General features: G+C 43.8%; 152 protein-coding genes and 1 tRNA gene (1 of these 153 cut by a window edge). 57 read left to right on the top strand and 96 right to left on the bottom strand.

Annotation, left to right across the window (positions count from 1 at the left end):
* A partial coding sequence (locus O9X84_RS04530; protein WP_269518391.1) for a hypothetical protein occupies positions 1 to 182 on the top strand: 182 nt, incomplete at its 5' end.
* Here the strand turns inward: O9X84_RS04530 and tuf are convergent.
* The 16 genes from tuf to O9X84_RS04450 form a co-directional block, all read right to left on the bottom strand.
* The gene (tuf, locus tag O9X84_RS04525) at positions 174 to 1,358 is read right to left on the bottom strand and encodes an elongation factor Tu (protein WP_269518390.1); all 1,185 of its coding nucleotides are present in this window, start codon (positions 1,356 to 1,358) and stop codon (positions 174 to 176) included. The genes O9X84_RS04530 and tuf overlap by 9 nt on opposite strands.
* A gap of 63 nt (positions 1,359 to 1,421) precedes the next feature.
* Positions 1,422 to 3,524 (bottom strand): elongation factor G, encoded by a 2,103-nt coding sequence (fusA, locus tag O9X84_RS04520; RefSeq protein WP_269518389.1) that lies wholly within the window; start codon positions 3,522 to 3,524, stop codon positions 1,422 to 1,424.
* Positions 3,525 to 3,551: 27 nt separating this feature from the next.
* Complete coding sequence (gene rpsG / locus O9X84_RS04515; protein WP_269518388.1) at positions 3,552 to 4,022, bottom strand: 30S ribosomal protein S7; 471 nt, start codon at positions 4,020 to 4,022, stop codon at positions 3,552 to 3,554.
* A 75-nt stretch (positions 4,023 to 4,097) separates the two neighbouring features.
* On the bottom strand, positions 4,098 to 4,472 hold the full coding sequence (gene rpsL, locus O9X84_RS04510) for a 30S ribosomal protein S12 (RefSeq protein ID WP_032097755.1): 375 nt from the start codon (positions 4,470 to 4,472) through the stop codon (positions 4,098 to 4,100).
* Positions 4,473 to 4,782: 310 nt separating this feature from the next.
* The gene (rpoC, locus tag O9X84_RS04505; protein ID WP_269518387.1) at positions 4,783 to 8,955 is read right to left on the bottom strand and encodes a DNA-directed RNA polymerase subunit beta'; all 4,173 of its coding nucleotides are present in this window, start codon (positions 8,953 to 8,955) and stop codon (positions 4,783 to 4,785) included.
* A gap of 81 nt (positions 8,956 to 9,036) precedes the next feature.
* Positions 9,037 to 13,065 carry a DNA-directed RNA polymerase subunit beta gene (gene rpoB, locus O9X84_RS04500; RefSeq protein ID WP_269518386.1) on the bottom strand — a complete coding sequence of 1,343 codons (4,029 nt, stop codon included), beginning with the start codon at positions 13,063 to 13,065 and terminating at the stop codon, positions 9,037 to 9,039.
* Positions 13,066 to 13,392: 327 nt separating this feature from the next.
* Entirely contained in the window at positions 13,393 to 13,767 is a 375-nt protein-coding gene (gene rplL, locus O9X84_RS04495) for a 50S ribosomal protein L7/L12 (protein ID WP_269518385.1), read from the bottom strand.
* Positions 13,768 to 13,824: 57 nt separating this feature from the next.
* Positions 13,825 to 14,343 (bottom strand): 50S ribosomal protein L10, encoded by a 519-nt coding sequence (gene rplJ / locus O9X84_RS04490; RefSeq protein WP_269518384.1) that lies wholly within the window; start codon positions 14,341 to 14,343, stop codon positions 13,825 to 13,827.
* A 305-nt stretch (positions 14,344 to 14,648) separates the two neighbouring features.
* Positions 14,649 to 15,344: a 50S ribosomal protein L1 gene (gene rplA / locus O9X84_RS04485; protein ID WP_269518383.1), complete on the bottom strand. Its 696-nt coding sequence runs from the start codon at positions 15,342 to 15,344 to the stop codon at positions 14,649 to 14,651.
* Between the two features lie 4 nt (positions 15,345 to 15,348).
* Positions 15,349 to 15,777 (bottom strand): 50S ribosomal protein L11, encoded by a 429-nt coding sequence (gene rplK / locus O9X84_RS04480; RefSeq protein ID WP_032097749.1) that lies wholly within the window; start codon positions 15,775 to 15,777, stop codon positions 15,349 to 15,351.
* Between the two features lie 223 nt (positions 15,778 to 16,000).
* Positions 16,001 to 16,990: a GGDEF domain-containing protein gene (locus tag O9X84_RS04475; protein WP_269518382.1), complete on the bottom strand. Its 990-nt coding sequence runs from the start codon at positions 16,988 to 16,990 to the stop codon at positions 16,001 to 16,003.
* Complete coding sequence (locus tag O9X84_RS04470) at positions 16,968 to 17,570, bottom strand: methanogen output domain 1-containing protein (protein ID WP_269518380.1); 603 nt, start codon at positions 17,568 to 17,570, stop codon at positions 16,968 to 16,970. Before O9X84_RS04470 ends, O9X84_RS04475 begins: the two co-directional genes overlap by 23 nt.
* A 45-nt stretch (positions 17,571 to 17,615) precedes the next feature.
* Positions 17,616 to 18,164 (bottom strand): transcription termination/antitermination protein NusG, encoded by a 549-nt coding sequence (gene nusG, locus O9X84_RS04465; protein WP_032097747.1) that lies wholly within the window; start codon positions 18,162 to 18,164, stop codon positions 17,616 to 17,618.
* A gap of 3 nt (positions 18,165 to 18,167) precedes the next feature.
* Positions 18,168 to 18,545 carry a preprotein translocase subunit SecE gene (gene secE, locus O9X84_RS04460; protein WP_032097746.1) on the bottom strand — a complete coding sequence of 126 codons (378 nt, stop codon included), beginning with the start codon at positions 18,543 to 18,545 and terminating at the stop codon, positions 18,168 to 18,170.
* Between the two features lie 58 nt (positions 18,546 to 18,603).
* Positions 18,604 to 18,680 (bottom strand) — tRNA-Trp (locus tag O9X84_RS04455).
* Positions 18,681 to 18,847: 167 nt separating this feature from the next.
* On the bottom strand, positions 18,848 to 20,689 hold the full coding sequence (locus O9X84_RS04450) for an ABC transporter ATP-binding protein (RefSeq protein WP_269518378.1): 1,842 nt from the start codon (positions 20,687 to 20,689) through the stop codon (positions 18,848 to 18,850).
* A 290-nt stretch (positions 20,690 to 20,979) separates the two neighbouring features.
* Between O9X84_RS04450 and O9X84_RS04445 the strand changes: the two genes are divergently transcribed.
* The 3 genes from O9X84_RS04445 to O9X84_RS04435 all read left to right on the top strand — a co-directional run bounded on the left by O9X84_RS04445 (position 20,980) and on the right by O9X84_RS04435 (position 24,539).
* Positions 20,980 to 23,466 (top strand): carbohydrate binding family 9 domain-containing protein, encoded by a 2,487-nt coding sequence (locus O9X84_RS04445; RefSeq protein WP_269518376.1) that lies wholly within the window; start codon positions 20,980 to 20,982, stop codon positions 23,464 to 23,466.
* Positions 23,467 to 23,571: 105 nt separating this feature from the next.
* Positions 23,572 to 24,078 carry a helix-turn-helix domain-containing protein gene (locus O9X84_RS04440; RefSeq protein WP_269518375.1) on the top strand — a complete coding sequence of 169 codons (507 nt, stop codon included), beginning with the start codon at positions 23,572 to 23,574 and terminating at the stop codon, positions 24,076 to 24,078.
* A 167-nt stretch (positions 24,079 to 24,245) separates the two neighbouring features.
* Positions 24,246 to 24,539: a hypothetical protein gene (locus O9X84_RS04435; protein WP_269518374.1), complete on the top strand. Its 294-nt coding sequence runs from the start codon at positions 24,246 to 24,248 to the stop codon at positions 24,537 to 24,539.
* 36 nt (positions 24,540 to 24,575) lie between these two features.
* Here the strand turns inward: O9X84_RS04435 and O9X84_RS04430 are convergent, their stop codons facing one another.
* Entirely contained in the window at positions 24,576 to 25,202 is a 627-nt protein-coding gene (locus O9X84_RS04430; RefSeq protein ID WP_269518373.1) for an RraA family protein, read from the bottom strand.
* A gap of 399 nt (positions 25,203 to 25,601) precedes the next feature.
* On the opposite strand from O9X84_RS04430, the gene O9X84_RS04425 reads away from it, so the two are divergent.
* A complete protein-coding gene (locus O9X84_RS04425) occupies positions 25,602 to 27,659 on the top strand; it encodes a M13 family metallopeptidase (protein WP_269518372.1) in 2,058 nt (685 codons plus the stop codon).
* Between the two features lie 161 nt (positions 27,660 to 27,820).
* Here O9X84_RS04425 and O9X84_RS04420 read toward each other — a convergent pair whose 3' ends face one another.
* The 5 genes from O9X84_RS04420 to O9X84_RS04400 form a co-directional block, all read right to left on the bottom strand.
* On the bottom strand, positions 27,821 to 28,249 hold the full coding sequence (locus O9X84_RS04420; protein ID WP_269518371.1) for an ACT domain-containing protein: 429 nt from the start codon (positions 28,247 to 28,249) through the stop codon (positions 27,821 to 27,823).
* 112 nt (positions 28,250 to 28,361) lie between these two features.
* Positions 28,362 to 29,741 carry an ATP-dependent RNA helicase DbpA gene (gene dbpA / locus O9X84_RS04415; protein WP_269518370.1) on the bottom strand — a complete coding sequence of 460 codons (1,380 nt, stop codon included), beginning with the start codon at positions 29,739 to 29,741 and terminating at the stop codon, positions 28,362 to 28,364.
* Between the two features lie 278 nt (positions 29,742 to 30,019).
* A complete protein-coding gene (gene pyrC, locus O9X84_RS04410; protein WP_269518369.1) occupies positions 30,020 to 31,069 on the bottom strand; it encodes a dihydroorotase in 1,050 nt (349 codons plus the stop codon).
* Positions 31,070 to 31,258: 189 nt separating this feature from the next.
* Positions 31,259 to 31,819, bottom strand: coding sequence for a PhnA domain-containing protein (locus O9X84_RS04405; protein WP_269518413.1), 561 nt, complete (start codon positions 31,817 to 31,819; stop codon positions 31,259 to 31,261).
* A gap of 111 nt (positions 31,820 to 31,930) precedes the next feature.
* Positions 31,931 to 32,467, bottom strand: coding sequence for a lipocalin family protein (locus O9X84_RS04400; protein WP_269518368.1), 537 nt, complete (start codon positions 32,465 to 32,467; stop codon positions 31,931 to 31,933).
* Positions 32,468 to 32,739: 272 nt separating this feature from the next.
* On the opposite strand from O9X84_RS04400, the gene O9X84_RS04395 reads away from it, so the two are divergent.
* Together O9X84_RS04395 and gloA2 are read left to right on the top strand one after the other, a co-directional pair.
* Positions 32,740 to 33,690 carry an aldo/keto reductase gene (locus O9X84_RS04395; RefSeq protein ID WP_269518412.1) on the top strand — a complete coding sequence of 317 codons (951 nt, stop codon included), beginning with the start codon at positions 32,740 to 32,742 and terminating at the stop codon, positions 33,688 to 33,690.
* Between the two features lie 82 nt (positions 33,691 to 33,772).
* On the top strand, positions 33,773 to 34,162 hold the full coding sequence (gene gloA2 / locus O9X84_RS04390) for an SMU1112c/YaeR family gloxylase I-like metalloprotein (protein WP_269518367.1): 390 nt from the start codon (positions 33,773 to 33,775) through the stop codon (positions 34,160 to 34,162).
* Between the two features lie 171 nt (positions 34,163 to 34,333).
* Here the strand turns inward: gloA2 and O9X84_RS04385 are convergent, their stop codons facing one another.
* Positions 34,334 to 35,146: a mechanosensitive ion channel family protein gene (locus O9X84_RS04385; protein WP_269518366.1), complete on the bottom strand. Its 813-nt coding sequence runs from the start codon at positions 35,144 to 35,146 to the stop codon at positions 34,334 to 34,336.
* A gap of 220 nt (positions 35,147 to 35,366) precedes the next feature.
* Complete coding sequence (locus O9X84_RS04380) at positions 35,367 to 36,584, bottom strand: MFS transporter (protein ID WP_269518411.1); 1,218 nt, start codon at positions 36,582 to 36,584, stop codon at positions 35,367 to 35,369.
* Between the two features lie 293 nt (positions 36,585 to 36,877).
* Between O9X84_RS04380 and O9X84_RS04375 the strand changes: the two genes are divergently transcribed.
* Both O9X84_RS04375 and O9X84_RS04370 read left to right on the top strand, forming a co-directional pair.
* Entirely contained in the window at positions 36,878 to 38,827 is a 1,950-nt protein-coding gene (locus O9X84_RS04375) for an amylosucrase (RefSeq protein ID WP_269518365.1), read from the top strand.
* Between the two features lie 270 nt (positions 38,828 to 39,097).
* Positions 39,098 to 39,337, top strand: a complete 240-nt coding sequence (locus O9X84_RS04370; RefSeq protein ID WP_269518364.1) for a hypothetical protein — start codon at positions 39,098 to 39,100, stop codon at positions 39,335 to 39,337.
* A gap of 77 nt (positions 39,338 to 39,414) precedes the next feature.
* On the opposite strand, the gene folE is transcribed toward O9X84_RS04370, so the two are convergent.
* The gene (gene folE, locus O9X84_RS04365; protein WP_269518363.1) at positions 39,415 to 40,098 is read right to left on the bottom strand and encodes a GTP cyclohydrolase I FolE; all 684 of its coding nucleotides are present in this window, start codon (positions 40,096 to 40,098) and stop codon (positions 39,415 to 39,417) included.
* 164 nt (positions 40,099 to 40,262) lie between these two features.
* Between folE and folM the strand changes: the two genes are divergently transcribed.
* The 3 genes from folM to O9X84_RS04350 all read left to right on the top strand — a co-directional run bounded on the left by folM (position 40,263) and on the right by O9X84_RS04350 (position 43,041).
* Positions 40,263 to 40,970 (top strand): dihydromonapterin reductase, encoded by a 708-nt coding sequence (gene folM / locus O9X84_RS04360; RefSeq protein WP_269518362.1) that lies wholly within the window; start codon positions 40,263 to 40,265, stop codon positions 40,968 to 40,970.
* Positions 40,971 to 41,096: 126 nt separating this feature from the next.
* Positions 41,097 to 42,161, top strand: a complete 1,065-nt coding sequence (locus O9X84_RS04355) for an agmatine deiminase family protein (RefSeq protein ID WP_269518360.1) — start codon at positions 41,097 to 41,099, stop codon at positions 42,159 to 42,161.
* Positions 42,148 to 43,041, top strand: coding sequence for a carbon-nitrogen hydrolase (locus O9X84_RS04350; RefSeq protein WP_269518359.1), 894 nt, complete (start codon positions 42,148 to 42,150; stop codon positions 43,039 to 43,041). Before O9X84_RS04355 ends, O9X84_RS04350 begins: the two co-directional genes overlap by 14 nt.
* Before the next feature lie 136 nt (positions 43,042 to 43,177).
* Here the strand turns inward: O9X84_RS04350 and pdeM are convergent, their stop codons facing one another.
* A complete protein-coding gene (pdeM, locus tag O9X84_RS04345; RefSeq protein ID WP_269518358.1) occupies positions 43,178 to 43,930 on the bottom strand; it encodes a ligase-associated DNA damage response endonuclease PdeM in 753 nt (250 codons plus the stop codon).
* 10 nt (positions 43,931 to 43,940) lie between these two features.
* The gene (locus O9X84_RS04340) at positions 43,941 to 46,403 is read right to left on the bottom strand and encodes a ligase-associated DNA damage response DEXH box helicase (RefSeq protein ID WP_269518357.1); all 2,463 of its coding nucleotides are present in this window, start codon (positions 46,401 to 46,403) and stop codon (positions 43,941 to 43,943) included.
* A 359-nt stretch (positions 46,404 to 46,762) separates the two neighbouring features.
* Between O9X84_RS04340 and O9X84_RS04335 the strand changes: the two genes are divergently transcribed.
* The 4 genes from O9X84_RS04335 to O9X84_RS04320 all read left to right on the top strand — a co-directional run bounded on the left by O9X84_RS04335 (position 46,763) and on the right by O9X84_RS04320 (position 51,313).
* A complete protein-coding gene (locus tag O9X84_RS04335) occupies positions 46,763 to 47,566 on the top strand; it encodes a UDP-2,3-diacylglucosamine diphosphatase (protein WP_442864506.1) in 804 nt (267 codons plus the stop codon).
* 43 nt (positions 47,567 to 47,609) lie between these two features.
* The gene (locus tag O9X84_RS04330) at positions 47,610 to 48,431 is read left to right on the top strand and encodes a lipase family protein (RefSeq protein WP_269518355.1); all 822 of its coding nucleotides are present in this window, start codon (positions 47,610 to 47,612) and stop codon (positions 48,429 to 48,431) included.
* 174 nt (positions 48,432 to 48,605) lie between these two features.
* Positions 48,606 to 49,622: a ligase-associated DNA damage response exonuclease gene (locus tag O9X84_RS04325; protein ID WP_269518354.1), complete on the top strand. Its 1,017-nt coding sequence runs from the start codon at positions 48,606 to 48,608 to the stop codon at positions 49,620 to 49,622.
* Positions 49,622 to 51,313 (top strand): cisplatin damage response ATP-dependent DNA ligase, encoded by a 1,692-nt coding sequence (locus O9X84_RS04320; protein WP_269518353.1) that lies wholly within the window; start codon positions 49,622 to 49,624, stop codon positions 51,311 to 51,313. The genes O9X84_RS04325 and O9X84_RS04320 overlap by 1 nt, the downstream gene beginning before the upstream one ends.
* A gap of 165 nt (positions 51,314 to 51,478) precedes the next feature.
* Here the strand turns inward: O9X84_RS04320 and O9X84_RS04315 are convergent, their stop codons facing one another.
* Positions 51,479 to 52,447, bottom strand: a complete 969-nt coding sequence (locus O9X84_RS04315) for a carbohydrate kinase family protein (protein WP_269518352.1) — start codon at positions 52,445 to 52,447, stop codon at positions 51,479 to 51,481.
* 416 nt (positions 52,448 to 52,863) lie between these two features.
* On the opposite strand from O9X84_RS04315, the gene O9X84_RS04310 reads away from it, so the two are divergent.
* Both O9X84_RS04310 and O9X84_RS04305 read left to right on the top strand, forming a co-directional pair.
* Positions 52,864 to 54,000: an ROK family transcriptional regulator gene (locus tag O9X84_RS04310; protein ID WP_269518351.1), complete on the top strand. Its 1,137-nt coding sequence runs from the start codon at positions 52,864 to 52,866 to the stop codon at positions 53,998 to 54,000.
* A gap of 10 nt (positions 54,001 to 54,010) precedes the next feature.
* On the top strand, positions 54,011 to 54,988 hold the full coding sequence (locus O9X84_RS04305) for a homocysteine S-methyltransferase family protein (protein WP_269518350.1): 978 nt from the start codon (positions 54,011 to 54,013) through the stop codon (positions 54,986 to 54,988).
* A 50-nt stretch (positions 54,989 to 55,038) separates the two neighbouring features.
* On the opposite strand, the gene O9X84_RS04300 is transcribed toward O9X84_RS04305, so the two are convergent.
* The 6 genes from O9X84_RS04300 to ubiG all read right to left on the bottom strand — a co-directional run bounded on the left by O9X84_RS04300 (position 55,039) and on the right by ubiG (position 61,648).
* A complete protein-coding gene (locus O9X84_RS04300) occupies positions 55,039 to 57,015 on the bottom strand; it encodes an alpha/beta hydrolase family protein (protein ID WP_269518348.1) in 1,977 nt (658 codons plus the stop codon).
* A gap of 169 nt (positions 57,016 to 57,184) precedes the next feature.
* Positions 57,185 to 57,844, bottom strand: a complete 660-nt coding sequence (locus O9X84_RS04295; RefSeq protein ID WP_269518346.1) for a glutathione S-transferase family protein — start codon at positions 57,842 to 57,844, stop codon at positions 57,185 to 57,187.
* Complete coding sequence (locus tag O9X84_RS04290; RefSeq protein ID WP_269518345.1) at positions 57,844 to 58,452, bottom strand: glutathione S-transferase family protein; 609 nt, start codon at positions 58,450 to 58,452, stop codon at positions 57,844 to 57,846. The genes O9X84_RS04295 and O9X84_RS04290 overlap by 1 nt, the downstream gene beginning before the upstream one ends.
* 118 nt (positions 58,453 to 58,570) lie before the next feature.
* Complete coding sequence (locus O9X84_RS04285; RefSeq protein ID WP_269518344.1) at positions 58,571 to 59,542, bottom strand: lipase chaperone family protein; 972 nt, start codon at positions 59,540 to 59,542, stop codon at positions 58,571 to 58,573.
* Positions 59,542 to 60,435, bottom strand: a complete 894-nt coding sequence (locus tag O9X84_RS04280; protein WP_269518410.1) for a lipase family alpha/beta hydrolase — start codon at positions 60,433 to 60,435, stop codon at positions 59,542 to 59,544. The genes O9X84_RS04285 and O9X84_RS04280 overlap by 1 nt, the downstream gene beginning before the upstream one ends.
* A gap of 460 nt (positions 60,436 to 60,895) precedes the next feature.
* Positions 60,896 to 61,648 (bottom strand): bifunctional 2-polyprenyl-6-hydroxyphenol methylase/3-demethylubiquinol 3-O-methyltransferase UbiG, encoded by a 753-nt coding sequence (ubiG, locus tag O9X84_RS04275; RefSeq protein WP_269518343.1) that lies wholly within the window; start codon positions 61,646 to 61,648, stop codon positions 60,896 to 60,898.
* 189 nt (positions 61,649 to 61,837) lie between these two features.
* Here ubiG and O9X84_RS04270 point away from each other — a divergent pair, with 189 nt between their 5' ends.
* On the top strand, positions 61,838 to 62,197 hold the full coding sequence (locus O9X84_RS04270) for a DUF2237 family protein (protein WP_032097788.1): 360 nt from the start codon (positions 61,838 to 61,840) through the stop codon (positions 62,195 to 62,197).
* A gap of 114 nt (positions 62,198 to 62,311) precedes the next feature.
* Here the strand turns inward: O9X84_RS04270 and O9X84_RS04265 are convergent, their stop codons facing one another.
* The 14 genes from O9X84_RS04265 to O9X84_RS04200 form a co-directional block, all read right to left on the bottom strand.
* The gene (locus O9X84_RS04265) at positions 62,312 to 63,742 is read right to left on the bottom strand and encodes an aldehyde dehydrogenase family protein (protein WP_269518340.1); all 1,431 of its coding nucleotides are present in this window, start codon (positions 63,740 to 63,742) and stop codon (positions 62,312 to 62,314) included.
* 68 nt (positions 63,743 to 63,810) lie between these two features.
* On the bottom strand, positions 63,811 to 65,451 hold the full coding sequence (locus O9X84_RS04260; RefSeq protein WP_269518339.1) for an acetolactate synthase large subunit: 1,641 nt from the start codon (positions 65,449 to 65,451) through the stop codon (positions 63,811 to 63,813).
* 133 nt (positions 65,452 to 65,584) lie between these two features.
* The gene (locus O9X84_RS04255) at positions 65,585 to 65,998 is read right to left on the bottom strand and encodes a DUF4112 domain-containing protein (protein ID WP_032097714.1); all 414 of its coding nucleotides are present in this window, start codon (positions 65,996 to 65,998) and stop codon (positions 65,585 to 65,587) included.
* Between the two features lie 223 nt (positions 65,999 to 66,221).
* A complete protein-coding gene (hemH, locus tag O9X84_RS04250; protein WP_269518337.1) occupies positions 66,222 to 67,301 on the bottom strand; it encodes a ferrochelatase in 1,080 nt (359 codons plus the stop codon).
* A 211-nt stretch (positions 67,302 to 67,512) separates the two neighbouring features.
* Positions 67,513 to 69,114 (bottom strand): AbgT family transporter, encoded by a 1,602-nt coding sequence (locus O9X84_RS04245; RefSeq protein WP_269518336.1) that lies wholly within the window; start codon positions 69,112 to 69,114, stop codon positions 67,513 to 67,515.
* Positions 69,115 to 69,421: 307 nt separating this feature from the next.
* Positions 69,422 to 70,303, bottom strand: a complete 882-nt coding sequence (gene hflC / locus O9X84_RS04240) for a protease modulator HflC (RefSeq protein WP_032097712.1) — start codon at positions 70,301 to 70,303, stop codon at positions 69,422 to 69,424.
* 5 nt (positions 70,304 to 70,308) lie between these two features.
* Complete coding sequence (gene hflK / locus O9X84_RS04235) at positions 70,309 to 71,460, bottom strand: FtsH protease activity modulator HflK (RefSeq protein ID WP_269518335.1); 1,152 nt, start codon at positions 71,458 to 71,460, stop codon at positions 70,309 to 70,311.
* A 67-nt stretch (positions 71,461 to 71,527) separates the two neighbouring features.
* Positions 71,528 to 72,817, bottom strand: a complete 1,290-nt coding sequence (hflX, locus tag O9X84_RS04230; RefSeq protein WP_269518334.1) for a ribosome rescue GTPase HflX — start codon at positions 72,815 to 72,817, stop codon at positions 71,528 to 71,530.
* 17 nt (positions 72,818 to 72,834) lie between these two features.
* Positions 72,835 to 73,086: an RNA chaperone Hfq gene (gene hfq / locus O9X84_RS04225; RefSeq protein WP_269518333.1), complete on the bottom strand. Its 252-nt coding sequence runs from the start codon at positions 73,084 to 73,086 to the stop codon at positions 72,835 to 72,837.
* 77 nt (positions 73,087 to 73,163) lie between these two features.
* On the bottom strand, positions 73,164 to 74,099 hold the full coding sequence (gene miaA, locus O9X84_RS04220; RefSeq protein ID WP_269518332.1) for a tRNA (adenosine(37)-N6)-dimethylallyltransferase MiaA: 936 nt from the start codon (positions 74,097 to 74,099) through the stop codon (positions 73,164 to 73,166).
* A gap of 1 nt (position 74,100) precedes the next feature.
* The gene (mutL, locus tag O9X84_RS04215) at positions 74,101 to 75,999 is read right to left on the bottom strand and encodes a DNA mismatch repair endonuclease MutL (RefSeq protein ID WP_269518331.1); all 1,899 of its coding nucleotides are present in this window, start codon (positions 75,997 to 75,999) and stop codon (positions 74,101 to 74,103) included.
* An 88-nt stretch (positions 76,000 to 76,087) separates the two neighbouring features.
* A complete protein-coding gene (locus O9X84_RS04210) occupies positions 76,088 to 77,449 on the bottom strand; it encodes an N-acetylmuramoyl-L-alanine amidase (RefSeq protein WP_269518329.1) in 1,362 nt (453 codons plus the stop codon).
* Positions 77,450 to 77,507: 58 nt separating this feature from the next.
* Positions 77,508 to 77,990: a tRNA (adenosine(37)-N6)-threonylcarbamoyltransferase complex ATPase subunit type 1 TsaE gene (gene tsaE, locus O9X84_RS04205; protein ID WP_269518327.1), complete on the bottom strand. Its 483-nt coding sequence runs from the start codon at positions 77,988 to 77,990 to the stop codon at positions 77,508 to 77,510.
* Between the two features lie 80 nt (positions 77,991 to 78,070).
* Positions 78,071 to 79,573, bottom strand: coding sequence for an NAD(P)H-hydrate dehydratase (locus O9X84_RS04200; protein WP_269518326.1), 1,503 nt, complete (start codon positions 79,571 to 79,573; stop codon positions 78,071 to 78,073).
* Between the two features lie 6 nt (positions 79,574 to 79,579).
* Here O9X84_RS04200 and queG point away from each other — a divergent pair, with 6 nt between their 5' ends.
* Positions 79,580 to 80,737, top strand: coding sequence for a tRNA epoxyqueuosine(34) reductase QueG (queG, locus tag O9X84_RS04195; RefSeq protein ID WP_269518324.1), 1,158 nt, complete (start codon positions 79,580 to 79,582; stop codon positions 80,735 to 80,737).
* Positions 80,738 to 80,961: 224 nt separating this feature from the next.
* On the opposite strand, the gene O9X84_RS04190 is transcribed toward queG, so the two are convergent.
* From O9X84_RS04190 to nudC, 3 genes are all read right to left on the bottom strand, one after another.
* Positions 80,962 to 81,477, bottom strand: a complete 516-nt coding sequence (locus O9X84_RS04190; protein ID WP_269518322.1) for a hypothetical protein — start codon at positions 81,475 to 81,477, stop codon at positions 80,962 to 80,964.
* Positions 81,478 to 81,551: 74 nt separating this feature from the next.
* Positions 81,552 to 82,643: a uroporphyrinogen decarboxylase gene (gene hemE, locus O9X84_RS04185; protein WP_269518321.1), complete on the bottom strand. Its 1,092-nt coding sequence runs from the start codon at positions 82,641 to 82,643 to the stop codon at positions 81,552 to 81,554.
* 299 nt (positions 82,644 to 82,942) lie between these two features.
* Positions 82,943 to 83,776, bottom strand: a complete 834-nt coding sequence (nudC, locus tag O9X84_RS04180; RefSeq protein ID WP_269518320.1) for an NAD(+) diphosphatase — start codon at positions 83,774 to 83,776, stop codon at positions 82,943 to 82,945.
* A gap of 661 nt (positions 83,777 to 84,437) precedes the next feature.
* Here nudC and O9X84_RS04175 point away from each other — a divergent pair.
* The 4 genes from O9X84_RS04175 (at position 84,438) to O9X84_RS04160 (ending at position 87,117) form a co-directional block, all read left to right on the top strand.
* Complete coding sequence (locus tag O9X84_RS04175; protein WP_269518319.1) at positions 84,438 to 84,911, top strand: transcriptional repressor; 474 nt, start codon at positions 84,438 to 84,440, stop codon at positions 84,909 to 84,911.
* Positions 84,901 to 85,365 carry a chemotaxis protein CheX gene (locus O9X84_RS04170; RefSeq protein ID WP_269518318.1) on the top strand — a complete coding sequence of 155 codons (465 nt, stop codon included), beginning with the start codon at positions 84,901 to 84,903 and terminating at the stop codon, positions 85,363 to 85,365. Before O9X84_RS04175 ends, O9X84_RS04170 begins: the two co-directional genes overlap by 11 nt.
* Entirely contained in the window at positions 85,355 to 85,792 is a 438-nt protein-coding gene (locus tag O9X84_RS04165; protein WP_269518317.1) for a secondary thiamine-phosphate synthase enzyme YjbQ, read from the top strand. Before O9X84_RS04170 ends, O9X84_RS04165 begins: the two co-directional genes overlap by 11 nt.
* Before the next feature lie 119 nt (positions 85,793 to 85,911).
* A complete protein-coding gene (locus O9X84_RS04160; RefSeq protein ID WP_269518316.1) occupies positions 85,912 to 87,117 on the top strand; it encodes an OmpA family protein in 1,206 nt (401 codons plus the stop codon).
* Between the two features lie 108 nt (positions 87,118 to 87,225).
* On the opposite strand, the gene dnaB is transcribed toward O9X84_RS04160, so the two are convergent.
* From dnaB to O9X84_RS19620, 3 genes are all read right to left on the bottom strand, one after another.
* Positions 87,226 to 88,611, bottom strand: coding sequence for a replicative DNA helicase (dnaB, locus tag O9X84_RS04155; protein ID WP_269518315.1), 1,386 nt, complete (start codon positions 88,609 to 88,611; stop codon positions 87,226 to 87,228).
* 248 nt (positions 88,612 to 88,859) lie between these two features.
* The gene (locus O9X84_RS04150; protein ID WP_269518314.1) at positions 88,860 to 89,450 is read right to left on the bottom strand and encodes a hypothetical protein; all 591 of its coding nucleotides are present in this window, start codon (positions 89,448 to 89,450) and stop codon (positions 88,860 to 88,862) included.
* Between the two features lie 322 nt (positions 89,451 to 89,772).
* A complete protein-coding gene (locus tag O9X84_RS19620; protein ID WP_442864505.1) occupies positions 89,773 to 89,925 on the bottom strand; it encodes a hypothetical protein in 153 nt (50 codons plus the stop codon).
* 354 nt (positions 89,926 to 90,279) lie between these two features.
* Between O9X84_RS19620 and O9X84_RS04140 the strand changes: the two genes are divergently transcribed.
* A complete protein-coding gene (locus O9X84_RS04140; protein WP_269518313.1) occupies positions 90,280 to 90,921 on the top strand; it encodes an MOSC domain-containing protein in 642 nt (213 codons plus the stop codon).
* Between the two features lie 74 nt (positions 90,922 to 90,995).
* On the opposite strand, the gene O9X84_RS04135 is transcribed toward O9X84_RS04140, so the two are convergent.
* The 5 genes from O9X84_RS04135 to O9X84_RS04115 form a co-directional block, all read right to left on the bottom strand.
* Entirely contained in the window at positions 90,996 to 92,090 is a 1,095-nt protein-coding gene (locus O9X84_RS04135; protein WP_269518311.1) for an MBL fold metallo-hydrolase, read from the bottom strand.
* 144 nt (positions 92,091 to 92,234) lie between these two features.
* A complete protein-coding gene (rplI, locus tag O9X84_RS04130; RefSeq protein WP_269518310.1) occupies positions 92,235 to 92,687 on the bottom strand; it encodes a 50S ribosomal protein L9 in 453 nt (150 codons plus the stop codon).
* 26 nt (positions 92,688 to 92,713) lie between these two features.
* The gene (rpsR, locus tag O9X84_RS04125; protein WP_012519954.1) at positions 92,714 to 92,941 is read right to left on the bottom strand and encodes a 30S ribosomal protein S18; all 228 of its coding nucleotides are present in this window, start codon (positions 92,939 to 92,941) and stop codon (positions 92,714 to 92,716) included.
* An 11-nt stretch (positions 92,942 to 92,952) separates the two neighbouring features.
* Positions 92,953 to 93,354 carry a 30S ribosomal protein S6 gene (rpsF, locus tag O9X84_RS04120; protein WP_269518308.1) on the bottom strand — a complete coding sequence of 134 codons (402 nt, stop codon included), beginning with the start codon at positions 93,352 to 93,354 and terminating at the stop codon, positions 92,953 to 92,955.
* 180 nt (positions 93,355 to 93,534) lie between these two features.
* Complete coding sequence (locus O9X84_RS04115) at positions 93,535 to 94,707, bottom strand: GAF domain-containing sensor histidine kinase (protein WP_332108311.1); 1,173 nt, start codon at positions 94,705 to 94,707, stop codon at positions 93,535 to 93,537.
* A 345-nt stretch (positions 94,708 to 95,052) separates the two neighbouring features.
* On the opposite strand from O9X84_RS04115, the gene O9X84_RS04110 reads away from it, so the two are divergent.
* From O9X84_RS04110 to O9X84_RS04100, 3 genes are all read left to right on the top strand, one after another.
* A complete protein-coding gene (locus O9X84_RS04110) occupies positions 95,053 to 95,340 on the top strand; it encodes a YebG family protein (RefSeq protein WP_269518307.1) in 288 nt (95 codons plus the stop codon).
* Positions 95,341 to 95,537: 197 nt separating this feature from the next.
* The gene (locus O9X84_RS04105; protein WP_269518306.1) at positions 95,538 to 96,317 is read left to right on the top strand and encodes an ABC transporter ATP-binding protein; all 780 of its coding nucleotides are present in this window, start codon (positions 95,538 to 95,540) and stop codon (positions 96,315 to 96,317) included.
* Positions 96,311 to 97,738 carry an ABC transporter permease gene (locus O9X84_RS04100; RefSeq protein WP_269518305.1) on the top strand — a complete coding sequence of 476 codons (1,428 nt, stop codon included), beginning with the start codon at positions 96,311 to 96,313 and terminating at the stop codon, positions 97,736 to 97,738. The genes O9X84_RS04105 and O9X84_RS04100 overlap by 7 nt, the downstream gene beginning before the upstream one ends.
* A gap of 14 nt (positions 97,739 to 97,752) precedes the next feature.
* On the opposite strand, the gene O9X84_RS04095 is transcribed toward O9X84_RS04100, so the two are convergent.
* The 3 genes from O9X84_RS04095 to O9X84_RS04085 all read right to left on the bottom strand — a co-directional run bounded on the left by O9X84_RS04095 (position 97,753) and on the right by O9X84_RS04085 (position 102,227).
* Complete coding sequence (locus O9X84_RS04095; protein ID WP_269518304.1) at positions 97,753 to 99,336, bottom strand: methyl-accepting chemotaxis protein; 1,584 nt, start codon at positions 99,334 to 99,336, stop codon at positions 97,753 to 97,755.
* Between the two features lie 222 nt (positions 99,337 to 99,558).
* A complete protein-coding gene (locus O9X84_RS04090; RefSeq protein WP_269518303.1) occupies positions 99,559 to 101,076 on the bottom strand; it encodes a sensor histidine kinase in 1,518 nt (505 codons plus the stop codon).
* Positions 101,077 to 101,141: 65 nt separating this feature from the next.
* Positions 101,142 to 102,227: a methyl-accepting chemotaxis protein gene (locus O9X84_RS04085; protein ID WP_269518302.1), complete on the bottom strand. Its 1,086-nt coding sequence runs from the start codon at positions 102,225 to 102,227 to the stop codon at positions 101,142 to 101,144.
* A gap of 324 nt (positions 102,228 to 102,551) precedes the next feature.
* On the opposite strand from O9X84_RS04085, the gene O9X84_RS04080 reads away from it, so the two are divergent.
* Positions 102,552 to 103,304 carry a sulfite exporter TauE/SafE family protein gene (locus O9X84_RS04080; protein WP_269518301.1) on the top strand — a complete coding sequence of 251 codons (753 nt, stop codon included), beginning with the start codon at positions 102,552 to 102,554 and terminating at the stop codon, positions 103,302 to 103,304.
* Positions 103,305 to 103,336: 32 nt separating this feature from the next.
* Here O9X84_RS04080 and O9X84_RS04075 read toward each other — a convergent pair whose 3' ends face one another.
* Complete coding sequence (locus O9X84_RS04075; RefSeq protein ID WP_269518300.1) at positions 103,337 to 104,299, bottom strand: cation diffusion facilitator family transporter; 963 nt, start codon at positions 104,297 to 104,299, stop codon at positions 103,337 to 103,339.
* Positions 104,300 to 104,974: 675 nt separating this feature from the next.
* Here O9X84_RS04075 and O9X84_RS04070 point away from each other — a divergent pair.
* Complete coding sequence (locus O9X84_RS04070) at positions 104,975 to 107,656, top strand: glycoside hydrolase family 16 protein (protein WP_269518299.1); 2,682 nt, start codon at positions 104,975 to 104,977, stop codon at positions 107,654 to 107,656.
* Positions 107,657 to 107,718: 62 nt separating this feature from the next.
* Positions 107,719 to 110,664, top strand: a complete 2,946-nt coding sequence (locus O9X84_RS04065) for a TonB-dependent receptor (protein WP_269518298.1) — start codon at positions 107,719 to 107,721, stop codon at positions 110,662 to 110,664.
* 116 nt (positions 110,665 to 110,780) lie between these two features.
* Here the strand turns inward: O9X84_RS04065 and O9X84_RS04060 are convergent, their stop codons facing one another.
* The 6 genes from O9X84_RS04060 to O9X84_RS04035 all read right to left on the bottom strand — a co-directional run bounded on the left by O9X84_RS04060 (position 110,781) and on the right by O9X84_RS04035 (position 119,094).
* Positions 110,781 to 112,865 (bottom strand): TonB-dependent receptor, encoded by a 2,085-nt coding sequence (locus O9X84_RS04060; protein ID WP_269518297.1) that lies wholly within the window; start codon positions 112,863 to 112,865, stop codon positions 110,781 to 110,783.
* 314 nt (positions 112,866 to 113,179) lie between these two features.
* Complete coding sequence (locus O9X84_RS04055; RefSeq protein WP_269518296.1) at positions 113,180 to 113,854, bottom strand: DUF799 domain-containing protein; 675 nt, start codon at positions 113,852 to 113,854, stop codon at positions 113,180 to 113,182.
* A gap of 3 nt (positions 113,855 to 113,857) precedes the next feature.
* Positions 113,858 to 114,202, bottom strand: coding sequence for a DUF4810 domain-containing protein (locus tag O9X84_RS04050; protein ID WP_269518295.1), 345 nt, complete (start codon positions 114,200 to 114,202; stop codon positions 113,858 to 113,860).
* A gap of 2 nt (positions 114,203 to 114,204) precedes the next feature.
* The gene (locus O9X84_RS04045; protein WP_269518405.1) at positions 114,205 to 114,879 is read right to left on the bottom strand and encodes a CsgG/HfaB family protein; all 675 of its coding nucleotides are present in this window, start codon (positions 114,877 to 114,879) and stop codon (positions 114,205 to 114,207) included.
* Between the two features lie 369 nt (positions 114,880 to 115,248).
* Entirely contained in the window at positions 115,249 to 117,828 is a 2,580-nt protein-coding gene (locus O9X84_RS04040; protein ID WP_269518294.1) for a glycoside hydrolase family 3 protein, read from the bottom strand.
* Between the two features lie 9 nt (positions 117,829 to 117,837).
* A complete protein-coding gene (locus tag O9X84_RS04035; RefSeq protein ID WP_032097678.1) occupies positions 117,838 to 119,094 on the bottom strand; it encodes a sugar MFS transporter in 1,257 nt (418 codons plus the stop codon).
* Between the two features lie 205 nt (positions 119,095 to 119,299).
* Here O9X84_RS04035 and O9X84_RS04030 point away from each other — a divergent pair, with 205 nt between their 5' ends.
* From O9X84_RS04030 to O9X84_RS04000, 7 genes are all read left to right on the top strand, one after another.
* Positions 119,300 to 120,652, top strand: a complete 1,353-nt coding sequence (locus O9X84_RS04030; RefSeq protein WP_269518293.1) for a GH1 family beta-glucosidase — start codon at positions 119,300 to 119,302, stop codon at positions 120,650 to 120,652.
* Between the two features lie 26 nt (positions 120,653 to 120,678).
* Positions 120,679 to 121,680 (top strand): LacI family DNA-binding transcriptional regulator, encoded by a 1,002-nt coding sequence (locus O9X84_RS04025; protein ID WP_269518292.1) that lies wholly within the window; start codon positions 120,679 to 120,681, stop codon positions 121,678 to 121,680.
* A gap of 1 nt (position 121,681) precedes the next feature.
* Entirely contained in the window at positions 121,682 to 123,247 is a 1,566-nt protein-coding gene (locus O9X84_RS04020) for a sugar porter family MFS transporter (RefSeq protein ID WP_269518291.1), read from the top strand.
* 275 nt (positions 123,248 to 123,522) lie between these two features.
* Positions 123,523 to 123,918: a hypothetical protein gene (locus O9X84_RS04015; protein ID WP_269518290.1), complete on the top strand. Its 396-nt coding sequence runs from the start codon at positions 123,523 to 123,525 to the stop codon at positions 123,916 to 123,918.
* Between the two features lie 79 nt (positions 123,919 to 123,997).
* Positions 123,998 to 126,139 (top strand): TonB-dependent receptor domain-containing protein, encoded by a 2,142-nt coding sequence (locus O9X84_RS04010; RefSeq protein ID WP_269518289.1) that lies wholly within the window; start codon positions 123,998 to 124,000, stop codon positions 126,137 to 126,139.
* 798 nt (positions 126,140 to 126,937) lie between these two features.
* Positions 126,938 to 128,170 (top strand): MFS transporter, encoded by a 1,233-nt coding sequence (locus tag O9X84_RS04005; RefSeq protein ID WP_269518288.1) that lies wholly within the window; start codon positions 126,938 to 126,940, stop codon positions 128,168 to 128,170.
* Between the two features lie 607 nt (positions 128,171 to 128,777).
* Positions 128,778 to 128,969 carry a CsbD family protein gene (locus tag O9X84_RS04000; RefSeq protein WP_032097668.1) on the top strand — a complete coding sequence of 64 codons (192 nt, stop codon included), beginning with the start codon at positions 128,778 to 128,780 and terminating at the stop codon, positions 128,967 to 128,969.
* A gap of 118 nt (positions 128,970 to 129,087) precedes the next feature.
* Here O9X84_RS04000 and O9X84_RS03995 read toward each other — a convergent pair whose 3' ends face one another.
* Both O9X84_RS03995 and arfB read right to left on the bottom strand, forming a co-directional pair.
* Positions 129,088 to 129,777 carry a hypothetical protein gene (locus O9X84_RS03995; protein WP_269518287.1) on the bottom strand — a complete coding sequence of 230 codons (690 nt, stop codon included), beginning with the start codon at positions 129,775 to 129,777 and terminating at the stop codon, positions 129,088 to 129,090.
* Between the two features lie 167 nt (positions 129,778 to 129,944).
* Positions 129,945 to 130,361: an alternative ribosome rescue aminoacyl-tRNA hydrolase ArfB gene (gene arfB, locus O9X84_RS03990; RefSeq protein ID WP_269518286.1), complete on the bottom strand. Its 417-nt coding sequence runs from the start codon at positions 130,359 to 130,361 to the stop codon at positions 129,945 to 129,947.
* A 218-nt stretch (positions 130,362 to 130,579) separates the two neighbouring features.
* Between arfB and O9X84_RS03985 the strand changes: the two genes are divergently transcribed.
* On the top strand, positions 130,580 to 131,530 hold the full coding sequence (locus O9X84_RS03985) for an alpha/beta fold hydrolase (RefSeq protein ID WP_269518284.1): 951 nt from the start codon (positions 130,580 to 130,582) through the stop codon (positions 131,528 to 131,530).
* Between the two features lie 25 nt (positions 131,531 to 131,555).
* On the opposite strand, the gene O9X84_RS03980 is transcribed toward O9X84_RS03985, so the two are convergent.
* Positions 131,556 to 131,990: a hypothetical protein gene (locus O9X84_RS03980; protein WP_269518282.1), complete on the bottom strand. Its 435-nt coding sequence runs from the start codon at positions 131,988 to 131,990 to the stop codon at positions 131,556 to 131,558.
* Between the two features lie 329 nt (positions 131,991 to 132,319).
* Between O9X84_RS03980 and O9X84_RS03975 the strand changes: the two genes are divergently transcribed.
* Both O9X84_RS03975 and O9X84_RS03970 read left to right on the top strand, forming a co-directional pair.
* Positions 132,320 to 132,847, top strand: coding sequence for a cytochrome b (locus O9X84_RS03975; RefSeq protein WP_269518281.1), 528 nt, complete (start codon positions 132,320 to 132,322; stop codon positions 132,845 to 132,847).
* A gap of 21 nt (positions 132,848 to 132,868) precedes the next feature.
* Positions 132,869 to 133,435 (top strand): YceI family protein, encoded by a 567-nt coding sequence (locus O9X84_RS03970; RefSeq protein ID WP_269518280.1) that lies wholly within the window; start codon positions 132,869 to 132,871, stop codon positions 133,433 to 133,435.
* Between the two features lie 151 nt (positions 133,436 to 133,586).
* On the opposite strand, the gene O9X84_RS03965 is transcribed toward O9X84_RS03970, so the two are convergent.
* Together O9X84_RS03965 and O9X84_RS03960 are read right to left on the bottom strand one after the other, a co-directional pair.
* The gene (locus O9X84_RS03965) at positions 133,587 to 134,891 is read right to left on the bottom strand and encodes an NAD(P)/FAD-dependent oxidoreductase (protein ID WP_269518278.1); all 1,305 of its coding nucleotides are present in this window, start codon (positions 134,889 to 134,891) and stop codon (positions 133,587 to 133,589) included.
* Between the two features lie 430 nt (positions 134,892 to 135,321).
* Positions 135,322 to 137,415 (bottom strand): TonB-dependent receptor domain-containing protein, encoded by a 2,094-nt coding sequence (locus O9X84_RS03960; protein WP_269518277.1) that lies wholly within the window; start codon positions 137,413 to 137,415, stop codon positions 135,322 to 135,324.
* 364 nt (positions 137,416 to 137,779) lie between these two features.
* On the opposite strand from O9X84_RS03960, the gene O9X84_RS03955 reads away from it, so the two are divergent.
* Positions 137,780 to 138,223: a DUF2721 domain-containing protein gene (locus O9X84_RS03955; RefSeq protein ID WP_269518276.1), complete on the top strand. Its 444-nt coding sequence runs from the start codon at positions 137,780 to 137,782 to the stop codon at positions 138,221 to 138,223.
* Between the two features lie 75 nt (positions 138,224 to 138,298).
* On the opposite strand, the gene O9X84_RS03950 is transcribed toward O9X84_RS03955, so the two are convergent.
* Both O9X84_RS03950 and O9X84_RS03945 read right to left on the bottom strand, forming a co-directional pair.
* Positions 138,299 to 139,318, bottom strand: coding sequence for a 5'-methylthioadenosine/S-adenosylhomocysteine nucleosidase family protein (locus O9X84_RS03950; RefSeq protein ID WP_269518274.1), 1,020 nt, complete (start codon positions 139,316 to 139,318; stop codon positions 138,299 to 138,301).
* A 183-nt stretch (positions 139,319 to 139,501) separates the two neighbouring features.
* A complete protein-coding gene (locus tag O9X84_RS03945) occupies positions 139,502 to 140,809 on the bottom strand; it encodes an OmpP1/FadL family transporter (protein ID WP_269518273.1) in 1,308 nt (435 codons plus the stop codon).
* 383 nt (positions 140,810 to 141,192) lie between these two features.
* On the opposite strand from O9X84_RS03945, the gene O9X84_RS03940 reads away from it, so the two are divergent.
* The gene (locus O9X84_RS03940) at positions 141,193 to 142,191 is read left to right on the top strand and encodes an NADP-dependent oxidoreductase (protein ID WP_269518271.1); all 999 of its coding nucleotides are present in this window, start codon (positions 141,193 to 141,195) and stop codon (positions 142,189 to 142,191) included.
* A gap of 143 nt (positions 142,192 to 142,334) precedes the next feature.
* Here O9X84_RS03940 and O9X84_RS03935 read toward each other — a convergent pair whose 3' ends face one another.
* From O9X84_RS03935 to O9X84_RS03925, 3 genes are all read right to left on the bottom strand, one after another.
* Positions 142,335 to 143,399, bottom strand: a complete 1,065-nt coding sequence (locus tag O9X84_RS03935) for a GGDEF domain-containing protein (protein WP_269518270.1) — start codon at positions 143,397 to 143,399, stop codon at positions 142,335 to 142,337.
* Positions 143,400 to 143,486: 87 nt separating this feature from the next.
* Positions 143,487 to 145,388 (bottom strand): ATP-binding protein, encoded by a 1,902-nt coding sequence (locus O9X84_RS03930; RefSeq protein WP_269518268.1) that lies wholly within the window; start codon positions 145,386 to 145,388, stop codon positions 143,487 to 143,489.
* A 19-nt stretch (positions 145,389 to 145,407) separates the two neighbouring features.
* The gene (locus O9X84_RS03925; protein ID WP_269518267.1) at positions 145,408 to 146,424 is read right to left on the bottom strand and encodes an ABC transporter substrate-binding protein; all 1,017 of its coding nucleotides are present in this window, start codon (positions 146,422 to 146,424) and stop codon (positions 145,408 to 145,410) included.
* Between the two features lie 188 nt (positions 146,425 to 146,612).
* Between O9X84_RS03925 and O9X84_RS03920 the strand changes: the two genes are divergently transcribed.
* From O9X84_RS03920 to O9X84_RS03910, 3 genes are read left to right on the top strand one after another with little or no spacing between them, the layout of a single operon-like run.
* Entirely contained in the window at positions 146,613 to 148,268 is a 1,656-nt protein-coding gene (locus O9X84_RS03920; protein WP_269518266.1) for an ABC transporter ATP-binding protein, read from the top strand.
* Between the two features lie 53 nt (positions 148,269 to 148,321).
* The gene (locus O9X84_RS03915; protein WP_269518265.1) at positions 148,322 to 148,600 is read left to right on the top strand and encodes a PqqD family protein; all 279 of its coding nucleotides are present in this window, start codon (positions 148,322 to 148,324) and stop codon (positions 148,598 to 148,600) included.
* The gene (locus tag O9X84_RS03910) at positions 148,600 to 149,064 is read left to right on the top strand and encodes a lasso peptide biosynthesis B2 protein (RefSeq protein ID WP_269518264.1); all 465 of its coding nucleotides are present in this window, start codon (positions 148,600 to 148,602) and stop codon (positions 149,062 to 149,064) included. Before O9X84_RS03915 ends, O9X84_RS03910 begins: the two co-directional genes overlap by 1 nt.
* 56 nt (positions 149,065 to 149,120) lie before the next feature.
* Here the strand turns inward: O9X84_RS03910 and O9X84_RS03905 are convergent, their stop codons facing one another.
* On the bottom strand, positions 149,121 to 150,980 hold the full coding sequence (locus O9X84_RS03905; RefSeq protein ID WP_269518263.1) for an asparagine synthase-related protein: 1,860 nt from the start codon (positions 150,978 to 150,980) through the stop codon (positions 149,121 to 149,123).
* Positions 150,981 to 151,364: 384 nt separating this feature from the next.
* On the opposite strand from O9X84_RS03905, the gene O9X84_RS03900 reads away from it, so the two are divergent.
* The 10 genes from O9X84_RS03900 to O9X84_RS03855 all read left to right on the top strand — a co-directional run bounded on the left by O9X84_RS03900 (position 151,365) and on the right by O9X84_RS03855 (position 161,633).
* Positions 151,365 to 152,039: a hypothetical protein gene (locus O9X84_RS03900; RefSeq protein WP_269518261.1), complete on the top strand. Its 675-nt coding sequence runs from the start codon at positions 151,365 to 151,367 to the stop codon at positions 152,037 to 152,039.
* A gap of 22 nt (positions 152,040 to 152,061) precedes the next feature.
* Positions 152,062 to 152,214 carry a putative RiPP precursor gene (locus O9X84_RS03895; RefSeq protein ID WP_269518260.1) on the top strand — a complete coding sequence of 51 codons (153 nt, stop codon included), beginning with the start codon at positions 152,062 to 152,064 and terminating at the stop codon, positions 152,212 to 152,214.
* 102 nt (positions 152,215 to 152,316) lie between these two features.
* A complete protein-coding gene (locus O9X84_RS03890; RefSeq protein WP_269518258.1) occupies positions 152,317 to 153,021 on the top strand; it encodes a tyrosine-protein phosphatase in 705 nt (234 codons plus the stop codon).
* 18 nt (positions 153,022 to 153,039) lie between these two features.
* Positions 153,040 to 154,158: a nucleotidyltransferase family protein gene (locus tag O9X84_RS03885; protein ID WP_269518256.1), complete on the top strand. Its 1,119-nt coding sequence runs from the start codon at positions 153,040 to 153,042 to the stop codon at positions 154,156 to 154,158.
* Positions 154,155 to 154,925, top strand: coding sequence for a WecB/TagA/CpsF family glycosyltransferase (locus O9X84_RS03880; RefSeq protein WP_269518255.1), 771 nt, complete (start codon positions 154,155 to 154,157; stop codon positions 154,923 to 154,925). The genes O9X84_RS03885 and O9X84_RS03880 overlap by 4 nt, the downstream gene beginning before the upstream one ends.
* A 4-nt stretch (positions 154,926 to 154,929) precedes the next feature.
* On the top strand, positions 154,930 to 156,306 hold the full coding sequence (locus O9X84_RS03875; RefSeq protein WP_269518254.1) for a hypothetical protein: 1,377 nt from the start codon (positions 154,930 to 154,932) through the stop codon (positions 156,304 to 156,306).
* The gene (locus tag O9X84_RS03870; protein ID WP_269518252.1) at positions 156,306 to 157,598 is read left to right on the top strand and encodes a glycosyltransferase family 4 protein; all 1,293 of its coding nucleotides are present in this window, start codon (positions 156,306 to 156,308) and stop codon (positions 157,596 to 157,598) included. The genes O9X84_RS03875 and O9X84_RS03870 overlap by 1 nt, the downstream gene beginning before the upstream one ends.
* Before the next feature lie 50 nt (positions 157,599 to 157,648).
* Positions 157,649 to 158,410, top strand: a complete 762-nt coding sequence (locus tag O9X84_RS03865; RefSeq protein WP_269518250.1) for a hypothetical protein — start codon at positions 157,649 to 157,651, stop codon at positions 158,408 to 158,410.
* Between the two features lie 26 nt (positions 158,411 to 158,436).
* Positions 158,437 to 159,783 (top strand): oligosaccharide flippase family protein, encoded by a 1,347-nt coding sequence (locus tag O9X84_RS03860; protein ID WP_269518248.1) that lies wholly within the window; start codon positions 158,437 to 158,439, stop codon positions 159,781 to 159,783.
* 50 nt (positions 159,784 to 159,833) lie between these two features.
* A complete protein-coding gene (locus O9X84_RS03855; protein ID WP_269518247.1) occupies positions 159,834 to 161,633 on the top strand; it encodes a right-handed parallel beta-helix repeat-containing protein in 1,800 nt (599 codons plus the stop codon).
* A gap of 111 nt (positions 161,634 to 161,744) precedes the next feature.
* Here the strand turns inward: O9X84_RS03855 and O9X84_RS03850 are convergent, their stop codons facing one another.
* The 14 genes from O9X84_RS03850 to O9X84_RS03785 form a co-directional block, all read right to left on the bottom strand.
* Positions 161,745 to 162,695 (bottom strand): sulfotransferase family protein, encoded by a 951-nt coding sequence (locus tag O9X84_RS03850; RefSeq protein ID WP_269518245.1) that lies wholly within the window; start codon positions 162,693 to 162,695, stop codon positions 161,745 to 161,747.
* A gap of 50 nt (positions 162,696 to 162,745) precedes the next feature.
* Positions 162,746 to 163,255, bottom strand: a complete 510-nt coding sequence (locus tag O9X84_RS03845) for a serine O-acetyltransferase (RefSeq protein WP_269518244.1) — start codon at positions 163,253 to 163,255, stop codon at positions 162,746 to 162,748.
* Positions 163,252 to 164,217, bottom strand: a complete 966-nt coding sequence (locus tag O9X84_RS03840) for a glycosyltransferase family 2 protein (protein WP_269518243.1) — start codon at positions 164,215 to 164,217, stop codon at positions 163,252 to 163,254. Before O9X84_RS03840 ends, O9X84_RS03845 begins: the two co-directional genes overlap by 4 nt.
* 70 nt (positions 164,218 to 164,287) lie before the next feature.
* Positions 164,288 to 165,379, bottom strand: a complete 1,092-nt coding sequence (locus tag O9X84_RS03835; RefSeq protein ID WP_269518242.1) for an acyltransferase family protein — start codon at positions 165,377 to 165,379, stop codon at positions 164,288 to 164,290.
* Between the two features lie 47 nt (positions 165,380 to 165,426).
* Positions 165,427 to 166,644 carry a glycosyltransferase gene (locus O9X84_RS03830; RefSeq protein ID WP_269518241.1) on the bottom strand — a complete coding sequence of 406 codons (1,218 nt, stop codon included), beginning with the start codon at positions 166,642 to 166,644 and terminating at the stop codon, positions 165,427 to 165,429.
* Positions 166,634 to 167,686, bottom strand: a complete 1,053-nt coding sequence (locus tag O9X84_RS03825) for an NAD-dependent epimerase/dehydratase family protein (RefSeq protein WP_269518240.1) — start codon at positions 167,684 to 167,686, stop codon at positions 166,634 to 166,636. Before O9X84_RS03825 ends, O9X84_RS03830 begins: the two co-directional genes overlap by 11 nt.
* Complete coding sequence (locus O9X84_RS03820) at positions 167,683 to 168,813, bottom strand: Gfo/Idh/MocA family oxidoreductase (RefSeq protein ID WP_269518239.1); 1,131 nt, start codon at positions 168,811 to 168,813, stop codon at positions 167,683 to 167,685. The genes O9X84_RS03825 and O9X84_RS03820 overlap by 4 nt, the downstream gene beginning before the upstream one ends.
* Positions 168,814 to 169,800: a glycosyltransferase family 2 protein gene (locus O9X84_RS03815; RefSeq protein ID WP_269518237.1), complete on the bottom strand. Its 987-nt coding sequence runs from the start codon at positions 169,798 to 169,800 to the stop codon at positions 168,814 to 168,816.
* An 18-nt stretch (positions 169,801 to 169,818) separates the two neighbouring features.
* A complete protein-coding gene (locus tag O9X84_RS03810; RefSeq protein ID WP_269518236.1) occupies positions 169,819 to 170,718 on the bottom strand; it encodes a glycosyltransferase in 900 nt (299 codons plus the stop codon).
* 75 nt (positions 170,719 to 170,793) lie between these two features.
* Entirely contained in the window at positions 170,794 to 173,001 is a 2,208-nt protein-coding gene (locus tag O9X84_RS03805) for a GumC family protein (RefSeq protein ID WP_269518234.1), read from the bottom strand.
* Between the two features lie 10 nt (positions 173,002 to 173,011).
* Positions 173,012 to 173,551, bottom strand: a complete 540-nt coding sequence (locus tag O9X84_RS03800; protein WP_269518232.1) for a polysaccharide biosynthesis/export family protein — start codon at positions 173,549 to 173,551, stop codon at positions 173,012 to 173,014.
* A gap of 11 nt (positions 173,552 to 173,562) precedes the next feature.
* Positions 173,563 to 174,735: an outer membrane beta-barrel protein gene (locus tag O9X84_RS03795; RefSeq protein ID WP_269518231.1), complete on the bottom strand. Its 1,173-nt coding sequence runs from the start codon at positions 174,733 to 174,735 to the stop codon at positions 173,563 to 173,565.
* A gap of 11 nt (positions 174,736 to 174,746) precedes the next feature.
* Entirely contained in the window at positions 174,747 to 176,150 is a 1,404-nt protein-coding gene (locus O9X84_RS03790; protein ID WP_269518230.1) for an undecaprenyl-phosphate glucose phosphotransferase, read from the bottom strand.
* Between the two features lie 51 nt (positions 176,151 to 176,201).
* Entirely contained in the window at positions 176,202 to 177,131 is a 930-nt protein-coding gene (locus O9X84_RS03785; RefSeq protein ID WP_269518229.1) for a hypothetical protein, read from the bottom strand.
* A 399-nt stretch (positions 177,132 to 177,530) separates the two neighbouring features.
* On the opposite strand from O9X84_RS03785, the gene O9X84_RS03780 reads away from it, so the two are divergent.
* Positions 177,531 to 178,574 carry an acyltransferase family protein gene (locus O9X84_RS03780; RefSeq protein WP_269518228.1) on the top strand — a complete coding sequence of 348 codons (1,044 nt, stop codon included), beginning with the start codon at positions 177,531 to 177,533 and terminating at the stop codon, positions 178,572 to 178,574.
* Between the two features lie 5 nt (positions 178,575 to 178,579).
* Here the strand turns inward: O9X84_RS03780 and O9X84_RS03775 are convergent, their stop codons facing one another.
* Together O9X84_RS03775 and O9X84_RS03770 are read right to left on the bottom strand one after the other, a co-directional pair.
* Positions 178,580 to 179,110 (bottom strand): hypothetical protein, encoded by a 531-nt coding sequence (locus O9X84_RS03775; protein WP_269518227.1) that lies wholly within the window; start codon positions 179,108 to 179,110, stop codon positions 178,580 to 178,582.
* 23 nt (positions 179,111 to 179,133) lie between these two features.
* Positions 179,134 to 179,686 carry the 3' portion of a hypothetical protein gene (locus O9X84_RS03770; protein ID WP_269518226.1) on the bottom strand. The gene runs 1,424 nt beyond the window's last position, so the window shows 553 of its 1,977 coding nt (coding positions 1,425-1,977); the start codon falls outside the window, past its right edge; its stop codon occupies positions 179,134 to 179,136.

Here is a 179,686-nt window from a genome sequence, read left to right as displayed (position 1 = left end):
GGCTTCCTTCGGACCCTGTCGTTGGCCAACAACGCCCTTGCCATTCAGATTATCTTCCCCTCAGTCAGGGTGATTCAGGTTTCTTCCAACCTGACGGGTTTGCCAGCTTCGCTGGGCAAACAAAAAAAGCGCACCTAAGTGCGCTTTTTTGTGCAGTGTTTGCAGAGTCTAGATTAGTCTAGGATCTTCGCAACAACACCAGCACCTACTGTACGACCACCTTCACGGATTGCGAAACGTAGACCTTCGTCCATCGCAATCGGAGCAATTAGCTCAACTTTAAATTTAAGGTTGTCACCAGGCATTACCATTTCTACGCCTTCTGGAAGCTCTACAGCACCAGTTACGTCAGTTGTACGGAAGTAGAACTGTGGACGATAGCCTTTGAAGAATGGAGTATGACGGCCACCTTCGTCTTTAGACAATACGTATACTTCTGCTTCGAACTTAGTGTGTGGGTTGATTGAACCAGGCTTAGCTAGTACTTGTCCACGCTCTACGTCATCACGCTTAGTACCACGTAGTAGTACACCAACGTTCTCACCAGCACGACCTTCGTCTAGAAGCTTACGGAACATTTCAACACCAGTACAAGTCGTTTTAACAGTATCTTTGATACCAACGATTTCTACTTCTTCACCAACTTTAACAATACCTTGCTCAACACGGCCCGTTACAACAGTACCACGACCTGAGATTGAGAATACGTCTTCGATTGGAAGAATGAACGGCTTGTCGATTGCACGCTCTGGCTCTGGGATATATGAATCAAGAGCTTCACCTAGTTCGATGATTTTCTTTTCCCATTCTGCATCGCCTTCAAGGGCTTTAAGTGCAGAACCTTGGATAACTGGAAGGTCATCGCCTGGGAAGTCATATTCGCTAAGAAGTTCACGAACTTCCATTTCTACTAGCTCAAGAAGCTCTTCATCATCAACCATGTCACACTTGTTCATGAACACGATGATGTGAGGAATACCAACCTGACGACCAAGTAGGATGTGCTCACGAGTCTGTGGCATAGGGCCATCAGTCGCAGCAACTACTAGAATACCGCCGTCCATCTGTGCAGCACCAGTGATCATGTTTTTAACGTAATCAGCGTGTCCTGGGCAGTCAACGTGCGCGTAGTGGCGAGCAGGAGTATCATATTCTACGTGTGACGTAGAGATGGTGATACCACGTGCTTTTTCTTCAGGCGCGTTATCGATTTGATCGAATGCGCTTGCAGAACCGCCGTAAGTCTTAGCTAAAACAGTAGTGATAGCTGCAGTTAGTGTAGTTTTACCGTGGTCAACGTGGCCGATAGTACCCACGTTTACATGGGGTTTCGTACGTTCAAACTTTTCTTTTGCCATTTTTCTCGTTTCCTAAGTTAAAAGTCCGACCCACAAATAGACCGGACCGAACCTTCATTTAGATTAGATTCTAGATTCAATAATAGCCCGCGCCACATTGTTAGGCGCCTCAGAATAATTGAAAAACTCCATTGAGTATGAAGCGCGGCCCTGCGTTTGTGAACGCAAGTCTGTCGCATACCCAAACATTTCTGAAAGTGGCACTTTAGCACGTATCGTTTTAATACCTGCTACGCCATCTTCCATACCTTCGATCATGCCGCGACGACGATTTAAATCGCCAACAACATCACCCATCCAGTCTTCTGGAGTTGTTACTTCAACTTTCATAGTGGGTTCAAGCAACACCGGATTTGCTTCTGCGGCGCCCTTTTTGAAACCCATAGAGCCGGCGATCTTAAACGCCATTTCAGAAGAGTCAACATCGTGGTACGAACCGTCAAACAAAGTAACCTTTACATCAAGTACCGGATACCCTGCAAGAACACCACTTCGCATCTGCTCCTGAATTCCTTTATCGACCGCTGGTATGAACTCTTTTGGAACAGTACCACCGACGATCTCGTTCACAAATTCGTAGCCAAAGTCCTCTTCCTGAGGCTCAATGCGCAACCATACGTGACCAAATTGACCACGGCCGCCCGACTGACGAATGAACTTCCCTTCCACCTCAACATTTTTGCGGAGGGTTTCACGATAAGCAACCTGAGGGTTACCTACGTTACATTCAACCTTAAATTCGCGTTTCATGCGATCGATAATGATATCAAGGTGTAATTCACCCATACCAGAGATGATCGTTTGACCCGTTTCGTCGTCAGTTTTTACTTTAAATGACGGATCTTCTGCGGCCAATTTGCTAAGTGCTATACCCATTTTTTCTTGGTCAGCTTGCGACTTTGGCTCTACTGCAATTGAAATTACCGGGTCAGGAAATTCCATACGTTCTAACGTAATAATATTATTCGGATCGCAGAGCGTATCACCCGTAGTGACATCTTTAAGGCCTATTGCAGCCGCGATATCGCCCGCGCGTACCTCTTTAATCTCTTCTCTGTCTTTTGCGTGCATCTGCACGATACGACCAAAGCGCTCGCGCTTACCTTTAACAGGGTTATAGACAGTATCACCTGTATTTACCACACCTGAATAGCAGCGGAAGAACGTCAGCGTACCAACAAATGGGTCGGTAGCTATTTTAAACGCCAAAGCAGAAAACGGCTCTTCGTCCGTAGGATGACGTTCTGCTTCTGTTTCGTCTTTGTCGTCAAGAATACCGGTAATCGCTTTTACTTCATTTGGCGAAGGAAGGTAATGAACAACCGCATCTAATACTGCCTGAACACCTTTGTTTTTGAAGGCACTGCCACAGGTGGCAAGAACAATTTCGTTGTTCAGCGTACGGGTGCGTAGCCCTAGTCGTATTTCGTCTTCAGAAAGCTCTTCACCTTCTAAATACTTGTCCATTAACTCATCAGAGGCTTCTGCCGCTGCTTCTACCATTTCAGTGCGATACTGCTGTGCTTTTTCTAAATATTCAGCCGGAATGTCTTCATAGGTAAACGTCATACCCATGTCGTCTCCATTCCAGTTGATTGATTTCATCTTAATTAAATCGATGACACCATGGAATTCTTCTTCAGCGCCCATGTTGATTTGAATCGGAACACAGTTAGCGCCTAAACGTTTGCGGATTTGACCCACAACACGTTCAAAATCAGCACCAGCCCTGTCCATCTTATTGACGAATACAAGGCGTGGTACTGCATATTTGTCAGCCTGTCTCCAGACTGTCTCTGATTGAGGCTCTACCCCAGAAGACCCACAGAATACAACTACCGCACCGTCTAGAACACGTAATGAACGTTCCACCTCAATGGTGAAGTCCACGTGTCCAGGCGTGTCGATGATATTTATTCTGTGTTGATCGAACTGTTGCTCCATACCAGACCAGAAACAGGTAGTAGCAGCAGACGTGATAGTAATACCACGCTCCTGCTCCTGTTCCATCCAGTCCATGGTAGCAGCACCATCGTGCACTTCACCGATTTTGTGAGACAGTCCTGTATAAAACAAGACACGCTCTGTGGTCGTGGTTTTACCCGCGTCCACGTGAGCCACAATACCAATATTGCGATAACGCTCAATCGAGGTCTTACGAGGCATAAATCTCTCTCAGTTATATAACGTTGATTACCAACGGTAGTGAGCAAACGCTTTGTTTGCTTCGGCCATACGGTGAACGTCTTCACGTTTCTTAACCGCTGAACCTTTATTTTCTGCTGCATCCATCATTTCAGCTGCTAGGCGCTGAGCCATAGACTTTTCGCCACGTTTACGTGCAGCATCAACCATCCAACGCATACCTAGTGCATTACGACGAACTGGACGTACTTCGACTGGAACCTGATAAGTTGAACCACCAACACGACGAGACTTAACCTCAACCGTTGGGCGGATGTTATCAAGCGCTTCTTCGAATACATCTAGGTGTGCTTTGCTGGTTTTTTCAGCAACAATATCTAGCGCACCGTAAACGATTTTTTCAGCGACTGACTTCTTGCCGTCGAGCATTACGACATTCATGAATTTAGCAAGCAGTTGTGAACCAAATTTCGGCTCTGGTAGGATTTTACGTTGACCTACGACTCTTCTTCTTGGCATTTTCTATTCTCCGTATGAATTCAGGGAATACCCAAAACTCTTAAACTTCAGTTTGGCCTTACTAACGGAGAACCGTTAAGACTTAGGCCTTTTCGCGCCGTACTTAGAACGGGCTTGTCTACGATCGTTTACACCTGCGCAGTCCAATGTACCGCGAACTGTGTGATAACGAACACCTGGTAAGTCTTTAACACGACCACCACGGATTAGTACTACACTGTGCTCTTGTAGGTTGTGACCCTCACCACCGATGTATGAAGAAACTTCAAAACCGTTAGTTAGACGTACACGACATACTTTACGTAGTGCAGAGTTTGGTTTCTTTGGCGTAGTTGTATATACACGAGTACATACACCACGTCTCTGTGGACAAGCTTGCAGTGCAGCTACGTTGCTTTTTTCAACGGGCTTTCTGCGTGGCTTGCGCACTAACTGGTTAACTGTTGCCATTAACTAGCTCCTGATTAAAAACTACGAAAACCCAATCACTGTGATTGGGTCCATATAATGCGACTTTTTAATTCGTCGCCCTGTTTGCGGTAAATATTGTGCTCGTCAACATTTACCAGGCTCTGATACAAAAAACCGCGACCGTTTGTCGAGCCCTTTCGGGGCTATCCAAAATCGGGTCGCGGAATATTAATGATCATCGCCCTGACTGTCAAGCTGTACAAACTCTAAGCACTTAATATTCTTAAAATCTGTCAGCCTAAGCTGCCATTATGTTAGGAGTACGTTAACGCACTCCTATGATCATGCCTTATTCGGCCGAATCGTCGTCTGCACCAGCGTTAAGCGCTTCGGTCAATGCCTGTTCTGCATCTGCTGCAGATACTGACATTTCTTCGATTTGCTCTTTGCGCTGTTGAGCACGGCGTTCATGGTATGCGAAACCCGTACCTGCTGGAATGAGTCGCCCAACAATAACGTTCTCTTTCAGACCGCGAAGATCATCTTCTTTACCCTGAACCGCAGCTTCAGTTAGTACGCGTGTTGTTTCCTGGAACGATGCCGCTGAGATAAATGACTCAGTCGACAGTGACGCTTTAGTGATACCAAGTAGTTGTGTTTCGTACTGTGCTGGTATCTTACCGTGTTTTTCAATTTCACGGTTTGCCACTTTCACGTTAGAAACTTCTACTTGCTCGCCTTCTAGGAACTGCGTATCGCCCGGATGAGTAATAACGCACTTACGCAACATCTGACGAATAACAACTTCGATGTGCTTATCGTTAATTTTTACACCCTGTAGACGGTAAACTTCTTGAACTTCGTTCACGATGTAGTTTGCTACATGGGAAATACCACGAAGGCGCAATATGTCGTGTGGAGACTCTGGACCATCGGCAATAACTTCGCCCTTTTCCACTTTCTCACCTTCGAACACATTAAGCTGACGCCATTTCGGAATCATCTCTTCGTATGCATCACCTTCAGCAGGTGTAATCACTAAGCGCTTCTTACCTTTAGTCTCTTTACCGAAACCGATAGTACCTGAGATTTCCGCTAGGATAGCAGGCTCTTTAGGCTTACGTGCTTCGAACAAGTCAGCAACTCGTGGTAGACCACCCGTGATATCACGAGTCTTCGAGCTTTCCTGAGGTATACGCGCTAGCACGTCACCTTCGTTAGCTACTTTGCCTTCTTTTGCTTCGATTGTTGTAAAGCTTGGAAGACGAATTTCTTGAAGACCGAACTCATCACTTTCAAGGATTAGCTTAGGCTCTTTTGCATTCGCCTTTGTTAAATCTTTAACAACGATACGCGTTAGACCAGTAAGCTCATCCTGCTGCATTTCTGTATTGGTGTCGTCAATGTCAGCGAAGCTAATTTTAGCCGCACGTTCAGTAACGATTGGGTGACTATGCGGGTCCCAGTTAGCAACAACGTCGCCAGCTGCAATCTTCGCACCATCGTCAACACTAAGAACTGCACCGTAAGGCACTTTATAACGTTCTTTCTCACGACCTTGTTCATCGATAACAGTAAGTTCTGTTGAACGAGAAACGATAACCACTTTACCGTCTGAGTTACGTACAGATTTTTCATTGTGTAGCTTAAGGCTACCCGCCGTCTTAACCTGAACACTATTCTCAGCTGACGCTCGTGATGCCGCTCCACCAATGTGGAATGTACGCATGGTAAGCTGTGTACCCGGTTCACCGATTGACTGTGCTGCAATAACACCAACCGACTCACCACTGCCAACCATATGTCCGCGAGCAAGGTCACGACCATAACAGTTAGCACACACACCAAAGTCGTTATCACAGGTGATAACCGAGCGTACTTGAATTTGGTCAACTGAGTTGGCTTCAAGCATGTCTACTAGCGCTTCGTCTAGTAATACGTTGCGTTCAACCAGTACTTCGGTAGTACCTGGCTTAACTACGTCTTCTGCAACTACTCGACCTAGTACTCGTTCGCGAAGAGGTTCAACTACGTCGCCACCTTCGATTAGTGGTGTCATAGAAACACTACCGAACGTGCCGCAGTCATCGTTAGTGATAACCAAATCTTGCGCAACATCTACAAGACGACGAGTTAGGTAACCCGAGTTCGCAGTCTTAAGTGCTGTATCGGCAAGACCTTTACGCGCACCGTGCGTTGAGATGAAGTACTGAAGAACGTTAAGACCTTCGCGGAAGTTTGCCGTGATGGGTGTTTCGATGATTGAACCATCCGGTTTAGCCATCAGACCACGCATACCCGCTAACTGACGAATCTGAGCAGCACTACCACGAGCGCCCGAGTCGGCCATCATGTAAACAGAGTTAAATGATGTTTGCTCTTCTTCTTCGCCATCGCGGTTAATTACGATGTCAGTCTTAAGGTTGTCCATCATGGCCTTAGCAACTTTTTCGTTGGCATTAGACCAGATATCAATAACTTTGTTGTAACGCTCACCGGCTGTTACAAGACCGTTTTGGAACTGTTCCTGAATTTCGATAACTTCAGCTTCTGCTGCGTCAACGATGTCTTTCTTCGCTTCAGGAATTACCATGTCATCAATACCAACAGACGCACCCGCGATCATCGCGTAGTGGAAACCGGTATACATGATTTGGTCAGCTGCAATAACAGTATCTTTTAGACCAAGGGTACGGTAACAAGCATTCAATAGTTTTGAAATTTGCTTCTTGCCCATCGCTTGGTTGATGATTTCAAACGGTAGACCCTTTGGAAGGATCAATGAGAAAATCGCACGACCAACCGTAGTTTGTGTCAGGGTAACTTTCTCTGATTTATTGCCGTTTTCATCAATGTCATATTCAGTAATACGTACTTTAACGCGAGAATGAAGCTCTGCATTACCTGTACGGTATGCTTTTTCTGCTTCATTCGGGCTGGTAAATACCATGCCTTCGCCTAAGCCGTTTACTTTGTCACGCGTAAGGTAATAAAGACCCAATACAACGTCCTGTGAAGGAACGATAATCGGCTCACCGTTAGCAGGTGACAAGATATTGTTCGTCGACATCATTAGCGCACGAGCTTCAAGCTGTGCTTCGATAGTCAACGGAACGTGTACCGCCATTTGGTCACCATCGAAGTCGGCGTTATACGCCGCACACACTAGCGGGTGAAGCTGGATCGCTTTACCTTCGATTAGTGTTGGTTCGAATGCTTGGATACCCAAACGGTGAAGTGTAGGTGCACGGTTAAGCAATACAGGGTGTTCGCGGATAACGTCATCTAGTACGTCCCAAACCTCTGGTGCTTCGCGCTCTACTAACTTCTTAGCAGCTTTGATAGTTGTTGCAAGACCACGACCTTCAAGCTTACCGTAAATAAACGGTTTAAATAGCTCAAGTGCCATCTTCTTAGGAAGACCACACTGGTGAAGACGAAGTGTTGGACCAACAGTAATTACAGAACGGCCAGAGTAGTCAACACGCTTACCAAGAAGGTTTTGACGGAAACGACCCTGTTTACCTTTGATCATGTCTGCAAGCGACTTAAGTGGACGCTTGTTAGAACCGGTAATCGCACGACCGCGACGTCCGTTATCTAGAAGTGCATCAACAGACTCTTGTAACATACGCTTTTCGTTGCGCACGATAATGTCAGGAGCAGCAAGGTCTAGAAGACGCTTAAGACGGTTGTTACGGTTAATAACACGACGGTATAAATCGTTCAGGTCAGACGTAGCGAAACGTCCACCGTCTAGTGGTACTAGAGGGCGAAGATCTGGTGGCAATACTGGAAGTACTGTCATGATCATCCACTCTGGCTTGTTACCAGACTGCTGGAACGATTCAAGTAACTTAAGGCGCTTCGTAATTTTCTTACGCTTTGTCTCAGAGTTAATTGAAGGCAATTCTTCGCGCATTGCTGCAACGTCGGCATCAACGTCTAGTACAGTTAACAGATCAAATACTGCTTCTGCACCCATTTTCGCGTCGAACTCGTCGCCGTGCTCTTCTAACGAATCAAGATAGTCTTCTTCGTTTAATAACTGGCCACGCTCTAATGTCGTCATACCTGGCTCTGTGACCACGTATGATTCAAAATAAAGCACGCGCTCAATGTCACGTAGCGTCATATCAAGCATTAAGCCGATACGAGACGGAAGTGACTTAAGGAACCAGATGTGTGCTACTGGACTTGCTAGCTCGATGTGGCCCATACGCTCACGACGAACTTTAGTCAGTGTAACTTCAACGCCACACTTTTCACAGATAACACCACGGTGCTTAAGGCGCTTGTACTTACCGCACAAACACTCGTAATCTTTAACAGGGCCAAAGATACGGGCACAAAATAAACCGTCACGCTCAGGCTTGAACGTACGATAGTTGATAGTCTCAGGCTTCTTCACTTCACCAAAAGACCATGAACGAATCATGTCAGGTGAAGAAAGGCCGATTCGAATATTATCGAACTCTTCGGCCTTATGCTGTTGCTTTAGAAACTTTAATAAGTCTTTCACATTACTCTCCCAGCGGAGTCAGTCTCTAGAACCCGGCGCAAGCGCCGGGCCATCTCATAACATTACGCGACAATTGCCGTATTACTTTTCTTCAAGCTCGATGTTGATACCCAACGAGCGAATTTCTTTAAGCAATACGTTGAAGGATTCTGGCATGCCAGGCTCCATTCTGTGGTCGCCATCGACGATGTTCTTGTACATTTTGGTACGACCGTTAACGTCATCCGACTTAACAGTAAGCATTTCCTGAAGGGTATATGCAGCACCGTATGCTTCAAGTGCCCATACTTCCATCTCACCGAAGCGCTGGCCACCAAACTGTGCTTTACCACCAAGAGGTTGCTGTGTAACAAGGCTGTAAGAACCAGTAGAACGAGCGTGCATCTTATCGTCTACTAAGTGGTTCAGTTTCAGCATGTACATGTAACCAACCGTTACAGGTCGCTCAAACGAGTTACCAGTACGACCGTCGAACAAGGTAATTTGACCGCTTTCTGGAATATCAGCAAGCTTCAACATTTCCTTGATTTCTGATTCGCGAGCACCATCGAACACAGGTGTTGCAATTGGTACACCTTTACGAAGGTTCTCAGCTAGACGACGAACTTCGTGATCTGTGAAGCTATCAATGTCTACTACCTGGTGATTTTCACCTAGTTCGTACACTTTCTTCAAGAAATCACGCATTTCGGCAAGCTCACGCTGCTCTTTAATCATGCGATCAATTTTGACCCCAAGACCGTGAGCAGCCATGCCCAAGTGGGTCTCAAGAATCTGACCGATGTTCATACGAGACGGTACACCGAGAGGGTTAAGTACGATGTCTACCGGCGTACCGTTTTCATCGTATGGCATATCTTCTACTGGTTGAATAGTAGAAATAACACCTTTGTTACCGTGACGTCCCGCCATTTTATCACCCGGTTGGATGTGGCGCTTAACCGCTAGGTAAACCTTAACAATCTTCAGTACACCAGGCGCTAAATCATCGCCTTGCGTAATCTTACGACGCTTAGTTTCGAATTTCTTGTCGAAGTCAGCTTTGATCTCAGCATGCTGTTCAGCAATTTGGTCTAGCTCTAACTGTACGTCTTCGCTGTTCAGTGCAATTTCAAACCATTTTTCACGTGGCAGGCTGTCAAGCTTAGCTTGTTCAACACCGGCGCGCGTAAGTGCAGTTTGAGCACGTGCAAAAATGCCATCCGCAAGGATTTCGAATTCGTCAGTAAGATCTTTCTTAACTTGACGAAGCTGCATATCTTCAATTTCAAGCGCGCGCTTGTCTTTCTCTACGCCGTCACGAGTAAAGACTTGAACGTCGATAACCGTACCGTGAACAGAGTTAGGCACACGTAGTGACGTATCTTTTACGTCAGACGCTTTTTCACCAAAGATGGCTCTTAACAGTTTCTCTTCCGGCGTAAGCTGAGTTTCACCTTTTGGCGTCACTTTACCTACAAGAATGTCACCGCCTTTAACTTCTGCACCGATATAAACAACACCTGATTCATCAAGCTTGCTTAATGCAGACTCACCCACGTTTGGAATATCAGAAGAAATTTCTTCTGGACCAAGCTTGGTGTCACGAGCAATACAGCTTAGCTCTTGAATGTGAATAGTCGTAAAGCGGTCTTCCTGCGCTACACGCTCAGAAATAAGGATTGAATCCTCAAAGTTGTAACCATTCCACGGCATGAACGCGATACGCATGTTCTGACCAAGCGCAAGATCACCAAGGTCTGTCGAAGGACCATCGGCTAGCACGTCACCAGTAACAATTGGGTCACCCACACTACAAGTAGGTCGCTGATTGATACAGGTGTTCTGGTTAGAACGGGTATATTTGGTTAGGTTGTAGATGTCGATACCTGCTTCACCAGGAAGCATTTCGTCTTCAGCTACTTTGATTACGATGCGACTCGCATCTACGTAATCTACCGTACCACCGCGTTTAGCAACTACCGTTACGCCAGAATCAACGGCGATAGTTCTTTCCATACCTGTACCAACTAACGGCTTATCGGCGCGAAGTGTTGGAACAGCCTGACGTTGCATGTTGGCACCCATAAGTGCACGGTTTGCATCATCGTGTTCAAGGAATGGAATAATGCTTGCTGCAATTGAAACGATCTGCTGCGGAGAAACATCCATGTATTTGATGTCTTCTTTAGGCATCAAGGTTGTTTCACCACGGTGACGACATGGAATAAGGTCGTCTACCAGTTCACCATTTTCTGTCAGCGCAATGTTTGCCTGAGCAATAGCGAATTGGCCTTCTTCAATCGCAGATAAATAATCGATTTCCTCGCCTACAACGCCATCAACAATGCGACGGAATGGTGTTTCAAGGAAACCAAAATCATTGGTGCGCGCAAAGCTCGCCAATGAGTTAATTAGACCGATGTTCGGACCTTCCGGTGTTTCGATTGGACACAAGCGACCATAGTGAGTCGGGTGTACGTCTCGAACCTCAAAGCCTGCTCGTTCACGAGTAAGACCACCTGGACCCAATGCAGAAATACGACGCTTATGCGTTACTTCTGAAAGTGGGTTGTTTTGGTCCATGAACTGAGATAGCTGTGATGAGCCGAAAAACTCTTTAACCGCAGCCGAAATAGGCTTAGCGTTAATAAGGTCTTGAGGCATGATGTTGTCAAGGTCACCTAGGCTTAAGCGTTCTTTAACAGCACGTTCTACACGAACTAAACCAACGCGGAATTGGTTTTCTGCCATTTCACCCACTGAACGAATACGGCGGTTACCAAGGTGATCGATATCATCAACTTCATCTTTACCGTCACGGATGGTAATTAACTGCTTCATTACAGAAACAATGTCTTCTTTGTCAAGCGTACCAGAACCAATTAGTTCTTCGCGGCCTAAGCGACGGTTAAACTTCATACGACCAACAGAAGAAAGATCGTAACGTTCTTCAGAGAAGAACAAGTTTTCAAATAACGTTTCTGCAGCGTCTTTTGTTGGCGGCTCACCAGGACGCATCATACGATAGATTTCAACAAGCGCTTCTAGGCGATTTGTTGAAGAATCTATACGTAGCGTATCTGAAATGTATGAGCCGTGATCAAGTTCGTTGATGTAAAGCGTTTCGAATTCTTTAATACCGGCTTGACTTAGCTCAGCCAAATTCTCAAGTGCAAGTTCATCGTTCGCACTTACAATAACTTCACCGGTGTCTTCGTTTACATAAGTGGCAGCGAATACACGACCAATTAAATAATCGGCAGGTACTTCTAGCTCTGTTAAACCAGACTTCTCAAGTGCACGTGTGTGACGCGCAGAGATACGACGACCAGTTTCAACAACCACATTACCATCACCATCAATGATATCGAAAGCAGCCGTCTCACCACGAAGGCGATCGGGTTTAACTTCCATCATCAGACGGTCTTTGTCGATGCGAACGTTAACTTTTTCGAAGAAAGTATCTAAAATTTCTTCTGACGTCATTTCCAATGCACGTAAGATAATTGTTGCAGGCAATTTACGACGACGGTCGATTCGCACAAACAAATTATCTTTAGGGTCAAACTCAAAGTCTAACCAAGAACCACGGTATGGAATTACACGTGCATTATAAAGCACTTTACCAGACGAGTGAGTCTTGCCTTTATCGTGATCGAAAAACACACCAGGTGAGCGGTGTAGCTGTGACACTATTACACGCTCTGTTCCATTGATAACGAACGTACCGTTCTCTGTCATCAATGGGATTTCTCCCATGTACACTTCTTGTTCTTTAATGTCTTTTACGGTACCTGGGGCTGCGTCTTTGTCAAACAATACTAACCGTAGTTTTACTCTTAACGGAGCAGAGAAAGTTACGCCGCGAATTTGACATTCTTTAACATCAAAAACTGGCTCTCCCAGGCGATAGCTTACATATTGAAGCTCTGAATTACCTGAGTAACTTTTAATTGGAAAAACGGAACGAAATGCTGCTTCCAAGCCGTACTGAGCATCGGCGTCGATCTCAATAAACTTTTTGAAAGAATCAAGCTGAATTGAAAGAAGGTATGGAATTTCCAATACCTGTGGGCGTTTGCCAAAATCCTTACGGATACGTTTCTTTTCGCTATAAGAGTAAACCATGGGTTCCTCAGCCTGCTGATTTATGACCCAACCTGCTGCTAAATGCTTTAAAACGCGTGCTTTGGGCTAAAAGCTGCGTTTCAAATGGCGCAATAAGCAACAAACTTCCACACCCCTAATTCGGGCAAGTTAACCAGCATACAACAATTTTTAACCAATTATTAGTTAAGTTGTTGGATTTTTATGCTTTTTATTAGTCTTGTCCGAATTGCGCTTAATACAATGTAGATCAGGGTTGTATTCTACACATTTTACAGCGCAAAAAGGCTGGTGGTTTAAAAAACCACCAGCCTTGCCGTCTCAGGCAAATAATCTGATTAAATCAGATTACTTGATTTCAACTTCAGCGCCAGCTTCAGTTAGAGTCGCTTTAAGCTCTTCAGCTTCTTCTTTGCTTACGCCTTCTTTGATAGCTTTAGGAGCAGATTCAACTACTTCTTTAGCTTCTTTAAGACCTAGGCCAGTCGCGCCGCGAACTGCTTTGATAACTGCAACTTTGTTGCCACCGAATGAAGTCATTACAACGTCAAATTCAGTTTTTTCTTCAACAGCAGCAGCTTCACCGCCTGCAGCAGGACCAGCAACAGCAACAGCTGCAGCAGATACGTTGAATTTTTCTTCAGCTGCTTCGATTAGCTCAACCAATTCCATAACTGGCATTTCAGCAATCGCGTTTAAAATATCTTCTTTAGTTAGAGCCATGTTCTCTAAACTCCTGGGTTTTTAATGTTAAAAAAATCAATATGCCAAAAACGAAAATTACTTCTCGTCTTTGATCGCCGCCAATACGCGCACAAACTTGCCAGGAACTTCGTTGATTGTTTGAACGAATTTCCCAACTGGTGCTTTGAAGGTTGCAAGTAGTCTTGCAAGCGCTTCGTCGCGAGTTGGAAGTGAAGCAACTGCGTCCAATTTCTCTGGACCTAGTAAACCACTACCAATTGAAAGTGCTGTTACGTTAAGCTTATCGTTAGTCTTACCGAAGTCTTTAAAAAGACGAGCCGCACCGCCTGGTGCGTCGATAGAGAAACCATAGATAAGCGGACCTGTAAGGGCGCTTTCCAAGTCTGCAAATTTGCTGTCTGCCAATGCACGTTTAGCTAGTGTGTTACGTACAACCTTTAGGTATACGCCTTGCTCACGAGCTTTAATGCGAAGGGCAGTCAGTTCTGCAACTTCCATCCCACGGTATTCAGCGACGGCAACGGATAGAGCGCGAGACGCAACTTCAGATACCTCTGCTACGATCTCTTTCTTTGCTGCTAAACCTAGTGCCACTGAGTTCACCTCTTTGTATCTGACATTGTTAATAGTTACCTATCATCGCCGTCAGGGTTCACAGATTGATACCAAACATCATATTTGGTACCGCTCTACGGTGTTTGTTATCCCAGAGAGTCTGAGTCAAACCACCGTCTGCGCAGGTTGTTCTATTAAGCAGTATGTTGACTGTGAAAGCTCTCTTACTTCTTTCACCACACCGCACCTGCGGTCTTGGACGGGAGTTGTTTACTAGCACTGCTATGTACACAACTCCAACCCATAACCTTTAAGAGATTTCGATGAGCCTGAGCTCGACGAAATTATAGACCTACAGAAGCCTTATCAAGAGATATACCAGCACCCATTGTGGTGCTTAGGCTGATCTTCTGGATATACACACCTTTAGCAGAAGAAGGCTTAGCTTTCTTCAATGCTTCTAGTAGCGCTTCTAGGTTTTCTTGAATTTGGTTAGATTCAAATGCAATCTTACCTAAGCTAGCGTGGATGATACCGTTTTTATCATTGCGGTAGCGAACCTGACCAGCTTTTGCATTTTTAACAGCTGTAGCAACATCTGGCGTTACTGTACCTGTTTTAGGGTTAGGCATTAGGCCACGTGGACCTAAGATTTGACCTAGTTGACCAACAACACGCATCGCGTCTGGGCTAGCAACTACTACGTCAAAATTCATTTCGCCTTTCTTAACTTGTTCAGCTAAGTCTTCCATTCCAACGATATCAGCACCGGCTTCTTTCGCTGCGTCTGCGTTTGCACCTTGAGTAAATACTGCAACGCGAACGTCTTTACCAGTTCCGTTAGGTAGTACAGTCGCACCACGAACGTTCTGGTCTGATTTCTTAGCGTCAATACCAAGGTTTACAGCAACGTCTACGCTCTCAGCGAACTTAGCTGTTGCTAATTCTTTGAGAAGTGCAACTGCTTCGTTGATTTCATACTCTTTAGTCGAGTCAACTTTGTCACGTACTAGACGAGCGCGTTTTGTTAATTTAGCCATTCGATTAGTCCTCTACGTTCAAGCCCATTGAGCGAGCAGAACCCGCGATAGTGCGTACCGCTGCATCTAAATCAGCAGCTGTTAAGTCTGGCTCTTTAGTTTTAGCAATCTCTTCTAACTGAGCGCGAGTTACTTTACCCACTTTCTCAGTGTTAGGACGGCCAGAACCACTCTTGATGCCAGCTGCCTTCTTAAGAAGGTATGACGCAGGAGGAGTCTTCGTTTCGAATGTGAAAGAACGGTCTTCATATACAGTAATTTCTACTGGTACAGGAGCACCTTTCTCTAGGCTGTCAGTCTTTGCATTGAAAGCCTTACAGAATTCCATGATGTTCACACCGTGTTGACCTAGTGCAGGACCAACTGGTGGACTTGGGTTAGCAGCGCCTGCTGCAACCTGAAGCTTGATAATACCGCTTACTTTTTTAGCCATTTTAAATGCTCTCTTGTTTGGGTCTAACGCCTCGCAAATACAGAGAATATTTGCTCAATTGGCTTCCCGTTTCCGTTTAAAAGGGCGCGCATTATAAGGGTTGATTAATTGCTATGCAAGCCCAAACGTGATTAAAAAACGATCTTAATCGTAAATCGGGCTTAAAAGTTTGAAAGTGAAAGGTCGTATGGTTGATTTGCGGAAATTAGTCAGTGCGTTCATCTTAATCAGTGGCTTTTTGATATCTATCTCTACCATGTGACTTTGCCGCGTACAACGCTTTGTCTGCCTGTGTAAAGGAATGTTCAACACTCTTCGCTTGGGAAAACGCGCAGTATCCTGCGCTTGCTGTCATGGATAAGTGTCCTTTCTCGTGTGGTATACGCAGTAAGCGTATATGCGTCATTACACGTTCAAGATATACACGCGCCTGTTCAGAAACACAGTTGGTCAGTAACACTACAAACTCTTCACCACCCCACCGGCCCACCACATCAGTTGGTCTGGCCTGTGACAATAAACAATTGGCAAATACTCTTATCGCCTCATCGCCTACTGGGTGACCGAAGGTATCGTTTATTTTCTTAAAGTGATCGATATCGAACAAGATTAATACTGAATCTTCCGCTTTTCGAAATTGGCCATGCCACTGCAAATCCATAAATGATTGCACAAAGCGTCGATTTTTTAGCCCTGTCAGTGGGTCGATGACAGCGTCTAGACTAGCCTGCCGTGCAAATTTAGCGTGCTCTTTCTTCGCATTTTGCATCTGCCTTAACCGCGTGGAAAACCGTAAAATATGCTCATCCAGTTTATACAGCAATGCTGAGGGCAAACCCGTATCTGGCGTTCTAATCGTAGAGACAAAACTCGGGATAGAAGCTTTATTTCCATCGTCAGCATCAATTTTTGTCATTTGAATCGGAAAGCTACCTGAGCGCCGCGTTACGATATCACTTACTTTCGTTAAGCATGCTGCATTGAGGGAGTTGGAAGAAAGGACAAAAATATCTGTTATAATTTGTGCATCACTAACTTTGGGCACTATTTCTTTTAATCGACGATTAAACCCAACGATCTTACCACTCAACGTTGTGATGAGGGCAGCATCGGTGACACTTTGTAGTATAGCAGTGATGCCTAGGTCATTGACTTCAGCCTGTTGATGATTAGCACTTTCGACACCTATGCTACTGGACGCCGAAGTACTCATGAGCAACATCCTTTTGGTTTTGTTGTGGCTTAAGATGTACTACAACATGGCAATGTCCATCTCCATTTGCGATTGTCTTATTTAATTCTACCGCGGCATATCCATTCTCTGATGAGACTATTTTGCCGAATACGTTTGCAGTCATATGACAAAGAGGTTGCTTGCCCACAACGTTTATTCCAAAAGGGCATCGCGAATTTTGTAAAACGATAGTATCTGGAGTAATAGCAGAAACACTAAACTTGCCTCCTATTCGCCGTTTTAAATCAACGAGTACCTGCGCGATGACTTCAGGAGACATTTTCTTATCACCTAGATGGGTCTTATATTTCTCATGAAACATCGCTCCAACATGGTCGGCAACCATCCCTACGAAGCCTTTCGACTCCTCTGTACCAATAACATCTTCCATTAAGGTTTCAAGTTCTAACAGGATGGTTTGATAAAATGATGCTGCATCGATGTCAATCTCTTTACATTCGATGCGCTGCTCTAAAGTATCGATAGCGAAGTCCCCTTTGCTGTTACTATACTTTAGTATTAGGTGAAATTGTTGCAGTGTGCAAATAAAAAGCGGCAAAAAAAAAGCCCGCTAAAAGCGGGCTTTACATGATATGTCTTGTGACTAACCTTTCTCTACCTGACCAAATTCTAGGTCGACCGGCGTAGAACGACCAAAGATAAGTACCGATACTTTTACGCGGCTCTTTTCGTAGTCTACTTCTTCTACCACACCGTTGAAGTCGGCAAATGGACCGTCTGTAACGCGTACCACTTCACCCGGCTCAAACAATGTCTTCGGCTTAGGCTTATCTACCGACTCTTCAAGACGGTTTAAGATAGCATCGGCTTCCTTAGGAGTAATTGGCATTGGACGGTCTGAAGTGCCACCAATAAAACCAAGAACGCGAGGAACGCTTTTCACTAAATGCCATGAATCTTCATTCATTGCCATTTCGACTAGCACGTAACCAGGATAAAACTTGCGTTCAGATTTACGCTTTTGACCAGCGCGCATTTCAACAACTTCTTCAGTTGGCACAAGTATTTGGCCGAAGTGCTCTTCCATGTTGTGCATTTTGATATATTCAAGAAGGGTTTTCTTGACTCGAGCTTCATACTGAGAAAATGCTTGTACTACGTACCATCTCTTTTTAATTTCTTCTTCAGACATACGTTATGCTCCGATTCCCGTTATAAAGCCAACTACACGAACGATGATACCGTCTAGTCCCCATAAAATAAGTGCCATAACCAAGGTTGCAGCCAAAACAATCAATGTGGTTTGGTTAGCTTCTTGACGTGTAGGCCATACTACTTTGCGTACTTCAGTACGTGACTCTTTAGCAAAGCTTAAAAACGCACTGCCTTTGTTTGTAGATGCAGCAATAAAGCCAGCCACTACAGCAACAACTACCGCTGCGAGAGCGCGATATAATACCGAAAGTTCACCGTATACTGTGTTGGCAGTAACCAACCCTGCAAGTAGTGCAAAAACCACTACCCATTTAAACATGTCCAACCCGTTGGACTGATTTTCCGTCTTTTCGCTCATGTCACGATCCTAGCACTACAGCGTCGTTTTCTTGCGTTACACGCGCAAGTTAATAATTTGGCAGGGGTGGAGGGACTCGAACCCCCAACCATCGGTTTTGGAGACCGCTGTTCTACCAATTCGAACTACACCCCTGTGGCGTTTTTACTCTTAAAATTTGCTTACACTACCCTTGTGATTTGTGCGTCTTTTCGAAGGAAAGTGCGGTATCGCAAGGGAGGGACGCGTATTATACTTAACCACTTTCAAGTTACAAGCGGTTTATTCCCCTCCCACTGTGCATATCGCTAACGGGGCGTGGGTTATTCCACGCCAATAAATCCACCCGTTTGATGTGCCCACAGCTTGGCATAAATACCGTTATAAGCAATTAGCTCGCTATGGGTGCCTTGCTCCACAATTTGACCTTTGTCTAGCACAAGTAACCTATCCATTTGCGCGATGGTTGATAACCTGTGAGCAATAGCCAACACAGTTTTTCCTTCCATCACTTTATCTAAACAAGCTTGAATGGCTGCTTCAACTTCTGAATCTAGCGCTGATGTGGCTTCATCTAAAATAAGTACTGGCGCATCTTTTAATAGCACGCGGGCAATCGCTATTCGCTGGCGTTGTCCGCCAGACAGTTTAATACCGCGCTCTCCAACGTGAGCATCGTAACCCGTGCGCCCCTGATTGTCTGTAAGGGTTAATATGAAATCATGGGCTTCCGCTTGTTTCGCCGCTTTAATCATATCGGCTTCGCCTGCGTCGGTGCGTCCGTAGAGAATATTGTCACGCACTGAGCGGTGCATCAGTGATGTATCTTGGGTCACCATACTGATTTTAGCTCGCAGTGTTTCTTGCCCTACCTCAGTAATGTTCTGACCATCAATAACGATACGACCGCTTTGCGTATCGTAAAAACGCATCAATAAATTAACGAGTGTGGATTTACCTGCACCAGAGCGACCGACCAACCCTACTTTCTCTCCCGGTTTTATCGTCAAATCTAATTGCCTAAACACATCGATAGGCTGATTGTTTGCACCTGAATAAGAGAAGTTAACATTATCAAAATGAATTTTGCCGCCGCCTACGTTTAATGCATCGGCATCGGGCTTATCTTTAACAGCTACTGGCTGAGCAAGGGTATTCATGCCATCTTGCACTGTTCCTAGGTTTTCAAATAACCCCGACACTTCCCACATTATCCAATGGGACATGCCGTTTAGTCGCAAGCATAAGCTGACCGCAATGGCGATATCTCCAGGGGTCGCAATCTGCTCCAACCAAAGAAATACTGATAGCGCACCTATTGTGAAGATCAAAATGGCGTTTGCCATCTCAACACAGAATTCAAGAATGGTAACAAGGCGCATTTGTGGATACACCGTTTTCAAAAAACCGTCCATGCTCTCTTTGGCATAGTCTGCTTCTCTGCGGCTGTGAGAGAAAAGTTTCACCGTGGTGATATTGGTGTAGCTATCGACTATTCGCCCCGTCATAAGTGAACGCGCATCGGCTTGGGCTTGGGAAACCGCTTTTAGCTTTGGTACGAGTACCCGCAAAATACCGATATACACAAAGAACCATACCACCAGTGGAAGCGCTAATCGCCAGTCAGTACTAAATACCAGCACCACCATAGAGATAAAATAAACACTGATATACACCAACAAATCGAGCATTTTGGTGACTGTTTCTCGCACAGAAAGTGCGGTTTGCATTACCTTTGTGGCCACGCGACCGGCAAACTCATTGTGAAAGAAGGTAAGGCTTTGTCCGAGTAAATATCGGTGGGCCTGCCACCTTATTCGCATAGGGTAATTGCCCATCAGTGATTGGCGAGAGAACAATGAACGCAAAAAGATAGATGCAGGAATAAAGACAAGAACCGTTAGTCCCATTCCGATTAACGTAAGCTTCTGCTCTTCTAAGAACGTTTCTCGGCTTTGCTCTGAAAACCAATCAACGAGCTGTCCCAAAAAGCCAAATAGCGCCACCTCTAACATCGCCACTATGGCACTTAACACCGAAACGGTCAGGATGATATGCCACATGCCTTTGGTGTAGTACTTACAAAATGCGACTAATCCCGTGGGCGGTTGCGTGGGCGGCGTATCTGGAAAAGGCTGTGTGAGCCTTTCAAAAAAAGAAAACATGCAAAAACTCTTTTTATTATTGAATCGCCAGATGCGTAATGAATCTCGGCGTTAATATTTACGTTGAGGTGAGTACGCAATTCTACACGATATGTTCAGTCAATTAATTAACTCCTTGATGAAAATCGCTGGGAACGTGGATAAAAGGCGTAATGACTGAGCATGTACGTTTGCTGTAGGTCTTTCGTTAAGCTTCCTGTTATATGCGATTAACATTCTTTTGACATTTAACGGGATGCTTCATACTCCTTACATAAAAACTATAACGACAAAAAAAGACGTTTTAAAAAATGGACACTTTGATAAATAGAGCACCTTTGCGTTTTATTGACGGGTGCTGTCGCTCTTGCTGCCTCGTTTTATTACTTGCACTAGCATTTTCTGGCAATGCTGTTGAAGGTAATTCAGCACAGCAGGATAGCCAACAAACAAAAGAAGACAACAAGCCGGTGGCCGTGGTTATTCAGAGCTCGAATGAGCCATTCTCTTCAGATAGTGGCTCACCCGACGTTGATGAGACTATTTCATCTAAAGAGTCCAGTACCTTCGACACTATCGTTGTACCCTATCTTTCAGAAACTATTACGTTAGACGGTATCTTAGATGATGAAGCATGGCAGCAGGCTAAGGAAATACCGCTAAATGTGGTGACTCGCCCCTTTGAAAATACCGCTCCACCCGTTAAGACCATCGCCAGAATATTCGAAAATGGCGATACCATTTATATCGCCTTTACCGCATTTGACGATGACCCCTCTGCAATACGTGCATTGTTTCGCGACCGCGATAGCGTGTGGGATAATGATTTGGTAGGCGTTAAGCTGGATACGTTTGGCGATAGTCGGCTCTCGTATCAATTTTTTGTCAACCCTCACGGCATACAAACCGACTCTATCGAAAACCAAATGACGCTAAGTGAAAGCGCCAGTTGGAATGCAATCTGGGATGCGGAAGCAAAAATTACCGATGAAGGCTATACGGTAGAGATAGCGCTGCCATTTCGCATTATGAATTTTCTGGATATTGATGGGCTTAAGCAATGGCGCGCAGAATTTGTTCGCTTTTACCCAAGAGATAATAACCTGCGTATCTCGAACCGCCCTGTGGATCGCAACAACGCGTGCAGCTTATGCCAAATGGGAAAAATGGAGGGCTTTAGTCGTGCTAAGCAAGGGAAGAACCTCTCAATTACTCCCTATGCCGTAGCCGGGGCGGCACGCAGTAGAACGCCAGCAACGCCAGAGCAATGGGAATACGGCAACAATCAAGAAGTGGGTGTGGATATAAACTGGGGTATTACCTCGGACATGCTGCTACAAGCCACGATCAACCCAGACTTTTCTCAAGTAGAGGCCGACGCAGGACAGCTTGGGATCAACAACCCTTTTGCACTTTTCTTTCCTGAGCAGCGTCCCTTTTTTGTGGAGAACGCCGACTTTTTCAGCACTCAATACGACTTGGTGTACACCCGTAACATTGGCGCTCCTGATATTGGCAGCAAACTTACTGGCAGAATTAACGACCATACCTTTGGTTTACTGCTGGCAAACGATGACACTACCACGTTCCTCGTTCCAGGGAATTTAGGCTCCAGCGTTGCGCAGCTCAAACAAGGCAGTACAAACCTTGCTGCGCGCTATCGCTTTGATATTTCCGACACCCTGTCTGTTGGTTCTATATTTACAGGTAGACACGCTGATGAATACCACAACCTAGTCACCGGCGTTGACGTGCGCTATCAAATTACACCTAGTGACACTCTACGGGCACAATTGCTTCGCTCTGATACTCAATACCCTGACGACCTAGCCTCACAGTTCTGTCGAGGCAGTTGCGTTAACCAAGAAGATGTAACCGAAACTACCTTAAGAACAGACAAACAAGGCGCGTTCTCTGGAAGTACCTACAAGATTGATTACCGCCATGAAGAAAGAGAATGGTATGTCATTGCAAACAGAACTAGTACTCAGTCTGACTTTCGCGCCGACTTGGGTTTCGAAAGTAATGTAGATAGACACAAATCGGTACTCGGTGGTGGGCTGTTGTGGTGGAAAGATAATGCGTGGTGGAACCGTCTAGAGTTTGGTGGCGACTGGGATATCACTCACAATGACAATGGCGAGTTAATAGAACGAGAAGTTCAGGCGCAAATAGAAATGAACGCGGCTTATCAATCGTATTTCAACTTCCAATGGGTGAAGCGAGATACTGTTGGATTACGCCAAAACGGGGCAAGCCTTGCCATTGACGGCAATACCACCCGGTTTACCGAAGAGCAGTTTTCTTTCTATTTTGAAGCGCGACCAAACCGAACCCTGTATTTTGAAAACTTTGCCCGAATAGGCGATAGAATTGATTTGCGCAACAATCGCCTGGGCGATCAGATTCTGCTTGAACCCCAAATAACTCTGAATATTGGCGATCATTTAGAGGCCTCGGTAAGCCATGAATACAATCGTATTGATGTAAACAATGAAATGCTGTTTACCGCTAATTTATCTGACTTTCGAATGAGCTATCAATTTGATGCAAAGCAGTTTCTCCGCCTTGCGCTTATTTACTCAGATGTTCGAAGAAACCCCAATAATTACCTGGTAAATGTAGATGCCAGAGAACGCAATATGGGTACACAGCTAGTGTATTCTTACATGATTAACCCCCTGTCGCGCTTGTTCATTGGCTATGGCGACTCTGCATTTGCAGATGAAGCAACGCCCGGGCTTTTTCGAACAGAGCAAGCAGTTTTTATGAAATTTAGTTACGCGTGGCTGTATTAACAGTAAAAACTAGGGGACTGTCGGCTGCTGTCACCTTATTGTCGCTATCGGTGTAGTGATTTTATTGTACGATGGGCGAAGTCGAAAGAGTAAGGTCTGCGAGCTATGAAAACATTAAGACTAGAAAAGCGCTGGTCACAGGAGCAACTTGCACAAATGAGTGGCTTAAATGTGAGAACAATTCAGCGAGTAGAAAAAGGACAGAATGTAGGGGTTGAGACGTTGAAATCTTTAGCCGCTGTTTTTGAAATCTCTACGGACGAGTTGGTTAATATGATAGAACGTGAAATAGAAACACCGGAGGCAAAAAAGGTTGATGTAGACGCTGCCATGCACCAACGAAATGAGGCCCATGAAAAAGTAAAATCTATCAAATATTTCTACATCAATACCGCCTTTCTAGCACTCATTTTCTTTTTATTTATGGTGCCAAACTATAATGGCGGAGAAAACGCGGGCCCGCTGATAGCCGTATTAGTGTCTTTTGCAATGATCATTGCTGGTCACGCGCTAGTTGTCTTTCAGCCCTTTGGCGAAAGGTGGGAGCAGAAGAAAATAGCGAAAATTTTAGAACAGCAAAGCAATAGTCACAATTCTACCTCTAAAGACTGAGTAGTGAATGCCGTACTGCCAACAGGTTGGATTTCTGTATTTAAGGGTACGCATATCCTTTTGCTTATCGCCTATCTCTTAAATAGGCTATACATTGTTCATAATGAACAGATGGTATATGCTGGCATTCCTTTCACAGGGCTCAGACTACTAAAAGGATTTAAACAATGAAGTTATTTTTACTGGCCGCCTTAGCAATTCCTCTTTTAGCCGCCTGTGTGATAGTGCCAGAAACTGATACTGCAAAAGTTAATCAGTGCGAAATCTCATCCGACCGAAAAACACTCAAAGTAATAAACGGGTTTGAAGATACCAATACGTTTTACTCTATCAGCGGTCTTATATTACTGCCTGTGTCCGGCGTGGTTTCAGGAACCTATGTAGCGGTAAATAATATCTATCACATGGGTGAAGAGCGCTTTGTGTGCGGACCTAAAGAGTCACGCACTAAGCAGAGCTAGTACAGAATACCTCGCGCGGTTCGGCTAAGGGCTCACTCAGTCTTTATAACCTAGGGCAGTAAGTGTTGTTTCAACTTTTTCCCTGTGTTGCTTTTGCCACTGAGCTAACGACATTGACGAATCTTTGTCTGCCCGCGCTTTTGCTATTCTAAAGACCTCTTCAGATTCAGCGCGTGGAATAACCGCGATACCTTCTTCATCAGCCACAATGATATCGCCAGCATTAACGGTAACACCGCCACACACAATAGGCTCATTGAGTGGCGCTATACATTTCTTAGCGCCTGGCTTTGGCACAACTCCACGCCCGAAAACTGGAAACTTGTTTTCTCTCGTCTCTGCAATATCTCTAATCACGCCATCGATGACAAAGCCAGCTATACCTCTTTCTTGGGCTATAGCGCACACGTTGCCACCTGCCACGGCAAATTTATCATCGGCTTGAACCACAATAATATCGCCAGGTTGGGCTCGGTAAATTGCAGCATGCAACATAAGGTGGTCGCCAGAGGCACATTTTACCGTGAAGGCAGGCCCTGCAATGCGCCCCATTCCTTCCCATAAAGGCTTTATCTCGTAGCCCATAAATTGGTCCCGCGAGAGTGCATCGGCATACTCGCAGGGCGAGACTGAGGCAAAGAGTGCTGAGTTGAATGGCTTCATGATATGTCCTCTGTTAAGCAAACTGATGAGCGTGCAAGCTCTAGCTAATTAAGCTCTAACTAGGGCGTGTTGATCTTTGCTGTACGTTTTTGCAACAAAGATCAACACGCCCTAGGCATCCACTATAACCAATTAGCCATTACAAGTTGTTACAACCTGTGTATTTTCACTATAAATACTTTTGCTAATGGTACCTTCATGCTAAAAGATGCTTCAAACCTTTAATAAGTCGGCAGTTTTTCCTTTTTTGAATAGGGTAAATAGCCACACAGAACAACGGCACAGCAGCGCCATTACAAAGCTTTACATTGTGTAGCGCTTAATAAAGTAGCCCTACAACCAGTAAAGAAAGGTAATACAAAGCAGTGCTACATTTTAATAAGAAGGACATAGCAAAAAATGTTACGTAGCGTATTAAGCTTAAGTGTTGCAATTGCATTAGCGGCATGTAGCCCGCAAAACACGGCACCAGAAACCGGTACCGTTGCCGAAGTACAAAAGGAGACGCTGTCTTCGGGGATCATCACTGAAAATATGGACCTTAGTGTCAGCCCTGGCGATGACTTTTTTCAATATGTGAACGGGAAATGGTTCGATACTTTCGAGATCCCTGCCGATAAATCTAGCTATGGGTCCTTCGTTATTTTACGAGATGAAGCACAAGACCATGTGATGGACATTATAAAGTCATCGGCAGAAGGCGACTTCAAAGCGGGTAGCGACGAGCAAAAAGTGGGTGATTTCTATCGCGCCTATATGGATGTCGACACACGAGACTCACTGGGTGTCACACCGCTTACCCCTGAGTTAGACAGAATTGCGAACATCGAAAATTATTCAGATCTTGCGGCCTATTTTGCCTATGCGGCTCGGTATGGTTACGGCACGCCGTTTAGCCTTACTCAATATCCCGATTTAAAATCGCCACAACAGTACCTTATGTATACCTGGCAATCGGGGCTTGGACTACCAGAGCGCGAATACTATTTCAAAGACGATGAAACCTCGCAGACCGTGCGCGATGCCTATGTAAAACATATTCAAACTATGTTCGAACTAGCCGGCTTCAACGCACCTCAACAAAGCGCGCAAATGTTGTTTGAACTAGAAACTCGTATTGCAAAGTTACATATGAAGAAAGAGCAAGCGAGAAACTTTGCCGCCAATTACAATAAGTTGACCATTGAAGAACTTGGCGAACTCATGCCTAACTTTGATTGGTCGAGCTATTTAGAAAGCGCTGATATAAGCGACATTGAGGCATTGGGAATTTTGCAAAAAGACTACATGCAAAATATCGATGGCGTTATTCAACAAACCTCTATTGATGATTGGAAAACCTTTCTGCAGTGGGGACTGCTCAATGCATCGGCAAGCCGATTGAATAGTGAGCTTGATGAAGCAAATTTCAACTTTTACAGCAAAACACTTCGCGGCGTCGAAGAACAGCAGCCTCAGTGGCGACGTGCAGTAAACTTATCGAATGCCCATGTGGGTGAGCTAATTGGCAAGGTCTATGTAAAACAGCACTTTCCACCTGAAGCCAAAGAACGCATGATGGAAATGGTGAACAACCTACTTCTTGCCTATAAAAGTAGTATTGAAAACCTTGAGTGGATGACTGATGAAACTCGCGAGCAAGCCCTTGATAAATTGTCAAAATTTACCGTGAAAATTGGCTATCCAGATCAATGGAAGGACTATTCAGCACTTACGGTAAAAGCCGGTGACCTATTTGGCAACTTAAAGCGCTCTTCTGATGTGCTTTATGAAGAGATGTTGAAGAAACAGGGCGGCCCAGTATGGACTCACGAATGGGGTATGACGCCGCAAACCGTAAATGCTTATTACAATCCGCCGCTAAATGAAATTGTATTTCCCGCAGCAATTCTTCAGCCGCCTTTTTTTGATATGAATGCCGAAGACGCCGTTAATTACGGTGGTATTGGTGCAGTTATAGGCCATGAAATTGGCCACGGATTTGACGATGCAGGCTCAACATTTGATGGTGATGGAGTGCTGCGCAATTGGTGGACCGATAAAGACCGCTCAGAATTTGAAGCCCGCACAGCCAACCTCATTGAACAATATAACGAGTTTGAAGTGCTGCCTGATGTGCATGTTAATGGTGAATATACCCTTGGCGAAAACATTGGCGATCTGGGTGGAATAAGTATTGCCCTTAAAGCCTATCACCTGTCTTTAGATGGCGAAGAAGCACCTGTTTTAGACGGTTTTACCGGCGACCAACGTGTGTTTTTAGGGTATGGACAAGTGTGGGCAAGTAAGTACCGCGACGAAGCTTTGCGAAACCAAGTTCAAACCGATACCCATTCACCGACTAAGTTTCGTACTAACGGTGCACTTCGAAATGTACCCGCCTTCTATGAAGCCTTTAACGTAACCGAAGAAAACGCACTGTATCTTGCACCAGCAGACCGCGTGAAAATTTGGTAAGAATTATACCAGTCCGCATAAGATAATTGCCTACCAATTAAAAGGGGCGCCTGTCTTCACAGGCGCCCCTTTTTTCCCTATTTTTTTGACTGGCTTTGATTTTGACTTGCTTTTGTTTTCGCTTACTTTAGTTATGTGTAGCAGAAAGCGAGCTGAAGCAATCAGCCATCTACAGACTGGTCAGCCGATAGCCCCTTCAGCACTTCAACGGCGTGAAATGCTTTATCAGACTGCACAAAAATATGGTCATGATGATAAGCGGCAACCACATTGGCACTTATCCCAGCGCGGCCCAACGCCGTACTCATCGCTGCCGTCATGCCTACAGCGTCGAGACTTGAATGTACTTCACAAGTTATACACTTAAATGGCCCTTCACCTGTGAGTCCATGCTGCGTTGCCAGCTGGCACGCTAAGATAAAGGTTACGCCCTCAGCTTCTTTGAATATGCCTTTTGCCTTGGTCAATAACACACGATGTTTGTCATCTTCAGATTCTTGTTCACTCAACGAAACGAAGATAAACTCATCTGCGCTAACAACCGGAGATAGGTTACTCAATAGCACTCTCAAGTCTTTTTCTGCTGCCATGGTCAGTACCTGTAAGCGTTTATTTTAAATTCTTAGATAGCGATTTTTTTGATAACTTTTTTTTGATAACGGTTTTTTTGATAACGGTTTTTTTGATAACACCTATGACTTGCTACAGTTTTTTAGCTCTAATGCGCTTGCCCTTTATTTTGCCTTCGCGAAATTGGGTCATTGCACGCTTCACGCTGCGCTGCTTCACTGCGATAAAACTTGCGCTATTTTGTACCGCAATTTTACCTATATCATCACCTGGAATACCTGCATCTTTGGTTAATGCACCAAGGAGGTCGCCAGGGCGAAGCTTTTGTTTCTTACCCGCGCTAAGTGACAGGCAAGTAAACTCTGGCTGGGTAATTTTGTTTTTATGAAAACGAAGGCTCTGCGCGCCTTTAAGCGGGATGTCTTCTTGCTGCAGTACCTCAATTTTTCGTAGCGAGTTCTCTTCATCATCGCTAATTAGCGTAATGGCCATTCCTTCTGCGCCCGCACGTGCAGTACGGCCAATTCTGTGAATATGCACTTCTGGCTCTTCACTTACGGTGTAGTTAATGACACACGCGATATCATCAATATCCAGTCCTCTGGCAGCCACATCGGTAGCAACTAAAACCTGCAGTGAATCACTGGCGAACTGCATAAGTACAGCGGTGCGTTCATGCTGTTCCATATCACCTTTTAGGCCTGCTGCACTGAAACCCTCTTCTACAAGCTCCTCTACCACCTCAGCCACCTGAACCTTGCGATTACAAAACACAATGGCATTTTTAGGTTGGTAATGAGTCAGCACGGCTTTTAGGGCTTGAACCCGTGTGTGCTCTAGCACGTTGTAACCAAGCTGCGTAATCGCTGGTTTATTGTCTTGAGATTCCACTTTGCACGACACAGGGTCTCGTAAGTACTGATTAGCTACACGCTCAATTTGTTCAGTAAAGGTGGCAGAAAACAACAGTGTCTGTACCTTTGATGACATAGGAGAGAAAATAATGCGCAAGTCATCTTCAAAGCCCATGTCCAACATTCTGTCAGCTTCATCAAGTACACGAAAACGCACATTTTTTAGTGTAATTCGACGTTTTTCTACGTGATCCATAATCCGCCCTGGCGTACCCACGATAATGTGTGGACTGTGTTTGAGGGACTGAATTTGCGGCCCCATGGGTTTACCGCCACATAGGGTTGTCACTTTCACGTTACCAATTTGCTTAGCCGCCTGCCTAAACTGCTCTGCGACCTGATCTGCTAACTCTCGCGTTGGGCATAAGACTAATGCTTGAGTAGTAAAGTCATTAACATCAATGTTTTCCAGCACAGGAATAACAAAACACAGGGTTTTGCCACTGCCCGTTTGCGCTTGGCCAATAATATCCCTGCCTTGTAAGGCACTAGGTAAAGACTGCGCTTGAATAGGCGACAGTTGGTGAATGCCTTGAGCGTCTAGCGCTTTTACAACTGCGGGGTTTATATCAAGGTCTTTTATTGTTTCAACTGTCATTATTCTATCCAATGGGGAAATTCAAAGGCCTTCTTTAACGTTTTTACCACTCGCTAGTGGCAGTCTTACTGACCATTAGCGGCAATTAGGAGAAAAAAACGAAAGGCTCATGATAATTTAAAAACACGCGAGCGGTTTTTCAAAAACCATCTTCATGACAGCTTTTATAACTGCTACTACCACTGTTTCTTAAACAGTCAGTACTATTACTGTTACCAAGGTCGCGTGTTCAAGTATAAAAAGAAATTGTCGCTATAGCGCAAATATTGCGTTAAATGCTATGCCGACTGGAAAGCTGATTTAAGCTTCCACTGCAGTGTTTGGCCCGCGTAAAACGGTACCATGTCAGTGCCATCAGCTAAGGTTACTTGCTCAGGTACATCCCAATTTTCTTTCACTAAGGTCATCGTTGTTGTGTTGCGAGGCAAACCATAAAAGTCTGCACCATAGTGGCTGGCAAAGCCTTCAAGCTTGTCTAGCGCTCCTAGCTGCTCGAACACTTCAGCATATAGCTCTATGGCAGACCATGCGCTGTAACACCCTGCACAACCACACGCATTTTCTTTTTTGTGTTTGGCATGAGGCGCTGAATCGGTGCCTAGGAAAAACTTCTTGTTCCCGCTGGCTACCATGTCTCTTAGCGCTTTCTGGTGGGTATTTCGCTTTAATACTGGTAAGCAATAATTATGTGGACGCACACCGCCTACTAGTAAATCGTTGCGGTTAAGCAATAAATGCTGAGGCGTAATAGTCGCGGCCACAAATTCATTGGACTGCGCCACAAACTCTGCAGCGTCTGCTGTAGTGATATGTTCAAACACCACTTTCAACTCAGGGAAAGCAGCGGTAATTTGAGTTAAATGGGTATCGATAAACACCTTTTCACGGTCAAAAATATCAATGTGATTTTCTGTCACTTCTCCGTGAATAAGTAGCAGTAAACCCTGCTCCTGCATGGATTCAAATACGGGATACAAGGCTTTAATACCTTTCACTGCAGCATCGGAGTTAGTGGTGGCACCAGCGGGATAAAGCTTACAAGCTGTTACCCCTGCTTTTTTCGCATCGACAATATCTTGTACCGATGTTTCGTTGGTAAGAAACAGTGTCATTAGAGGTTCAAAGCTACTGCCAACAGGACGTGCTGCTTCAATACGCGCTTTATAGTCCATCGCCATTGCAGCATTAACCACTGGAGGCACTAAATTAGGCATTACAATGGCGCGCTGAAAACATCGTGCCGTAGCAGGAACAGTTTCAGCTAGCATCTCATTGTCACGGAAGTGAAGATGCCAATCGTCAGGAGTCGTGATGGTTAACGTTTGCATGCCTAATTCTCTCATTACTTTTCAGGGTTTTCGGATTACTACAATTTGCTGCGTTCTTAAATTTTCTATGCACTGGGGTTTTCATGTCATAAAACCCTCAGCCCTCATAGCTCATACTAAGTGCTCGGACATAAGTGCACAGTCATAAGCGCTCTAGCGTGCTTTACGCCAGTAGTAAAAATATATTATCTATGACTTTTTCGTGTATGCCGCAATAATAACGATGCGGGTGCCGTTGACCTTGCCTTCAATATGTAACGGGTTATCACAAAGGCTAATCCCCCTTACCGGTGTACCCCGCTTCGCAGTAAACCCAGCGCCTTTAACGTTTAGGTCTTTAACAAGATGTACGTTATCGCCGGTTTCAAGCGCAGTGCCATTACTATCTAATGTAGCCTCCCGCTCTATAAGGCCAGCTTCGGCCCAGGTCTTAGCATCGTCATCGAGATACATCATATCTAGCGCATCTTGCGCCCACGCTTCGGTGCTCAATCGAGACAACAATCTATAGGCAACCACCTGCACCGCAAGCGTTGTCGACCACATAGCATCGTTAAGGCAGCGCCAGTGCACGGGGTTAAGCTCTGCTTCACCCTCTAACTGAGCACGGCAAGTATCACAGGTTAAAATAGCGCACCCTGCGGTGTCGTCGGGTGATTCAGGTACCATGTAAACCTCAGTATCAGAGGTGGATTTACATAGTTCGCAAGCATTATCAGCTCTGGTTATAACGGCGTCTTGAAGCACAATTTACATCTCAAAAATAAACTGTGTGCAATAATAGCATAAATTGCTCATCAACACGCCTTCTCAAGGTGAACTTCAACAGGTCCGTTTAGAGTTATTTTCTAAAGTTATCATCTAAAGTGCTGTGTTTTGATCTACCCATATCAGTTTGTCGGTGTCGTAGCCCGCATTTTCAGCAAACGTCATTAGTTCTGCGATAGTGGCATCTGGCAATGTTTTCGTTCTCGCTAGCAACCATAAATACTCTCTATCTGGGCCGGTTACTAATGCGTATTGATAATTTTCCTTATCTAGCTTCATCACTATGTAGCTTGCGTAAAATGGCCCAAAGAATGACACTTTAAGGTGCGCGGTGGTGGGCTCACCCACAAAGTACGCGATTCCTTCGGCCTCCTCCCATTCACCAGCTTCTTCAGAGTACCCGCGGTTGATAACCTTGACGCCATCATCATCTCTCATAGAGTAAGTAGCTGTAACACGGGAAAGCCCTTCTTCGAAACTGTGATCATAACGGGCAAGCTCATACCACTGCCCAAGGTACTTGTTGAGATTAAAATCGGTGATGGGCTTCACGCCATCGGGCACGCTTGTGCAGCTCGATAACAGCACACAAAGAAAGGTAATAAGTGTTAATTTTTGTAGAAAGCGCATACTAATTTCCTGATTTCATACGTATTCATAGCATTGGCGTTAATGCCGTCACTTTATTTATTGATACGTCGCTGTTAAAAGGCCTGCAACAGCGATATTGTAACCGACGCGACACAGTCTATACGTCACAGCTTTTTTGAAGAACACTTTTTAAAGACACATTTTTTGAAGACACATTTTTTGAAGACAGAGTTAAAAAGCATATTTTTGAGAACGCACTTTTGAAAGGAAACGATTTGAGTACTGATTTAAATAAGCATGCTAATAAGGGCATGCAAGCACACTTCCCATCTGCCAGCAGACTCGTATACGGCTGTATGGGCCTAGGCGGTGGCTGGAACAATAACCCAGTAACGTCAGACCATATAAACGAAACACATGCCATTATCAATAAAGCGTTAGAGCTAGACATCAACGTATTTGATCACGCAGACATCTATACATTTGGAAAAGCAGAGCAAGCCTTCGGTGAGGCGCTAAAAACATCGCCCACGTTACGGGAAAAGATGATTATCCAATCAAAGTGCGCCATCCGTTTTGAAGACGATTTAGGCCCTAAGCGCTACGACTTCTCGGCGAAATGGATAAGCTCATCGGTGGAGGGGATTCTGTCCCGTCTACATATCGAGCAAATTGATGTGCTTCTTCTTCACCGACCAGACCCACTTATGGAGCTTGATGAGGTGGCTAAATGTGTGGCATCACTTCAACAGCAAGGTAAGATTAAACACATTGGCGTGTCTAATATGAACGGACACCAAATTGCTTACTTACAATCTGCGCTATCAACGCCTATCGTAGCCAATCAGCTTGAAATGAGTTTAGGCTTTAGAGAGTGGATAGAGGACGGCATAACCACCAATAGCACTGCCAATCGCCACGTTGGCTATGCATCGGGTACAGTTGAACACTGCATGCTAAACAATATTCAACTGCAAGCATGGGGAAGTATTGCTCAGGGTCGCTACACCGGTGCCACTATGAATAGTGACACTGACAAGAACACCGCAGAGTTAGTCAAACAATTAGCGAGTGAGTATCAAACCACACCAGAAGCTATTGTATTGAGCTGGCTTATGAGACACCCCGCTAACATACAGCCTGTACTTGGCACGACCAATCTTGCAAGGCTATCAGCGTGTAAAGAAGCGGATAACTTAACGCTATCTAGAGAGCATTGGTATGCCCTTCTAGAGACCGCCCGCGGCCAAGAAGTTCCATAACATTTTGCTTCAGCGGCATTACTACCTTTGCCGCTGCATTTAATCACAGACTTGCTGCGTTTATCACGCAAAGGGGTTCGACATGCTAAACGGGTTTCATCACGTTGCTATTATTTGTAGTGACTACCTGCTTTCAAAACATTTTTATACCGAGATATTAGGGTTTAGCGTTATAGCGGAAAATTATCGCGAGGCCCGAGACTCCTACAAATGTGATCTTGCACTTGCCGACGGCAGTCAAATTGAATTGTTCTCGTTTCCGAGTGCTCCAACTCGACCATCTAGGCCTGAAGCGCAAGGGTTAAGGCACCTCGCATTTAAAGTAGATGACCTAGATGCAGCCATCCGAAAACTAACGGACAAAGGCGTAGAATGTGAGCCCATTCGCGTAGATGAATATACAGACAAGCGCTTTACCTTCTTCCGAGACCCTGACGGCTTGCCTTTGGAACTCTATGAGGTCGCACTCTAAACAGTGATGTCCTAAACAGTGATGTCCTAAACAGTTAAGTCCTAACAATACGGCCCTGAGCAATTGTGTTTTGAGCTGGCATAAACAATGCAGTTCTGAACAATGTTGTCCTGAGCCGTGCTGTTTTAATCAAAAGAACACCACTTTCTTAAGGTTAATAAGCCAAACAAGCTATAGCATTTTAACTTCACGTTGAGGAAAGGGTATTTCTATCTCCGCCTGTTTTAAGGCGTCGAACACGGCTTTATTCAGCGCATACCGAATTTCAAAATGGCGCGTTGAGGGAGCTAACACCCGTATCCCAATATTAATACTGCTATCGCCGAAATTATCTATACCAATAGAGTGCGTCTTGTCTGAAGGAACACCGTCCACCGACTTTACTGCATCTGTCACTACCGAAAGTACATGGTCTACGTCACTTGAGTATGCTACGCCAACTGACAGTTCAATAAGCATATTATCTGCAGAGTTGTGCAGCACCTCACCCACAATGAGTTTGTTAGGAATTTGAATAGTGACGTTGTCTTCATCTATGAGCAGGGTATAAGGCAGCATTACTTGGTCTACCACACCCGAAACGCCCTGTACTCGAATAGTATCGCCAACAACGAAGGGGCGTGTAATTATAATGGTAAAGCCAGCCGCATAATTCGCAAGCATTCCTTGAATGGCTAGCCCAGCACCAAGGCCCACAGCACCTATGGCCGCAATTAATGGCGTAACACTTATTCCGATATTGCCTAGCGAAATAATGATAACAATACCCAGGACAACCAGTTTACTGGCGCCCCCTGTAAACCTACTTAGCGTGATATCAATATCTCTATTAATCATCACGCGCTCGACAACATCACCTATTTTTGCGGCTAACCACCAGCCCACCAAAAAGATAACCAGAGCGCCAAATATCTGGAAACTGTAGGTTACTGCAAATTCTACTAGGGTATCGTAGAGTGCTTGGGCTTGCTTGAGTTCGTCCATAGGTGAAAAAAATACGTCAATAATTGAGATGTTCCGAGGATAAACAACATTGAAACTACATACAATAAAATGAAGACTCTAGAGCGCGTGGGTGACGTGAAGTGTCTGCGCAAAGAGAAACGGCCCAAATGAAAACACCCCCAGTTATTGGAATGTCCAATGCCTGGGGGTGTTTCATAATATCCATGTTGTCGTTTTGTTGAAGCGCTAGCTTACGGCGTTAATTGCTGTATTCAGACGCTTCAATTTCGGCTAGGCGTTTTTGCGTTGGGTTTTTAACAAAGTTATACACCATGCCGATAAATAAAATAGCGGCAAATGCCGTTGCAACCATAAACCCGTACTTAGCGTCGCCACCGTTAGCATCACTCACTAACCCCATGATGAATGGTCCAGCTGCTGCACCTGCAGCGGTGAAGAAAAGAATAACCCCTGCGACACTGCCATGTTGATGTTTGGGAAAACAGCTTATTCCTTTCGAATTAAACGTGGGATATATCACCGACATGAAAATACCGGTTAGCGGGAATAAATAAAGTGCCAATTGCTTGCCCCCCATCAGACCAGCACCAAAGCAAAGCACAATGCCGCCGCTGAAAAGCATTAGCACGAGTGCCCAATTGAAACGGGACATCATCCAAATACCTACAAAACGACCTGCTGCGCGTAGTATGAAAAACGCCGTTACCGAGTATATGGCTAAGGTTTGACTGAAACCTTCTGTATAGCAGTCGTAAGTTGCTCGAAGTGTAGAGGCATCACACACTAAATAGCTCGGCATCCATACGTATATCGCGCTTTCCGCAGCCACGTACAAAAATGCGCCAACTGAAAAACCAAAGGCGTAGGGGTTTTTAACAAGCGCTAAACTTTGAAGTACTGAAACCTGCTTAACGCTCTCACTTTTTTCTTGCGTATAATTTGGATATTTTACGAATAGCGCACCCACAATCAATACGGTACATACACCACCTGCAATCACATAAAGCCACTGCCACGCCACGCCTTGATGGATTAAGTAAGCGACGATTAACGGCCCTATTATTGCGCCAACACCAAAAAATGCTTCCGCGCCGTTCATCGTTGAAGTATGTTGTTTTGTGGATGAGGAAATATCGCCTATAAGTGCAAGGGCGCCAGTTTTAAATACACCTACGGCCACCCCCGACAAACTCATTAGACTCACAATAAGTAAAAAGTCGTCAGCGACTAAAAAGCTGTAGCACGCCACACCAAAGATAGCCAAGCCCATAATAATAGTCGGCTTTCTACCTATTTTATCGGCTAAAAAGCCCAAAAATAGGCCTGACAACGCTATGCCCAACATAGGAAGGGAGTGCATAAGGCTTGCTTGTGCATTAGTGACAGAAAATGCCACCTTCACTTCCTTTATAATTTCCCCTACCGAATCTGATGTCATGGCGAACATCATAAACATCAGGTAGGTTAACCATCTTATAATTCTGCTATTTTGATCCTGATTGGACATAGTGAGTCTCGCGTCAATACTGCTATTAGAGCCTAAAACCAAGCTAATTTATGTGATTCGTCCGTCACTATCTAGACGTACTAGACTATTTGATGAACAAATGTGAAAGAATATTTGATAAAATAACTTAATCGTTTAAGATAAAAGTTAACAGAATTTAAAATCCCTGTAAACTTGTTAATTCTTATCTTTCTTTTAACGCAACAGAAAAAACGGATTTGCGTAACATTTTGGAGCCACTTATGAACTATGCCGCTGACGTTAGTGTTTGCCTAGACCGCATCTTGGAATCTACCGATCTATCAGGCCTAACGAAGAAAGACGCGACGCTATTCACCCGACGTCTTAGAGCGCATTTTCCTTCGCTGTTTGAAAAGTACACTTATGTGTATGGCCACCAATATGATTGTTACTATCATTTACAAAAATTAGTGGAAACGTTAAGAGATGGGGTTAAGAAAAGAAAACCTGCTCTTAAAAAGCTTGATGAAAACAGGCTTAAATCACCGCTATGGTATCGCGACGAAAAGCAAGTAGGTTTAGCGTGTTACGTTGACTTAATGGGCCCTACCCTTAACGATTTACACGACCGCATTCCTTATTACAAAGCACTAGGTATTACCTATCTTCACCTAATGCCACTTTACGACGCACCTGCTGGCGACAGTGATGGCGGCTACGCGGTGTCGGATTATCGCAAGGTTAATCCTACCCTTGGCACTACCGCAGACTTAGAAAAGCTTGCTGACGCTCTGCTCAAAGAGGGAATTAACCTGGTTCTTGATTTTGTGTTTAACCACACTTCTGACGAGCACCGCTGGGCAAAGGCAGCGCTTGAGGGTAAAAAGCAATATCAGAACTATTACTACGTTTATGATGATAGAACCATACCCGACCAATATGAGACCACGCTAAGAGAAATATTCCCTCAGGTTCGTCGAGGAAGTTTTACCTTCAACGAGCAAATGCAAAAGTGGGTGTGGACTACATTTAACAGCTTTCAGTGGGACTTAAATTACAGTAATCCAGAAGTCTTTAATGCCATCACTTCTGAAATGTTGTTTTTGGCTAATTTAGGCTCTGCAGCGCTTCGCCTAGATGCCCTTGCATTTATTTGGAAGGAAATGGGGACTAACTGCGAAAACCAAGACAAGGCCCACATTTTAATACAAGCGTTTAATTGCTGCTTAGAAATAGCGGCGCCTGCGGTGGTATTTAAATCTGAAGCCATTGTACACCCCGATGAAGTCAACAAATACATTGGCGAAGACGAGTGTAAATTGTCTTATAACCCACTTCTTATGGCGCTGCTTTGGAATAGCCTAGCAACCAGAAAAACGAGACTACTTACTCGCTCAATGCAAAAGAGCTTCGCTATTTCTGATAATTGTACTTGGGTAAACTATGTTCGCTGCCATGATGATATTGGATGGACCTTTGATGATGAGGTAGCACAAGAGCTTGGTATTAACGGCAATGATCACCGCTTCTTCCTAAACCAATTTTTCACTGGACGCTTTGAAGGCAGCTTTGCCAATGGTGTTCCATTTGCAGAAAACCCATCGAATGGCGATTGTCGCGTTTGTGGGTCTCTAGCGTCTCTGTGTGGACTGGAAAGTGCCCTACAAAACAACGATGCGAAGGGTATTGAGGAAGCCGTCGACCGTATGTTGTTACTTTACGGCATCACGTTCAGTATTGGCGGTATACCGCTGTTGTACTCTAGTGATGAAATTGCAAAGCTTAATGACTACAGCTATCGCGATGACGTGACTAAACAGCATGACGACCGCTGGGTAAATAGGATAGCTGTTACTCCTGAAGATACCGCACTGGCCATGGGAAAAGTAACACGTGCGTTAACCCCTCAAGAAGATGCGAGCGTGAAGGTGTTTGAAGGTCTTCAGCACATGCTAGCAATACGCAAAACCCATGCTGTATTCGGTAAGGCGCGCACCTACATTCTCGAAGCTAGTAATCACCACTGTTTTGCATTTTTAAGAGAAAACGAAGACGGTAAAAAATTGCTTGTTATAAGCAACTTCAGTGAACACGTGCAGCAAGTTGATGGGGAAATACTAGCAACATTAGACAACGCGTCCTGTGCTGACTTGTTGTCTGACGCAACGTATAAAGGGAATGAGGCCGTCATCACTCTGCGTCCTTTCCAACAGCTATGGTTAGCTATCTAACACTTAAAGCGTACGATAAAGCGCAGTAGCAGTAACGGCTGCGCTTTAATAACTTTCCAATACAATCACTTACCTTTTTTTAAGAATTTTTTAGGTAAACAATCTCTTTATTACTATAATAAGCAATAGTATTTTTAACGTCTCGTGCTTGGAAGCACCATCGTTTAAATACCTTTTCACTTTTGAGCTTTTGAAAAATTATTACATCGAGTAATTTTTGCGCTTAGGAACACTAAGCATGCAATGGAAACATCACGCAAAGCGTGAAATATGGACATCATCATGGGGAAAGAAGAAATTATGCTTGGCGAAAGCGGATTGGAATATATGTGCCCACATTGCGGGGCAACAAACACGGTTCAAATTGGAGTACTTAAAGATATGTACACGGAACAATTTGATTCATGTTCTTGTTGTGAGAAGCGCCTGAGTTTAACACCCGCTGATGGTGTTGGCGGAAAGATAAACTTAGTGATAGATAGTCTAGACCCTGATTTCAGAGCAAGATAATTTCAAAAAGCCGCAAAGATAGAAGCTCTTATCGAGCAACTACTCTGCGGCATTTCTCATTGTACTATCTGCACTGTCTATGCAAAAAAGCTGCGTTTCAAATCATTATCCGAAAGGAACTGGCCGCCTAGCGCCGACGTTTTAGTAAATGAGTTGGTATCTCTAATACCTCTTGCTTTCACGCAGTAGTGCGTAGCATTAATGGACACCGCTACATCATCTGTTCGCGCTAGCGTTTGAATTGCAACTAAGACTTGTTGAGTTAATCGTTCTTGTACTTGCGGGCGCTGGGCAAAAAAGCTAACAAGACGATTTATTTTGGACAAACCAATAACAGTGTCTTTTGGTATGTACGACACTGTCGCAGTTCCGTCGATAGTCACAAAATGATGCTCGCAAGTGCTAGTTAGGCTAATGTCAGACACTTGCACAGGCTGGTCAATCTGCATCTTGTTTTCAATAGCAGTGATTTTAGGGAATTTCCTATAATCTAAGCCACCAAAAATTTCATTCACATACATTTTTGCAATGCGCGTTGGCGTATCGCACAAGCTGTCGTCCGTCAAATCTAGACCTAGCGTTTCCATTACGTCGCGCATGGCGCTGGCAATACGCGTGCGCTTTTGCTCATCGCTTAGGCCGTTAGGCACCATGGGCGTTTCTAAGCCTTTCGCTTCTAATACGTTTCGTACACGCTGCGCTGATTCAGATATAGAGGGATCGAGTGCATCGCGCACAATTACCGCTTCTTTTGCTAACATTGGTTCATCCGTATATGACTTCTTTTTTTTACTTCTACGCACATCAATGCGTTACAGATCGACTAGGTTACTAAATGACTTTTTTTTAATTTGGTTGCCAAGTTATGTACCAATGGCACAGTATTTACGTATTTCTTTACATATTAACTATTTAGGAAAACACCTTGGCCTCACCTATACTTATTACCGGCGCCAGTCAGCGATTAGGACTGGCTATGGCGCAGAGCTTGCTCGAAGAGGGTAATGCCGTTGTCGTAACCTACAGAACACTGCGACCCACGATAGAAAAACTCAAAGACAAGGGCGCAACCGCTATATATGCAGATTTTAGCACTGAGCAGGCTATTGATCGAGCAATTGATGATATTAAGGCAGCAAGCGAAAACTATCGCGCAATCATTCACAACGCATCCGATTGGGCACAAGAAAAAGACCATGACGATAAGCACAGCTTGTTTAACCGCATGATGAATGTTCATGCTCTCGCACCCTACCGTATCAATCTCGCCTTAGCCCATTCGCTTTCAAATCAAGATGGTTTTAGCGACATTATTCACATGACAGACTATGTACAGGATACGGGCAGTGAAAAACATATGGCCTATGCGGCCAGCAAAGCAGCTTTGCACAACTTAACGCTCTCTTTTGCAAAAAAACTAGCTCCCCAGGTAAAGGTCAATAGCATAGCCCCTGCGCTACTTATGTTTAATGAGGGTGATGACGACACTTATAAACAAAAAGCATTAAAGAAATCCTTACTTGAAACGGTACCTGGTGCACAAGAAGCAGTAAAAGCTATGCACTATTTGCTTAACAGCGACTACATTACAGGGCAAACCCTGCACTTAAACGGTGGTAGGCACTTAAAATGATTGAAGAGACAGTGTGTAAGGCGCTTCTTTCCCGTTAATTTAAAACCGTAAATTTATGATAAGGAGTATTGGTGGGACTACACGGTACAGTTATACTTGGCGTTTAACTGTTTACTTGGATGAACTATGCAGGGCACACGCACTATGGCGCCAGAATGGCATGATGCAGACGCTATCATGCTGGCATGGCCTCACGCCCACACTGATTGGGCACAATGGCTTGAAGAAGCCAGAGACACCTATCTCAACGTCATAACTGCAATAAACCGATATAATGCAGGGGTAATACTACTTTGTGCACCCGCCGATATCGACGACCTCACGGCGCGCCTTGCACCTGATGCAAAGGTACTTATTGTACCTGCCACATATAACGACACTTGGATGCGGGATTATGGGTTTATAACCTGCTTAGATAGCGACAAAAACGGCTCGCCAGTGGAATTTCGCTTTAACGGTTGGGGAAACAAATTCAACGCTGAAGACGACAATCTAGCCAACCAGCGATACTTAGCCGCTCTGTGTAAATCGGTATTGAGAAGCAGCCCTATGGTGGCAGAAGGCGGCGCTCTTGAAATTGACGACCAAGGACATTTATTAACGACTGCACAGTGCCTGCTAAACCCTGAGCGCAATGGCGATATGCCGTTGTCTTCTTATGCTGATGCGTTCAGCGATATATTGGGATGTAGCAAGGTTACCGTATTACAACATGGGCACCTTGAAGGTGATGACACCGACGGTCACGTTGATACGTTGGTGCGATTTACGCCTAATACAGGCCTAGTCATTCAAGCGTGTGATAATCGCCCTGATGACAGTCACTTTGAAGGGTTGAAGGCGCTGTGTAATGAATGCGCTCGTGAACTACCCGAGCATCAACAATATCGCCTACCGCTACCGTTAATTAGCAATGAAGACGGCGATAGATTACCCGCCTCTTATGCTAACTATCTCATTTGCAACGGCGCTATTTTGCTCCCTATTTACGGGCAAGACGAAGACAGGGAAGCGATTAATGTTATTCAAAAAGCGTTTCCAAATTACATTGTTGAACCAATTGACTGTCGTGTACTCGTAAAGCAATACGGCAGTTTGCACTGCATTTCTATGCAAGTGCCAAAAAATACGCTGAAAGACGACATCATTGAGACATTAAGGAAAGGAGTATCACTACATGCCCCCAAATAAGTTAAAAGTGGGCCTTGTGCAGCAGGCTGTAAGCGATAACGACAAAGCGACAAATTGGAACAAAAGTGCTGAGCAAGTGGCTAAACTTGCCGAGCAAGGTTGTGAATGCATTTTGCTACAAGAGCTGCACAGCACCTTATATTTTTGCCAGCAAGAAAACACCGACGCCTTTGATTTAGCAGAGCCAATTCCTGGTCCAGCAACTGAGTTTTTTGGTGAGCTCGCTGAAAAACACAACATCGTTTTGGTAACTTCGCTTTTCGAAAAACGTGGCTCAGGGCTTTATCACAATACTGCGGTCGTTTTTGATAGAAGTAAAGAGATTGCCGGGAAATATCGCAAGATGCATATCCCTGATGACCCTGGCTTTTACGAGAAGTTTTACTTCACGCCGGGCGACACCGGCTTTGAACCCATACAAACAAGTGTTGGAAAGCTGGGGGTACTTGTGTGTTGGGATCAATGGTATCCAGAAGCGGCGCGCCTAATGGCAATGGCCGGTGCAGACTTGTTGTTTTACCCCACCGCAATTGGCTGGGATGTGAACGACACTGCCGAGGAGCGCACCCGTCAACATGGCGCGTGGGAAACCATTCAGCGCTCGCACGCTGTGGCTAACTCAGTTCCGGTTATCGTAGCCAATCGTACTGGCTTTGAAGCGTCACCTGTTGAAGGCGACCCAGGTATTCAGTTCTGGGGGCAGAGCTTTATAGCAGGCCCTCAGGGTGAAATACTGGCAAAGGCAGAAGCAGAGGGTGAAACTACGCTATCAGTCGAGCTTGATATGGAACGTACCGAGCAGGTTAAGCGTATTTGGCCTTACTTCCGTGACCGTCGCATAGATGCCTATGATGACCTAACAAGACGCTGGCGCGACTAACCCAAACATAATGGGGGTCAGAGTGCATTTTTTCTGAGCGGCAGCAGCTTCTAAATTGTAATCTGACCCCATTTTTGCATTTTTGTCGAGCCAATGGTGTAAAACATGCTGAGTTTTAAATGCGATGCTTTAAACGCTATGTTTTAAAAATAATACCGTCGTACATCATAAACGTATTCCTTTCGTTTTTTGCCAGCAGTGCCAGCATCACCTCATCTTCGATGTCTAGGCCGCCGGTGAATTGCCCAAACGCAGGCATAACAAATACCTTACTCGTTGATATAAAGCACTTCCCCGAGTAGCGTCTGCGTGAGATGGCGGTTCGCATTTTAGGGTGAAAATGACCAATAATTTGCGCCCTACTGCCAGCATTTACACTGCTTTCTAAACTATTTTCTAAACCAGCTTCGGGCTCATGGCGAAACACCACATCATAAGCGCCCTCTTTGTTAAGGTGTATCTCTTCACAAGCTTCACCAGGGATACCCTCTGGCAAGTCAGGATCGTGATTGCCCTCTACCCAGCTCCACTGTGTCACTTGCGATACTAAATTACATAGAAAGACGCGGTCTTCAGCTGTCATTCGAGCCATGCTGTGCTTATCGTGAAAACTATCGCCTAAACTAATGACCCTTGCCGGCTGATAGTCTTCAATAATACGCGCTAGGCGCTTAAGGGTTGCTTGAGAGTCTACACTTGGCAGCGGGTTACCATAACTTCGTAAGTAACTTCCCTTTTCCAAATGCAAATCTGACACCACCAACCAGTCGAGCGCCGGCAAATACGCCACGCCTCTGGCATCTAGCACCCACAGAAGCCCTGCAAATTTGGTTATACTGAGTTTTCTTTTTGCTAACTGAGTCGTTAGCCAACTGTCGCTGATTGCCAATGAATACCTATTATTGTGTTTGCGAAAGCAATGCGCGTACGTCTTCTAGCATGTTTTCAGCCTCAGCGTACAAATCTGCTTGTTCTATAATTGCCTGAGCCCCTGCGCCTTTTATTTGTTCACTGCGAACATTCAGCACAATGGGAATAGCCATGGGAGACACTTTTTCTAAATTGACCAAGGTCGCGCTATCAACATAGCGAATAAGTAAGTTTGCCAGCCTGGACAAATCTAGCAACTCTCGCTCTGCGTCCTCTCTCGCCACTTTTAATAAAATATGGTCTGGGTCGTGCTCACGCAAGGTGTCGTAAATTAAATCTGTCGAAAACGTTACCTGTTTCATGGTTTTTTGACTGGCGTGATAGCGCTGCTCTGTGAGCCCGCTCACCACAGCAACCTGGCGAAACGACCGTTTTAGCATAGGTGCCTGCAGCATCCAGTCTTCTAACTCGTCGCCCAATATATCGGGCTGGAACAAGCGCTGAAGCTGCTGCTGTGTAATTGGGTTCACCGACGCTATTGATAGCCCGTAGTCAGTAACGCTAAAGCTAAGGGGCTTAATACTCATCTTTTCCATACGACGGGTTAACAACATGCCAAGGGTTTGGTTAGCCTTTCGTCCGTCAAAGGTGTAATACAATGTGTAATACGCTTGTCGAAATGGAAATTGCTCTACCAATACATTACCGGGCTTTGGCAGTTGAGAGAAAGCCTCTTGCAAGGTTAACCACTCTTGCACTTGTGTAGGCAGTGCTTTCCACTTCGAGCTATCAGCTAAAATCCCTCTCACACCATCGGCTAAATACGTAGACAACGGCATTTGCCCGCCACTGTAACTCGGTATTTTAGGCTCTTTTGCCTTGGCAGGCTTCGCATGAAGCTGCATGTCTCTTATGGCTTCGTATTTAAGCACTTCACCGGCAAAGTAAAAAGTATCACCTGGGGTAAGCTGTTGAGCAAAATATTCTTCCACCTCGCCAATAATTTTGCCCTGATTACCGCGGCGTATTCGTTTAACTTTAAGACGGCCAGATTCCACAATTGTGCCGATATTTTGCCTGTGCCGCTGGATTACGCGCCGATTTGCTGGGGAAAATGTACCGTCGTCGTTTTCTAATAGCCGCTGATAGCGCTCGTAGGCATTGAGGGCACTGCCGCCATCTAAGGTGAACTGCCAAAGTTTATCAAAATCACTTCTGTCTAACCCTTGGTAAGGGGTGGCGTTTAAAATTTGCTGGTACAAGGTGTCAGGTTTATCAGCCTGACTGCACAAACAGTTCAAAATAAACTGGGGAATAATATCCAGCGCCCCCGAGTGCGGCGCATCGCCATCTAACTCACCTTTATTAATGGCAGCTATCGCAGCCTGACACTCTAGCGCTTCAAAGCGATTCGCAGGGACTAGCAGCGCTTCACTCGGTTCATCTAGTCGGTGATTGGCCCGCCCAATACGCTGCAGTAATCGACTGACCCCTTTCGGCGCCCCCACTTGTATAACCTTATCCACATCGCCCCAATCTATGCCCAGCTCTAAGGCAGATGTACACACCACAGCGCGAAGCATACCGCTTGCCATCATAGCTTCGGTTTTGCGTCGCTGCTCTTTACTTAAACTACCGTGGTAAAGGGCAATGGGCAGCGCTAGCTTGTTGACTTCCCACAGCATTTGAAACAGCAATTCCGACTGCGCTCGGGTATTAACAAACACCAGCGTGGTTTTCGCTTTTTCTATTGCCTGGTAAATATCATCAATGGCATAGCGCGCCATAAACCCACCAAAGGGCATTCGTGCTTTTGAATGCAGCATATCTACCTTAGGCTTCTCCCCTGCCTTTACTTTAACAATATTGGCGGTACTGTCGCTGCCTGCTAGCCAGGCGCCAAGTGTTTCAGGGAAGGCCACGGTGGCTGATAAACCAATACGCTGCATGGCTGGCGATAACACAGAAAGCCGCGCTAACGCTAATGACAGGAAGTCCCCACGTTTATTCGCCATTAAGCTGTGGGTTTCATCGATGATCACCCGCCTCAGCTTGCCAAATAGTTTATCTGCATCAGCATAGCTCAGCATTAACATCAGCGACTCAGGCGTGGTCAATAATATATGCGGCGGCTTTTTACGCTGGCGCTGACGTTTGTGGGAAGGTGTATCTCCGGTTCGCGTTTCTGCGCTAATCCCCAACCCCATTTCTTCAATAGGCTGCAGCAAATTGCGATGGATATCCTGGGTGAGGGCTTTTAGGGGAGAGATGTATAAGGTATGTAACCCCGTGAAGTTTGACGTGCTCAATAACGCATCTAACTCTACTAAACTCGGTAGAAAGCCTGATAATGTTTTTCCCGCTCCTGTGGGTGCAATAAGCAAGGTGCAGTCATGCTTGTCTTTTTCAACAAGCATATCCCGCTGATAATCGCGAAGCTGCCACCCTTTCTTTTTAAACCACTTAGCAAATACAGGAGGTACTGATTTCATTAATTAACTTACTTCCATTGTTTACTCGTTATACGCAGGTTACCCAGTTAGGTTTACCAGCAAGGTTTATTTGCACCGGCTGACTTCCTCAATCCTCATGCACTTTCGCGTCCTTACAAACAAAAGAAAGCATTTAAACGAAAGTATTTACATAAAAGTACTTTAACGAGAGAGCTCTCACCTTACTGTTGTAGGCAACTCTTACAGCGAACTGTTGTAGCGAACTGCTGTCCCCCATTGTTGCAGTGCACTGATTTGAGAACAGCACCGTAACGATATCGTCATGAAGGTGTCAATTAACTGTCAAGTTGATTGATTAGGGTATGCTCACACCTGATGACTATTTGAGTATTTTAATGATTAAGGCTCCTCACTTCAGAAGCGTTTTTATCTCAGATACACACCTTGGCAACAAAGACTGCAAAGCAGAATTTCTTCTTCACTTTCTCAACAATATGACCTGCGACAGGCTTTACTTAGTGGGCGATATTGTCGACATGTGGTCGATGAGCAAACAGTTTCGTTGGCCAGATACGCATAACGAAGTGATACATAAAATTATCCAGCTTAGTCATGACTCTACAAAAGTTATTTTTCTACCGGGCAATCACGATGCTCCTTTACAAAAGTATTCAGGAATGCAGTTTGGCGATATAGAGATAAAGCGCCAATATGTGCACGAAACCGCAGCGAACAAACGCTACTTGGTGTTGCATGGTGATCAATGTGATGGCGATGTGACTCTAGGCCGATTTCACGCTTGGATTGGCGATAAGGCTTATGATGCCCTGCTATTTGCAAACCGTTGGTTTAACCTGTTGCGAAGCTGGAGAAAACAAACCTATTGGTCGTTAGCAGGCTACATTAAGCAGCGAGTGAAAGGCGCAAACAAAGCCATAGCACGGTATAAAAACGCCACTACCAAGCGGGCAAAAGCGCTGCAACTTGATGGCGTCATATGCGGCCACATTCACCACCCAGAGTCGGATGTGGTGAATGGAATTCACTATGTGAACGACGGCGATTGGATAGAAAATTGCTCTGCGCTAGTTGAAGACAATGCCGGGAATTTACAGCTAATAGACTGGGTTGTGTATACCAAACAAGAAACGGTGTCTGAACTAGACCTTAGACACTTTAATTCGAAAAATAAAGCGGCGTAATGCGTACGTCAATCAAATGAATGCATGTGAAAGACATTAGCCATTGAAGAAACTTAAGCGGTATCAGTACGAGCGCTATGCCGTGCTGTGTAAGTTGGCATATCCGAAAGAATTTGATTACTCATCACTGGGCTTTTCAGCCCATCAGCACCATGCTGTGTGCGATTCACGGGGCACCGTAGTGGCACGCATTCTCTGCCGCCCAAAGAAAAAAGAAGTCATCGTGCTGTTTAGAGGCACCCAGTCTATTCGAGATTGGTTGCTCAACTTTTGTATTTTCCCAAGTAAAGCAAAGGGAAATTTTAACGATAAATCAAAGCACAACGGCTATGTGCATTTTGGTTATCAGCTTCTGCTCAATCAAAAAAGTCAGACCACTGTCTCCTTGCCTGATGACAATAAAAAAACCAGCGCAACGCTCAGTATATATGAAGATATCGAAGCCAAATTGGCACCGCTAATTCGCTCTGGCAAACGCATAACATTTACTGGACATTCCTCCGGCGGTGCCATGGCGGTACTAGCAGCGCAGCGTCTTGAATTGGCATTTCCTAAAAGCGTGCGCCGCGTTGTCACCTTTGGTCAACCTTCTACCAGCTATCGTCGATTCTTTAAGCATTACTTACTTCACCAACGCACATTTAGAGTTGTTTGCGACCTAGATATCGTCACGTTCCTCCCTCCAATTCCAGGATTGTTTAAGCACCTTGGCCGCTCGCTTTGGCTACATAACGAGCGCGTTTACGAGAACGCTAAGCCAATCTGGCGGCTATATCGGGTTATTTCTCAGTGGCTGATTTCCCCCATCTCCTATCATTACATGCATAAATACATTCGAAATAAAGACTTCTTCGACAAACACTAATTTGTATTGACTTTGAACATGCACAACTCAGGAAGACAGCAGACACACTGCTGCATAGCTTCACATCGTATTTCATAACGAAGCTCTCAACGCTATTGGCATTACCTGCAAGTGGTCGCTTTGTCTGTTATTTCGTATTTATATTTATTGCAAATACAGAGGGAAACGCTGCCTGTGCATCCATCAACATGGCTAAAGACTGATAACACTGGCTTGTACTGCGAACCGGGTGGGTTCTACATTGACCCCATGACAGAAGTAGACACTGCATTAGTGACTCACGGCCATGCTGATCATGCGCGGGCAGGGCATCATACGGTATATGCCAGCGTAGAAACCCTAGCCATTATGCAAACTCGCTACGGCGAGGATATGGCCGAAAAGCAACACACGGTTACCTTAGGTGAAAAGCTCACCTTTAATGATGTCACGGTGACCTTTTACCCCGCGGGTCATATATTGGGCTCTACGCAGATATTGTTGGAATATGGCGGCTATAGCGTGGTGGTATCTGGCGATTACAAAAGACGTCACGACCCCACCTGCCCGCCTTTTCAAGTTGTGCCTTGCGATGTGCTTATTACCGAGGCCACGTTTGGACTGCCTGTGTTCGAACACCCCCCCATTGAAAACGAAATAGAGAAATTGCTTCACTCGCTGCGGGTATTTCCCGCTCGATGTCACCTCGTAGGCGCTTATGCCCTAGGCAAGTGTCAACGTTTGATTATTGCACTTAGAGAGGCAGGCTACCACAAGCCTATTTATCTTCACGGGGCTCAATTGAAGTTGTGCGATTTATACCAACAGTTTGATATTGATCTTGGCGAACTTATCCCGGTCTCTCAGGTGGAAAATAAAAAAGAGCTCGCGGGAGAAATTGTGATTGCTCCGCCTTCTGCATTGGCAGATAGATGGTCGCGAAGTCTTCCTAATGTGCGCACGGTGATGGCGTCGGGCTGGATGCAAATTCGCGCCCGCGCGAAGCAGCGAAATGCCGAACTCCCTCTTATTATTTCCGATCATTGTGATTGGCCTGAACTACTTAGAACTATCGAGGAAGTCAACCCGAAAGAGGTGTGGGTGACTCACGGAAGAGAAGATGCGTTGATGTATCAAGCAGAAAAGATGGGGTTTAAAGCCCGGGCATTATCATTGGTGGGCTATGACGAGGAAGAACAAGGAGGTGATTAATGGAGGCATTTAGTAACCTGTTAGAGCAGCTGTACTTTACCGCTGGAACGAAAGCGAAAGCACAGCTTATTGCAGACTATATTGAAAATACGCCCGACCCAGATAGAGGCTGGGCTATTGCGGCCATGGCAGGCACCCTGCGGTTTGATTTTTTTAAACGCAATACCGTGAAAAAACTGATTACCGAGCATACCGACCCCGCCTTATTTGCAATGAGTTACGATTATGTGGGTGAGGTGAGTGAAACCGTTGCGCATCTATGGCCGTTCAATAGCCCTGTGTCACCCTTACCGTCTCTTCACAGTATTGTATATACTTTTGCCACAGTCTCTAAACAGAAAGTATCTGCAACGCTGGCCGAATACTTAACCATGATGACACCGTCTCAGCGCTGGGCACTGCTGAAATTAGGCACTAGAGGGCTGCGCATTGGCGTATCAGCACGCTCAATAAAACAAATATTGGCTGACTACGGCAACAAAGATATTAAAGAGATTGAAACCTTATGGCACGCTGTAAACCCACCGTATACTGAGTTTCTGCAGTGGTTAGAAGGGAAGGCCGACAAGCCTGATATAGAAAATGCCGTCACGTTTCATCCCGTCATGCTTTCTCATCCCATTGATGACAATGATATCGACACCTTTGATGCCAACCTTTGGCAAATTGAAAATAAGTACGATGGAATTCGTGTACAGCTTGCAGTGAATACTGAGCTTGCTGGCAAGGATAAAGGAAGTGAAAAGCTCCCAACCAATTCCACTGATGAACCAGAGCGCGAAAAGGCGCTGTTCTCTCGAACAGGCGACGATATCAGTCACTCATTCCCAGATTTACTGGAAGAAATGAGCGGCAATATGGTGCTCGATGGCGAATTATTGGTTATTCACAATACCGAGGAGACTACTGCCAGTGCATCAGATTTGGCCAGCAGTTCGTCTGCATCAGAACCTATCGTTGATACGTTTAATGCGCTGCAGCAAAGACTTAACAAGAAAAAGCCAACCAAACCCTTAATGCAGTCAAATCCGGTCGGGCTTATTGTTTACGATGCCCTTGTACTTGAGGGCGAAAAGCTGACTTCCTTAACATTGGAGGCTAGGCGTAAAAAATTAGCCTCTTGGTTTAAGCAAAAGAAGCCCCCTCGGCTATTTTTATCTAACACTTTACGTGCATCATCGCCCGAAAGTTTGCGCGCCCTTCATAACACGGTTTGCGACAACAGATCGGTTGAAGGGCTTATGATTAAACGACTCGACAGTACGTATGTGCCTGGTCGACCTAAAGGCCAGTGGTATAAGTGGAAGCGAGACCCTCTAGTGGTAGATGCGGTGATCATGTACGCGCAACGAGGACACGGAAAACGTTCAAGCTTTTATTCAGACTTTACTTTTGGCGCATGGGAAGGCGAGCAATTATTGCCCATTGGCAAAGCTTACTCAGGCTTTACCGACGAAGAATTGAAAAAATTAGATAATTGGGTGCGACGCAATGCGGTTGGCCGGTTTGGTCCGGTAAGAGAAGTGAAAAAAGAGCTGGTTTTCGAAGTCGCTTTTGATGCTGTACACCCTTCCAATCGTCATAAATCGGGAGTGGCCCTTCGCTTTCCGCGAATTCATCGGATACGCTGGGACAAGCCTGCGAATGAAGCAGATACCTTAGACGCGCTAAAACAAATGATAGAGCGTTAATTAAAAAAGCCTGTTACGCTAATGCGTAACAGGCTCTTTGTTGCGTTACTTGGCGCTTTACATATTCTGCGCTTAGCTCATTTGGCGCTTCGCTTGTTTAACGCTTAGCTTGCCTACCGGCTGAACCGTTAGCTTCGCTGTTACCTTGGCTATTTTGCTATTTCGCTATTCCGCAATATCTTGCTGAGTAGGCAATGCACTAAACGCGCCGTATTGAGTTACGGTAAATGCACCACAGCGAATCGCAAACTCAGTGGCCTCGCTTACATTTTCAAAACTTGCCGCCCAGCTATCAAATTCGTCAGCATTGTTAACTTTGGTTGATAGGTAATAAAGGAAACCACCGATAAAGGAGTCGCCTGCCGCTGTTGTATCTTTAACATCCATTTTGGGTGACGCTAACGTGCCGCTAAACGATGTTGTAATGTAGTGAATAGGCTCACCGCCATCAGTCACCAATACCACTTTTACGCCGCTCTCAAGCCATTGTTGTACTTTCGCATCAGCATTTTCTGCACCGTATAGCTCGTCGAGCTCTTCACGGCTTGTCTTTAAAATGGAAACCCGTTTCGCTGCCGCATCTATTCGTGAAGGTGCATTAGCCGTGTCGTCCCAAAATGCAGGGCGGTAATTGATGTCTAAACACGCCATCATGCCCTCTTGGCGCGCCTTGTCTAAGATAAAATCTGTACCCGGTATTAACTCTGGACCGGCAAGAGAGCCTGAGCAAAAGTGCAGTACCGCATCTTTATTACAGTCGATAGTAGACAGGTCTTGCTCGGTAATATGCTTATGCGCGGCATTATCAACATAAAAGTCGAAGGAACGCTCGCCATCTTCATCTAGGTTCACAAACGCCAATGCGGTATTGCCTTGTGAAGTAGTCCAGACAAAGTCGGTGTCAACTTTATAATGCTCAAGCATTTCTTTTAAAAAAGCGCCAAAGGTATCATCACCTACTTTTGATACCATAGCACTGCGCCCACCAAGCTGCGCAACTGCCACCGCAACATTCGCTGGCGCCCCTCCTGCATAGGGCTGAAAAGGTTTCATTGCTGGCATGTCACCGTCTTTTGGCGCCGCACCTTGGCTTAACATATCGATAAGTACTTCACCTAAACATAATATTTTCATACCAGCCTCATTCTGTTCGTTATACATACAACCATAGTGCAAAATCAATAAATCGCACTTTACGTTAATAGGTCGTTAATTAGTTATTTAATTGGGCATAGTATTCTCTTTCTTTTTAATTAAATCAACCTAATTGATTTAATTGATAGAAAAATTATGCTTTGGTTGGATACAAGAGCGTATTGAACTCTGGTGTACACCAGAGATCAATACACCTTAGTGACCCAGTTCAATTTATGCGTTACATTCTTGCTTATAAGATGCTAAGCGGAGTCGACCTATTGGTTAAAAGCATTGTTAATACTCTCGATGGAAGTACTTCAATTTTACTCGACGGTAGCACTGAGCAATAACGCGCAACTTTTTTAAATAATTCTTATTGAAGAATAACTTTTACTATAGGGAGCTAGTTAACTATGGCCATACATTTAGCAGATAACCGTTCGGACAATGAACGTGCCATAATCTCGCTGATTAACAAACATAAAGAGCTACCCAAAGCACAAATTGCTGAATTAACTGGCCTTTCTGCCCAATCCGCCACTGTCATTATTAAGAAGTTAGAAAGCGACGGTTTGGTGTTACGCAATGCGCCGATTAAGGGAAAAGTAGGGCAGCCAAAAGTGCCTTTCAGCCTTAATGCCGACGGCGCGTTTGGCCTAGGTTTGAAAGTAGGTCGACGCAGCTTTGACATGACCCTAATTGATCTTTGTGGAAATGTACGTGCCACCGTCAAAGAAAAAGTAGCTTATCCAACGGTTGATACCCTTATGTCGTTTACAGAACGTGCTATCAACATGTTGACGAAAAACATTGCTGCTGACCATTTGCCCCGAATTCGCGGGTTAGGTGTGGCCATGCCCTTTGAAATTTGGACATGGGCAGAAGAAGCTGGGGCACCAAAAGAAATGTTAGAGCAATGGAAGCAATTCAACCCGAAATTAGCACTAGAATCTCTTGTTTCTTTGCCGGTATTAGTTCGCAATGACGCGGCAGCAGCATGCAGTGCAGAAATGTCATTCGGTAATACAGCCCAGTTCTCTCACTTTTTGTATTTATTTGTAGGCACGTTTCTTGGCGGTGGTGTGGTCATTAACGACGCACTTTTCACGGGTAAATCGGGAAATGCGGGCGCGGTAGGTTCTCTACCATTTTTTAACGGCAATGAGGAACATCAACTTTTAACACAGTCTTCATTATATGTGTTAGAAAATACGCTTGATAATAGCGGCGCTGAAGGTAGGCAGATTTACAGCTCAACCGAGTACTGGAACATAAACGAGAGTGTGATAGATAATTGGGTCTACTCTGCAGCCCAAGGTCTTGCTTATGCAGCACAATGCGCCATGAGCTTACTTGACATTGATGGCGTTATCATTGACGGTGCGCTACCTAAGAGCGTTAAAACACGACTTGTTGAGCAAACAAAAAATGAAATTGCCAAACGAGATATGCGAGGCATTGCATCGCCACGCATTACAGAGGGGCAAGTGGGAGCAAAAGCTCAATCCATCGGAAGCGCAAACCTTCCTTTAGTTGCAAATTATTATTGAAGAGTGTGTTATGACAGACCCCTTTGAATACATAGACATTTTAGACGGCGGTATGGGGCGAGAACTAGAACGTGTGGGCGCTCCCTTCAAGCAGCCCGAGTGGTCTGCGCTATCGCTTATGCAGTCTCCTGAAAAAGTAGCGCAAGTTCATCGCCACTTTTTAGATGCCGGCGCTCAGATAATCACAACCAATGCCTATGCGATTGTACCTTTTCATATTGGTGACGACGTGTTTCAAGGGCAAAGTCTTTCTTTAGCTCAACGAGCCGCTCGTATTGCGAGACAAGAAATAGACGCATTTGTCACTGAGCAAGACGCACAAGAAAAAAACACACCGCTACTTGCTGGCTGCATTCCACCAGCATTTGGCTCTTACCGCCCCGATTTATTTGATAAAAATCAGGTTGAAAACATTTTACGTCCCTTGATAAAAGGCCAGCAAGGTGACGTAGATTTTTGGCTCATTGAAACCGTATCGTCAATTGAAGAAGCCAATGCAGTTGTCTCTATGCTAAGAGAATATTCTACCTTGCCTATTTGGCTTTCTTTTTCTCTTGCCAATAGACACAGCGACTCAGAAACGCCAAAGCTTCGCTCTGAAGAGCCACTAGCCCACATTGCTGCAACACTTGATGGTGTTGATGCAGTTTTATTTAATTGCTCTCAACCAGAAGAAATGGAAGACGCCATTGCTATGACCCGCAAAATGCATAGCACAATACGTATCGGCGCCTACGCTAATAGCTTCTCTGAGCGCAACCGACAGCATGAGGCAAATGCGCTGCTTTCATCGTTGCGTAATGATGTAACGCCAGAACAGTACTTACATTATGCAAAAATGTGGGTTAACGCGGGAGCGTCGATAGTTGGAGGGTGCTGCGGAATTGGACCTGAGCATATAGAAGCGTTATGGGGCTATTTTAAAAACCCCTCCCCCGCCACACACAAAAAAAGAAAGAAGAATCACCTAGCACCCGCTAGACAATAAGGAGCCAGAATCAAAAAACGCCCGCATCGGGCGTTTTTTAATAGAGGGAGCTAGCTCTTTAAGTTCTTATCAAGAAAGTCAATTAACCCCTGATAGAGCTCTCGCCTATCTTCCTCATCGAACACACCGTGACCAGCCTGGGAGTATTGAAGATACTCTGGCGGATTACCTGCTTCGACAAGTGCTTCAGACAGTGCTTCTGAGTTTATTTCTGGCACTCGCCTGTCTTTAGAGCCGTGAATAAGCATTACATTCGCTTTGATTTTATCTGCGTGGTACAAGGGCGAGTAGGCTTTTAATTGTTCTTTATCGCTGCCCAATACACGCTTTAAATACGCTTTACCGCCCCAATTATTAGGGATATCACTTTCTGTAAACATGTATTGCAAGTCGTAGATGCCCACATACCCTATTGTACACTCGTAAAGGTCTGGCTCTTTTACTGCAGACATCAGCGCCGCATATCCACCGTAACTCGCCCCGTATGCACAAACGCTGTCACCATCTACATATTCTTTATCTATGGCCCATTTGACGGAGTCGTTAATATCATCAATCATCTTACCGCCCCACTCGCGATACCCTAATCTCTTGTATCTTTCTCCATAACCATCACTGCCGCGAAAGTTCACTTGTAATACCGCATAACCACGGCTGGCTAAAAGCTGCGTCTCGCTGTTGTAGTCCCAGAAATCTCTGGTACCGCTTTGATGAGGGCCGCCATGGATCATAACCACTAAAGGAGGCTTTTTATCATTTGATTGCTTTGGAAGGGTCAGGTAGCCATTAATCGTTTCGCCATCTGACGCTACAACGCTAATCGGCTTCATCGGCGCTAGTAATCTCGGGTCTATCCACGAACTGTTTGCCCAGATAAATCGTGCAGCGAGCGTCTCACTATCAAATAAGTAGTATTCACCTGGATTTACGTCGCTTCGCACATGTACAAGCAATGTTTTCCAATCCCTTGTATGACTGGCAATGGCAACAGTTTGCCCCTCGAAGGCTTCGGCTAATAGCTTATGTATTTTGCTGGTTTTACTTTCTTCCGTGGCGTAAACGTATTGAGATTTACCTGGATAGGTAATGCCGACGGCTGGTAAACCACCGTTGTCGAGGACAATTTGTTCGATATCGGTATCGTGATCTTCAAAAATTTTACTGTGCTCACCAGTCGATAAATTCAGCTTGAAATGAGTATAAATACCCTCTTCACCAGTAAACCCAGACATATAGACATATTTTTCGTCCTCACTAAGACCTCGTGGAATGACGCCCTCTCCAACGTTGAAAGCGTCTTCTAAATTTATCCATTCGCTGTCGTTATCTTCTCTGTAGGCAGCATGAAAATTACCATTTTCATCTTGCCACTTCATAAAAACAACTTGGCCATTTCTCGTTGCCAAAGGGCTGCTGCGTTTGTGCGGCAAAACGTCCACTTTTCGTTTTCTGCCAGACATAATGTTGAGCTTACTTATGATGGCTGGCTTGACCCGATTGTTATAATAGATATTGCCTTCCATATCCCACGGATACTCTGCAATTAGGATGTAACGATCATCATTTTCTAACAGGCTTATCACTTCTTGACTAGCTAGACTATCGTCCTTATGTGTAATTCGAGAGCCTGTTTGTTCGTCGCTTGCCCTATACCCGTAGAGCATTTCTCGTCTGCTACCATCAAGATTCATCGCAAATAGCTCACCTGTAGGAACAGGCCTATCAAAAGAGAACTGCTTTTCGGCGTACTCGAACACAAGGCGCTCGTTGTTCACCCAGGTTACGGTATGAATGATATCGTTATTTTGTGGGCGCACACCGCCAACAATGCTCATGTCCTCGGTGGACAAAATACCCAGCATTACTTTATTGTCCAATCTCACGCGCGCAGCTAAATGCTTGCCGTCTGGGGAAAGCTGAAGATCGAGGTAGTCACCGTGTTTGATAAAATAATCGAGGGGAAGCTGATCGTTTGCAGAAATAAATAAAGAATAAAAGGCCAACATGGCCCCTAAAATCCGTCTCATAATTGTCCTTTTGACTCAGTTGAAAAACGCTTTACAAGTTTGACGTTACATTACAACCATCGTATTTTCAATCACAGTCATAAACCACAGAACGATATTTAATGTTAAATCTTTTAGCGAGTTATGACCGTAATTCATTGCACAATAATGTTTTAAAAACCCGTTTTCACTACCGAGTTACCACGTTTTTTGCACCTTTCAGCAACGCTTCTTTGTCTATTTTATTAGGGACTTCCACGCCGCGTCTCGCAGCGGGACGAGCTTCAATACTGTTCTTCCAACGAATGAGGTTATCTAGCCCGTCAATGCTGGCTCCCGACCACTCGTAGGTTCTTACCCAACACCAGTTTGCCATATCAGCAATACTGTAATCATCAACCAAATACTCGTGGTTAGCGAGATGGCCATCTAATACCGTGAAAAGTCGACGCACTTCATTTTGATATCTATCGATAGCTATGGGCATTTTTTCTTCTAGGTATCGATAGAAAACATTGGCTTGTCCCATCATCGGCCCTACGCCGCCCATCTGAAACATCAACCATTGCAACACTTTGCTGCGCCCTTTCACATCGGCAGGTAAAAACATACCGGTTTTTTCAGCGAGATAAATCATTATGGCGCCAGATTCGAAAACCACGTGATCGTCCTCACTTCTATCCACAATTACCGGTATGCGACCGTTAGGGTTTTTAGCAAGAAACGATGCCGTTTTCTGTTCACCCTTCAATAGATTAACTGGCACAACAGAGTATGCTAACCCCATTTCTTCCAGTGCTACGGAGGCCTTCCAGCCATTAGGTGTTGCTGCTGTATATAGGTCAATCATTAGGCTTTGGCACTCGCTCTGCTATTTACACTGTCATACCAACGAAGAAGATTGGTTTGCTTCTCGTTAATTCTAATATCAACAACCCGGGCAAAATCGATGGCGCATAGGGCGGTTATATCTGCAATCGAGAATGTGTCCCCTGCAATAAAGGTGTTAAGTTCTAATCTGCGCTCAAGAATATTGAGATACTTAGACGCATTAATGCCCGCTTCTTTGCCATATTCTGGAACAGGGACCATACGGTCTTTAAAATAACCGGTGGTGTGCTGAAAACACATGCCAACTTGAAGCATAAGAGCTAGCTCTACTTGCCGCTGCCACATTGCGATAGTGCCTTTTTCAAGCGCACTACTTCCCATTAATGATGGCTCTGGATGAAGTGCCTCAAAATAGGTACAAATTGCATCTGTCTCTGCAATGCATGTTCCATCGTCAAGCTCAAGAATGGGTATTTTACCAAGGGGGTTCTTCGCACGCATTTCAGCGCTTAAGTTCTCACCTTTTTGAATATCAACCTGAACATATTCCATATCGATACCTTTTTCGGCGAGAAACATGCGAACGCGGCGTGGATTGGGTGCGGTTTTCGTTTCGTAAATTTTCATACTTGTAGGGCCTTGTTTGTTTTAAGTAGATTAGAACTTAGTAAAACAGGGTTCAAATCACTCTAAATTAAGGTGAATCTATTCAGTAACTGAATGGTTATACCTGTTTGCCCAATCATTAATTGTTGCTATTCACCACTACTCTAAGACGCTTAACTTCATTTTCTGTAAAATCTGAGGTCTCGTATTCACGTAATAATTTGCTGTATTCTTGCTTTGAAAGATTAGCGCTTTCCAGCTTTTTAATATGTGCACGGTAATCTGCTACTTTTTGTTCCCACGCGTCCTGCTTTTTCCACAATGTATTAAAACGCTCAGCCACTTCATGACCAAACTCAGCGCTTATTGCGCTAAAGCGAGAATTGTTATCACGGTATTGTTGCTTTATTTGTTGAATTCTGTGCATATCAACCGTTGGCTTAAAGGCTTCTCTATCGCTTGCGCCAGCTATAGATTCGATGATGCTATTCTTTTTTTCCTCACGAGTAAGGGTGTTGTCTTGGGCTATGGCCAGCCTTGCTAGCGCATCGTTATCAGAGGCCGCATCACTACCAAACAAATATTCATACTCTTGATGACTGAAAAACTGCCTTCGTAAATCATATCGAGCGTCTAGCTTTTCCTGAACACTTTTGAGTGACGCCTGAACCGTATTTATTTCCACATCTTCGCTGGCTAATGCCACTTTGTAGTTAACAAAACGGGAAAATAGGTCTACTGCGTAATCATGGGTATCTTTGGTATGTAGCGATTCACTGTGGGTCACATAGGCAATTTGTACGCCCAACGGCACTTGTTCAGCGTGTTCTGCAATAAAGAGCTCAAACTTATCTTTTACCAGCTCATTAAGCACAAATGGAATGAGGTTTTTGGTATTTTCACCTTCAGCAGTGGATGAGGCTGCCTTACTTGCAGCAGTGCTTTTTTCAGTAACCTGTAACGATGGGGATGCGCCGTTGCTAGTGGTGCTTTGTGGGTCTGAAGTAGACACCACAGAAGTTTCTGTATCGCTCTGTGGTGTAGCAACCGTCAGCAATACAACAATGATAAGGAGGGCTAATAGCCCCCCTCCTATAACCGCCGCTTTCACTACAGCCCTTTACGTTTCAGTCTGTTAGCCTGCTGCGCGAACACATTCACTGGATTGGTTTCAAACCAGTGGGTAATACCAAAACTTTGATTAACCTCATCGAGATGGTTCATTTTGTAATTATCTTGCAGTACTTTGCCTAAATGAGAGCTACAGGTAGCCACTAATCCATCATTGGCTTCGTTAAATGCAGTGCCGGTAATGGCTAAGAAAGGATCGACAACGTCTAGTGCATTGGTAAAAGTTTTACCCCCACTCCATGAATAATAGTACACGCCATTTTCTGCCAGCATTTTGCCATCATTTCTGCAGTACGCCGATGGCATACCCTCTGGGTAGCGTTGATTAAATCTCACGGTTTTATCTGTTGATAATGAATTTAACGCAGCAATAGCGTCGGTAGGTTTGTTTCTTGGGTCAGAACCCGAGGCAAACTCAATAATGTTGGCAAATGCGTTAACAACAACTCCTGCAGCATCTTCTTGAAAAGAGTCTTCGGCAATAGCATTACGCAATTGGTCTGCTACCTTACTGCCCCAGTTCACACCACCTACTGAGCTCACTGAAGCAACTTTTTCTGGTGCAACACTTGCCGCATAGCGTGCAGTTGGACCACCGTGGCTGTGTCCAATCAAATTCACTTTTTCAGCGCCTGATAGTGCAAGTACTTCGTCTATATAATTTAGCAACTGTTCACCCCGCACTTCCGTTGAGTTTGCAGGAGAAACTTCAGCAATATAAACGACGGCGCCATTGCGTGTTAGCTTTTGCGGTACTTTGTAGAAGTAATCCACAAATAAGATATCTTCAAACCCAAACAGGCCATGAACTAGCACTATAGGGTATTTTGTTTTTGCGTATGTGGATGCTGAAGCATGGCTGGCAAATGCCATGCAGATGACAGCGAGTAGTAGTGACACTCTTTTAATAGTTTTCATGTGTTCCCCTTTAATCGCACGACCTTCACTCGTATCGACTTTCTATTCCACGACCTCTTATCGAACGAATTAGAATCGCATCAACCTTTAATCTCATAAAGCCGGCCTGTATGAACGGCAAATTGTTTAAACAGGTCCGTGGTCAGACCTTTGTTATAATCATGTAAATACATTGTAAATATCAAGAGGGAAGGAAAATAATTAATATGCAGAAAAGGGATATTCGAGGTGCTTTAAGCAATACGGCAGCAGTGAATATTTAGTAATCAGTAAGTTATAACAATTCCAGCGTATGACTATCCATACTATTTTTAGTATGGATAGTGATCATTCGTAGTGAATATACTCACTAGGGTAAATTGCCAATTCTTACGAAAAGTGTGACGTCAGCTGTTTTAAACGAGGAGCACTAAAGCTACTGTTGATGAGCATATGCCTGAATATAATTCACCGCGAGGCTTGATGTAGTATGCCATGTAGAAGTGAACGGATTAAGTTTCATGCCCACTTGATGCTGTACTTTAAAGTCGTCGCCCACCCAATTAATAAGCTCTTTAGGGGTGACAAACTTACGCCAGTCATGGGTGCCTATAGGCAGGTAGCGCATAACGTATTCAGCGCCAACAATAGCAATGACGAAACTTTTCACTGTTCTATTTAGCGTCGCCAAAATTAGCAGTCCACCGGGTTTCACCATGCTAGCGCACTCATTGATTAGCTGCTTTTGATCTGGCACATGTTCAACCACTTCTGCATTAATCACCACGTCAAACTGTCGACCCTCTTTAACAACCTCGCTAGAGAGTTGATGGCGGTATTCCACATCCACATTACTTTGCTTAGCGTGACGTTTAGCCACCTGTACGCTTACTGAACTGGCATCAATACCGGTAACCTTTGCTCCTTTTGACGCTAGTGGTTCACTGATTAGGCCGCCGCCACTGCCAATATCGATAATTGATAGATTAGAAAAAGGCGTTGTGCTCTCTTCGCATTTGAAATGTGAGTGTATTTGAGACTCGATAACTTTAAGCCTTGCTTTGTTAAAGTCTAACGCCGTTTTAAATTTTCCTTTTGGATCCCACCAGGTTTCAGCAAGTGCATCAAATCTAGCTATTTCCTCTTGAGAAAAGTTGACGTTGCCGCTTTTGGTGCTTTTATCCAACATGTATGTCTTACCTCATTTCGTATTTCGAAAAGCGTATTTTAAAAGTCGTATTTTGAAAGTCGTAGTTCCAGAAGCGTATATCGTATCTCGAAAAATGACAGGAGTGCGCAAAAAGCGATGCATCCCTTTTTACACAAAACCGTATACACTCTAGATTTACTATATACGCAACTAGCGAGGTATTTGATTTTGGCGAATGCAAAAAATGTTTATGGCAGACCGCTTCAGCTTTGCTGCGGCAACGCCGGTTTTACGAGAGAAGGCTTTTGCTATGTGCCTTCGGCTGATGTGGGCAATCATAGCGTATGTGCAGTAGTAACCGATGAGTTTTTACAATTCTCTTTGCGCCAGGGTAATGACCTTATAACGCCGTGGCCGAGCATGGAATTTTCCGGCCTACTTGCGGGCGACAGATGGTGTTTATGTGCAAGTCGATGGCTACAAGCTTATGAAGCTGGCGTGGCACCTACCGTGCGTTTAGAGGCTACCCATGAAAAGGCGTTGGACGTTATCCCGCTAGCGATACTTGAAGAGTATGCAGCAACGTAATTTTATCGAAAACTGACACGTTAAAAACATGTCTTTCTCGAAATGTAGCATTATCAGTTTATACGAAGCACAAAAATTAAGGCGCTTATTAGCGCCTTAATTATAGCTTTACGATTACTGCGGCGTTCGCAACACCATCAGCCGTGTCTCTGACATATCCTCGATGGCGTAGCGTATGCCTTCTCTGCCCAAGCCAGAGTCTTTCACTCCGCCATAAGGCATATTATCTACGCGCCAGCTTGGTACATCACCAATGACAACACCACCAACATCTAGCTCGTTCCACGCCTTATGTGCTTTATAAATATCTCGGGTAAACACGCCGGCCTGCAGTCCATAACGACTGTTATTAACTTCATCTAGCGCCTCTTCATAACTGTCAAAAGAATAAAGCACTGATAGCGGACCAAACGCTTCTTCCGCGCTAGCATCACAGTCTTTCGGTACCCCTTCCATTACCGTAGCATCAAGCATGGCGCCGTCTCTGGTACCGCCACACAGAATTTTTCCGCCTGCTTTTTCAGCGTCGATAATCCAGTCGTGAAGTCGCTCTGCCTCGCCCTCAGAAATCATTGGCCCAATAAAGGTATCTTCACTCGACGGGTCTCCACTGACCAGCGCTTTGACTTTTTCAACGAAGCGCGCTTTAAAGTCATCATAAATGGCGCTGTGTACCAGTAGCCTTTGTACACTGATACAGCTTTGACCTGACTGATAGTAAGCACCAATGATAATACGCTCTACGGCATCATCAAGGTCGGCATCCTCATCTACAATACACGCAGCGTTACCACCTAGCTCTAACACTACCGGCTTTTTCCCCGCCTTGGCCTTGAGGGCCCAACCTACATCAGGGGAGCCTGTGAAACTAAGCAGTTTCAAACGCTCGTCTGTTGTAAAAAGGTCTGCGCCATCTCTGCTGCAAGGCAAAATTGAAAACGCACCTTTGGGCAACGCGGTTTCAGCTAGCACTTCACCAATAATTAGTGCACCGATGGGTGTGCGTGACGCTGGCTTAAGCACAAATGTACAACCCGCAGCAATGGCGGGTGCCACCTTGTGCGCCGCTAAATTAAGGGGAAAGTTAAAGGGCGAAATAAACGAACAGGGCCCTATTGGCACCTTCTTCGTCATACCTTGATAACCTTTAGCTTTAGCTGAAATCTCTAAATTAACCACTTCGCCATTAATGCGAACTGATTCCTCAGCAGCAATTTTAAACGTGTCGATAAGGCGACTTACCTCGCCTTTAGCATCTTTAATTGGCTTACCCGCTTCTATGCACAGTGCCTGTGCAAGCTCATCGGCCCGCTCTTGAAATCGCTTTACACAATGCTCTAGCACTGCTTGACGCTCATAAGGTGCCATCGCGGTCATTGCTGGCTGGGCGGCTTCTGCCGCCGCAATGGCCTTATCGATAGTATCGGCGTCGGCGATGGCAACCTGCGTGGCTACCTCACCTGTATATTTGTTTGTCACGTCAAGATCAGTATTAGCGTAACACGCCTCGCTCGCGAGGTAGTACGGATAGCTTTCCTTTAACATATCGGCTCCTTCTGTTTTGCTTTGCTGTTTTAAATTACTGCATGCAGTTGCTAATTAAGCGCGCAATATCACAACTTAGCACTGAGTTCTTTAATAGTATGGTTGAGCGTTTCATCGTTCATGCTGTAGTCAATAGGGCAATCGATGATATGAACCCCCGGGGTCTGTAAACAGCGCTCAACCATGGGAATAAGTACGTCGGTATCATCCACTCTCCAGCCTTGCGCACCATAGCTTTGAGCGTATTTTACAAAGTTGGGATTACCATAGTCCAAGCCAAATTCGTCAAACGCCATATTCGCCTGCTTCCATTTGATCATGCCGTAGGCGTCGTCCCGCAATATAATTACCACGAGGTCGAGCTTAAGCCGTACAGCAGTTTCAATTTCCTGGCTATTCATCATAAAACCGCCGTCGCCACATACACTTAGTACGGGTACGTCTGGGTTCACTAATTTTGCAGCTATTGCAGATGGTAGCCCAGCGCCCATGCTGGCTAAGGCATTGTCGAGTAAAAGGGTATTGGGGTGATAAGCGGGATAATTACGAGCAAACCAAATTTTATAGATACCGTTATCAAGGGTCACAATGCCGTTGTCAGGCATCACCTTTCTAATATCTCTCACAAAACGCTCCGGCATTATTGGAAAACGATTGTCGTCTTCGGCCTCTGCACGATGAAGCACATACGCTTCATGAACATCTTTGTAAAAATCGAGCTTCCAGTCTTTTTGCGGCGTAATTTCCTCTTTGATTTGCCAAATGCTATTAGCAATATCGCCAACAACTTCAAGCTGCGGGAAATACACAGGGTCCACTGCAGCGGGGTCGAAGTTAACGTGAATCACTTTTTTATCGTTGTGATGCATAAAGAAGGGCGGCTTCTCTACCACGTCATGGCCTACATTAATAATAAGGTCAGCCCGCTCGATAGCGCGGTGTACAAAGTCACCGTCCGATAGTGCCGTGTTGCCGGCAAATCGCGGGTCGCTCTCGTTAAGCACGCCTTTACCCATTTGCGTGGTCACAAATGGAATACAGGTTTTATCCACAAATTCGCGGAGCATTTTAGCGGTAAGCTTTCGATTAGCACCGGCGCCAATTAATAGCAGTGGCGACGTTGCGTTTTCAATCATAGATACCGCAGATGAAACCGCCTTATATTCCGCAATAGGTCGTCTTGCCACACTTGGCTCTAAGAGGTGCGCGGTAGTCTGTTCTGCAGCGATGTCCTCTGGTAGTTCAATATGAACCGCACCAGGTCGCTCTTGATGAGCCAGTCGAAACGCTTCCCTCACCGTTGAGGGTATTCTGTCACCGCTAACCACTTGCGTGGTAAATTTGGTGATAGGACGCATCATGTCCACAATATCGATGACTTGAAACCGCCCTTGCTTGCTGGTTTTAATAGGTTTTTGGCCTGTTATCATCAACATGGGCATAGCGCCAAGTTGCGCATAGGCAGCGGGCGTGACTAAATTCGTTGCCCCTGGGCCAAGAGTGGCCAGACACACCCCCACCTTACCGGTTAATCGCCCGTAAGTGGCGGCCATAAAGCCAGCACCCTGCTCGTGTCGCGTAAGCACAAGCTTAATGGATGAGGAACGCAATGATTCAAGCAGGTCTAAATTCTCTTCACCTGGAATGCCGAACACGTACTCAACGCCTTCGGCCTCAAGTGCCTTCACAAATAAATCAGACGCTTTCATATACCACACACTCCTTTGTTGAATAAAATTCAAATAGTGCCTATTGCTACGCACTTAAGCCAAAAATCGATTGGTGTGGCTATAACAATAGGTGAATTGTGATATTTGTGCCCAATGATCGTGGAATTTGTACCTAGCTATTTTGCTGTTCAGCTTCCCATTGTTCGAGCTTCTCTTTGGTGGCTGCATCTACCGATGCTTTATTCTCACTTATCCACCAGCGCTCCATTACACGCACATTCTTCTGATTTGCCTTGTAGAACACATCGATGATGTCGCCAACAAAGGGAATAAAACCTAAACCAAAATCGATGGCAGAATTTTTTACCATCTGCGCAACTAAGGCGCTTGGCATACCAAGAGATTTACCAAGCCAAACAATACGCAAAGAGACGAATAACATAAGCGCATCACCTGCACCGGGGATTAGGCCGACAATAGAATCCAAGCCAATTTTGATTGGGATAAAAGGAAGTTTAATCGCAGTGTCTAATAGGTTAGCGAGCTTCTGCGCTTTCAGTAATGCCGGTGGTGCTTTAACGTCCATATCCACTCCTATTTGGGCGTGCTGCCCAGATGCAAATTATCAATGGGGCGTTCACAATAACATGCCCCATTTGAATGACTCAGGCCTGATACTAAACCTATATTTAGTGCCCCATGTCTCGGAGCCTATATTTTATGTCCTACAGTTTGGGGCATATATTTCATAGACTTTACTTGAGGTGCTATAACTTAGAGCTTATACCTTAGAGCTTATACCTCAGAACTTATACCTCAGAGCCTAGCGCTTTAGCCAATCCTGCGCGCACCGAATTATCAGATTCTACCGTCCAACCATGGAGGTTTTCTTGAACGATATCAAATAGCACATCGATGTGTTCCTCGTCGCTATTTAGCGCGTCAATATATTCGTAACGCTCACCGCCTGCTTCCATGAAGTACTCGTGGTTCTCTTCACCTATCTCTTCAATCGTTTCTAAACAGTCAGCGGAAAACCCAGGGCACATTATCTGGATTGATTTAACGCCTTGGCCGGGAAGCCCTTTTAACGTTTCATCAGTGTAAGGTTTCAGCCACTCTTCTCGCCCAAACCGGGATTGAAATGTCGTCATGTATTCATCATGAGATAGACCGAGCTTTTCAGCCAGTAATCGTGATGTTTTGTGGCATTCACAGTGATAAGGGTCGCCATTCATCAAGTAGCGCTTAGGAATACCATGGTAAGAAAGAATTAGCTTATCGGCACGACCGTGTTGTTCCCAGTGTGCTTTCACTTTATTGGCAAGGGCCTCAATAAAGTTACTTCTATCATTGTAATGGTTGATAAAACGCAACTCAGGTAACCAACGTCTTTTCGTAAAATCATTTGCAATAGCATCGAACGTAGAGCCTGTCGTAGATGCACTGTATTGAGGATAAAGAGGCAGCACTACCAGCTTTCTCACTCCATTTTCTAGCATCTTTTCAATCGTATCGCTGATGGCTGGTTGGCCGTAACGCATAGCAAAATCGACGATAACATCATCGCCGTACTTTTCTTTACAGCGCTGCGCGATAGCTTCTGACTGGGCTTTTGTAATTGATAGTAATGGTGAGCCTTCATCTGTCCATACCGTTGAGTAAGCTTCGGCAGAACGCTTCGGGCGAATATTCAAAATAACCATATTTAGAATAAACCACCAAATAATACGCGGCACTTCCACAACTCGCGGATCTGATAAAAACTCTTTCAGATAAGGGCGTAGTGCTTGCTTGGTTGGTGCTTGGGGAGTACCTAAGTTGGTCACCAGCACGCCAATCTTATCCGCTTGGCCGTGAGTAAAACCTTTATTCGATTTGTATTTCATTAAGAGCAGTCCGAAAAGTACAACGTAATGACACTATTATACTGAATTAAGGACCGTTATGATCTCTTGTACGCCTATAAATACACAATTGCGTTGATAGAATATAAAGATTAAAACGACAAGGGTGCGAAATAAAAATCTCACACCCTTTTGTTAATACGCATACGCTTTACAAAGTAAAGGCTGCAGACTCAATGCTGAAAACGAAATACTATGGCTGGTAGTAGGTTGCAGCACCAGGCCCTACCGGCATGCCTAGTAAGAATACCCATACATAAAACAGGATGGTCCATCCAATAATAAATACCATCGAATACGGCAGCATCATTGCGATAAGCGTACCCATTCCCAAATCTTTCTTATACCGCGCCGCCATGGCTAATATAAGCCCGAAATAGCTCATCATAGGTGCGATAACATTGGTCACTGAGTCACCAATTCTATACGCTGCCTGAATAACTTCAGGCGCATAGCCAATTAGCATAAGCATGGGAACGAAGATGGGGGCGGTAACAGCCCACTGTGCTGAAGCACTGCCTAGTGAAAGATTGACCACGCCACACATCAAAATAAACAGGATAAATACAGAGGGTCCATCTAAGCCAGCGGCTTGTAATAGCGCCGCGCCTTTTACAGCCAATACCGTGCCTAAGTTTGTCCATTTGAAAAATGCTACAAACTGAGCCGCGAAAAACACCAACGTAATGTATAACCCCATCGCGCCCATGCTTTTTGACATAGCGTCGATAACGTCTTTATCGCCTTTCATAGAGCCTGTCACCTTGCCATAGACAAAGCCGGGGACCGCAAAGGTGATAAAAATAAACGCGACAATGCCTTTTAGGAAGGGAGATCCCGCCACTTCCCCAGTCTCAGGGTGGCGTAAAATACCATTTTCAGGAACCACCGTAAGTGCCAAAATAGCGCACACTAAGGCAAATGAAATACCTGCCCAACGCAATCCTTTCTTCTCAAGGTCGGTAGGCGCATCCATTGACTGACTGCCTAGGTCGATAGACGCCTCAGAAGGGTCGTATTGCCCAAGTCGAGGCTCAACCACTTTTTCTGTAACCAACGCGCCCATTGTGGCCACCACAAAGGTACTGATAAACATGAAGTACCAGTTTACTTCAGGGCCAACCGCGTAGTCTGGGTCTATCATGTGCGCAGCTGCTTCGGTTATACCAGAAAGAAGTGGATCCACCGTGCCCAGCAGCAAGTTGGCACTATACCCCGCCGATACGCCAGCAAAGGCTGCTGCCAAGCCCGCTAAGGGGTGTCGTCCTAGAGAATGAAATATCATTGCCGCAAGGGGGATAAGAACAACATAGCCCAGTTCAGATGCGGTATTTGACACAATACCTGCAAACACCACAGCAAAAGTCACAGCGCGTTTAGACGCATTCATCACGAGTGCCCGCATGGCCGCCGAAAGCAGCCCAGAATGCTCCGCTACCGATACGCCAAGTAGCGCAACCAATACTGTTCCAAGTGGAGCAAAACCAGTGAAGTTGGTCACTAAGCCAGTAACAATGCGCTGCAGTCCCTCTGCGCTCATTAACGAGATAACTTCAATCATTCCATCAGCTTCTCGGCCTTTGGCACCCTCTGGGCGAGGGTCGACCACAGCTAAGTCAAAATAACCGAGAATACCGCTGAGTAAGACGATAAATAGCGATAGCAGTGCAAACAGGGTGACGGGGTGTGGAAGTAAATTCCCTAACCATTCTACCGTTGCCAGAAACCGCGAAAATAAACCACCTTGTCCGCCATTATTACCGGCAGACTTTATTTGTTTGTTGTCCGTTGTCAAAACGTTCCCTCTGTCGTTATAGCGCGCCTGCTTTATATGCTCGTTGCTGGGAAGGCAAAGATGCGTTGTGTGATATGCATAAAGCAACAAAGATCACGGCGTAATTAGCGGCACTTTTATTGTAAATTCCATGGCATTTTATCGGATTTAACACGACTTTGGCAGAGCGAGGTATAAATGAGGTGTTTATCTTAGTAAGATAACCAGAGTAAACCATCAAAATATACCGCCAAAACAGACATTTACCACTTTACAGCAGATACAAAAAAGCCAGCTCGAAGGCTGACTTTTTAATGCCTAAGTTGGCTTATTTAGCTTGTGATTGGTTCATATATTTGAAGAAATCACTGTCCGGCGCAATAACCATGACGTCTTGCTTACTAGAGAAACTCTTCTTGTAGGCATCCATACTGCGAAGGAAGCTGTAAAAATCTGAATTTTTCGAGTACACGTCAGCGTATATTTGCGCTGCTAGGGCGTCACCTTCACCACGTAGCTGTCTAGCATTACGCTCGGCATCAGCAAGCATTACCGTCACTTTCGCGTCAATGTTTGCGCGGATCACTTCCGCTTGCTCTTGACCTTCAGAGCGGTGCTCACGAGCAACCGCTGCACGCTCAGCACGCATACGCTGGAAAATAGAGTTACTGACCTCTGTTGGCAGGTTAATTTGCTTCACTCGCACATCAACAATCTGTATACCCAACTCATCAGATGACGTAGACGCTTGCTCCATTGCTTGGTTCATTAGCGCTGAACGTTCGCCTGAAACAATTTGCGCAATAGTTCTAGTACCAAACTCTGAACGCAGACCATTATTCACTTTTTGCTTCAGTAGTGCTTCGGCTTGTAGCTTGTTGCCACCCGTAGATAGGTAGTAACGAGCAAAGTCGTCGATGCGCCATTTCACGTATGAATCAACAATCAGATCTTTCTTCTCACTGGTTACAAAGCGATCCGGTGAACCATCTAGCGTTTGTATACGCGCATCTAAACGACGCACAGAATCAATGAACGGTAGTTTAAAGTGTAAGCCTGGCGTAAATACTCGTGTTTCGCCAGTGGCTTCATCACGTTGTATTTTACCGAATTGGATTACAATAGCTCGCTCGCCCTCTTTAACGGCAAACAGAGAACCCGACGCCAATAGCACTAGGAGAACAACAACAGCAATAATTATATTTTTCATAGCGATTATCTCCCTTCTCTAAATGATTCGCCGCGCAGGCCTGAGGTCGGAGTACTATTAAGGTTACGACCGCCTTCATTCGTTACTGGCATTTGCAGTCCTTCCAGCGTACTTCTCGAGGTTGGCTTGGCATTCTCACGCTGACGGTCCATGATCTTATCCAGTGGTAGATACATCATGTTGTTACCGCCCTTACTGTCCACAAGGATTTTACTAGAGTTACTCAGTACTTCTTCCATTGTTTCAAGGTAAATACGCTCGCGGGTCACTACAGGCGCACGTTCAAACTGAGGCAGCAACTCTTCAAAGCGTGCTACTTCACCTTGGGCTTCCAATGTGACACGTTCTTTGTACGCTTGCGCTTCTTCGTTCATTCGGTTGACCTGACCACGCGCTCGTGGCTCAATCTCTCTTGCATATGCTTCAGCTTCACGGATGAAACGCTGCTCGTCTTCCTGAGCCGCTATCGCATCATCAAATGCATCTTTAACCTGCTCTGGCGGGCGAGCATCTCTAAAGTTCATATCAATAATCGATACACCCATGTTGTAGGGTTCGATAATGTCTTGTAACTCCTCCCACACACGTTGGCGAGTGAGTTCACGACCGTCAGTTAACACGTCGTCCATTTTAGAATGGCCAACAACATAGCGAATTGCACTGTCTAAAGACTGGCTTAAACTACGGTCTGGATCTTCTACTGCGAACGTCCAGCGAACTGGGTCAACAACGCGAAACTGCATTTCCATTTGAACGCTAACCACGTTCTCGTCTTCTGTCAGCATTGAACCTGATGAAGATTGATCTCTGATAGACTGAACGTCTACCGGGATCACAGAGTCGATAAACGTAGGGGCCCAACGTAAACCTGGCTCCACTTGTTTATGATACTCACCAAAACGCAAAACAACGCCTTGCTCAGCCTCTCTGATAGTGTAAAAGCCGCTTATCACCCAAATGGCTATGAGTAGCCCAACTAAAATACCAGCACCGATACCGCCTAGGCTTTTACCTGAACCGCCACCATTGCCACCTGATTTACCAAACTTACCGAATAAGTTTTTAAATACATCATCTAAATCTGGGGGACCTTGCTCTCGGCCTCCGCGATTCTTCCACGGGTCGTTTTTATTGCCACCCGGCTCATTCCAAGCCATGCTGATACTCCATAGATTACAGTTTTATTTTTAAAGTTCGCATGCATTATCAACGCTTTCGCACTGATTAATGTCGCACAACATACTCTGATATTCCGTTTTCTAGACGCTTTTCGAGTCTATTCCAATCGGCAGCTGGCATTCTCACATCCACTACCCAATCGCCCTGATTGTCATACTCTTCGTTGGAAATACAGTTAAGCTCGTAAAGCACTCCACGAAGACGGCTATGTGCCGGAGGAATCTTCAAGGTATAATTTACCATGCTTTTGGCTAAGCACTCGGTAAGTGCTTGACCAAGAAGCTCAGTACCCTCACCAGATTGGGCTGACAGCCACACTCGGGTTGGAATACCTTCCTCGTTTCTTTCTATACGCGGTTCGACATCGTCTAGTTTATCAATCTTATTACAGATTAGTAATTGTTGTATCTCGCCCGCGTCAATTTCTTCTAATACGTTATTAACTTCATCCATCGTCTCACGATATTTGGCATCTGCTATATCCACAACGTGAAGCAACAGGTCAGCTTCTTGAGTCTCTTGCAGCGTCGCTTTAAATGCGGCAACAAGGTCGTGGGGAAGATGACGGATAAAACCAACGGTGTCGGCAAGAATAGCCGGCCCAACATCCTGCAGATCAATTTTCCTGAGTGTAGGGTCAAGGGTGGCAAACAACTGGTCGGCAGCGTAGACGTGTGAATCTGTAATGGTATTAAACAGTGTCGATTTACCCGCATTTGTGTAGCCAACTAAGGATACCGTTGGTATTTCGGCTCGTTTGCGCGAACGTCTTCCTTGTTCACGTTGTTTTTGAACCTTTTCTAACCGGCGTAGAATGGCTTTAATACGCCCGCGTAACAAGCGACGATCAGTTTCTAACTGCGTTTCACCTGGCCCGCGTAATCCTATCCCCCCTTTCTGGCGCTCAAGGTGAGTCCAGCCTCGTATTAAACGCGTAGAGATATGGCGTAGCTGTGCTAGCTCCACTTGAAGTTTACCTTCATGGGTTCTAGCGCGTTGGGCAAAGATATCGAGTATTAGACCGGTGCGGTCTAATACTCTGCATTTACACACAGCCTCGAGATTTCGCTCCTGTGAGGGAGAGAGGGAGTGATTGAAAATAACTACGTTGGCATCGTGTGCCTTAACAGCAGCAGCTATTTCCTCTGCTTTACCAGATCCGACGAAGAATTTCGCATGGGGTGCACTGCGCGAGGTAGTAATTACCTCGACGGCATTGACACCGGCTGAAGACACAAGTAACTCAAGCTCACTTAAGTCTTCTTTGCTGTTCTCATCAGAAAAATGTATATGAACAAGTACAGCCTGTTCACCGGCTTCATAACGGTCAAACAAGCGCGTTACCTTTTAGTTTAATCAGTTTTAGTATTTTCGGAATCTCCTGTTGTGCTTGGCATTGTGATAGCACGTGCTGGAACAACGGTTGAAATTGCGTGTTTGTAAACCATTTGGCTCACTGTGTTCTTCAGTAAAATAACAAATTGATCGAAAGACTCAACTTGTCCCTGAAGTTTAATTCCATTTACCAGATAAATAGATACTGGGATACGTTCCTTGCGCAAAGCGTTCAAGAATGGGTCTTGTAAAGATTGCCCTTTAGCCATTTGTATTCCTTAATTTTTATTATTAGCGGGCGCTGTTTCACTCCGCCTCACGTCTATTGTATACCACACTCATTAGTTTAAAGTGTGACTCGTGCTGCAATTTTAGTCAATTTATCGTTAGCAAATGTGTCTAACCACGTCACATTTTGCCAACCACGTAACCAAGTAAGCTGTCTTTTCGCAAGCTGCCTAGTCGCAATGATACCGCGTTCACGCATATCATCGAAACTAAGTTGTCCTTCAAAGTACTGCCACATCTGCCTATAACCCACAGATCGGATTGAAGGCAACTCGTCAGAAAGATCACCTCGCTCGTATAACTTTTTTACTTCGTATTCAAATCCGTCAGCAAGCATTAAATCGAACCTGCGCTCTATCCGCTCATGTAGTATAGATCTATCTTCAGGCGCTATAGCAAACTGAGTTATATCATAAGGACACTTTGTGCCCTCTTGCTGCTGCCAGTGAGTCAGGGTTTTTCCTGTGCTGCGATAGACCTCTAGCGCTCGCGTGATACGCTGGGGATCGTTTGGATGAATTCTTTCCCCGCTTACCGCATCGACATCTTTGAGTTCGTTGTGTAAATGCGTCCATCCTGACGCTTGTGCTTCACGGTTAATCTGCTCGCGAATAACTTCGTTTGACTTAGGTAGTGACGAAATTCCATTTATCAAGGCATTAAAGTACATCATTGTGCCTCCTACCAACATGGGAAGCTTGCCACGACCATGTATTTCACCGATAAGTCGCGTTGTATCGTTCACAAATTGCGACACCGAATAACTTTCAGCGGGGTCGATAATGTCGATAAGGTGATGGTGAACCACCGACTGTTCTTGCTCAGTGGGTTTCGCCGTACCTATGTCCATGCCTTTATAAACCAAGGCTGAATCGACACTGATAATCTCGCATGCAGTGTGCTTAGCAACGTCTAATGCCAAAGCCGTTTTGCCTGATGCCGTCGGACCCATTATTGCCAATACAGGAGAAGCAGTTTCTATGCCAATAGACATATTATTCTCCCCACGCTTTAAGTATGTCGTTTATCGAGCGCACTTTAGCAAATTGCTCAATATATTCCCATTGTTTAGACGGACTTTGCTGCTCCAACCAGTACCATACTGCCGCTGCCGATTGTTCGTCCATATCCTCTTTCGGAATAACGACGTTGTTGGCGATACTGTGAGGCGTTGTTAGCGATGCACACAGCAGGTGTTCGAACCATTTTATCCAAGGCAAATGTCTGCAGCCTGCCGGCACTTGTTGCAAGCGATATTTCCCCGCCACTTTGTTGATGTCAAAGTGCAGTTGTGACAGCACGTCTAGGGTAGATTGGGTAACCCCGTCGGCATGAATTGCCACCGGCATTAGTAAGGGCTGTTCGTGCTGGGCCTTGGTAAATAATTCAGCTAACCATAGACCTAGGAGGCTATTTGCGCAGATTAAAAATAGGCGATCTTCTTTTTGATATAACCGGTGTACCTCTCCTACATTTATGTAGGTTGCCTCGTCAGAGTTTTTCTGCAAACTGCTGTAATTTGGCGTCATCAAAGCATTGAACCCCGCCTGATAAGCCGGAGAAGGTCCTTTACTCTGTCGCTGAAACTCCGCCACACGTCCACGTGGTGACGGCGAGCCTCTTTCGTCAGCGCTAGCTTCACCCGCGTAGGATCCGCCAACATTTGGTTTACCTTCACCTGACGCCCCTCGATAAGACACAGATGGACCTGTTTGTAATTGATGAACAGATTCCAAGTTCTCATCGGGGTGTGTATTTTTTGTTTGTGAAACGTGGGGGTGTGAACTGGCTGTATCTAACGGGCGAATATAGCCGTGTGCCACTTCAGGATGCATATAATCGGCAGATTGCACGCCGCCAACGTGACTTTCACCCCGCGGCTGATCGTTGGGCGCATTGTTTAGTGCGTATAGTGCATCGCAAACGCTTTTACATATAAAATCATGTATTAGGCGACTTTGCTGAAATCGCACTTCGTGTTTTGCGGGATGAACATTTACGTCTACATCTTTAGGATCCAAGCTCAAGTAAACAACAAAACTAGGCTGTTCAACCACACCCCACACGCTCTCATAGGCTTGACGAATAGCGTGCATAATAAGCTTATCTCGCATTCCTCGACTATTTACGAAGCTAAACTGGCAGTCGTTGCTGCTTCTTAGCATAACTTCATTGCCTAGCCATGCATCAATCGTTAATCCGTCATACTGCGTATTAATATGCACGGCATTTTGAATAAACTTTTGACCAACGACCGCAGCTATGCGGCGTTCTATACTGCCCGCTTTGTCAGCAATATACCGCTTAATGACTTTGTCGTTGTGCCTGAGGATAAAAGAGACGTGAGGGTAGCTCAACGCGACGCGTTTTATAACGTCTTCAATATGTTGAAATTCCGTTTTTTCCGTACGCAAAAACTTGCGTCGGGCCGGCGTATTGTAAAAGAGGTCAGCAACATCGATTGTGGTTCCCACAGGGTGTGCAGCAGGGCGAACGGCCACCGACATATCCCTGCCTTCACAGTATGCTTCCCACGCCTCGGTTTGCGATTCTGTTTTAGACGTAAGTGTAAGGCGCGTCACCGAACTTATACTGGCAAGGGCTTCCCCACGAAAGCCTAGTGACAATATTTGCTCTAAATCGTCCAGTGTCGATATTTTACTGGTTGCATGACGACTCAGTGCAAGTTGCAGTTCGTCCCTTGCTATACCGCTGCCATTGTCTTTAATGCGAATTCTTTTATGCCCGCCTTTTTCAATATCGACCTCAATTTTTGTAGCACCTGCATCTACACTGTTTTCTAGCAGTTCTTTAACCACAGACGCAGGGCGCTCTACCACTTCACCTGCGGCAATTTGGTTTGCAAGTTGTGGCGATAAAAGCTGTATTGGCAAGGGATACCTCTGTATAGAAAATAAATAGGCGTTGTTTTGTTAATCAAGCATAGCAATGACTAGCGATGAATAATGAAAAGTAGTGTTTTTAGGTGCTGGGAATAGTTAACACTTGCCCGATGCGCACAACATCGTTGCGCAAATTATTTGCCGCTTTAATACTACTCACTCTCACGTTGTAACGCTGCGCTAATAAGGATAGCGACTCTCCCGAGCGGACGCGATGAGTTCGATTTTCTGCTTTTTCAGCAGCCCACATCGTCCCATCTGGAGGAACCTGTTTAAAGTAGCGTTTAGCAGCATTAAACATGGCTTTCGCCAATCGCTCTCGATATTCAGACCAGTTGAGATTCTTTTCTTCTTGAGGATTTGAGATAAACCCAACTTCTACCAAAATTGATGGTATATCTGGTGATGTTAGCACTGCCAAGCTTGCCGCTTGTGGCTTGCGCTTGTGCAAAGACGTTACGGCTTTCAACTCTTCTATTACTTTGTTGCCTAAATCGTGGCTTGTTGCCATGGAGTGATCCATTGAGAGCCCTAAAATAGTCTCAGCTAAATAGCGCTCACTGGACTTATCACTTATGACTTCTGCCGCTCCGCCTAACAATTCAGAGTGTCGCTCTGTTCTCTCCATCCAGCGCCCTAGTTCTGTATCAGCCCTTCGCATAGACAGCACCCAGACTGAGCCGCCGCGAGGCTGTGGTTGTGTAAAGGCATCAGCATGAATGGAGATGAGTAAATCTGCTTTTTTCTGTCGCGCAATTTCCGGTCGCTTATTGGGTGATAAGTAATAATCGCCAGAGCGCGTCATAATGGCCCGCATGCCATCTTCTGCATCGACCATAGCTTGCAGCCGTTTAGCAATACTCAGAGTAATGTGTTTTTCGAACGTACCAGCTGGTCCGATTGAGCCTGGATCTTGCCCACCATGACCCGCATCAATAGCAACAATGATATCTCGGTCTCGCGTACTGCTCGATTCGTCAATAATGACCTGCCGCTCTGACGTCGTGTTTATTGATGAAGCACTAGACTGACGCGTAACTTCAGGCGCACTATCGGCCAAATCAAGCACAAGTCTATGTCCATAGGACTTATTCGGCGCTACTGCAAACAGTGAGGGTTCGGCATTGCGGTTTAGCTCAACAACAACACGCGCAGAGCTTGCACGCTTGGGGGTTGAGTAGCGCAACTTGCGGATTAAGCTGCCACTATTTTCAACCGTAGAAAGTTTGAACGTATTTGCGGTGTTCTTAAAGTCTATAACCACCCGCAGCGGTTTTTTAAGCGTGAAGTAAGTAAAATCTGGCGCACTATCTACATCAAAAACAACTCGCGTTTTTGATGCGTCAGGCGATACTCTTACACTATTTATCGTGTTTTGTGCAGCACTAACAACGTGCGCCATCAGACACAACATTACGACCGATATTATACTGCGCACCATAATTTGCCTTTACGTCTTCACTCTCGCGTGAATTACACAAGATGTGATTTTATCGTTTTTATATACGTTTACATTGCTGGAGCAGCTTTGCACCAAGTACAGATTTTGACTCTAAAACAAACTGCCTACCCGATGGCGTTGTATCTATATTAATCACTAAGTCAGGGGATGCCAAGTACTCGCCCCCCTTTTGTGACCATTCAACAAGCGCAATCGCATCACCACCGAAATAATCGCGTATGCCCATGAACTCTAATTCTTCAGGATCTGATAAGCGATATAAATCAAAGTGGTATATATTGACGCTGTCTAACTCATAAGGTTCAACCAGTGTATAGGTAGGACTTTTAACACTGCCCGAATGACCAAGTGCCTGAATAAAATATCGGCTAAATGTGGTTTTCCCAGCGCCGAGGTCGCCATTGAGAAAAACGACCACATTAGCGGGCAATTGGCTATACACTGCTTGAGCAAGGTCTTGAGCTAGTAGCGAAGTATCATCAACATCGCTAGCAAAATAGGAGGACTGCGGGTAAGACATCTACGTTATTCCACTAAAACTAAACTGTGCAGTAAATATCTTACAAACCGCAAATCAGAAAGGCTTTATTTCAAAGACACTTATTTGTGGTTTATCAAGCGACGAACTGCATCAAAAAAATCACTCGCTATCATACCACGTTGTCCGTACTGTTGGGCAATATCGTCTCCCGCTTTTGCATGCAGTACTACGCCATACTTAGCCGCAATATCAGTCTCTACACCTTGAGCGAGTAACGCGCCTAGAATACCGCTGAGAACATCACCACTGCCAGCGGTTGCCATGCCAGGATTACCGTGTCGACATACCCACGTCTTTTTCTCATTGTCGATTAACGTACCTGCACCTTTGAGCACACACACCGAGTGATAGCGCTGCGAACACTGGCGAGCATAGTTAAACCGATCGCTTTCAACGTCATCTATCGACACGCCTAACAAACGAGCGGCTTCTCCCGAGTGGGGAGTGAGAATGCTATGCGACAACGTAAACGCCGTAGACTGTTTGCACAATATGTTTAATGCATCGGCATCGATAACAATAGGCTTGTTCGTCTGTTGGCAATGTTTAAGCGTGGTGGAAAAGGCGTCTTCAGCCCACTCATCCTGACCAAGCCCAGGCCCGATAACCACACAACTTGCCCACTGAAGGGCATCGTCTAACTGGCCATCGGTTACCATTAATTCAGGACGTCCAGCGCTTACCTGCACAACGGAAGATTCGTGAGTGTAAACCCGCACCATCCCCGCACCACTTCGAAGCGCCGCTTCACCGGCTAAACGAATGGCTCCGGCAGTGCCCTTATTACCACCTATACATAGCAATCGACCATAGGTGCCCTTATGGCTGTGCACGTCCCGTGGCCCCATGCCGTTAAAATGGTCTATGTTTAGCATGGTAGCGCTCGCTTTTGCTAAAGACTGAAACGCGTTACCAATACCTAAATCTGCATAAACCAATTTACCACACGATTGTTTACCCGCTCCTGTGACTAACCCGGGCTTGATGCCAACAAAAGTTACCGTAATATCAGCTTGTACACAGCGACCTAAGCTTTGGCCGGTATTGGCATCTAAACCAGAGGGAACATCAACACTAACCACAGGGGTATCGCTGCTGTTTATGGCATCGATAACATCGGCAAACTCATTTCTGATATAGCTATTAATTCCCGTGCCTAATAGCCCGTCAATGATCACATCGGCTCGCTCAAGCAGTGATGCATCGAAGCATTCTACCGTACCACCTGAGTCAACCCAGCGCTTTTGCGCGAGTCCAGCATCGCCTTCTAACACTCGCTCAGGCTCAATAGCACATACAAACACTTGCTTACCTGCAAGCTTTGCATTCATTGCGGCTATGTAACCGTCTCCCGCATTATTGCCCTGCCCCACAAGAACAAGATAGACGTCGGAGTTTGGAATTAGCTCTAAGCATTGCTTAAAAACCGCGTCTCCCGCGCGCTGCATCAATGTGAACATGTCACAGTTTGAATTAGCCGCAGCTAACTTTTCATTTTCCCGAACTTGGTCGGCTCGAAATAGTTTGTATGATAAACTTGACGTGAGTTGAGTATCTAGCATGAGAAAATGTCCGCAATTAATTCTATTGATCTCGTTGAGTTAACCCACAATATCAAGGCTTGGGGAGCTGCGCTAGGCTTTCAACAGGTTGGTATCAGCGATATTGATCTACATCAGCACGAGGCTCATCTACAAGATTGGCTAGACAACGACTACCACGGTGACATGCACTTCATGAAAGCTCATGGCATGAAACGGGCTCGGCCAGACGAATTGGTGCCCGGTACGCTAAGAGTAATCAGCGTGCGAATGAATTACCTACCTCCCGATGCCTCTTTTGCCAAACACCTTAAAACCTCAGACATTGGCTACATCAGTCGCTATGCGCTTGGGCGGGACTATCATAAAGTGCTCCGCAAGCGACTTAAGCAACTGGGTGAAAAAATTACTGCTGCGTTAAGTGCTATCGAATATCGTGATACTGAATATCGGCCCTTTGTAGACTCTGCCCCTGTGCTAGAGCATGCCATTGCTGAAAAAGCTGGATTAGGCTGGACCGGAAAACACAGTTTAACGCTTAATAAAGAGGCCGGCTCTTGGTTCTTTCTAGGCGAACTTTTTATCAACTTACCGTTGCCTACCGACTCTCCTATTGAAGAGGGCTGTGGAAGCTGTACAGCCTGTATGACTATTTGCCCAACCAATGCCATTGTAGCCCCCTACAAAGTGGATGCGAGACGATGCATTTCCTATCTTACTATTGAGTCAGGCGAAGATATTCCCGAGGAACTTAGGCCCCTGATGGGCAATCGTATTTATGGTTGTGATGATTGCCAGCTTGTTTGCCCTTGGAACCGCTATGCCGATGTTACAACTGAAGAAGATTTTCATCCAAGACAAGTGCTGCACGGACAATCTCTCTTAACCTTATTTTCTTGGAGTGAGGAAACCTTTTTAGCCAACACACTGGGCTCACCTATTCGCCGCATTGGTTACGAAAAATGGCAGCGTAATATTGCTGTTGCTATCGGTAATGCTGATTTTAGTGAAGATAATATAGCGCTATTAAAGGCACAAAGAGGAATGGTAAGCGAGCAAGTTGATAGGCATATCGATTGGGCTATTACTCAACAAACTGCAAAAGAACATCACCAAAAAAGCGAACAGCGTAAGCAACAAAGGCTGATTAGAGTTATTGAAAAAGGACTTGTGCGAGACGCCTAACTAGACATGACTGCGGCGCCGGCATGAGGCAATAGCATCGTAAGAGGCAATGACAACCAAGTGGCAATGGCAAGTAGCACCCTGCTTAAAAAGAGTTAGCAAAGCACATTTACATAGCTTGGGTATTCGCTTGGGGGGTATTCGCTTGGGGAGTATTCGCTTGAGCATGTTTACACACCAAACCTGTATAACCGAACTCTCTAGCGCTTTTAGTTAACGGTTTTTTAACCGAGGATGTGTGTTCTTGGGGAAACAGTTTTATCTGTCTGCGGTTGCTTACGAGGCATAAAAGTAGCAGTGAATTTTACCATTTCGCTTTGTAAAGCCTCGTCTGATGACTCCATTGCCCCAAACGTCCACCATGAAGGATTGGGAAGAGCTTTTACTGCATCGTTGAGTTCATCTACCGTACCAATAAATACACCTACAATCTCGCAGGCGACTTGAGTACAGTCGATATTATCGAGGGAGAATAGTTGCTCGTACGGCGATGTATCAAAAAAGTGAAGCAAATCCCTCTGGGCAGCTGACACATCAGCGGCCTCTCTTTCTCCTTTCACTTTCTTGATAGGCTTTATAATTTTCAGCTCGCTGGTTTGTGTAGAACGAGAACGCGCTAAGACATCGCTTAGGCGTTCGTGTTCTACTTTTGAGTGGTCTAGTTTCTGTTGATAAGAGACCACCTTAAAACCGGCAATAACAGAAAAAGCGACAAGCAGCACTAACAGCCAGGTTTTCATCGTTTATCCTTTCTCACCTGCTATTGATTAGCGTATGTTGACTAACAAGCTGATTTACTTAAATAGGATTTAGTTTATTTATGGTATTGCTTGCTTAGCTTGTGCACAGAGTCAACAAAGACACCTGCATTTTCAGGTGGCACATCTAAGTGAATGCCGTGACCTAAATTGAAAACATGACCAGAGCCTTCTCCGTATCCTTTCAATATAGTGCCCACTTCTTCTTCAATTCGCTGTGCCGGCGCATAAAGCATGGATGGATCCATATTCCCCTGCAGAGCAACTTTATCGCCAATGCGGGCTCGAGCTTCTTTAATATCGATAGTCCAGTCTAGGCCAACTGCATCACAGCCAGTTGCTGCGATAGACTCTAACCACATGCCGCCGTTTTTGGTAAACAAGGTAACAGGGACTTTTCGACCTTCGTTTTCGCGGGTCAATCCGCTCACAATGCGTTCCATATATTGCAGCGAAAACTCTTTATAATCACGTGGCGATAACACACCGCCCCATGTATCAAATATCATGACAGACTGTGCGCCAGCAGCAATTTGCGCGTTGAGGTACGAGGTGACTGAGTCTGCTAATTTTTCAAGCAGCAAATGCAGTATTGCAGGCTCTGCAAACGCCATTTTCTTAATTTTTGTAAACGCCTTACTTGAGCCACCTTCAATCATATAAGTCGCTAGCGTCCATGGGCTGCCAGAAAAGCCAATTAATGGAACATCGCCCTTAAGCTCTCTGCGAATAGTGCGCACTGCGTTCATCACATACTGCAATTCGCCTTCAGGATCGGGAATACCAATTTTATCTACATCGGCTTTACAGGTGATCGGCTTTTTAAAACGCGGGCCTTCCCCTGCTTCAAAATACAGCTCTAAGCCCATGGCATCTGGAATGGTTAGGATATCTGAAAATAAAATTGCCGCATCAAGAGGGAATCTGCGTAAGGGCTGCAACGTTACTTCACAGGCTAGCTCCGCATTTTTGCACAGTGACATAAAGTCACCTGCCACGGCACGTGTTGCCTTATATTCTGGTAAGTATCGACCTGCTTGTCGCATCATCCATACGGGTGTTACATCAACCGGCTTTTTTTCCAACGCCCGTAAATAACGGTCGTTCTTTAACGCTGGCTTATCGACATTTGGAATATTTTGCGACATATAACTCACCTGATTTGGGATTAAAATTAAGCGGCAAAATTATATCAGTAATTCTCCCTGAGTGTGTGAAAAACCTCAATTCAAACACACGCTTTCGATGTATGTACGGCGCAGAGCGATGAGCAGTGTGTGTAAATAGCGACAACATTAATCGGAGAAATTTACTTGCGCTTTTAAAATACCTTTGCTATTACTATACACGCTAACAAAAAGAAGCCTCTCAGAGGACCGTGCTAAAAAAACCTAGAACCCTGCTCCGGCAGGGTTTTTTATTTGTCGCTTATTAACGACAGGGAGGGTTATTTTTCGCCTATCAACGACAAGGTTTCTGCAATAAGCTGTCCAGCTATTGAGACCTTAGGCGGTATATTGGGTAGCGCATCGACGTCAAACCATTGAGCATCGTCTATTTCATTTTCTTGGCACACGATATCGCCACCGTCGTATTCGGCGATAAACCCAACCATTAATGAATGAGGGAATGGCCACGGCTGACTATTGAAGTAACGTAGATTTTTTACCTTTACCCCAACTTCTTCGAAAACTTCTCTGTGAACGGCTTCTTCAAGGCTCTCGCCGCTTTCCACAAACCCAGCCAGCGTAGAGTACATATTTGCTTCTTTGTGTCTGACCCCTTTGGCCAATAACAGCTTTTCTCCATTGTGAATGGCAACGATGATACAGGGCGATACTCGTGGATACGTGCGATGCTTACAGCGATGGCATTGCATGGCCATCTCCCAGTTTACACGCTCCATTTCAGCGCCACACTGCCCGCAAAACTTGTGGGTTCGTAAAAAATGGATATATTGCCAAGCTCGACCTAGCACAGAAAACGCTATATTTTGTTGTGTAAATAGAAGCTGACGCAGTGAAACTCGTTCCCAGCCAGCAGTTTCAATGTGTTCAGAACCAAGGTCGACCACGTATATGGGCGCTTCGGTTACAGCAGCATCATTAAGAGGAGGCAATTCATGCACGTCTTCGTGATACGATGCGAGAAACGAAAGCTCCTCAAAATGCGCTTCAGGCAGTATAGGATCGTTCTCTCGCACCACAATTTTTTCACGGCTAAAGATTACCCATATTGCCCTGCGCTTACTGATTTCAGTACCAGATAAATTAATCATCATAGGTTTGCTGCCTTCTTATTATTTAATACTCTGTGTTTTTATTCCACAAACAGAAATCTTTACTGCTGATTCTTAACGAAATGCAGGCATTCTCTGCACAGCATAAACGAAAGTACGCATACTATTCGACTTAATGATTCACATTATGGTGGATAATTGCGGATAAAATAGCCTTGGCATTTGTGTCGTAATAGCACAGTGTTATACTGCCAACAACGCGTTTTGACAAAGTCAGGTAAAGGCCAAGTTTTACGTCGTTGTGTTACGGTGCAGTATTGAAGTTATTTAGCTCAGAATAAACGTTCAGATGAGATGAATTTATTTTCACAAAGTGCGATCCCCGACTGGATGGTTTCGTAAACACTGTATCTGCGTATATAACGTCCTTGATAACAATTGCGCTTAAAAGACACTGACTAAAATTTACATACACCCTGCTTTTTCTACACGATGATATATTCACCGAGATAGTAAGTAGACTAGTATTAAATTAAAAGATTCTGAAACGAGGTACTTTTAGGTCGATCCGATCTTTACTCTCAAAGACGCGCGAGAAAAGATTGACCCACAGTACCTTGTAATATTGTTAAAAGTAGACTTTTTAACAGCCTAATAAATGGCCAGTTTATAAATATGAAGGCCGAGTTAACGGTAGCGATACATGAATAATACGACACTAATTCACAAAGCGCGTGCCTACTGCGAACAGCGCGGTGCTAGGTTTACGCCATTGCGAGAGAAAGTGTATGAAATACTGCTCGCTAAACATGGTCCGATGGGTGCCTATGAGCTACTCGACTCGTTAAAAGAAACAGAGTCTAGTGCTAAGCCAGCAACTGTGTATCGAGCATTAGACTTTTTACTCGATTTCGGATTTATTCATCGACTAGAATCTACTAATGCCTTTGTTGCCTGTTATCATTTTGGGTGTAATCACCCGGTTCAATTTCTAATATGTGATAGCTGTGGCGATGTGGCAGAGATTCAATCTGAAGGACTGAAGGACACGCTTGATAGCCAAGCTGAGGCCCACGGCTTTCGCGTTTCTAAACAAACTATTGAAGCACATGGACTTTGCGCAGAATGTCAAAAAACGGAAGATTCCTCACTTAAGGAGCAAGTACATGAATGCTGATTTTGTAAATCCGTTTATCGGCGGTTTACTCAACGTAATGGAAACAATGGCGCAGACCAAACTTACACCGGGCAAACCAAAGAAAAAACAAAGCGACGTGGCCAAAGGTGATGTGTCAGGACTTATCGGTATGGTAGGTCCAAACGTAAGGGGCTCTATGTCGATTACGTTTGATGAAGCGCTAGCACTCACTATCATGGAGCGCATGGTGGGAGAGCGGCCTGAGAAACTTGATGCCGAAGTTGCCGATATGGTTGGTGAAGTCACCAATATGATATGCGGGAATGCCAAACGGGATCTTGCCGAACGAGGATACGAGTTTGGCATGGCAACACCTATTGTAGTGTCTGGCCATCAGCACACGATAAGCCATCAGGTGGACGGCGCGAAGATTATTCTTCCCTTTATGTGCGATGAAGGACTCGCTCATTTGGAAATCTGCTTTGACAAATAACGTCTGGCAGTCTGAAAAAATTACACTGCCTTCCTATCAACGAGGCTTTCACCTCATTACCGATCGTATTGTAGAGGCCATTCCTTCACTCCAAATTGTTGAAGTTGGCTTACTACACTTATGGTTACAACACACAAGTGCAAGCCTCACGGTGAACGAAAATGCCGATCCAACGGTTCGCCAAGATTTGGAATCTTACCTTAACCACAGCGTAAGGGAAGACACGCCTTATTTTAGGCATACCTTCGAGGGCAGCGATGATATGCCAGCCCACATTAAATCTAGCCTTTTAGGATGCGAAATAACTGTCCCCGTACAGCAAGGAAAACTTGCACTTGGAACGTGGCAAGGTATCATGCTCGGCGAGCACCGCGACAGCGGTGGAAGACGCACTATTATTGCCACACTACAAGGGACAGCAGCTTAGCCCGCATAATAAATGGCATGCTTTGTGCTTTGATCTAGGAAACTAGTTCAAAACTAAGTTCGCAAGCACAACTATAATTATCAACTTGATAATCACTCAACGTTAAACAGGATGTGACTATGAAACACAACTTAAAATTAGCAGCGCTATCTCTTGCTGTAATGGCTTCAACAAATGCGTTTGCACAAGAATCTTCAGAACCAGATTACAAGCACTGGATTGGTCTTTCAGGCATGTACTACAATGCCGACGAATCTCGCCCTTTGTCACTCACTGAAGGCGGAACGTACGATAAGGGTCAAGGCCTTTCACTAGAATACGGCTTTCGTTTCACACAAAGCTGGGCAGCTCGCGTAGAGATCACTGATTTAGAATTAGATAATGCAGCCGGCATCCCTGCAAATGACGCAGACGGTGAGATGGTTGGCGTTGATGCGATGTACTTTATGCCTGATGACGCGTGGTTCTTATTTGCTGGTGTTAAGCGCCAATCAGTAGGTGTATCGACGACTCAAGGTAACATCGGTATTGGTAAGCACTGGAACGTACATGAGTCTGTAAGACTTATCACAGAAATTGCCGCTTACCACGACTTTGGCGAAGACTATAACGACTACAGCGTTAAAGTAGGTATTGCAGTACCATTCGGTAAAAGCACGCCTGCAGCGCCAATGGACAGCGACAACGACGGCGTTGTAAACGGTAAAGACCAGTGCCCTATGACACCTGCCGGCGTTCGCGTTGATGCAACAGGTTGCTCTGTAGACAATGATAACGACGGCGTAATGAACAGCGTTGATCAGTGTCCAAATACTCCAGCAGGTACGCAAGTAGATGCAATGGGTTGTGCAATCAAAGATGCAGACAACGACGGTGTTGTTGATAGCAAAGATATGTGCCCAGATACAGAAGCTGGCGTAAAAGTTGACGCGAAAGGCTGTACTGTTTTTGACGAAGAAACGGTAGAGATTACACTACGTGTTCTTTTCGACAATGAAAGTGCCGTGGTGAAAATGCCTAAAGATCCTGAGATTTCAGAATTTGCAGCTTTCATGAAGCAGTACCCTTCTACTACAGCGGTAATTGAAGGCCACACTTCTGCCCCAGGTACTGAGTCTTACAATATGGACCTATCTGAGCGTCGTGCTGCGAACTTCAAAGACGTAATGGTTGATATGTATGGTATCGATTCTACTCGCTTAGACACAGTTGGCTACGGAGAAACTCAGTTGCTTGACAATTCTCGCAACGCTGAAGCTCACCGTGTAAACCGTCGCATATCAGTGACAGTTAAAGACACTGTTAAAGTAGCTGAAGAGAAGTAATTCTTAGCTAGCTAACGCAAAAAGGCGCCTAAGGCGCCTTTTTTGTGTCTAGATTTTTTACAGCTGATTTTTATTAGCTGGTGAGGAGGATAACTTTGCTAGCTAACACTAATACTCGTCCGCCATTGCCGGTCCTGCGTAATTGTCGAAGCGCGAGAACTGGCCTTGGAAAGTAAGTCGAGATGTACCAATAGGCCCGTTACGCTGCTTACCAATAATAATTTCTGCAATACCTTTGTCTTCACTGTTTTCGTGATACACCTCATCACGATAGATAAACATAATTAAGTCTGCATCCTGCTCGATAGAGCCTGATTCACGTAAGTCCGAGTTAACCGGTCGCTTGTCAGCTCGTTGCTCTAGGGTACGGTTAAGCTGAGATAAGGCCACTACCGGTACCTCTAGCTCTTTTGCTAGCGCTTTAAGTGAGCGTGATATCTCCGCAATTTCAAGAGTACGATTTTCACTTAATGAGGGAACCCGCATAAGCTGAAGGTAATCAATCATAATTAGGCTGATGCCGCCGCGCTCTCTCGCAAGTTTTCTTGCTCTACTGCGCACATCCATAGGGGTTAGGCCGGAAGAATCATCAACAAAGAGGCGATCTTTATCTTTTAACATCGCCATCGTATTTGAAATTCTCGCCCAATCTTCATCATCCAACTGTGCGGTTCTAATTTTGGTTTGGTCAACACGACTTAGCGATGCGAGCATACGCATCATAATTTGTTCAGAGGGCATTTCCAGACTGAATACTAAAACCGGCTTCTCTTCTGCCATCATGGCGTTTTCGACTAGGTTCATTGCAAACGTGGTTTTACCCATTGATGGTCTCGCGGCAACTATAATTAAATCTGAAGGCTGCAAACCACTGGTCTTTTTATCTAAATCGGTAAACCCTGTTGTTACACCAGTGACCTCTTTATTCGTTTTAACTAACTCTTCAAGACGGTCAATGGTTTTGCCTAGTACAGACTCAACATTACGAGGGCCTTCATTTTCACCAGTCCGGCGTTCGGCAATTTCAAACACACGACTTTCTGCCAAATCGAGAATATCAGCACTGTCTCGGCCCTCTGGATTATAGCCAATCTCTGCAATCTCATGAGCAACACCTATAAGTTCTCTGGTAATCGCACGCTCGCTAATAATTTGAGCATAGGAAACCACGTTAGCTGAACTCGGTGTGTTTTTCGCCAGCTCACCGAGATAGGCAAACCCACCTGCATCTTCAAGCTGATCGTGCTTTTCTAGCTCTTCAGATACGGTAATGAGATCGATGGGATTACTTATATTTAAGAGACGAGTGATGGCTTTAAATATAATTTGATGCGAACGATTGTAGAAATCTGTCTCAGTGACAAGTTCCGCTACTTTATCCCAACTCTCTGGATCGATAAGCATACTGCCTAAAACAGACTGCTCCGCCTCTATACTGTGAGGAGGAACCTTCAATTTTTCTATATTCTTATCGCCTTGGGGAGGAGAAGCCACGTGTGAAACCTATTGTGATGAAACAAAAACAGTGAACTATTATGCGCTTTTACCACGCGTCTCTCAATAAACTTACGCCGCATTCTCCGCAACAGGACAATATTTATTCAGATGTTTTAAGACGATAGTGATAACGCCTGCCTACTGTTTAACAGTATTAACGCTCTGTATTTTAATCACATGAAAACAATGTAAGCAGAGTTGCTGCTTAGCGCACACAAAGGGTCACATATTGTTGAATACCGCTTTTAAATTGTTGCTTTTTCTAAGCGAAAAAACGTTCCATTAGCGGGTATGACTGCGTTATCACTTTGCTGAATGAGCAGTGTTCTGCCTAACGTTGCAACATCAGATGCACAGGTTAGTTCAATCTTAGTGACGTCGTCCCGTGAAAAACCAATACGCTGCGGATCTACCTTATACTGGGAATAAAAGTCATCTGAACTTAACCGTTGAGTGCTGTATTCAGGCACTTCACAGGCAAATTGGTCTAGCTGAGCGGACGTGGCCGAGTAGGTGAAGGAGCTTCCAAGTACGCGACTCTTACTCGTGCTTTGGCTACCTTTTTCATCTTGGTAGGTATCTGTTATCACCCACGTTCCCTCATAAAAGGACGGTTCGTGGATAGCGCAACCTAACGTTAGTGCGCAAATGCCAAACGCGCCTATAATAAGGCTATGAAATTTCCAAAAGCGTTTAACATGTCCAATAATCTTCACTGTTGTCTCCATTATGTCTAAATCTATTGTGGCTTCCTGCAACCTATCACTGCTATCACCTTCGCTTTCACACTCGCTCTCATCATAACTGCTGCTATTAAGTACGTGTTGATCTAACACAACCTTTTCGCTTTGACGTTGAGTTCAAGAAAAGCTGGGGGAGCGAAGAGAAAATCTGTACGGTTTATCTCTTAATATGTATCAAAAAAAAGCTGCCTTTGTATGAGCAGCTTTTTATCTATCGATTTTTAGCGAACCACATCATGATTAATAAATGCGGACTAAATCTGATTATTCAACCTAGTAAACGAATTAGAAATGCACTAGCTTATTCACTTTTCGTCTACTTCAATTCGCCCGTGCACTGTAGAAATGTCAACGCTTGCAGAGCCACCGTTTTGAATGAAGCGAAGCCAAAGACTTGGATCGTATTTCGGTTTCTTCACTTCATCATCGCTGATGTTATTCTTGATGTTGCCGCCAGCATGAGCCTCAATGTCAAACTGCGCAGCTTACGCATATAGGTAATAGTGACATTCGCCGTCACGCTGTGTAGCCAAGTAGAAAATTGACTATTGCCATCGTAGTTGCCAATTTTTCTCCATAGCTGAGTAAAAACTTCTTGCGACGCATCTTCAGCTAGGCTTTATCGCCAGTTAAACGATAACATAATGCATAAACGCGCCCTATATGTTGCTCGTATAGGGTCTTAAAAGCGTATTTGCTGCCCGCTTTTACGTCAGCGATTACCTCGCTTTGAGGTTTAGCGGCAAAAATCGCTGAGTCGCAACAAATGCGTTGATGGCCTTGCTCCATGACGCTCTCTTTTTTGTGTACACTGTGATAGAAAATGTCAGTGTGGCACTTGTTAGTGCTATAACCTTAGTCGTAGCCTATAGTAGAAAGGTTTAAAGAAAAAAATAAGTTTTTTCAAAAATGCGGAGTCGGTATGTCAGAATGTAAAGTCAATGCACTGTTTGCAGGTCAACCAAGCCCTTTAGGGCCGAGGGGTGCACCCAGCAGTATTGTGAAAGAGTCGGTGTCTCAACTCACTGTGCATACCGATAAAACTGATGAAGATTTACAGGCAAACAAGCGGCTTCACGGTGGTCCTGAGAAAGTACTGCATCAATATAACCCCACTAACTACTTTACCCTTCGCAAACACTTCCCCGAGGGAGACTTTGTGCCTGGCAGCATAGGTGAAAATCTGAGTGTTGAGGGTATGGACGACGCAACGGTTTTCATTGGCGACATTTGGCAATTTGGTGAAGTTCAATTACAGGTGAGCGCTCCAAGAGCACCCTGCAGCAAAATATCTCAACGGTTTGGTATATCAAATTTAGACAGATTTGTGGGTGAAAGAGGCATCACAGGTTGGTATTACCGAGTGTTGAAAACCGGCGTTATTTATCCCGGTGATGAGGTGCGTTTGATTGAACGCCAGGACAACACCGTTAGTGTGCATGAACTCATGCAGTGTACACATACAAAAACAGATAAAGCGCTGGCAGCAGCACTGTCTTCACTGACGGTTCTTGATGACGAATGGCGCTTAAAGTGTAAAAAAATAGCGAACACTGGAGTGTGACCAAGTTTACTGGAAGAATTTCAGACCAAACGAAAGCGCTTTAACTGCGAATCAGCTCTGAGAAGTAGGTGGCATTACAAGGTCACCTGTTCTCCCTCATTGAGAATATACAGCGGGATGGTGTTGTCTAATTGATTATCCATTTCTAATAGTCTAAACAGTGCCGAGTGAGAGGTTTTATCGCCCATTTGCCAACTCGCATTGCCATAGCCCCACGGAATAACCACGCCACAGTTCAATTCCTTTGCAGCCACAAGCGTATCCTCAGGCGTGGTGTGCACGTTGCGATACCATCTAGGAGACGACTCACTATAGTATGAGGCAATAGGAAGAAGGCAAACGTCTATACTACCAAACCGGTCGCCGATATCTTTAAAGTGGGCTGAGTACCCTGTGTCGCCGGCAAAGAACAAGGTTTTACCGTTGCGCTCTAGCACCCATCCACCCCATAGCGCCTTGTCGTTGTCTTCATACAAGAAGGGCACCATTATACGACTGCTAAAATGATGGGCAGGAACAAAGTGTATGGTGGTATTCCCGAGTGCTTTTTTTGCATACCAAGCCATTTCGGTAATGTTATAGCCGCCAGTAGGAAAATGCTCAGCAAATCCTAGTGGCACTAAATAGGAGGGCATATTACCAATGTGCTCGATATCCGCTTTATTGAAATGATCGTAGTGAATGTGGGAATACATGACGGCGTCAGTTTGCTCTATTTCTTGAGATGATAGTGCTGAGGCAGGAGTTCGAAAAAAGCCATCGGCTAATCTAAATGCCCAATTTACCGGCCAATCAAATTGTTCAAATACGGGGTCAAAAAGAAACTGTTGCCCTTCTTCGGTTGTCACCACAAAACTAGCATGTCCTAACCAACGAACGGTAAAACCGCTATCGATAGCCAGTGATGGGTTGTCACCGCGATAGACACAGTCTTCCATATCGCCTTCACACGCTATTTTGTCCGTAGGCGCATAGCAGTTTGTAGTGCACGTAATTGGGTAGCTTGGAAAGTTAGCGTAAAGGTTGCTAAATCGCTCTACAAGTTCATCAGTGCCATCTCGCTTTATCACCGACGTTGAAGGAGCGTTAATCTCAACGTGGTTTTTTGCAGCGCATCCACAAAAAAGCACTACGAGAGATAAAATGACGAGTTTCCCAGCGAATTTCATAGCCACCTCAAAAATAACTAATACAATGATAGTATTGTGTTTATTCGCTACCAAGCACAAGTATAAAAACGTAAGTAATTATTTTGTGATTTTCAGGCATAAAAAAACCGCTCATAAGAGCGGTTTTTCTAATTACATGAACGCTTACGCTTCAGCAATGATGATCACTTTAATTGAAGTGGTTACATCAGAGTGAATCTGTACGTCGATGTCGTACTCACCAGTTTCACGAAGTGTACCGGTAGGTAGTTTAACCTGTGCTTTTTGTACTTCGACGCCAGCTGCAGTAATTGCATCAGCGATGTCACGAGTACCAACAGAGCCAAACAACTTGCCTTCGTCACCAGCAGGTGCAGCAATTGTAACTTCAGCCAACTCGTTGATTTTTTCAGCGCTTGCGTTTGCAGCAGCTAGCTGCTCAGCAATTTTCGCTTCAAGATCGGCACGACGTGCTTCGAACTTTTCAACGTTGTCTTTAGTTGCAGGAACCGCTTTACCCTGTGGGAAAAGGAAGTTACGAGCATAACCAGACTTTACAGTCACTTGGTCGCCCAAGCCGCCAAGATTGGCGATTTTATCTAGTAGGATGATGTTCATCTAAGCTACCCCTTAAGTTCGCCAAATTACTTGTGTGAATCAGTGTACGGAAGCAACGCAAGAAAACGTGCGCGCTTGATCGCAGATGACAACTGACGCTGATATTTTGCGCTAGTACCAGTAATACGACTAGGGACAATTTTACCGCTCTCAGTGATATAGTTCTTAAGAGTAGCGATATCTTTGTAATCTATTTCGGTCACACCTTCTGCTGTAAAACGGCAGAACTTACGACGTCTGAAAAAACGAGCCATGGGTGATCTCCTTAAGCGTTGTCTTCAGTGGTTTCAGTTTTCTTTTCTGCGCGCTCTGTGCGAGGTGCAGAATCTTCACGACGCTCACGGCGAGGCTCTTCTTTCATCATTGGAGAAGGCTCGGTAACAGCGTTTTTAGTGCGCATTACCATGTTACGCAAGATCACGTCATTGAAACGGAAAGCATTTTCCAATTCGTCAACGGCTTCAGCAGAAGCTTCAGCATTGATGAGTACGTAGTGTGCTTTGTGCAGCTTTTCAATTGGGTAAGCCAACTGACGACGGCCCCAATCTTCTAAACGATGAATCTGACCACCGTCTTGCTTAAGAATAGTAGTATAACGCTCGATCATACCAGGTACTTGTTCACTCTGATCAGGGTGAACCATAAATACGATTTCGTAATGACGCATTATAGCTCCTTACGGTTGTAGCCTCGACAGTACAGCCAACTGTATGGAGACAAGGAACGAATTGGGATGGCTGTAAGGGCGCGCATTATACGCATACCATACAAATTGCACAAGCATTAATCACAGCCATCTTTTATTACTATAGAGGTGATGTCAGCCTTACCGTTGTTAGGGGGTGGCTTAAATAGGAATTTTCAGCAAGAATTCTGTTTTCGAAGCATCTGATTCTACGGTTAACGTTCCGTTGTGAGCGCTACAAATTTGCGATGCTATAAAAAGCCCAAGCCCTAGGCCGCCTGTATCTCGGTGATCTTGCTGTCGCCAAAATGGCTGAAATAGCCGTGACATTGCACCGGATGAAATGGCGTCTCCGTGATTGGAAACTCGGACGACCAAGCTATTATCAATAATATTCCCATTCACCTGAATCGGCCGGGTAACATCGCCATGCACAATGGCGTTAATTAAAAGGTTAGACAGTACTTGGCTAATCCGTTGAGGGTCGCAATGCACCTTACCCTCTACATTGATATCGCATTGTATATTGCACTGCTCATGCAGCAGCGCTAGCTCTGACACTGTATGCAGTAAAGCGCTATTGAGGTTGTCAACATACTGCGTGTTAAGGGGAATACGACTTCCCATTTTGCCATGGGTGAAATCCATAACATCTGATATCAGCCTAGACATCCTACTTGCACTGTTATCCATACGTGTTAGTACGTTTTTGGCCGTATCGTCTTGAATAATATCAGATAAAAAGTCGATCCCCATTTTTAGTGACGATAGAGGCGTTCTAATATCGTGCCCTAAAATAGCAATGTATTGCTCGCGCAACTTAGCTGCTGACTGCTCGTCAAGAAGAGCCGCTTTGGTGTCCTCGAAGGCCTCGCTTATTTTGATTTGGCGAGAGATGAGTGCGGCGAAAGAAGATATCTGATTAGTAATAAGTTCGGTTTTAAGCGTTGCAGGACAAGGGTCTAAGCCGCAAATAGTGCCAAAAAAATTGCCGTCAGTATCGTATATAGGGTATGAAAAATAGCTTTCAAAGCCATACATTTGTGGGATAGGGCTTCGCTTAAATTCGTCGTCTTCAGACGCATGTTCAATAATAATGGGCTGCTGAGAAATTCTTACCGAATTACAGAAGGTGGTTTGTATATCAAGCTTGTCACCTGGGTTCAGATTGAACTCGATACGGTCGAGCACAGAACACATAGTCCATTCTTGTTTGGTTACTCGAGCCACACAAATAAATCGTAATCCTGTTACATCCGCAAGCATTTCCATAATGTGCGGAATAACATCAATAGTTTGTATAACGCTAATATCCTTTGGGGCTTTTATGCTCACAGCCAGCTTTCTCCATTTTTGAGTATTCCGTTTCTCAATCTATTCTTTATTCTCAATCTGTTTTTTTACTCTTAATTGGTTTCTTAATAGGCCATTGAAGAAAAAGCAGCATCGCCATGGAATTAGCATTGTCCCCATCTATATGGTGACACTGAACCCTACAAAATAAAAGGTGTTATTTATGTTTGTGAATTGGCTGTGACGTCCCGAGTACTCTACACACCGTACATTTTAAAAAGCTAATATTAAATAGTACGAAGCGAAGAAAAATCAACCTTGAGACTGTTTATTTATACAGTAAAATACTGTAGAGTTTCTTTGAACTTAAAAATAAGGGGACCTACCATGGCCATTACCACACAGTATGTTGTTACGCACAAAGGGGTAGAAAAATTGGTAACTACCGACAAAAAAGAAGCTGATCAGTACGATAAGATGCTCGATGCAGCAGATAACTTAGCGCAATATATCCAAGCAAAGGGTATTGGTCTTGACGACAGAGCGTTAGAAGAACTCTCAATCTTGCTGTCTAAAAACAAAGATAAGATCAGTAAAATATTTAAAGGCTCGTCTGCAGAAAGCGTGCTTGAAGACGAAAGCGCTGAAGTGGTAAAACTCAAAGCTAACGGCTAGCAAACCGCCTTTAGCACGCGTGCTTTATACTGCGCTTGCTCCTGCCTTTATATTAAGCTGCCCTAAAGCTAGGGCATGCTTGCTATAACCTATTATCTCAATCATCTTGATGAGGGCTGAACATCTAAGACATGTAAGTCACATCGTTATTCGATAATATAGAAGAATGAAGATTGAGATTGTAGTGAGGAGTTAGCGTGAAAGTTGGCGTTGGTGCAACAGAAAGCCCAAAGACAAACGGTTCTTATAGCATTGCCATTGCTATAGATAACGTTAGTTTTTCCCATAACACTGCTCATCATGAAAGATCCGGCCCTTTTATTGAAATAGAGCAGTGGCATTTGTACCGTGGAGAGCATGTGTTTCTTTCTGGTCCATCGGGAAGCGGAAAAAGCACGTTTTTAAACCTGCTAAGCGGCACACTGACACCTAGCAGCGGTAAAATATCTCTCTTAGAACAGCCTTTTTCTGCGCTTTCTAATAAGCAGCGGGATCGATTTCGCGCTAACAATATTGGCGTTGTGTTTCAGCAGTTTAATCTCATTCCATACCTGTCTGTTAAACAAAATATTGAGGCCGCTCTCTATTTTGCCGGTGCAAATATAAAGGACAAGGCCCTAGATGAGCGAATATTGACGCTACTTAACGACTTACAGCTTTCACACCAACTGTTAAATGCAAAAGCAGACACCCTAAGCGTGGGTCAACAGCAGCGCGTTGCCATTGCTCGCGCACTTATCAATACCCCTGATATCTTAATTGTCGATGAGCCCACATCAGCCCTTGATGCCAAAGCGAGAGATAGCTTCATGGACGTGCTAAAAAAACTCGCCAAAAACAGTGCGTTAGTTTTTGTTAGTCACGACCCATACTTAAAGAAATATTTCTCATCGCATATTAATATGCAGCAATTCACCCCGAATCACCGTGAAGTCACTGATGTGCCTACTGCTTCTAGGAGCGCATTCCCGTGTTAACCACAATCGCAATAGAAAGCGTAAAACGCCGCAAAAATACTGCACTTCTCACGCTGGTTAGCATTGTAATCAGTGTGAGTTTACTACTTAGCGTAGACATTATTCGTACTCAGGTGAAAGACAGTTTCACGCGCACGGTGTCGGGTGTTGATGTGATTGTAGGAGCGCCAAGCGGCCAGCTTAATTTATTGCTGTCGTCTGTCTTTAACTTAACCACACCGTCGAAAGGGATTAGTTGGGACAGCGTTAGCTCGCTCAACAGCGACCCCCGTGTATCTTGGCTAATTCCCTTATCGCTTGGTGATGCACACAGCGGATATCGCGTCATCGGCACCACAAATGCTTACTTTGAGCATTTCAAATACGGCGATAAACAGCCTTTGGTGTTTGCTGAAGGTGGCCCGTTCGCCCACGTGGGCGCGGCAGTTATTGGTGCTGACGTTGCTGAGTCTTTAGGTTACCGCGTTGACGATAGTATTGTGATATCTCATGGCTTAGGTAATGTGTCCTTTCGTCAGCACGACGGCTTTCCTTTTTCAGTAACCGGCGTGTTAGAGAAAACAGGCACACCTGTTGATAAAGCGGTGTATGTCACGCTTATTGGCCTTGAAAAAGCCCATGAGCATGCTGGCCCGTCCGGCATAGTTAAGCCATACCAATCCATCCAGCGCCCGTCAAACATACATGCTCAGGCACACGCACATACTGACGGTGAAACTGCTGTTCACGGTAACGGTGAGCATAAAGGAATCAGTCATGGAGAAGCTGAGCCTGAAGAAGCTGGGCATGAGGGTGATAATAGCTCCCATTCCCACGAAGAGAATTCTGAGCGCCAACGCATGGGTGAGATGAACGTTGAAAACAAGAATATTTCATCTGTATCTGCTGTTATGCTGGGACTTAAAAATCGCGTAACCGCTCTGCAACTACAATATCAACTCAATCAGCGAAGCCAAGAACCCGTGCTCGCCATACTGCCGGGCATGGCACTTGCTGAGCTTTGGCAAATAATGGGAAATGTGGAGGCGCTGCTTTTGCTGTTGTCTTCACTTATCGTGGTGTCAGCCCTTATTGGCCTAGCCACCATGCTATTGGCGACCATGCGAGAGCGTTATCAAGAAATCGCGGTGCTTCGTACTATCGGCGCAAGTCCAGCCGCCCTTCTTATATTGGTGCAGCTAGAGGCGTTGCTTATTACGCTAGCTGGATGTGGTGTCAGTATGTTAGTAGTGACAGGCTTGCTCACGGTGCTCAAACCATGGCTCAGCGCTGAATTTGGCTTATTTTTAAGCGGTACACTTCTGTCTTCAAACAGCGTAGGAATAGTCATACTTGTATTAGTAAGCACGTACATTGTGTCATTTTTTCCAGCCTATGCCGCGTATAAACGCGGCCTACACGCTGAATTAAACGGTCAATAAAACGCGGGCTACTGTTATTCTCCCACCCGCTTGTCGGTGCTAAAGCGCAAAATAAGCTCGTGAACACGATTAACGGTTTCACGTAAATCATCGCTTGCGGCCAGTGAGGCCTCTGAAGAACGTTGAGTTTCCTCAGCACCGTCTGCAACATCCACAAGCTGTTGATTAATGTGCTCAGCTACTGTGCTTTGCTCTTCAACCGCCGACGACATTTCAACAGTCGCGTCCGCAATACCGCTTACCGCGTTATTAATTTCAAATAGGGCGCCGCGAGTTTCTTCCACAATTAAACTTCCCTTCTCTGCCGACGCCAATCCATCGGTAGATACTCGTACTGCCCGGTCTGAACGCTCTGCAAGCTCAGTAATAATATTATGAATTCTATCGGTAGAGTCTCGAGTACGTGAGGCAAGCGTTCTAACCTCATCAGCAACCACGGCGAAGCCTCTGCCTTGCTCGCCAGCTCTAGCCGCTTCTATTGCCGCATTGAGTGCTAATAGGTTTGTTTGTTCTGCAATGGCGGAGATAATATTAGCGGCCTCGCCAATGTCACTGGTTGACTGCGCTAGCTCAGTCACGGTTTCTGAAATTGATTCAACTGCTCGGCGCAATGACACAATAGCTTGCATGGCCTCTTCGGCTTTTTGGTTACCCATATCCACATTCATTGCTGCGGTTTTCGCACTCTTTGCATTGCTTTCTACGCGCTCAGCAACCTCTTGAATAGCTTGGCTCATTTGCGTGACCGCAGATGCTATTTGCTGTGTAGCCTGGTTTTGCTGTACCACGGCTGCACTGGTATTTTCAGCTTGAGTGTGAGTAGTTCGCGATACAGTTTCAAGCCCCGCTGACGCATCTTTTATTCGGGTAAGCGCTGTTCGCATTCGGGCAAGTTCACAGCCAAGAACCAGTTTTGCCTGTGCAATATGAGGGGCGTCTGCAAAATACGTCTGAGCCACAATATCATTACTATAACTTTCGGGGCTTAACGTAAGAAATTCTGCCCACTCACTTCGCGTTTTCGCTGCCTGAGCACTAATAAGCACTAACAAAGCAATGAATGAAATAGCTGCTGCTATTGCATTAGATGTGAACCAAACCGCTGCCACCGCAATAAGGCCAATCAGTAGAGAGGGCCAAACGTGACCAAAGCGCTGTGCAATTTGATGAGACACTGATGTTGCAGATTTGCCGGCGCGAATTCGCTCGTACATGTCTGTTGCACGCTGCACTTCCTCTGCTAGCGCTGGAACCCTTACTGATTCATAACCCACAATAGTCGATTTATCGTAGACTGGCGTGACAAATGCAGACACCCAATAGTGATCACCATTTTTGCGTCTATTTTTAACCAATCCAAGCCAGCATTGTCCAGACTCAAGGGTTGACCACATTTCTTTAAATACTGAGGGTGGCATATCAGGATGGCGAATTAAGTTATGGTTTTTACCAATTAACTCATCGCGCTCAAATCCACTTGCTTCAACAAATTCATCGTTGCAATGCTGAATCACCCCTCGCCGGTCAGTTGACGAAATTAGTCTGAAGTGGGAAGGAAACTTGTACTCTTTTTGAGTAACTGGCTGATTATTTCTCATTAAACGCGGGCTCCACTAAAACTCATCAGTGCTGCTGATGCGACACTGCTTCCTAATACTTAAGACTAGAACAATATTAGTTAACGTCTAGTTTTAAAGAAACTTTAGCGCGTATTAAGGTTAGCTGCAGCGTTTTGACAGAGGAGGGAGCATGTGAAGCAAGGACAAATACCTAAGGAATGCTGCAAAGATTGCAGTCGACATAAGAATTTGGTGAAAAAACTAACTATCCCCTGTCGCGATTGGAAAAGTAACAACTACCCGAGTGCCCACACCCTCAGTACTGTATATATCTACCGTTCCATTATGCTCTTCGACAATAGTCAGTGAAATTGACATACCTAACCCTGTTCCATCGCCAGGAGGCTTAGTGGTAAAGAAAGGCGTAAATATTTTATTGAGCACTTCAGGGGACATACCTTCACCTTCATCTTCTACAATCAGGCGTACTTTAGGTCCGTCCACTTCAATACTTAACGTTATACTTTTACCTTGTGCAGTGGCGTAAATGGCATTGGTTAAAAAGTTAACAAGCACCTGCTGAATTTGACCGGCATTACCTTTAAATAGTATATCGTGCTCAGGCGCATTGAAATTGACGGTATTTTTATAGCGGTGCAGGTTATTCGTTAGTTTGATTGCCGTTTGCATTGCTTCTGTCGCGCTGATATCCGCTAGATTTCCCGAACTGGGGTATGAAAAGCTTCGCAATGCTTTTACTATATCTATTATCCGTTCGATCCCTTCTGAGGATTCCTCAAACATCTCCGCAATATCTTTTGCACTATCTTCTAATGAGAAGTCCTTTTCCAATTTTTGAAAGGTTTCAGCTATATGACCGCCCGCATCGCGACACAAGTCTCCAATCTGATCTAGTGCACTCTGGTAATCATTGAATATATCTTTCGCTACTGCGGTATTACTTCGAACGTAACCTATAGGGTTATTTATTTCGTGGGCAATACCGGCTGCAAGCTGGCCTAACATTGCCATTTTATCAGCGCTGACCAACCTCTCCTCAAGATGCTTTCGGTCTTTTTCCATAGAAGAAATGGCAGCTTTTTGACTACTCAGCTGATGGGATTTGTCCTTATCACGAAGACCAAAGTTTAAGTAATGCTTAGTTGTATCGAGAATATAAAGGGTTTCTTCCTCTAAGTTGTCATCAGCGGTTAATAGGGCTAGCCAGGCAAATTCGTCACCTGAAAGCTGGTGCATGAAATGAATAACACGGGCCTCACACTCTACATCCGGTCGCTCTACAGCATTGACACACCAATGCGAGTAACTTTCTGTCAGCGTTAACGGAAGTTCATCCAAAATAAGTGAAGAAAGCGCCGGCGCCTCAACCCACCCTCTATCAAAAGTTAGCACTTTGTCATCATTACCCATGATCACTTTACCGTTTTTAACGATAATCGCTTTACCGCAGCTTGCCTGACAAAATTCGACGGCAGACTCTAATGCAGAGTAGATAAAAGACGCCACTGAGCTGTTAGCGCCAAGTTGAGAAGCTGAACGACTCAAGTAAAGTAATTCTCGCTCTCTTTGTTTGGAGGCCTGAAGGGATTTTCTGAGGGCTTGATTTGCTAAGTAAGCATCTTGAGAGTAGGTTTCCAAAAATGCTTCTGCACTTTGCCGCGCTAGCTTTTGGCGTTTGAGCTGTCGCTCCAATGAGTTAACGCGCGCCTCAAGCTCGCTTATTTTATGGTTTGCAATGTTGTCATTCTCATCACCCACGCGTCAACTACCCTCAAGCCTGTATGGGTTATCTATTATGCGTACTCGCACAAACAATATTACCGCTAATAACCCGCTAATGTGTCGAGCAGTTGCATGACTCGCCCACTCGCTTGCTCCATTTCCATAAGCTTTGCATCGGATTTTGTCTGATCGCCTGCCAGTTTTGCTTCTATCGCCGCTTTACCACTTTGATGAACTGCTGCATGGGGCGTATCGAGCTCTCTAAACGCTACAGTCTTGCCGATACTACTACTGGCACTTTCTCTGTACCACTGACCAAGGCGGCAACTTGAGTGATCGGACAATTCAGCCACAGATTTATTGCTGTAACCACAAAGCACAGCATAAACGTCTGCTTTCCAGACCACGTGATCTAGCTTAACGGTTTGAATAAATGTACTAAATGAACCTTTCGTAATAGTCGACTTCATACTTGAACAATGTGCCACCATTCCTTCGTAGCTTCCGTTGAGTTCATTAATTCCAGCTTCTAAATTTTCATTATTGCCACGCAGCTCGTTAACGCCAGATACCGCTTTAGCGGTGCTTTGAATAATACCATTAACCAATTCAGATACTTCGGTGGCCGACTTATTCGTTTCGGTGGCAAGGGCTCTTACCTCGTCGGCAACAACACTAAATCCTCTGCCGGCATCGCCTGCTCGCGCTGCTTCAATAGCGGCATTGAGTGCAAGCAAATTCGTCTGATCTGAAATACTCGTGATAGTAGTAACAAATTTATTGATATTGTCAGCGGTAGTAGAAAGCCCTGAAATACGCTCGCTCATACTCCCCATCTGCACATTCAAACCACTCATATCAGTGACGATATTACTTAGCGTGGAAGCTGAGCGAGTGAACAGACTATCAATATCTGCAATAGATTGATTTTCTGAATCTATGCTGTGGTAAGCGGTTAGAACTGACTCTCGAATACCTTCAATTTGCTGAAGTGCATCGACAATGCATTTGAGCAAAACAGAATCGTTCATTTGTGCAGAAGCTGCATGCAGATGTTCAACTTCGTTTGCCAGCGAAGTATTTTCAGCTTCCAATACTGCGACTCTATCTAGGGTTTCTTGTAGACGCGTCTCTAGTTGAGTAGCTAACGCCTCTTTTTCATCATACTTACCGCGTGAAACAAACATATATTTTTCCGAAAATTAGTGTTGTTCGTAGTACTCAGAGTAACAGAAAAGAAACAGCTGTGACTATTAACCTGAAGTCGAAGACGGCAATAAAACCGTATTTACATGTTGTAAAAGTATCGACCGTTTTACCTACCTCTTTAATAAAATATGCGTAAGTATAGCGCTTTACGCAGCGCCAGCCATTTACGGTGAATGGCATACAAAGACTCATAAATTACACCTGAGGCTCACGAAAACGCGTTAATATAGTCACTAAGGTCCCCCCAATATCAACGCCTTTATTTTTACATCGTCAACTACATTTACTGGTGAGTCTTTCACATGGTTATTGAGACACTTTTTTTAACATTTGCGCTTCTCGGCGTAGCCACATTGTTGCAAACCCTAAGTGGTTTTGGCTTTGGTTTAATCGTTGTCTCAAGCTTCACACTGCTCAATATTATGCCGCTAACGGCAACAACGTTTTTAGTAAGCTTTTTGAGTTTATTTAACTCTGTTAGTTTGGTCTTTAAAAACACCCATCATGTGAACAAACGCGCCTTCAACATACTACTTGTTACTGCAATTCCATTTATGGCTGTGGGATACGTTTTGCTGGAATACCTCTCTCAGTCTATGTCCCACTGGCTTAATATTATGTTAGGCAGTGTTATTTTACTGTGTTGCGGGCTGCTCGTTATTAAACGAAGTGCCGCTGAGGGCTCTAAATCTTCAATAGGATTTGGTGTCGCCGGCGCAATGAGTGGACTTGTGGGCGGGCTTTTTTCTACGTTTGGCCCCCCTGTGGTATTTCAATGCTACAGACAGCAGTGGTCGATTACAGAGATACGCATTACCTTACTCGCTTTTTTCTGCTTAACGTCGCTAATGCGTTTAATCGTGGTGCCCTTTGGTACGCTGCCCTCTTACGACATTGTCCTTTCGACACTTTTTGCCGTTCCCATCGTTTTAGTCTTTACCCGTATTGGCCGTTTACTAGCAGCAAAAGTCTCTGCAAGACATATCAAGTCACTGGCCTTACTCATGCTCATGTTAAGCGGCAGCCTGCTGATCATTCAAAACGTTACGCTGTAGACCGACGTTTGCCTTGCTACTCGTTTAAGCCGTCAACTATCAATTTCCACGTGAGCATTGTCATGGGAATGCCTGTGGAGGTGATCATTCTCATCTCGGCATGGTTCACCGGGCAATTCAAACTCTATGGTGGTGTGGGCCAAACTAAAAGGCTCTAGACTTTTTGCTACCTCAGACTTCAATTTGAGCAATGTTTGCGTATCAACGCTACATCCAATCACCAAATGAGCCGTTAAAACATGCTGATCGCCATCAAGAGACCAAAAGTGCAGATGGTGAATTTCTTCAACATGAGAAATCGCTAACAGCGTGTTACGAATTTCTAAGCGGCTCTCATAATCAGGTACGCCCTGTAAGAACAGCTTCATTGTTTTTATGACATACCGGACAACGTTAATAGAGATAAACAGGGTAAAGACAATGGAAAGAATAGGATCTAAAATAGGCCAGTCCACAAACTCTAGTAAAATAGCCACGAAAAGCACCGCGACCCAACCCAGTACATCTTCAATCAAATGCCAGTTGAGTACTTTTTCGTTCATGGAGTGACCGCCACTGAGTTTGTAGGCGGCGAACCCATTTACTGCAATGCCTAATATTGCCAATGCTATCATGCCCTCAGTAACAGGCATTTCAGGTTTGTATAACCGGGGAATGGCTTCAAACAATATCCATACAGAACCAACAATTAAAATTATCCCGTTTATCATAGCCCCCAGCAGGCTTAGCCTTTTAAATCCGTAGGAATATTTTTCGGTAGCCGCTTTGTGACCTAACTTACTTAAGTACCATGCTAGCCCGATAGATAAAGAATCACCTAAATCGTGCACGGCGTCAGCCATGATTGCGACACTGTTTGTTAGCCACCCTCCTATAAATTCTATAATGGTAAAGATGAAATTTAACCAAAATGCCCACCCAATTCGTTGGCTATCTTCGCTTGCATGGTCCTTGTGGGAATGGCCTGAGCGTGAATGTCCATGATGATGGTGCATAGAGAATCTTTCCATTTACAGTTAGGCTAATAAAAGTGTTTTCACAGCGGGGTTATAAAGTAAAACATAGCTTAAACATCAACTGGCTGCTTTAACTATAGGCTCTGCTTACACCTTATATAAAACACTATTGTCGATTAATTTCATGAATCACTATCTCAGAGACACATTTTCACGACCCACCTTTAACAAAGACTGCAAATTATCCCGCCCAAAAACGGATTATTAACACTTTAGTCTATTCGTGATGGCGATAATAAACATAATTTTCACAAAACTGGGATAACACAATCACTTAACATGCGCTCTTCACTCATTTTCAGTTTATGCGCTTTTTCAAAGAATTATTTAAAACCCACTTTTATTTAATAAATTCATAAACATAGAGTAACAAAACCGGTAGCACTTATCGTTAAAAGCGCTATCCAAACAGCGATGGCATTTACAACAAATGTTATCGATATGGTAATTCTTTAACAGCTTTAATGTTAAAAAGTTGAAAAGATGATTGATCTTTTCGTTGCGCTCGCTTACATTTAGCGAAATGTAAGCGCTTCCAAAAAACAGCTCGATTGATTTTGTAAGCGCTTTCAAAAACACAAAAGCCATCGCGGCTGTCGTTAATAAACACTCAACGACACACTTAACAACACATTTATAGCAAGGCTGAAAGCAATGACTAAACATGCATCGAAAATTACGCGGATAGCTGCCGCGTTGTCAGTCACAACCCTATTTGGCTGTGGGGGCGGTGCCACCACATCTACTGATATAGAGGCGGTAGACGCCTCTGCACCAGTGTCAGATTGGCAGCTTGTATGGAGCGACGAATTTGACGGCTCAAGCATTGATGAGAACAAATGGACTCACGAAGTAAATTGCGCCGGCGGTGGCAACAATGAAGCTCAGTGCTACACAGAAAGTGAAAGCAACTCTTTTGTTGAGGACGGCACGTTAAACATAGTCGCGCTTCCAGCAGAAGAAGGTGCACCAAAGCCCTATACTTCTGCGCGACTGAATACCCGTTATAAAGGTGATTTCAAATACGGTCGCATCGAAATGCGAGCAAAAATGCCGGAAGGACAAGGTTCTTGGCCAGCATTTTGGATGATGCCAACAGATGAAGTATACGGTGGATGGCCTCGCTCTGGTGAAATCGACATCATGGAAGCGGTTAATCTAAAAGCAGCAGACATTGACGGCAACCCTGAAAATCATATCTACGGCACACTTCACTACGGTCAAGAGTGGCCGAACAACGACAGTTCGGGCCAAGCTTACTCACTACCTAGTGGCGAGAACCCTGCCGACGACTTCCATACCTATGCTATTGAATGGCAAGAAGGCGAAATTCGTTGGTATATGGATGGTTACCTGTATGCCACTCAACGTCGCTCTGAAGTGCGTGAAAACAGTAAAGGCGAAGCAACTGGCCTTTCACACCGTGGCTGGTATGCAGAATACTTCGAACAAGGCACAGGCGAGTTAACAACACACTGGGACAATGCACCATTCGACCAAGAGTTTTACCTTATTTTGAACCTCGCTGTTGGTGGAGCATGGCCTGAATCTGTCAATGAAACCGGTATCGATGCCGACGCATTTGCAGAAGGTCAAAGCCTAGAAGTCGATTACGTTCGAGTATACGAGTGTGGTTCAGACCCAATGACAGGTAAAGGCTGCGAAACCGTTCGTCCAGGTTACGACTCACTTGAAGATGCATTAGTTGAAGGTGCAGCGCCCATTCCATCTCCACCTTCTACTGGAATCGCTCAAAACCTTACTATTTTTGACGGTACACCTAATCCAAACTGGCCTGCATGGGATTGCTGTGGTGGCTCTACACCCGCACTCGTTGAAGATGCAGATGAAGGTCAGGTATTTGAATTTAGTATTGGCGATGCGCCAACGGTAATGGGTTTCATTAGCCGTTCAGCGTTTATCACCGACCCTGACGGTCAAGCTTCACCGTTTGACGCGTCACCAATGGAAGAAACAGGCAGCATTAAGTTCGACCTTAAAGCGGTTGCTTTACCAAACAATGCAACAACGTCTTGGTTGTTTAAAGTTGAGAGCTCTGAAGGCTCTACTTTCGCTGAACTTCCTTTGATGGATGGCTATGTTGGACCTGCTGACGTTGCGGGCGACACACCTGAACAAGGCATATGGGAGTCGTACGAATTCCCACTGAGTGTATTAGCAGAGGCAGGCCTAGACACCAGTGCCATCGACGTAATCATGGTATTCCCATTATGGGATACAGGCAGCGGTGCGGTATATCGCATGGCCAACGTTGAAATTTCACAAGAAGGCGGTGCGTCATACCCTGAGCTCACTATCTTCGAAGATGGACAAAATCCAAATTGGCCAATGTGGGATTGCTGTGGCGGTTCAACACCAACTGAAGAAATGGATGATGAAGAGCACGGTCTTACTGCTGAATTCCGTATAGGTGCAGAGCCAACAGTAATGGGCTTTACCACTCGTTCAATTGATGGCGGTGGTGCAACACCATTTGACGCCACTGCACTTACTGATGGTGGTTTACTGCAGTTCGAAATGAGAGTGGTAAGCGCACCAACTAACCCAGACTCTACTTGGGTATTCAAAGTTGAATCCAATGATGCTGCCACTGCCGTTGAGCTTCCACTTGCCGACAGTGTAGAAGGTCAAGCCCCAGTTGAAGGTGAGTGGCAGACTTACACGTTCTCCATTGCCGATCTTCAATCTCGCGGTTTAGATGTAAGCGGTATTGACGTCATCATGATATTCCCAGCGTGGAGTACAGGTGAAGGCGCGGTATACCGTGTTGATAATGCGAAGTTCTTCCACCCTGACAGCGGCAACGAAACGCCAGCTGGAGGCTTGAACATTTTCGCTGATACCGCAGCTGAGCAATGGTCTATCTGGGATTGCTGTGGTGGTTCAACACCAACAGAAGAAGTAGACGACGCTGAGCACGGTACAGTGGCTGAATTCAGAATTGGTGAAACACCAACGGTAATGGGTTTCCTTGCTGATGAAGAGGTGTCTTACGACGCATCTGCACTACTTTCAACTGGCGTAGTTCGCTTTGAAATGAAAGTAAGCGCAATGCCTATTGATACATCAGGCCAGTGGTTATTTAAAATTGAGTCTATCGGCGCGTCTTCTGCGGTAGAGCTGCCAATGTCATCAAGCCTTGAAGGTGCAGAGCCTGTTGAAGGCGAGTGGCAGACATACACGTTCCCGCTGCAAACGCTTTACGATGCAGGCTTAGATATCAGTGCAATCAACGTCCTTATGATGTTCCCTACTTGGGATACAGGTAATGGCGCTGTATATCGTATTGATAATGTAGAAATAGCAGCTCAGTAATAAAGCAATTTGCCGCCAGTAGCCTGGCGGCATATCAAATTGATAAGAATTAGTAGGCAATTATGAAAAACACAACTTTTAAAAAGACCCAGCTTGCCACATCAATGGCTTTGTTATTGGGCTCTACTTTAGCTATGCCTAGCTACGCACAAGAAACAGAAGCAGCGACGCCTGAAGAAGGCGAAGTAGAAGTTATTCAAGTAAGCGGTATTCGCGGTTCCATGATCCGCTCTATGGATTTGAAGCGCAGTTCTAGCGGTGTTGTTGATGCAATATCAGCAGAAGAACTCGGTAAGTTTCCCGATACTAACTTAGCCGAAGCCCTCCAGCGCATAACGGGTGTAACCATTAGCCGTAATAACGGTGAAGGTAACGAAATTACTGTACGTGGTTTTGGCCCAGAATTTAACTTAGTTACCCTTAATGGCCGTCAAATGCCGGGAACAGGTTTCACCCGTTCATTCAACTTGTCTAACCTTTCTTCTGAAGGTGTAAACACGCTAGAGCTACAAAAAACCGCTCGCGCTGAGAACCCAAGTGGTGGTTTAGGTGCTACGGTAAACATCATTACGATGAAGCCGCTTGCACAGTCCGGACAACAAGCTTCATTTTCAGTGAAAGGCATTTATGATACCTCAAACGAAGAAGGTGACGATGTAACACCAGAAATCGCAGGTGTTTACAGCAACACGTTTGCCGACGATATGTTCGGTTTTGGTGTGTCTTTTTCTCATCAAGAACGCGACTTTCAGCAGCAAGCGGCCAACATTCAAGGCTGGCAGCTGCAAGAAAATGATGCGTTACCTGAATTAGATGCAGAAAACGTGGTTGATAACCGCTCTAACATCACCAATGCAGCCTTCTTTCCAAAAGATATGAACTACAGCATTAGCGATGTACAGCGCGAACGTCAAAACGCACAAGTTACGTTCCAGTTCCGTCCCATTGATGATTTCACAGCAACAGTAGACTACACAGCGTCTCGCGCTACCACAGGCACTAATACTGTGGGTTGGGGTATTTGGAATAACTTTGGTGCTAACATTAATGAATATGAGCTCGATGCCAACGGTACGGCTGTTTATGCTGATATTAGCGGCGATGACGGCTCATTCACTGCAAGTAGAAATACCACCCGTGTAGACGCTCGCTCAATCGGTATTAATCTAGATTGGACGGTAAGCGACGATTGGCACTTTGCCGTGGATTATCACGACTCGTATAACGAAACCGATAATGGATATGACGAAGGGCTAGGTAGCTCCGGTCAAATCATTCTCGGTTCAAACCAGCTTCGCTCTAAGGTTTATGATTACCGCGAAGGTGATATTCCTCAAGTGTTCGTAAATTGGAATAACGGCACTAACGAAATTGCACCGGGCGAAATTGACTCTAACTTTAGTCAGTTCATTTACTCACCTGGTCGTTCTGACATTGAGCAATTCCAACTTGATGGCACCTGGTACAACTCTGCCTTCGATATTCCGTTATTAAAGGTAGACTTTGGCGTTGCGCGCACAGAGCAAGCGCTTAGCGGCTTTACCGCGTGGAGCGGTCTGCGTGGAGGCCCGGGCTTCAACCCATCGTTTACGCAAATATTCCCAGACAGCATGTTCGTACGCAACGACACCAGCGGTTTCTTAGACGCCTTTAGTAGCGGCGGTGCTAACATGAACCCTGGCTATTACTACACCTATGATTTTGACGAAGCTATTGCTCGACAATTAGCGTTTATTACATCAGATGTCGTGGGCGAAGCAAACGCCTACTCTACAGACCCTTATTACATGGGTGCGCCTGCTGTGAGTAACGTAGAAGAAATTACCAACTCTATTTATGTACAAACAGAGTGGGACTTCGAAGTTGGCGACTACTACGTGCAAATAAACGCAGGTGTGCGTTATGAGGAAACTGAAGTACCAAGCTCTGCGGAAGTTCGCGTTCCAGAACAAGTTAACTGGGTAGCTGCTTCAGAGTGGATCACGCAATTTGAAGACGGACTACAAGTACAGGACTTCACAGGCGAATACGACGTATTGCTCCCTATGTTTGACGTGAAAGTTGACGTGACCGATGACGTAGTAGCCCGTTTCTCTTGGGGTAAATCAATTACCCGCGCGCCAATCGGCCTATTGCAAGGCGGCCTAGCGTTTAGCGGCAGCCCTAAAATTGGATCGCGTACGGCCTCAGCAGGTAACACCAGCTTATTGCCATTTGAATCATCAAACTTAGACTTATCGTTTGAATGGTACTACGACGAAGCTAGCTATGCGTCAATTGGTCTATTCAGAAAGTCAGTAGAAAACTACATCACCACTACCGGTCAAGACCGTCAGTTTGAAGGGCTTAACGATATTTACTTAGGCCCACGTTGGAACGAAGCGGTAAATGCACTTGAGGCGGCCGGCACGCAGGCTACTGACAGCGCTATTTATGGTTACTTTGTAGATAATGGATTTGCTGATGAAAATGGGGTAGTGACGCCTAATGCAGATGACCCATTAATTACATGGCGTACCACCCAGCCTGGTAACTCCAGTGATGCGAAAACCGTAGAAGGTATTGAGCTTGCTGTTCAACATACCTTCGGTGAAACTGGCTTTGGCTTTGGCGCAAACGCCACATTAGTGGACGGTGACGTTGAATACGACCCATATAACCTTGAAGAGCAAGACCCGTTAGTCGGTATTAGTGACTCTGCCAACTTCCAAGTGTTCTACGAGAAAAATGGTTTGTCTGTGAAAGTCACTTACGCATGGCGTTCAGACTACGTAGTGGGTATTGGTCAGGCTCAGGGCTCATCAGATAATCCTGCCACTCAGTTTGATACCTACGCACAAGTTGATGCAAGCATTAACTACGACGTTGATGAACACCTAACGGTATTCCTTGAAGGGATAAACATTAACGATGAAACCGAACGTGGTTATGGGCGCTTTGAAGAGCAGTTCTTGTTTGCTCGCCAATACGGTCCGCGTTACACGCTAGGTGCTCGCTATACGTTCTAAGTGTATTTAGCACGGGGTACGTCTTTTAAGATGCGCCTCTTTTAAGACTAACACTATAAAAAAGGCCGCTTCATTCACATGAAACGGCCTTTTTTGTCAGCGTTATTCGGTAGTTGTTAGAACGACCCAATAACAGACAGTCTTGCGTTAATTGGCGCACCAACGGTTGCTTGATGTCTAGAGTGCGCGTTCGGGAAGTACAATGTGTCAGTTAAGTTTTCCACATTAAGCTGTAAACGCATGCCATTATTAAGCTCGTAGTATGCTGACGCATCCACACGCGTGTAGCTGGGTAATACAGGCGAATCGGTAGCAGTCACCACAAAACTCTCATCTTGATAGGTTGCGCCAACGCCAAAGCCTAACACGTCGCTTACTTGGTACGTTGTCCATACCGACATGGTGTTTTCGGGAAGCTCACGAAGCTCAACGCCACTGGCATTTTCACCGTCTAAGTTGCTGTAGTTGGCAGTAACAAACCACTTATCTGTAATGTAACCTTGCAGCTGCAGCTCAAATCCTGACACGTCAGAATCAACTTCTATGAAGCCTTCAGGGTCGGTAGGATCGTTATCTAATGAAGTTTGCTCATTCTCAAATATCGCTGCTGTAAAGCTCATGCTGTCAGCGAAATCCCACTTCACACCAATTTCTTGATTGGTGAACGTATCAGGGTCTAGGCTATCTGCATCGCCGTTAATATTGGCGTATTGCTCACCACTGCGTGGTAAAAACGACTCACTGTAGCTGGCATAAATTGAGATATTTTCTTGCGGCTTGTACACCAAACCTGCACGAGGAGAGACTTCCTCATCAGTGCGGTTGCGCGTGTCTAATACATCAGGACGAGCGTCAAATACTTCAATGTCGAAGCTGTCGAAACGAGCACCTAACACAAGATCCAAGTTTTCAGATAGGGCAATTTCGTCTTGTACATAAAACGAATATACGTCTAAATCTACGCGAGTATCGTCGTTAAGCGCTGAAAATGCAGTTGTAACTGTGGTGCCAGCGGCGTTAGTCCCTGTTAGACCTCTGAAGTCTAAGGGACGATTCACCAAGAACGCTTCTTGGTCGTCGTCATTAGAATCGAAGACTGGGTTTAAACGATTTTGATCAGATTCGGTGTTAATAAATTCACCACCGAAAATAACCGTGTGCTCAATGCTACCTGTTGCAAACTCACCGACTAAGTTTGCCGATAGAATAAGATTTTCACGCTCAGTTTCATCAATATAGCCATCAAGTGTTACTACATTCGTTTCTGGCGCAAAATCAGCGGCGTAGAAGTTGGCATACACTTTATCGTAGTTACCATAAAAGGCGTTAAAATTACCCTTTAGGTTGTCAGAAAAGTTGTGTTGTATATTGGCACGAAACACATCGGCATCTAGGGTTTGATAGTTATTTTCAGGGTCGCCAAATACAATGTTTTCAAACGCTTCTACCGGCTCGCCGTTTGCACCTGTAGGAATACCACGGTCGATAAAACGTTCGTGATCGATATATTCATAAGATAAATCTAAAATAGTGTCATCGCTTAACTGAAAGCGCGCTGTGGGGTTAAAACCATAACGATCGCCATCGAAAAAGTCGCGATGGTTATCCAAGCTTTCATACATGGCATTGATTCTTACTGCAGAATCTTCACCAGTGTCGATGTTAGTATCAAGCTGTAAATTGTAAGCACCAAAGGTATTCGCAGATACGTTGTAGTTTACAAACTGCTGATCGATAGTCGCTTTCTTAGAAACGCGATTTAGAATACCGCCCGTACCGCCACGACCAAATAATAAGGCATTCGGGCCGCGTAAAATTTCTACTTGCTCAACATTATACAGCGCACGGTAGTACTGAACGTCGTCACGGTTACCGTCTATATAAAAATCGGCTGTCGAGCGCACACCACGAAACACAACAGAATCACGATGTCCTTCGCCCTGAGAGGTATTTACCCCAGGAGTGTAATCGATAATTTGGCCCACGCTTGTAATACCACGGGCAGTAATTTCTTCTGCCGTCATAATAGATAAGCTTTGCGGCACATCAAGAATAGGTGTTGGACTCTTTATAGAGTTAGACTGGTTTACCGAAAGGTACTTCCCTTCAACGGTAAGTCTTTCAATATCTTCCATTGCCACACCTAGGGCAGCAGGACTTAACATTACGGCTGTAGCAATAGTCGTAAGTTTAAATTTCACTATAATTCTCCACGTGTTCTACAAGTTTTATGTGTGTTTCTGGCATGCAGCAAGGGCTTACCCCTTGTTGACTTACACAATTAACATTGCGCGTTGAATGCGTCTTTTAATGTTAATAGGAATAATTACCATTTATATTGCTGATGATAATGGAAACGAGTCGCATTTGCGAGTGATGCAGTGATATTTTTAATAATGATTAATGGAAAAGACGTGGCTGATGTGAGGGTTTGTGAAAAAACTGAGGGTAAGAAACAAGAATCGCCACTACGGATTGAATACCGAGCGGCGATGCTTTTCTATTTTAGCGAATGTTATTTCGCTTTTTCACTTGGTACTGGTTGTCCATAATTAGGTGAGCGAGGGCCATAAAGCAGTCCGTTATAGCTGGTTGCAGATAGTAGTCGTGTAGAGGTCATGGCAGCGATATCAAAGCCTCTGTCCGTTACTGTTTCAAATATTTGACTAACGGCTGCTTGTACAAGCATACCTACAAGCCCACCACTATTAGCATTTTGCTGTTCAGCACTCGACGCAGTTGCCTTTCCAGTCCATAGCATCTGGTTTGTTCTAAGGTCAACAAGAGAAGCTGATACGGTTACTCTAGTTTCACTAGAAATCACAACATAGCTGGTTCCATAGTCTTCAATGGATACATACAGCGCAGTGTCGGCGCCAAAAATTTCATTGAGTTTTGACGTATCAACCGCATGGATATCGGTGGCCTCGGTTAAACCATTGTTGGTAAAGGTTTGATTAACTAGCGCCACTGGAAATACATAAAAACCAGACTCAGAGATAGGCGTAGCTAATCGTGTCATAACGCTAAAAGGCGCTATAACCTCAGGCGTGTTGTTGACTGGTGGCAAAATCAAAACAGACTCTGGATTAGCAGCTTTGAACGCAGTGTAATCATGAGCTGGGGGCATGTTAACGCACGCGGTTAGCGACGTAACAAGAGCAATCGCTATGAGTAAACGCAAAATCATATTTTATGCTCCTTGTGCAGAGTTTAAAAGAAACTCTATATAGTGTGATGATTCAGGAAAAAGCTGTTTTTCTTGCTCAAAATGAGAAGCTCCAAGCTGGGGATTACCCGTTTCAAAATAAAGCATGCCTAAATGGGCGTGAACGCCAGGAGCTATATTTCGCCCATTTGCAGCCGCTAATTCAATGGTCTTTTCAAGTGCTGATATTTGCTCTTCTAACGTTGTGTCTTCAGCCTTTAAGTAGCTATACACAGCAGTAGTATAGTCTCCGTAGTAATACAAAGGCTCTGTGGTTTTGCATCCAGTTACCGTTAAAATAAACGCAAAAGATATTAATAGGTTTTTCATTTTTACAGTGTCCATGCGCCCGACTCAATGCCATTTACAAGATTGTTGACTGATTCTCTAATTGCCAAGTCTAGCACCTTACCGTTGAGTGTTGCGTCGTAGCTTGCGGTACTGCCGAATCCAATCACTTCTCTTTCCGATAAGCTATATTCGCCAGCCCCAGCTACCGAATACACAACCTCAGACGTAGTTACATTAACAACGTTTAGCGTCACTTTGGCATAGGCAATTTGTGACTTACCTTTTCCTAAAAGCCCGAATAGTTGCTTATCGCCAATCGCCTTTCTTCCAAATTCAGTCACATCACCAGTGATAACAAACTTTGCACCGGCAATACTCTGCTGCGTGCCTGTACGACCTGCTTCTTCAGCAAGTAATGCCATGTTATCTCTGTCTAAAACGCTGAACCGGTTTGTCTGTTGAAGATGACTCATTAGTGCAGTTTTTGCTTGATTACCAAGTCTATCTAGCCCGTTAGAAAATATCCCGTTTTGGAAGTTAGAGCGATTAACAAACTGACCGACAACGAGCTTACTTTTTTCACCGTTGTATTGAGTGTTAAAGCTATTTACCTTAGGAGTTTCAACAACTTTAGATGATGTAGTGGCACACCCTGACGCGATTCCTACAATGGCAATGAGAGCAACTGTTGGAATGAATTTTTGATTTTTAATTATTGTCACATGAATCCCTTTTTTTTGTGAACTAGCAACGTTGGCTAGAAGTTGAGTGTATAACAATACTTAACCTTCTTGAAGATATGACAATTGAATTCAATAAAGCGACAGCATTAAATCAAGTAAGGCTTACACGCAGATGTTAGACAATTTGAGAAAAGACTAAGAAAATGAGTTATTGATGAAGCCGTTGAAGTGTGCGGTAACACTGCGAAAAAACAAATAAAAAAGCGACTTGCATTAGCAAATCGCTTTTTTGAGTTAATAAATAAAAAGGTATAATTAACGTACCCTTCAAACTACAAATAGAACCATAACTGAATTGGAATGTTACAATTCCAGCCCTTGGATTGTCGGATACACTAACAACTATTTACAGACTATATCTGCCGATTCAGCAACTTGAGGCGTAAACTGAATATCTGCAACGCTGATGCTTGCCTTGCCTGAACTGCCAAGTTCAAACGGAATCACAAGACCGGTAAAGTCGATACCTGCATTCACAAAACACTGTAAATCGATACTGAGCGAAGACCATGTGTTTTGCTCTAAGGCGTTCACTTGTTCGCTAATATCAAGTTGTGCAGAACAGCTACCTGGCTTATCGCCCTCGCCTTCACAATTCATACCCACAGTGAGGGAGCCCTCAACCGCGCTATGGGGATTAATGTTTAGAGTAAGCGCCGCTTTATTAAGTAACTGAGCACTCAAGTCTTCGCGGAAGAAGCTTTTGCTCGCAAAACGCATGGCGGCAAACTCACTGCCATCAAAGGTGACTTTACGGGCATCTTCCTGAACAACTTTATCCACAGTGCGATAGGTAATCGCGCCCACGTTATGGGTGCTCGCATTAACCGTAAGCGACTCATCGCCAGAGTAAAGCCATAACACCCAAGGCGACTGCACCGCTCCGTTTAATATTTCAAGGGACTGACTGTTATCGCTGCTTATGCTGACCTCGGTGTTCAAGTTATCCGCTAGCACGTTGTCGTCAGCATAAGTAAGGCCAAACCCGTATGGCAAAAGTGGCTCGTAGGTATCGTCGCCAATATTCACAATTTGCTGGGGCTGTGCTGGCCATGAGAAAGGAAGCTTACCTTTAAAGTCTTGTTTGCCAAATAATACGTCGGCCACCGCCGTGCCCTCTGAACCAGGCAACCATGCCGCTACGAAGGCATCAGATGCGTTAAGCTCTGCGTTTACCCACATAGGGCGACCGCTGATAAAGATTGACACTACAGGAATACCCTGTGATTTGAAGCGCTCAAGCAGCGCTAGGTCTTTTTTATTACCGTACTGATAAATTAGCGTCTCTCTGTCACCGTGACCTTCTGCGTAAGGCTCTTCACCAAATACTACAATTGCCACATCTGGCGCTTTACCGTCTTGTGCAATTTTACCATCAACAGACAACATTACATCGCCACCCGCAGCCTCTACATGGTGTTTAATGCCGTCGTATATGGATGAGCCGCCAGGAAAATCAGCGTTGGTATTGTTCGTTCCCTGCCACGTAATACTCCAGCCACCAGACTGCTTGCCTATATTGTCTGCTGCATCGCCAGCCACTACTATGCGTTTAGCACCAGATAAAGGAAGAATACCCTGCTTATTTTTAAGCAAAACCAGAGACTCACGCACCGCTTGACGTGCTACCTCGCGATGCGCTTCGTTTCCGATAAGCGACCGTTCGCCAGATAAAGGGCGGTTGGCAGGACTTGGCTTATCAAACAAACCCGCTCGCACTTTTACTCGCAAAATACGGCGTACCGCGTCATCAATACGTGACATGGGAATGACGCCATCTTTAACGTGGGCTAAGGTAGATTCATATACCCCTTTCCAGTCGCTAGGAACCATAAAAATATCCAAGCCAGCGTTAACTGCTTGTGCACAATCAACGTTGCTGCAGCCTTTAACCTGGCCATGACCATTCCAATCTCCAACGACGAAGCCGTCAAAACCCATTTGCTCTTTTAACACATCAGTTAGTAGATATTTGTGGCCGTGAAGCTTTGCGCCATTCCAACTGTTAAACGACGCCATCACCGATTGAGCGCCTGCGGTTAAACCACCCACATAGCCCTGAGCGTGAATATCGTACAACGCTTGTTCGCTAGCAACATTGTCACCCTGATCGTCGCCGCCAACGGTTCCGCCATCACCCACAAAGTGTTTTATCGTACTGATAACTCGTTGGTCACTGAGAAAATCTTTATCAGCCGCCCCTTGAAGCCCTTTAACTACCGATGCCGCGTAATCGCGCACAATGGCTGGGTCTTCTGAATAACTCTCATAGGTCCGGCCCCAGCGGTCATCTCTCACCACCGCCACGGTAGGCGCGAATACCCAATCGATACCCGTTGCCATGACTTCTTTTGCGGTAATGTGGGCTATCTTTTCTACCAATTCTGGATTTTTTGCAGCCCCTAAACCGATATTATGAGGAAATAAGGTCGCGCCAATCACATTGTTGTGACCGTGCACTGCATCTGTGCCCCACATGGTTGGAATGACAGAGCCGTCGAGGCTGTCATCGATAGACGCTTGGTATAATTTTTCAGCTAGGGCAACCCAATCGTCCGGCGTGGCGTGCTTATCATTGTTTGGAAAGGCACCACCCCCATTTAAATACGAACCGAAACCATACTGACGCATTTCTTCAACCGTGATATTGCGAATTTCCGGTTGGATCATCTGCGCTATTTTTTGCTCAAGGGTCATTTGCGATAAAAGGTCTGACACTTGCTTTTCCACAGCAGGGTCTTGCTTTACTTCTATGTCGAGTTTAGGCCATATTGCTGCCGCGCCTGTATCAGCTGAGCTAGTTTTATGCGAACTGCTATGGTTAGCACTATCAACATTATTAACGGATACGTCTTTTTCAGATTCAGCGCAGCCACTTAGTAAAGCACCAGCAATGACTGAAGCGAGTAATGTATTTCGCATGGTGATTCCTTAATCTTTTATCAGTTGAGTTACGCGGCTGCCTATCAAACCGTAATAGGCAATATACAGGTAGCAAGACGCCGGTAGCAAGAATGACATAGTCACTCCGATGCTATCTGCCAACATACCCTGGAATAAAGGGATGATAGCGCCGCCCACAATGGCTAAACATAAGATGCCTGAGCCCTGTGGCGTATCCTTACCAAGCTGCTGAAGTGCCAGACTGAAGATGGTAGGAAACATAATTGAATTGAACAGACCCACACCAAGTACGGTCCACAACGCAAGCGGTCCCGTGGTCGATATTGATAGCACAATGAGAAAGATAGCCATGGCTGAATTAAATGCCAATACGATACCACCAGACACTTTTTGCATTATTAACGCACCGATAAAGCGACCTACCATGGCGCCACCCCAATAATACGCCAATAACTTAGACGCTTTCGCTTCGGTTAAACCTGCAACCGAGGGACTCGCAAGGTAGTTAACTAACATACTGCCAATAGCCACTTCAGCGCCCACGTACATAAAGATACCGACTGCCCCGAGTACGAGATGCTTGTGCTGCCACGCGCCACCTTTGAAGATACCGGTATTACTGCTGGTGTGATTAAGCTTAGGCAGTTTTAGATACAAAAACACGAGGGCAAGCAATAGCAATGAAGCTGCCAGTATAAGGTAGGGAATCTGAACATCAGAAGCCGATGCGGTGGCGGCGTTGTGCTCACCTGTTGCACCGTACATTAAATACGAACCAAAGAAAGGCGCTACTGTGGTGCCAAGTGAATTAAATGCTTGTGTCATAGTAAGACGAGAGGAGGCAGTTTTTGGGTCGCCTAACGCAGTGACATACGGATTTGCTGATACTTGCAAAATGGTAATACCGGATGCCAACACAAATAAGGCCAGCAGGAATACACCATATATTTGGCTCTCTGCAGCGGGATAGAACAATATGCATCCCAAACAGGCTATGCCAAGCCCCAATACAATGCCTTTTTGGTAGCCAATTCTAGAGACGATTGCACCAGCGGGTAACGAGACAATAAAATACGCACTAAAAAAGCAAAACTGGATAAGCATTGCTTGTGTAAAAGTGAGGTTAAACGCACCTTTCAAATAAGGAATAAGAATATCATTCAGGCAGGTAATAAATCCCCACATGAAAAATAACGTTGTTAATGAAATGAGAGCAAAACGATAATTACCGTTTGGCGCCGCACTGTTCATTGGTTGTGATTCAGCTTGCGATGGTATGTCCACTGATAACCTCTATTGCTATTTTTGTAATTAATGATAAATTAACATTTGAAAGCGCTTACATAAATTTGCAGACTCTTTGTAAGCGCTTACATTTGAGTAAATAATTACATGAAGCGTTGCTGAATTCAATGTAAAAATGATGTTATTTTTGATTTATGAATAACAACCGAGCTACTGCGGTTTGTTAAGCCTAGGACACGAGAAGATGCAAAAAATTACGCTGCCCGCCGACTCCTTTTTGTTATCAAAGGACTTTTTATACGGCGTAGCCACCTCAAGCTTTCAAATAGAGGGTGATAGAAGCGGGCGACTAGACTCAATTTGGGACACATTTTGTTCACAAAATAACACCATTGAAGACAACTCCAATGGTGATATTGCGTGTCAACATGTGGAAAAATGGCAGGAGGATGTTGCACTCATCGCAGGGTTAGGAGTTGATGCATATCGACTCTCAATCTCATGGCCTAGGGTGGTTAACAGCGATGGAACTATCAACCATATCGGCATGCAGTTTTACGTAAACTTGGTTGACGAGTTAGTCAAACGCAACATCAAAGTATTCGTCACCTTGTATCACTGGGATCTTCCTCAGTATTTAGAAGAAAAAGGCGGATGGTTAAATAGAGAAACAGCCACAGCCTTTGCGCATTACACTGACATAGTAGCCAGTGCGTTAGGTGATAAAGTGTATTCTTACGCTACCTTAAACGAACCATTTTGCTCAGCGTACCTAGGCTACGAACTCGGGGTTCATGCACCAGGCAAGACGGGTGTGGCCAACGGCAGAAAATCTGCGCACCATTTGCTGTTAGCACATGGTCTGGGTATGAAGGTGCTTCGCGAGAAATGCCCTAGCAGCTTAAATGGTATTGTGCTTAACTTTTCTACTTGTCACAGTGCCACAGAATCACCAGCCGATAAGTTAGCCGCAAAGCTTGCCGATGAATATCATAATCGTTGGTATTTACAGCCTATTATTGAAGGCACCTACCCGGATGTGTGCGACCAGCTGCCCATAGAGCAACAGCCGGATATTCTCGAGGGTGACATGGACATTATCTCTCAACCAATAGATTTCTTGGGCATTAACTTTTATACGCGCACCGTATATAAATCCACAGAAAATGGTTGGTTTGATGTAGTAGAGCCTAAAGGGGTTCCCCTTACGGCGATGGGGTGGGAAATTACTCCCGGTGCCTTTACTGAGCTATTAATAGATTTACACCAGCGATATTCACTGCCCCCTATCTACATTACCGAAAACGGCGCTGCCATGGATGATGAAATGAAAGGAGGCAAAGTCGAAGATACCGACCGAATCGAATACTTCAACTCCCACCTCAACGCCGTACACATTGCCATCAATGCAGGTGTGGATATTAAAGGGTATTTCGCGTGGAGCCTGATGGATAATTTTGAGTGGGCGCTGGGCTATACAAAACGATTTGGCATTGTGTATGTAGACTACGACACTCAAAAAAGAACCGTAAAACAAAGTGGTATTGCCTATCAAAAACTGGTCAACCGTAGAGTTAATGTTACATTAGCGGGATAAGAAAAAAAGGATAAGTACCTCACAACATGGCAACTATATACGAAGTTTCAGAAGCAGCCGGCGTTTCACTTGCTACCGTTTCCCGCGTTATGAATGGAAACACAAAAGTAAGCGACCGCACCCGTAAAAAAGTTGAGACCGCAATGGCTGAATTAGGCTATCAGCCAAATGCCATTGCGCAGTCCCTAGCGTCTAATAGAACCAATAGTGTGGGCCTATTAGTTTCTGAACTTCACGGTTCTTACTTCGGCGACTTAATGAGCACCGTAGAGCAGGCGTTAAAGCAGTATGGTAAACACGTTATTATTACTGCCGGACACGTAGATGAAAAACGTGAGCATGACGCCATTGAGTTTTTGAAAAGTCGCCGGTGCGACGCTCTTATACTGCATGCTGAAGCGGTGTCAGATGAGTACTTAACAACCTTGTGCAAATCCGACCTACCCGTTGTGGTTATTAACCGAAAAGTAGACGGACTGGATGATCATTGCTTTGTTGTTGATAACGAAAAAGGGGGGTATTTAGCCGCCCAAGCAGCAATACAGCAGGGGCACAAAGAGATAGGTTACATTAGCGGCCCCAAATTCAAAAAAGATGCGAGGGATCGCCTAGCTGGGCATAAACGTGCGCTTACTGAAGCAGGCATTGAAGCAAAAGACGACCATATTTTTGAAGGTGATTTTCATGAGTCCTCGGGGCAAGAGGGCATGCATTATTTGAAGCAGCACTTTCCTGATATTACCGCCCTTATCTGCGCCAATGACGAAATGGCGTCTGGTGCAATGACAGCGGCGCGAGAGGCAGGGCTTGAAATTCCACAGCATCTGTCTATCGTGGGTTTCGATAACGTGCTGTTTTCCCGTTATTTATACCCAAAGCTCACCACCATCAATAACCCCATTCAATCCCTTGGCGAAATGGCAGCGCGCTGGGTGCTTAAGAATGTCTACAACACCAAAATAAACCACGCTATTGAGCATTTGTTTGTGCCTGAAGTCGTTGAAAGACATTCACTGAGCAAACGTTAATATGATAAAAAATGTGCCTACCTCGCTTTACTACACGCTCATCGTCTCCCTTGGGGGGTTTATATTTGGCTTTGACGCTAGTGTAATATCTGGCGCCATTGGCTTTATTGACGTTGAATTTGGCTTAAGCGACTGGCAACAGGGCTTTGTTGTTAGCTCTCCTACCCTTGGCGCATTGTTTGCCATGCTGTTTGCGGGCGCAATAAGCGACGCTATCGGTAGACGTAAATCACTTATTATTGTTGCACTACTGTATTTTATCTCGGCCATTTGCTCAGCATTGGCACCAAACTATGTGCTATTGGTTGCTGCACGCTTCATTGGCGGTATTGCGTTTTGCTCGTTAATTATTGCACCAGTATATATTTCTGAAATTAGCGCGGCTAAACACCGCGGCAAAATGGTGTCGGTGAACCAACTGAATATCGTGCTTGGCTTCGCCCTGTCCTACTTCAGTAACTATTATTTCTTGCAGCTCAGCAACAGTGAATTGACTTGGGTAAAAGAGCTTGGCATTGATACCCATACTTGGCGCTACATGCTAGGACTTGAAACCCTGCCCGCTGCGCTCTGGTTTACCCTGCTTTTCTTTGTACCTAAAAGCCCTCGCTGGCTCATGCTGAAAGGGAAAACCGACGAAGCCAAGCAGTCAATATCTACGCTTTTCGACCCATGTGAAGCAAAAATGCAGCTTGATGAAATTTACTCATCGCTGTCAGAAAAGAGCTGGTCGTTAAAAGAGCGGCTTGGCTCTCTCACCGTTAAATCGATGCGTTATCCATTGTTTATTGGTATTACCATCGCCATTGCTCAACAAATTACCGGCATCAACGTCATTTTCTTTTACGCCCCCACTATTTTTGAACAAAGTGGTGTAGGTACCGACGCTGCATTTATGCAAGCGGTTTGGATTGGCCTAGTGAACGTCGCGTTTACCGTGGTTGCCATGTTAACCATCGATAAATGGGGCAGAAAGCCGCTGCTTATTATTGGCCTTTGCGGTGTTGCTATTAGCATGACGGTATGTGCCTACGGCTTTAAACAGGCAGTGTATGAAATTGACAGCAGCGATATTGCAGTAATACAGCAAACAGACCAGCAGCTTGCTGCCAAGCTCACAGAGATAAAAGATGTGGTGTACTACTCAGACGTCACCTTTAAACAGAGCCTGCAGGCTACGCTGACTACCCCTGAATATGACACCCACCAGCAGAATATACTCAACAGCAGCATTACTATGAACGCGCCCTTAGTGCTATTTGGCATTATCGCCTTCGTGGCGTCTTTTGCTGTTTCCCTTGGCCCTGTAATGTGGGCCATGCTAGCGGAAATATTCCCTAATCAAACCCGGGCTATTGCCATATCTCTTGTGGGCGTGATTAATTCACTCACCAGCTTTTTAGTACAGCTTGTTTTTCCTTGGGAGTTAATGAATTTAGGCGCAGCAGCGACCTTTTTCTCCTACGGTATTTTTGCCCTAGTAAGCTTAGTATTGGTCATTAAATACTTCCCTGAAACTAAGGGGAAAACCTTAGAGCAAATTACCGAGTCGTTTGAGGTTAGATAAAACTAAACTCTCATTACGTAGCCGTAAAGAAAGCAAACCAATTTACGCCAACTGGCGCTCGTGCAACCCTGTGTTTTCTGCATTCGCTTCTTCTAACACCACATGCTTATCAATAGACAGCGCCGTCGGCAACACATATAAACCAGCCCTAGCTCAGTTTTATCATTTGCCTGTAGACGGCTTTCTGTAAAAAGCGGTAGGATAACTGAAACATTTGGGGGGACGACAACATTATTCGTTTTACGCTTACCACGCTGTTGTGCTTATCATTGCTAATGCAAAATGCATTGGCACTGGGTCTTGCTGCGTTTTCAATGCAACAGGCACAGCTTCTTGCAAGCGAGGACATAGAGCTAATTTGTACCGGCAAGAACATGCGCTACATTTCGGTGAGCCAAACTCAACTGAAAGGCGAATTTGTTTATGTCAACCTTGACTCCCCGGACTTTCCAGCACTTTCAGATACCCCTGATACCCTTGACCACTCGCAACCTATCGATTGTACAAACGGTACACTGGCAGATCTTCCATCAAGTGATAGCGGTGTTTCACACGATACTATCGACACTCTTTTTGTTCGCTACAAGGCGCTTGAAACTCGTCTTCAACGCCAGCCTTACACAGCCTTTGCCTATTCGGCTGCACTAAGCCGCGCACCACCTATTTCATAACACCATTTAGTAAAAAATTGCTTACACAGAGTCTGTAGATTCCAAACAGCATCATCTCTATTTAATATTTGGAAGTATTATGAAATTATCCGCAATTGCGCTTGCTGTGGCGAGCATCGGCTTGTCGTACTCAAGCTACGCCGCTAACAACAACCTCCACCGCAGTCTTGATAAAAGCAGCACGCTTTCTCAAGAAGAGAGCGCGCCCGCATCGGCATCCACCGAAATTATTACCGTCATCGGTTCGCCCTTACGCTCTCAGAAAAGTGAGTCAATTACACCACAAACAAACATGGATGCAGATTTTGGCGACCAACTCAGCACGCTTCCGGGTTTATCGATAGCCCGCAACGGCCCCGTTACTGCACTCATTCAGTATCGAGGCTTGTTTGGCGACCGAGTAGGTATATCTGTTGATGGTGTCAACATTGTTGGAGCAGGCCCCAATGCAATGGACTCGCCTCTTTCCCATGTGCTGCCTGAGCCAGGGTTAATTGCTACTTTATACCGCGGCATTGTGCCCGTGAGTGCAGGAGTACAAACACTCGCAGGCCAGGTAAACATAGCCTCGCCAGCTGATGCGCTGTTTTCTATCGACGATGGGTTTCAAGGCAATATCAGTGCAAGCGCAATGGGGTCTGGCTCTGCTCAGCAGTATCAAGGAAATGCATTTTATGCCAGCCAAGACAGCTTCTTCAGCGGCACCTTTATGCATCAGCAGCGGGCAGATCGTGAGTCTGGAAACGGTAAAGCAATACCCAACAGTAACTATCAACGAAATGGCGGTAAGTTGCGTATAGGACATCAAATGGGGCAGCATCAATTTGATGCAAGCTACCAGTGGCTGAATACAAACGAAAGCGGCACGCCAGCGCTAGCCATGGATATAACCTTTATAGATGCCGCATGGTATCGCCTAGGTTATCGCTACAACGCAGATACCAACACTTACCTTACCGCCAATGTGTTTGGAAACAGTAATCAGCACATTATGGACAACTTTTCTCAGCGGCCACTGATGATGGCCAACATGGCTCGCTTAAATACAACCGACGCAGTGGCGCAAGGCCTCGATACTACATTTGTTACGCCATGGATAGACGGTGAACTGCGGTTGGGAGTAAACCTTCATAAGGGGCGTAATAACTCTGTCATTTCTAACCCTAACAACCCTATGTTCTTTATTGATAATTTTACTAGCAGCACCCGCAGTACCACCAGTGCATTCGCAGAATGGGATTATTCATCCAATACTATGTCTTCGCTAATTGGCCTTCGCTACAGCAGAGTTAACATGGATGCAGATGCAGTAGCCTCGAGTCTGACTATGATGAATGATGCCGTTGCTTCCTTGGCTGAAAACTTTAACAATGGCCCGCGCAGTAAAACCTATCATATGGTTGATGTAGCAGCGTCTGTTTTTTACCACGTAAACAATAACATCGACATAGTGCTAGGTGTGTCGCAAAAAAATAGAGCGCCCACGTTTTTTGAACGTTTTACTTGGCTGCCACTTGGCATTACTGGCGGGCTTGCGGATGGGTTTAACTACATTGGCAATCTTGAGTTAGAAAACGAAACTGCACGGCAATTTGAGATAGGCATCGATTACACCATGGCATCGTGGCAAATCTCACCTCGTCTGTTTTACCAAGACATAGAGAATTATATTGCCGGCACGCCTTCATCGAACATGGCGGCAAATATGTTCTCTACTATGATGTCTGGCAGTGCACCCTTTATATGGAGTAACACTGATGCAGTGATAACGGGGGCCGATGTTACTGTTAACGGGCAGCTTTCGGACACGGTTTCACTTAGCACGGTACTAAGTATACAACACGGTAATCGCGACGACATTGATGACGCATTGTTTCGCATAGCCCCTGAGCGCCTTTTAACAACCATAGATTGGCAGACCGCGGCTTTTACAATACCAACGACGATGAGCATTACCTCTGAGTTGGTAGGAAGACAAAGTCATACATCGTCCTTACAAAACGAGGACAGCACACCAGGCTATGGCTTGCTGCATTTATCCACTCAGTGGCAACTTCACCGAAACGTTCAGCTAACCGCTCAAATAAACAACCTGTTTGATAAATTTTACGCCCCGCATACGGCAGGAGTAAATCGCGTTATGCAGTCTGACGTTGCGATTGGTGACAAGGTGCCCAATCCTGGGCGCGAATGGCAGATATCGATTAGCTATCGCTACTGATAACTTGCCTTACTAAATGTAATGGTGATGGAGGGTTAACTGGTTCAAGTGAGTGTAAAAAGCTTCACACATTAAGAAAATTTTACACTCAGTAATTTTCGCGTCTCACTTGGAAATTATCAAAAAGGCCAAGAATAACCAAAAAACACTTATAAAACAGATGCATAAACAATTTAAAAGCTGAAAGAGAAAGCTGGCACAGTTCAAGCATATATTATACTAACGGATAAGGTATGAGCGTAATGTGAAGCCAGGAAGGCTTTTGAAACGGAGAGTCCATATTACGTAAAAGCAAGTTTGGTAGGTAGACAATTGTCACGATTAAAAGGAATGTGTCAACCACGGATAAATGGATTGAACCGAACTATGCTTTAGGACACTGAATGTTCGTTATGCGACTGATCGATGGTGCGGTTGAGTTTGGAATAACTCAACAAAACTGAGCAGGATGCAAAGGGCTTATTTAATATGGAATGTGAAATAACCTTTTTTCAGTACCCTCATCGAAAGTATCGACATTGACGTCGTATCTAGCAAGGGATTGTAACTTATTTGGTATCGTTGAAGACTGTGTGTTACTTCAGCGAAACCATAACGAGGACGTTGGTATGTACCCCGTGTATGATCAACGAGTTGTCACTAGACGACTAGCCTCTCCCCCCCAAGACCCATCCCGGTCTTTACACAACTCTGATTTTTGCCCGCCTTTGGCGGGTATTTTTTTGTCCTAAATTAAGTAACACCATGACTTCGTGATACCATAATAGGGTGTAGAATTTTTGTTAGGTATCCCCTCTTTTGCCGTCTTCATCAAGGTTACAGCCCTCGTCGGCAATCGTATTCAGAGTTCTGTTTTGTGCGCTCCTTGCTACATCGGTGGGGCAAAGCGTTATGCTTGCTACGTTACCGTCAATGGGGCGAGAAGCTAATCTATCTGAATTTCATATCGCTACAATAATGTCGAGCTCTGCACTCATCTTTGCTATTGGCACCAATGTGTGGAGCAAAATAGCGCGGCGAGCTGGGTTTAAACGCATCCTAATTGTTGGGCTTGCAGGATATAGTGCAGGAACGTTTGCTTTTGCAAGTGCTTGGATGGCAGGTTTTTCCGGCATCATCAGCGGAACAAACCTATTTTTGGCACTACTTATTAGCCGCAGTCTGCAATCTACTATTATGTCAGCGACGCCTCCATCTGCCGTGGGCTATGCGGTGGCGATTAGCTCAGCCGCAGGGCGTGTAAGCGCTATAAGTAAAGTCACCTCTGCCAGTAATGTTGGCCAAATTATAGGCCCTGCCTATGCGGGGCTGCTTGTGGGCTTTGGATTGCTCGCCCCCCTCTATAGCATCGTCATTTTAACAATGTTGGCACTTATATTAGTCGTTTTTAAGCTACCTGTATTACCGCCGCAATCTTCAGAAGAACAGACTCAATCGCAAAACGCAGTGGAAGATAACCCAACACGTTTACCCTATATTTTTGTTGCTAGCTGCGTATGTGTGTTTGCAGCAATGGCAATGATGCAACAAACCATGGGATTCTTCTTTATCGATTTTTACGCCAAAAACCCTGTTGAAGCCGCACAGTTAGTGGGTTTTGCAATGATGATGAGCGCAGTTACCTCACTCACCGTACAGTTTACTGTGGTGCAAAAAGCTCGCATAAGCAAAGAAAGCATGATGTCGATAGCACTACCGCTGCTATCCTTGGCTTACCTAGTTCTGTTTTTACAGAAAAGTTTTACAGTCTCTTATCTGGGTATGGCAATTATGGGCGTAGGTATGGGCATGGCCTACCCCTCTCTTGCTGCAGCAGCAACTACGTATTGCTCACCGTCGCAGCAGTCATCAATTACCGGTTTAATTACCGCAACAACGGCAATGGGATATATTGTAGGCCCGCCCCTCGCGGCAACGCTTTATCAAGTAAACATTGCCTTGCCATTTGCTGCAGCAAGTATACTCATGGCACTTATTTCAAGCGTGGTTTTAATAACGCTTCGCAGAATAAAGCAGTCTGCAGACCATTAAACACGATACTTGCTGGCGCAACATCAACGAATGTTTATTTAACAATGTGTTTAGGGAAATAAATTTTAAAAAATGTGGAACCTTTTCTAAAATTTGCTCTCTTACTTATACATGAAGTCGTTGAGTGTTCGGTTTTATGTAGTGTGTATGTGTTTTCCAAGTGATATTGTGTTTTTTAAGGGGCATTATGCCCCTTTTTCTTTTCTACCTTTCCTGTTTTTATCCCCTCTCTTTTTCTATTTGTTTCCTTTTTTAGCGTTTTCTATAAAGTTGAATTGAATTAGCTTTATTGTCCGCGCCTTGCAGAAGTAACCAAAACAAGCCGTATTTCCCCCTTCTGTGCAGCGAATTCATTTAGGCGGCGTAGCGTTTGCAAATAGGTTAAAAGCCGGGTAAGCGAGCACTCGCTGTTCATGCAGAATTTTCAGGCGCTTGTAATTACTGCACGAATTACAGTGCGCCATGTAATTCAAAATCAATAATAGTCATTAATTTCATAACCTTACACATTGGACTGTGAATTGCATTCTTACTATTGAGTAAGCAACTCAGGTCGACTCCAAAGACCAACAAATGCTTTTATTCATTATGACAAGGAGAAAACATTATGAACAGTGATCGTATCGAAGGTAATTGGAAGGAAATGAAAGGTAAAGTGCAGCAGAAATGGGGCAAACTTACCGACGACGACCTAGATAAAATTGATGGTCGCAGAGAAGAATTAATTGGTAAGGTTCAGCAGGCATACGGCAAAAATCGCGACGAAGCAGAGCGCGAAGTCGATAGCTACTTAAACTAAATAGCTACCTGAACTAAATAGTCATCAGAGTTTGATGACTATGTAGATTAATGAGTAATTTGACAATTAGTCTACGCATCCACCTTTTCACATAGCATATGATGAAAAGGTGGGTCTTTTAATTGCTTTTACCGCCTTCAGAGGCGCTCATTCTTCTTTCCCACCACGGAAAAGAAAAGTCGATATTGTCTGGCTCTTGAGTCTTCGCGTATTTCATACGAACCGAACTCCAAAACGCCGCTTTAAATATTGGGTCGTAAATAACGAACTCACCCTTCTCGCGGTATTGCTCGAAAAGCTGCTGGTATGCGCCAACCGGAGTAAGCGGGTTATCTTGCTGAAAAACAACATCACCACCATAAGCTTCGTAAAGTGCCTTAGACACTTTCCAGCTTTTAGCCATGCTTTGCGCTAAGGCCATACGGTAACGCTCAAGCTCTTCTTCAGGGTATTCACCCGCATTGTCTAAATCGACAGTCCACAGCTTTATTACCGAATAGGCTGACTGAATTTCACTGACTTCAGGGGCAATTTCATTTTTATTGGCAAAGTCTGCTAGTACAGATTCAGTGATCTTGCTACCTAAAGCGCGCTGGGCAAGTAAGTGGCGCACTTCCTTTTCAGACTTGTCCGTAAGCATAGATTGAAAACGCTCTACGTCTGCCTGAGAAGGCTGCAGCTCACTATTGGTGATTGATTGATTGAATAATCGCGCAATGATTTCATTTGCTGCTTGGGGAGTATTCATACCAAGGCAAAAAACGATAGCTGCAAACAGCACCATTGGGATAACTTCTGAACGAGTCACTTTTTCTGCTTTCCTAATTTCCGATATTGAGGGTGAGCACACATCGATAAGATGCGCTGTTAGGCACTACACCCCAGCACACAAGACACATCTAGTTATATTTATTAGAGTTTTCCGTTGTCTTGCGGAATGACAAATTTGAGCCTTATACTTTAGTTTATTTGCTCCTAAACTTCCACTTTTCCTCGCAAAGTTTTTTTAGCACCTTGTAATTTTTTCGCATCTACTCTTCGCGCTTTCGCGGCGCGACTCACTCGCGTGGGCTTTCTTGGTTTTTGTTTAATTGTCGCTGCTTTAATCCATCCTATCAGTCGAGTAATCGCATCTTCTCTGTTTTGTTCCTGCGTTCTATAATTTTGTGCCTTTAATACAAGAACGCCGTCGGTAGTTAATCGCTTGTCTTTTGCAGAAAGCAAAGACTCTTTGAGGGAATCCGGCAGCGATGATGCCCGTATATCAAAGCGCAAATGAATAGCACTGCTTACTTTATTCACATTTTGGCCGCCCGCGCCCTGTGCACGAATCGCCTGCATCTCTATTTCGCTTTCATCAATTGATATTGACGACGTTATTTTCCGTTCCATTAACCTTCCTATAACCTATTTACCAGGCTTCTTGATGACTTTTGTCATGGGCGTTTCGCCGCTTTCTTTTTTCACCAACACGCATTTTTCAAACCATGCATTTCTTAAATCATGCATTTAGCAATCCCTCTGACTTCTAACTCGAGTACGCAATTACGTTGTTGACGCTGTTTCAAGAAACCTATACGTTTATTTATCTACTTTATATTGGAACACGTATGTTCATTGCTTTGCTCATTATTGTTTTTATTCTTGCCTTACTTGTTTGGTTTACCACTAACATTGATAAAAAAATTGAACAAAACTTCTTCGCACCAGGCAAGCTGACTCCTGTAGAGGGTGGCACAATTCACTGGCAAATGCAGGGAAGTGGTCCCGCACTGGTACTTATTCACGGCCTGTTAGGCAATAGTGCTAATTTCTCGAAGCTCGCATCAATATTAGCAACTCGCTACACGGTTTACAGTATTGATAGACCAGGAAATGGGTTTTCTATCCGCGCAAAGTCCACATCAGCGTCATTTGAAAAGCAAAGCAGCATGATACGTGAATGGATGGACAAAGTCGGTATTGATAATGCCTATCTTGTTGGTCACTCCATGGGTGGCGGAATTGCACTGCGCATGGCGATTGATGCCCCCGAGCGCATTAATGCTGTATCGCTGCTGTGTCCACTCACCACGCGGTTACTCAAAGGCGCAGGTCCGCTTTCCATTCTTTACATTCCTAATAACTTTCTACGTAAAAGCATATCTAAAACTATCGCTAGCCCGTTCAGAGTAAAATTTGGTAGCAAACAAATATCGCAAATTTTTTACCCTGAAGCAGTCCCAAAAAGTTTTGCAAAACATGGAGGTGGAGCGCTGGCCCTGCATTCAAAGTCTTTTTACGAGGGGAGCCGCGATACTGTGGCAGCGCAAGGTAGCTTAGGTCGTCAGCACTCAGCTTACGCTAACATAACCTGCCCCGTTGGCGTGTTATATGGCGAACAAGACGCTATCTTAGCGCCTGACATGCATATACATCCTGTAAAAAGCACTATCGCGGGTTCTGTATCAGAAATAATTGGAGACGCAGGGCACATGATCCCCGTAACACAGCCTCAGCGTTGCGCTGACTTTATATGCGCCATTAACGATAAGCATGCGCAGAATATCAGGGCCTGTTAATCATATCTTTATGATGTAGCCGCGGCTAGTGCATCGTTGTTTTTTGCAGCGCCGAACCATCACCCTGTTTATGTTTTGATAAAATGGGCGAAAATTGATCTTCCGCATCGCTTTGCTTTAACGAACGAAGGTAGTCTGATATACGCTCTAGTCCGTCATATTGCGAACACGTATCCGACGGAGTTGATCCAAACGCCATATTATAACTATAAAACCATGAATGTATTTGTTCAGTGTTTCCTTTTGACATAGCACTAAGTAAATAATACATGCGGATAAACGACAGCTGCTTTCTGTAAGCTGGTGTGCTGTTTTCGAATCCATTCAAAGTATTCTTTGCTAGGGTTTGCGTAGAAATTCCTAGCATTTCAGAAACCTGCGTAACATTTAGGCCTAATTCTTGAGTTGCCCACGTGAACGCTTTTGTCACCACATTAGTGGGGAGCGGCGTTTTGCTCATGTTCTTACCTCACTTCTAATCGGCATTAGTGTTCTAATTTTCGTTATTCCCCAGTCGTGCTGCCAAAATCGAGCCAGATTGCGTATATAAACACCTACCCATTATTAAACTTTATTAACACCAGTTACGTTCAAACAGCTTTATGTCTACGAGCTTCTCTTTCAGAGCGCTTTTTAACCGCTTAGCAAAGACATGATTGATTAAGTCACGACTGGCGAGTCGTTAGTCAGGTTAGATTCTAAAAAAAAGAACGAACTGTCGAATTTTTAGAAATTTTCATTCTTAAGTTTAGACTATATGCTGAACTTAACATGATAGATGGACGCACTATGAACACGAGATGGCCGCGAATTCTTTTATTTATGCACTGGGTTACCGCATTAGCAGTGGCTGGTATGTTTGCGTCTGGGCTGTGGATGGTCGACCTTACCTACTACAGCGACTGGTACAAAACCGCGCCCCATTGGCACAAAAGTGCAGGTCTCATTCTTTTAGCGTTAACCGTGGCACGTATAGTATTTCGCCTATTTAGCACTCGACCAGCTGCACATGGAAGTGGGATTGAAAAGCGCGCAAGTCAAGTCGGACATCTTTTTTTGTATGCGCTGCTGTTAAGTATGTTCACCTCTGGCTACCTAATTTCAACTGCAGACGGTAGAGCAATCGACGTTTTTAACTGGTTTGCAGTACCTGCCCTTGGTGGGCTCATTGAGAACCAAGAGGATATCGCGGGCGACGTCCATTTCTATTTAGCATGGACACTGATTGTTACTGCCTCACTGCACGCAGTAGCAGCGCTAAAACATCATTTTTTCAATAAAGACGACACGCTGAAGCAGATGTTACGGCTTCGATAAAAATCAATGAAAGGAGATAGTATGAAGAAGTTAGCACTGGCACTCGCAGCCGCATTATCGATGAGCTCGGTTCAAGCAGCTGATTACGTTATCGATAGCAAGGGCGCACACGCGTCAATCAACTTTAAAATTCAGCATTTAGGTTATTCATGGCTTACAGGTCGCTTCAATGACTTTGAAGGTACCTTTAGCTATGATGACGAGAAACCAAGTGATGCAAATATAATGGTAAACATTACCACCGACAGCATCGATTCAAATCACGCTGAACGAGACAAGCATTTAAAAGGCGACGACTTTTTAGACGTTGATGAATACCCTTCAGCAAAATTTGTCAGCACGAAAATTGTTGAAAAGGGCGACGGTATGATGGACGTGATGGGCGACTTTACGTTTCATGGTGTCACTAAACCTATTACCATTAATGCGAAAAAGATTGGCGAAGGTAAAGATCCGTGGGGCGGCTATCGCGCTGGGTTCATGGGAACGACGGTAATTGCACTGAAAGACTTTGGTATTGATTACGACCTAGGTCCGGCGTCACAAACGGTAGAACTAGAGCTGCACGTAGAAGGCGTTAAGCAATAAGTACAAAGTAAGCTTGCGATAATTTAGCTCGCGATAAATGAGCAACAAACAGAATAAACAGCCCGCATACCGGTTTGATGCTGTAGCAACAGCTGGTATGCGGGCTTTCTGCTATTGGCGAGCTTTCTGTTATTAACGAGAAAATAAAGCCTTAATGAAGCTTAAGTTTTGGGCTCATGGCGTGGCTTAATTTTTTAACCAGCAGCTTAAGCACCCCTTTCACCTTTCCGTGAACGGCAAACTGGTGCATATTATAAAGCGACACATACACTAGCTTAGCCAATCGGCCCTCTATAAACATACTGCCGTTTGACAACGAGCCCATCAAACTGCCCACCGTGCTGTATTTACTCAAATGCACTAACGAACCGTAGTCCTGATAAACAAACGGTTTTGTTGTTTTGCCATTAATCAGGGCACAAATATTATGAGCGACAATGTCTGCCATCTGGTGCGCGGACTGCGCCCGAGGCGGTACCCACTTTCCATTTTCCTGCTGAAAACCACAGCAGTCGCCCAGTACCCAAATCGTTTTTTCTGTGGTGCTTCTAAGCTGCTCATCAACAAGAATTTGATTCGCTTTATTAGTCTCAAACAGCCCCATGCTGGTAATAAAATCCGGCGCTTTAACCCCTGCTGCCCACACCATTAAGTCAGCGTCGATACGAGAACCGTCTTTGGTAATAAGTCCGTCGCAGTCTGCCTCTGCTACCGTAGTTTGTTCTTTAATGACAACGCCTAAGTCGTTTAATGCCTCACGAGCCGTATTGGCAATGCGCGTCGGCAGTGCGGGAAGTATGCGTTCTCCAGCCTCAACAATAGTAATTTTAAGTCGCGAAGCGGACATGTCCGGCATGCCGTAAGCCTTTGAAAGGTTAGCCACATGGTGAAGCTGCGCCGCCAGCTCTGTGCCTGTAGCACCCGCACCCACAATGGCAACATTAATATGCGCGTTTTTATCTGAATTAGGGCCTTCCTGTTGGTTTACGCGAATAAGTTGATTTAATAGGGCTCGATGAAAGCGCTCGGCTTGCGCCAATGAATCAAGCAGGTAGCAGTGTTTTGCTACACCTGGCGTACCAAAATCATTGCTTACGCTCCCGATTGCCATAACAAGCTGGTCGTATTCAACGTGGCGCTTGGGAAGCACTTCATGCCCCTCTTCATCTATAAGCGGAGAGAGTGTCAGTGTTTTTGCCGCGGCATCTATTGAGCACATCTCTCCTAACTGGAAGCGATAATGATGAGATGCCGCGTGAATGGCGTAGTCTACCCCGTCAGAGTGCTTATCAATAACACCTGCGGCCACTTCATGTAACAGTGGCTTCCAGACATGGGTTCTGCTTCTATCTACTAGCGTAATATCAGCTTTATTTTTGCTGCCAAGTTTGCGACTTAAACGGCTGGCTAATTCAAGCCCACCTGCGCCGCCTCCCACTATGACTATTTTTTGCATGCGTGTTTACCTGTAAAAATCATTCCACCTATAAACACTGATGCAATACTTTATAGGTGGCGTGACTTTCTAATGTGGTTAATCTGATGCGGCTAATCTGGCGTGGTTGATTAAGTGCAACCCATGCAGCGCAAGCAGCACATCTACAGATTACGCCTATCACCTTGTGCCTACAAGTGATCATGGTTGGCTAGGTAAGTGCACAGCCGTTGCAAGAGGGTGCACTTCCTTTACAGAAACAAGTACTGTTTCAAATAGGTCTTTTGGATAGCTTTTTTGGGATAACTATCTCTAGTAACCCGGTCTAGTCACCCTTTCTGATAACATCGCATAGCAACCTTACATAGCAGCCGCACTTAGTCACTGTATTTAGAAGCCGTATTTAGCAACTGAATTTAGCATCCGTATTTAGCAACTTTGAATAATAGCCTTACATCGTAAATGTGGCGCTTAGCATAAAGTTACGTGGGCGCCCTGGAAAGTAACGTGCACCGGTGAACGAGGTAAAATCGGCTCGTTCAGCATAGGTTTCATCAAGCAGGTTATTAATGCGGGCATATAACGTCATATTGTCAGACACGGCATAACTTGCGCGGGCATGAAAAAGGTTGTGACCTTCGTATTCGTTGGCATTTTCTGGGTCAGTAAAATAGCTCGCAACATGTTGCCACTCTAGCTGTGTTTCTATGGCGTCGGTTAGCGAATATTGCAGTCGAGTATTTACCAACCAGTCTGGCGCCGTATCCATATCGTTGCCTTTAATATTGACCTCTCCAGATAGCTGATCGTGCTCATAGGTATGTGCAGAATAGGAGCCCGCAAAATCGATGCGTAAGCGGGAGTTAATAGCATAATTAAAGGTAAGCTCAACACCTCTGTGCCACGTTTCTCCATTGCTAACGTTAAAGAAATCGCTATCGCGATAAATTACGTTGTCTTTCTCTAAGCTGTACAGAGACAGTACATAGCTGCCGTCAGCCAGTTCGCCCCGTATACCAACTTCTATGTTAGTTGCGTCCACCGCGTCTAAGTCAGTCACTTGTTGCGCTCGTTGTAAGCGGTAAAGCTCGGTGGCTTGAGGGGCTCGATAACCTTTGGCTATGCCACCATAAAAACGTGTGGAGTCAGATAAAGCGTATTGCATCGACAGTTTTGGGCTAAAGTTATCAAAGTCGTTTTTGCCGCTTTCAGGCCGACTATATCTGCACCCACCAAATCCGCACTCAGAACCGTCCTCTGTCAATCTCCCCACATTCATATTATTGGTGTAGTCGTATCGCATACTCTCGAATCGACCGCCAATGGAAATACCCCATGCGCCTTGCTGCAAATTAACGGCAAAAAACGGCGCTAACAGCGTTGCGTCCACGTTGTAATCGTAATGCTTCCCTTGGGGGACAGTTTCAACGAGAAACGCCGAGCCTACAGTTTCACCATCTTGCGATTGAATGAGTTCACCTTGGGTATATTCAGCATCTAGACCAACATCAATATTCAACGTAGGGCTCATAATGTAATTGTATTGCGTTAGTACACCTACGCCTTCTTGCGCGTTTTGCTCAAGTGGCTTGCCCGGCAGAAAATGCATTCTAAAGTCCATAGACTGATCGCGCACGTAAGGCGTAATAGACAGTGCACTGTTGTTATTAAATAGCCAGTCTACTTTGCTCCAAATTCGTAAGCTTTTTGCTTGTCTAAACGCTTCTGGGTTTGGATTACTCCTTGCTACCTGCTTATCTTTATAGCTTTCAAAACCGGTTATATAGCCTGCCGTTTCCTGATCGAGATTGGTGTACGTTACACCGCTTGTTATCGACACATTGTCGAAGTCAGCTCTATGGCGAATATTCACTTTTTCCTGATCGACGCCCTCATCGTTCCGATAACCCGTGTCTCTGGTGATGCTAGCATTAATGCCTATTCCGCTATCGCCGAAGTCTTTACCTTGCCTTAATTTAACGCGGTGAAATCCGTAAGAGCCGTAGTCCAAGCCTACAACTCCGCCCCCTCTGGTGGTATCAGGCGTCACAACGTTAATTACGCCGTGAATGGCATTAGAACCATACAGCGCAGAGGCCGGCCCTTTTATAACGTCAATACGCTGAGCCATTTCGCCATGGGCCTCAAAGAGCTCGTTAATATTACAAAAGCCAGCGGCACGCAACGGGATGCCGTCTTCAGCAGCTAAGATACCGCCGCAGGCACCAGCGCCAGTAAGCACGGGAGAGCGCAGTGCAGGTAAATATTCTTGTCCATTGCCTCGCTGCACACCCGCTCCCGCAATGTAATTAAGCGATTCTTGAATGTGCTGGAACGACAACAGATCTAAGGTGTCTTCAGTGATTGAAGATACAATATAGCCAACATTGTTTTCGTTACCCGCGATACGGGACGAGGTGGTTTCAATACGCTCAATATTGTCGATATTTTCTGCAGCTGAAACAGTGGACAAACCGGCTGTTAGCGACAATGCGGTTATAGACAATTTAAAAAGAGGCAATGGAAATAACGGCTTAAACGTCATTAATAATCCTTTGAATAATAAGTTTGCGGTGACTTTTTGTATCCGTTTTTATTTGTGCTAGCTTTTTTTCAGATGCTAATGTTCATGCTTTGCTATCTTTCTGGCAAGCGACTGCGATTCGCAAGCCTATTCAGCCAATATTGATAAACCAGTGCGCACTGTTACAACGATTCAAAATCAGATATGCATATATAAAAATATAAACCGCGTGATAACGTTACTATACGATATTGTTACCACTACAATAAAAGCATTACGTTAAACGTTCATAAAAGTAAGACAGATCTAGCTTTCACCCACTTTTAAGTACAATAACCATGTAATTGCACCATTTAATTAGACATAGCTATGTAGGAAGAATGTATTGAACACGCTAATCCCAAGTCTCTCCCAACTCATAGAATTCGCTGTGGCTCCGGTTTTTTTACTCACGGGGATTGCAGGCTTTTTAAACGTCATGTCTTCGCGGCTAGGGCGAATTTCAGATAGGGTTCGTGTTGCAGAAAGACAAATTCATACGCTATCCGACCCCCATATCGTGGATAGGTCTAAGCGCGAAATTAAAGTGCTGTGGAGAAGAGTAAAAGTTATCAATTGGGCCATCGGCCTTTGCGTTACCTCAGGCCTTCTTGTGTGCTCTGTCATCATGGCGTTATTTGCTGGTTCGCTGTGGATAGTCGATTTAAAAACACCGGTGATAGTGCTTTTTATTCTTGCCATGATCTTCTTAATAATTGCGCTAATCGTGTTTTTAATCGAAGTTAAATTGGCTACCAATACTATCAACATGGTGCGAACCATTCGCTAAAGGCACATCATTGCTAGTCCCATATCAACTCTGCTAGTAGCGCGCTTTTTTTCTGCGCGCTCTAGCAGTGAAACGTTATTGGCTTTTCGATAGCTCGTCTAGCACAGAAAAAAGCACATTCGCCCCAATTCTCGACACTTCTGTATCGTATTTACTTTCCACATTAAGGCCTTCTTGCCCACCTGCTAAGTCGCTAATGGCGCGAATAATAACCCAGTCTACATCATTGATAGTGCACACCTGCCCAATGGCAGCTGATTCCATTTCGGTCACTTCTGCGCTAAACACATCGCGCGTCCATTGTCTGTACTCTCGATTGTCTAAAAATACCGAGCCCGTAACACCATTCCCACCCACAAAAAGAGTAGCGTCACGGTCGTCTAGCACTCGCTGTGTTGGCATGGTGGACATGGCCGCCTGTGCAGCATTGAGTAAGCGCTGAGTTGCACTGAAATAGGCAGTATCCACCGGCTCATCCATGCCTTCTTTTACAATGAGTACTTCATCAGGGTGAATAAACTGAAACGGCTTATAATGAGGTAAATGTGGATCATTTACTCGACGGGCATCTTGCTTTTTCACAAATGCCTCATAATACTCGGGAAGAATATACTTGCCCGGTGCATTAGGGTCTTCATTGGTGTACACACTCTCGTCGTGGTAATACCATCGCGCCGGCACAATGACATCCCCAGGACGCCACTTTGGATTAACCGCACCTGCAATACCCATAAACACCACCTGTTTCACTGGGAAATAGTCTAGCGCCATTTGCATGGACAGCGCCGCATTGGCGATACTCATTCCCGTAGCAAACACGAGGATAGGCTGGTCGTGATACGTACCTAAACGATACGTTATCCCTTTGATTTTCGTTGTGGTGTGGATACTTGCATTTGGATCTTGCTCAATACGCTTCAAAATCCCCTGCATTTCAGGGGCATAAGCCACAGTAATAGCGGTGAGCGACGGCGACTCAAACACTTTCGGCCCGTAGACGCTGGTGCTTGCGGTATCAATATTACTAGTGGATGTGCAGCCGAATAGCCACAGCGAGCTAAAGGTGAAAAGCAGTATGAAGATGTGTTTTTTCATGAAAGCGTTATGTCGATATCAGTGATTGAGATACCTTAAACTACCACTTTATTAAGCTAAAAAAACCTCCAACCTGTGGATTAAACGTATTTACAATCCACATGAATAAACGGCACATAGATAGATAGCACACAAGCCGCAGGTTTCGCTGCGACTTGTGTACCATGAAAAGCAAAATGGCGCTTAGAAGCGGTGGTTAACCTGTACGCTAAGAATATGCGCAGTGGCAGATTGCGTACCCACAAACGTAGACGTTAATGTACCTTGCTCGTTAAGCGCTCGCGTTTTATTGATATCCGCTTCTCGACCATTAATGTAAACATAGGCGCCATCTACAGAGGTGCTTTCACTAAATGAATACGTAAAGCCACCTGACACCCAATGGCGATCGGTATCTGGAATACTGAGTGAACGGTTTTCTATTGTAACTACACCATCGTCGTAGGCATAACCTGCGCGTAGGGTAAGCTCATCACTGTATAAATAGGTAACACCAACAGATGCGCGCAGCGAATCATCGAAGTTTTCTTGTTTGATCAAAAAGTCAGAACCATCGCTTAAATTAGCTTCTAGCTTTTCAAAGGTGCTCCAGTCGGTGAACGTTAAACTGGCCTGTACCGACCATTGACTATTCAGCTTTTGGTTTACTGCCAACTCAGTGATAGCTGCTAAATTCAAATCTAGGCTACCAGGCTGATTTAACGAAGGCGTAATCTGTGAACTTACCTCACCACTTAACGTTAGCTCTGTTTCAGCGCGATAAGACAACGCGATATTCGTCATGTCTGTTGGTTGCCAAAACGCACCCACATTCCATCCGAAGCCCCAATCTTCCCCTTCCAGTTTAAAAATAGAAGTTGTTGCAGGCACTTGCGTTTGTAACGCATTGCTCAATATTGGCGATAGACTATTGGAAATAGCTGAACTTATTTCTGCATCTGCAAAAGTAGCGTTAATACCCGCGCCTAGCATTAGCTGCTCATTCACTTTGTAAGAAACTGCTGGGTTAATGGTAATTGAGCGCACCTCTGCTGCATCGGCAAAATGCAGTGCGTCAAAGTCATCGCTGTAGTCAGAGCGAAGTCCATAGGTAGTAAATACGCCCACGCCAGCAGCCCATTTGTCATTGATAGGCGTTGTATAGAAAATGCTTGGTACAATGGCGGTATCGGCAATATCCTGGTTCGACGCATCGGCAGAGCCAATGGTTTGTCCGCCGGCGGCGTAGCTTACATCACCGCTAATATCTACGCTTGGCGCAATAACGCTAACCGAGCTGCTAAATTGTGACTGTGTAAACACGCCAATTGCCGCAGGGTTTGTGGCTAGAATAGAGGCGTTTTCGGGAGTTGCGGCTTGGCCTGCCATTGCGCGACCTAGGCCATTAGCACTGTGCTCGTTAACCTGAAAACCAGCTGAAAAAGCTGAAGAAGAAGCGAATGTTGTTAACGCTAGGCATACCGAGGCACGAAGAGAGAGCTGTTGCTTCATAAAATACTCATTTGAAGAAAAAATTGCAGCGCGCATTCTACGGACAGGAGCACATTTGTTCAACAATGCTAAATGCTATTCACGCACTTTTATCACTATTTTTACAATTTTAACGACACGTTCGCCGAATTTATAACCTAAAATGAAAACTGTACGTAAACAGCAAACCTTCTTTATGTTAATAATAAAATATAGCTAGGCGCTCTACACACCCCTTCCAACTTGGTCAACTGAATAAAAATCGATCAGCACTTGTGTGTACTACTGGTATCTGTGCTACTTGTGTTTGAATGAATAGCCCCCACCCTTGTTAAACGCCTAAACCAAATAATAGCCCCTTTCTTTTTAAGGGAACTGATGGTTCACACTATAAGGAGGTAACCATGGCTACCTACAAATCGATATCTCTTGTTCAGCGTCCTAGTGATAAAAAAATAGGGCCTCACCTTTTTGAAACCAAAGAACTAGACATTCCAGAGGTAAAAGACGGGCAGATACTGATAAAACAAACCCACATGTCTTTAGACCCAGCGATGCTTGGCTGGATGAGTGAAGACAGAGAAAGTTATATTCCGCCTGTAGAGCTAGGTGAAGTGATGCGCTCAAGCGGCGTAGGTGAAGTTGTTAAGTCTAAAAACGCCAAATTCGCCGAAGGCGACAAAGTAATGGGCATGACTGGCTGGCAAGAATACGTATTAAGCGATGGCTCAGGGTTTAACAAGCTACAGTCTGGTGTAACAGAAGAAATGGCACTGTGTGTATTTGCATTACCAGGGCTTACTGCAACAACAGGCTTGTATAACTTTGGCCACCCGAAAGAAGGTGAAACCATTGTAGTCACTGGAGCTGCGGGCTCGGTAGGGTCTATGGTAGGTCAGTTAGCAAAAGCGGATGGCTTGCGCGTTATCGGTGTAGTTGGCAGCGATGAAAAAGCGGATTGGATCGTTAACGAATTAGGGTTTGACGGCGCAATAAATTACAAAACAGACGATCTGGAAGCCAAGCTGGCTGAGCTAACCCCAGACAAGGTCGATGTTTATTTTGAAAATACGGGTGGTCCCATTCAGCACCACGTTTTCAATAGAATGAATGCACATGGGCGTATAGTGGTGTGTGGCATGATTGCCGATTATCAGGCTGACGAACCTTCAGCAGGTCCAAATTGGATCCCACTTATCAAAAAGCGTATTACCATTCGCGGTTTTGCTATGCCCGATCACTGGGGCGAACTACCTCAACTGCTTGAAAAGCTCACACCTTACGTACAGCAAGGCAAAATAAAGTATCGCGCGCACGCCATCGATGGACTAGAAAACGCCGAGAAAGGTTTAAACATGCTGTTTGAAGGCAAAAATACAGGCAAGATGATTGTAAAACTGTAGGCCGATATACGGTCAACGTTTAGCGATAAAACCGTACACACCATGGTTTGCGGCCTTCAACACGGCGTAAACTGTGGTGTGCTTTACACTACTTCACCGACTAAGCTTTTCCAATTCCGCTTTTTTTAATTAAATTACACCAATCAAAGCGCGACAACTTCGTAACAGGCCTTACCCTTATTTTTTGCTTTATACAGTGCTTTATCTGCAACACCAATAAGGCTATCTATTGAGGCATCGCCAGGGTTATTGGTAATAACAGCGCCGATAGAGCAACTTATAAATGGATGTGCCGCATTAGGTGCGTGAGCTAAGTTTGTCCCCTCCCAGCCTTGTAAGATATTTTGGCAGCTTTGCTTAAGTTGCTCTTCATTTACGTCGCTAAGCACAACCACAAACTCCTCGCCACCATAGCGACCTATGATATCCGTTTCACGCTTAAATATGCCTTGCAGTATAGAGGATTGCTGACGTATCGCTTCATCACCCTGCTGGTGACCAAAGTGGTCGTTGTAGGCTTTGAAATCATCCAAATCTAACATGATGACTGCTAATGACACGCCGTGGCGCTTTGAATAGGCCAACAGGTTTTCACTTTGATTGCGCAGAGCTCGCCTATTGAGTAAGTCTGACAAGGGGTCGAACTTACTGAGCTTGGTAAGGCGATCATTGGTTTTTTTCAGTAACGTGAGGCTTCTGTCTAAGCGATATTTTGCGTACGAGCACGTAAACAAAGAGGCGGCGACAAAGCCTAGCGAAATAGGCATACGATCGCCATAGGCGGGTGCTAGCCACATCACCACAATAAAGCCAATTACATTGATTACTGCGCTGATAATGGCAAAGCGAAAAGGAATGCCTAAGGCAAATACACAGTAAAACGCATATAAAATGGTTCCCTCATAAGGAAAAGCAAATTGGTATTCCTGCCAGCAAACGTAGATTACCCAGTAGTTAGAGTAAGTCAGCGCCACCAAAAGGGTTGTAAATATATAGGCTCGGTAGTGAGAAAAGTGCCGCCAAAATGACAGCACCAACGCGACAAGAATAATCGGTATTTGAACAAAGAGGCGGTCATAGAGATAAATTTGATGCATGGCGCTTGGCAGCAGTAAAAAATCTGCAACCATAAAACACGCAACAATGAGTGCACCAATAATTAAGGCTATTCGAAGGCGAACTCGCTCTTTTGCTTTATTAGCCTGCAAGGAAAACGCCTCCGTGTTTTGCAAATGATTAATTTTATAATGGAGCTATGATTCTAGCGCAAGAACGTCCATTCACCCTAAAAATCATCACAGGTTTAACTTCAATAAACTATTCCGTAAGCCATCGATAGTAATTGGCTTGGTAACAATATCGTTCATTCCCGCTTCTTTAAACGCAATATGTCGCTCCTGAAAGGCCTCAGCTGTTAACCCCACAATGGGTATTTCACCAAGAGTCCCCGACAGCTTTCTTATACGACGAGTGGCTTCTATACCGTCCATTACTGGCATATGAACGTCCATAAATACCATGTCGATGCCGTTTTCTTCCACCTTATCAACGGCGAACATGCCGTTTTCTACGTGAGTAACGTTGCAGTTAAGCTGCTCTAACAAGGCTTTTGCTACTACCGCGTTAATCGCGTTGTCTTCGGCTAAAAGTACGTTAATCCCTTTGCGAAGTTGGGCTGCGCCTTGTCCATTTGCATTTGAGCCGCCTTCAGTTATGTCTACCTTCAGACGACTTTTCACCATGGCGGTGACCAAGAAGTTTGACCCCTCACCCACTTTGCTCATTACCTTAATATCACCACCCAATAATTCAGCGAGCTGTTTGGCTATAGAAAGCCCGAGCCCTGTACCGCCATACTGGCGAGTGATAGACGAATCTGACTGAGTAAATTTATCAAATATGTGAGCTAAACGGTCTTGCTCTATGCCTATTCCAGTGTCTTTTACCGATATGATGAGCTTATTATCTTGGGTGTGTTTTTCAGAAGGCTTTTGTAGCTTTGCCGATATCGTTACCGTACCCTCGCGAGTAAATTTAATCGCATTACTCACTAGGTTAATAATAATTTGACGCAGCTTGGTAATGTCGCTGGTTACTGAAACATCATCGAGATTTTTACTGGAATAAATTAATCTTGAGCCATTTGCACTTGCATTGGTGCCGAGCAAGGTGATCAGATCGCTCAGCATCTCCTCAAGATTAAACTCCGCCATGTCTAGCTCTGACATTCCAGACTCAATTTTTGAAAGATCTAATACATCATTAATCACGTTCGCCAAAATAGACGCTGAAGCTTTTAAATCGGCAGCGTATTTGTGCTGTTTGTCATTTAGCGGTGTGTCTAGCAATAGTGTCGCAAGGCCCTGTATACCATTTAATGGTGTTCTTATTTCATGACTCATTACCGCAAGAAAATCGGTTTTCGCACGGTTTGCCTGCTGCGCCTGATTGACATAATCGGCGATTTCCGCAGACATCACCTCTACATCTCTTGCTAAACTACCGAGCTCATCGTCTTGCTGAACGTTAATATTTACCTGCTTATGGTCAATCGCTATTCTACTTGCGGCTTTTCTTATTTTTTCCACCGGCGCAATAACGAAGTACTGGGATACTTTTCCCAGCAGAAGACTAACTAGAGCAACTGCAAACACGGTGACTAATATAGTTAACCACGCAATTTTCGACAGCGAAGCCTGCAGCGCATCGGCTGGCTGAATAACCGTTAGCTTCCAATTCCAAGGGGAAAAGGCGGTGCATGCAAATAGGATATCTTGGCCATCGAACTGCGATTCACCAAATGCCAATTTGAAATCGCTCACGGTAATCACTGATGCATTATTGATATTGGGGCCTACTTGCACATCTAGGGTGCTGAAAAGAGTTTGCCGTGTGCTTTCGTCACTAATTAAGAAGTGCCGGCCAGTACGTTTATGCAAGCCTTCAAGTTCCTCGAACACTTCTTTTTGGTAAGCTGTTCTAAAAACCGGAACATTTTCAAGGCCTGAGTCTATTAATAGCGCTCTGCGATCCTCTACAATTTCCATCACATTGAAGGCCAACGTTTGAGTAAGTAGTTGATACTCACGCTCTCGCACAGATTCGTAAGCAATTAGATAGGCCCAGTAGCCTGTTAGCGCCATACCAACGAAAAGTATTGGTATGTAAATCGCTAATAATTTTGATTTTATTCGCATATTAACTCTTATCCATACCTTATTGATAAACGTGCTGTTCAGAGAGTTTCAGGTAATTTGAGGGTATGGGAAGTTGCAATTTAATAGCAGTGGTTACATTGACTGCCACGGTAAAATGTTCAATTTGCTCTATTGGTATAGTGCGTGAAGAACCTAGCGCTAAAATTCGCTCAGCTTTATTAGCGGCAGATACGCCAATATCTTTAGGCTGAGATACAATGCCAATGAGCGCCCCCTCCTGCACTGCCGACACACTTTCGGCAAATAAAGGCAGCAATCCAGTCTGCTTTTTTATATCTGCTATTAAATTAGGCGTTTCAATTAATGGTCCTGCAGAAAGCCAATAACCGTCGAGGGTGGTTTCTTGTGAATTCAAAAGGCTAATAATGTCTTCCTTCATTACCTCTAAACCAGCTTCTTTAGCAATATAAGGCGTTTTAATAGGAATGAACTCAATGTTCTTGTAAGCGGCTTGTCGCGCTAAGAGCGCATTTGCGGCATTAAATGAGGATGGATAAGTTGAATGAAGTAAAGCGATTTTGAATGGTTTACCAGACTGAGATGCCTCTAACACGCCGTCTAATATGTCGAGTTTCACCTTGGTATTTACCACATGGGATTCACCGGTAATATTGCGTTCGCTAGTCGCGCCAAACGTAGAAACAATGCCTTCGGTTACCGGTTCAGACACCACCATGAATAGTTTGGGGACAGGCAATAGCTCGTCATTGTTCAATACTGCGCGGGTAGCAAGGGTTGCAAGTGACACCACAAGGTCAGGGGTAGATTCGGCTAACATGTCAGATAACAGCGCATCGGCTTGCTCTACCGAACCTTCAGCGTTGTAAACGCGAAAGTGGATATCTTTATCAGGCATCAAGCGCTGTAACTCAGCTTCAAACGCAATGCGTGATTCGGTAACAATGTTTACGGGAAGCGTCTCTATTATTGCGACATCTATACTGTCTTTCCCTGAAACCGATGAAGATACGATAAGTACACAGAAAAATAAAACGTTGCGTAGTGCCATCGGCATAACTGAAAACCTGCAAAATATGTAGATTAATTCTTAGCTGCCAATAGCATAAGGTTATTACATAGATTTGCATAGATATTCGATAAAATTCTCGTATAAACTCCAAGTTTTTGGTGATATTCTTTTTAGTAATCATATAGATTACATCCTCGTCGCAATCTTCTACCGCTTCACATGTAGCAAAAACTATGTTTATTAAGCACTTTAGCGAATATGTTCTAGCCTATAGACAAAAATATGCTTTTGTCTTTTTTCTAATGCTGCTAGAAAGCGGTGTAAGCTTGGCTATTCCGTATTTTATCGGTCAGTTTTCCAGTGTTGTTCTCGACAAGCCCACAATATTTGGAATTAGCCAAACATCTATTGTTGCTATCTGGATTGGCTTAATTTTGCTACAAGCCTTAGTTCGCTATCAATGTAGCTTTCGCGTAAACATGATAGGCGCAAATATTCTATCGCTACTTAGCTGCAGGCTGTATGACCACGTACAAATGCTTCCTCTTAGCTACTTTTCCAGAAGAAAAAAAGGTGAAATACTTTCTCTAATAAGCAACGACGTAAACGTAGTCGCATACTTTTTATCGGGAATATTAAGCAGCTTGGTGCCTAGCGTGCTTATAGCATTAGGCGCCCTAGTGTTAATGGCCAGCATTAATATTTACCTTGCGTCGCTTATTGCGGTTACGGTTCCCATATTTTTCATTATGCTGAAGCTGTTAAGTCGCAGGGTGCGTCCTATTTCAGAAATGGCAACTAAGCAACAAGCTCATCTAGTAGCCCAGGCCGCGGAAAACTTTAGCACCATACAGTTACTAAAGAGCTTTGGCCGTGAAAAAATTGAAAGCGATAAATTTAAACACAGTACAAAACAAATGCTTTCGCTACGTAAAAACCAATTCCATTTACAGGCATTGTTATCACCCGTTATTCAAATGATAATTTCTATGGGCATTGTTTTTATTATTTTGGCAAGTATCGCTCACTATCGCTCGGGCGATTTGAGTATTCCTGATTTAATTACCTTATTAATGTACGGGCTACTATTTGCAAAACCGATGAGTAATCTTGCCGCCTCTTACGGTCAATATCAGCAGGCAGATGGAGCATCTACTCGTATTATCGATGTATTCGCTATTGCACCAGAGGCCACCAACGATTTAGGAAAAATACTCAACTTTAAACATGGTGATATCAAACTTTCATCGCTAAGCTTTAAGCACGAGCAATCAATACCTTTATTACACAATGTGAACGCTGAGTTTAAGGGTAAAAGTGTGAGCGTTATAATTGGTGATAACGGCGCAGGCAAAACCACACTTCTTCATCTATTGATGCGTTTTATACAACCGCAAAGCGGCAACATATTTATTGACGGGCAAGATATTCAAGATTGCAACTTAGCTTCATTAAGAAGCCACATAGCGTTGGTTTCTCAAGATGTGGCTTTATGCCACGGATCAGTATACGAAAATATTGCGTATGGAAGACCACAGACAAGTAAAGAGGAAGCTATAGACGCAGCAAAACGTGCGGGTGCCGACCGCTTCATAACCGCCCTTGAAAATGCTTATGAAACACAAGTAGGAGACAATGGGGTTTTACTATCTGCAGGTCAGCGTCAGAAAGTGTCTTTAGCACGCGCTTTGTTACTGGAGTCTAAAGTTATTATTTTTGATGAGCCAACCTCGTATGCTGACAGTCAAGGAAGAGCGGAATTTTTTGATCTTCTACAAACACAACTTTTCGAGCATACCGTTATTGTTGTTACCCACGATCACTCGTTAACAGAAGCTGCAGATGCCGTTTATCAAATTAAAGACAATCAATTAAAGACAATCAATTAAAGAAAGTAGCTTACGCAGAGCAGTAAGACAAAAGATGGGAGGAGCGACAATATATGCCAAATAAGCCAAATGCGGTGAAACTAGCAGAAAGTGCATTAGTGCAAAAAGTATCAGAAGAGATGGTTATTTTGGATGTAAATAACGGCCAGTACTATACGCTTAATGAAGTGGCTGCAGACATGGTTGAACTAGTAAGGTTAGGGAGTTCAACTGACGAAATTGTTAACGCTATTTGCTCACAATACGACGCAAAAGAGTCTGAAGTTGAAGCCGACTTGCATGCGTTGCTAGCTACGCTGTTAGACAAACAGCTTGTGTATTCAGTTGATTAATGAATATTAAGAACTACAGCCCTCTTCTGCTAATGAAAGCTTTATACACGTTAACAAAATGGCGCATTGTAGTTGGGCATGTATCGTTTAATCGCTGGAAACACCATCTCAGCGCTAAATCTTCCTCGCCAACCAGTAGCCGGCACACTGTTAGTAGTGAAAAAAAACAAGCCGACGTAGCGTTAGCACTCGAGCTGCACAGGCACATAAACTGCGTAAGAAGACACATTCCTATTAATTTCAATTGCATGCACAGATGTTTAGCACTCAAAAACATGCTGCAGCAGCACATCATATTTCCCTCTATTTGCATTGGCGTAAAAATAAATACAGAAGGTAAGCTAGATGCGCACGCTTGGCTTACGCTTTACGACGAGCTTATTAACGACACCGCAGACAATATTGTGCAATATAAAGAGATAACCGATACTCAATCGGTATCTCAACACATTTTAAATTTATGATGTGAAATTCTAAGTTAAATTTTACGATTTAAAGAGAATACCGAGAGAGCGCTATTTTAAGCTATGTGAGTCTGATACCACGACTGAACTAAAATTGCGTAAAGCAAATCTACCTGCAGGCTAGGCGCTTTACTCGCCATAACAGTATCGAACGCTTTTAATACTTTGCTGTTATCAACTAGGCCCAGATCTGCAAGACCCTCATGCTCAAGTAATTTACGCACTTCTTTTTTGTTATTCACCAATAAGTTTGCAAAGTGGCGGTCGAACACGGTTTTCTTTTGATTCCAGCATACTTGTTCAGGTAAATAATTGTTCATGGTTTGGCGAAGTAATAACTTGGGAAATTCTCCGCTAATATGCTGATGTTGCGGCACTTCAAAACTAAATTGAGCAATGTGCGAATTAAATAGCGGGTGTTTTACATCAAGGCCGTAGTTATCGAACACCGCTTGATACGACCGCATCGGATTAAATGTAGACGTTTGAAACAAACCTTCATAACGCGCATAGCGTGCTAAATTGTGTTTATCGCCAGCAAAAGGATTAGGGCGCTGCTCAGCATTAGCAATAAGTTCTTTTGCCTTATCTGTAAGCCAACTGGGTAGGACAAAAGCAGCCAATCTATCTTCAAAATGCGAACCGCTCAATGTCGATTTAACATACTGCTTCAGTGGGCCTAAAAATACACTTCTAAGCGCTTTTACTATAGGTAAATTTAGTTTTTTTGCACTGCTTATCACTTCATTAATGACCTTCCAATCTCCACCAGTAAGCCGGTCGAAATACGCTAAGCTGTGCCCCCAAAACATTTCATCGCCTCCGTTGCCAGTAAACATGGTGGTGGCATTAGTGGCTTTCATTAGGTTTGCTTCGGCATGATATTTTGGAGACAGCACAATACCTGGGCTCTGCGGATGAGATGGGTATAGGCTTGAAAAGGAATGATCTACAAAATTGTCTAATTCTAAAAAGTGGCTATTCGTTGCTGGATAAGCGTTAAGCATTGCTTTTATATTACTTTGCTCATCGGCGCTTTCTGTATTTTTATATAAATGGGAAATACTGTTAATCTTTACATCCCGTTGCTGCCTTACTTGATGGGTAATAGCCAGTACAGAGGTAGAATCCATTCCCCCACTTAATTGACAAAATACAGCGTTTTCATCTTTGTTTTTAGGAAGCAATGCATCAACACTGTGTTGCAAAAGGTTATACAGCTTTTTTTGGTTAGCATTAGAAGACAGTGGCGCATTACAGCTGCTGGTTTGCGCGTCTATATCCCAGTACACCCCCTGCTTTACCGCATTAGTGGTAGAGAGTACAGTAAACCCACCTTGCGGTACCTGGTGTACATTACTGTAAAGCGACAAGTTAGGGTCGGGCCTACCAGCTAACCAAAAGCTTAATGCAACTTTACTTAATTTGGGCTCAACAACACTTAAAATTGCTTCTATAGAAGAACTTATAATGTAGGTTTTTGGAAACTGTGTTATCTCTGCATAAAATAATGTTTGCGGATTAAAAGGCGATGTTGCTAACAATATGTTTTCGCCATTATCAGCTGGCGCAGCGGCCCTGTAATTACTGCCTAGCTCACTTAGGTTTGAGGCAACATCACTGCCAATGAGGTTTAATTTGCCATTGTCGAGATTCTTTACAGCCAAATTTGCACAATGTCGCAAATAAGAGGCAATGAAAAACGGGCTATTTTCCTCAATTTGCCAATTTAGTGCACAACTGCCCTTTGACAGTGCAACATTTTTTTCACAACCATCAAAATATACTCCATCACTAAATTTAGTATTATTATCATTACCAAGCCGATTAAAGGCCAAAAACCTCACCGTTTGAGAAAACTGAGGAGGTGAAATGGCGGTAACGTGATGGCCGTTGAAAGCTGAGTTTTCGGACATCTTTAAGGCCACGTATGCTTCAGAAGCCTTTGAATTGCGGCCAAATAATATTACATAAGCATTAGATTGCGACACAGTGATAGTATAACCTTTTCAATAAGTGCTTATACTCTGATTGCTAAAAACGTAATTTGCAACGAACTTTTCTCATGTTATCTTGCGTGCTCAGTTAACACTTTTTCTACATTAATTTGTTCACTTTTGACCTGCAGTTTTTGTTAGGTTTTTTTACAGTGACAAATTAAGCCTTATCACCGCCTTATCTAAAAAAACATAAGCCACTGTAATAGTTAAGTTTATTTTACATGGATCGTATTTTGCTTAGTCTTTAGTACTAATGCACACTTGCGTTAAATTTCACCACTTTTTACAGGGATCCGTAATATGATTCGCAAACTTATTTTGACTTTATCTTTGTTAGCTTTAACTAACGCTGTGCACGCGTCTTTAATTGTTACTAGCCCCGCAACTGGTGCCGATATGGTTGGGCTAGAAGTAACTATCAACTATGAAGACAACACGTCTAGCTCGGCCCTTTGGCAATTGGTAGCAGACAATGGTGGTTTAACACCTGTTGCTGCAGAGGGCAGATCAGGAAGAGCCTTTGTCGACGGCGAATGGGAATTGTCTCAAGCAGGCTATACACTTGGCGCTATTGATAACGGCATTTTTTATGGCGACTGGGTGCTTAATAACTTTAACAGCGTTGGTATTACAAGCCTTATCTTAAATGGGCTTTCTTCTGGCTTTGTTTTCGATGTTCTTTCAGAAAACGATGGCGGACCTGAATATACTCCGGGCTCAGGAAATGGGTTAGCGTTTGTTACTCAATTTGCTGGCGCAGTCGGTTTTTATTCAGACCAAGTCGACCCTGCTTTTGGCGATCTGTTCTATACACTAACTGTAGATTTTTCTGCCCCAGTGCAGTCGGGACAAGAAGTTGTGTTCTTCGCAGACGTAGACCAAGTTACCGTACCAGCGCCTAGCACACTAGCAATCATGATATGCGGGTTACTCATTGCAGTACGTCGTTCTTCGAAAGTACTGAACAAAGCATAATTTTATTTAGGGATTGGTAACAATGAATAATCAGACAAATCAACACAGTAAAAAAGCGTATAAAAAGCCGGTTATCGAAAACCCTGGAACGCTAGCAGAACTTACAAAAGGGTTTTCAGGAAGCATTCCTGATGAACAAGGCGGACATACAAAGCGTAATCCGTTCGAAGGATAGTGCTGGTAGCCGTTAGTAATTTTTACTGAATAACGACTCCGAATAAAGCCTTCTATATGAAGGCTTTTTATTCGACAGAAGTAGATGTTTGGGTGTAGATGGATGATTGATATACACAGCCATATTTTGCCGGGAGTAGACGATGGTGCACAAACCCTCGACGAAAGTCTTGAAATGCTTGCTGTTGCTGTGTCGCAAGGCGTAACTACACAAATATTGACTCCTCATATCCAACCTGGGCGTTTCAACAACACCAAAGCAGACCTACTCAAGCATTTTGCCAAATTCGAAACTGTGGTAAAAAAAGAAGGGCTGCCTATCGAGCTTAAGCTTGCCGCAGAAGTAAGGATAGGCCCTGAAGTCATGCAGCTAATATCTAATAACGATATTCCCTGGCTTACTACAGCATCAGGGAAAAACGTATTTTTGCTAGAGTTTCCTCGGCAAGACGTGCCTTTTGGAAGCGACAATTTAGTAAAGTGGCTATTAGCGAATAACTGCACTCCTATTATTGTGCACCCAGAGCGAAATAGAACGTTTGTTGATAACCCTAAAAAGCTTCAACCATTTATTGATTTAGGATGCCCTTTTCAAATTACCGCCAGCTCACTAACGGGTAAATTTGGAGACGATGTACAAAAAATGGCGCATTCACTGTTAAATGATGGAACAGCGAAATATGTGGCCTCCGACTGCCACAATTTAAAAGGTAGAAAGCCTGATTTAGGTGAAGTACTCAGCACATTGCCAGAAAACATTACTAAAAACGTTTTGCAGTCTACGCATTCTTTAATTTACGGACACTAACCCTTAGAGACAAATGGTATGGACACCAGCACTGAACTTTTTCAGTCAAACATGAATGTGTTAAACATGGAATCTACCCTTATAAGAGTAGCCTGTTTAGGTGTTGCTGCAGATACAAAGCAAAACATATTATCGGCTTTAAACTACATACAAATCGCCTCTGAACAAGTTCACAAGTTAATTCCGGTCATTATTGCAAACCTGCCAGATAGCTGGTTTAGCGAGCTGTCAGAGAGCCCAGCACGCTTTTTACAGCTTAAGCGCAGTAGCGACCTAGCAATGCAGCTCGCTCACCGAGCGCAAATTGAAGAAGTTGCAGCACTGAGTGCAAAACATAACTTTCCGCTCATTTTATTAAAAAGCTCAGCGCTTAACGCAAACCTATATACGGTAGACGCTCCAAGGGGCTGCAACGACTTAGATATTTTGGCTAACCCAAACGATTGGAAACGCGCCCAAAGTGTATTTTCAAACACGTTTACCTACACGGAAAAAGAACAGGCCGACGTATTTGGCGATTTATATGAAGAATCATATAAGCCTAAAGGCCCGGTTGGATACCCCATAGACTTACATAAATCGCTGTGTCACCCGTATTTATTTGATGTTGATTACCAGCATTTGTGGAGTACAAGTAGCGAACACCCATTTTATAATAACTCGCTAATAAGAACCCTAAGCCCAGAGTATCAGCTAATACACCTTGCTATACATGGGTTTTCTGACATGAGTTTTAAAACCTATGCGCTGTGTGATGCTTACCGGTTACTTACGTCACCACTATTTAATAAACACACCTTTACCCACCTTGTTAAAAGCAGTGCAGTAAAGGTACCTACCTATCACCTTCTTTCAAACCTATTCACCGTGTTGCCAGAAATAGCTGACACTACCCTGCTTAAAAAAATAAAGCCAAACGCGCTGCAGCTGCGCATTAGCTATTGGCTACTAAAGAAAAGAAATAAGCTTGAGAATGGTTTTAAACAAAAGGATTTTCAATTCAGACTTCACCAAGTGTTCTGTATGCATGTGTTCACTGGGGAATTCTTTAAACCTCTAGCATTACAGCTTTTGTTTATACGAATGAACTTAAGCCAAATGCTAAATAAAAACACAAAAATGAGGGCCGCAAAATGAAGTTCATTTTAAATGGAAAGAAAAAGGCTTTAGCTAAGCTCAATATTGTGAAAACAGGTATTGTGGACTTACACGATATTAGTTTGCAGGACACAGTAAGCAAAATAGATGACTTGTCGAAAAGCGATACATTGGAAACCGTAATTACTCCAAATATCGACCACTTGGCAAGACTTGCTCAACAAACTAGCACTTCTGAATTGCTGCATATATATGAGAACGCGTCGTTAAAACTGTGCGACAGCCGTATATTGCAAAAAATGCTGTGGATGAAGTTGAAGCGAAAGATTGAGGTAGTACCCGGCAGTACGCTTACCGATGAATTGTTTAAATCTAGTATGATTACCACCAAAAAAGTGGCAATTATTGGTGGCGAGCGTAGTGTTTTTGATAAGCTTGTAATAAAGTACCCGCATCTTAATTTGAACCATTACAACCCACCTATGGGCTTTATAAACAATGAGAGCGAAGTGCAAAAAACCGTAGACTTCTGCAAGCAAATAAACGCAGATGTGTACTTTTTAGCGGTAGGCTCTCCACGACAGGAAATACTTTCAGAGCGCATGAAGCAAAGTAATGTTCGTGGTGTGGCACTATGCGTAGGCGCCTCTATCTTATTTTTAACCGGCGACGAAAAGCGGGCACCTATGTGGATTCAAAAAGCCCACATGGAATGGTGTTATCGCTTGCTGCAAAAGCCTCAAATTTTAACCAAGCGTTATTACCAAAACTTTCTTTGGCTAACGAATATATACCGAGCAATTTAGTAGTATGCCCAATAGTTTTGCCTACATAGCGCTGTTAGCGTGGCCGTTATTAGCCTTGCTTTTTTATAGAAGGTTTGATGCGCTAACAGCCTCCTTTATTACTATTGTAGGCGGCTATATGTTTTTGCCCGCTGCTACTGTTATTGACCCTCCTTTATTACCTGCAATGGGAAAAGACCAAATTGCAGGAGTGAGTGCATTGATCGGTTGCTTGTTTATAAAGCGCCTGCAGATTCATTATTTCGGACGAACTAATCTACAAAAGTTTTTAATCCTTTTTCTGACAGCTATTCCATTCATCAACATGTTTTTTAACACCGAACCCGTATTTGACGGCGAAAAATTCAACCCTGGTTTAACACCGTATGACTCTATAGCATCGGTAATCGCACAATACTTGTTTTTGCTACCCTATATAATCGGTATAAGTGTAGTAAGTTCATCTAAAGATGTAACCAAGCTAATAAACTTACTTGTATCTGCGGGCCTTATTTACAGTATTTTTGCGCTTGTTGAAATAAGGTTAAGCCCTCAACTACATACATGGATTTACGGGTTTTTCCCCCACTCTTTCGCCCAACAAGTGAGGATGGGTGGGTTTAGACCCGTAGTGTTCATGGGGCACGGGCTATTAGTTGCCATGTTTTTTATGTGTTGTGCATCTCTGGCTTTTATCAAGGCACGATACATGAGAAGTTCTCGTCCTACTTTAGATTATTCTGTTTTTGCATTTATAACTGTAGTGCTTTTACTTTGTAAAACTGTGAGTGCTTTTATCTGGTTACTCGTATTCTTTGCCATTTTCTTTATAGCTCGATATATCAGTACAAAAGTTTTTTGGGCACTATTTTTTGTTTTCCTTGCGTATCCCTTACTTTCAATAGTGGGGTTCATTCCCTATGAATCGATTTTGGAAATTGCATCTTCGTTCAGCGAAGATAAATATGGCTCATTAAAATTACGTTTTATGAACGAAATCCAGTTACTAGCACACACTCAAGAAAAATGGTTTATAGGCTGGGGGGGATGGAACAGAAACCGCCTTCACGACTCCGTTACTGACGGTTATTGGATTATTGCTTACTCAAAATATGGTTTCTTCTATTTTGCAGCAATTTTTAGTTTATTCGTTGCACCAGCATTAAATGGATTTACTTCCTTTAGTAATAGTCTGACTTTAAATCTTAAGTTATTTATTTCACTAATTATTCTTTCAGTTGTTGTAATGTTCGATCAGTTAATCAATTCATCTTTAGGCCATTCTTGGCTTTGGCTTATTGCCGGGTTAACGGCAGAATTAATTAGAAAGCAAAGTTTTGAATATAATCGAAATCGTTATCAACAAGATTGTAAAACGAGCAAACTAGGAGAGGGTGCCTAATGACAGCAAAGCACAATGTTTTAATCATAGCTGAAGCTGCAAATCCAGAGTGGGTAAGCGTACCTTTAGTTGGGTGGTCAATTTCCAATGCTATTAGACAGAAACATAATGTACATATCGTTACTCAAATAAGAAACAAGGCAGCCTTCATCAGGGCAGGCCTAGTCGAAGGGAAAGACTTTACCGCAATAGATAGCGAAAAAGTTGCAGCTAAAGTTTATAAAATTCTAAAGTTGTTAACTAAGGGAAAGGGAGTAGCGTGGACACTCGCGACTGCACTGACTTCTTTAATTTCATATCCGTATTTTGAAAAACTTGTATGGAAGCAGTTTGGAGAACTTATTAAAGCAGGCCACTACGATATCGTGCATAGAGTCACTCCACTCTCCCCAACAGCGCAGAGTAAAATATCTAAAAAATGTAGAAAATATAAGGTGCCATTCGTCATGGGACCTTTGAATGGAGGAGTCCCTTGGCCAAAAGGTTTCGATGGTGAAAGAAGGAGAGAGAGAGAATGGTTATCTTACGTACGTTCAGTATATAAACTCTTACCCAGTAGAAATTCCACTATTAAAAATTCGTCGTGCATTATAGTGGGCTCTTTGCATACAAAAAGCGAAATACCAACCAAGTACCAAAATAAAGTAATTTACATACCAGAAAATGGTGTTGACTCAAAAAGATTTAATAGAAACGCGCAGTTAGAAATCAATAGCCCGATAAAATGTTGTTTTATTGGAAGATTAGTACCTTATAAATGCCCTGACGTACTTCTTATCGCCGCTTCACCACTAATCAAAGAAGGGTTAATAACTTTGGATATAATTGGCGACGGTCCAATTCGCAATGAACTTGAGGCAATATCACGGGAATTAGAAATAAGTGCCGGAGTCACTTTCCATGGTTGGTTAGAGCATCAGGAAGTTGCAAATACTGCCCAAAGATCAAATTTATTAACATTTCCTAGTATACGAGAGTTTGGTGGTGGTGTTGTTCTTGAGGCGATGGCATTAGGCCTGGTTCCGGTAGTTATAGACTATGCTGGACCAGGAGAGCTTGTAAAAGCAGATACCGGCTACAAAGTCCCAATAGGCACAAAAGGTGAGTTAATTGATTCATACAGACAGATGCTTATAAACATAGCTAGTTCACCATCAGAGATACTAGAAAAGTCTGTGAATGGAAAAGCTCAGATTGATGCAAAGTACCTCTGGGAAAGAAAAGCGGAACAAGTAACTGAAATTTATGATTGGATACTTCGCTCTAAGACTAAGAAGCCAACCTTCTTTTAATAGTTAACTAGAACTTTTGCCTCATAAATTTTTTATCAGAGTGCCTCAAAATGAAAAAAAATATACTACTACTAACTGCTGCAATCAACACTAGTCGTGAAATGAAAAATAACTTAAGAAGTTCTCCAGAACTAAGAATTAGCGACTATTATAACGCGCTTGATTTTTACATTCACAACTTAAACGAAAACATTGATGTTATTTTATTCTGCGAAAATACCAACGCTGACCTATCTGTATTCGCACCACTGAAGAAAAATGCATCTGCTAAAAAAATAGACTTACAATTACACTCATTTCAAGGTACGTGCTCGCCAAGCCTAGGGAAAGGAAGATGTGAATTTGAAATATTAGACGAAGCAAACAAATATGTAGAAGAAAACTATGGCGAAAATAACAATATATGGAAAATCACTGGCAGACTTATAATCGAAAACATTAACTCCCTCATAAATTCTAGGCCTTCTGATTCTCAACTATATATAGATCTCAGAAGCGTACCGTATATTGGTGAAAAACTTGGGGGTAACAAGTGGGCTGACATGCGAGCTTTCGCATATAACTCAAACTTCTACAAAGATTTTTTAATGAATTCAGGCCAAAATTTTTCTTCAGTTGTTGAAAAGAGCCTTTTTCAAAAAATAATAAATGAGCGCTTACTAGAAAAAGGTACTTGTCCTAGACTAAAAGTCGAACCAATTTTTCGCGGTATATGTGGCGGCTCAAATAAAAACTATAAATCATTAGAGTATCGCTTAAAGTATATAGTTAGGTCTGTTTCTAGAAAACTCACGCCTTTTGTCTGGCTATAATTAGAAGCACAAAGCTGGCGTATCGCGTGAAAAAAAACCATTTAAAAACGACAAGCATCACGGTATTAATTGGATACGGTGTATCCCAACTCTTACGATTGTTCAGTAATTTAATTATGACAAGGCTTCTCGTTCCAGAAGCGTTTGGTGTTATGGCAATCTGCCAGACCTTTATATTTATACTTACGATGCTCTCTGATATTGGCATATCTCCGAGCGTAGTAAAGTCCACTAGAGGTGAAGAAACTAACTTCCTTAAAACCGCTTGGACGCTACAACTAATTCGTGGTGCGATAATAAGTTGCCTAGTTATAACTTTTTCTTTTATCCTAAGTTACTTACAGAATATAAAATTCTTTGCAGAAGGAACGGCTCTTCGTGAACCAATCTTAGTAAACACACTTCTTTTTCTAGCTTTAACACCACTCATAACAGGCTTTGCGTCAATTGGTATAGCTGTTTCGAAGCGAAAATTACAATTGTTTCGCCTAACTATTATTGAATTATTTGGACAGTTTTTTGGAATGCTCTCAATGATCGTTTGGGCGCATTACGATCCTTCAATCAATGCATTACTCTTCGGCGGCATATTGGGCGCAACAAGCTACACAATTGCATCGCATTTAGCATTTAAAAACTCGTGTAATAGAATAGGATTTGAAAAAGAAAGCTTTAGGGAAGTTTTCAGTTTCGGAAAGTGGATAATACTAACAAGTCTCCTAACCGCAGTATTAAAAGAAGGTGACAAAATAATAATTGGCTCCCTCGTAGACCTAACAACGATGGGCGCGTACTCTATAGCGGTTTTTATTTCTTCAGCAATAATGATGGCTTTCCTGAAACTTCAGAGTCTTGTCTTTTTTCCGTTACTAAGTAAAACTGCAAGGGAAGATATAGATTCACTTGGGCACATATATTACCGTATAAGGTTAAAGGCAGATTTAATAGCGTTTATTTCTTCGGGCTTTTTATTTTCATTTGGTAATTCCCTTATTTCGTTGCTTTATGATGAGAGATACGTACTTTCAGGGTATTTTCTGCAGATTTTAGCCCTTTCACTATTGTTTACTCCTTCCTCTATGTCTAACGCAGTCTATTTGGCACTGGGAAAATCTAAATATGTTAGCGCCATCCTTGCGTTAGAAAGCGCTGTTAAGCTGATCTCGATACCATTATTGTTTAAACTCGGTGGAATTAATTATGCTATCTGGGGAGTGGCGTTTTATTCTATACTCGTCCTGCCTATACATTGGCAATTTAAACGAAAATTAGGAATCTTGAATATACTATCTGAAATACGTGCTTACCCTATCTTTTCAGTAGGCTATATTCTCGGAATTATCGCTAATTATACTATCACTTGTGTTACGTAAGAGCCCGATCTTAAGAAATGGGTGAAAGAAAAGAGTAAAAGCTGTTTCATTTGACTATTAAGATAGATAATTTGCAGGGGTTTAAAAGCATGCTTTTTATAAGAGTTCTTTTTCAATTGCCATCCTTATTAGTATTGCTCTTGATTGTCACAATCGCACAGGCGGGTGAGTCGTCCAAAAAAATAATAGTTGATAAGACTGAATGTAACGACGGATTAGATAACGATGGTGACGGTTATATAGATTATGCTTTTGACTTAGGATGCTACGGCCCATCTGATATCAGTGAGCATTCTAGTGATAGAAGTACAGAAAACGGGTGGACGACTTTCGACAAACCACCGAGTACGCTCATCTACTATATAAGCACAGACGGAAATGATGAAAATACGGGCCTTAGCCCGTTAGATCCGTTTGCGACATTCGAGCAAGCAAGGAAATTGCTGTTAAGGAAAAAAAGGGGTTGGGTACTTTTCAAGAGAGGAGATATTTTCGACTTCTTAGTAGATTTAACTAACATCCATGGAGAGTCGAAAGCCAATCCTATACTCATCTCTTCATATGGGCACAGTTTGGAACGCCCTATCTTTAATAATAAAATATCTGCTATAAAGTCTTCCAGTAACATATATATTATCGGCTTACACACGAAGGTAACCAAACCTAGCGCCTCTAATAGTCATTTTAGCGGGGTGAGGTTCGTAGGTAGTCATATGAATATCTCTTTAGAAGATAATAGAGTTGACTATGGACAAGTAATTTTTCAGAGATATGGTGATGATGCTGTATTAAAAAATATTTCAATACGTCGCAACATTATATCACGTGCTTATAGTATGGATTCGCACGCCCAAGGATTATTTGTAAGTGGTGCAGATAACCTGTTGATAAACCAGAATTTTTTTGATCACAATGGTTGGCTAGTACAAAGTAGTTCGCATGGTCGAGAGCATGATAGGGCACAAGCAACAATATTTAACCACAACATGTATATAAATGGTTCGAGCAATATAGCAATCCATGACAACCTTATTTTTAGAGCTTCAAGTATGGGTATAAAAATGAGAAGCGACAAACAAGGTTTGAGTCAAAATATATCTATCAAAAGAAATATATTCTACGAGGGTGAGATAGGTGTTGGCATTGGCGGTAATACGTCTGAAAAGTTTAGATTCGTAAACGCTGCGGTCGAAGGTAATGTGTTTTTGTCTTTGGGAAGCGGAAAACCGACAAACAGAAATATTAGTTGGCCTATAGCTGCGAAAGATATTCGCGGTTTGAAAGTTTCCAACAACATTATTGCACATCAAGAACAACATAAAGGCTCGTATGCATTGAAGATGACTAAGTCAATTGAAGATGCTGTCATAAAAAACAACATTGTGTATGGAGTCGACGAAGTTGGCTTTATCCTCAATAATGATAACTGGAGAAATATTAGCTTCGAAGATAATATAATACATGATTCTAAACACTCACAATCTAAGGCTATTATTACCTCTGGTAGCTTGGAAGGTTTAGAGTTCATCAATAACAAAACTTTTCTATGGCGCAAAAACGACAATTGGTTAGAAAGTTTATTTCTTTCAATTAAGAGATTAACCACGCATCGCGATTATTTTTCTGAGTATACAGACCAAGGTTTAGAATTTGTCGAGGCTATGGGCTTTAGAGCCCCTAATCGTGACCTACAGTCTTATTTCGAGCAATTTAATAACTCGATTGAAGACAAAGATATAATGGACTCAATAATCAAAAATAGAAGCAGATTTTTATGGAATGAAAAGTATACCGCCGAATCTATTTCAAAATATATTTCTGATGGCTTCGAACTTAACAGTCAAGAATAATGATCCAAATTTTAATTTAAAATAGATTAAGGCGCTTTTGCAAAGATTTGACTTTCCCTAAAGTAAAAGAGGAAAAGTCAGAGCTGTTATAAATAGTTAAAAATTTAATGTTTACTTTAAGTACATACGCTGCTTGTTGTTAACATCATTCTGTAATTTTTCGTACCATTTCCGAGTTCCCAATCGCTTAGCAATGTTGTATTTAAACCAAAGCTTAAAGCCCCACCTTTTTGAATTAAAAGACCATCTCACAATGCGATTTGCAACAAAGAGGCGTACGAGCTCAATCTGCGATACTTTATGATTCTTACTTTGATCTGAAATTGCGTATCCTTGCTGTAGCATCAGTTCTTTACACTTGCTTTCGACTAGTTCAACTTCTCTTCGAGATAACTTTTTTCGCCACTGCTCACCAAATGAAGCATCGGGGCGAGCATAAGTCGAAGTTTTATCAATCTTTAGCATTTCCTCAGAAAAATCTACACCTAAAAAGTCGCATATTTCAGTTAGTACTTCTTCGGGTTTACATACTAACTCTTCATAGCGAACTTCCAATAAAGATTTAGGATTAACTTTTTTTGTAAGCTCTATCCAACGTTTCTCTGGCGCGGTCCAATAATCGGCGCCATACCATACATTTCCAACCCACCCCATACCTATACAAGAACGCGCTACATCCCTAGGGTCTCGCGATAAATGAATATACTTCGCATTTGGGCAAATAGCGGGGAGCTCATCAAAATGTGAATGAATTGAGCCTGAAATATACTTATTTGGCTGTTTTTCATATGCCTGCAGAAGAAAGCTTCTCACCAACTCTTCATAAGAAAGAGATTTGTCAATTGAATAACCGTTGTCTTGAAACATTCGGTCATTTTCTAAAAAACGATAATACTTATTTAATTCAGGCCATTGACCATCAATAATCTGCGATACCGACTCTTCAAATTCGCCGATACCAGAAATTTTAGGGTGATTCGCAATGAGCAGCCTTAACAGCGTTGTTCCTGACCTCAAAGGACCGACGATAAATATAGGGGAGTCAAGTGTACTACTTTCCATTGATTTAAATCCTTAAACTAAAAAATTGGGCTTTGCTAATGCGTACATTATTAGCCTTTATAATTTTTCTTAGAAACAATACCTGTCGCAATGTCATTTTCTTTTACATTACATAAAACAACAGCATTAGCCCCTATTTGAGCACCATTTCCGATCCTAATGTCTCCTAAAATTTTTGCGCCTGCTCCTACGTTAACATTATTGCCAAGTTTAGGAGCATCATGTGGGCATCGTAGATTTTTATTACCCAATGTCACGCCTTGACGGATGATACATCCATTGCCTATTTCACAGTTTCCATGAATTACAATGCCGTGCTGGTGTTCAAAAACTACTCGCCGCCCTATTTTTACCGTGTAGGGTATTTCTATACCGTAAATATTCCGCGCTCTTCTGTATAAAAATCGATATAAAAATGAAAACGGAAGTCTTAATAGCTTAGGCTTTATTTTCATTCGCCAATTACCAAACCTGTGATAGGCCAATGCTCTAAAACCAGGTTTAGTCCAGTCTTTACCGTGCGTCTCCCAGTCTTCTTTAATCTGCTTCAATAAATTCATTTTTTTAGCCAAGAAAAAAATATAGAGTGTTTTAAAAAATCTAAATAAAAATGTGGCGGTTCCTGTTTGAGAGCGCTTCTATCAGATACTAGTTTCCTCAGCTTCCATACTCCATATCCGGCGATAAAAGAAAAATCCGCTAACAAGTGCTTTAAAAAACCATAGTTTTTGGTATAAAACCTTGCTCGCGACTCAAACCAATAATCTGGGCGGCGAGGTGCTTTTTTTCGGCTGTCACTTATTTTCGTTGAGGCCCCTACTTCATGAAAAACACGACTCTCGGGTACATACCAAGCCTCAAGCCCTAACCTTTTTGCGCTTAGAAAATAATCAACTTCCTCAAAATACAAAAAGTACTCTTCATCCATAAGGCCCAAAATCTCAAAACACTCACGTGTCATCATAAAAGAAGCGCCCGCTAGCCAATCAGCTTTACAGGGTTCACTAGCTTCTTGACGCCTTACTAAGCTCCTGTTGAAAACTCTATCGAAAGCCCCGAATCGTAGCCCCTGGCTAAATTCAGCGGTAACATTTGGATAATTGAAATGAGAACACTGCCAAGTACCATCTTCATCTTCTAGCCTACTTCCTGCAATGTGGACATTATTGGCATGAAGAAACTGCCGTAACACTTCCCCCGCATCGTTTCTTAATCGTGTATCAGGGTTCAAAAACCAAACGTAGTCAAACAAAATTTTGTTAGCAATGGCATATTCGAGTGCAATATTGTTGCCTGCTGAAAACCCCTTGTTCTCTTTTGAAGGCAAGACAATACAGTTTTTCACATCATTAGTTGCTAAATAATTTTCTATCTGCTCTACAGAATCGTCGCCGGAGCCATTATCTACAATTAGGAAAATCGACTCCCTAAGAGAAAGTTCCTCGTCTAAACTCGCTAATAAAGCGCACAATAATTCAGAAGTTCTGTAGTTAACCGTGATAATCAAAGTACGGTTCTGCATTCCATAATTTCCTTCGTTTTAAAAATCGATAAAAAAGATAACGGTTAACATTCTTTATTATGCCTAGATCCTACAGAGCTATACCGTGAGGACCATATTTATCCATTAACGTACTTGCAATGATCCCGGTGGCAAGTAAGCAGTAAGCAGCAACCCCCAACCGCTTACCAAGCGAAGGACTAAACCATTTTTCTCTATGCGCCATTACGAATTTGTCGATAAAAATGTACAAGGGTACCGTTAAAAAAATTGAAGCCACGTAAGCTATTAAAGGTTGTATCAACAAATTTTCGAAACCCAAATGCTTTAACGAACCATTTACAAAAGCAAGCCCAAGCCAATGGTTTAGATAAAGTGGGTAAGATACCCCACCCAAAAACATAGCCACTGAACTGCGTGGACCGGGGAATGCTAGGAAAACAACAACAGCTATACTAAAAATAGGAGTGATGAAGTCGGCATCAATAATTTCGCTTTGATAGAGTAGAGAAATAGATATACATATAAATAGTAAACTAAGTACTCTAGCCGAAGGCTTATGGGAAAATTCGTATCGGTTTTGAACTATAGCAGCCAATACTCCAAGAGATATAGCCCCGAAATGAGACTTAAGGTAAATTGCAGTTATGGAAATTATTAGCCATAACCCAGCGCTTTTTCCTTTAGGCAATAGCAATAAAATGATTGGTGCAAAAAGATAGAAAATTTCTTCTACGCATATACTCCAAAACTGATTTCCTGAACCATGTAAAGGCATTTCATAATTGGCTTCAGGAAACCGAAGGTAGAGATGATGTGTAAACGTAAGGTCTTTGATTAAATATTTCACCCAGAAAAAATCAACACCTTCACGTATAAACGCAATGCTATATAGAATGACTATCGCAACGAAATAAGGAATCCAAATTCTTGTGGAACGGTTGAAAAAAAACTTTGGCAATTCGCTTAATTCGCTTCGAAGCAAGATACCACCAATCAACCAGCCACTGAGTGCAAAGAAAACCTTGACGGCCAAACTACCCGTCATAAAGTCCAGGAATTGAAAGTTTGCATGCTCCAAAACTACAATGGAAGCGAGTACAAATCGTAAAAGATCAAATGCAGGATAACTCTTTATTTTTGAGTTTTTTTTATTTTCAGTTCCGATATGTAACGCTTTCATCTTAGAATACATTCCATGTTTTTAAGTCTATTCTTTGTTCTTAGTTATTAACTGCATAGCTTGAAAAAGCTAATTAACCGTTGAGTATTAACACGCCGCCCGAATTCTTTAGTTGTAAAGTTGTGCGCATTTTCAACTATTGATCCTATGTTCGCATCAACTATAAGAGTTTCTATTTTTGATGCTAAATCTAAAGGACTATTCGGCTCAGCAAGTAAACCCGTTTTGTTGTCGATAATTAGCTCAGGAATTCCAGATAATGACGTAGATATTACTGGCACAGATCTCATCATGGCTTCCATTAAAACAACTGGAATACCATCTTGATCTCCATTTCTATCTTTTTTACACGCGAGTACGAATACATCGACTTTCTGCATCCATTCATTAAGAACGCATCTAGGTATAGCTCCCTCAAAATGTACGTCATTTTCAATCTGCAAGCTTTTTGCTTTAGTCTTTAATTCATCTAACATCGGCCCATCACCGCCGACTGAGAGTGAAACCCTCACGCCTTTACTTATGAGCGTTTTGACAGCTAAAAGGAGGTCTTCAACACCTTTTTTTTCTACTAGCCTTCCTAGTGTTCCCAACCTAACCACTTCAGATGCATCAAACTCTTTGAAATTGAATTCTAACTCGTCTACACCACATCTGATTATTGCGATACTTGAACAGTTGACTTCTTTTGATTTTAAATATTGCTTATTATAATCGGAAATTGTAAAAAGCTTTTTCGATCTGTCAGCTTTTTCTTTTAAAAGAAGGCCTCTTTCAAATATATCATTGGCATGTGCCATAACTGTAAAAGGTATAGCGGCCATCGTTGCTGCATACATTCCTATCTGTGTAGCAACATGCGCAAAGTGTATGTGTAAATGATTGCAGCTACTGCTTTTTAACTGTTTTGATAACATTGCACCTGCAAAAAATTGAAATGTGAGTTTCGCTGCATTTTTAGAAAATATTCCAACTTTCTTTATATCGTGTCTTAAGTATCGAAGTGCTTTCAGTCCTCTTTTGCCTGAAAACAGTAATGCAAATAATCCCAATAAAATGATTAAAAGCTTATTAGTATCGTAAAGGTATCGAGTTCTTCGAAGTAAACTATCATTGCCCTCTAGATAAGCCAACGGTCTATTCACAGAAAATGGAACTACGTTGATTCCGCATTTTTCAACGGCTGCAATTTCTTCGTAAATGAAAGTAGCTTCTAGCGCAGTCAGCTGGGGTGCTAAGTAAGCAACATTAGAGTTACTTTGCATTCAAATGGTCCTTTTCTAACATTTGCTTCCAACACGTAGATTCTATATTGAGTCGCTCTTTTTGCCGATAGTTACCAAATTTCAAAGTTTTGTAACGTGAATCGAAGGTTTGAAGTTTTAAAATGTTAGGTACTTTCGAGTAGAAAAACGGTGAGGCTATTTGAAGTAGGCTCAACATTTTTATCAGTTTTTGCACCAATTTAGTTGGTAACGTAACTTTTTTTAGCGGTTTCACTAGCTGATACTTCTCAGCAACCGTGAGATAATCTCCTACAGAAGGCAACACATCATCAACAACATTTATTGCTTCAAAAGCTCCTGGTGTATCTTGAGCTTCTGGAATAAATACTTCATTGTTAATTGTATTGTTTTGAGAAGAGCTTACTGCAGCAGCGGCACAGGTTTTTACGTGAGCTAATGGAAGTTGAGCGCTATTATTTGGAATGAGTAACCACTTTTTAAAAGGTATACCCAACCTAGCAGACCAAATACGACTTGCACCATACACCATCCCCAGTCTCAATGAGGTGATTATTAAACCGTCATTTTGTGCAGCACCTAAAAGAAGCATTTCCTGCTTACACTTTGCCCTTCCGTATGCGTCTCGGTATGCTAATTCGCTTTCAAGAGGCGTGGTTTCATCTAGAGCAGCCCCAATTGGCAAGGCGCTATAACCATAAACACTAAGCGAACTTAAATGTATCAAGCGCTTGCAAGTTGTGTTTTTCGCGCAACGAATAATGGTTTTAAGTGGAGAAATCGATTGAATTTCATGCTCGTCATCATCACCATTCATTGCACCAGAAGCGTAAATAAATGCAGATACCTTTTCTTCATTTAAAGCTTTGGTTAATTTTGTTTCAAAACATTCGATATCTGATAAGTCGACTTCTAGTGTTTTAATATTGTCGAACGAGTCTATAATAGCTGCAGCCTTCCCTGGTCTTACGACTGCCAATACCTCATGTCCTTCATCAATCAGTAGCTCCAATATTTCCCTACCAACAAACCCAGTTGCCCCCGTTAAAACAACTAAACTCATTTCAATGACTCCTCAGGCTTCATTGGTTTAAATGATGTAGTTGGAATATAGTAATGTCCGCTTTTTTGAAAAGATTCTGGATGCTGACATGCAAGCGTTAACTCATTAACATGAAGTGCATGGTTGGCTGTTAGGTAAGGCTCTTGATTGTTTTCAATGCTATTGGCCATATTGGCTAATGAGCGACAGAAATCTCTTACTTGTGATCCTCTATAAGCTCCAATCTTACCACTTTCTTTTACTTTGATTTTCTTCTTTATTGGCGATAAAAAACGACGTCTTCTAATTGTTTTATATTTTTGAATAAAAATTGAAGAGTTGTCACTTCTTGGATCTTCCACTGTTATTACACCGTCCTCGCCAAAGAAACGTAGCCTGTGGTCGTGGTCTGCATAAATGCCGTTGGTAAGCCTTGCTACAGTACCGTTTGTGAACTTAATAGTAGCTACAGAAAAATCAGGCGCAGAATCAACTATTAAGTTAGGTACTTTTTCATCTAAAAGTTGATCTGAGAAGGAAGCCATTTTCACGGCAGGGCCAAAAAAGGCGGTTAACCACGTTAGTACATATCCAGCATGCTCCACTGTACACCCTGTTTCAAACTCGTTAACGTAAGGCCATGCTATACCTGCCTCATTAATCCATTGAGATAGAGGTGCTTTTGAAATCATCCCATCATCCATTTCAGCATAAACTAACTTTACGTTTCCAATTTCTTTTTCTTGAAGCAGCCGCCAACATGTCTGCGCTACGTTGTTGAGCAATGTGCATGGAGCAGAGACCAGAAGCAAAGCTTTACTTTCTGCAAGTTCAACAAGCTCTGATGCCTCCTCTAAATCCATTGCAATTGGCTTTTCTGTGTAAACATGTTTACTACTTTCAAGAATGCGTCTTGTTGTAATGTAATGTTCTTCTGGCGTAGTTAAATTTAAAACACAATCTACATTTTTATCTGCAAGTAACTCTTCAAAAGAGGAGTAGCAATGACTATTGGTTAGATTCGCTAAGTTTTTTGCTCTCGATGTTTCACGATCATACACACCAATTAGTTCGATATTATGATGGCTGGCAAGTGTTAGCCTGTACATGTTGGCCACGTAACCGCAACCAAGAAATGCTATTTTCATTTACTTGTACTCTATAAGTTTTGATTGTTTGCCGGCAAAATATTCAAAATAAAACTTTAACGCACCTTTGAATTCAGCAAATTTCCCTATCATCATAAACAGCGAGTATCTAAATGCTTTTTCCAGTTTGCCCTTTTTATTTAGATATACTTTCGTAATTGAAAGAGGGTACAACAGCGTTAGCACTGCAAAGATTGGATGGAAAAGAATGGAGCTAAGCAGTATAAGCGTAGGCAACAAGCCCGCCCAAAACATAACTCGGTTGCGTTCTTTTACTTTGTGCTTTTCGGGTGCTTTTCCATGAATACTAGCGCCCTGAGCAAAAGCAAATCCACCGCGCACGGCTCTTTTCCACCACTGTGAAAAGTGCATAATATTGGCGTCGTGAAGTGTCATTTCGCTATCTATCCGGTAAATTTTGTAACCAGCGTTTCGTAACCGTACGCACATCTCTGGCTCTTCACCCGCAATTAAATCGTTGCGGTAACCTCCCACTTCGTTAAACGCACTTAGCCGTATTAATGCATCTCCACCACACGCCTTCGCTTTACCAACGGGAGTGTTCCACTCTACATCGCATAACCAGTTGTAAAAGCTATTTTCGGGGTATCTTTCTCTGCGTCTGCCGCAACACGCTGCTGTTGCAGTATTGGTTTCCATAAAACCAAATGCACTTTCAAGCCAGTTTGAAGCCACTTCGCAATCACCATCAACAAACTGTACGTAGGCTAAGTTTGGGTAAGCATCTACTATAGCGTTAGCACCAATATTCCTAGCTCTTGCCGCTGTGAATGGAACCGACATGTCTAACTCAATTACTTCAACGCCTAATGCTTTCGCCATATCCACTGACTGGTCTGTAGAACCAGAGTCTACGTAGTAAACTACATTAAGTTTGTCTTTAAGCGATTGAAGGCAAGCACGAAGTCGCTCACCTTCGTTTCTCCCTATTACTACTGCACCTATTTGTGCGCTTAAGCGTTCCATTTTCTTTTCCACACTGTTTTATCGCGTTTTACTAATTGGTAAACCGAATATCATGGAGTAGTAAAATCCAACCATCCACACAAAGGCACCAAGCAACAACAAAGGAGCGAGTAACACTGTTTTTATTTTATTTTTAAGTGTTTGATACTTCAAATGCCGCATAACTATTCTCATGCCCTTGGCAAGGGCCATCAGTGGCAGTAAAACAAACAACATTAGGCTTTTAGTGGTAGAGGTGTTTTCTTTGTACCGTATAGAATACAAATTACGGCCATTAATAAATATCTTACGAAAAACGCTTTTGATGGGTGAGTCTTGTGTTTGCAAGGCGACTAAAGCAGGGCAAAAATAAAGCTTTATTCCTTTAGCTACTAAACGCTCGGTAAGCTCTGTGTCTTGCATACGAGCGATATTTTTAAAGCCGCCAGCGTTAAGAAATACCGCTTTGTCTGCACACATAAACGCAGAGCTTAAATTTTTACGCTCCTGTTCTTTTCTTCCAGGTTGCGATTCATGATTAAAAAAGTAATGCTCAACGTAGCCGGCCACACCTTTGCTTTTTTGTTTATTAAGCTCTAATGCGCCACCAAACATCTTTTTGCCACTTCTATATTCCTTTAGCGCAGCACTAAGCGCATTTCGCTCAAGAATTACGTCGGCATCTAGAAAGATAAGCAAATCACTTTTTGCTAACTTTGCCCCTATATTTCTTCCAATACCGGGGTTAAAACGTTCGGTTTCATGATGGAACAAAACGTTTGGGAATGATTCAACTACATTTTTGACCTGCTCGTTTTCAGAGCAATCCACTACAATAACTTCGAAATCGAAATTAGCGCTTTGATTTACAACACTTTCGAGAGTGTCTGCAATAACATTTTGCGTGTTATAAGACGGTATAATTACTGAAATTTCCATTATTTCTTCGCTTAATGCGCCTAGTCCTTTAATAAAAAATAGCCATTCTAACTTTTAGTTGCAGAGTTAAGCGCTCTATTTAGAACGCTCTACTCCGTAATACTCACCTGCGTAATAATGGTCGCCGTAGTAACTCATCTTAGAAGGCTCAGCTACTGTTAGCACAGCGCCAATTACATTTGAACTAAGCTTTTGAAGGCGAGTTACCGCTTCTTTAGCTACTTTTATTTTGGTTTTTTCAGCGCGCACGGCAACTATTACACCGTCTACTTTGCTGCCAATTACGCAAGAATCGCTCACTGGTAATGTTGGCGGCCCATCTAAAACTATATAGTTGTATTTTGTTTTTAAGCCCGTCAGTAACTGCTCAAATTTTTCCGATTGTAATAATTCCATTGGGTTTTGCGGAATAGTGCCACACGGCAATATGGTTAGCTTGCCGTCGTTATCGGTTACCACTACGTCTGAAAACGAAGAAACTGCGCCAGCAATTACGTCGGTTAAACCTTGAGATTGCTCTCTGCCTAAGTTCTTATTCATACTTGGTTTTCGTAAGTCCACTTCAACAAGTAGCGTTTTACCAAGCTGGCTGTAAGCATAGGCAAGGTTTAACGCAAGTGTAGACTTACCCTCAGAACCCGTTGCTGAAGTAATTAGTACTGTTTTAGGTGGCTTATCTATATTTGAGAAAATCAAACCTGTGCGTATAGTATTAATACTTTCAGCAAAGGTAGACCGAGAGTCATCTTTGTATTGTTTCTCAGGTGCGCTTTTACTCTTATCTTTTACAAATGGGGTAATACCTAACACGGGTATAGATAGCTTTTCTTCTACTGCATCTGGCGTTCTAAATGTGTTGTGAGAGAGCTCGCGTAATAATGTAAGCGCCAAACCAAGCACAACACCCACCATGCCAGAAAGAATAAGAATTTTATTCACATTCGGGCTTATGGGTTGTTTAGGAATAGTCGCATTATCGATAATATGAATGTTTGATGCATTAATTTCGCCTCTAACATTGGCTTCTAATAAACGAGATTGGAAAGATTCATAAATTCTACGGTTGTTTTCTACTTCTCGCTCTAAGCTAATTAGGGTAGCACTCTCATCTTGAATATTTTGCACTTCAGATTTAGTTTGCTGAATAAGCGATTTGATATTAGTTACCTGCATTTGTGCCAATTTGTATTCGTTTTCAATTTGGTCAATAACTTTGGTAACTTCTTGCTCTAAATTACGTTTAACACTGCGCAAATCGGCTCTAGCAGCTATCATTTTTGGGTGTTTTTCACCGTATCGTTCGAATAACTCGTCTACCTTACTTTGCGCATTCGATGCTTCTTTCGCTAACGCGCCAATAGCAAAGTTTTCCATTATTTGCGCTAGCGATGAATAATCTTTAGCGCCATTTTTAACATCTCTTGCCAGTGCTACGCCTTCGCTACGCTTACTTAGTTCGGTTTGCGCCACTATTAAGCTGGTATTTAAGCTTTGCAATGAGTTATTTGCCATAGCGCGCTGCTCGAAGCTGCCCATTAACCCTTGGTTTTCTCGATACGCTTGAAGCTTTTGTTCCGATTCTTCTAAGTTCTTTTCTAACTGTTCGTATTGAGTAGTTAGCCAGCCTTGGCGGTTTCTAACTTCGTTTAACCGCGTAGTAAGGCCAAACTCTATGTAGGCGTTGGCCAGTGCGTTAATAATGTTGGCAGCTAGCTTTGGGTCTTCTGCTTCATAGCTTATGGTAATTATTTGGTTTCGAGTACCGCCAGACACTTTTACATTAGAGGCTATGTTTTCCGCCAAAATTTGTCGCAACTCGCCATCGGTTAGCGCCTGCTCTTTCTCTGCTTCAATGCCTATTATGTCTTTTATGTAGTCCTTAGCCTGCTTTACTAAACCAAGCGAAGGCTGTGCTGCAGCTCGCTTTTCTTTGGTTAGCGTTACTAGGTCTAACTTATCCACCACGCTTTCTGCAATAGCGCGCGAACGAATAATTTCATATTGAGTTTCGAAAAACAAAAACACCATGGCAGAGGCGATATATTGCTCTTCTCTGTCTGCATTAGGTTGATAAGGGTCTGCCAACACCTTGGCTGAGGCGCTATATACTGGCTCTGTTTTTTTCGCCACATAAAAGCCTGCAGATAAACACAATATTATTGCTAAGAGAATAAGCCACTTGTTTCGAAGCAGTATTTTTATATAAAGCCCAATATCTACTGCTTGTTGTGCTTCGTTTTTGTTGTTTTCAAAATCGAAACCAACGTCCTCTGTTTGCTTCATACTGCTCATCCTAAAAGAAACTCTCGTTTACTGTTATTACATCGCCAGGTTGAATACTGGCTTTAAGCCCAACTATACCTCTAGTCTCTTTGTTTTTTTCAGGCACTAGTTCAATTTGCTTTCTATCGGCCCGGTTTGTAAACCCGCCTGCTAGCGTAATGGCTTTTTCAACAGTTAACCCTCGGCGGTAAGGGTAGCTACCTGGGTTTTCCACTTCACCGTTTATATAAAAAGGGCGATATTCCAAAACGCTTACACTTACTTTTGGTTTTTTCAAATACCCGTCTAAAAACAGCATAGTCAATTTTGCTTCTATTTCTTGCACGGTAAGGCCCGATACTTCCACTTGCCCTAACAGCGGCATAGATACTGTGCCATTTGTACCAATTCTCACTTTGTCTAAGCTTAAGTCTGGCTCGTTAAACACCGTTATTTGCACGGTATCGTCGGTACTTATCTCGTAATTCGTTTCAACTTCTTGTGCATTTGTATGCATTGAAAACAAAAAACCGATTAAAACAATACATTTGGTTATACACTTATACTTCATGGTTATTTCTCTTAATCTATTGCCATTTCGAAAGACAACATAACGACGTTTGCGTTATAACTAAAGTTTTCAAAATCTGAATCGCGCTTTTGATATTCATATTCTAAAGTAACATTTACCCAGCTTTTAAGGCGGTAGGTTAAACCTAAAGTGGCGTTATTATTAGTATCACTACGCACACCAAAATCATCTAATGTATGTCCAATGCTGCTGTAAGCCGTTAGCTTTTGAGATAGTTCGTGCTGGGCGTCAATGCTAAATGATGTAGAAACCCGCTCCGGCAAGCCCGCAATAGTCGATTCATTTGCACTTCTGCTCCCCGTAGCACTAATACGGGCAAGCTCAGACAGTTGCCAGTCTACATCTAAAGCAAACGACAGGCCATTCACGTCGTTCAAGCTTTCATCTTCAAATTGCTTTGTTTGGTAGCCCGCACGAAAACTCGAAGATAGCTGCTCGCTGTAGCGCCATTCAACGCCCGCGAGTACGCTTATTTGTTCGCTCGATAAATTTTGAAAGCTTTCAACTTCGTCGTATTTGTAGTCGTAGTAAGAAACTTCGAATACTGCGCGAGTATTGGGTGCCACTCGATAATAGAATTGGGAGTAGGCTCCAACACTGTCTACATTTCTAAATTCTTGTTGGTTGTTATCAAAATCTGCGCTAGCTACATCTACGCCAATTACAACCTGCCCGATGCTTTCTTGCCTGCCATAGGCTACCTCGCCGTTAATAGCGGTTTTCTCATATTCAGTGAATTCATCGAAGTTATTTATAAGGCTGTTTACTTGGCTGGGGTCTTCTACGCCTTTTTGAAAACTAGCCGATACTTTTGAGGTAAAACGAAGAGAGTGATCAAACTCTACACCGGCTAATAAGTTGTGGTTTTCAAAGTTCAAATTACTTTGCTTTGAAAAGCGAGAGTAATCGCCTTTGTAACCAACGCTTAAAGCGTGCTTTCCGAAATAATTGGCATAGGCAATTTCTGGGCTTAATGAAAAAATGTTGTCAGACTGGCCTAGCCCGTTACGCTGTACGTTACTGTCGTTTTTGTAGGCTACATTCAGGCCTGCCAACATACCATTTGCTTCTAGCTGTTCATCTTGTGCTTGCGCAAGCACTGGCGCCAGCGCAATAGCAAAACAGCACGCTACATATTGTTTTTGTAAGTTACTACTCAACACTTTTACTCTTTTTAATAAGCGTTCTTGTGCACAAAGCCTTTCAGCAGTGTTAACAAAAGAATTTTAAAATCCATCCATAAAGACCAGTTTCGAATATAGTCTAGGTCGTACTCTATGCGCATTTTCATTTTTTCGAGGGTTTCTGTTTCACCGCGCCAGCCGTTCACTTGAGCCCAGCCAGTAATACCCGGCTTTACTTTGTGGCGTAGCATGTAGAAATCTACCATTTTTCGATATTCTTCGTTGTGCGCTACCGCATGAGGGCGAGGCCCAATTACTGACATGTCTCCCTTTAGCACATTAATAAACTGTGGGAGCTCGTCTAGTGATGTTCTTCGAAGGAATGCACCAAGTTGGGTAATGCGTGCATCATTTTTGGTCGCTTGCGTAACAACGTCGGTATTTTCTGTTACCGTCATAGAGCGAAACTTCCACATTTTTATTCGCTTTCCATTAAGCCCGTAGCGGTCTTGCTTAAAAATAACAGGGCCTTTCGAGGTAAGCTTAATACCAATAGCTATAGCCAGCATAGGTATAGCTATAATTAATAAAATGATGCTGCTTAATACAATATCTTCAAAACGCTTAAGGGCTGCCGCCCCGCCCGACATAGGGTTATTGTATACACTAAGCGTTTGAATATTACCCACATGCGACATAGTGGTTTGCATCATTGAAAACATAAAGAAATTTGGAATTAACTGTACATCGGCAGTGGTGTCGCCCAAACGATAGAGAATATCTTTAATACGGGCTTCGGCCTTCATTGGCAAAGCTATAAAAATGGTGTCGTACTGGTCTTCTTTAGCAGCCAATATACCTTGCTCTACACTTCCTTCTAGCTTATCCATAAACGGAGAGCTTAACCTGTCTACGCCTCTGTCGTCGTAAAAGGCATCCACTCGGTAGCCCGTTTCTTTTAAATAGTTAATTTCATGCGCCAAACGCACGCCAGATTCAGACATACCAATAATAGCGACTCGCCGAGTGTTATGGCCCTTTTTACGCACAAAGGTAAGGAAAACACCGAAAAGTAAACGCCACCCAACCAGCGCTACTGCACCAAATACAATCCACAAACCTATTGAGATACGAGAGAAATCTTGCGCCGTTTTAGAGAAAAACATTAGCAACAACATTGCCGCTACAGCAACGGCCCAAGAGAGGATGGCATAAAATATGAGTTGCTTTATAAAGCCAGAACGCCAACTGCGGTAAAGCGAGTTAGATTCGGCAGCAATGGCAAAGGTAACGTTAGCACCAAGGCTTAAAAGCAAATAGTGCTCGTCGAACTCTATGCCGCGCAGTATTAACGCCAACATAAGAGAAGTATGTATTATTAACAGATCTGCTAAACGATAAACCGCGGCAAACGTGTTTACGTTGTTCTTAACAAATCCGGTATGGTTAGTCATTGCTCATATTCCGTTACTCGTTCGAGTATTTTACCCAACGTTTTTTAAAACCTACTTATCAAGCCAACCTGCTATAGCTTGCAATCCCTGTATCCCCGATGGATAAGTTAATTCACTTATTTGCACTTTTTGAGCAACCTGAGCAAGGCCAGTCAGCCTCTCTGCTTCAATATTCAGAGGGCGGTATACCTCTCCTAAAATAGTATTTTTTAACAGCGCCATTACCGCCGCGCTACCATTTAAAGAGCGTACATCTATATTGTTTTTATTCTTAGTTTTTGGTGTATCTTGTCTGTTAAGAATTATTATGTCGGTCAACAATTTTGATTTAAAGTTTTCGTTATTAGGTTGTACCGATATTACTTTTTTATCAAAGTTAGCATGAACTTTTTCATGCTGTTCATTGCTATTCAACGTTGTATTAATACTGTCTGGCCATAAGCGCATTACAGGCCAACTTGGGAAAAGCCGGTAACCGTTGCCTTTTTCGGTTTTGTGCAGTGCCACCATATCGTCAGACATTAATTGGTAGCCTTGCTGCATAAGCCAGGAAGATAACGTCGACTTACCTGTGCCACTGGGTGCTAATAAAACAATTGTTCGGTTGTTTTTAGTTAACGCATTACCGTGTAAGCAAATTACACCTTGTAACTCTAACCAAAGTGCTAACCCCATAGATTGAAAGTAATGACTTGCCTGAGTACCTTCTGAGCGCCAGCTTATTTCGAACTTGTTATTGTTTAACTTAAACACACCGCTACCTTGGCAGTTTATCGCTAAGGAATATTCATTATTATTTTTGTGTAGTTTAAGATTAGTATTAAAACGCTTTTCGTCTTGTCGGCCTTCCCATATAACTGGGCCCTGAGGCACAAAATTATTGCTTTCTGTTAATTCCAACTCATACCTTAACGGTGTAGAGTTACTCCATGGACGACATACAACACCGTGTAATGGATGGCAAAACATCGCCATACTCATACAAAAGCCTTTCCTACTTAAAGTTTATTTTGCTTAGCTTAGAACCTAAGGCTCTGTTCGCACATTACATAATGTGAAGATTAGCATTTTATTAGGCTCAAATAAAAGCAAACCTCACGCCACTTTGCAATTTTTATGCTTATTCATGTGCTTAAGAAATGCGGTGTTTGTTTAACAATCAATGCAAAATGCTTGCTGTAAAAAACTCTGACACTTTAATTGACAATATTTCCGAACTTGTTAAGTATATGGTTACTGCACTGCCAGACAGTTTTGATTCATTACGTTTAATTTTAAGCTAATCTTCATTAGAAATTGCCAGACTCAGTAGTAAAAAAGTGGTTGAACACAGGTGATTTATTTTTACATCTGTCTACGTAAATACCTTAAAGGTTAAATATGGAACTTGAGAGAAAGTCTAATAGCAGGGAAGAATGGACTGATTACGCAAAAGCAATCGGCATAGTACTGGTAGTTTATGGCCACGTCGCAAGGGGGCTTCATGAGTCCGGAATTGGGATAGCAAATAAATATCACGTTTTAATAGACAGTATTATCTATAGCTTTCATATGCCACTGTTCTTCTTTCTATCGGGTCTCTTTTTCTATCATTCTTTTGCGAAGCGAGGCTTTTTTAAGCTTTGTTTGAATAAGGTTGATACTATCGCATACCCCTATATGCTTTGGACTATAATCCAGGGCTCGATTGGCGTTTTACTAGCAAGTGTTACTAATGGAAGTGCAAACTTTAGTGAAGTATTTTCATTCTGGCAGCCCTACGCTCAATTCTGGTTTTTATATGCTTTGTTTTTTGTTTTTGTTGTTAGTGGTCTGTTTTTTAGAATTTTTTCTATCAATTTCAGCCTTCTCTTACTTTTCGCTTCGGTATTCATCTATTTAAATACTTGGCTTCTCCCTGACGTTTTTGTTTTCTTTTTCATTGCAGGGAATCTTGTGTTTTTTGCATTTGGAATTACTTTCTCCCAAATAAATATTATTGGTCTGCTAGGTACGTTAAAATTTTTTATCTTTATTAGCTTAGTATTTGTTACTTCACAGTACATATTTCACGTACATCTTGGAAAAGTGTTTAGTGAGAAAGGCACATTTACGCTTGTGCTTGCCTTTATATCAATTATGTTTATAGCTTCGCTTTCTATTAACCTTGCAAAAAAGCCCAATAGATTTATTACTTATATCGGCGTTTCTTCGATGGCCATATACTTAATGCATATTCTTGCTGGGAGTGGGGTAAGAGTCGTTTTGAATAAAGTATTCGATATTGATGACACAACAATACATATAATATTGGGCTGTTTAGCTGGAATAGGTCTTCCATTAGTAGTTCTAGAAATAGCGAAGAAATTGCATATTCCGTATTTGTTTTCTGCTCCACTTAGCCGTATTTTTTTTCGAAAATTACGCACTAAAGCTAATGGTTAGTGTTACTAGTTTCGAGATACCGAATTTGGCCACGCCACTGCAATTGGCATGGTTAGCGCGAACGCTAATGTCGTCACATCTTTAATTAAAATACTGCGAAATAGCACGGGCGATAGTGCACCTATTACTTTGCTTCGCCTTACCACTAACAATTGATGCAGCGTGCCTTGTATAAGCAGCGCGGTCACTATTAGCATTAAGCTATTGGCTCCAAGCTTTGCCACGCTAGGGTATGGCCGAAAGCCCATTGAGCATAAACCTATAACCATTGCAGTGGCGCAAAGGCCTAATATGAGCCCAGTGGGTATTGAGCGTCTGTCTTGCCAAAGTTGAAACAAAATAACTAGGATTAAAAGAAGCGCACCGAAGCGAGTCCACACCAGGTAATGGCTAAAAGGCTCTATGGCGATACCAAAAATAAAGTTGGCATAAAACGCAAAAAAGCTTGAAGCGAACTGGTTCGTCGACAAGCTTTGGGTAGAAGATATATGACTTTCGGCCAAATTTTGGTCATAAATTCCAGCTCTTATATTCACAGAATTTATTTAGTTCTTGGCTTTTATTTCGCTGTAGCCTCTACAAAACTATTTTTTATTGCATTAATATTTTGTTGATATAATTGCAAAATTTGCTCAATTACCGCAACGGCTTCAAGTGGTAAACGCTCGATGGTTTTATCGTTGTTTTGTTGCTCTTGGGTCAAAACTCGTTTCTTTTCTGCTAATTCCAATAGCTGTTTTTCTTTTTCGCTATTACTTTCAATGATGGATTCAAGATCCTTCGTTTGGCGCGAAATTTCACCTTCTAGTTGGACGATACTTTCGCTGATTTGATTGTACATTTGCAAAGTTTGTAAAGTTTTGGGATTTTCATTATCCAAAAGTGTGCGCAACTCGTTTAGCTCATGTTGCTTTTGCCTCAACTTGTTTTGAGATACTGCAATTAACTCGCTACTTTCTTGTTTTTGATTCGAATACTCTTCAAACTCCTTATTCATCGATTCAAGGAACTTATCAACTTCATTGACCTGCTCTTTAAGTGTTACCTTTCGATTACCAGCCGCTTTTATAAGTTCAGCATACTGTTGAAACGTTGCAGTTATGCGAGTTCTT

The organism is Alteromonas sp. BMJM2, assembly GCF_027257845.1.
In the GTDB taxonomy this organism is placed as follows: Bacteria; Pseudomonadota; Gammaproteobacteria; order Enterobacterales; family Alteromonadaceae; genus Alteromonas.
This window is presented reverse-complemented; position numbering and strand designations above follow the sequence as displayed.

Bases quoted from the DNA above. Each gene is read 5' to 3' on its own strand.
- O9X84_RS04385 (WP_269518366.1), bottom strand. From the start codon at position 35,146: ATGGACGAACTCAAGCAAGCCCAAGCACTCTACGATACCCTAGTAGAA.
- O9X84_RS04290 (WP_269518345.1), bottom strand. From the start codon at position 58,452: ATGAAAATTTACGAAACGAAAACCGCACCCAATCCACGCCGCGTTCGC.
- O9X84_RS04000 (WP_032097668.1), top strand. From the start codon at position 128,778: ATGAACAGTGATCGTATCGAAGGTAATTGGAAGGAAATGAAAGGTAAA.
- ubiG (WP_269518343.1), bottom strand. From the start codon at position 61,648: ATGTTGGATAAAAGCACCAAAAGCGGCAACGTCAACTTTTCTCAAGAG.
- O9X84_RS03880 (WP_269518255.1), top strand. From the start codon at position 154,155: ATGAAGTTCATTTTAAATGGAAAGAAAAAGGCTTTAGCTAAGCTCAAT.
- rplL (WP_269518385.1), bottom strand. From the start codon at position 13,767: ATGGCTCTAACTAAAGAAGATATTTTAAACGCGATTGCTGAAATGCCA.
- O9X84_RS03810 (WP_269518236.1), bottom strand. From the start codon at position 170,718: ATGGAAATTTCAGTAATTATACCGTCTTATAACACGCAAAATGTTATT.
- O9X84_RS03980 (WP_269518282.1), bottom strand. From the start codon at position 131,990: ATGAGCAAAACGCCGCTCCCCACTAATGTGGTGACAAAAGCGTTCACG.
- O9X84_RS04375 (WP_269518365.1), top strand. From the start codon at position 36,878: ATGAACTATGCCGCTGACGTTAGTGTTTGCCTAGACCGCATCTTGGAA.
- rpsR (WP_012519954.1), bottom strand. From the start codon at position 92,941: ATGGCTCGTTTTTTCAGACGTCGTAAGTTCTGCCGTTTTACAGCAGAA.
- hflK (WP_269518335.1), bottom strand. From the start codon at position 71,460: ATGGCTTGGAATGAGCCGGGTGGCAATAAAAACGACCCGTGGAAGAAT.
- O9X84_RS03800 (WP_269518232.1), bottom strand. From the start codon at position 173,551: ATGAAGTATAAGTGTATAACCAAATGTATTGTTTTAATCGGTTTTTTG.
- O9X84_RS04370 (WP_269518364.1), top strand. From the start codon at position 39,098: ATGGACATCATCATGGGGAAAGAAGAAATTATGCTTGGCGAAAGCGGA.
- O9X84_RS04425 (WP_269518372.1), top strand. From the start codon at position 25,602: ATGTTACGTAGCGTATTAAGCTTAAGTGTTGCAATTGCATTAGCGGCA.
- O9X84_RS03970 (WP_269518280.1), top strand. From the start codon at position 132,869: ATGAAGAAGTTAGCACTGGCACTCGCAGCCGCATTATCGATGAGCTCG.
- O9X84_RS04110 (WP_269518307.1), top strand. From the start codon at position 95,053: ATGGCCATTACCACACAGTATGTTGTTACGCACAAAGGGGTAGAAAAA.
- O9X84_RS03845 (WP_269518244.1), bottom strand. From the start codon at position 163,255: ATGAATTTATTGAAGCAGATTAAAGAAGACTGGGAGACGCACGGTAAA.
- O9X84_RS04355 (WP_269518360.1), top strand. From the start codon at position 41,097: ATGCAGGGCACACGCACTATGGCGCCAGAATGGCATGATGCAGACGCT.
- O9X84_RS04210 (WP_269518329.1), bottom strand. From the start codon at position 77,449: ATGGTGCGCAGTATAATATCGGTCGTAATGTTGTGTCTGATGGCGCAC.
- O9X84_RS04440 (WP_269518375.1), top strand. From the start codon at position 23,572: ATGAAAACATTAAGACTAGAAAAGCGCTGGTCACAGGAGCAACTTGCA.
- O9X84_RS04065 (WP_269518298.1), top strand. From the start codon at position 107,719: ATGAAAAACACAACTTTTAAAAAGACCCAGCTTGCCACATCAATGGCT.
- O9X84_RS03985 (WP_269518284.1), top strand. From the start codon at position 130,580: ATGTTCATTGCTTTGCTCATTATTGTTTTTATTCTTGCCTTACTTGTT.
- O9X84_RS04320 (WP_269518353.1), top strand. From the start codon at position 49,622: ATGGAGGCATTTAGTAACCTGTTAGAGCAGCTGTACTTTACCGCTGGA.
- folE (WP_269518363.1), bottom strand. From the start codon at position 40,098: ATGTTAGCAAAAGAAGCGGTAATTGTGCGCGATGCACTCGATCCCTCT.
- O9X84_RS04140 (WP_269518313.1), top strand. From the start codon at position 90,280: ATGTCAGAATGTAAAGTCAATGCACTGTTTGCAGGTCAACCAAGCCCT.
- O9X84_RS03820 (WP_269518239.1), bottom strand. From the start codon at position 168,813: ATGAAAATAGCATTTCTTGGTTGCGGTTACGTGGCCAACATGTACAGG.
- gloA2 (WP_269518367.1), top strand. From the start codon at position 33,773: ATGCTAAACGGGTTTCATCACGTTGCTATTATTTGTAGTGACTACCTG.
- O9X84_RS03825 (WP_269518240.1), bottom strand. From the start codon at position 167,686: ATGAGTTTAGTTGTTTTAACGGGGGCAACTGGGTTTGTTGGTAGGGAA.
- pyrC (WP_269518369.1), bottom strand. From the start codon at position 31,069: ATGCAAACGTTAACCATCACGACTCCTGACGATTGGCATCTTCACTTC.
- rpsL (WP_032097755.1), bottom strand. From the start codon at position 4,472: ATGGCAACAGTTAACCAGTTAGTGCGCAAGCCACGCAGAAAGCCCGTT.
- O9X84_RS04475 (WP_269518382.1), bottom strand. From the start codon at position 16,990: ATGAGTACTTCGGCGTCCAGTAGCATAGGTGTCGAAAGTGCTAATCAT.
- O9X84_RS04430 (WP_269518373.1), bottom strand. From the start codon at position 25,202: ATGAAGCCATTCAACTCAGCACTCTTTGCCTCAGTCTCGCCCTGCGAG.
- rplA (WP_269518383.1), bottom strand. From the start codon at position 15,344: ATGGCTAAATTAACAAAACGCGCTCGTCTAGTACGTGACAAAGTTGAC.
- nudC (WP_269518320.1), bottom strand. From the start codon at position 83,776: ATGATGATTAATTTATCTGGTACTGAAATCAGTAAGCGCAGGGCAATA.
- O9X84_RS03875 (WP_269518254.1), top strand. From the start codon at position 154,930: ATGCCCAATAGTTTTGCCTACATAGCGCTGTTAGCGTGGCCGTTATTA.
- O9X84_RS04295 (WP_269518346.1), bottom strand. From the start codon at position 57,844: ATGATTGACCTATATACAGCAGCAACACCTAATGGCTGGAAGGCCTCC.
- O9X84_RS03835 (WP_269518242.1), bottom strand. From the start codon at position 165,379: ATGAAAGCGTTACATATCGGAACTGAAAATAAAAAAAACTCAAAAATA.
- O9X84_RS04310 (WP_269518351.1), top strand. From the start codon at position 52,864: ATGGCCATACATTTAGCAGATAACCGTTCGGACAATGAACGTGCCATA.
- hemH (WP_269518337.1), bottom strand. From the start codon at position 67,301: ATGAAATACAAATCGAATAAAGGTTTTACTCACGGCCAAGCGGATAAG.
- O9X84_RS04190 (WP_269518322.1), bottom strand. From the start codon at position 81,477: ATGAAAACCTGGCTGTTAGTGCTGCTTGTCGCTTTTTCTGTTATTGCC.
- O9X84_RS03815 (WP_269518237.1), bottom strand. From the start codon at position 169,800: ATGGAACGCTTAAGCGCACAAATAGGTGCAGTAGTAATAGGGAGAAAC.
- hflC (WP_032097712.1), bottom strand. From the start codon at position 70,303: ATGAAAAATATAATTATTGCTGTTGTTGTTCTCCTAGTGCTATTGGCG.
- O9X84_RS04050 (WP_269518295.1), bottom strand. From the start codon at position 114,202: ATGAAAAACCTATTAATATCTTTTGCGTTTATTTTAACGGTAACTGGA.
- hfq (WP_269518333.1), bottom strand. From the start codon at position 73,086: ATGGCTAAAGGGCAATCTTTACAAGACCCATTCTTGAACGCTTTGCGC.
- O9X84_RS04450 (WP_269518378.1), bottom strand. From the start codon at position 20,689: ATGTTTTCTTTTTTTGAAAGGCTCACACAGCCTTTTCCAGATACGCCG.
- O9X84_RS04400 (WP_269518368.1), bottom strand. From the start codon at position 32,467: ATGCGCTTTCTACAAAAATTAACACTTATTACCTTTCTTTGTGTGCTG.
- O9X84_RS03975 (WP_269518281.1), top strand. From the start codon at position 132,320: ATGAACACGAGATGGCCGCGAATTCTTTTATTTATGCACTGGGTTACC.
- O9X84_RS03785 (WP_269518229.1), bottom strand. From the start codon at position 177,131: ATGAGTATGGCGATGTTTTGCCATCCATTACACGGTGTTGTATGTCGT.
- hemE (WP_269518321.1), bottom strand. From the start codon at position 82,643: ATGTCGCAAAATATTCCAAATGTCGATAAGCCAGCGTTAAAGAACGAC.
- rplI (WP_269518310.1), bottom strand. From the start codon at position 92,687: ATGAACATCATCCTACTAGATAAAATCGCCAATCTTGGCGGCTTGGGC.
- O9X84_RS03915 (WP_269518265.1), top strand. From the start codon at position 148,322: ATGCCAAATAAGCCAAATGCGGTGAAACTAGCAGAAAGTGCATTAGTG.
- O9X84_RS04085 (WP_269518302.1), bottom strand. From the start codon at position 102,227: ATGTTTGTTTCACGCGGTAAGTATGATGAAAAAGAGGCGTTAGCTACT.
- O9X84_RS04305 (WP_269518350.1), top strand. From the start codon at position 54,011: ATGACAGACCCCTTTGAATACATAGACATTTTAGACGGCGGTATGGGG.
- O9X84_RS04435 (WP_269518374.1), top strand. From the start codon at position 24,246: ATGAAGTTATTTTTACTGGCCGCCTTAGCAATTCCTCTTTTAGCCGCC.
- O9X84_RS04015 (WP_269518290.1), top strand. From the start codon at position 123,523: ATGCAAAATGCATTGGCACTGGGTCTTGCTGCGTTTTCAATGCAACAG.
- O9X84_RS04280 (WP_269518410.1), bottom strand. From the start codon at position 60,435: ATGGCATTTGCCAGCCATGCTTCAGCATCCACATACGCAAAAACAAAA.
- queG (WP_269518324.1), top strand. From the start codon at position 79,580: ATGTCCGCAATTAATTCTATTGATCTCGTTGAGTTAACCCACAATATC.
- O9X84_RS03895 (WP_269518260.1), top strand. From the start codon at position 152,062: ATGAATAATCAGACAAATCAACACAGTAAAAAAGCGTATAAAAAGCCG.
- O9X84_RS04420 (WP_269518371.1), bottom strand. From the start codon at position 28,249: ATGGCAGCAGAAAAAGACTTGAGAGTGCTATTGAGTAACCTATCTCCG.
- O9X84_RS03900 (WP_269518261.1), top strand. From the start codon at position 151,365: ATGATTCGCAAACTTATTTTGACTTTATCTTTGTTAGCTTTAACTAAC.
- O9X84_RS04340 (WP_269518357.1), bottom strand. From the start codon at position 46,403: ATGAAATCAGTACCTCCTGTATTTGCTAAGTGGTTTAAAAAGAAAGGG.
- O9X84_RS04010 (WP_269518289.1), top strand. From the start codon at position 123,998: ATGAAATTATCCGCAATTGCGCTTGCTGTGGCGAGCATCGGCTTGTCG.
- arfB (WP_269518286.1), bottom strand. From the start codon at position 130,361: ATGGAACGGAAAATAACGTCGTCAATATCAATTGATGAAAGCGAAATA.
- O9X84_RS04080 (WP_269518301.1), top strand. From the start codon at position 102,552: ATGGTTATTGAGACACTTTTTTTAACATTTGCGCTTCTCGGCGTAGCC.
- O9X84_RS03830 (WP_269518241.1), bottom strand. From the start codon at position 166,644: ATGCAAAGTAACTCTAATGTTGCTTACTTAGCACCCCAGCTGACTGCG.
- O9X84_RS04025 (WP_269518292.1), top strand. From the start codon at position 120,679: ATGGCAACTATATACGAAGTTTCAGAAGCAGCCGGCGTTTCACTTGCT.
- O9X84_RS04200 (WP_269518326.1), bottom strand. From the start codon at position 79,573: ATGCTAGATACTCAACTCACGTCAAGTTTATCATACAAACTATTTCGA.
- O9X84_RS03930 (WP_269518268.1), bottom strand. From the start codon at position 145,388: ATGCGAATAAAATCAAAATTATTAGCGATTTACATACCAATACTTTTC.
- O9X84_RS03890 (WP_269518258.1), top strand. From the start codon at position 152,317: ATGATTGATATACACAGCCATATTTTGCCGGGAGTAGACGATGGTGCA.
- O9X84_RS04070 (WP_269518299.1), top strand. From the start codon at position 104,975: ATGACTAAACATGCATCGAAAATTACGCGGATAGCTGCCGCGTTGTCA.
- O9X84_RS04075 (WP_269518300.1), bottom strand. From the start codon at position 104,299: ATGCACCATCATCATGGACATTCACGCTCAGGCCATTCCCACAAGGAC.
- miaA (WP_269518332.1), bottom strand. From the start codon at position 74,099: ATGTCTATTGGCATAGAAACTGCTTCTCCTGTATTGGCAATAATGGGT.
- rpsG (WP_269518388.1), bottom strand. From the start codon at position 4,022: ATGCCAAGAAGAAGAGTCGTAGGTCAACGTAAAATCCTACCAGAGCCG.
- O9X84_RS03905 (WP_269518263.1), bottom strand. From the start codon at position 150,980: ATGTCCGAAAACTCAGCTTTCAACGGCCATCACGTTACCGCCATTTCA.
- O9X84_RS04300 (WP_269518348.1), bottom strand. From the start codon at position 57,015: ATGAGACGGATTTTAGGGGCCATGTTGGCCTTTTATTCTTTATTTATT.
- rplK (WP_032097749.1), bottom strand. From the start codon at position 15,777: ATGGCTAAAAAAGTAAGCGGTATTATCAAGCTTCAGGTTGCAGCAGGC.
- fusA (WP_269518389.1), bottom strand. From the start codon at position 3,524: ATGCCTCGTAAGACCTCGATTGAGCGTTATCGCAATATTGGTATTGTG.
- rpsF (WP_269518308.1), bottom strand. From the start codon at position 93,354: ATGCGTCATTACGAAATCGTATTTATGGTTCACCCTGATCAGAGTGAA.
- O9X84_RS04055 (WP_269518296.1), bottom strand. From the start codon at position 113,854: ATGATTTTGCGTTTACTCATAGCGATTGCTCTTGTTACGTCGCTAACC.
- O9X84_RS03950 (WP_269518274.1), bottom strand. From the start codon at position 139,318: ATGAAAAAACACATCTTCATACTGCTTTTCACCTTTAGCTCGCTGTGG.
- O9X84_RS03870 (WP_269518252.1), top strand. From the start codon at position 156,306: ATGACAGCAAAGCACAATGTTTTAATCATAGCTGAAGCTGCAAATCCA.
- O9X84_RS04265 (WP_269518340.1), bottom strand. From the start codon at position 63,742: ATGTTAAAGGAAAGCTATCCGTACTACCTCGCGAGCGAGGCGTGTTAC.
- O9X84_RS04260 (WP_269518339.1), bottom strand. From the start codon at position 65,451: ATGAAAGCGTCTGATTTATTTGTGAAGGCACTTGAGGCCGAAGGCGTT.
- O9X84_RS03840 (WP_269518243.1), bottom strand. From the start codon at position 164,217: ATGCAGAACCGTACTTTGATTATCACGGTTAACTACAGAACTTCTGAA.
- nusG (WP_032097747.1), bottom strand. From the start codon at position 18,164: ATGTCTGAAGAAGAAATTAAAAAGAGATGGTACGTAGTACAAGCATTT.
- dbpA (WP_269518370.1), bottom strand. From the start codon at position 29,741: ATGACAGTTGAAACAATAAAAGACCTTGATATAAACCCCGCAGTTGTA.
- secE (WP_032097746.1), bottom strand. From the start codon at position 18,545: ATGAGCGAAAAGACGGAAAATCAGTCCAACGGGTTGGACATGTTTAAA.
- O9X84_RS03965 (WP_269518278.1), bottom strand. From the start codon at position 134,891: ATGCAAAAAATAGTCATAGTGGGAGGCGGCGCAGGTGGGCTTGAATTA.
- O9X84_RS03925 (WP_269518267.1), bottom strand. From the start codon at position 146,424: ATGCCGATGGCACTACGCAACGTTTTATTTTTCTGTGTACTTATCGTA.
- O9X84_RS03960 (WP_269518277.1), bottom strand. From the start codon at position 137,415: ATGACGTTTAAGCCGTTATTTCCATTGCCTCTTTTTAAATTGTCTATA.
- O9X84_RS03780 (WP_269518228.1), top strand. From the start codon at position 177,531: ATGGAACTTGAGAGAAAGTCTAATAGCAGGGAAGAATGGACTGATTAC.
- O9X84_RS03850 (WP_269518245.1), bottom strand. From the start codon at position 162,695: ATGGAAAGTAGTACACTTGACTCCCCTATATTTATCGTCGGTCCTTTG.
- O9X84_RS04255 (WP_032097714.1), bottom strand. From the start codon at position 65,998: ATGGACGTTAAAGCACCACCGGCATTACTGAAAGCGCAGAAGCTCGCT.
- O9X84_RS04135 (WP_269518311.1), bottom strand. From the start codon at position 92,090: ATGAAATTCGCTGGGAAACTCGTCATTTTATCTCTCGTAGTGCTTTTT.
- O9X84_RS03910 (WP_269518264.1), top strand. From the start codon at position 148,600: ATGAATATTAAGAACTACAGCCCTCTTCTGCTAATGAAAGCTTTATAC.
- tuf (WP_269518390.1), bottom strand. From the start codon at position 1,358: ATGGCAAAAGAAAAGTTTGAACGTACGAAACCCCATGTAAACGTGGGT.
- O9X84_RS04095 (WP_269518304.1), bottom strand. From the start codon at position 99,336: ATGAGAAATAATCAGCCAGTTACTCAAAAAGAGTACAAGTTTCCTTCC.
- O9X84_RS04170 (WP_269518318.1), top strand. From the start codon at position 84,901: ATGAATGCTGATTTTGTAAATCCGTTTATCGGCGGTTTACTCAACGTA.
- O9X84_RS03790 (WP_269518230.1), bottom strand. From the start codon at position 176,150: ATGACTAACCATACCGGATTTGTTAAGAACAACGTAAACACGTTTGCC.
- O9X84_RS03945 (WP_269518273.1), bottom strand. From the start codon at position 140,809: ATGAAGCAACAGCTCTCTCTTCGTGCCTCGGTATGCCTAGCGTTAACA.
- O9X84_RS03920 (WP_269518266.1), top strand. From the start codon at position 146,613: ATGTTTATTAAGCACTTTAGCGAATATGTTCTAGCCTATAGACAAAAA.
- O9X84_RS03940 (WP_269518271.1), top strand. From the start codon at position 141,193: ATGGCTACCTACAAATCGATATCTCTTGTTCAGCGTCCTAGTGATAAA.
- O9X84_RS04445 (WP_269518376.1), top strand. From the start codon at position 20,980: ATGGACACTTTGATAAATAGAGCACCTTTGCGTTTTATTGACGGGTGC.
- O9X84_RS04350 (WP_269518359.1), top strand. From the start codon at position 42,148: ATGCCCCCAAATAAGTTAAAAGTGGGCCTTGTGCAGCAGGCTGTAAGC.
- O9X84_RS03885 (WP_269518256.1), top strand. From the start codon at position 153,040: ATGGACACCAGCACTGAACTTTTTCAGTCAAACATGAATGTGTTAAAC.
- O9X84_RS04175 (WP_269518319.1), top strand. From the start codon at position 84,438: ATGAATAATACGACACTAATTCACAAAGCGCGTGCCTACTGCGAACAG.
- O9X84_RS04020 (WP_269518291.1), top strand. From the start codon at position 121,682: ATGATAAAAAATGTGCCTACCTCGCTTTACTACACGCTCATCGTCTCC.
- O9X84_RS04395 (WP_269518412.1), top strand. From the start codon at position 32,740: ATGCAAGCACACTTCCCATCTGCCAGCAGACTCGTATACGGCTGTATG.
- O9X84_RS04030 (WP_269518293.1), top strand. From the start codon at position 119,300: ATGCAAAAAATTACGCTGCCCGCCGACTCCTTTTTGTTATCAAAGGAC.
- O9X84_RS04160 (WP_269518316.1), top strand. From the start codon at position 85,912: ATGAAACACAACTTAAAATTAGCAGCGCTATCTCTTGCTGTAATGGCT.
- tsaE (WP_269518327.1), bottom strand. From the start codon at position 77,990: ATGTCTTACCCGCAGTCCTCCTATTTTGCTAGCGATGTTGATGATACT.
- O9X84_RS04040 (WP_269518294.1), bottom strand. From the start codon at position 117,828: ATGCGAAATACATTACTCGCTTCAGTCATTGCTGGTGCTTTACTAAGT.
- O9X84_RS04315 (WP_269518352.1), bottom strand. From the start codon at position 52,447: ATGAAAATATTATGTTTAGGTGAAGTACTTATCGATATGTTAAGCCAA.
- O9X84_RS04380 (WP_269518411.1), bottom strand. From the start codon at position 36,584: ATGTTTATGATGTTCGCCATGACATCAGATTCGGTAGGGGAAATTATA.
- O9X84_RS03865 (WP_269518250.1), top strand. From the start codon at position 157,649: ATGAAAAAAAATATACTACTACTAACTGCTGCAATCAACACTAGTCGT.
- rpoB (WP_269518386.1), bottom strand. From the start codon at position 13,065: ATGGTTTACTCTTATAGCGAAAAGAAACGTATCCGTAAGGATTTTGGC.
- O9X84_RS03805 (WP_269518234.1), bottom strand. From the start codon at position 173,001: ATGAAGCAAACAGAGGACGTTGGTTTCGATTTTGAAAACAACAAAAAC.